We start from the raw sequence: 230,686 nt of genomic DNA, 5'->3' as shown, positions 1-230,686 counted from the left end.
CCTACATGGCCAACGAAGATGCCGAAATCAAATATTTCTGCGATATCTTGAAGGACCGGGCCGATGCCGCCGTCGCCAAATACGAATGCGGCCAAGCCATCGAAGATTACAACCAGATCCTGAACGACCCTGAGGTCGACGCGGTATCGATCTGTACGCCGAATGACGTTCATGCTTCCATCGCCATCGATTGCTTGCGGGCAGGAAAGCATGTATTATGCGAAAAACCGGCAGCCCGCACCTACGCGGAAGCGCTGGAGATGCAGAAGGTTCAGCACGAAACGGGCAAAACGCTCAATATCGGGGTGGTCAACCGTTACAATGAAAGCGTAAACAGAATCAGAAAAATGATCCAAAACGGCGATCTTGGCGAGCTGTATCACGTTTATGCCAGCTTCCGTTCCCACCGCTCGATCCCGGGTCTCGGCGGCGCCTTCACGACCAAAGCCATTGCCGGCGGCGGCGCGCTGATCGATTGGGGCGTTCACTTCCTCGATGTCGTGATGTACTGTACGGGCGATCCGAAGCCGAAGACCGTCTCCGGTCAGGCTTATTGCAAGCTGGGCAAAGACATGGAGAATTACACCTTCCTCAAAATGTGGGCAGGTCCGCCGAAATATGACGGCACGTATGACGTCGACGATTTTGTCACGGCCCTCGTCCGCACGGAAGGCCCGACCATTTCCCTGAACGGCGCATGGGCGCAAAATATCGGCGCCGAAGAAATGTTCATCGACTTCCTCGGCGACAAAGGCGGCATCCGGCTGAAATACGGCGCGGACTTCACCTTCTACACCACGGAGGACGGCGCATTGATCGAAACCACGCCGAAATTCAATCTCGGCAGCATGTTCCAGAATGAGATCGACGGATTCATCCGCTGCATTCAAACCGGGGAGAAACAGCCTTCGCATATCGATACGGTCATCCTCTCCTCCCAGATCATCCAGGCGATTTACGACTCGTCCGACCAAGGCGCGGAGGTTTCGCTTCAGCCCGTTGCCCAGAACAGCCTATAACCTATAGTTCGAACGCCAGGGAGGCCCTTTATCATGAAAAAAATCGGATTCATCGACCTGCATTTGGACCAGTTCCACGCGAACAAATATCCCGGGTGGATTGAGCAGGCATCGGAACATGCCATGAAGGTCATGTACGCCTACGGCAAGAGAGACAAAGAGAACGGGCTCACGAACGCCGCCTGGAGCAAGGAGTTTGGAATTGAGCTGCTGCCCACGATCGAAGAGGTGGTGGAGCGCAGCGATTACCTGATCGTGCTGTCCCCGGATAACCCGGAATTCCATGAGGAGCTGTCCCAGCTCCCGCTGCAATCCGGCAAGCCGACCTATATCGATAAAACGTTCGCGCCTGACAGGGAAGCGGCCATCCGCCTGTTCGACCTGGCGGCAAAGCACGGAACGCCGATGTATTCGACGTCCGCCCTCCGTTTTGCCAGCGAATACCGTGAGCTGGACCGAAGCGATATTCAAACGATCAGCAGCTGGGGACCGGGCGCCTTCGCCAATTATTCGATTCATCAAATCGAGCCGATCGTTAGCCTGATGGGGACCAGCCCGAAGCGGGTGATGTACATCGGAACGCCTGACTCCCCTGCCCTGCTGATCGATTTCGGGAACGGACAGCAAGCCACCGTGAATCATCTCGGGGATAATTGTCCGTTTACCTTGGGGATAAAAAATGGCGACGGGGGCTTCAAGCAGGTCACCGCGAATTCGAATTTCTTCGCCTTGTTCATCGAGAATCTGGTGAATTTCTTCGAAACGGGCGAGCCTGCCGTCAACTCGGCAGAAACGGTCGCCGTCATCACGATTATCGAGTATGGATTGAAGGCGGCTGACACCCCTTATGTGTGGGTGGATTTGCCTCAATAGCAAAACCAAGGGTTCGTTACACATAGAAATATATAAAAAGAGCTGCTCCAACAGGCCGTAAGGGCCTGAGGGCAGCTCTTTTTCATAAAACCAAGCCAGCTTTGAAATCCAGTTCTGAAGAGTTACACTTCTTTCCGCTGAAAATAGACGAAGCCCGCGAGAAAGAACAGTAGAAACCCTCCCACCACGACGGTCATGAGGCTTTCGAACGGCAGGTTGAATGCGCCGAAATCGGCTTGACCCGCCGGCATCATCGCAAGAAACGGCTGCGTCCACGGATAGTAAGGGGCATACGTCTGCGAGTTGGCTACCAGCATGTTCGGTATGGTGAAAACGACGTTCAATGCCAGCGGAGCGGCAAAGCTGCTCCAGGCCGTTGAGACTCCAAGCTGCAGCGCGGCAAGCGGCAAGCAGGCGACCCAACCGCCAAGCAGGCAGCGCAGCAGCATTTCCCATGGAATCGGAGCATCCACCTTGTGGATCAAACCGGCTCCCAGTACGGCGCCCATGAACAGTAACTGGACGACGGCCAGCAGCATGGCTACCACCGAGAACTTCGCAAAATAGACGGCGCCGCGTGAAACCGGCAGGACGAGCAGCTGTTTCCATCCCCCGCCCGAATGCTCATACCGGCATACCATGGCACTGAATATCCCCGTCAGAATCGGGAGCAGCAGCATGGCATGCAGAACGATCATAATGCTGATCAGATATTCCCATGGCGCCAGCTCCTCAGGCTTTCCGTTTAATATGCCGAGCAGCATAACGAGGACCGCGCACAGGAAGATTTGCGGCCATAGCTTCGATTTCGACAGCTTAAGCCATTCTGCGGACACCGCTCTTAGATAGGATGCCATCTTATTCCACATCCTTTCGGTTAAAATGAATCAGGCCAGCGCATGCGATCACCGCGCCCAGCAGCAAACCCGCTCCGATGACGCGGGCTTCTCCCGGCCCCATGTAAGCCAGCAGTGGCCATTTTAGCGGCATCCAATCAGGAAACTGCAGGGCGAACATCGACACGACCGAAGCGGTAATCCCGATCCCGACCGCGATCCCCTGGTTCTTAAGCGTCAAAGACGTCCACAGCTGAAAGGCCAGCATGGGAAGCGCCGCGAATAACTGCACAAAGCCAATGCGCAGCAGATCGACATACGGCATTTGATCTGCCCCCATCCCCAGTATGATGCCGAGGACGGCGGTGCTGATCGACAGAAGGAAACAGGATACGCAGAGAATCAGGAAGGCCTGCACGAACTTGGCACTGAATACCGCCGTTCTGGATATAGGCAGTGCCAGCAGCTGCTTCCACGAGCTCAGCTGATGCTCCACGTTGGCCATTAGCGAGCAGACCAGCGTGATCCCGAGGAACAGGGCAATCGGCACAAAGAAGAGCACGTTCTCCAGCAGCCCGCCCCAAGGATCCGCCGCGTAGGATTTCATCAGGTAATCGTATCGAAGTCCGAAGTTCAGCCCTTGCATCGCTGCCAGCCCGACGGGACCGAGCGCAGCGAGAAACCAGATGCCTTTGCCCCGGATCTTCAGCCAATCGGCGGAAAGCGCACGGAACATCATACCCGGCTTCCCTCCCCTACGATCTGCATGAAGATATCCTCCAGCGACCTCCGCTGCTCTTCCACCCGGTATACCGCATGCTGGTTCTCCACCAGGCGCTTCACGAGCAGCGCGATTTTGGCATCCTGCATGCTCTCCAGCTCAAGCAGCTGGTTCCGCAGGACGCCTTCGCAGCCTAAGTCTAGGGCTAGTCCCAGCGCTGCCTCAGGCTCGGATACCGATAAGCGGAAACCGCTGGATGCCGTGGATACCAGATTGTCGATCGTATCCTGGAACACCATCCTTCCTTCACGGATAATGCCGACTTTGTCCGCCATCTGCTCGACCTCCCCCAGCAGGTGACTGGATACCAGCACGGTAATGCCGTATTGGCGCGGCATATTCTTGATCAGCTCCCGGATTTCATGTATCCCGGACGGATCCAGGCCGTTGGTCGGCTCGTCCAGAATGAGCAGCTCCGGATTGTTCAGCAGGGCGGCCGCGATGCCAAGACGCTGCTTCATCCCAAGCGAGTATCCCTTGACCGGGCGCTTGGCCTCCTTCGTCAAGGAGACGATCTCCAGCACTTCCGCGATGCGGGATTTCGGGCCGCCGGTAATACGGCGAATGGCTTCCAGATTCTCTACGGCTGTCAGATGGCCGTAATACGATGGATATTCCACGAGCGATCCGGTCCGGCGCAAAATGTCCATTTTTTCGCTCTTTAAATCCTTGCCGAACAAATGAATCGCGCCACGCGTCGGTTGAATGAGTCCGAGCAGCATGCGGATGGTCGTCGTTTTCCCGGCACCGTTCGGGCCGAGGAAGCCGTAAATGTCGCCGCGGGCGATCTCCAGATTCAAATCCACGACCGCTGCGCGCTTTTTGTATATTTTATATAAGCCTTTTGTTTGAATGACGAGTTCCGTCACGTTCATCACCTCAGGTATACATCCTACATGTCCAAGGTTAAACGCCGGTCGGCCCCAAGTTTAAATTTTCTTTAAAAATGCGAGCAGCCTATCCAAACGGTTTCGGAGCGGCTGCCATCATCGGGATAATTTTCGTGGACCTCTGTCGCTGGAGCTTCGTGCAGCTAAGGCCGCTCCGGTGCCGGATCGTTCTTCCGATCGCTGTTAAATCCAGGAAACTGGAATTTGCCCAAGAGGTGGTTTCCCGGATTTAAAGGCGAACGCTTCGCTTCTCCAGTAACGATTCCGTCCCCTCCGCTGATGCATTCACATTAGTTCAAGAGGTTTCTTCACATACGCTAACAGGCATGAAGTAGCCTGCATTGGTATTTGCTTCTGTCGACTGGCTAAGCTAGAGCCTACCTACAGTTTTAGCAAGTGTCCGAATATGATATAATAACTTAGCCGAAACGCTTATGGCGTCCGTACAGGGGGGCTACCTGACGCTGATGATGGCATGCCGATCACTTTTCTCTCTGATAGATCGATTCACCGTTACGATTGGAGCGTGGTTAACCATGAATATGCATGTTTTCGTTCGCCTTGATTTCAGAATGGATCTCTCTTTGAGTCTAGCAGCTGTAGCCTGCCTTGCTTATGAACCCAGTTCACTGACGAGCTCGTGAAACTCGAGCGAAAAGCAATGGTACGAAGACGCCTTATAGGGCGTCTTTTTCTGTTATTGGCAGCAAAAAAAAGAGGAACCGATAATCGTGCCGGCTCCTCTTTTTATCTATTCAACCCGGCCTCAGCACCCCTGATGGAATGCTTGATAGCCCAGCGCTTGATTGCTCAACGCTTCCAGATGCGGATCCTCGTTCCCTCCTCCGAGCTTTCCACATGGCTTTCCAGCCCCATCTCCCTGGTCAGGTGGTCCACGATGGCCAGGCCGATGCCCGTGCCTTTGTTGCCGGAATCGCTTTCGATCCCCGGCCCATGGTCCGAAATGACGAGGACGCCCTCAAGTCCTTCCCTCTCCTCGGTATGAATGCCGATGTACTGCCCGGATCGAGCGTGGCGAGCGACATTTTGGAACAGATTATCGAGGAGCCTCCGGAACCACAGCACGTCTACGTTCCAGTGGAGCGGCTCGTCTCGCACCTGGATGTCAGGCTCGATTCCCGCCTTCTCCCATACCGGATACCAGGCTGCGGCGCTTTCCTTGACGATTCGCAGCACGTCTGCTGATTCCATGTTCAGCTGCACTCTGCCGCTGGTCAGCAAGTTGTAGGACAGCAGATTGTCGATCAGGCCGCCCAAATCGGCGATTTTCGATTCAATGAGTGACAGCGATTCTTTCCCCTTCGGGCTCAGAGGCTCCCTTTCCATGGAGAAAATATGGCTTCGAATCACCGTCAGCGGGGTTCTGAGATCATGGGACAGATTGGCGATCAGGGATTTGCGCAGCTCTTCTTCCTCGCGCTGGCGGCGCTGCCCCTCTTCCAACTGGATGACCATATCGTTATAGCCCTCTTCCAGCTGTCCAATCTCGTCATACTTGGTTAACGTAACCGGCTGCGGTATGCCCGTCGACGCATGGGACGACGTCATGGCCGAACGAAGCCGCAGCAGCCGCTTGCGTATACGCACGAAGAACAGCCAGGAGACCAGAATGAACAGGCCGGACATCGACGCCGTGAACAGCCCGTACAGCGCCGTCTCACTCGCAATGGGCTGCTGGACATTAAGGTATTTTCTCGGCAGCTGCATGACCATGAAGCCTTCTCCCGATCCCTCTCCCCCGATAAAAGCCACGGAGGTGAACGGGTCGCTATCCAGGGAGTTTTTCATAAATTGCACGGTATAGGGGGCGCTCCATACCTCGGGCAGGTTAGGCTGCACCGGCAGCTGCAGCCTGGTCTTATTGCCGCCATCCACCCAGAACATGGAGATCTCCGGATACTCCTGCCGTATCGAATTCAGCTTCTGCTCAATGGCCTCCGGCGAAGCTCCGCTTAATCCGGCTGCTTCCTCGTGCCACATTCTCTCTAACGCGGCACCGCTGGTATATTTCCCGGCCGGGGCCGGCGGCCGATCCGAGAAGGTATCGTTCACGAACCAGTAAAAAATCGACGCTAACGGAAACATGATCGGCATGAAAATCATGGCCATCAAAATCAGCAGCAAATACCGGTTGGTCAGCGAATTGCGGAACCTTCCCTTCTTCCTTTTCCATCTCATGCTCTCACCCGGTAGCCAAGCCCGCGAACGGTCTCAATAATCTCCGGGTTGGCGGGGTCCCGCTCGAGCTTCTCCCGGAGATACCGGATGTGGACCATCAGCGTCTTGTCCCCTTCGATATATGATTCTCCCCAGACCGACTCGTATATTTGCTCCTTGGTCATGACACGCCCCTGGTGCTGGAGCAGATACATAAAGATTTGATGCTGTTTGCCGGTCAGCAGCGTCTCCTCGCCGGTATCCTCGTTCACGATCCGATTCTCGTCTTCATATACCGATAAGTGCTTCACTCGGATGGGCTCCGCGGATTTCACGACAGACCGTCGCAGAAGCACCTCGAGACGGGCAGCCAGCTCGTCCGGGTGAAAAGGCTTTGTCAGGTAATCGTCGGCGAACTCAAGCCCCTGCAGCTTATCGTCAATGGAGGTTCGCGCCGACAGCATCAGGATGGGCAGTCCGGGATAGGCCTTTTTGAGACGCTGCCCGACCGTAAAGCCGTCCAGCCCCGGAAGCATGACGTCCAGAACAACGACCGCGCACGGAGCCGCTTCCTGTACGGCCTGTTCTCCGCTCAGCAGCCACCGCACCTCGTATCCCTTGTCCCTGAGAAATTCGCTGACCCATCCGCCGATCTCCCGGTCATCCTCAATATATAGAATGCATGCGCTCATGGTAAATCTTCCTTTCCGTACGAACATTCGTATCTCCCCATGAGGGGTTATTCTATAGGCCTTTAAGTCAAAAAAAGGCCCTTGCAAGCTTTTATGTATGCCGTAAATTCATCTTTTGTCATTGTAACATGGGATCCCCGATGTTCATGCATCCGATTTGCTAACCTGCCGTACTCCCTCACTGGGCCTTCACGAAGCTTACCTCACCTTCACATCATGCCATCCGTTCTCCGGCCAGCTGCCGCCCGGACAGCCTAACCCTCCGCCTCTCCGTAATGCAAGCTGAGCTGCCTGGCCTTCTCCCTCAGATTGTCAACGATCTCCGGCGGTTCGATCACCTTCGCCTCCAGCCCCAGACGCAGAAAAACCTGGGCCACATATTCAAGATCATTCCGATCGACGATCGTATCCACGATGCCGCGGTGCTCATCCTGCATGACCACCTCGTTCTCCAGCCACGGAATGCTTTCGCACTGCCTCGCCCCTTCCCTGGTCAGCTCGGCATATAATCGAACCGGCTCCCGCACGGGATACGCGTCGAGCCATTCCTGCATGCTAATGGCCGGCTCATAGGTGCTATCGGTCAGAGTCAGGGTTTCCATCCGGTCCATGCGGAACACACGCACTTCTCCCTTCTCGTTCTCCACTGCGGGCATATACCATAAACCGTCCTGGGCATAAACGCCGAGAGGCAGCACTTCCCTGTCGCCGGTCCCCGATTTGGATCGATATCTGATCCGTACAACCCGTTGGTGAAGCGCTGCTTCAATGACGTCTTTTAGGTAAGGGGACCCTGCGGTTCTGCTTGGGCTCCAGAACGTCAGCACCGATTCCAGGCGGTCGATCATCATCTTAGTGTCCTCCGGAAATCCGGCCAGCAGCTTACGGGAAGCGGAATCGATATTGAGCTCGAACGGTAACGAGGTATAACGCTTCAAGGCCTGAAAGGCAAAAAATATGGCAAACACCTCGTCTTCATCGAACAGGATCGGCGGGAGAACGCGTGTCTTCAAGGTACGATATCCCCCGTGCCGTCCCTGCTCGGTATATAAGGGTACGCCCATATCGCTGATTTCGGTCAGATACCGGTGAGCCGTGCGAACGGAAACGCCGAACTCATCGGCCACTTCCTGAGCGGTAAAGATTCTCTTGGCATTGGCATACATCATGACATCCATGAGCTGCTTCGCTTTTGTCATCATGTCCTCCTTATGCGTTATAACTAGACAATAATTGTCATGTTTATAAGATATGCTATTGCCGTGACAAGGTCAAAAACAACACAAGAAAGGAGCACCCCCTGATGAACCAAAGTTTAGAGCAGTCCATCAAGGTCACCGGCGCACGAAACAAAAACCTGCGCAACGTAAGCCTGGCCATTCCCAAAAAACAAATCACGGTGTTCACCGGCGTGTCCGGTTCCGGCAAATCCGCCATGGTCTTCGATACGATTGCGGCAGAATCCCAGCGCCAGCTGAACGAAACCTATTCGAGCTTTATCCGCCATCGGCTTCCTCATTACGGACAGCCCGAAGTCGATTCGGTTGAGAACCTGTCGGTCGCGATCGTGGTCAATCAGAAAAGAATCGGCGGCAACGCCCGTTCAACCGTGGGAACCATCACCGATATCCATTCCCTGCTGCGCTTGTTATTCTCCCGGATCGGCCGGCCCTTCGTCGGATATTCGGACGCATTTTCCTTTAACAACCCGCAAGGCATGTGCCCTCATTGCGAAGGACTGGGCAAAGTGAACGCCTTTCGGATCGAAAGCTTGATCGACAAGGAGAAATCGCTGAATGAGGGGCCCATCCGGTTTCCGACATTCCACCCGGGGGAAGTGCGCTGGAAGTGTTATGTGGCCACGGGCCTGTTTGACAACAATAAGAAGCTGAAGGATTACAGCGAGGAGGAATGGGACACGCTGCTGTACAAAACCGGCTTTAAACCGCCGAACCCGACCAAGGAATGGCCCCCTACCTCGTATTACGAAGGCATTATCCCGCGAATCGAGCGGACCTTCCTGAGCAAGGATTCGCGGGACTCGAGGGCGTACAGGGAAGCCATCGAGCAGGTGGTGGCCGAAACAGCCTGCCCGTTATGCCATGGCGGAAGACTGAATCAGGAGGCGCTCTCCTGCAAAATCAACGGAACCTCCATCGCCGACTGCGCACGGATGCAGGTCAATGAGCTGATCGTTTTTTTGGAAAGCATCAAGGATCCCGCGGCGGCAACCATCGTAGACACCTGCATAACCCGGCTGCAGCAGCTGCTTCTGGTCGGGATCGGTTACCTGACGATGGACCGGGAAACCGCAACCCTATCCGGCGGCGAATCCCAGCGCATCAAAATGGTACGCCAGCTGGGGAGCAGCTTGACGGACCTGACGTATATTTTTGACGAGCCCAGCATCGGACTCCATCCTCACGATGTGCATAACATGAACCGCCTGCTGCTGCAGCTTCGGGACAAGGGAAATACGGTCATCATCGTGGAGCACGACCCGGACGTCATCCGGATTGCAGACCATATCATAGATATGGGACCGCGAGCCGGCCTATCCGGAGGCACCATCGTATATGAGGGGAATTGGGAGGGTTTGCGGCACGCCGATACCCTGACGGGAAAATGCCTCCGTCAGCGGGCCCGGTTAAAGTCCGAGGTCCGCGAGCCGACCGGATGGCTGCATATCAGGGACGCCTCCCTTCACAATCTGAAGCAGGTGTCCGTGAGCATTCCCGCCGGGGTGCTGACGGCGGTAACGGGCGTCGCCGGGTCAGGCAAAAGCACGCTCATCAACCAGGTGCTGCCTGGCGTTTATCCGGAAGCCGTCATTATCAATCAGGACATGATCCAGGCGTCCAGCCGTTCCAATCTCTCGACGTTTACCGGCATTTTTGACGATATCCGCAAGTTATTCGCCGGGGAGAATCGGGTTAGCCCTTCCCTGTTCAGCTTTAATGCCAAGGGAGCCTGTCCGGAGTGTAACGGCTCCGGCACGATCACGATGGATTTGGCCTTCATGGACAGCCTGGTTAGCGTTTGCGAAGCTTGCCAGGGCCGCCGCTTTCATGATGACGTCCTGCAATATCGCCTTCGAGGCAGCAGCATCAGCGACGTGCTCGCTATGACGGCCGATGAAGCGCTGGATTTTTTCACGGAGCCCGGCATCCTGGCCGCGCTTATGCGCATTCAGCAGGTCGGACTGGGTTACTTGACGCTCGGTCAGCCCTTAAGCACGCTGTCGGGAGGAGAGCGGCAGCGGGTGAAACTGGCTGCGGAACTGGATAATTCAGGTGAGATTTACGTGCTCGACGAGCCCTCGACCGGACTCCATCTGTCCGATTGCGAGCGCCTGATGTCCATCATCAACCGGCTTGTCGCACAGGACAGCACGGTCATTGTAATCGAGCATAACCTGGATATCATCAGCCAGGCGGATTGGATTATCGACATGGGACCCGGCGCGGGACAAGACGGCGGGAACATCCTGTTCTCCGGCAAACCGGCGGAGCTTCTGGAGAGCACGCATTCCGTGACGGCCAATTATTTGCGGCAGTTTCGGGCTTAGTCCTCTGAGTAGCCTAAGGGCTTGGATGTCAAACAAGACCCCGAGCACGCCTCCTTCCAGGGGCTCGGGGTCTTGTTGTGTTTTGCTGGATAAGGCAGGATCGCAGCCTATTCCAAAATAACGGTCGTATAAGGCGGCAGTGTTAAACTGCTGCCATCCAATGCCGCGCTGTCGTCGGTGGTTCTCGCCAATGACCGGAAATCCGCAGATCCGTTCTTGGATGCCAGGTCCACGGTCTGCTCCGTGCCTGAAAGGTTATGAACCACTAAGGCCCCGCTCTCGTTTGTCCGGCGGATATAGGCCATCACTTGCTGGTTCCCTGACGCATAAGATTCAATCGTGCCGCTGTTCAGGGCAGGCATCTCATTCCGCCACCGGATCAGCGTGCGATAGCGGAACAGCAAGGAATCCTCGTCTCCGGTCTGCTGCTCTACGCCTTGGACCTGATCGCCGCGGTTATGCGTAAGCGGCTCCCAGTTCGTCTGTCCCTTATCGCTGCCCGTATTGGACCAGATCATCGGCTCCCGGATTTGCTCGTCCGGCTTCGCTCCCTTCATCCCGATCTCTTCGCCGTAATAGATAAACGGATTTCCCGGCATCGTCAGCAGGATGCCGGCAGCCATCTTGGCGTGGTTCACGTCATCCTTCAGCTGGGTCATGACACGGTTCATGTCATGATTCGTCAGGAAGGCAGCATCCGTAAACTTGCCGTCCGATACCTGACTGAACAAGCCATATGTCCGCTCCAGGGTGAAGGCCAGGTTGTTATCCTTCTCGTTCATGGCGGCACCGACGATGCTCTCGCCCAAGCCGAAGTTGAATCCGGAATCGAATGCATTCTCCAAATACGGCGCGATGACCGCAGCGGAATTATCCCAAATCTCCCCGACGATATAAGCCTCCGGGTTCACTTCATTCATGCTGGCTCGGAATTCCTGCCACCAAGCCGTATTCTTGGCCGTGGTCGCCTCGCCCTTATCGGACATCAGATCCTCGTAAATATGCTTGGCTGCATCGATCCGGAAGCCGTCGACGCCCAGCTCCAGCCAGAACTTCCCGATATCCTTCATCTCCTCGCGGACCTTCGGATTATCGAAGTTCAGATCCGGCATCCCGCCCCAGAACGTGCCCATGTAATGCGCCCCGTTCATCTCATGCCAAGGGGAGCCGCTTCCCGCCGCACTGGATCCGGAAGGCGTTTTCCCTTGATCCTCGGCCCAGATGTACCAATCGCGGGTGCCCGAGGCCTTGTCTTTCGCAGCCTGCTGAAACCAAGCATGCTCCGTGCTCGTGTGGTTGACCACCAGATCCATAATGATCTTGATCCCGCGCTTATCCGCTTCGGCAAGCAGCGTCTTAAAGTCATCCAGCGTCCCGTAATCCGGGTGAATGGAACGGTAGTCGGTCACATCATAGCCGTGATAGCTCGGCGAAGGATGGATCGGCATCAGCCAAATCCCCGTCACGCCGAGATCCTCCGAGGTTTCCGGATTTCCGTCATTCAAATAATCCAGCTTCTCAGTGATCCCTTGCAAGTCACCGATCCCATCCCCATCGGAATCATAGAATGAACGCACGAAAATTTCGTAATAGACGTCGGAAGGCTGCTCATCCACCTCCGTTTTCCCTTCTGGCGCAGGCGCTTTCGTATCCGGCTGTTTCAATTCCGAAGCCGCCGGCGGCTTCGCTTCCTCTTGTGGCGCAACCGCGGTGCCGCTGCAGCCTGCAAGCAGGCTTCCCGTAAGCGCAAAAGCCGTAAGCCATATCGGCAGAGCCCTGCGTCTTCCCCATGTATTTCGTATCACGCTGTTTCCCCCTGTTCGCTCACGCAGCTGATATTCATCGAGTCATTCCGCTTATGTAATCTAAAGTATTTTCATGTATAATCAGAAAGCGCAAACGTTTGAATTAAAAAGTACTAGATATTTCCAATAAAACGGTTACATAATAAGGTCTGGCTTTAATTCCATCTTCAGCAGTTGATAACGGCCTGTTTTTGATCCCACTCTATCATAACCCACACTTTCGTTTTGTTAAATCGTTTGCACAATGCCATTTTAAGTTGTTTTCCGGTTTTTTCGGGCCATAATACCGGCCTTTCTTCCGTTTTCTAATCCTTGCTTCTTTTTTGATGCATTTGTGAAATAATTGCGTTGGACTGACTTGGATACGTATTTACAAGCCTATCGATTAACGTTAATATAGCAGTGTGAAACCGTTTAACATACCGGATCAATATGCCTTTAGATCAATAGGTATCCACGTATACACAGGGCCTGACAGACCCACAATTTAATAAAGAGGAACGGTCGGCAAACAGCGGAAAGTTACTCTTGTGAAATAAGGGAGACTCCAGTAGTCGCTTTCTTATTTTCAAAAAAACGCAAACGGTTCCACTGGAGGTCCTATTATGTCAGTAACGATAAAAGATGTCGCAAAACGAGCGGGCGTATCCCCCTCCACCGTCTCTCGGGTGCTTTCCAACCATCCAAGAATCAGCCGCGAAACCTCGCGCAAGGTGAAAGAGATCATGGAGGAAATGGGCTACCATCCCAATATTATGGCCAAGAGCCTTGTTTCCAAAACGACAGAAAGCATATGCGTCATTCTGCCGAAACCCGCGGAGGAATTGTTCCTCAACTTATTCTTCATGGAGCTGATCCGCGGTATCGTCACCCAAGCGAACCGTTCCGGATACGATGTCGTTCTCAGTTCGGGCGGCAACGAGAAAGAGGAAGTCGAAGCCGTATCCCGCCTTCTTAACGGCCGCCGCGTCGACGGCGCCATCTTGCTTTACTCCAGGCAGGACGACCAGGTCGTTGATTTTCTGAAATCGAACAACTACCCGTTCGTGCTTGTCGGTCGGAGCGAGAAATATCCTGACCTGTTATCGGTCGATACCGATAATGTGCAGGCAGCCTATGATGCAACCAAGCATTTGATCTCGCTTGGGCATCAGCGGATCGGTTTTGTCAGCGGGCCGCCAAACCTGATCGTATCCCAGGACCGGATGAAGGGCTACGGAAAGGCACTCGCCGATGCAGGCCTTGAAATGAGAAAAGAATGGATTGTCGAAGGCGAGTTCCTGCAGGAGAGCGGCTATCGCGCCATGTCCTTTTTCATGAACCTGCCCGAACGGCCGACGGCGCTTGTCATTGTCGACGACATTGTCTCTTTCGGCGTGGTTCGCGGACTGCACGAGCTGGGGTATAAAGTTCCCCAGGACGTATCGATCATCAGTTTCAACAACATCTCATTGACCGAACTATCGACCCCGCCGCTGAGCAGCGTTGACATCGGCATCTATAACCTGGGTTATACCGCCTCGCAGGCGTTGATCCAGACGATTCGCAACGATGACAACACGATCCTGCCGCACCGCTATATTATTCCGCATCGATTGATGATCCGCGAATCCTCGATGTTTTCGCCGCCGAAATCTTGAGTGTCGACGAATTTGCGGAGCATAGCAAGAAGTACTTCAAAATAAAGAAGCATCCTGGTGCTTCCTTTATTTTTGCAGCTTGGTTCAAACGTTTGCACTAATTCCTTAAGGAGGATGATCATGTCAACCCTATCCGCTTGTTTATTCGATCTTGACGGCGTGCTGGTGGATACCGCCAAGTATCACTACATTGCCTGGAAGCGTCTTGCCGGAGAGCTTGGCTTTGAATTCACGGAACAGGACAACGAACGCCTGAAGGGTGTAAGCCGCATGGCTTCCCTCGATATTCTGCTTGAGGTTGGCGGAGTATCGCTGGATGAAGACGCAAAGCTGGCGCTGGCCGAGAAGAAGAATGCTTGGTATGTCGAGTATATTTCCAACATGGACGAATCCGAGATTTTGCCTGGAGCCCTCGAATTTATCCAAGCCTTGAAGGACCGCGGCATCAAGGTTGCGCTGGGCTCCGCCAGCAAGAACGCGATGCTGATCCTGAACAATACCGGCCTGACGCCTTACTTCGACGCCATCATCGATGGAACGAAGACCAGCCAAGCAAAGCCGGATCCCGAGGTATTTACGCTGGGAGCTCGCGAGCTTGGCGCCGACCCTGACGCCTGTGTCGTATTCGAGGATGCCGAGGCCGGAATCGAAGCCGCCATCCGGGCGGGAATGCGCAGCGTCGGCATCGGTTCGCCCGAAACCTTGGGGCGCGCCAACCTCGTCCTTCCTTCCCTGGAAGAGTTAACGGTGGACCGACTGCTGGAGTTATAAACGTGTGAGCACATGCGTTTACAGCATTCAGCAGCATCATCCCATATAGATATGCAACCATTTTTCCTAAACCTAAAGGAGCCGATGATTGTGAAACAATATTTAAAGCTTGATGAATGGTCAATTATTGAAGAGGGCTTTGATCCTCACACGCATGAAATTTCAGAGAGTATCTTCAGTATCGGTAACGGATTCATGGGCCAACGCGCCAACTTTGAGGAGTCCTATAGCGGTTCCTCCCTGCAGGGCAGTTACATGGCCGGGGTGTATTATCCGGATAAAACACGCGTAGGCTGGTGGAAGAACGGTTATCCTGAATACTTCGCCAAAGTGCTGAACAGCACCAACTGGATCGGCATCGGCATTGAAATCGACGGCACGCCGCTGGATTTGGCCAAATGCACGGTGAAGGATTTTTTGCGCGAGCTGAATATGAAGGAAGGCTTCCTCTCCCGCCGCTTCACCGCTGTCTTGGAAGACGGCAAGGAGCTCCAGATCGAGGCGTTTCGCTTTGTCAGCATTGTACGCCACGAGATCGGTGCCATCCGATATGCCGTAACGCCGCTTAATTTCGCTGGAGAGCTTACGGTTACGCCTTATCTCGATGGCGATGTGAAGAACAAAGACTCCAACTATGACGAGAAGTTCTGGCTGGAGGTATTCAAGGAAGCCGCGCAAGGCTCGGCCGCATTGACCGTAAAAACCAAAAAGCTCGATTTCCATGTTACCTCCGTTATGTCTTATTACCTTGTTAAGAACGGGGCGAAGCTGGATCTTCAAGCCGAGCTGATCGAGAAAGAGAAATATGCCGCGAACCGCGTAAGCGTCCCCGTATCAGAAGGCGAAGCCGTCACCATCTATAAATACGTGGCCAACGTCACTTCCCGCAATCATGGATTCGGCGAGTTGGTGGATGCTGCGCGTGCCGTGCTGGAACCGGCGGTGGAGACCGGATTTGAACAGCTGCTGAAGGAGCAGGCAGATGCCTGGGGCGACAAATGGAAGGAAAGCGATATCGTCATCGAAGGCGATGTGGCGGCCCAGCAAGCGATCCGCTTTAACATTTTTCAGCTGAACCAAACCTACAGCGGCGAAGACGACCGCCTGAACATCGGGCCTAAGGGCTTTACCGGGGAAAAATACGGCGGCAGCACCTACTGGGATACCGAGGCTTATTGCCTGCCGTTCTATCTGAGCACCGCCGATGCCAGCATCTCGCGCAACCTGCTGATCTATCGTTATAAGCACCTGGAAAAGGCGAAGGAAAATGCCAGAAAGCTCGGCTTCACCAAAGGGGCGCTCTATCCTATGGTGACGATGAACGGCGAGGAATGCCATAACGAGTGGGAGATTACGTTTGAAGAAATCCACCGTAACGGCGCGATTGCCTATGCCATCTATAACTATGTCAATTATACCGGCGACTTCTCTTACCTCGGCCAATACGGTCTGGAAGTGCTCGTGGAAATCTCCCGTTTCTGGGAGGAGCGCGTGAATTACGTGCCGGCGAAGGACCAGTATATGATGCTGGGCGTCACCGGCCCGAACGAGTACGAGAACAACGTCAACAACAACTGGTATACCAACCGCATTGCCAGCTGGACGATGGAATACACGATCGACGTGCTGGAGTATTTGAAAGAGAATGAGAATTCCCGCTATGCCGAGCTTACGGCGAAGCTTGCCCTGCAGGATGCCGAAACGGCCAAATGGCAGGATATCATCAGCAAAATGTACTACCCGGTAGACGAGGAACTCGGCGTCTTCCTGCAGCAGGACGGTTTCCTTAACAAGGAGCTGGTTCCGGTGAAGGAATTGGACCCTGCCCACCTGCCGCTGAACCAGAACTGGTCCTGGGACCGCATTCTGCGTTCGGTGTACATCAAGCAGGCCGACGTGCTGCAAGGATTGTTCTTCCTTGGCGACCGGTACGACCTGGCTACGAAAAAACGCAACTTCGACTTCTATGAACCGTTCACGGTACACGAGTCCTCCCTCTCGCCATGCGTACACTCCATTCTCGCGTGCGAGCTCGGGTACCAGGAAAAGGCGTACGAGATGTACCTTCGTACAGCCCGCCTGGATCTGGACAACTACAACAACGATACCGAGGACGGCTGTCATACGACCAGCATGGCGGGAACCTGGATGTCGGTTGTGCATGGCTTCGGCGGCCTGCGCGTGAAGGACGGCGTATTGCATCTGAACCCGTTCATTCCGGGGCATTGGTCCTCCTTCTCCTTCAAGGTGATGTTCCGCGGATCCCGCCTGAAGGTTAACGTCAAAGGCCATGAAACCCTCATCGTGAACGAAACGGATACGCCCGCCGTCCTGAACGTGAACGGCAAGGAATACGCCATCAGCGGATTTGGAGAGGTAACGGCTGCAAGATAAAAGGCACTGGAGCTTCAATGCGCCGGCCCATACAAAAACAAGAGCCCTGGAAAATCTTCCAGGGCTCTTGTTTTTACAGAAAACGGGCTCCTCTACATCATGGCTCATTCTTGAAGAACCCGTCTTCGTCCATGTCAGGCATCATTCTGCAGGTTCGGCTTCAGCCATAAGCCGGGATCAGATAAATGCCATCGCTTTGCGCCTCCGTGCGGGGGAAATGCCGATTATGTATGTTATGAATAGATCAGTTGAGTATGAGGATCACGCGGAGGGCGCTCGGCTGGCTTCCCAAACAAATACCCCTGCGAAAGCTCGATCCCGATATCTCGGCAAAAATGAAACTCCTCCCGTCTCTCGATGCCTTCTGCAAGCACCATGGCCCCGAAATCATGAGCCATGTTCGTGATCATTTCGAGCTGCTTCTGCTGGGCGGGATTTCGATCGCAATGGTCGATAAGACTCCGGTCGATCTTCACATAATCCGGCTTAAGCTTAATCATCTGCTCCAATGTGGAATAACCTGCGCCGACGTCATCCATGGCAACCGAGATGCCGTGGCTTCGATATACCTCGAATATCGACTGCAAATGCTTCACATCGTCGATTTTCTCGGTTTCCACCACCTCGAATACGAAATCCCTCGGATCCATATGGAGCCTGTCGATCGTATTGAAGGTGTGGCTCAGACACATCTGCGCATCGTATATCGAGGACGGCAGGAAATTCACGAACCGCTTCACGCCGATCGGAAGCCACTCGGCACTGGTCTCAATCGCACTGGTGCGTGCCGCCTGGTCCAGGAATGAATGCAGTCCGGTTTTTCGGGCTGTCTCAAACAGCTCGTACGGCTGGAACCGGGGTCCCCACTCTACCGGTCGAAGGAGAAATTCATAGGCCACGATCTGCTCGTTTGGATCCACGATGGGCTGCATGTAGCTCGTAAACTGCTTATGTAAAATGACATTCACCATATCATAATGCTCCATCTGCAGTTCGAACTTCTGCATAGGGATCCACGAATGCCGGATTTGCGGAGCTCCTCCACGGGTAACACAGAAGGACAGCTCTTGACGAATCTTCAGCGGAAGGGGTTGCAGACACTCGATGATGGAGATCAGGTCCGCTCGTACCTTGTAGTTCACAGCACAACCCTCATTGTTCTCTTGTACCGCGTAGCCGTTCACTGCCAGCAATTGAATAAGCTCACCACTTGCAGGCTTCATATGAATGGTCCCCTGGTCCTCAATCGGTTCAAAGGTGCTGCAATTGTCGCAAATCATGTTCGTCCTCCTTGGCAAGCTAGCTCTCACTATGCTTCTTATCGGCATTTTGAATATGATTTCTTTGCATTTTATGGATTTTATATCGAAGTTATGACCTATTTTGCGAGAAATGCGCAAGATTCGTGCAATGATTGCGCTAAATTCTACAATAATCGACTTATATTGCTCTTAACAACATATTGTCGATATCCGAATCTTTTGTCTATTCGACTTTTTGATCCAACAGCTGCAGCAGCATCGTTCGTTCCACATCGAAATGCCAGCGGGCGTTTCGCTCTTTGGCCGCATACATCGCTGCATCCGCGCGACCGATCAGCTCTTGGTCGTTCCTGGCATGATCCGGATAGACCGCGATGCCGATGCTCGGCGTGGTTCGGACCTCATGCCCTTCCAGCTCATATGGCTCGCTCAGCATCGTCCAGATCTCTTCCGCCATCCAGATCAGTTCCTGATCCTCGCCGGCCGGATGAATCACTACCGTAAATTCGTCCCCTCCTAAACGGGAAACCAGAACGCCTTTGGATTCAAGGGTTTGAAGACGAGTCGCGACCTTGCGAATCAGCAAATCGCCGGCACGATGGCCGTAGCGGTCATTCACTCGTTTAAAACGGTTCATATCCATATATAGAAGCCCTACGCGGGAACCCGCACGGTCCGCCTCCTGCAGCGAGCTCGACAGCCTTGCGTTAAAGTAGCGGCGGTTATAGAGTCCCGTAAGATCGTCGCGATGCGCCAAGGTCTCGCTCTGCATCAGGCTTTGATGCAGCCGGTCAAACAAGCGGTCATTCTCGAACTGGATCAGGATCTGCCTGATCAGAATCAGGATGACGCACAGGGATAAGCCGGTAAAAAGCCCGTTCCACCCTCCGAACCGCTGCACCATAAGGGCAAACATCCCGCCAAGCACGCTGTAGGGAAGCAGATATCTTACGATCAGATTTCCGAACGAACGGGGCTCCCTCTCATCCAACGATTGATTTCGGGCATCGGGAGCTGACCGCCCTCCTGCCAAACCAATGATGAATACCGATAACGTATACAGTGGGTACAGGTATGAACGAACTTCAACACCCTTATAATCGACGAGATACATATGCAGAACATCGGCGGCAATGTACATGCTCCCGCCGAGGCATATCAGGAAGACTGCCCGTTTCCTTAACTGCCCTGTGTTAAAATACAACACCAAGGTGAAGAAAATAAGCACCGTTGCGCACAGCGGGTACAGCATGTCCACCCACAGCTTTCCCCATAAGGCTTCATTCGCCAAACCGTTAAGCTCGGGCTTGATGAAATATTCCCAGCCTACCGTCATGACCGTTATGCCAACGATCACGATATCCAGCATAAACCGCACTCCCCGAAACGAACCTTGTACGTGCCGGAACAAATAAATGAGGGCACCTGCAAACAGGATGATTTCGAATCCCCAGAATAATTGAGTCAAAATTGTACGGGAAGCGCTCTCTTTCCCCAGCCAAAAATAACAAGCATCGATGATTCGAGCCGAGGCATCCGCCATCAGCCCGGCACTTGCGATAAGCCAAAACCTTCGAAGATGCGGCTCGTAATGCCGAATGATCCGTAGTAAATAGACGGAAGCGGCAGCGGAAGCCATAATGACTAGAACACGCTGAAGCAATAAAGCATCAGGCATCCACAGAACGGTCATTATCTGAATGAATGCATATATGATGGCGAGTCGAATCCACAGATGATCTGCTGGAGTTGGACTCATAAGCATTCCTCCTCGGCCAAAAGGCAAGCTTTCTTCAATGCTTGTTTGTTAGGTCTTTTGAATTAATAGTTATAGTTCTCATGATACTTTTTACCCACCTAAAAGTAAAGATGAGGAAATGAAAGAAAGACCATCGATTCAACTCTATTAAACCATCGCGCTCCAAAAGCTTTCCGTCCTCAAGACCCACTTGACGTATAGGAATTATATGATAACATTTCAGTCATATCTCATATGAATCGGAAAGGGTGTTTAGCCTTGTCACAGAAACGATTGGATCATGTCGGCATTGTCGTCCGGGACCTTGAAGCCACGATTGCTTTTTACACAACCGTTGTCGGACTTGAACTGAAAGATCGCCTTACCCATACCAATGGCGTCATCCAGCTGGCATTCCTCGGATTTAACGGCAGCGACGAAACGGAAGTCGAGCTTATCCAGGGTTACAGCGACACGCTTCCCGCAGAAGGCACCGTCCATCATTTCGCCGTCAGCACCGATAACATCGAAGCGGAATATGTGCGCGTACAGGGACTGGCCGTACCTCATCTTGACGAAGAAATCGTAACGCTTCCGAACGGGTACCGCTATTTCTTCGTCCACGGTCCCGAAGGAGAATGGATTGAGTTCTTCCAGCGCTAACCGCTGCCGTACAGGATCCTATCAAAATGCTTCATCCCGTGAATGGTTAACGGGGTTCATTCTTCCAACCGCACAAGCCATGCCCAATACGAAGACCTGCCTCGTTCGCATCCCCTTCCGAACTAGACAGGTCTTTGCGTTAGGACTATAATAACGGATGTAACGTCCGAAACTTCATAAATCCCGGGGGAGCTGGAATTTGGCCGGCTGAGAGTGTATCCGATGATACTGACCCTTACACCTGATCTGGGTAATGCCAGCGTAGGAAGTCCATGTTTGCGGCAGCTATGATTTGCCGTGGTATACACTTACGCCGTCATGCGTCCTGATATCATTCAGGGCGCTTTTTTTGTGGAGTTAACGAGGTCATAGAAAGAGAAAGAGAATTCAAAGGAGAGAAGACAAGATGAAGAAGGGAAAATGGATGGCGCTGCTTCTCGCTTGCGCCCTGCTGATGGTTGCGGCGGGATGCGGTACAGGCGGACAGAACGAAAATACAGGCACCGAAGGCGCAGACGGCCAGGCGGCCGAAAAGCTCCGCGACGTACAGCTGATGCTCGATTGGTCGGCCAACACAAACCACACCGGACTGTATGCAGCCAAGGAGCTCGGGTATTATGAGGAAGAAGGGCTTAACGTCCAGATCGTCCAGCCGGGGGCCGGCGGAACGGATACGCTGGTCGCATCCGGCAAGGTGCCGTTTGGCATCAGCTACCAGGAAGGCGTCACGCTTGCCAGAACCCAAGGCCTGCCGCTTGTCTCCATTGCGGCGATTATTCAGCATAATACATCCGGCTTTGCCGCCCCCAAGGACAAGGGGATCGTCAAGGCTGGCGATTTTGAAGGGAAATCCTACGGCGGCTGGGGCTCGCCTGTTGAGGAAGCCGTCATGAAATCCATCATGGAGATCGACGGTGCCGATGTCAGCAAAGTAAATATGGTTAACATGGGCGATGCCGATTATTTTACCGCCGTCAAACGCGATATTGATTTTGCCTGGATCTTCTATGCCTGGACCGGTATCGAAGCCGAGCTCCGGAACGAGCCGCTTGACATGATCTATGTGAAGGACTACTCCAAGCAGCTTGACTATTACACGCCGGTGATCGTAACGAACGAGAGACTGATCCAGGAGGACCCGGAGCTTGTCAAAGCATTCGTGCGGGCGACCTCAAAAGGATACGACTATGCGATTCAACATCCTGAGGATGCAGCTGCCCTGCTGACGAAGGCCGTTCCCGAGCTGGATGCCGAGCTGGTTCTTGCCAGCCAGAAATGGCTGAGTCCCCGCTATCAGGATGATGCTGCCCGCTGGGGCGAGCAGAAAGCCGAAGTATGGTCGGGGTATGCAGACTGGATGTTTGAACGCAAGCTGCTCGAGAAGGAGCTTGATGCGGACAGCGCCTTCACCAATGAATTTTTACCGGAGAAACCATAGGATGCATTTAATTCGGAAGAGAGACGGCCTGTCCGGCAGGCTGCCTCTCTTCCATTACAATATAGCTTGCATGAAAGGATGAGTTTAGATGGCAAACACCCTCTTGAGCATACAAGTGATACCCAGAACGCCGGATGGAGGCGACAGCATTCCTTATGTGGATGAAGCGATTCGGGTCATTCAAGAATCGGGCGTGAAATACGAGGTCCATGCGCTCGAAACCACCTTGGAAGGAGAGCTTTCCGAGCTGCTGAAAATCGTTGAGCGCATGCATGAGGCGCTGGTGAAAGCGGGAAGTCCCAGCGTCATATCCCAGGTCAAAATCGCGCACCATCCGGGCGGCATCAGCATGGATAAGCTGACTGAGAAATACCGTCCATGAGAAAAGGCTGGTGGAGCTCCGTTTGGCCGCCCGCTGCGGCGGTCCTTTTCTTTTTGACGGTATGGCAGGCCGCGGTATCGGTATTCGATATAGAGCCGTATATTTTGCCGGCGCCGACGGCCATCGGGCATGAAGCCGCCACCGGCGCCTCCGGCCTTTTTCAGCATACGCTGGCCACGCTGCAATTAACCCTGGTCGGATTTATGATCGGTACGGCGATCGGCCTTGTCATCTCGTTGGCCCTGCATCTGGTGCCTTTTCTCAAAACAGCCCTCTATCCGCTTCTTATTCTTAGCCAGAACGTGCCGACGATCGCTCTCGCCCCGCTCCTCATGATTTGGTTCGGCTTCGGCATGCTGCCCAAGGTTATCGTGATTACCCTGGTCTGCTTCTTCCCCGTAGCCGTTGCCGCCCTGGACGGACTGGCGCGTACCGACCGAACCATGATGAATTACATGCAGATGGCGGGAGCCACTTCATGGCAGATCTTCACCAAGCTGGAGCTGCCGCATGCGCTCCCCTCCATCTTCTCCGGGATCCGCATCGCGGCCACCTATTCGGTCATGGGTGCGGTGATCGGGGAATGGATCGGCTCGGACCGGGGCATCGGCTACTATATGATGCTGCAAAAATCCGGCTACCGCACGGACCGGGTGTTTGTTGCCATTCTGATCATCGTCCTGCTCAGCCTGCTGATGGTGCTGCTGATCACCCTGCTGGAGAAGCGCCTGATCCGCTGGAATCGAAAAGGCTAGAACCACGGTGAACGGACATTTTCCAACCTATATAAAAGGAGGCTGTTTAGCGACATGACATATCAAGTATCCCTGCCGGATCATGACGGGCAGCGCCGGTCATCTACCGCGGTCCCGCCAGCGCCTGCCCTTGAGGTTCGCAGCCTTCATATCACCTTCCGCGAACGGCGCAGCGAAGTGCACGTGCTGGATGGCCTTTCGCTTCAGGTGCAGCCCGGGGAATTCGTCTCCTTGATCGGTCCTTCAGGCAGCGGAAAGAGCACGCTCTTCCATATCATCGGGGGGTTAACGCCTCCGGATGCGGGCTCCGTACTCATGGACGGTCAGGACGTGACCGGAGAGAAAGGCCGCATCGCCTATATGCCTCAACAGCCGGCCCTCTTCCCTTGGCGTACGGTGGAGGACAACGTGCTCCTTCCCGAGGAGCTGAGAGGCACCTCGAAAACCGCCGCCAGGGAAAATGCACGCAGCTGGATGGAACGGGCCGGGCTTGCCGGCTTCGAGAAGGCGTATCCGCATACCCTTTCAGGGGGGATGCAGCAGCGGGCCGCCTTTCTGCGCGCGCTGATGAGTCCGCAGGAGGTTATGTGCCTGGACGAACCGTTCAGCGCGCTCGACGCGCTGACACGCGGCGATATGCAGCGCTGGCTGCTCGATATCTGGGAGGATACGCGCCGTTCGGTGCTGATGATTACCCATCATATCGAGGAAGCGCTGCTGCTCTCGGACAGCATCTATATCCTGTCGGCGCGGCCCGGGACGATCCTGAAACGGGTAGAGGTCCCTTTTCCCCGTCCGCGCAGGGAAGACATCCTGAACGACCCGTCCTTTATCGCGCTAAAAACCGAAATCTCCGCCATCATGCGCGAAGAACAGCACAAGCGTTGAGCCGCATAGGCAGGATACAAATGCCTAAGCTCCTGTATCCATTATTCAAGAGCGCTTCTCGGAGGCGTACAAGCGAGGTGATGTAACGATGAAATCATTCACGCAGACGGAAACGAATCTCCCTCTGCTGGACACCCATATTCATCTGGATTCTTATGCCTTCTCCGATCAGCAAACGATTCTTGCGGATATCCGCAAAAGCGAAGTTCAGTCCATCATCTCCGTTTCCATGAACCTGGCTTCCAGCAAGCGAAACCTGGAGCTGGCCAGGGAGTACGGACCGTTGGTGCGGCCGGCATTCGGTTATCATCCGGAACAGCCCGTCCCTTCCCCTGAAGAAACCAAAGAGCTGCTGGATTGGATGGCTAATCATGTCGACGACATGATTGCCGTCGGAGAGGTCGGCCTGCCCTATTATGCCAGGCTGGAAGCCGAAACGGAGGGTCGGCCGTGGGATAACCGCCCTTACGAATGCCTGCTTGAGCAATTTATAGCATTTGCGAAGCGGCATCATAAACCGGTTATACTGCACGCTGTATATGAAGATGCGGATACCGCATGTGATTTGCTCGACAAATATGGCGTCACCCGCGCCCATTTCCATTGGTTCAAGGGCTCCCGTGACACCTTGCGGCGGATGGCGGATAAAGGCTGCTATATCTCCTTCACGCCCGACATTCTTTATGAGGATGAAATTCGCGATATTGCCCGTGTGTATCCGGAGCATCTTGTCATGACCGAAACCGACGGCCCTTGGCCGTTCGATGGCCCGTTCACCGGACAGATGACCCATCCTAAGATGACGGCTTCCGCAGCGGCGGCATGGGCCGAGCTTCGCGGGCTGGCCGTTTCCGAGGCTCGCAGGATTTTTTACGAGAATGCGGTTAGACTTTACGATCTATAAAAAAAAGAATTCCCGTTCCATTCAAGCCGGTTGTTTACGCAATCGGTTTGTTTTCTTTAAGGAACCGGTTATATTGGTTAATCAGTTCATCGAGCACGATCGATTGCCTGAGGACTTTAGGATGGTTAAAATCACGATACCGCTGCTTCATTTTATGAAGCTTGTTTCTTTCCTGCTCGATATCAAACCTAATGCCTTCCTTCGTTTTCATGACTTTATGTCCTCCCCTCATGTAATATTTTATGCTTTAATGTAAAATTATAGGATGTTTGATGTTAGACATCAGGGGCCTAAAATTGAAAGGGACAGGTCCCAAGAAACAAAAAAAACCACAATGCGAGCTCACTCGCATTATGGTTTGGATTTCGGTTATTTCACAAATTTCTCCTGATACGCCTTCGAGATCTCCTCTGTAATCTCCTTCATCTTCGGATCGCTCTTGATCGTTTCGATCAATTTATCGTACGATTCAACCGGTTCCTTGCCGGTAATGACCATGACCCGCATATCCTCTACTTTCTTGGAAATCTCGGGATAGTATTTGTTATAGGCTTCGGAGTAGAGCTCGCCTGAAGGATTCAGCACCTTAACCGTCTTGCGCTCCGTAACGATCTCTACGTTTCGTTCATACACCTCGTCCGGCATCCCTACCGCATTGATGGCCATATCGTCGCTGACGAGGTGAATCATATTGTTCAGGTTTCCATCTCCCGTCTTATCGGTGACGGCTTGCGGCGTTGCGACCTTCTTCCCGTTCTCCAGATTGTAATGGACGCCTTCGATTCCGTAGGTCAGCATCTCGTTTCCTTCTTGGCTGTAGCCATAGTCGAAGAACTCGAGGATCTTCTTGACCTTGGCCTCAGGCACTTTCTTCGGAATGAGGTACACGCCATAGTACGGGGAGCCTGAAGGCGTATACTTTACCCCGTTGGCATTCTCCAAGTAAGCAAGCGGCATCAAATCCGCCTTGGGATCAACGTCCTTCACGGCTTTGCCGGTTACCCAGGCATGGTTCATGGACATGCCGCCAACCCCTGCCTTGGCGCTTCGCATCGTATCCATCACCTGGGAGAACTTCATGATGGCAAAATCTTTGGGGAACAGGCCCTCGTCATAAGCCTGCTTGATCCACAGCATGGCCTCCCTTGACGCGTCCGATGTAATAATCGGAGACAGGGTGTTATCCGGCTGGAGCTTCCAGCCCCCTTGCGTTTCATTAAAGATATTATAAATATACGCGAGCGCGCTCGGATTAGCGGCATACGGAATCTCATCCGCCTGTCCGTTACCATTCGGATCCTGTTCCTTGAAAGCCTTTAACACGTTATGGAACTCATCCAGCGTTTTTGGCGTTTCCAGCTGAAGGGCATCCAGCCAATCCTTGCGGATCATCGGGAACACCCCGCCCCCATAGCTTGGGTAGTAACGCGGAATCACGATGTTCTTGCCGTCCACCTTGGTGATTTCCCACATTTCCTTCAGCTCTTCGCGATTTAAATTGGGGTAGTCTTTGAGAAAAGGGGTCAGATCCCAGAAGACTCCCTGCTTCAGCATCTTCTGCAGCTGCGGGTTCTGCATCGTTTCCACGAAAGTAACCTCCGGAAGGTCGCCGGACGCAAGCATGACATTGATTTTCTCTTCGGCCGTGGATGGGGACAACCACGTAATATTCAACTTGGTATTGGTGCGTTTCTCCAGCTCTTTCCAAAGCGGATTGGTGTTGTCTATGAATTCGGTGGCATAATTCAAGGTCTGTATCGTGATGCTTGTAGGTTCACTGCTGTCTGTCCCGCCCTCGCTGCCGCTCGAGGGACTCCCGCCGCGGCTGCCGCATGCGCTAAGCAAGAGCGAACTTGCTAAGAGCAGCACCCCCGACATTTTTAAAAACGACTTGCTCGGCTTTGCATCCATTTTTTTCATCATTTGACCTCCCTGTTTATGATACCTCTTTCCTGACTGACCATGTTGGAAAAAGAAAACCGTATATCGGATCATTCCTTGACGGAGCCCACCATCGCCCCTTTGGCGAAGTGCTTCTGCAGGAATGGATACACTAACATGATTGGAACGGTAGCAATGACGACCGCTGCCATTTTCAACGTTTCCGTCGGAACCGGACGGTTCACCTGGAAGGCAAATCCCCCGCCGCTTCCCGATCCCATTGTCGTGGGATCCACCAGCATATTTTGGAGCAGCACTTGCAGCGGCCACATCTTCTGGTCATTAATAAACATCAGCGCGTTGAAGTACGTATTCCAATAGCCGACCGCGAAGAACAATCCGATAGCCACCAGCGCCGGCAGCGACAACGGCAGAATGATTCGCCAGAACACGCCGATATCATTGGAGCCGTCGATCATCGCGGCTTCCTCCAGACTGTCCGGAATGCTGTCGAAGAATCCCTTCATGAGCAGCACATACCACGCGCTCGTCAAGCTCGGCAGGATCAGCGACCAGACGCTGTCGATGAGTCCCACGTTTCGGACGACCAGATACAGCGGAACCAGTCCCGGCGTGAAGAGAAAGGTGATTAACACCATAATCATGATCGCCTTGCGAAACCGAAGCCGTTTTCGGGACACCGCGTAAGCCATCCCCCCGGTAACGAGCAGACTGAGCATCGTGCCGACCGTGGCCAGGAACACGCTTATGGAGATCGAGGTGACAAACAACCCGTTGGACAGTAAATGCTTGTAAGCATCCAGCGTCCAATCCCGCGGCCATAATATCAAGCTTCGTTGATAATACTCCACCGGATCGGTAAATGACAGAATAACGGTATAGTAAATCGGAAATATCGTTGCCAAACCGATGATCAGCAGCAGGCCGTTGTTGACGAAGCCGAAGAGCCCGGTTTTCCATCCTTTCTCATGCATGCTTTACTCCTCCTTGTCTTCGCCCGTCCTCTAGTACAGGCTTTCTTGACCGTATCGCCTCGCCAATCGGTTGGCCGAGACCACCAGGATGACGCCGACGATCGATTTGAACAACCCGATGGCCGTACTGTAGCTGAATTCTCCCTGCCTTATCCCCACCCGGTATACATAGGTATCGAACACTTCGGCTACATTGGTGACGGGCGCATTCATCATCAGATAGATCTGTTCGAATCCGGTATCCATGATCGTTCCCAGGCGGAGGATCAACAGAATCAGGATCACGTTGCGCATCGCGGGCAGGGTAATATGCCATATCCGTCTCATACGGCCTGCGCCATCCATGACGGCTGCCTCGTATAATTGCGGATCCACTCCGGCGATGGCCGCGAGGAAGATGATGGTCCCCCATCCGACCTCCTTCCAGATGGATTGTGCCGTCAGCATGCCCCAGAAATAGTTCGGATTGGAGAGAATATCGACCGTTCCCCAATCCATGGTAACGAGCCACTTATTGAACAAGCCCTCCGATTGCGAGAACATGAGGTAGGTCAGCCCATAGATCAATACCCAGGATAAAAAATGGGGGATATACACCAGCGATTGAATGGTCCGTTTATAGAAGGAGCTTCGTACTTCATTCAGCATCAAGGCTAAAATAATCGGCGCCGGGAAAAAGAAAATCAAGCTCAGGAAGCTAATCGCCAGCGTATTGCGCAGCAGCATCCAGAAGTCGTCGTTGGAGAAAAACCGGGCGAAATGCTCGAAGCCTACCCAAGGGCTTCCGAACACTCCGAAGTACGGCGAGTACTCCTGGAAAGCAATGACGAGATTCGTAATCGGAATATATTTGAAAATGATAAAAAAGATAAGACCCGGCAACGCCAGCATGTATAAATACTTGTCGCGAGCTACATCCGACCGGATCCGCCCCCACTTCGTTTTGGATTTCGCGGGAATAGGGGCGCTCCCGCTTCCTTTTGCCGACTGAACGGTTTCTTGTGCTTTCATCGATACTCCCTCACTTTCAGCCTTGTCGTCTCGTTCAAACCTACCGTTCGCGGAACGTATCCCTAATGTAAACGGTTGCAGAATTGCCTGCAATTCCACTTTTTTTCCGTCGCGGCCCTTTCCCCTCTCCCTTCGATGCACAATACGGAAAAATGCCTGCCTGCCAAGCGTTTCGGATCATCCATTTCCTCGAATTGCACTTTTTTTCCTTGGTGCCGGAATGCCGTGTTCATCGGCATCAATAGGAAAATGTGATCTTTTCAACTAATCCCCTCTTTCGCTATGATAGTATTTAATGATTTTCCCGGCTTTCTTCGATCAGGCCTTGGATTTGTCTATGCCAACAGGGGGTTAGTGTTATGAGGCAACAGAATCCTGAATCCGGTTTCAAAGGTGTTATGTATTGGAGAAGCATCGCGCTCGCCGTGTTGATGACATGCCTCCCCATCTCGGCCATTACGGCCGTTTACCTATACGTGGGGAACCAGCATATGATCAACCAATATCAGCAGCGGAACGAGGAAGCCCTGGTGGACGCGGCGAGGCAAGTGGACGAGCAGTTCACCCAGCTGGTCCACTACGCGCTCAATATGGTGGTGAAGCCCCATTTCAAGCCTTCCTTGTCCGATATGGACTTTGTGTCGAATATCGAGGAGACGAACGAGCTGTTTAATACGCTGAACCTGGTGGAAAATGCCGATCCCCTTGTGGATCAGGTCTATCTCTACATCAAAAAGCAAAATAAAATCATGGAGCCCGATCTCGGGCTGCGGACATTGGATCAGGAACAGGATGCGTTAGGCTTCGGCCGGCTCATGGAGGGAGATTCGGACATGTTCTGGGTACATGACCTGGAGCGGCCTTTCAATAAGGGGAGATCTTCCCACGCGCTCGTCATGCGGCTCCCCTTCAACGGTCATACGCCCTACGGGGCGATCGTCATCTACATCGATCCGTCGAAGCTGCACGTGATTCGCAACAGCGAGAATCTATCGTTCCTGCTCGACGATCAAGGCCATATCATCGGGGAATCGGGCATGAGCCGCAGCATGCCGAAAGCGATGAGCGCGATCCAGGAACAGCTGAAGCTTCCGGAGAATGCCAAGCGTACGAATCGTCTGCGGATGAAGGTTCCGGTCGATCAGGATGTGTGGCTGGTGAATACCGTCCAATTTGAAAAAATGCAGCGGAATTGGACCTATGTATCCGGCACGCCGCAGTCCACAATCATCGCTCCGACGAAGCCGTATACCCATATCATCCTGATCTGCTTTGCTTTTGCGCTCGCGGCATCCCTGGGCGCAAGCTGGTTTGCCTCCAAGAGGATGTATCGCCCTATTCGCAAAATGCTGCATACGATAGGCGGCGATCAGGCCAAACAGACATCGCGGTACAACGAGCTCGATTATATTGAACACGAGTGGAAGCAGTACCGGTTCTCGCATGACACGCTTCAAAATCAATGGAAGCGATCCTTGCCCGCGATCAGGGAGGCTTACATCAATCAATTCTTGAGCGGGCAAGCCGCCCACTTGACGGAGTCCGAGTATGTGCTCAAGCTGCAAGAGATGGAGCTAGACATAACCAATAAACAGTTCTCGGCGATCGTTCTCCAGCAGCATACCCACGGGGAGGATCGGACGCCGCTTACTGAGAACGATCAGCATCTTCTCACCTATGCCGCTTTGAACGTGATTCAAGAGCTGGCAGAGGACGTTAGCGCCTATATGCATCCCATCAATTTCTTCGACGGCTCCTTTGGCGTCATCCTGATCGTTCCGGCCTCTCCTAAAGCCGACGAACAGACACGTATGATGAGGCTGCTGTGCGACCAGATCCTGCGGGCCCTGCGCGATACGCTGCGGATGTCGGCAACCATCGTGCTGGGCGGGCCAAGCTCGACCTGGACCGATGTTCCCCATATTCTGGAACAGGCCAAGCGGGCGCTGCATTACCGATCCTTCGATGCCGGCAGCCAGCTGCTGGAAGCGGACACGGTGCTGTCCCAGAAAAACGACTGGATCGACTTTCCGCTGGAATTAGAGCAGGATTTCATACACACCCTGAACCTCGGGCTGCAAGGGGACGCGCTGCGATCCCTAAGCCGCTTCGTCACGGCGCTTCAAGCCGGGGGCGGTTCGGAGTGGCATGTCCACCATGGGCTCATGCGTTTAATCACGAGCGTTCACCGCTCCATGCTGCAGGCCGGCTTAAATCCGTATCAGGTGTACGATTTCTCCAACCTGCAGGAGCAGCTGTCCCTGCTTCGCGACCCGAAGGCCTGCGTGGACTGGTTCCAGAAAGAAATCATCGAGCCCTATCTCGATCAGCTGACGAAGAACTTCAACAGCTCCATGAAATCGCTGGTCGAAAACGTGCTGGAGCAAATCGAGCAGAACGGGATGCAGGACTTGTCCCTGGATGCCATGGCCATGGAGGCCGGCGTCAGCGTATCCCAACTGAGCAAAGCGTTTAAACAGATGACGGGCACGAATTATATGGACTATCTGACGACCGTGCGCATGAACCGCTGCAAAGAATTGCTGCTGACCACGGATCTTCGCATTCATGAAATCGCGGAGGCCGCAGGATATCAGCCTCCCTACTTCAATCGCATGTTCAAGAAGCTGGAAGGGATCACCCCGGGTCAATACCGCCAGCAGGGAATCGGCAAATGAATCGGCATGTCATCCTGATCAATTAATCTCGTATAAAAAGAGCCCTCTGAAAAAGGGGCTGTCCCTTGGTCCTTACTTCATGACCTTGTGGGACAGCCCCTATTATGTGTTATGACTTACGTTCAAGCTTCGTACGTTGCGGCACGCTTCCTGTGTTGTGACTTACTCTCAAGCGTTGTACGTTGCGCCACGCTTCCCGTGTTGCGACTTACGTTCAGGCGTCGTACATTGCGCCACGTTTCCTGTGTTGCGACTTACTCTCAAGCGTTGTACGTTGCGCCACGCTTCCCGTGTTGAGACTTACGTTCAGGCGTCGTACATTGCGTTACGCCTTCTGTGTTGTACTTGCGCTCAAGCGTCGCCCTATTGCTGCACACTTCCTGTGTTGTGACTTACGTTCAGGCGTCGTACATTGCGCCACGCTTCCCGTGTTGTGCTTACGTTCAGGAGTCGTACATTGCGGCCACGCTTAGCGTGTTGTGACTTACGTTCAACCGTCGCCTTATTGCGTTACGCCTTCTGTGTTGTACTTGCGCTCAAGCGTCGCCCTATTGCTGCACACTTCCTGTGTCGTGACTTACGTGCTTAGCGCGGACCAGCCATCCAAGCATGCCCCGAACCACGCATCGTGTGCACAGGGAGCAGGGAGCACGATGTACAAAATAGCTGCACATTAGCGGACTCAGCGGACCTTATTTTGATCAAAAGCGCCATTTTTCGAATATTGGCGGACATGAGATCCGTTATTTACCAAATAAAGCCCTCATTTTACGGACTTTACACTACTTAACGGATCATGTGTCCGATAGATCCGGCAAACACGAGCCCATAATGAAAATAACGGATCTGAGGTCCGATACTGCTATCCGGATCTGAGTTCCGCTAGATACTGCTGCTGCCGTCCGTAACTCGTTCCGGCTTGCAGCTTCTGAAGCTACGCAAACTTTTCGGAGCACTGCGTCGCCAACGCCACCGATCCCACGCCAGCCAGGCTTGGCTTTCCCAACCAAGCGTAGTTCCTAGAGCTGGACCGTACAAGCATGCCCCGAACCACGCATCGTGTGCACAGGGAGCAGGGAGCACGATGTACAAAATAGCTGCACATTAGCGGACTCAGCGGACCTTATTTTGATCAAAAGCGCCATTTTTCGAATATTGGCGGACATGAGATCCGTTATTTACCAAATAAAGCCCTCATTTTACGGACTTTACACTACTTAACGGAACGTGTGTCCGATAGATCCAGCAAACACGAGCCCATAGCGAAAATAACGGATCTGAGGTCCGATAGATACTGCTGCTGCCGTCCGTAACTCGTTCCGGCTTGCGGCTTGGAAGCTAAGGCAAGCTTTCGAAGCACGGCGTCTCCCACGCCACCGGTCCGGCGCCAGCCGGGCTTGGCTTTATAGGCTAAGCGTAGTTCCTAGAGCTGGACCGTACAAGCACGCCCCCGACCACGCACCATGTGCACAGAGAGCACTTCGTCGCCAACGCCACCGATCCCACGCCAGCCAGGCCTGGCTTTCCCAACCAAGCGTAGTTCCTAGAGCTGGACCGTACAAGCATGCCCCGAACCACGCACCGTGCGCACAGGGAGCAGTCCGCGCGATGTACAGCGAGCCTTTGGAGTATTCCCAAGAGAGCAGCGGTACCAGCCCTCTCTATTGCTTTATGAGAGCGACGTACCCGCTCCTCTCTCTATCATGTCTAACGCCCCATAAACCCCTTCCCCTTCAGGAAGTCCTTCATGTGCAGCCTGACCGGCTCCGCCAGTCGTTTGGCCATAAGCTCCGACCAAGGAGCGCTGTTCTTGCCATGGGTGCGTTTGGACAAATAATCGGAAGAGATTCGGTCGTAGCTCTTCACTTCTTCCAGGGCCGCCGGATCATAGCTGTCACGGTGCAGGACAGCCTCCACCGGAAGCCGGGGACGCAGCCCCGGCTCCTGATCCGGGTACCCGAGGCACATGCCGAATACCGGATAAACCAAATCCGGGAGCTCCAATGCCTCGGAGAACTCCGCAATGGAGTTGCGGACTCCGCCGATATACACAATGCCAAGACCGAGCGATTCCGCCGCGATCGCGGCATTCTGCGCAGCCAAAGCGGCATCCACCGTGGCCACGATGAAATTCTCGGTCGAATCTTCGTACGTCTCTTGATCCGCCACATGCGCCTCTGCGCTTTTTTTCAAACGATACAGGTCCGCGCACCATACCAGAAATACCGGGCATTCCACGATATACGCCTGATTGCCCGCCAAAGCGGCCAACCGCTGCTTTTTCTCTGGTGAGGTCACGGCAATCACGCTGTATGCCTGGACGTTGCTTGAGGTCGATGCCATCTGGCCTGCTGCCACGACAGCCCTCAGCTGTTCCTCGGACACGGGCCGATCCGAATATTTACGAATCGATCGATGGTTCATCAGCAGTGAAATCGTGTCATTCATCGGGTATCCACTCCTTAGGCTCTTAAGAATCGCTCCATTTATTATGAAACTTCAGCTTGGGCAGTGCAAGCTTGGGTTGCCTGCGACCGCAGCGCAAAAAAGCCGGCATGCTGTCGATCGCCTTCAGCAGCCGGCTCTTATTTCAGCCAAAGTTCGCGGCTAGGGAATATGGCAGGAAGTCTGTCGTTAAGACACGATATCGTAGCCCTGCTCTTCAATCGCTTCCTTCAATGCGTCAAGGCTGACTTTGGTTTCGTCGTATTCGACGGCTACCGTATTGGATGCAAGATCGACTTTGCCAGAAGCTCCCGCACTCTTCAGCGCGCCTTCCACCGAGTTTACGCAATGATTGCAGGACATGCCTTCCACCGTCAATGTCACTTGTTTCATGCTGTCGCCCTCCTATCGTAAAATGTCGTACATTATCACTTTACTATACCCCCCGTAGGTATGTAAAGTTGGCGAATTTGCTCCTTTCTGCAACAGAAACACGAAAAAAGTAGGAAGATTTATCCTTTTGATCTGTTATAATGTACATGAATCATAAGATTTATACAGGATGGGACAAGCTTTTTACTCCCCTCCGAAATTTTTCCATAAATTTTGATTATTGTTGCAGGAATTACCAATTCGCTGTCGAACTATCTTATTACAGAGATAACGAACTATGAAAGTAGGAACTCTATCATGGTATTTGACGGCATTATACTAGGGTTAATTGTCGGACTGATACGCGGCGGTTTCCGTCACGGACTGCAGCAATTCAGCAAGATCCGCCTGAAGGGCGGCCTCATCTTCCCAATTCTCCTGATTGTACAGCTGCTCATATTCCGTTTTCAAGCGAATTCCGACTGGCTGGCATCCGCAAGCAGCTACGTGTTTATGTTCATCTACGTCGCCGGCATGATCTTCCTTTGGATGAACCGGGACCAGAAAGGCTTTGGCAGCATCTTGGCAGGCGTCTTTCTCAATTTCCTCGTCATGGCGGTTAACGGCGGCAGAATGCCCGTATCGATGAGCGCCGCTTCCGTTCTGGATCCTTATTACGTGGACATGCTGAGCAACAGCACCGTTATCACCAAGCATTATCTGATGGACGCTTCTACCCGCCTTCCGTTCCTGGGTGACATTATACCGTTATCCCCGCCGTATCCAAGAACACAGGTGATCAGTATCGGAGATATCATCATGAACGTCGGCATCTTTCTCTACATTTTCAACCTGATGACCGTGGGGAAGAATACCGCCAACGTGCAAGCATTAGGACCGAAATCCGATACCAATGAACGTGTTGAACCACAAAATTGATCATACATCATACCACCTGGAAAGGAGGGAGAACTGTGAAGAAAACTGATAAAATCAAGTATTCCCGCATCGTATTGAATGCCATCATCGTTGCTTCTGTTGTTGTCGCTCTGACTTCCGGTTACAGATTCGGATAATCGACTTCCATAAGAAACAGGCTGGAAAATTCAGCCTGTTTTTTTACATCTTTTTCGTTGTTTTGCATCGCAATATACCTTAAAATGTGGAGAATACACCATTGATTTTATTGAGGAGAAATCATTTATGTCCATATTTAAGCGTCCTAGGTTCTCTCAAGGCTTTGCGGGACAGCTGTATTTTGTTTTTCTTTCTCTTCTGGGCTGTTCCACCTTCCTGCTGGTGCATCAAGGGGAAATCTTCCAATATACTCCTTCCCAGTGGGTATGGGTCTATGCGATGTTAGGCGCCGCCCTCATCTTAAACTACTTCACCTTCCAGCTGCCGCCAGAGGGTAATTTACAGTCCATGGATTCCTCTGTTTACCTGGCATGCATCTTTATCTATGGAGCACCGTTTGCGCTGTCCGTCATCCTGTTCGTCTCCCTTGCCATGGCGCTTTACGACAGAAAAATCCCCTTCTGGAAGCATTTTGTTAATTTCTCCGTGTATACCGTGATGATTGTCGGGTCCTCCTTCATTTTCAAAATGGCGGGCGGACAAGCAGGCCCTATTCACAATGATCAATTTGGTGCGTATGTTGCAGCGTTGGTTGTTTATTTTGTTATCAACGTATTCCTTGTCGGCTTCTACTATTACCTGTTATACAAGGGATCGTTATATGATATTTTGAAAACCTTCATGAAAGATACACTGCTTGTTTACCTCAGCACGCTCATTCTTTCGCTGGTTCTCTCCATACTCATCGTACATAACGGCGTTTTCGGGCTGACCCTGTTTATAGGTCTCAGCGTGATGCTGTCCTATTCCTTCAAGCAGCTCTTCACGATGTATAAACAGGTACAAGAGAAAGCCATCAAGGATCAACGAACCGGATTATACAACCACAGCTATTTCGAAAATTTGCTGGAAGACGAAATCAAGAAGGCCAAAACCAATGAAACACCGTTGTCGCTGGCCATGATCGATATCGATGATTTCAAAAAATACAATGATCAATTCGGACACCTGAAAGGCGACATGCTGCTCGGATTTCTCGGCAATTACCTCAAGGTGGAATCCGAAACGGCCGAGGTGGTGGCCTCCCGCTTCGGCGGCGAGGAATTCACGATCCTGATGCCGGGTTATGATGACCATAGGGCACGTTCCTTCATTAACAGGCTCCGCAAAAAGCTGAACGATACCTATTTCGACGGCGTCGAGATTTTTCCGTCCGGCTGTCTCTCCTTCTCTGCCGGCGTTGCCTCGTACCGGATTGATATTCATGACAAGTCGCAGCTTGTCGAGCTTGCAGACCAAGCGCTGTATTATGCCAAGAAACAGGGCAAAAACAACGTGCATGTATATGGAAGCGGCGCCGAAAAGGAATCCGAGATCGACTTTGCGGAGGACGTCCGCGACATCGAGCAGCAGCTGAAGCTGTTCCTGTATAAAGACGTGGATACGTTCAAGCACTCCAAACGGGTCTTCCGCTACGCCATGGATATCAGCGAAGTGCTTGGGCTTGACAGCGTGGAGCGCCGCAATTTTGTGCTCGGGGCACTCATTCACGATATCGGCAAGCTGGAGATTCCTTGGGGAATCTTGAATAAACGGGACAAGCTGACAGCCGGCGAATGGGAAACCGTCAAACGGCATGTCAGCTGGGGCAAGCGCATTGCGGAAACGAACGAGAAGTTCAAGGAACTGGTTCCTTACATCGAACTGCATCATGAACGGTATGACGGCGGCGGCTATCCTCACGGCTTCAAGGGCAGCCAAATCCCCAAGCTGTGCCGGATGCTGACCATTATCGATTCCTTCGACGCGATGACAACCGAGCGGCCTTACCAGAAAACGAAAACCTTCGAGGAAGGGATTGAAGAGCTGCTCCGCTGCTCGGGCACGCAGTTCGATCCGGAGCTCGTTGAGCTGTTTATCCGTTATTTAAGGCTCAAAGCCGAAGCGCAGCAGCAGCCTGCAGCCGGCCTGGAGACCTCTTAAAGACCACCTCCCCTCTGCCTTTCTCATCTCTTGGGATGTTTGATACTTCCTCAAATAAGGTATAAAGGTAGTATCACAACGTTAAATGAGGTGAGATCGGTGGCTGACAAGAAAAAGGATCTTCCGCTTCACAATGGTCCCGGCAACATGGATCACCCTGAACAATATCCGACGGAACAAGAAAGTCTGTTCGACAAATTCGAGAGCGAGCAGCATGTGGACCCGATTCCGATGGAAGACGCCAGGCTGGAGCGCCAGGAAGAAAAGCAGCGGGATGGCACGTCGAAGAAGCGTTCATCCAGCGACGATAAGTATCACAGCGGCTTTTAAAAATGGAACTGGCCTTATCACTGCAGCGTAACTTGAACTTATGGGCTCCGTTTTGGCGGAGCCTTTTTATTTCCCCGTTTTTTCTTTAGTATAGAAGGGTATGTATTCTGATCTAAACCCTAGAGATTATATAAAGAGTGGAGTGGACCCTTTGTTTTCCATATGGACTTTAAACCGTGTGCAGCGAAGGATGCTGCTGGTACTGATAGCAGCGGTTCTGGTGATGTCATGTTTGCTGGTGCTGACCGGTCTTCATGAACGTTCCCCCAGCATCAGCAGCGTGATCGAAGAACGGTATATCCAAAGTGCGGCCATGATCAGCCACCCCGGTGGAGACCTGGAAGAGCATACCACCAGCGTCATGCCCGGTGTGCCGCTTATGATTGCCGGACTTACCGCCATATTCGGAAGCATGAAAGCTGCCCTGATCGGCTATCAGCTGCTCCAATGCTTCTTTCATGCATTTTCCGTCTACTTGGTGTTTGTGCTGTCCCGCTACATGTTCAATACGCGGATCGCTTTTCTCTCTTGCATGATCTATGCGCTATTCTGGCCGGCTTATGGCGCCGTCCGCCTGATCCTGCCGGATACGACCATGCAGACTTTGATGCTTCTTCTTGTCTGCGCCGTCATCGGAGCGCTTGAATTGAAGCAGGCGGGATGGTACGCGGCTGCCGGCGCGCTTACGGCGCTTATGGCCTGCTACAATCTCCAGGCGCTGCTGTATCCTGTATTGTTCATTGCCTTCTGGATCAAATACCGCAGTCCGGTCAAGATCGTAACCGGGGGGCTCCTTCTCATTAGCGCGGGATACCTGCTCATCTTGTCTCCATGGTGGCTGAACATCCCGCTGTTCAATAAATTGAGGTATATGTCCGGTCCGTGGAATCTCGCCGCGCTGTGGCTGGAATCCAGATACATCGAGGGCAATCCGTTGGTTCATCAGTTCCGAAGCATATTTGCGGGCCGCACCTCCAAATATGCGGCTGCCATCGGAAACGAGGAAGCAAGGAAAATCGTGCAATCCGCGTTGGATGCAGTCCGTCTGGTCATGCTGTTTGCCGGGGTCGCCGGCATCATCTGGTCCGTCTGGAAATACCGTCTGAAGCGGCAGCTGCCGGTGCTGCTGACGCTGCTGTATTTCATTGCCGCCGAATGGCTCGTGCCGAGCCTGGACGGCACCGGATTTCCCTATGCGGTCTTCCTGCTGCTCTACGCGGCATTTCTCGCGGACAAAGCGATCATTTACGCGCATAAGACTCGCCTGCTTCGCAAATAAGCATCGCTCCCGAAGCCGGTCCGATCACGGTGGCCGCCTGCGCCTGAAAGCACTTTGATGTTGTGCTTTCAGGCGTTTTTTTCATATTTTTGTAGAACCTTTCAGATTGATAAAACGTCTATATTAGTATCGAAGCTTCCATACCTTCATGCCAGGAGGAATGACTGCATGAAATTAAACCGAAAATTCATCGCCATCCTTAGCATCGCCATAGCAAGCGTCCTGACGATAAGCACCATCCTGTACTTTACCGATGCTTCCCATCGCTCAGGCGGGAAGCACCGCATGAACGACAGCATGAACGACAGCATGAACGGTCAGGCGCTGATTCAAGTCGGCGCCACCTACATCACGCATACACATTTAACCGCCTACAAGGATAACCTCACTAAGAGCGACACCCCCCTACCTGATGACTCCGCGCTCCTTAGAGAAATGGCAGCAAAGGAATTGATGCTTCAGCTGGCTGACGAAGAGGGCGTTGCGGCAAGCCTGGAGGATGGGGCTCAGAGGGCAAGGCAGCTTCGGGAAACGCTCGAGCGCCAGCCGCGACAAGTGCAAGAGCAGCACATGCGCATGCTGGATGCGATGGGCATCAGCGAAGATCAGTACTGGGAAGATTACTCCCCGCCGGAATATCGGGACATGCTATCGATCGAACGTTTCATGAATAAACCGACGACGGAGATGAAGACAAACCAGCCTGACGTCATAACCAGTACCACGCAGCTGAAGGAAGATCTGCTGAAAAAGGCTGTCGATGAGCAGAGAATCGTCGTATTGGATCCGGATATTCAATGGAGATAACGCCGCATTGGTATATAATGGTGTAAAAGTCCATTTGCGACCATGGGAGGATATTATGAAAAAACGTTTCTCTTCTGTTTCTGCGTTTGCACTCGGAGCCTTCGTCGGCGTGGCGCTGACAGCCGGTACGGCCGTTGGTGCCGCCGTTTATCTGAAGGCATTTCCATCCCAATCCAAAATTGTGGTCAACGGATCGGAAGCGCAGCTATCGGATTCTCCGGTAGTCATACAAAACAAGCTGTATGTCCCCGTGCGGGACTTCTCGGAAGCGCTTGGGTACCGAGTCGGCTCCGTCGGTCCCGAGGGGATCGGAATAATTCCCCAATCCTCGAATGGAGAGGCGATCCCGGTCGGCCCGACTGCGCCTTCCGAGTCCGAAGGAGCGCCTGCTCACGAGCGTCATTTGGTGAAGAACCTCGGCAAGCTGATCGAAGTCAACGGCGAATTGAATATGCAAAAGATTTATATCGTTATCGCTGCCGGTGAAGCGAGGCTGTATTCGCAAGATGAAACCACCGGCAACGGGCTGCTGCATTATTTGATTCTAGACGGCGATTCTTCCCTTTACGCCCCGTTTGTACAGATGGACGGCCAAGCCGGCGAGCTTGATTACAACCTGCCGAATTTCGAAGGTCAGACCCCGCTTCATCTGGCGGTCATCCACAAGAATGACTTCTACATCGACAAGCTGCTGAACCAGCACAAGGCAGATGCCTCCCTTCAAGACGCTTCCGGAAAGACGGCGCTGGACTATGCCGAAAAAGACAGCAAGCAGTACAAATTGCTTACGGCCTACATCAACAAGAACAGCAAGTGATGTCCGAATCTGCAGAGGCGTCGTGAGCCCCACCGTTTACGGCAGCCTCCTTCTCTATGCAGCCCTTCATATGCTATCGGAAGCCCGCTCATTTGGCGGGCTTTTGCCTTTTCTTTTGTTTTTGCTTTTGCTTTTTGCTTTAGCGATTTACGGGTAAAAGCCCCGTGTCATTTTTTCACAGCCTAACTGTAACTTTATGCCCTGGTTATACGTGTGTTACATAGAGGGGAGGACATGAAACTGAACAGTCTGGAATCGATTTATCAATATTACGTGAAAGACGTGTATCGTTACTTGTACTCCCTCTCTTACGATCACCATACGGCCGAGGACCTGGTGCAGGAAACCTTTTACCGGGCTTATTTGTATCTCGAGGATTGGAAGGAAGAACGAATCAAGCCATGGCTGTTTCGGGTTGCCCATAACGCTTACGTGGACTATCAGCGCAAGGCGAGCCGCAGCATCGTCCGGGACGCAGAATTTTTCGATCAGATGATAGACCGGAATACGCCCGAGAACATCCTGCTCCAGCAAGAAGTCCACAGAGAAATCGGACGGATGCTGGCCGATATTCCGGAGAAGCAGCGGCAAGCGGTGCTCCTGGTCGATTTTCATCAATTCACCTACCAGGAGGCGGCGGATATTATGGGCATCACCTTATCCCATATCAAGATCACGTTATTTCGGGCCAGGCAGCGGCTGCGGGACATGAAACGAAAGGACGGGAATTTATGAGCGAAGAATTCAAGCAGCGGTTGAAGGACTATGCGGATGGCAAGCTGAATGACGAGGAAAAAAACGAAGTCGAACGGGAAATGGAGAAGCTGGAGGAATACCAGGCTTACGTGAACGAGATGATGGATAACGAGCGTTCGAGCGATGCCGGACCCCCGCATGCCGCTGACGGTCAGACCGGCCTCTCGCCCAAAAAAGAAAAGCGAATCGTTCGCCGGGGCAAATGGCGGGCCCGAATCTCCAATACGTTGACGGTGATATCGGCGTTTCTGGCGATATTCGTCATCAGCTCGATCATTACGGCGCTGTTTTACGGAGTCGGCGATCCCAGCCGCAACGATAAATATCGGGATGCCATCGCTTCCGCCATCTCGATCTCGAAACCTAATATCGATGTCCCGCTAAGCAGTCAGGGTAAAGCCTTCTTCATGCAGGAAATGTACGGGGATATGGTCAAGCAAGTCGGGAGTGAACGCGTGACCGTCGGCGAATACACCGTCAACTTCCTGTTCGGACTGCCCTCCGTCGATACGGATTGGAAGAATGGCAGCTCGGGTTCATCCCAGATTTTCTACCGGCCGGATAGCTCTGCGGAGACTTCTTCCGCGAATCAAGAAGAACCCAACGAACAGTCAAAAGAGCAGAACGCTAGCACCTCCTCTGCAAAGAGCGGTGATTGGTCCAAGCTTGAAAAGCTTCCCGAAGGCACCGTGGCCGAGGCTTATGTATCGTTTAACCGTTTCTTCACGACCGACGAACTGCTGAAGCAGTTCGAGAACCGGAATATGGAGGCCGTCTGGTTTGCCGTCGATACCGGGCCGGATGATCGATTCGGCGACGGAGACGGCGTAATCTCCCATCCTGTCGGCTTTCCTTCTTATCCCGTCTGGCATCATGACGATTTGACAGTGACCTCTTATCAGGAGCAAAAAACCGGATGGTTTAGCAAGACCACCCTCAGCGGCGGACAGTACCCTTCTGTAGACACCTACGGGGACGGGGAGCTGCGGAATGAGCACTTCCTCAAATCGCTGCAGCTTCTGCAGGAGTATGACCTGATTGTCGAACGGGTGGCTCCCTTCATTGACGTGGACACTTCCGTAGCTTACGTGGAACAGAACGGCGTTCGCCTCTATGGTGCCGTCATTACCGGCCCTGTTAAAGAGCTGCTGACCTTGCGCGAGGTATCCTGGGTCCACGATCTGCGGGTCGGGGAAGTGCGGCTATGGAATTGGATCGAGTGATGGTCGATGGCGAGTGCCGTATACTGTAATTGGCTGGCACATGAAGTGAGGGCCGTCGGCCCTCCAAGCATACCCCGGCCACGCTCCGTGCGTACAGGGATCGATGCGCACGTTATACAAGATGACTATTAGGGCGCAGATATCCGGGACTTCCTCCTTCATGGCAAGTCCGGGATCTTTAGTTAGTCATATAAAAGATTCAGGTCATGAATGATCCCTGCTGCCTGCGCTTGACTCGTGTGACCATTGCTCCATTTGCTGCTTCTTCTTCCGCTCCTCCCGGATTCGGCGGTCCCTCTCCAACGCGTCAGCAATATAATCGCGCGGTTTCAGCTTGCTGTTGATGTTCAGCAAAATGCCGATCATGATGAGCTGCAGCAAAGCAATAACAACCAGCATGACATCCCTCCTCCTACATGGATTATGGATACTCTTGAACATTCCTACTTAATATAACAACTTCTCCCTCTATCAAGTTGGGAGTGAAGCTTATTGCTCATAACCCTCATGAACGATGATTCATGCCATGAATCATAAGAGCTTCGCCCATGCGTTTACCCATATCCTGCACTTTGCCAGACTTCCGAGAATCCGTTAAACTGGTAAGACGATAAACGAAATACGAAATGATTGGTGAATTTCATGACATCCATACCCTTTTATAAACGCCCGTACGGCGGTGAGCGTCAGGATATTCCGTTTGCGAAGCTGGCTTCCTTCGAGAACAGCCGGGACCTGATCCGCGATGACGCGCCGGATGCGGCTTTTTTTCGCGGCTTGGAATCCCAGGGACTGTTGCTGAACCGCGCCCAGATCCAAGCCGTACGACATACGCAAGGACCGCTGCTTACGCTTGCCGGCGCAGGCTCCGGCAAAACCTCCGTGCTGGTCAGCCGGACAGGCTACCTCATTGCCGCCAAGAGCGTCGACCCTTCTTCCATCCTGCTTGTCACCTTCTCCTCCAAGGCGGCGGCCGAGATGAAGGAACGCATCATGGCGCTTCCCGGCTTGAGGTCCAGCGAAACCGCCAAGGTAACGGCCAGAACCTTCCATTCCTTCTTCCTGTACTTGCTGCGAACCCGCGGCTACAAGCAGGAAATCCTGAGCAACGCCAGGCATCAGCAATTTATCATGAAGCGCATTCTGCGGGAAATGGGCTTGCAGGATAGCTACGAAGCCGAGACGCTGCTATCGCTGTGGTCCGCCCACCGGATGAGTATGACCGGACTTGACGAGCTGCCTGTCAAAACGCCTGCCGAGGTTGAACAGCGGCAGATTTTTGCCCGGTATGAAGCATGGAAGGAAGAGCATGGCCAGATGGATTTCGACGACATTCTGGTCTTGTCCTATCGTCTGCTGTCCCATGATTCCGGACTGCTCGCCTCCCTTCAGAGGCGGTACCGTTATGTCATGGTGGACGAGTTTCAGGATACGGGACTGCTGCCTTATGAGCTGCTCAAAAAAATCGTCGCCCCGCACCGCAATTTAATGGTTGTGGGTGACGATGACCAGACCATATACGGCTTCAACGGGGCGCGCAACGAATTCATCCTGGAATTCGACCAGACGTTTCCCGGGGCCAAGGTCGTGACGCTCGATATCAATTACCGCTCCCTCTCCTCGATCGTCGGACTGGGGAACGAAATTATCCGCGTCAATGAACGGCGGCGCCCCAAGCAGCTGCGGTCGACCCGCAAGAGCAGCTGCGTGCCGCTCTACCTTCGACCCGGCGATCCCGATCAAGAAGCGGAGCTGCTGCTGACCCATATCACCGTGCAGGTCCGGGAGCACGGGAAGCAGTACCGCGACCATGCCATTCTCTATCGCACCGCAAACAACAGCCGGGCGATCTTCGAGCAGCTCGTGATGCGGGAAATTCCGTTCATACATTATGAGAATGGGGATCTGTTCTACGAGCAGTGGATCGTCAAGCCGCTCATGGATCATCTGCGGCTGTCGCTGGACCGGCGCAATTTCACGGCGATGGAGGGCATGCTTCATACGCTGTACATCAACCGCGACAAGGGCATGGCTTTCATCCGGCAGCAGGATGCTCCGCGGCCCAAGAAAGGGCCTCTTTCGCACCTTCTTTCCTTCCCCGGGCTGAAGGATTTCCAGATCGAGAATATAAGGGAACGCTCCAAGCTCATCAAGAGCCTGAAGGCGATGGAGCCCCTTCAAGCCGTGCAGGAAATGAGACGCCAATTCTACGACAAATTCCTGGAGGCCGACGAGCGGCAGGAGATCACCCTCCATAAGGAATTCATTCAAGAAGGGCTGGATGAACTGGAGGCTTCCGCGAAGCGCTTTGGCGATATCGCTGAATTCGTCGGATTTGTCGACCGGCTGATCATCATCCATAAGGAAATGGCGGCCATGAAACGGGATGAGCATGCCGATGCCGTCCGCTTAATGACCATCCATAAATCCAAGGGGCTGGAATTTCCCTCCGTTTGCCTGATCGGAGCGAGCGAAGGCATTCTGCCGCATACGTCCGCTTTGGACGCTGAGCGCAGGGACGATCAGCGCCCGCTGTCTGACAAAGAGGATAAGGCCTTGGATGCGCTGGAAGAGGAACGCAGATTGGCTTATGTTGCCATCACCAGAGCACGGGATGAACTGGTGATCAGCTCCCCGGGCTTTTATCGCGGACGGAAAGCGGAGGTTTCCCGCTTCTTCCGGGACGTGTTCCTCACGGATGAACAGAGCAAACAGGGCAACAGCATACCGAACAAGGGCGCAGGGTCAGCGGCCCGCACAGCCTTTACGGCGCAACGTACGATCCGCATAGAAACCTCGGCCAAGCCTTCATCGCCTTCCGCTTCTGCCGGACGAAGGACCGGGAGCACCGTTAACCAGACGAGCCAACGTTTCGGTTCAGGTTCACGGTCAGGGTCGAGCTCTGCTCCCGAGCCGCAGTCTCCGGCTGCTCCCGCCGCGACGGAAATCGTCGACGTATGGCTGTGCACCAGCCCTAATTGCAAGGGCTGGCAGCGAGTCAACGCACGTATCCCTGTTAACACAAGGGATCGGGAGAGCAAGGCCTGTCCATTATGCCAGGCACCCATGAAACAGGGTCGCAAAGAAGTCCCTGTGCATCACAGGCGCTAGGGGCAATTCGTTAGACTAAATAGCTCGATTTACAAAGCGGTTAGGTGAAACATAGCGGTTAGGTGAAACATAGCGGTTTCTGGAATCATGAATACAACGATTATTGCAGCTTTTTCCCGCTGTGCGCCATACGATATCGGCCTGCCTTTCAAAAGCTGGCCGATATCCAAAAAAGGACTGAGCCCTTCCGTTCCGAAGCGAACGATTGGGTTCAGTCCTTTGTTCTATTTCTGGTGCTGTTCGATATAAGCATCAATCCGAGCCATTACAGCGTGCGTAAGCGCAGCGATCTTAGCCTGCGCATCTTCATATGTCCTGCCCTGAACAGCAAAGTACAGCTTGATCTTCGGCTCCGTGCCGGACGGACGAAGGCAGAACCAGCTGCCGTCGGCAAGATGGAATTTCAGCACATTCTCTCGCGGCAGACCGTAAAGTCCCAGGCTGAAATCCTCTGTTTCGCTGAGTTTAATCCCCGACACTTCGCTTGGTGCCGATTCACGCCAAGCGCTCATGATGCCTGCAATCAGCTGTACGCCTTGAATGCCCTTAAGCGTTCTCGTCTCCAGCTTCTCGGCAAAATAGCCGTAGGTTCGGTATAACTCTTGAAGCACTTCATATAAAGTCTTACCTTGCGCTTTATAGTAAGCACCCGCCTCGGCTATTAGCATGGCTGCGACAACAGCGTCCTTATCACGGGCATAGCTGCCGGCAAGATAACCGTAACTCTCCTCATAACCAAAAATAAATTCAAACGCTCCGGTCTTCTCGAACTGCGTCATTTTCTCCCCGATGTATTTAAACCCGGTCAGCGTGTTGAACACGGTCATGCCGTATGCAGCCGCGATGGCAGCTCCCATTTCGCTGGTCACAATCGTCTTGATGATCGCTCCGTTCTCTGGAAGAATACCTTTGTTCTTCATGGATTCCAGCAAGTAGTGCACCATGATGGCACCGGACTGGTTGCCGCTAAGGATGAAATACTGACCTTGATCATCCTGAATGACAGCCCCCATGCGGTCCGCATCCGGATCGGTTCCGAGAATGAGGTCAGCCGCGTTTGCCTTGGCTTGGGCGATCGCAATCTCAAATGCGGCATGTTCTTCGGGATTAGGCGATTGCACAGTTGAAAAATCGGCATCCGGAAGTTCTTGTTCCGGCACGACATCCACATGCTGAAAACCAAGATGCTTCAAGACCGCACGTACAGGAACGTTACCGGTTCCATGCAGCGGCGTAAATACGATACGGTAATTGCTGCTGGCTTCAGGTATGATTCCGGGATTTTGGCTTACGCCTGCAACGGCAAGGGTATACAAATTATCGATTTCTTGGCCGAGCCATACGAGCAAGCCGCTCCCCTCCGCCGCTGCCCGGTCCAGCTTACGGATGTCTTCAAACGAAGCGACATGCCCGATCGCCTGAATCACTTTGGCTGCTGTATCTGGCGTAATTTGCCCACCGTCCGGACCGTACACCTTATATCCGTTATATTCCGGCGGATTATGGCTTGCGGTAATCACGATTCCCGCCTCTGCGTTTAGATGCCGAACAGCATACGACAATTCAGGCGTCGGACGAAGAGTTTCAAATACATAAGCCTTAACGCCATTCCCTGCGAGCACCCGAGCCGCTTCAAGCGCGAATTCGGGGGAAAAATGCCTGGAGTCGTACGCAATCACTGCCGATGGCGCTTCGCACTCCTGTTTTAACACTGCAGCAAGCCCTTGGGTTGCTTTCCCCACGGTATAGATATTGATCCGGTTGCTGCCTGCACCGATCACGCCCCGCAGCCCGCCGGTTCCGAATTCCAATTCCTTATAGAAACGATCTGCGATTTCGCTCTCGTTATGGGCAATAGCGCGAAGCTCATTCTTGGACGCTTCGTCAATTACCTGGCTGTTCAGCCAGCGTTCATATGCCTGTACAGCTTGTTCTTGTGCTTGTGCTTGAATGGTCATATGGTAAATAAGCCTCCATCCTGAACTCATCGATTCATCATATTAATTGCGCGGAGCCGATGTCGAATCACGTTCAATGAGTGTTGTCGGCAGCAGCAGCTCCATATGCGGCGCATCCGGCTGCTTCATTCGCCAAAACAGCTGCCGGATCGCCGTTTGGCCGAATAGTCTCAAGTCCACTCCCATGGTGGTTGTTTTAGGCGTTGCCAATCTGGAAAGCTGTCCGTTATCAAAACTGACGATGGAAATATCGCCCGGAATCTGATAGCCCATATTATAAATGGTCGAATTCACGATAAAACCGAGACCGTCATTAACACAGAACCAGGCAGTAGGCTGTTCGTCCAGCCCCTGCAGCCGCTTCTCCATAAATTCCTGATCTTCCCGCGCATCGCTAAGAATCCAATTCGGGTGCAGCTCCATGCCGAGCTCATGATGGGCAAGCCTGAAACCTTCCAGCCGTTCATAATAGCTCGGGGAGAAGGACGTATTGCCGACAAATCCAATGCGTGTATGTCCCAGCTCATAGAGATATTTTACGACATGATAGGCACTGAACCGGTTGTTCGTAAGAATGGCATCGGCTTGCACATCCGGATGGTGATGGTCGATGAGTACGGTAGGAATACCGGTATCGATCAAGGTGTTCATATAATCGGTGCTAAGATGCGAAAGGATCAAAATCCCATCGACTTCCCTTCCCTCAATAAAAGGGGGCAGCGTCTGCTCCTTCATCATCTGCTGGGAAATGGATTGGATCAGCAGCTTCTTCCCTCTCTTCTGCACTTCATTTTCTATAGTAAGGTAGATTTCCCCGAAAAAGCCCCGCATAGAGAAGGCAAAATCCGTTGCTACTAGAGCAATACTGCCTGTAGATTCTTCCTTGTCCTCTTGATCCGAGGATCGCTTGCGATTTCCGGTATAGACGTAGCCGAGCTCATCGGCCGTTTGCATAATGAGCTTGCGCGTCTCCTCGCTGACACCGCCTTTACCTGATAATGCTTGCGAAACCGAATTCTTGGAGATTTGCAAGTGGTCTGCAATATCCTGCATCGTAACTTTTGGCTTGGTCAAGGATAACGTTCCTTTCTCTTTATAGTAAGAATAGTTGTATAGGACGAATGGATTCTCATCATACTATACCGAAAACAAACAGAGATTTGAAAGCTCTCGCCCGAAGATTACAAACATTATTTTAACGTTACAAAATAATTATGTAAAGCACTATATTAATGTGATTTACCTCACAGGAATTAATTGTTTGTCGTGTTTTGGGGGTTAAAGCGTTGACAAACCTATGTGTAATGAACAATAATGTGAATATAACGCTTTCAGTAATTTTTAATTATTTTTTGTAACGTTACAAAATTAGCAATGTCAACTTCCTTTATAGGAAGACCTATTGTGTTTAGGAGGAAGGGTCAATATGAAAAAATCAAGAATTTCTTTGCTTCTAGCAATCTCATTGGTAGGTGGAACGGTACTCGCTGCTTGTGGTAATGGCGGCAGCAACGGCGGTCAAAGTGCAGACGGCGTTACCACCGTCGAATTCTGGGCGGCACCGAACCCGCCGCAGCAAGCATTCTGGCAAGAGATGGCCAAAGAGTACGAAACCGTGAATCCGGACGTAAAAGTTAACGTTAGTGCAATTAAAGAATCACCAAGCTCTGAGGCAAGTATTCAGGCGGCCATCGCAGGAGGGAATGCACCGACGGTCGCGGAGAATATCAACCGTGGATTCGCCGCACAGCTGTCCAACAGTAAAGCGCTTGTAGCTCTTGATGAACTGCCGCAATTTAAGGAAATGGTCGAGTCCCGTAACATGACCGAAACGATCGCTCCTTGGGAATTCGCGGACGGCCACCAATATGTATTGCCGATCTACTCTAACCCGATGCTGATCGGATGGCGAACGGATTTCTTGAAAGAGATCGGATATAATGAGCCTCCTCAAACGTACAGTGAAGTTCTGGAAGCCACAACGAAGCTGAAAGCGAAATATCCGGATAAATATATGTGGGCCAAAGGCGCCGACCTTGCAGACCCTACGGCCTGGAAACGCTGGTTCGATTTCTTCTTGTTCTACAACGCAGCTTCCGACGGCAACAAATTTATCGAAGGCCAAAGCCTTGTTGCGGACGATAAAGCCGGCGTGGAAATGCTGACTTTCGTGGATGACCTTCGTAAAGCTGGCGGTGTATTGGCGCAGAATGCAACCGATCCTTTCGAAACCGGTGCGGGGGTATTCACCGATATCGGTCCTTGGACATTCGATATGTGGGCAACGAAGTATCCTGAACTGAAATATGGAGAAAACTTCACCCTTACCCTGCCTCCGGTACCGGATCATATGGATCCCGCAGAAGCAAAAACCTACGCGGACGCAAAAGGTCTGGTTATCTTCTCCGCTGCTCCCGAAGCATCGCAGCAAGCTGCCGCTGAATTTCTGAAATGGGTTTATTCCAACGACGAAAATGACGTGAAATGGTTCAAGCAAACCAATCTGCCTCCGGCACGCGATGATCTGAACGAAGTGGAAGGCTTCAAGCAGATCCTCGCCGAGAAACCGGAGCTGGCTCCTTATGCGGAAGCGGTGTCCAAAGGCGTTCCAGCCATGGATAATCCGAAATTCAACGAGCTTCAAACCTTGATCGGACAAGAAGCATTTAATAAGGTCATCCGCGGGGAAATCGATCCGCAAACCGGGTGGAATAACATGAAGAAAGCGATTGAAGGTGAACTTTAATCATGATTAATAAGCAAAATAATAAGTTGGGCTGGCTTTTTGCCAGTCCCTACATTATTTTCGGATTGGTTTTTTTCCTGGGACCGCTCCTTTGGTCCCTGTACCTTTCTTTTACGAATTGGGACCTGATTGCTCCCGAATTTGATTTTGTAGGGCTGGATAATTTCCGAAAAGCCATGGCCGCTCCCGGGGTGCAATCCGCGTTCTGGGTTACCTACAAGTTCATGATGCTGTTTGTTCCACTGGTAACCGCGATGTCGCTCGCCGTTGCCGTTGTTATACAGGGATTGCCCAGATTCAAAAGTGTGTACCTAATCGGCTTCTTCCTGCCGTATCTGTCATCAGGCGTTGTTGCATCCCTCATTGTACAGGGCTTTCTGTCCTACAACAGTCCGGTCAATGAATTCTTGAGAGGCACTTTCGGGATCAATATCGACTGGCTCGGCTCACCGTTCTCAGCGCTGTTTATCGTCGGTCTGATATTGGCCTGGAAGTTCACGGGTTATTATGCCTTGATCCTGACCTCGGGGCTTGAAAGCATTGATAAGGAAGTTTATGAAGCAGCTGCCATTGATGGGGTAACCGACAGACAGCGATTCTGGAAAATCACGCTGCCGCTCTTGTACCCTGCCCTGTATACAACGCTCATTCTCTCCTTCGGCGTAACCTTCGGTATCTTCACGGAAGTTTATCAGTTGACAGGCGGCGGACCGAACTTTGCAACCAATACATGGCAGATGGAAATCTTTAATCAAGCCTTTACGAATTTGCAAGCCGGATATGCGTCTGCGATTGCCATTATGGCATCCATCGTAACGTTCATCTCCATCTTCGTGATTCGTAAACTGCTGGAAAGCTGGGGGAAACGAAATGGTTGGGTCTAAGAAAAATAGTAAACGTCGTCTGGCGAGCCGCTATGTACTGGCAACCCTTCTGCTTCTCGTCATGGTGTACCCTTACTTGTACATGGTGCTCAACTCTTTTGCCGATTGGGCGCAGGTGGACAGGCAGCTCGTTCCAAGCAAATTCTCGTTAAAATCCTATGAATGGCTTCTTACCGGAGGCGAGGTTGGCATTGCCCGGCCATGGATGAACGCGTTCTTCAACAGCGTCATCGTCTCGGTAGCCTCCACATTTCTTATGATGCTGTTCGGGATCATGGTCGCCTATGCGCTGTCCAAATTGAAATTCCGGGGACGCGACACCGTGAATAACTTCGTGTTGTTCCATATGTTCTTCCCGGCGATCATTCTGCTGATCCCGAACTTTCTCATTATTCAGAAGGTGGGACTTTACGATACGTACTGGGCGATGATCATTCCGAAGGCCGTCAGTTTATGGGCGATCTTCATGTACACCAACTTTTTCAAAGCCGTACCGGATGCATTTATCGAAGCAGCGAAGCTGGATGGAGCATCGGATTTCAAGATTTTGTACAAAATCATGCTGCCCATGTCCAAATCCATCACCGCGGTGATCTTCCTCTTCTTGCTGATGGAGCGCTGGACCGAGCTTCTATGGGATATGATCGTTGTCCGCAGCGACAACATGCTGACACTCAACGTACTCTTGTCCCAGATGTTCGGGCCATACGGCAGTTACCCGGGTCCGCTCTATGCGGCATCCGTCCTGCTCACCGTGCCCATTATTATCATGTTCGCGATCTTCGGCAAAAAGTTCAAGGAAGGCATGCAGTTCAGTCTCAAATAATTAAATGACGCATCAGAACGTTGCAGGAAGTTCGAATATGAGGGTCTGTACATTACAACCTGCCTATCCGGGCTTCTCTTAAATAAAGGGATGAAAGCAGCTTTCATCCGGGAGTGGAAACGTATGGACAGAAACCAAAAAAAGTGGTGGAAAGAAACCGTCTTTTATGAAATTTACATGCCAAGCTTCTGTGACGGCAATGGGGATGGCGTCGGAGATTTTAAGGGAATCACCTCCAAGCTGGATTACCTAAAGAAACTCGGAATCGGCGGAATTTGGTTGACTCCCTTCTATCCATCGCCCAAGATCGATAACGGTTACGATATTTCGGATTATTATGCCGTCGATCCGGAATACGGAACGATGGAAGATTTCGATGGTTTCATTCATGAAGCCCATCGGCGGGGCATCCGGGTCATTGTGGATCTCGTGCTGAATCATACCTCATCAGCCCATGCCTGGTTCCAGGAGTCCAAATCCTCTACCCTTTCTCCGAAGCGGGACTGGTACATCTGGAAGTCTCCTGTACGTCAAGAGGCCCCGAACAACTGGGAGTCCTGCTTTGGCGGCAGCGCCTGGGAATGGGATGAAGGCACAGGTCAGTATTATTACCACGCCTTTGCCAAGGAACAGGTGGATCTGAATTGGGCCAATCCGGAAGTCCGGCAAGCCATGAAGGATGTTATGGGTTTTTGGCTGGATAAGGGAATCGACGGCTTCCGGCTGGACGTCATCAATTTCCTTAAAGTCTCCAGCGATTTTCAGGATAATCCGGTAGATGACAACGGCGAGCAAATTCACCAGTTCGATCAGAACCAGGACGGGATCGTGGAGGCAATCGGCGACATTTGCCGTTATGTACATGAACGGGAAGGCATTTTTATGGTAGGTGAAGTCGGTTCCGAGGATCTGGACATCCTGCGCCGCTACAGCGGCAGCGGCCTTCTCGATGTAGTGTTCAACTTCAACCTGGGAAGCCAGGAGCAATTTCGGCCGGAGGATTTATACAGGGAGATTAAACGCATGGAAGACCAGCATGCCTCCGATCAGCTCCCCACCTTGTGCTTCAGCAGCCATGATATGCAGCGCCATATCTCGAGATTTGGCGAAGGCCATACGGACCTCGAGGAGCAGCGAGCCAAACTGATGGCGGCCCTCATGTTAACGGCGAAGGGCGTACCGTTCATCTATTATGGCGACGAGATCGGAATGAGGAACCATATCGCGCACAAGATCGAGGACATGAGGGATATCCAAGGTCTCAGCCACTACAAAGTCGCACTACAGAATGGAATAACGGAAGAGGAAGCTATGGACTTGGCCCGGGCCAAGAGCCGCGACTATTCCCGATCCCCCATGCAATGGAACGGTGATCGTTACGGCGGTTTCTCGGAGCAAGCACCCTGGATCGGGATGGGGCCTGGGCACGAACAGATCCATGTGCAAGCGCAGCGGGAGCAGCCGGATTCCATGTATTCTTTTTATAAAAAGCTGCTCTCGCTTCGGCTACGGCATGCTGCCCTCTCTTCCGGTGATTACGTAAAGCTGGAGCAATTGGAGGGATCGGTAATCGAAGTCCCGCCGCACACGGCTGCGGTATGGATATCCTAAAGACGCAATTATTTATCGTTCATATTAAGGAGGCATCATACGGTGGCATTGCATAAATCCTCTGTAAAAACTTGCGCAACCCTGTTACAAGAATATCAAAGCAAGAAATCCACGATTCAAAACCCGGTCAAGCTTTCGTTTTCGGGTGTCGGCGACAAAGACGTATACAATATCACGGCTCCCTTCCGAATTGACGGAGTCACCGTCATTGCAGGCCGGGTGGAATCGCGAGACAGCGAACATTCGGAAATCCACTTCTTTGTGGAGCAGGACGGCATCTGGATACCGAAAAAAGGCGCCCCTGTCTTTACGCTTCAGGATCCATTCTTTACCTTCATTCATGGCGAACTGGTTCTGGGTGGCGTTGAAATCTTCCCTCACCCAACGATGGAGCATGCGCTAATGTGGAGAACCGTATTTCGGAAAGGGCAAACGCTGAACGAGCTCTCCCTTTTCTTCACGGGCCCCGACGCCATGAAGGATTTGCGTCTCATTGAGCTGGCCGGCGGCGAAATCGGGGTGTTTACTCGTCCTCAAGGCGAAAAAGGCGGCCGAGGTAAAATCGGGTTTACCAAGGTGAACTCACTGGAAGACGTGACGGTAGAACTCGTTAACGATGCCCCCCTTCTGGCTGACCAATTCATCGATGCGGAATGGGGCGGAGCCAACGAGCTGCACTTGTTGAGCAATGGCCTTGTCGGCGTGCTTGGCCATGTGGCAAACTTCGACGAAGCCGGGGATCGCCACTATTATCCGATGGTGTTTGCGCTAGACCCGCAGACGGGCGAGTTTAGCGATCTGGAATTGATTGCCGTGCGCGCCGAATTCTTGCCGGGTGAAACCAAGCGTCCGGATCTCGTTGACGTTGTATTTAGCGGAGGCCTCGTTCGCCATGCTGACGGCACCGCCGATCTCTATGCCGGCATCAGCGATGCGGAAGCGCATCGCATAACCATTCAGGATCCGTTCCTCAAATTCGAACAGTAAGAGAAGCCGTTCCCAAATAAATAAGAACATTGGATAGGGGTAAACAACCATGAATATATACAGATATGAGGAGAACCCTCTGATTACACCGGCCGACGTGAAGCCGTATCATGACGGCTTCGAAGTCATTGGCGCCTTCAATGCAGGCGTTGCCGAATATAACGGCGAAGTGCTGCTGCTGCTTCGGGTCGCGGAGCGCCCGATTAGCACCGATCCGATGATTGTCAAAGCGCCTGTATTCCATGCTGAAACACAGAAGCTGGACATTTTGGAATTCCGCACCGACGATGCTCGTTATGATTTCTCTGACCCCCGTGTCATTCGTAATGTGAACCACAGCGCTACCTTCGAATATTTGACCTCCTTATCCTATATTCGAGTGGCACGCAGCACGGACGGGCATCGCTTTACCATCGACGACAAGCCGCTGGTATATCCCGCACAGACGCTGGAAGCTTTCGGTATCGAAGACCCGCGCGTTACACAGATCGGCGATACGTATTACATCTACTTCTCTGCTGTTTCTCCGGTAGGCGTAGGCGAATCCATGGTTTCGACCCGAGATTTTGTGAACTTCACGCATCACGGGATGATTTTCGGACCGGACAACAAGGACGTCCTGATCTTTCCTGAGAAAATAGGCGGCAAATTCTATGCACTGCACCGTCCAACGACCAAGAGCACAGGCAACCCGGAAATGTGGATCGCCGAATCCGATAATCTTGTATACTGGGGCAACCACAAACATCTCGCAGGCCTGCGCGATGGCATGTGGGACAGCGGCCGCATGGGCGGCGGCGCCGTACCATTCCGCACGGAAAAAGGCTGGCTGGAGCTGTACCATGGCGCAACGTTGGATCACCGCTACTGCATGGGTGCCCTGCTGCTGGATCTGAACGATCCATCCAAAGTCATCGCCCGCTCCAATCAACCGATCATGGAGCCCGAGGCCGATTATGAGAAGAACGGATTCTTCGGAGATGTCGTCTTCTCCTGTGGCGCATTGGTCGATGGCGATGTCGTGAGAATGTATTATGGAGTAGCCGATACCTCCATGGCTTGCGCCGAGTTGAGCGTAAAGGAAATTCTGGACAGCCTGACCTATGTATAAGGTCTCTGTGTTTGATAGCGGCAGATGCATTTGAAATGATCGTTGATAAATAGAAGATATTCCAAATGAATTGTCGTGCCGCAAGCGGCACGTCGATGTCCCCGAACCCGAAGCCTGTTATCGCAGGCCTCGGGTTTTTGACATCACAAGACGGCATAACGATAGAAGGCTATACATGACATGACGGATCGGCTCAGCGAGGATTCCGGTTTTATTTTTCCGATGCCGCAAATAAATATGGAAGCGTATACAGAATGCGTTACAATGGACATAAGAGATCATCTTATTTCATGTTTTGATACATACCGAGGAGGAATGCCGTCATGATTAAAGGAATTGCCCATCTGGCGTTCGATGTTGCCGATATGGAGAAATCCCTGCATTTTTACTGTGATGTGCTTGGTTTTACCCGTGCTTTTGATATTCCCAATGATCAGGGCGAACCGTGGATCGAGTACATTAAGGTGCGTGATGGACAGTTTATCGAGCTGTTTTACGGCGGACAAAATAAACCGGCCCGTGTAGAGCGGCCCGTCGGATTCTCCCATCTCTGCCTTGAGGTGGAAGACATCGAGCGCATCGCGGAGCATCTTCGCAAGCAGGGCGTAAAGCTGGACGTTGAGCCGGTTCAAGGAAAAGACTTCAACTGGCAGTGCTGGGCCAGGGACCCGGACGGCAACCGGATCGAATTCATGCAGCTGGATCCGAAATCGCCCCAGATGAACTGTTAGTCGCTGCTATCGCCAGCCCTATCTCTGTCATACCTCACCCGAGGCCCCTGTCGATACAAGCCTCCGCTTGATCGTTGTGCCGTACCACACGAAACATGCAGAGCTGAAAAATTTCCGCACCACGCAGCCGCTTCCCGAAACGAATCTGCCGACAAGGGTCTTGATTGCAACGACATTCCGGCGGTTGTCGCCCGATAATCTCAAGGTCATCCCGTATACAGGGTTGACCTTGTTTTTTCTTGTGCGAAATGTAGAGAGAGGCCTTGCATTCAACATATTGCCAACTTCTGTTAATCCGGCTACAATATAACCACCGAATTATTCAAATTTGAATAATATGTACATAGTTGAATAAGGAAAAGGAGTATCCTTAACATGAATGCACAACAAAGCAACATCAAATTGGTCGTGGCCGGATTGCTGCTCGGCATCTTCATGGCCGCCATCGATAACACGATTGTAGCGACCGCGTTATCGACGATTATCCGCGATCTTCAAGGCTTCGACCAAGTCGTCTGGGTAACCTCGATCTACATGGTTGCCGTTATGGCCGGCACGCCGATATTCGGCAAGCTGTCCGATATGTACGGACGGAAGCGGTTCTTTATCTTCGGACTGGTTGTCTTCCTGATTGGTTCCGCCCTCTGCGGGATGGCGAACAATATGACAGAGCTTATAATTTACCGGGCGATTCAAGGAATCGGCGGCGGTGCCCTTATGCCGATTGCGTTTACCATCGTGTTTGACCTGTTCCCGCCGGAGAAGCGCGGCAAGATGACAGGTCTGCTCGGCGCCGTATTCGGCACCTCCAGCATAATGGGACCGCTGCTGGGTGCTTTTATCACCGACAGCATCGGCTGGGAATGGATATTCTATGTCAACGTTCCGATCGGAATCGTGTCCTTTATCTTCATTATGACGTCTTACAAGGAATCGCGTTCCCATGCCAAACAGAAGATCGATTGGACCGGGGCAGCGACGCTTGTTGGCGCGATCATCTGCTTGATGTTCGGTCTGGAGCTGGGCGGGCAAACCTATGCATGGGATTCCCCGCAAATTCTGGGCTTGTTCGGGGGATTCATTGCTTTGTTTATCGTGTTTCTGTTCGCAGAGACCCGAGCAGCCGAACCCATTATTTCATTCCAAATGTTCCGTAAACGCCTGTTTGCTTCAAGCAATATCGTTGCCTTGTTCTATGGAGCAACGTTTATCGTGGCAACCATCTACATCCCGATCTTCGTCAGCGGAGTGTACGGTGGATCGGCAACCAATTCGGGCCTCATTCTGATGCCGATGATGCTGGGCAGCGTATTCGGGAGCCAAGGCGGCGGTATGCTGACGACCCGGACTTCGTTTAGAAACATCATGATCCTGTCCGTCTTGTGCTTTATCACAGGCATTTTCTGCCTGAGCACGATCAGCCCGGATACGCCGCGCTACCTGTTAACGCTCTTCATGGTCCTGACCGGCTTTGGCGTCGGGTTCTCGTTCTCCACGCTCAGCATGGCCTCCATCCATAACTTTGATGCCAGACAGCGCGGCGCGGCAACATCGACGAACTCCTTCCTTCGTTCCTTCGGCATGACGGTGGGGATTACAATCTTCGGGATCATCCAGCGCAACGGCCTGAACAACCGGCTCGCGGAAGCCGGAGGAAACGCCCCGGCCGGTGCCGAGTTAAACGCGGATGCCGTCCTTTCGCCTGAAGTGATGGGGCAGCTCCCACCGAACGTGCGCGAACAGATCACGGCTTCATTGGCCGATTCCATCGCGAACACGTTCATGTGGGCGCTTGTGCCGGCGGTGCTGGCTCTCGTGTTCGTCCTTATGATGGGCAACGAACGGGTGACCGTTCCCGCCAAGGCTAAGGGAGCCTGATGGCATGTCCATGAAGCTGGCCATCCTGGGCTTGCTGCTGGAAGGAGACCATCATCCGTACGAGATCCGGATCAAGATGAAGGACCGGGGCATGGATCAATATACCAAGCTCCAGATGGGCTCCCTTTATTACGCGGTGGACCGGCTCGCCAAGGAAGGATATATCGAGGCCGTGGAAACCATCCAAAGCGACAGCCGTCCGGACAAAACCATCTACCGGATCACGGAATCCGGACGCAAGCTTTTTGAACAGCTGCTGCTCAAGAAATTCAGGGACATCGAGCCCGTGCACCACCCGCTGTATATGGCGCTGCCCTTCTCGCGCCACGCAGACCCCGCCGTTCTGGCCCCGATCCTGCAGACCCGGATCCGGGAAGCCGAACACCGGGTGAACCAGGCGTACCAACTATACGTGGAGCACCAGCATATCGTCCCCCGCAGCACGCAGCACCTGATGATCGGGATGTATGAGCACGCCAAGACCGACCTGAACTGGTTAAGACGGCTGCATGAGGACCTGGTGCATGGGAAGCTCGGCACGATCGGCGAGCCGTTGTTTCCCGAGGACGACCAGGAAGGACGATAATGCCAAGGGGGCTTTCCACCTGCTATTGAATACGCAAAAAAAGCGAGCACTTCCCTCACTCAGGGTTGGTGCTCGCTTTTTTATATGAAAACGAAATTTAGAACAGGAACTCATCCGGGTTGGAGCCAAAACGTTTGTTTTGGTTCAAGCCGTCAATGGCCGCCATATCTTCTGCGGAAAGCTCGAAATCGAAGATGCCGGCGTTTTCACGGATCCGATGATCTTTAATCGATTTCGGAATGACGATGACGCCGTTCTGAATGTCCCAGCGCAGAATGACTTGCGCCGTGGTTTTTCCGTATTTCTCCGCGATCTGCGCGAGTGCCGGTTGATCGAGGTTGCCCTGCATCAACGGGCTCCAAGCTTCCAGAACGATATGATTCTCGCGTGCATAGCCCAGCAGCTCCTTCTGGGAAAGCAGCGGATGCAATTCCACTTGGTTGACGACAGGCACCACGCCGGTATCCTCAATGATATGCTGCAGGTGGCGGATTTGGAAATTGCTGACGCCAATGGAACGAACGAGGCCTTCTTTTTGCAGATGAATCAATGCCTTCCACGTCTCGAGGTATTTATCTTTACCCGGCCAGTGCACGAGATATAAATCAACGATATCCAGCCCTAGCTTCTTGCGGCTCGTCTCAAAAGCTTGCAGCGTCTTCTCATAACCCTGGTCATCGTTCCATACCTTGGTGGTGATGAACAGCTCGTCCCGCGAAACTCCGGATTCGCGAATGGCTTGCCCTACGCCCTCTTCATTGCCGTAGATGGCAGCGGTATCGATGCTGCGGTACCCTGCAGCGATTGCTGATTTTACGGACTGAATAACCTCTTCGCCTTCTTTGGTCTTCCATACGCCAAGGCCCAGCCACGGCATTTTTACGCCGTCATTCAAAGTAGGTCCATCGGTAAAAGTTTGATTGGCCATTCTGAAATCCCTCCTGTTTATGTAATGCAGCGGATATTTGGCCGCTTATTCCAGTATATCAAAATCCCAGTATCCCGCTCAACGTTACAGCCCTTGCAAGGGCTGCGGACATTTTTTAACTAATCCCATCATTCATCGCCAAAAAGGGCCGTCCTATGGGCAGCATGCTGCTATAGGCTCGGCCCTTTATTAATCGTTACGGCATTTGCATGTAACCTATCGTTTTAAACCTTGCGTCTAAAAATACCGAAGGTCAGCAGCCCGCATGCCGCCAGAAACAGATACGGCCCAGCGGCCGCTCCTCTGATCGTCTCTCCAAAAAAATCAATGGTCTTGGACGACACGTACATCATGGTCAGGAAAATAGCGACCAGCGCAAAAGCGTAGGCAATCAGCTTGTTCATCTTCTTCTCGCGAACCACTTTCAAAAACGGATAGATGAAACATACGATGAACAACACGCCGCCCTGCATAAAGCCGTTCTCCGCAGCCACGCCGATATCCAGCCATTTAAAAAAGAAAGAGGCTATCGCCAAACAGGTTGCGATAAAAATAAATTTGCTCCCCAGATCCCACTGTTTAAACCGAAATTTCATCCATGTACACTCCCCTAGTGTCAATCCCCGGATGCCCAGCACCCTTCGATAAACTTAGGGTCCATTATACCGGATTTTTGCGGCCGGGGATAGATCAACTACAGGTCTGCAGCACTATTCAGCCATACCGTCTTGTTCGCGGCCGGTTGACGTTTCCCCTGCTTCGGCTCCATGTCCGGATATCCGATGTACAGGAAACCCAGCATTTTATCGTCAGGCTTCAATCCGAACGCTTGGTTCATCAACGCGTGGAAACACGGCTCGCCGGTTCTCCACACGGCGCCAAGACCCAGCTCATGAATTTGCAGCAGCATGTTCTGGATGCCGGCGAATACCGCTCCGTACTCTTCCAGCTCAATCACCTTCGGATCCGTCGACGGCTCAACCGCCACACCGATGACGACCGGAGCGCGGTACGCCTTCGTACGTCCCGATTCGCGCGCTGCGTTCACGGCCTCTTCGCTCGTATCGTCGCCGCCGGCCACCTGAATATCCCCCAGGGCATTGCCGAGCACGTCGCGGCCTTCCCCTTGCATGACAAAGAATTTCCACGGCTCCGTCAGCTTGTGGTTCGGCGCCCAGGTTCCTGCTTCGACGATCTGTTCGATCAACTCCTGCGGTACGGCGTCAGGCTTGACCTTGCCAAGGCTGCGGCGCGTACGGATAGCTTTACTTACGTTCATATTTGATTTCCTCCCGAGCTCTATATAGTTGGTCTTATTTGCATACTCCTAATTGAGAGTCTATCTCAATTATAACAAAAAGAGAAGGGGACACCTATCGAGATTCTAGGGTACGGTTCATGTCATAAATTGACCAGTTGAAGAATAACAAGCTCTTCTCTGTCTCCAAATCCTCGATTATAGCCTAGAATTATTGTAAATCCTCCTCTGTTTTACTAGCATTTGGATCGAAACGTTCACATCCTTCCCCTCTATTTTATCTAGATTTCCATGCCATTATCTGGGATAATGAGGTTTAACTCACACAAGAAGATTAGGAGGATGATTCATGACTGATAAGCGACTTATAACGCCCGAGGATTTGTACCGGATGCACTGGGTGAATGACCCTGTCGTATCCCCCGCAAGCGGGGCCATAGCCTATGTACATAAGTCCGTCAGCGAAAAGCACGACGGTTACCGTTCCCATATCCGCCTGCTTCCCGCAGGGGGCGCTCAGGATATTCCCTTCACTTCGGGCGAAGCCGATGCAGCACCCGCTTGGTCCCCCGACGGGTCTGAGCTTGCCTTCTTGCGCAAAAAGGGCGATAAGCCACAGGTATGGATCATGCCTGCCAACGGTGGGGAAGCCCGCCCCGCTACCGACCTGAAGCACGGCGTCAGCGCATTTAAATGGTCGCCGGACAGCTCGCGTCTGCTGGTTCGGAGCGAAGCCGAAGCGGCTGAATCTACCGAAAGCGAAGAGAAAGACAAAGACGACAAGCACAAGCTGCCGGAAGAAAAAATCATTAACCGCATTAAATATAAAGCCGATGGCCCCGGATTATGGAATGACCGCCGACATCATCTATTTATCGTGAATCCGGCTACGGAAGAATGCAAACCAATCACCGAAGGCGATTTTGACGTATATGCCTTTGCCTGGTCACCCGACGGCGGCAGCATCGCATACAGCAGCACCCTCGCCACGGAGCATTTCCCGGACCCGGATCTTCGCTTGACCAACGATGTGTTTGTCATGGACCTGTCCAGCGGATCGGTAACCGAAATCACGGACGGAACCCTCTCGATCGGTTCCATTGCGTTCACCCCGGACGGGCAGCATGTACTCATGCTTGCCAGCGATCTCAGTTGCGGGTTTGCCACGCTGACCAAAATCCACCTGGTTCCGCTCTCGGGCGGAGAAGCCCGCGTCCTCTTCACGGACATGGACGTTCAGCTCGGGCACGCCGCGGTCAGCGACATGAGAGCCGGAGCGGGAACGCCTCCCCTGTTCAGCAAGGACGGCCGATCGGTTTACGTCCAGCTCAGCCAGGATGGGGGCGTCCATATTGGACGTTTTGCCTTGGACGGCTCCTCCTTCGAGCTGGTGGTGGCAGGTGAACGCGAGGTGTACCAATTCGCACTGACACCGGAAGAGAACGTGGTATTTGCCGCTGCCGACCCGCTGCAGCCGGGCGATCTGTTCAGCTTCACTACAGGCAGCAACGAGGAACGCCGTCTGACGAACTGCAATGAGGAGTTGTGGAACGAGCTTACGTTAAGCACGCCGGAGTCCTTTACGTTCCGTACGTCGGACGGCTGGCCGATCCAAGGCTGGATCATGAAGCCTGCCGGCTTCGCGGAAGGCTCCAAGGTCCCGGCCGTGCTGGAGATTCATGGCGGTCCGCAAGCCATGTACGGACACACGTTTATGCATGAGTTCCAGCTGCTGGCAGCAGCCGGCTATGCCGTTTTCTATACCAACCCGCGGGGCGGCCATGGATACGGTCAAGTCCACGTCAATACCGTCAGAGGCGATTACGGCGGGCGGGATTACCAGGACCTGATGGAAGCCGTGGATTATGTTGTGAATACCTACACTTATATCGACGCTTCCCGTCTCGGCGTGACCGGTGGCAGTTACGGCGGCTTCATGACCAACTGGATCGTCGGTCATACCGACCGGTTCCAAGCTGCGGTAACCCAGCGCTCGATATCGAACTGGATTTCCTTCTACGGCGTCAGCGATATCGGCTATACCTTTACCCAGGATCAAATCTGGGGCAATCCTTGGGACGATCTCGACAAGCTGTGGAAGCACTCCCCGCTCGCTTACGTGAAGAATGTCAGCACGCCGCTGCTCATCCTTCACGGCGAACAGGACCTCCGCTGCCCGATCGAGCAGGGAGAACAGCTGTTTATCGCCTTGAAGCGACTGGGCCGCGATACCCAGCTGATTCGCTTCCCGGGCGCGGATCATAACCTGTCCCGTAGCGGTCATCCTCATCTGCGAGTCAAACGCTTGAGTCATATCGTCCGCTGGTTCGTGGAGCATATCGAAAAATAACATCAAAAGAAAAACCATCCCCGTGCGAGCTGGCGCAATGAACGCTCGCATTAGGATGGTTTTTTTTGTGTTAGTTCATCAAACAGGACCGTACACCGTCTCGCCCGCTACAACGGTCTCCCGGACCACCATGCCCGATCCGTCCGTATCGCAGTCGAACAGCGTCAGGTTCGCCGGGTTCCCGGTCGTAAGCCCGCCCAACTGCGGCATATCCAGCACCATAGCCGGGCGGACCGTGACCGCGCTTACCGCATCCGCCAGCGTCATATCCGTATAGCGAATCGCGTTCGCAATGCCAACCTCCAGCGAAGAAGCGGATCCGGCCAGTATCGCCGGATTCGCTACCGTATGCAGACGCCCGTCCGCCGTCAGCTCGACTTCGCCTCCGATGAGGCTGCTGTACCTTCCGGGAGCCATGCCGCCGAACATGACGGCATCGCTGACAAGCACCGCTTTGTCCCGTTTTGCCCGCAGCATCGCTTTCAGCACAGCGGGCGCCAGATGGTGGCCGTCCGGTATAAAGGTGGCCCATAACCGGTCGTCCGCCAGCTGGTGCCAGATATAGTTGGGGTGGCGCGGCAAAACGGGCTGAGAGCCGTTCCCCAGATGCGTCGAAACCGTTGCACCTGCCTGCACCGCCCGATCGATCTGCTCGCCGGTTGCCATCGTATGCCCGATCGCGACGATAACACCTGCCTTGACAACCTTCTCTATAAATGGAACCGAGCCTTCGCGCTCCGGCGCGAGGGTCACCATCCGGATAAGTCCGTCGGCCGCATCCTGCAGCCGCTGAAATTCATCCCAATCCGGATTCCGGATATATTCCCTCGGATGCGCCCCTCGACTGCCGTCTTCACCGGACAAGTACGGTCCTTCCATATGAATGCCGACAATCGAGGCACTCCCGAACTGCTTGGACCCGGCATACTTGGACAATGCCTGAAATGCTTGACGCATCCGGTCGTAGCTGCCCGTGATGACCGTCGGCAAGTAGGCGGCGACCCCGCACCGATGCAGCGCCCGCGTCACGCCTTCAATGTCGCTTTGCGACGTCACGGTTCCATTCAAATCGTATCCGCCGAAGCCGTTGACCTGCACATCGATCCAGCCGCTGCTGATCCAGGGCAGCAACGCCGTCTTATCCCCCTGACCTAACCGTCGTATAGCCGCGATCCGTCCGTCTGACGACTCTACCTCAACCGGCTCGCCGGTGTGCGGGAGCTTTCCACGCCACATCATAGGTGCCCCCTGCCTAAGCCCATTGATATATCGGCGCTGCCGATGCTTTATCCAGATACAGCATCCAGCTGGAATGCGTCTTCAGGATGGTAGCCGGCACCCGGTTATCGACCCCGCCTTGAATCGTATTTTGAATGGCTGCCGCTTTCGCCTGATGAGGCACGACCGATACGATATGGCGGCTCTTCAAAATCTGCTTGACCGTCATCGTAATCGCCTGTTTGGGCACTTCCTCATTCGATGCAAACCAGCCTTCCCTAACCTGCTGGCTCTTGCAGGTATCGCTGAGATTCACGATCGTATAAGGCGAATCGTTATCAAAATCAGCCGGCGGATCATTAAAGGCAATATGCGCATTCTCCCCGATCCCGATCAGGGCCAAATCCACGGGCGCTTTGACGATTTCCTCGTTCAGCCGCTTCACAGTTTCCTCGGGGTCGCCCTCCCCGTTGATGAGCCAAGCTTGGCCGACGCTCGCATATTTCAGGAAGCGCTCCTTCAAGTACTTGCGAAAGCTCGCCGGATGGGATTCCGGCAGCGCGATGTATTCGTCCAAATGGAACATTTCGATTCGTTCCCATTCCAGATTCAGCTTCACGAAGTGCGACAAAAACTCAAACTGCGACGCGCCCGTCGACAGGACGATTCGCGCTTTTCCTTTCTCCGCGATTGTATCGCGGAGAATCGCCTCGCAAGCGCGGGCCGCCTCCAAGCCTGCCTGATCCGCATGTTCCAAGATGTTCAACTGCATAATGATAATTCCTCCTTGTTGTACAACATTGTAGAAATGTAAGCCATTAGGCCAGAACGCCGCTATTCATAAATTCCTCCAGCCTCACCATGCGTTTTTCTACGCGGGAACGCTCGGCGGCAAACGCCATCAGATGACTCTGGATCGATGCTTGGGCAGAGGTTGTGCTGTTATGCTGTCCCTTGGATTGAACCGACTTCACAAAATCGGCGATCAAACGCATATCCCCGCCGCCATGGCCTACATGGCCTTCCGGATCGACGAGCTGGATCACTTCCTGCTTGCCGCTGCCGAAACGGCGGATCTCGATCTCATTAGTCTCCATCGTGGCCCGTATTTCGCCTTCGGTGCCCATTAGCTTGATGGTACGGTTGCATTTCTCCGTGAACGCGCTCATCGTGAACACCGCCGTAATGTCATGCTCGAACTCCATGCTGACGACCTGATGATCCACGACGTCGTTATCGCAGTGGTACACGCACCGGCCAAAAGGACCCTCCAGCATCGCTTGGTAACGCGCTTCGTAACTCGGGTCGTTGCTCGCGGCCTCGCCTTTCCAGCCCGCATTCTCGATCAAATACGTATTCGGCGCATAGTACTGGCATTCGTGCGATACCGGGCATCCATCCAGGCAGCGCTTCGGCGCGCCGGGCGGAGCCGACTCCGGACGGAAATGCGACAGGTGGCCATAGGAGGCCACGCTTAGGCATCGGCCTCCCGCCAGCCATTGCATGATGTCCAAGTCATGGCAGGATTTGGCCAAAATCATCGGGCTGGATGACTCGCTGTTATTGAAATATCCCCGCACATACGAGTGGGCCTGGTGCCAATAGCCGACGTTCTCGTTGTGCTGGATCGACATCAGGCGGCCGATTCGTCCTTCATCGAGCAGCCGTTTAAGCTCTTGGAAAAAAGGCGCATACCGGAGAACATGGCAAATCGTTAACGTACGGTCGAAGGCTTCCGCCTGCCGGCCCATATCGATGCATTCCTGCCACTCCGGGGACATCGGCTTTTCCAGCAGCACATGATACCCGGCTGCCAACGCCTTCATGGTCGGCTCATAGTGGTCCCGGTCCCTCGTGCAGATGAAGACCGCATCCGATTGACGGGGTCCGGCAAACAGCTCATCCCAGCTTGCAAAGCATTGCTCATCCGCTATCCCGAACTTCGCTTGGCAGCGGCTGCGCCGCACCTCATCCGGATCGGCAACGGCAACAATCTGCATCTCCTCCGGTCGCTGGAGCGCATATCCGCTGTATATCATGCTGCGAAGGCCGGCTCCGACCAGCGTGACCGTTAGTGGTTTTGGTTTACTCATGTCCTTCCACACCCTTTCCCTCTAGTTGCCCGCGATATTCTACCCGCGGTTCGTTCAGCTCGGAGGGATCAAGCATCTTGAAAATGCCGGGAAACACGACGCTCATCGCTTCCTCCTCCTCAAGCTGCCGAGCCCTGACCAGATCGGCTGCGCTGCTCACAGGATGAATGGCCGTAATCGCGCCGATTCTATGGTCAACCTCCGCGGCAAGCTGCACATACAACCCTTCCCGACCTACCGTATAGAACGGGACCGCTCCCGCCTGCCACTCATCAAAGTGGGAGATAACCTCCATGCACCGGATGACATCGTACGTGCGCAGCGCAGCCAAACTGTCCCCGAGCCAGATCAAATCATCGGCAAGCTTATGCAGCACCCCAAAATAAGAACGCGCGGGCTTACCATAGATCGGATAGGGCTCATGAGGACCGACCCCGGACGTGTTCAGCACCAGCACGGAGCGGCCGGATCGGCAGGTTTCCTGAATCCAGGCCCAATGCGCTTTCAGCTGGCGGGTCCCTCCCCGCCAAACGGCAACGGTCAGCGGCCGCCTTCGTTCGGCTGTATCCTCGGCCAGTCGGAATACATAACCGCTGTTCATGATGCCCTCCTGCGACCACCACAAGCGATAATCGACCTCAAGGCCCTCCACTGCGCCCAGCCCAATGATGCGCGGGTTCAATTCGCAAGGCTTCCGGGAGGCGTAAATCTTCTCCTGCAGCCACTGCCTTGCTTGATCCCGTCTTTGCTGCGTCGGCAGCAGCGAACGGGCTGCTGCCAGCTGGTCGCAGCGATCGGCATTGAAGTCCCGGATCGTCCTTCCGTCCGCCTTATCCCGGTACACCTGACCGCCGGGACTGCACCACAGTTGTTCCGGGGGCAGCGCCTCGATCTTCATGGCATCGTTGGGAACAGCCTTCACCTCGAGATGCCGGACGAAAAATGCCGCGGCCGCCGCGGCCAGCCGATCCGTATAGCGGTGCGTCGAGGCGTCGGTCACAAGCTGCAGGTCGCCCGGGTGACCGAGCAGCTCCCAGAAGCGCCTGCAGCGATCAACGGTGCGCCGCGTGCCTTCAATCGGGAAGAAATCGTATTCTGCCGCCAACACGATCAGCGGCTTCGGCGCAAAAGCGATAAGCAGATCCTCATGGTCGTAACCCAGCCCGGTCAGGCCCGGCCATACCTGCTCGGCATCCTGCACGCCGCCGGCATGCATGTACAGCTGCCGGTTCATGATGAAGGTGGCGGGAGCCGCCGCCGCAATGCGTTCATCGCAAACCATCATCATGGCCGTCTGCGTTCCGCCGCCGGAATTTCCCGTTACGCCGATCCGCGACGGATCGACCTCGGGCCGTTCGCACAAGTAGTCGATGGCACGCATGGCATCGTGAACGAAATATTGGGCTACGCTGTCGCCGAGCATATGGCACTGAACGCCGTACTGCTGATGCTCCTTCGTTCCCCATAGGACGCTCCCTGCCCGATCCTCGAAATCATGAAGGCTAAGGCGCTCGCCCTGCCCGATCGGATCGATGGCCAGCACGATGATGCCCGCCCGGACGAAGTGCTGGATGACGCGCTGATAATAGGCATCATGCTTCGCCCCCAGCTCGTGCCCGCTCAGAAACAGGACGGCCGCAGAGCGTTCTTCCCGGTGATCGGGCAGATACAGATTCGACGTGACATCATACCCCGGGAGGGACTCGAACATAACCTTCTCTACTTGAAATCCGGTTCCGCGAATGCTTCCCGTTGTGCGTCCGTTAAGAAGGGTATCGGTTCTGCCATCTGACATGTTGCCGGCGTCCCCCGCGGACCAGCGCGAACGTTCCTTAAGCGGAGAGCTGTCAGGCGATGTTTCCTCCCCGAATGCCGCCCCTTCCTCCCTTTCCGGTTTCGCGAATGCTTCGGGAAGACCGCCGATGGACCTCAGGAAGGCCGCCTTGATGTCCTCCTGCCGCTTTCTTGCCGCCTCGGCCGTGACGATGGAATCTCGGATAGCATCCCCGGCGGCAAATGAGGCATCGGAACGCTCGAACACATGCGCTTTCAACTGATCCCGCGTGTCGTATAACGTGCAGACATACTGCTCCAGTTCCTGAACGCTGTTCATCTCGATGAACTCCTGTTGACGAGCGTCGGCAAAACGTCCGGAAGCTTCATCGCCCGGCTTTCGGCAATGGAGCGATTGGCCGTGGCGCCGATCAGAAGGGATTCGGCGCCTACCGAGCTGTCGGCTTGTTGACCTAGCGGATCTTCGATCCCGCCTTCGAACAGCGCCTTGCGCAACTTCGCATCCCCGCCGCCGTGACCGGCGGCCGATGTATTGACCTCGACCAGCTCTTCCGTGCCATCGGCTCTATAAATATGAATCCGGCTCGCTTCCCCTTGCTTCATATCCGCGTTGCTGTATACATTCGAGACCTCAATCCGGCCTTTGCTGCCGTTGATCGCGGCGCGCCAACCCTCATACGGGCTATAGGCGACGAGGGAATAGGTCAGCATCGCATCATTGTCGTACCGGACATTGACCGACATCGTGTCATAAATGTCGATCCGGCCGTCAAACAGGCAGCGGTCCCGCAAATAGCCGTCGGCTTCTTCCGCCTGGCGATAGTATTTTTCAAGAAACGGATCCTTTTCGATATCCATATAGAACTCGCACTCGTCTTTCCGGTGGCAAGTCAGGCATCGTTCTCCATGGTCCTGCCGGTCGTCCCCGTACACCCGTCTCGTCCCAAACGCATGAACTTCCGCGGGACGGCTGTTCATCCACCAGTTCACGATGTCGAAGTGATGCGTGGACTTGTGAACCAGCAGCCCGCCGCTGTTCTTCATCTCGGCGTGCCATCTGCGGAAATAGTCCGCGCCATGCCGGCGGTCCAGAAACCACTCCAGATCAATATGGTAAACATCTCCGATGACTCCTTGCAGCAGCAGTTCCTTCACGGTCGCAAAATATGGCGCAAACCGAAGGTTGAACGTGACCGTCACCTTCTTGCCGCTCTCCGACTCCGCCTGCAGAATCTCTCGGCACTTGTCTTCGTCAATCGTCATCGGCTTCTCGCTAATGACGTCGCAGCCTGCCCTCAAGGCTTGCACGATATAGGTATGATGCGTGTAATCCGTACTCGCCACGATCACGACATCCGGCTTCGCGTCGGCGATCATTCCGTCAAAATCATCGTAGACGGGGATTCCCCCGCACTCCTCGCTCAGAAAGCGAGCCCGCACCGGATTGGCATCATACACGCCTTCAAAGGCAAGGACGCCTCTCCAGTCGGTAACCATCGGCTTAGCAAACATATACAGCGCTCTCGATCCAGCGCCGACCAGCACGTACTTCTTCATGTCGTAAGTTCCTCCTTCAGCCTTTCATCCCTGTCGAAGCGATGCCTTGAACAAATTGCTTCTGCGCGAACAGATAGACGATGACGACCGGCAGCGTCGTAATAACGGCCCCCGCCATCAGCAGCGCTTGATTGACGTTCTCCGATTTCAGGTAGAGCAAGCCGAGCGGCAATGTGTACAATTCCTTGTCTTGCAGGTAAATCAACGGGCCCAACGTGTTGTTCCACGCGCCCATGAAGGTGAATACGCCCAGCGCGGCCAGCGCTGGCTTGCACAGCGGCAAATAAATTTTGAAGAATATGCCCGGCGGGCTGCAGCCGTCGATCGTAGCCGATTCATACAGCTCTTTGGGCAAGGATTTAATGAACTGATGCATCAGGAAAATACCGAACGCCCCGCCCAGGAAGCTGGGCACGATCAAAGGGTAATATGAATTCAACGCCCCGAATTCCTTCCAGATGAAATAGGTCGGGATCATGGTCACTTGCGACGGAATCATTAGGGTAGCCAGCATGATCATATAGATGAGCCCCCGTAGCCGAAAGGTAAACATCGCCAGGCCGAAGGCCACGAAAGCGCTGGAGACCAAGGATCCCACCATCTCGATCGAAACGATGAAAAAGCTGTTCAAGGTATATCGGCCGAAGTCGACTTTATTCCATATCGTCACATAGTTATCCCAATTCAGCGGATTCGGGATGAGCTGCGGCGGCATCTGCGAGATGGCGCCAACCGTCTTCAGCGACGTGGACAGCATCCATATGAAAGGGAACACCATGAAAACCGCACCGGCAATCAGCAGCAGGTACATCAGCACCTTAAGCAAGGGGTGAGTCGTCTTAGTCATAGTGCACCCACTTTTTCTCGAAATACTTCTGGAACAACGTGAAGCTCAGGATGATGACAAACAGCAGCCAGGCCGTTGCCGATGCCGGTCCCATTTTGAAGAGCAGGAACGCGTCCCGGTACACCAGCAGATTCGGCACCATATTTCTCTCCGGTATGCCCGTGGTGATGGAGCCGAACAGACCGAGGAACACGTCGAATGCCTGGAATGCCGAGATGGTAGACAAAATCATGACGAGATACACCATCGGCGTTACCATCGGGAATACCACCTTCGTCAGCTGCTTCCAGCCATTGGCGCCATCGATCTGCGAGGCTTCCAGCACCTCTTTCGGAACGTTCTGCATGCCGGCCAGAATCATGATCATGGATTGGCCCACGCCCTTCCATACCTGAACGATCGCGATGCTGGATATGACCATCAGCCAATGGCTGCTGTCAATCCATTTGACGGGGGCAAGGCCGACAGACTCCAGCACCCAGTTAATCACGCCGTATTGATAGTTGAACATCCACACCCAGACCACGCCGCCGGCGATCCACGGAGTCACGACGGGGAGGAAATAGAACAGCCGGAACAAGCCCTTGGCCCGGATGGCCTGATTCAGCATGAATGCGATCACGAATGCCATCAACGTCTGAATCGGCACGAAGATGAGCGCAAACACAAACACGTTCCGGATGGACACCCAGAACTCGTGCTTGTTCAGGACGCGCACCCAGTTGTCCAGTCCGATCCACCGCGGCGGGTTAAACAAATCCCACTCCGTGAAGGAAATATACGTGGAGAATAGGATAGGAAATAAGAGAAAAACCACGACATTGATGACAAACGGCAATGTGAAGATATAACCCCAGTATCCCTGTTTCTGCATGACACACCTGCCTTTCGTTAACGGAGCAAGGGATGCAATCCGATACGTCGCCAAGACTGCATCCGCCCTGATCCCATGAAAGCTATTTACCGGAGTCCAGCACATCCTGAACCTTGGCATGAATATCCTTCACGCCGTCTTCCACCGTAACGTTGCCCACCATGATTTCATTGACCACCTGCTGCACCAGAATGCGCCATTCGCTCCAGGTAGCATTCTCATCAAGGGTAACGCCGCCTTCGTTAATGCCGTCCGTGAAAGCCGCTTTGTTCAGCGGTTTGGTTGTGCTGTCCTTCAATTGATCCAGCGCCGACTTTTTCACGGGCAGCGTGGATCCCGTCTTGACGATGATATCCTGCACTTCATCGCCGAGGTAATATTTCAGGAACTCCCAGGCGGCATCCTTCGATTCCTGCTTGGCTCTGGAGGAGACCAGCCACGTGTTGGCTACCATCGGAACATAGCGCTTGCCGTTAACCCCTTTCGGAATTTTGACGACATCCCAGTTCGTATCGGCAAAGCTCTCGTTCATATTCACTTGCAGGCTGTATTGAAGGAAATACATCGCAGCCTTGCCGCTCGCGAATACTTCGAGCTCGCCGCCGTTCGCTTTCAGGTAATCGATATCGGCAAAATAGCCTTGATCCAAACCGTCATACAGCTGCTGTAATCCGGCCGCGGTTTTGGGATCGTCAAACCGCGATTTCGTCAGGGTGTCGTCCAAGGCCGAGCCGCCTGCCTGCTTGATCCAAGGAAACCAGCCGTTGGTTATGGAAAAGGAACCGATGAATCCGAATTGGCTGGTTCGGTCTCCTTCCTTGATCGTCAGCTGCTTGGAGGCTTCAATGAGGTCGTCAAAGGTCCAGTCGTCGGTCGGTACCGGCACGCCGGCCTTCTCGAAGACATCCTGGTTGTACGCTAGCGCAATCGGGTTAATGCCGTGGGGGACGCCCCAGATCTTCCCTTCCGGCGTTTTGGCGGAGAACAGGCCGTCGATGTATTCGTCCGCTTTCAGGTCGGATTCAGTGTAGGAGGACAAGTCCTCTGCCACACCGCGTTCCCCGTAGCTAAGTATGGTGGCGTTCTCTTGGAACCAGACGTCCGGCATCGTGTTGCCTGCAATCTGCGTGGCGATCTTGGACGTAAAGTCCCCCCACGGCGCTTCTTGGATTTCAACGTTGATGTGGGGGTGGGACGCAATAAAACCGTCGATAATTTCTTTACTCGTCACCTCATAGCTGCCAGGGAGCCCAATCTTGAGCGTCACCTTCTCTTTGCTGCCTTCCGCTTCCCCCGGCGAGACCTCCCCATCGGTTGACCCGCCGGATGAGGAGCATGCGGTGAACATCATCATAAACGCCAGCATCAAAGAGATTACCTTTACCTTTTTTGACATTGAAAACCCTCCTTTTTGAGTTACAAATAGAGATTACGTGTTTTCTGCTCCAGCTCATTCCAAAGGCATTCATTCAATAGTAATCGATTTCTGTAACGAGTATAGCATGGAAGCCCTTTCTTGAATAGAGTTTTCTATGTTATCATCGATTATTTTTCTACTATATGTCTGACTTCGAGCGTTATATAAGGTGTTCCGAGGTTTTACAGGAATTGTTTTCCACATGCTGAATCAAAAAACGGATAGGAAAAAAGTTAGTAATCGATATCTTTATTAACAACAAATAAAGCCCGAGCGTTTTTTGAAATGCCGGGCTTTATGCCATCCTTGTATTCACTTGTTCTCCCGAATATCCCGGACCGATTTTCGCTCCAGCAATTTAGGCTGCAGCATAACATCAAACATCGGGCTATCGTCGCCCTGCATCATATCCAGCAGCATTTTGCAGGCCATCTTCCCCATCTCGTAATCGGGCTGCTTTATCGTTGTGAGCGGCGGATGAATCATCTGCCCCACGTCAATGCCGTCAAAGCCCATTACCGAAATCTGCTCCGGCACCTGAATGTCGCGCTGCGACAATTCGTTGATCACCCCAAAGGCCATCATGTCATTGCACGCAAATATCGCCGTCGGCTGCAGCGAATGTTCCAGCAGTCTCTGCGTGAGCTGCTTGCCCGTATCGAATTCGGTGACCGCATTATACACTTCCTCGGTCGGGGACTCGACCACCAGCGGCTTGAGACCCGCGTCCTTCATCGCCGACATATAGCCCTGATGAATGCTTCGGCGGCTTGGGCGATCCAGCTTGGAAGTGACGTAACCGATGCGCGCATGCCCCTTCTCCTGCAGATGCTTGGTTGCGATGTAACCGGCCTTGTGGTAGTCGAACTCGATCTGGTTAATGTTGTCCTCATCGATCTTCTGATCGATGGCGATGACGTTCAGGCCAAGTTTCATCAACTGGGTCAACTGGCTCTTATCCTTGGAGATCGAGGAGATGATCAGGCCTTTGACCTGCTTCTCCATGATCGTCCTTAAATATTCGTCTTCCAGGGCCGGATCTTGCAGGGAGTTGCATACGATAACCGTAAAGCTATTCTGCCGAGCCACCTCTTCGATCCCGAAAATGACGGAAGAATAAAACGGGTTCACAATAGAAGGAATGATGACTCCGATCGTATTGCTGCTATTCTTCTTCAGCTGTTTGCCGAGCATATTCGGAATATAATTGGACTCCTTCGCGATTTGCTGGATGCGCTCTTTAAGCTCCTTGCTGACAGGATAACTGCTGTTGCTTAACACGCGCGAAACCGTTGCCGAAGAAACATTCGCCATCTTTGCTATATCATGTATTGTGGTCGGCTTCTTCATAGGATCCCTCACTTATAGTAATCGTTTACTATTGTAAAGTATACAAATAGCTGACATAGAAAGCAATAAACCGATGAAAATATCCTAAACGTTCATGCCCCCGTTATATCCTTAGATCCCGCATTTCTCGGCTAAATCCCATTGCCCGAAACGTTATGTTCAGCCGCTGAATGTGACGAATCCCGCTATCGATTTGCCTTACGTGCTTGCGAACAAAAAAAAAGGACCGCCGGGTCATCCCCGGCGGCAAATATATTGGTGGAAGGAATTTCATCGTTCAGTAGGAATAAGGAGCAGCTAAAAAATGACTGAGTCTGAGATTACACTTCAGGCGTTCCGTAGGTTGCGAACCAACCCTTGATCGTATCGAAATCATCCGTAAAGGACAGGGAGAGCAGCAGCAGAACGCGGGCTTGTTGAGGACTCAGGTTGTCGCCTGAAATGATGCCCTCTCCGCCGCCGTATACGCTGCCAGAGCCTGTACGGGTCGTAGTTACGAAGACCACCCCCTTTTCGATGGCTTCTTTGCGGGCGGCACTCATCTCTCTCGAGATGCCGCCTGCGCCGGTACCGGAGGTGACGATGCCTTTAGCTCCGTCTGCCACAAAGCCTTTGATCGCCCCGCCGCCGGCCTCCTGATAAGAAACCGCAATTTCGACCTTCGCCAGATCCCCTTTCGTGATTTTGCTCAGATCAAACACTGGTTTACCCTGGCCTTCGTCTTTCATTGCACGGAGGGGAGCCCGGTAGATACGGATATTCTCGTCATCGATATATCCGACCGCGCCCAGCATAGGCGTTTCGAACGTGTCGGTGCGGTAGTCATTGGTCTTGGTTACGCCGCGTGCCAGATGAATCGTGTCATTCAGCATCAGCACCGTGCCGAAGGATTCCGTGCGGCCGCTCCCGGCAAGTTTGATGGCGTTGTACAAGTTCGCTTGGGCATCGGAACCGATCACCGTCCAAGGTCTCATGGAACCGGTGATAACGACGGGTTTATCGCTTTGCACCGTCAGATCGAGGAAGTACGCAATCTCTTCCATCGTATCCGTCCCTGTTGTCACGACGACGCTATCGTACACCTCCAGCGCCTTGTCGACGGTCCGGGAAAGATCGTATAAATCGGCCATGGTATAGGCGCTCGACCCGGAGTTGCCGAACTGAAGCGTGCTGATATCCGCAATCTTGTCCGTATTCGGAAGCTCGCCTACCATATCTTCAATCTTCAGCGTTCCTGCCCGATAGGATTGAAAGCTGGTAGCATCCGTCGATTGGCCCGCCAAAGTGCCGCCAGTCGCAACCACCAGCACGTTCGGCTTCGCCGATTGTTTAGAGGCCTCCGACAGGGGAGGAACCGTCGTATTCCTTCCTGGCGCCGCAGGGGTTTGCACGGGTGAAACCGCACTAACCGTCCCTTTCACTTCCGTTACCGTTGCAGCATGTGCCGCATACGTCCCAACAGGCGATAAAGTAATCACAAAAGCGGTAAATGCAGCGGTACTCCAAACTGCTAACGGGCGTTTCGACTTCGGTTTCATCATGGCACTCTCCTCTGATGTGTATGTGATATTATCTAACATAAATCTATGTATTCGTTAGAGTTATTCTATTTAATGTTATTTAATATAACAAATATTACATGCAGTAGAGAAAACGTTAACAATGATAGTTTATGAATGATAACCCCTCTTTTCTTGCCATTTTTAATAGATTTAAATAAATATAATCCAGAAATAAAAAGAGCACATCATGAGAATAAAATCAATTAATGTTATATAAATTAACATATGAAGCCATCTGCAAACGATTCTATCCGAACTATAAACAATAACAAGGGATAGTCCATCACCTTCCGGTCGGACTATCCCTTGCACTTGTTATCATTCATTGCGCTTGCTGGCGATTATCTTGTATAAACGCCTTCTGCTTAATCCGCCTGTCCCGGTTCCTCCACAGCCCCTGCTTCGGTGACACGGTACACCATAATTTCACCATCCACCACGTGATAGATGGAATAAGAGTCCACCAAGTTGTTCTCGTTAAAGCTAATCATGAGCTGCGCCTTCATGCTTCCGCTATCGAGGCCCTGAACATCTACCGAAACGGCGGTTTCGGGGTAATGGTAGCCTTCCTTGCCTGGATGATCATACTGCCACGAAGTGAATCCCCCGCCTTTAGCCGTCGTCTTCGCCTCCCCAAGCTGTTGCCGGACTTCTTCCATCGTCTTGCTTATCAGTGACAGCTCTTTCAGGGAAGAAACAACATCTTCTCCCTGCTCTTTCGAGGTTGAAGCGTCTGCTTGAGAGGTTGCATTTTCCGCGGAAGGGGCCGGAACAGACGGCGACGGATCGGCTACCTTCGCTACCGATTGATCTTCTGAAGCCTCGTCACTCTCTCCGGCAGGAGTTGCCTCTTTCTTCTCTTCCGGCTGCGGCTGCTTGGTTAATTCAAGCCCTTGCACGGATGTGTTCACCGGCTCGTTCTCCACCAGGGGAGTTTCGTTGCTGCAGCCTCCGATCACCAGCACGGCCACCACTGCAACCCATATCATGCTAATCTTGTTCATTGCTCACTACTCCTTCGTTGTCTCTCCATTATGATTGGAGGTAATATGGAATTCCTTCATCATGTTATGGAAGCGTGCACCGAAGCCTTCGGAGGCCTCCAGGAAATACTGCTGCTTCACGACAAAGCTGCCGCCCTGCCCGTTATCGAACACATAATACCGTATGACCGGATCATCCCACTCTTTGCCGCCGGTGCCGCCTACCGCACGCACCTCCCAGCCTTGAATCGGTTCATCCACGAGGTTCGCCTCGACCTTCGGATACGTTTGCAGCTCTTTCTGAAGCTGCTCCGCTGCGCTCTTTGGATCAATGCCCTCCTGCGAAATTTCCATGAACACCTCCGGATAGCGGTCATCTGTTGGCTTCTCCTTCAATTCAATGCGGTCCACGCCCGATTCATGAACCATCTTAAACCGGCTCTCATCCATATAAATCACGTAATCCGCTCCCTCATGTAGCTGATCCACGCTTGTTTCCGGCATGCCCTCCAGCTCCTGTTCAACCGTCTTCTGAGGAGCGAACCATTCCTTCACCTGATCAATGAACGCTTGGACAGGCGCCGTCTGAAAGCTGACGGTCAGCACGATGGCTGCCGCAGCGGCGGTGCCCGCAATCCATCCGGCCGCTCTTCGTCCCGAACGGCGGCGTCCTTTCGACTCCCGCGGCGCAAAGGAAGTCTCCGACTCTGCAGGCTGCTGGGCTTGCTCGCTATGAATCCGCTCCTTGATCGCCATCCAAATCTCGTCTTTATGTCGCATCGCGTCATCCGTCCCCTTTTTCAGGCCGTCTGCAATCTCTTGATCCCATGGATCACGTCCCATGCTGATTCCCTCCCCTATTCTGCAGCATCCATTCCTTTAATTTCTTTCTCGCTTTGAACAGCCTGGACTTCACCGTGTTGACGTTCAGCTCCATCATGTCCGCGATATCCTTCTCGGCTACATCATTCAAATATTTCAAAATAACGGGAATCCGGTGCGGATCATCCAGCCGCTGCACCAGCTCATATACCTCGCCGTGCCGGTCAAATTCATAGGTGTCGCTCTCGGAGGGAAGATCCCTCTCCTCGGAAATTTCCGAAGGCACCATCTTCGCATGTTTCTTCAAATACCGGTTGCACTCGTTATAGAGAATCCGGTTGAACCACGGCTCAAAGGGCCTGCTCAAATCATAGGACCCCAGATTGCGGTAAACCCGGATAAACGTTTCCTGGACCACGTCGGCGGCGCTTGCCGAACTTCCGGTGACTGCGGCTGCCGTTCGAATCGCCCGATCCGCATATAACCGATACAGCTGTTCAAACAGTTCATCGCTGTACTCCGTCTTTAATCGTTGTATAAGGTCGTGTACCAAACCGTGCTTGCCTCCTTTCACTTGGCCAATCACTTACAATACCCCGGCATGCAGGCAAAAAGTTTTCGAGTATGTTATTTTTTTAGTATGTAAAAAAAGGATACCCCGATGCCGCACGGCCGAAGTATCCTTTTTCTATATTATAACCAATCATTAAGCTTGCGCCGGGATCGGTTCCATTGGGTGTGCCTGATGGCTCACCGGCTCGACTTGCTCTGCCTTGCGGAGGTGCTTCTGCCCCCGCCAGCGGAAGAAAGACAACACGCCGCGCAAATACTCGTCGGCAATCATGCAGGAGTAGATGCCGATAAGACCCCATCCCATGTGTATGCCAAGCACATAGGACAGCCCGGTGGCGACAAGCCACATCGAGCCAAGGGAAATGTACATGGTGAACCTGGTATCTCCGACGGCATTGAGCGAGTTGCCGAGCGCCATGTTGAGCATTTTGCCGGGCTGGAGAATCAGGTTCATCCCAAGAAGCGATGCCCCGATCGCAACGATCGTCTTATCGTCCGTAAACAGCCCCAGTAGCTGTTTTCCGAAAACATACAGGATGAATGCATTGACGACCACGTAAATTGTCCCGATACCCAGTGCGCGGTACGCGCTTCGGTATGCCTCCCGGATCCGGCCTGCGCCGAACAGATGCGCGATCTGGATCTGGGCCGCCATCGCGATCGACGAGCCTAGCAGGAAGCAGAAGGACTCCAGCGTATTCATGTACGTACGGGCTGCCAGCTCGGCGGCACCCAGCGTTGCAATGAAGGAGTAGATGATCAGCTGCGTAAAAACCCAGCAGGACATATTGATGCCGAGCGGCCATCCGATCTTCAGGATTTCGCCGAACAGCGGGCGGTCGAACACCCGGAATTCCTTCCATTTGATTCGGTATTCAAAGGAACGAAGGAACATGTACAGCAGCAAGAGAACGGCAAGCAATCGGCTGACCACCGTCGAAACCGCAACGCCGGTAAGCCCCCACTGCGGGAAGCCGAAAGCCCCGAATATAAACCCATAGTTCATAATGACGTGGATGATATTCATCCCGATGGCCACGTACATCGGCCCGCGCGTGTTGCCGGTATTGCGGATGACCGTGCTCATCGTAGCCATCATGGCAATCAATATCATTCCGCCGCCGACAATGGAGATATACGTTCCCGCAAGCGGAAGCAGACGCTCCGGCAGCTGCAGCACCGAGGCGATAGCCTCCGGCATTGCAAACAATATCAAGCTGCACGCCAAGCCGATGATGGTGGTGGCGCTTACCGCCATGATGCCGATCGTTCGGGCATCCCCCGTCCGATGCGACCCGATCTTCTGGGCAATGAGAATGCCGGCACCGCTGGCGACCGTCATGAACAGCGTCGTCATCGCCTGAAACAGCTGATTGGAGAAGCCGACCACGGCCACCGCATCGTCGGAAATCCGGCTCACCATCAATGTATCCACCGCTCCCAGCAGAAACTGCAGGAACAGCTCGATAAATATGGGCCATGCGAGAACCCATAATGTAAATTTGTTTGTGTTTTTATCCAACATTCCAACCTCCACCCATGATGTAAGGGTTAAACACAATTCATGATGAAACGGTCTTTAACCTTTTCAAATTATAGATGGTATACTGGAGTTATAATATCATTTTCCGAACGAAAACTTTCAAAATTCAAACCTCGCGAACCACGAAAGGGCTTTCTTATGACGATCCTGAATTTTACCGTTCCGCCGCTGCCGGAATACATCAATAGCGGGCTTACCCGGGCTCCGATTCACAGTGGACACCCCAACCGCAAAAACATCGGCATCTTTGATCTGCTCGTCGTTAGGAAGGGACAGCTGTATGTCACCGAGAACGGAAGTCCTTATGAGATCAAACCCGGCATGTTCCTGATCCTGCGTCCCGATACACATCATTTCGGCACGAGGGGATGCACCGAGGAGACCGATTATTACTGGCTCCATTTCCAGACCTCCGGGGATTGGCACCCGGACGAGGCTTGCCAAGCGCCTAGAAGAGAGGAAGTTCCGGAGCTGAAGGCGATGACGCCGAACTATTTTTCCGTCAACATCCCCCAGTTCGGCACCCTGCCTCAGCCGGAAAAGGCCATGGAGCTCCTGGCTACCCTGTCTTCGCTGGTTCAGTACGGTCACCAGGCCAAAATCCTGTGGCGGCAGCAGGTGGTGTTCCAAGAGCTCATCGAGTTGCTGGCCGCCGCACTGGATACGCCACTCTCCTCGCCCTCCTCCGCTTGTGCCGAACGGGCCGCAGCTTATCTGCGGAAGCATTATCGCGAGGAGTTCAAGGTACAGGAGCTCGGCGACCGCATCAACTTCCACCCTGTCTATATCGCACGCTGCATGCAGAAGGAATTCGGCTGCTCGCCGGTTGAATATTTGCAGCGCTATCGGATCGAACAGGCCAAGATGCTGCTGATGCAGACGGATTTCAGCATCAGCCGGGTCGCGGAAGAGGTCGGTTTCAATCATGCGGCCTACTTCACCTCCTGTTTCACGAAGCAGGAAGGGATCTCGCCGCGCAAATACAGGCAGCGGTTCTTCATGAATTAATTCATTTTTACGCGAAATCCAAGAAAGAAGCTTGCAACCTGGGCGGGAAGCCTTTATAATGAGAATTAATCACATGATAATGATTATCATTACCGGACAAGTGAGAATGTGTTGAGAATGTATTTACACTCAGGTTTACACGCTTTTCGCTTGAAGAGTTTATATACAAAGGAGAGCCGATTGACTTATGAAAACGACTTCCCGCCGCTGTTCTCTGCAAATGGATGATTATTTGGACCTGCTGAACCTCGCGATCCAGCTTGGAGACGTGAAGTGGCAGAAAGAAATCACCCGCAAAATGGAAATGACGCTGTCCACATTAGAGACCGCAGCTCAATAAATAACACAGGGATTACATAATCCTGCATATAGGAAAGACACCCCATCGCTATTCCAGGCATGTCCTTGGAAAGCAGATCAGGTGTCTTTTTTTCCGTCATCACTATCGTTTCTTCTCCGGGTTCCGGCATTCTAAACTACTTCTTCGCAAATCCATCCAAATCATGCTTCAACCTGTTGTTAAGCGCTACCAATTCGTCGTAATCGGAGATGTCCAGATTGACTTCTCCCCCTCAACCGAATCCGTAACGTAATACACCTTGTACATCAGGGAAATCAATGCTTCCGAATCCTTCATGATGATCGCGTACTTCTCGATGTCTTCCTCCGAGAACTCCCCGTTCTCCGCATAGCTTTCCCGTATGCTGTCGGACAGAGCCAGGAACTTTCCCGCGATGGGGTTAAGCAGCTGCGAACGGACGGCTTCATCCGCTGTCTTGGAATAGGCTTCGATGGCCGCCAGCTTCAGCCGCACTTCCGCAAGGCGCGCTTCATGAAGGGGCATGGACTTCAGCTCCAAAATGTCGGTGTAATGGCTCCATATTTGAAATAGAGATGTGCCCAATATGCTTTGCAAGGTCATTTTCGTTCCCTGTTCGATCTTCTTCTGATGTTCAATCAGAAACACGGTGCAGGCCAGCACCAATGCTACCATCCATACCCAGATCCATTTCGCTGAATTCGTCATAACACACCTCCGACTCCTCTATTTTACCATATTAAGGATAAAATGAGATGGAATATATCATGGTCAGAGAGCAAAATAAACGACCCAGTCCATAAGACTGGATCGTGCCGAATCATTAGCTGCCTCGAATTTGGCGCCACATCGTCACCATGTCGATCCAACCGCGATGTTCGGTTATTTTACCATCGGTTACCCGATATTGACGGTACAGTGTCACATCAATGGTATTGCCTGTTGGAGAGTTTCCAAAAAACATGCCGGTATGCGTGCCTCTTACCCCCATTCTTACTAATACCTTATCCCCTTGGGCGATCATCTGTTCCACGGTATAGTGTTTATCTGGAAATGCCCCCAGTATGGTTAAGGCAAATTGTTTCAGGCCTTCTTTGGATTGATAAGAATGCTCTTGATAACCGGGCGATAAAAATTGATCCGTGCTGTCCATATCACTCTGATTCCAGAAACTCTCGATAAACGCGGATACCGTTTCCATATTGTTCTGTTCTATTGTTTTCATCATAAAACATCTCCTTTGTTCGTTGGGTTTTCCGATTGCTTTACCGTTAACATCCGCAGCTACTTTGCCTGGATTTGGGGCAGCAGCGTCCCTGTATCGAACCAACCACTGTGATTCGTAATTTCGCCATCTACGATATGAAATTCCCGGAACTGGGTAATCTGAACGGATTTGCCCGTCGGCGGATTTCCTGCAAAGCTGGCATTATGCGTTCCTGTAATAACAATTCTTGCTATGACCTTCTCCCCTTGGGCTAAGGTATCAGCTAGCATATAGTGTTGATCCTCGAAGGCTTCTGCGATCTGTTCGGCAAAAAACTGATCCGTCTGATAAATATCCCCTTTATTCCACAACTCCTCGATCTTTGCGGTCACCATTTCGATATTGTTCTGCTCTATGGTCTTCATGAAAAACATCTCCTTTGTTGGTTATTTGCATTAGGAAAGCAGGCTGATTCCTATCTCTCAAATAGAGACAATGGGATACTATCAGCTAATGCCTTATATCCTGCATCGCTAAGATGCAGATGATCGCCAAAATCATAGGCGGGAAGCAGTTCGTTTGGAGCTTCGGATTAGCTAAGGCCTTGTCAAAGTCAATCATTCCATCGAATACATGTTGAGTACGAATCCACTGGTTCACTTCTTGGCGAACTCGTTCCTTTTCCTCCGAGTAATAATTTGCATTGCCGAACGGGGTGAGGGTGCCTATACATATGCGTACTCCTTTGGTATGCGCTTCGACAGCCACCTTCTTCATGCCCGCGATGATTTGATTCGCGGTCGCATTCCCAAGGCCGATATCGTTGATACCTTCAAAAAAAATCACGTCTGTAATTCCAGGGTGAGAGAAAACGTCGCGATCTAAACGCGAAAGCACATTTTCTCCGGCTACGGGCAGACCAACGTCTGGACCGCTCTTTAGAATCTGATTCCCGACGATGCCGGAATTAAGGACCGAAATTTCCCGGTCTGTCTTTTCCCGGACAAGACGATCATAAAACAAGTCTGGCCACCGGTGGTTAGAGCCTGCGGTAGACGTACTCCCCTCTGTAATCGAGTCGCCTAGAGCAACAATCACTCGTGAATTTCTTCCCTGGGATAATACCTCCATACCGGATACCCAACAGCAGGAGTGGGTCTTTTGCTTGAAAAATTCTGCACTGTTATCCGAAGCGTGATCCCCATCGGCGATATAGCTGATTTGGGGTGGGGAAAAATGCCAAGTAGATGTTTTAGTTGATTGAGGAACATATATGCTTATGGCTACATCCACAGCTCCACTCACGTTAAGATCCACGGGATCAGTATAGATTTCTCGTCCGGCAGGAATGATGATGATTGATATCCGTTCGAATGTGACATGTCTATCGCTTCCTGGAATCGTATACCCATCTTTATTGGAAAGCGCTAAGTTTACGCTGCCGAATACTACCTGTTCGGAACCATACAGATTGGATAACTTCAATCGTATGGTAGAGCCGGCGGTATGGGGGTGTACGATCATGCGAATCGTCTGGTTATCCAATGTATCGAAGGCGGCGAATCTTGCATCGTAGTAAGTCTGGCTTGCAAACCAGGAACCCAACCAACGTTCGCCTGCCTCTACAGTTGTTCCTGCCGTCTTCTTTATACCTGGCTGAATTGCTTTCACATGTATTCTCCTTTCCACCTAATACGTAACTAAATGGTCACGTATTAGGCGCATCGTTATACAGTCATCCGTAAAATGCACAGTTACCCATAGGATGGATCGCAGTTTAGAAATCCGTGAAGTCCTGTTACCGTAATGACATGACGCCAACAGAAAGCGACCGGGTCAGAACGAGAAACTTCTCTACAGCAGCATCAACCCTCTCCCTCAGCCCAGCATCTAATGGAACACCCTCCGCATCAAAGCCTTGCGATCCCGCTCCGATAGAAATCCACTCCGGGCTGTTAACCCCATGCAAGTTGCGCATAATACTCTGAAGATGGGTCAGCGAGCTCACCCCGACCGGTCCGCCTGCAGAGCTCACGGAAAGCACCGGTTTCCCCGATATATGACTTACATTCATGTAATCCAGGGCATTTTTGAGCACCCCTGAAATCGAACCATGATATTCCGGTGTCGCGAAGATCAATCCGTCCGCACCTTTGACTATATCCAATACATACTGGACATTCGGGCTCAGTTCCTCGTTGTCAGGCGAATAAAGCGGTAATTCCAATTCATTCAATTCGATACATGCGGCTGAAATTTGATGACCTTGCAGCAGCCTCCCGATATAGCGAAGCAATAACGTACTTGTAGCTCCTTGACGATTACTGCCCGCGATCATAACAATTTTCATATGTTTCCTCATCCTCCCTGTACTTTTTAACCACTATGGATTCTTAATCATCCAGACCTATGCTGTTTACTATGCTCTTTACTATGCTGCTTCGTCACTTTCATACCTCCCCATTCGTCCATTCAAAATGCCGTAAGCTGACAAACGATTCGGTGTATGATAATATGTGACTATACTGTCACGTTTATAATACGTTACCATTTGGTCACATGTCAATAGCCATTTGGATTTTCTTAGCATGCTGTAAAGAAGGAGATGTCACGATTGGAAAATGAAATATTTAAAGCACTGGCGGATCCCAGCCGGCGAACTCTCTTGGATCTGCTGTATAAATCAGATGGGCAAAGTTTAACCGAGCTGTGCGTTCCCCTTGAGATGACCCGATTCGGCGTCATGAAGCATCTTCATATACTGGAGGAGGCCGGCCTTATCACAACGAGAAAGGTAGGCCGGGAGAAGCTGCATTATCTGAATTCCGTGCCGATCCGTCAAATATACGACCGATGGGTCAGCAAATACGCTGAGCCCTGGGCGCTGGAATTAACATCCCTTAAAAATGAATTGGAGCGTGAACCGAATATGGAACAGAAACCCCGTCATGTAAACCAGATTGCTATTAAAGCAGCACCCGAGCAAGTATGGCGCGCCATAACCGATCCAGCCAAGACATCCAAGTTCTGGTACAACTGCTCCATCCAATCCAACTGGGAAATCGGCTCACCATTCCATCTTAAGAACCCCGAGGGCAAGGTTCAAGCAGAGGGGACCATAATAAGCATAGATCCACCGCATAAGCTGGTTCTGAGTTGGAGGATGTTAATAACCGATAATACTGCCGGCGAAAAGCCCTCGCGCATTACGTGGGAAATCGATCCCCATGCCGAGCTTAACGGCGTAACCCTTGTAACGGTTATCCATGATGAGTTTGATCAGGCGATGCATACGGCTGACACGCTGAAGTTAGGCTTGCCGATCGTACTGTCCGGATTGAAGACCTTGCTTGAAACGGGTTCAACGCTCACTAGTCCATAGTGGCGTCAACCGTGAAAAGGGATCGGATGTAAAATAACAGTCCCCGGTTCATATAAGAGGGAGAACCCTGCCGCTTGACGGACAAGGTTCTCCCTTCATAGACAATACCATTTTGGCGACTGGTCCTCCCAGCGTTTTTTTGAAATCATTCCTGCTGCAAGCCTGCATCCGTCTGCACCTTGATCCGGTATTCATGCGGCGAGATGCCTTCCAGCTCTTTGAAGACGCGCGAGAATTGCTTGGTGTTCTCAAACCCGACCGCTTTGCCGATGTCGGCAAGTTTCATGTCACCGTCCTGAAGCAGGTCCTTGGCTTTCGTTATTCGCAGCTTTTTGAGATAAACCACGAAATTTTCGCCCGTATGTGCCTTAAACGCTTCGCTGAAATACGAATAATTCAACGATACATAATTGCTGACCATTGCCATGTTCAGCGGCCTGTGATAATTCTCCTCCATGTAGCTGACCGCTGCCTTGATCTCGGAATGCTCGCTGTGGGCGGAACGGATCCCTTTCACATATTCGTTCACGTGCAGCAGCAGATGCTCCAGATTCCTGAAATACGTATGGAAATGACGGTAATTGTCCATCGTCCCAACCTTGCGGTACAGCTTCAACACTTCCACCATGGAGTCTCCGTACACGCGGAACACTTCGTCCAGCACCCGTTCATTAATCCGTTTGCTGACAAACTCCAAATAATCGATGGCCACATGGGGCATGTCATCGATATGGAAAATGTCCAGCAGCAGCGCCTTGATCTCCCGTTCCCGTTCCGTGCCGAGCATGTTGCCGAGCTTGCGGATATTCTCTTCCGGCACCGGGTACGTGTTCAGCTCCCCTTGAATGTCATCATGGCTCATCAGTTTGACGTTGGGGTGAATGAACGTATAACTCAAAGCGGTCAGCGCCTGGTTGTAACAGCTCCGAATATCCTCGAACCGGAAGCCTTTCCGGCTAATTCCGACGAAGAGCCCGTCCATCTCCCGCTCGGTAAACTGCCGTGCCAGCTTCTCGAATTGTCCGTCCGGACTGCCGATGAGCACGACCCTCCCCTTACCGTCCAGGAAACACGCATTGATCCGCCCTTCCACCGAAGCCGTCATGTTATCAATCAGCTGCTTCAGCTCATCTTTGTTCATGGAGTTGCCGTCTTCGTATTTGTATTTCATCACCGCTACCCGAAATGGCTTTACGAAGGAATCAAATCCGATTTCAGCCGCGGCAGCCTCCGGCTCCCCATTCACACCTTGGGGCCGCTCCAGGAGTTCCTTCAGCCGATGGATCTGCAGCTGTTGAAGATATGCGTCACTGGCCGCCATGCGGTCATGCACGTCCGCTTGCCGGATCAAAACTTCTTCTGTCTTTCGGAGGGCAGCGAACAGTTCGTCCCGTCGAATCGGCTTAAGAAGGTACTCTTTCACCTGGTACCGGATCGCCGCCTTCGCATATTCAAAATCGTCATACCCGCTAAGAATCAGAAAGACGGGTTTAACGCCCAGCGGACCCTCCCGTTCGGCCAGTGCCTCGATCAGGCGTATTCCGTCCATGACCGGCATCCGGATGTCCGTAATGACGATATCGGCCGGTTGTTCGTTGTAGGCTTCCAGCGCTTCCTGCCCTTGGGCAGCCAAACGGATCTCGTATTGATCCGGGAACTCCCGTTCAATCATCGTTTTCAGGCCATACCGGATATTCTTCTCATCATCCACGATCATCAGACTTCTCATGTCCACTGCCTCCTCCTGTTAACAGCACTTTAGGGAATGTCATGGTCACCTGCGTAAACTTCCCCTTTTCGCTCTTCAATTCGATTCCATATTCATTCCCATAGAACAACCGGATTCGCTGGTGCACGTTTCGAAGCCCGATTCCACCGGCCTGCACGCCGCCGCGCCCATAATCTCCCGAAGGGAGCTCCTCGTCGTCCGCCGTTCGCAGAATCTCGCCCAGCCTGCCCAGCCGATAAGGCTCGATCCCGATTCCATTGTCCGTGACGTTAATCGTAATCTGGTCCTCTTCCCATGCGATGACATCGATCTTGATCTGCTTCTCCTGATCCGGGAACTCCGGCCAGGCATGCTTGACGGCATTTTCCACGATGGGCTGCAGCGACATTTTCAATACCTCGAGCTCCATGAATTCGGATGGAATGTTGAGTTCAAGTCGGATCGGCTCGTCGAACCGGATATTCATCACATCGATATAGTTGCGGATATGGCGAATCTCATCCCTCAGCTTGACGTACTCTCCCGACCATTTGAAGTTATAACGCATCATTCCGCCTAGGGAGGTCAGCGCGTCCGAAATCGTCCGCTGTCCCTCGATTTCGGCCAGCATTTTAATATTTTCCAGCGTGTTGTATAGGAAATGGGAATCGATCTGGCTGTGCAGCGTGCGCAGCTCCGCCTCCTTGGTCACCGCCTGCTTGCGAACCCCTTGGGCAATCAGTTCATTGATGGTGCGGATCAATTTGTTAAAATGATGCGCCAGTTCGCCCACCTCGCCGCCGCCCCGGATCGCAATGGCCGCGGTAACCTCTCCCTTGCGGACTCTCTTCATCGTTTCCGTTAAACGACGCAGGCTCTTCAGGATAATGGAATTTAAGTAATACGTAATAATCGACAACAGAATGATCAGCACGACGTTCGCGGCTATAATCTGTCCCTGGGCCTTGGATACGTTATTCAGCGCCCCTTCCAGGGAAACGACATTCAGCACGTGGGCATGAAGCCGCTCCATCGGCGTCGCAATCAGCAGGAACGAGGAACCGTCCAGGCTGAACCTGGCATGCATGGTCTCCTCGGAGTCGCCCGTCTGCAGCTTCAGCTTAGCGAATTGAAGCTCCACCTCGTCCCGGAGTCCCTCGTGACTGGTCATGAACGATTGGCTTCGATCCATGAACAGCTTCCCTTCCTGATCCACGATGACCATCTGCGAGCTGTTATCCACGATACCGGCAAAGGTCTTCGGAGCAAAATACTTGAGCAGCATATCCACCTGAATCACGCCGCTGTAATTCCCGTTATGGACTTGGCGGATCAAGGACACCTTCGGCTGCTCTTCGGACACGTCGGCGGCGTAGCGCTGCAGAATATCGGGATCGCGGTGGTTGAATACCCACATCTCCCCGCCGTCCAACTCCTTGACCTTGGGAAACCACGGCTCGCTTGCGATCCGTTTCTCATGGAAAATGATCGGCCACATCTCCGTCACGTTCGAATTGTTGGTGTATAACCGAAGATGCGTAATATTCGGATTATTGGTTTGGATCCGTTGTATGTCCTTGAAAGGCCCCCATGCCAAATCGATTAGCCATGCCGGCTCAGGCTCTTCATTAATCCTAAGGTAATCCTTGATCCCGTCGTCCGAAATCGCCAGCTGTGCGGCCATTTCGATCGCCTCGATCTGGTTCAGCATGTTCATCTTCTCGATTTCCAGCAGGAACGAGTTCTGGTTAAGCGCATCGCTGATATAGGTATCCCGAATCTGCTTGAAAAAATAATTCGACACGATCATGCTCGGAATCAGCAAAATCAAAATATAGGCAGCAACCAAACGGCTCTGCATCGACCTGCGGCCAATCCAATAGGTAAACGATTGTATAAGCGATGCCATTCGTTTCATCATGACTGTCACATCCCGTTTCATGAAATAACCGTAACCGAGTCCTGGATGGAAAGGCAGCAACAGCCGATCGGATACCATCCTATATTAGCTCGTGATGCGACAAAAGGCACCCTATTTCGACAAAATCGATCATAGGGTACCTTGCGCCTGCATTCTGTTTTTTTCGCGCTCTAGAGAAAATCCTTACTTCAAGAATTCCTCAAGCTTCTTGACGTTCTCTTCGTATTCTTTCTGTCTGTATTCCTGAACCTTCGCGAATCCGAGCGATTCGCGTTTCGCTTGGTAATCGTTCCAGATTTGATCGAATTCGGCATCCGTTTTGGCAAAGATCAGCTTCGGCAGGATTTTGCCCCACTCGCTCATGACCTTGTCGTTAATGATGCCTTCCTCGGAGCCGGCATCCGGATCCAGCTGATCGAATTGCGAGAAGCTCTGGGTCTTGCCGCGGGTCCAGTCTTCCATTTGCTTAAACGGCTCGACTGCAGCAGGCATCCAAGGCTGCGTAACGTTATTATCCATCATCATCCAGAAGGTGTGGGATGCTCCGTACTTTTTGTCGAATGCGCCGCGGTCGCTGTTCAGCAGCTCTGCAACCTCAGGCAGGAATTGGTCTTTGCCGTCAATCGTATCCCATGTCACGCCTTTTTCGCCCAAGTAGGTATCACGCTGGCCTTCTTCGGAGATCAGGTAATCCAGGAAGCGAATGGCACGCGCTTTGTCTTTTACGTTCTTGGAGATCAAGGTTACCGTCCAGCCGGAGATCGAAGGACCCGACAAGGTCGGCTGATCCAGGTTGGAGTTAGCCGGTCCGTCCACTGCGATGTAGACGGAGTTCGGATCGTTTGCATACAGCGCGTTCTGCTGGTTCGCCATATCGCTGCGTTGGTACAGCATCGCGAAATAGCGACCCTGTGCGATTTTTTCTTCCATCTGCGGGCGTTTATCCACGAAAATATCCTTGGACATCAGACCTTTTTCATTCGCCATCCGAAACGTCTTCAACCATCTTACATATTCCGGATCGGTGCTGCGGTCATACAGCTTTCCGTCTTTATCCTGCGGAATGGCGAGGAAGTTCTGCAGGTAGCCCTCAAGGGAGCTGTTGCCTTTTTCATGGAAATCATGCAATCCAAACGGAATGAGCGGCTGTCCGTTCACGTCCGGGAACATTTTCTTGGCGTCCTCAAGCGCTTTCAGGAAACCTTCCGGCGTGCGCATATCCGGGCTTCCGAGTGCCTCATACATGTCTTTGCGGACCAGGAACGTTTGGTTGGAGGTAATGTTATCGCCAAACTTCTCATAGTCCTTCGGTGAAGAGGAGGCATTCGGATAACCGTAAATATTGCCGTCATCCTTGGTGTACCACGACACCTTCGCAGGGTCGGTTACTTTATAGAAATACGGATCGTATTGGTCAGCCAGTTCGTTCAGCGGCAGAACGAGGTCGCCTTCGATCATTTTTTTGACAGCGTCTTCATACCATCCCAGCGTAATAAAATCAGGCAGTGTGCCGGAAGCGATCATCGTATTCATCTTCTCGGCTTCGTTCCCTGCCGGCACGATGAAGTTGACGTTAACCCCCGTCTTCTTCGTTACGTATTGCGACGTAATGTCCTCGCCCCATTTGTTCGGGAACCAGGCGAAGTTGATGTACCAATCAAACGTAATCGGGGAGGTATCGACTTCCCATCCCGGCTGGTCCTGAGTCAGTTTTACTTCTTCTGCCGGTTTGTCTTCCTCTTTTTCCGACGCGTTATTGTCACCGCCGGACGAGCATGCTGTTGTAAAGGCCATGACCAGTGCGAACATCAACAACAGAAGGCTCTTTGGCTTAAGCATCTTGCTCATGTGTTTACCCCTTTTCTTATTTAAAAATATGATTATATAGAACTCCCGCCGGATTAGGCAAGAGAAGCTACCTGTAAGATTTCCCCTCCCCCGGGTCTCCCCGGGAGATAGAAAGGAAGGCTAACAACGAATCCTGTGAATCAACCTTTAATGGAGCCGATCATCATCCCTTTGACGAAATATCGCTGCAGGAACGGATAAACGAATACGATCGGCGCCGTCGTTACGACCATGGTCGCCATTTTGATCGATTGGGAAGTGACCGTCTTGGCTACGCCGCCCGGCACCTGGGCCATCATCTGATTGGAGCTCGATTGAGCGACGACCTTATACAGATACGTCTGGATCGGCTGCAGATCCGTATTGTTGATATAGATGACGCCGGTGAAATAGTCGTTCCACTGATAAACTCCGTGAAACAAGGCGATCGTTGCGATAACCGGCATGGATACCGGCAGCACGACCCGGAGGAAGATCGACCAGTCGTTGGCCCCGTCAATCTTCGCGGCCTCCTCCAGACCGTCCGGAATTTCCCGGAAGAAGGTCATGAAGATGATGAGGTCAAAGAAACTGAACATGGCCGGTATGATGTACACAAGGAAACTGTCTAGCATATTCAGATCCTTGATCAACAGATAGGTTGGAATCAGTCCGCCGCCGAAAAACATCGTTATCGTTCCGAGCAGAATATAGAATTTGCCGCCGATCAGACCCTTCCGCGAAAATGCATAAGCGACCATCGCGGTGAAGAGGACGTGGATGAACACGCCGATCACGGTTTTGGCTACGGTGATGCCCATCGCCGTCATGATGCCGGAGCTCTGAAACACCGCGCTGAAATTCTCGAGGCTGAACATCCGCGGCCACCAGTAGATTCCTCCGCGCATGGCGTCCTGCCCGTCATTGAAGGCATTTACCAGCACGTACCAGATCGGGTAGATCGTCAGGAAGCATACGATCAGCATGCCGAAGTTGTTGAATATATCAAAGAAGGCTTCGCCTTTGGTTCTGCGTTTAAGCATGGAATATCATTCTCCCTTCTCGTTAGAACAGCGAGGTGTCGTTCAGTTTTTTGGTCACCCTGTTCGCAATCAACAGCAGGATGATCGCAATGACGGACTTGAACAATGCGACGGCTTGCGCGTAGGAATAACGTCCGTTCTGCATCCCGGTGTGGTACACGAAAATATCGATGACGTTGCTCGCGCTTTCGTTCAGCGAATTCCGGAGCACCAAAATCTGATCGAAGTTGGAGTTCAGCACACCGCCGACCGCAAGGATGAAGAGGATGGATATGGTCGACTTGATGCTGGGCAGCGTGATATACCACATTTTCTGAAACCGGCCGGCGCCGTCAATCGTGGAGGCCTCGTACATTTCCGGCGAAATACTGGCAATGGCCGCCAGATAGATGATCGCGGACCACCCGAGCTCCTTCCAGATATCTGAAGTGATAATGATTCCCCAGAAATATTTCGGTTCAGCCAGATACGTGATCGGCTCGTCGATAATATGCAGGGCCAGCAGGATATTGTTGATGATCCCGATATCCGCCAGCCAGGTCATCAGAATGCCGCCCAGGATGACCCATGACAAGAAGTGAGGCAGATAAGAGATCGTCTGGATCGTTCGCTTGTAGCGAACCGACCGGATCTCGTTCAGGAAGAGCGCAAAGATAATCGGAAGCGGAAATCCGATAAACAGCTTCAGCAAGCTGATCCCGAGCGTGTTCCGCATGACGTTGGTAAAGTCCTCGTCCGAGAAAAATTCCTTAAAGTGCGCCAGCCCTACCCAGGGAGCTTCGCCGATGGATTTGACGATGTTGAATTCTTTGAATGCAATGATGACACCGTACATGGGAATGTAGTTGAAGATGATCATCCACACAACGCCGAGCAGCGCCATAATTTGAAGATGTCGTTGGCCGTAGAGCTTTCTGAGCCATCTTTTTCTGTCGAGCTTCCTCTTATCCTGCACAGAAGGCTCCATCGAGGGACCGACACCGGTTTCGGAAGCGTCGGCATGAAGTTGATTTTGCATGGTTATGACCTCCAAGTTGATCCTATCATTTTGAAAACCCTTACATTCTCTATATTTCTATTGTAAATCGTACATGGTCTGCATGTAAGGTTTCAGATTTCGTATCAAGGTGCTCATTTTTCGGGTAACCATCAGCAAGAACGAAAATTGCGCCCCCCAAACGAAATATCGTTCCCATTCCTGACCGGGACACAAAAAAAAGGCATGAACAGCAGCCGCCTCAGTAGCTGCCATTCATGCCTTCTCTCTTGGATGATTTACTGCCCCAAGCCGATTCTCTGATCGGCAAGGCTTCCATGTCATCCTTGTTCTAACGTATATCAAACGGTTTCCCCGTTATTCCTCTTTGTCTTCCTCGCGCTGTTCCTGTTTGCTTTCGTGTTCCTGCTGGTATTTCTCACGCATTAGCTTCTGCATGATGAATTTTTCCTGATCGTTCAAGCCGCCTTGGTTCTCCTGAATGATCATGTTGTCAATGTTTCGCTTCAGTACCTCGGTTTGCGTGTTCAATACATTTCACTCCTTTGAATTTTGCGTCCCTTATGCTGCGAAATCATTCTGACCCAGAATGTAAGGGTACACGTATTACTAACCATTCTCCTTCCAATGAAACAGAAATAGACGGATTTACCATAAAATCCGAAGGTAGCTTCAAGAAGAATTAGTGTTTGCCCAGCGCTTTCTCTAGGTATTAGCTGCTATTTGCGCTCGATCTGAATCCCCTTAGCCAGAGATTTCTGTTGTTTATTGGTATTAACTAGCTGTGGCAGGCTTCTCGTTTCCTTGACCATAGGGGAATGACACAAATGGCATACCGGTTCCGTGTCGAACGCAAAATCGTCCCGCATCCACCCTTTGCAGTCTTCCTTCGTGCATGCCCACACTTCCGTTATTTCCTCAGGAATACTCTCCATCGAGTTTTTACGCGAATACATGAACGCTCCTCCTTATTCTCGTCTTAGAAAATAGAAACGCCGTATAAAAGAAAACTGCCCTTAATGTCACACATTAAGGGCAGTCTTCAATTGTAATTACAATTTAACAACGTTCTCAGCTTGTGGTCCACGGTTTCCTTCAACGATGTTGAATTCAACGCGTTGGCCTTCGTCAAGCGTTTTGAAGCCGTCGCCTTGGATCGCGCTGAAGTGAACGAATACATCGTTACCGCCTTCAACTTCGATGAAACCAAAGCCCTTTTCAGCATTAAACCATTTAACAGTTCCTGTTTGCATGGGGGAATCCTCCTTGATATATATTTACATGACCTTTTTTCTTCGCAGACGGAATAAAAAAATTCACATATTGCACAAGGTTACCAGAAATGACAACCCTCTACAATATGTGAATTCAGGTCGATTTCGATATTCATATCTTAACACATTTGAACGACGATAGCAAATACCTAAGCAAAAGATTCTGCGGAAAAATTAAAGTTGTCTTCTTCGGCATCATTCCGATTAAGCACGAGCAGGCATATATAACTCCCGTCATATCCCGGGAGTTATATATGGAGCAGGAATTATACGAACAACCCTCGTTACTTCCGCAATTCCTCAAGCGTTTCCTTCCACCGTTCCAACGCTTGATCCGGCTCGTGAAGCTGAAACCTGATAGCCGACGTAATATCCGCATACTTCGCGATATCCTCGCGAACGGCGACGACCTCGGCATCGAAACGCTGCCGCGGATGCCGGGCATCGGGCAGATCGGGAAGCGCCTGGAGGCGCAGCCGAACATAATGAGCCGCACCATCATGAATGGCTACCAAGGTAGCCTGTCCGGACCGAAGGAGATTGCCCGTCGTAACCGTCCCCTGCCATAATGCAATCCGAAGCCGGTTCCGGTCCAAGGCCAGAACCTCCCCTACGCTGAGCATGGCCGTATTCGGCCATCCATCTTCCGTTACGCTCAATAGCAGCATCGCTTCGTATTGCTTCGACTCCAGATCGGAGCCGTCCAGCCATCGGCACAATCCTTCTGATATTGCCGCCTGTTCCGTCACAGCACCATCTCTCCTTCACCTTATCCATTTAACGCGCTTCGGTAAATTCCAGCCAATCCAGCTCGATGCGGCCCTTATTCACCATGAACACCAGATCCACGGGGCCTTCCTCAATCGGCATCCCCCCGGCCAGCCTATGAACGTGCCACTGCCCTTCGCCCGTGCCCGACAAGGAAATGGCTTCAGGCTCCCGATCCCCGACCTGCAGCATAATATCCACCGCACCCTCCGGAATCAGGGCCCGAACATCCAGATGAAAGATGCCTGCGCCAGCGCAAAGCGCATCATAAGCAAGCCAATCGCCCTCCCGGAGCTGCACGCATACCAGGTTATCCTCTGCCCACGGCTTGCCGCCTTCCGAAGCGTAGCTCGGCTTCTCCGCCTTGCCCGTCATCATCCGCATCGGAACGCCGTCAGAAATGCGGAAGCCGATATTCTGGCTGGCCTTCTTCTCGACATGATACGAAACGCCCTCGCCCCGATACCCGTAAAACTCCGCCGGAATCTGAATGGGCAGCCGACGCAGCAGCGACCGGGCTACGTTCGGGTAGGCATCGCAGGCTTCCAGCGGAAGACGGTCCAGGTATTCGCCAAGAATCGCTTCCGCTTCGGCTGGAGACGGCTTCTCACCGCCTTCCAGGTAACCCGTCAGCTTATCCCAGCCTTCCGGCATGCGGATCGAGAACGGCGAATTCCGGGTGTTCATCTTCTTCCAGGTCCAGAAGTTCCAGGATATGTTATGGTCCTCGAACATCCGGAAGGCCCCCGTATACCACTGCGGGTTGTTCTCCCCGCCTTCGCCCATGAAGATCGGCACATTCCACTCCTCGCGCAGATCGATATACTTCTGAATGCTCTCCGTGTCGGGATTGTTCCAATATTTATGGAACTGCAGCATCAGGTTATCATCGAATTTATCGTCAAAAATACTCCAGTCCGTAGACCAGTGCACGCCTTCCAGAATGATCATATGACGCTTGTCCACTTCGCGTATGGCCGCGGTGATTTCCTTATACAGCGGCATCACCCGGTCATTGTACTCGCTGAACCAGTCGGGCAGCGGTTCGTTAAGCAGGTCGTAACCGGCAACGATCCACTCGTCTTTATATCGTTCCGCCAGCATACGCCACAGCGCCACGGTCCGCTCCGCGTTCAGCCGATCCGTGAACAGCTCCGGCAAATCCCGCTCGGAATCGTCGATATTGGCGCCGGTCTGCCCGCCGGGCGCGCCATGCAAATCCAGAATAACATACAGCGAATACGTCCTGCACCAATCGATCACCCGATCGATGAGCCTCAGATGGCCTTCATGATAGGCAAACGGCGGATGCTGCCCTTCCTCCATGATAAACCTGGCATTGATCGGCACCCGGATGGAATTGAAGCCTTCCGCGGCGATCTGTCGGATATCGGCTTCCGAGATATACCGATCATAATAGGTCTTCCAGAATGCGGCCGCCTTCTCCTCGCCGATCAGCTCCCTGATCATGCCTTCGATGCGCCGCGGGCGGTCTCCCTGGTCCGGCATCTTCCACATGTAGCCTTCCGGCAGCAGCCAGCTGCCAAGCCCGACCCCCTGCAGCAGAATTTCCTGCCCGTCCCCGTTCACCACGCGTTTGCCATCCGCCTTAACGAAACCGCTTACCAAAGGATTTCCGCTATCATTCATATTGGCATTCCCTCGCTTCCATGTCTGTAACGAATGTAATTGACCTGTACCTATCAACGACGATATTCCACCCATAGGCCAAACATCAAACAAAATATAACATGTCATGCAGGGCAATAAGCCTCATTCCGAAAATCAGGGAATCATCCTGAAATATCGGCCGCCGGCCAATAGAAAAAGGCGCTCTCCTCCTATCGAAGATAACGCCTTTCCAATATTCCAAAATTAGGATGACACCTCCGTCACTGGCTTGACCGGAACCGAAGGAATGGATGCTTTTCCCTTCCGCAAGCTGCCCGGCAGCTTACCGAAGAAGATCCAGGTCCAGCCTCCCAGGCGGCTAATGCCGTAGACCGCTATATACGAAACCGCCACCGCGCTGGCAAGCCCGCCGGCATACCACGCAAGCAGCAGCCAGGAGTTCTCCGTCCGCGGAGGAAAGTCCCGGTAAAAGAGCAGCACCAGCGGATGCACCAGATAAACGCCGAAGGAATACACTCCGAGCCGTCTAAACCCGTTCAACCACCAAGCGCTCTTATTCCCGAACAGCAGCGCGACCTGGAGCATAACCAGGGCGGTGGTTAACGTATGCACATTCCAAAAGGCATCGTAAAGCAGCGGGTGATATTCCGTCCCCAGCAGCCGCTGATTGTATCGAAGGCCGATATGCACCAGCGCGGCGCCCAGCCATACCGCCCAGAGCAAGATCCAGCCCAGCTTGCGCAGCGCCGGTCTTGCAGCCTGCTGCGCTGAAGTCAGCCAGTTCTTAACCCGGTCATAGTAGATCCCTATCCATGCCCCGAGAAAATAATACGACAGAAACGACAGCGACCAGCTGTTCCGGTTCGTTACGTCCCACCAGGCATCATTGCCGATGTAGAACAACCACTGCAGTACAATGCCGACCAGCACGCAGACCGCCGCGAAGCCGCGGAATCGCTTGAGCAGCATCAATACGAGCGGGAACAGCACATAGAACTGAATGTTAATGAAAATGAAATACAAGTGCGTGTAGGATTTTCCCGTCGCCAGCTTGGGCCAGAAGCTCTCCAGCATCGCCGCCAGATCGGACTCGCCCCCGCGATGATACCAGGCCACCGTAAAGAACAAAACCGAGAACAGCACATACGGCACCAGGATATACATCAGCCGGTTTTTGAAGAAGCGCCCAAGGTCACGGCCCTTGAACGGGCGGTGATAATAGTTATAGAACAGCACGAAGCTGCTCAGAAATATGAAGGTGGTCGTTCCAACCTTCGAAAATATGTTCAGGAAGTTATACAAGCCAAAAAAATCGTCCCCGCGCATCTGAACTGTGGCGAACGACGTCGCATGCACCATCAGCACACCCATCATCGCAAAGCCCCGAACCAGGTCGATTTCGGTTAATTTTGCACGTTTCTCCATGTTGCCTCCTTCATAAGATTACGCCCCCTATTATATCTCACTCCCCACCGCTTGGATACTAAATTTTCCTAAAAGTGGCATGGAACAAGCTCCCTTTGCCATACCAGTGTAAAAAGGGCCTGGCACCCAAACAGGACAATAGCTTACATGCATGCAGGCGTCCAATTCGAAGTGAATAGGAGGGGATTTCTACTGATTGAATTTAGCCGCGTCAACAAATTTTTCGGAACCTTCCATGTTCTGAAAGAAATCGACCTGACCATTTCCCAGGGGGAAGTCGTTGTCATCGTTGGACCTTCCGGCTCCGGCAAGAGCACGCTCCTGCGCTGCATCAATCGGCTTGAAAGCATTACGGATGGCGAGCTCGTCGTGAATGGCGTCAAGCTGCATGACAGAAAGATCGACATCAATACATTCAGGCGGAATATCGGGATGGTCTTCCAGCACTTTAACCTGTATCCGCACAAAAAGGTGATCGACAACATCATTCTCGCGCCCATGAAGGTGCTGGGAATGTCGAAAGCGGAGGCGACGGAAAAAGCGATGACGTACCTGCAGCGGGTCGGGATCGCCGACAAAGCGAACAGTTACCCTTCCCAGCTCTCGGGCGGCCAGCAGCAGCGGGTCGCGATTGCCCGCGGATTGACCATGAATCCGAAGATCATGCTGTTTGACGAACCAACGTCCGCGCTTGACCCGGAGATGATCGGCGAGGTGCTCGATGTCATGCGCTCGCTCGCCCACCAAGGCATGACCATGGCCGTCGTTACGCATGAGATGGGCTTCGCGCGCGAAGCCGCGGATCGAATCGTCTTTATGGACGAAGGCCGGATCATCGAGGACGCCCCGGCTGTCGAGTTCTTCAATCAGCCGAAGGAAGAAAGAGCGCGGGCGTTTCTGAGCCGCCTGCTGCATCACTAGCCGGTGAAGAAATCGGATATGGCATGTACGGACGAAGATGGAACTTCACCAATGCTGCTCCTTCGGGGCCAAACGCATGAAGAGAAAATAACTTTTTTAAGGGGGAAGCGAAAGATATGAAGAGAAGATTTACGGGGACCTTCAGGTGGAGCGCGGCCCTGCTAGCGCTAGTCATCATGCTGATCGCATCCGGATGCGGGGGGTCCGGCAGCACGGACACCCTGGAGGCGATCAAAAAACGGGGCAAGCTGGTGGCCGGCGTGAAATATGATACGAAGCTGTTCGGACTGCAGGACCCGGCCACTGGCAATGTGGAGGGCTTTGATATCGACATCGCCAAAGCGCTGGCCAAAAAAATTCTCGGCGACGAGACCAAGGTCGAGCTGAAAGAGGTCACCTCCAAGACCCGGATCGACATGCTGAAGAACGGGGACATCGACATCATTATTGCCACGATGACCATTACGGAGGAACGTAAGGAACAGGTGGATTTCAGCGATGTCTATTTTGAGGCCGGCCAATCCCTGCTGGTGAAGAAGGGCAGCCCGATCACGGGTCTGGAAAGCCTGAACAAGGATACGAAGGTGCTCACGGTAAAAGGCTCCACGTCCGCGCAAAATATCCGCGAGAAAGCGCCCGACGCGGTCATTCTCGAATTCGAGAATTATCAGGACGCCTTCACCGCGCTCAAAGCCGGACAGGGGGATGCCCTGACCACCGACAATTCCATCCTGCTCGGCATGCAGCAGCAGGACCCGAGCTTCGAGCTGGTCGGCGGCAACTTTACCGATGAGCCGTACGGCATGGCGATCAAGAAAGGAAACCCGGAATTCGTGAAGACCGTCAACGAGCTGTTGAAGGAGCTGAAAGACAGCGGCGAATACGACAAACTGTATGAGCAATGGATGGGCGTAAAGCCGGAATAACCGCCGCAAGACTTGGCCTGGCCGGGCCGAAGGAGGCGTCGGGAGCCATCCCGGTTTCCTCCCAGAATGGCCCGGCCTTCATTCGACCGGCCGAACGATCATCATCCCCATTGGAGGTGAAGCCTTGTGACCTTGTGGGATTTCAACATTCTGGTCGAGCATTGGGATCAATTCATGGCCGGCCTAGGCCAGACCATTCTCGCCAGCCTGCTGGGACTGATCGGCAGCTTGGTGCTGGGCACCTTCATCGCCATTATGCGGATTGCTCCATTCCGCGTCTTGAAGGCGATCGGCACCATTTATGTCGAGTTTATCCGCAATATCCCGCTCCTCGTGGTTGTCTTTTTCTTTTTCCTGGGCCTGCCCGCCCTCGGCATACCGGTCGACCCGTTCACCTCGGGCACGCTCGGGCTGATGGTGTATACGGCTGCCTTCATCGCCGAAGCCATTCGGGCAGGCATTCAGGCGGTACCGTCAGGGCAGTCGGAAGCGGCTCGCTCCTCCGGGCTGAGTTATATCCAGAATATGCGCTACATCATTCTTCCGCAGGCGGTCAAAATCGTACTGCCGGCCATCGGCAACCAATTGATCAACCTGGTCAAAAACTCCTCGGTCCTGGGCGTTATCGCCGGACTCGACCTGATGTATTATGCCGATCTCATTAACCTGAGCACTTTCAAAGGCATACCCGTCTATACGTTTGTGGCCCTGTTCTACCTGCTCCTGACCGTTCCGCTCAGTCTCGCGGTCCACTATATGGAGCGCCGATTCGCGAGAAGCAATTGATGTTACGTTCGAAGTTTGCCCAATATACAGGAGGTGGCATGAGATGGATTTTATCGGTGCATACTCCTGGCCAAACCTGCGATATCTCCTTCAAGGCTTTTGGATCACGGTGCAGGTTGCCGGCTTATCCATTATATTCAGCTTCATCATCGGAACCGTGCTCGGGACCGTGAGGTATACGAAGACCCCCTTCCTGTCGAGGACCACGGCTTTTTTGGTGGATATTATCCGCAATCTGCCGCTGCTGCTGATCATATTCTTCATCGGCATGGTGCTGCCCCAGACCGGGATTCGAATCCCGACCTTCTGGGCGGCTGTTGTCGGACTGAGCATTTTTGAAGGGGCCATGATCGCCGAGATCGTACGCAGCGGCCTCGTATCGGTGGATAAAGGCCAAATCGAAGCGGCTCGGGCCTCAGGCCTCTCTTATATGCAGACACTGCGGCACGTCATTCTTCCGCTGGCGCTGCGCCGGATGTCCCCGCCCATGGTGAGCCAGTTCATCTCGCTCATTAAAGACACGTCGCTCGCCGTGATCATTTCGCTGCCTGAGCTGATGCGCAACGTGCAAATCCTAAGCGGTTCCAGCTATTCCTATGTCATCCCGGCCCTTGTCTTTGCATCCTTGCTGTACTTTACGCTGAATTATCTGCTATCCATCATCGCCAAGCGGCTGGAAGCAAGGCAGATATAGCCCCTGCTAAGCGTTTGGCAACTTTCTGCATGGACTGCCACCATCATGTTACAAAAAGGGCGCCTGCCCTCCATACGCGTGTACGTCCAATCTGCTCCGCAGCCAATTATGGCTTGCGGGGTATTTGCCGTTTCTGCAGCATCCAGCCCCCTGCGCATTCTAAACCAGGCTCTACCCCTCCCATCCATTCTTTGGCAAGCACCTGCAACAATGGCGATACTCTCCTCGTCTAAATACATAATCATCCCGAAAGGAGACGCCGATATGAAAAAAGGCTTTCTCGCCATGATGGCTCTTTCCCTTACGCTTGGACTATGGCTTGGCACAGATCACTCCACGGCATCCGCCTTGTCATGCGCGGAGCCTCGCAAGGTTACCGAGGAGTTAAAAACCTCGGATGCGGTATTCAGGGGCACGTTGGCCTCATCCCACCCTAAAGCCGATATATCCAAAAGCAAATATGTATTCCAGGTTTCCGAGTGGTGGAAGGGAGAATCGGATGCCCCTACCGTTACCCTATATTCCAATGGCTGGGAATCCTTTGAAACAGGCAAGGAATATATCGTGTTCGCCGACAAAAGCGGGCAAAAGCTCAAACCCCATCTATGCGGGAATACGGGTCCTTCCTCATCCGTTGACGTAACTTCCCTGGGAGAAGGCATCCAGCCCGAGAAGCCCGCTCCATCAGCCGAAGGCCCAAGGCCGGGCGGCTTCCTGGCAGGTTTGATTGAACTCATTCGTTTCCTGCAGGCAAATATTAATCCTGCCGGCAACCGGCGTTCTGCTTAAGGGCTGCCTGAAAGCACCTGCCCGCTCATGCGAAAAAAATACAACCATTCTCCATGTCATCCGTATACAACGTAAAGAACTGCGTTTAAAACGACAGGAGGAGGAGAAATGATCAAACGATTATTGCTGATTTCACTTGTACTGGGAGTTCTCTCCGGATGTTCCTTGGTGGACAGCGTGAACAATTCCTTGGATTATACGAAGGAAGCAACGACCTTTATCAATGAAGCTTCCCAATTTGCCGAGTCTATCCCGGAGCTCGCCCAGCAGGCAGCCACTAATACGGATGCCAAGGAAACGCTGACCGAGCAACTCGAAGCGATGAAAACCCGGATCTCGGAGTTTAACGGTATCGAGGCCCCTGCCTTTGCGCAGACGATCCATGAACAGCTGGTCGGATTAAACGACACGCTGCTGACCGACATCAACGGTTACATGGATCAAATCCAGAACGGAGTGACCGACTTCCAGAATTCCAACATCGTTCAAACCGTCAATAAAATTAACGAAACGATGGATATGCTCCAGAATCTCCAGCCATAATCATGCAATCCCTTGCCGACAGCATAGCAGCCCTGCTCTTCAGGAGCAGGGCTGCTATGCTTGCTTTGTTATGTATGTGTTTCGTTCCTTACTCAAAAAAGGATTCCAGATTGGCGGTAAGCGTCTGCTTTACGACATATCGCGTCCCGTCTTCGCTTGGGGCCATAATCCAGGATGTCCCTTGGTAACCTGCTTCATCCTGAGGTTCCCAGGCCACAATGAACTGCCAACCGTCGCCAAAGCGTTCATCGTATTCTTCGCTATAACCGTCTGCGATATTCTCGCGCGAAACCGATTCGATTGACATATGCTGAACGCTTTCAAAAGATTTCATCCATTCCGTAAATTCCACCATGTCCCGGTCATACTGACCTGAGAAATATCCCTCGACCCCGCCCGACATCGCGTGAAAGGTTTCTGCATCCTCCGCCTGCGCTGCCTGATACAGCAAGGAAACGGTCTGCACCGGGTTCCATACGGGCTGCTTCGCTTTCGCGGCAAAGAATGCCCTGTCTTCAGCGGTATGCTGGATTTCTACCGCGATAAGCTCTTCCATCGTCGCTTCCCTTCCAAGCTCGTAAGCCCCCGGATAAACCGTGGATTGCTCCACCACTTTAAGCCCATCCGCGAACGCCGTCACAAACCACAGATTCTGATCGCCCTGGCTGAGCTCCTCCAGTACGATTTCGGCCTGGCTCCCGTACGTAAGGGATAACAACCGGCTGCTTACCTCATCCAGCCCTTCTTTATCAAACAGCTTGAAGCGTTCCGCTCTCACTTCACGTTTGCCCGCCTCTTCGAACAGCACCTTCAGTTTGGCGGGGGACATTCGGACGCTCGGAATGTCGGCATGACGGAAATACGAAGCGGTATCGTTAGCCTGAAGCGATTCGTACATGTCGAGAACCGCTTTGACGGGATCGCGATTAGACTCTCCCTTCGGCTGCTCAGCCTCTTGCTTGACCTGGCGATGGTCCGGATCTTCCTGCGGGAATGCCATACGCAAACTCTCCTTAGCCGCCGACGGCATTTCCGCTGGTTTCGCGGCTTCCCCTGCCCCCGGTGCAGTGACAGTCGATGGCGTTGTCTGAACGGCTATCGGCGCCTCCTTCGCGCAAGCTGTCAGCATCATCATGATGACGACCAGAACCATGAGCTGTCCATTCCGCCGATATGGCAGCTTCCCCCTTTTCATTTCGTTCACCCCCGTTATATAACGAAAAACCGGCAAAACACCGACACCGACCTCTTTATATTCATCATCGTCATTATGGAGTGGAATGTTTATCATGGACATAAAAAAAGCTCCCGCCAGGTTTAAAAACCTGTTCGAGAGCTTCTGTTCCTATCTTGCATCCCTTAAAATCGGTTATAGCTCACAAATTCCAATACCGGCTTGCGGTAGCCGCGGGGACGCGGTTTGCGCGCATCCTCCTTGCCGATCGCGATCAGCATGGAGGGCACATAAGCGTCCGGAATGTTCAGTTCCTTCTGCAGGGCATCGGGATCAAATCCGATCATCGGGCAGGTATCCCATCCCTTGTCCTTGGCCACCATCATCAATAACATCGCGGATAGGCTGGCATTCCGAATGGCTTCATCCCTCATAAAGGTTTCTCCGCCCGCCTCATAAAAGTTCGTGACCGATTCAACCGTCATGTCATATTCAAGCTTGTCGATCACGCCCAAATTCAGAAAGCCCTCGTTCATTCTTCCGATATCCTCGTAGGCCTGCTTATTCCCCAGCACAACGATGACGGCCGACGCGGTGAGTATCTTATGCTGCTTGTTGGCGGCTTCGTAAACTGTGTGCTTGATATCGGGATCCTTAACCACCACATAGTGCGTGTGCTGTAAATTAAAAGCCGAAGGAGCATATTTAACCTCATTAAAGATATCGTTCAAATCCTGATCCGGGATTTCAATCCCTTCCATAAACAGATTAGCCGACCTCCGGCTCTTAATTAATGTTGTCAGATCACTCATATCTGCACGCCCCCATCATGATTAGTTAAAGATTACCGCATCGAGCGAATATGCGCCGGCACCCGTGAGTGCCAATGCAACGGCCACTGCGATCAACAGCAAATTATACTCGTATCCATTCGCTGTGGACCAATACCCGTTCCGGCCATGCACCTTCACGATTGCGCCCAGCATCGTCAGCGTGATCAGCGCTGCGCCGAGCACCGTGAGAAATCCGGCTGCCAGCAGCAGCCCGCCAACCAGCTCCATCAGACCTGACAACACCGCGATCGCGACGCCGGGCTTAATGCCCACCGATTCCATCCAGCCGCCGGTCCCTTTCGGCCCGTAACCGCCAAACCACCCAAACAGCTTCTGCGCGCCGTGCGCCATGAACGATAACCCAACCACCAAACGAAGTATCAACAATCCAATATCTATAGCCATTTTGTACGCCTCCATATTCATGTTCATTATTTATAGAAATTCATCGACACGATTCATTGATATCTTAATATAAAGATATATAGGTGTAGAATGATTAACCTGCTTTACTTCGCTAACGTTTACGCACTTTATACTTACTCCTTTCAATCGACTAACTTTTATATAGTCACTTAACTTAATATCAAGATATATGATGCGGGCTCTCCTGTCAACCGTTATTTTTAAATACACGCTCAAAAAAAAGACCCGCCAAGTGGCGGATCCCCTGAATGTATGAGCGGCTGCCGCGATGGAGCCTCATGACGACGGCCGATTACTCGGCCAACTTCTTGATTTCACTGTCGGTCAGCGCCTTGCTGTACATCCGCACCTCATCCAAGCTTCCGTTAAAGTAAGGATCGGCCGCGAACCGGCTTTTCCCTAAATAAGCTTCCGTTGTCAGCAGCCCGCTTGGATTCAGCTTCATGTGATCGCCCGAGGCAACCATCTGTCCGTTCACGTATAATTTGCCCGTATCCCCCTGAAGGGTCACGGCTACATGCGTCCACGCATTCACCGGAAGCGGCGCGCTGCCAAGGAGGCTCTGGTCTCCGCCGCTGCCGTGAATCGTAAACTGAAGGACGCCGGCGTGTTGGGATGGCGTCAGGAACATATGCCTGGCAAGCCCGCTGCCGGCATCCAGCACCCGCTGCCACGGGGCTCCTCCCTTCCAATATACCCAGGCCGCAAAGGTGAAGTCCTCTGTATCGGTGACCCGATTCGGCAGTTCAATATAGCCGTCCGAGCCGTTAAAGTCCATGCCGCCTCCCTGCCGGCTCTTCTCATTCCACTGGACTCCGCCAAGGACCTTTCCATGAAATCCGTTTTCCGAGACGTCGAACGCCGTGCCTTCTTTATTCTCGCTGAACGGATAGCTCAGCAGCAGCGGCCCTGCCGACTGCTGCAGCACGGTTACGTCAAACGCTTTGGCAGCCTTTGCTTTACCGCTCGTAATCTGAGCGGTCAGCGTAACCCTCGCGTCCCCCGCCCCGGCAGCAGGACGATTCAGCTTGCCCTCCGTCGATATGACTTCGGGATGAGAGGAGGTCCAGCGAATCACGGCGCCTCCGGAAGCCTCGGACGGCAAAGCCAGATCGTAGAAAATTTCGCTCACATCCCCGAGGGAAAGGTCCCTCTTCACGGCATCCACGAGTTCCCTGTCGCTGCGATCAAGCTGACGGGCGCCCCACACCGCAGTACCGTCCGCCGAAAGGGCCGTAAAGGTCATCGTCTGCCGCTTCGCTTCGGGGTCCCATTGCGGAGTCATTACGCCTTTATAACGCTTTCCATCCAGCGTAAGCGTCACATCCCGCTTTCCGCTGATCTTCCATGCGCCCTCTGCTGCACCCGTTACTTTGCCGTTCTTATGAAGCTCGATCGGCACCGATTCTTTGACGACGGACGAAATATCTTTCCCGTGTTGGATCAGCTTATAGTCTCCGGTCGCATCTTTCGGCGTGATTTTCTTAGCCTCCTTGGCCTCCTCGCCCGCATAACGGTATGGAGCCGATACCGGCCAGCCGTCCTGATTCATATACAACTCATGCACCCGGATCTCATGCTCTTCCCCGCGCTGCGGGAAGCGGCTGTGAAAAATAAGGAATGTTCGTTTGCTCCGCTCATCGTAATAGACGGAGTTATGGCCAGGCGACACGGCCCCGGTGCCGATCCCCGTTCCCGGATCGCCGACCAGGCGCTTGAACAAGTAGTTCCCCATCAGCTTCACGCCATACGGCTCAATCGAACGGTCGTCAAAAAGCGGAAGGGAAGGATCGGCCTTCACCTCTCTCATATCGTTGCCCTCCGCATCGTAGAAAGGACCATCCGGGTTTTTGGATCGGACCACCCGCATATTGTAGCCGCCAACCGCATCCAACCCCCCGTACGACAGGTATAGGTAGTAATAGTCCGTGGCCGGGTGATAAACCATGTAAGGCCCTTCGATCCGGCTGTGGTTGCCTCCCAGCAGCTTCTTCCCGTATCCTTGCCCAGGCAGCGGTTTTCCGGTCTTGGGATCCATCTCCATAATGAAAATGCCGCCGGAATAGGAGCCGTACACCATCCACAGCTTGCCGTTCTTATCGAAGAACACATCCGGATCGACGACATTCGGGTGCTTTGTTGCATCGTAGATGGTTCCATCCTCACTGATCTCGCCCCACATGCCGGATTTCAGAATGATGCCGGTGTCCTTATACGGGCCTTCGATCTGATCGGCAACGGCGATCCCCATGGCAGATCGCGGGGAATCCCCTTTGCAGGCGTTATAGTACATATAGAATTTGCCGTCTGCCAGCTGAATCACGTCGGCCGCCCACAATGTGTCGCTTTGCGCCCATTCCAGCGTTTCTCTCAATTCCACCGTTGCGTTCGGAATCAGCGGATTGCCGGTCGCGACCCCGGACGCGACCATGTCCCAGCTCATCAAGTCCTTCGATTTGGCCGCGGCCAGATGGGAACCGAACACATAGTAGGTATCCCCTGTTTTGATCACGGACGGATCGTGCACGGAAGCCTCTCGGAAGACCGGTGCCTTCTCCCCCTTCTTCAGCCGAGCCGCCTCCGCGTACACGTCAGGAACGCCGGCCGCAGGTCCTTGGCCTGCCGTACTTAAGCCTCCTGCCATTAACATTGCGGCAATTCCTGCGGCAGCCGTCTTACGCAGCATGTTCTTGTTCATACGATTCTCCCTCGCCTCGATTTTTTGTAAACCCTTTCATAAATAAAAAAACAAGATGTTCATTATGGCGATACCTCTGGCTGTTTAATTTAGAATAATATAAAACATTTTATATTTGATAAGATATTAACACTGAGCCTTATGAAATATCAATGCTAATTCTTCATGTTTTTCTCCATAAATTAATTAATGGTAGGAAAGACCCAAAAAAACCTGATCCAACACGGATCAGGTTTTTGTTTTATATTTATATAAAATTAAAGGGCGTTATGCGTTAATATGTCCACCAATTTCCCGACATGACCATCATCGAGAACAGCTTGATGCTCTCCTCATAATATCCCTCTGCCGATGCGTTCGCCGTATAATTCCATACCGAATTCAGCCAGCTCTGGTGACTGGACGAAGTCATCGCGCTTACGCCGAACGGTGCATAGAACGCTCCGCTGTTATAAGTCACCAGCGCGGTCCCGTTCAGATTATACCCTGCCTTGATATTGGCAGGATTGCTGTTTGCAGCCGACTTAATGAACGTGTTCATTTTATTCAATTGATTCAGCGCGCGCGTATCGCCGGTCATCAGATAGTCGGTCGTAATCCGCCATGGAGTCCGGGCCGAGTTGTAGTAATATTTTCCGTCGTTCGCCCCCTCCAGGAATCCCGCTGCCGCTGGCTGATAATTGCCGCTCGACATGACGACGAAATCCGGAAGCAAACCGGTATTGGAGCTGTAACCGGTATAGATGGAGTTGATGATCGTATAGGTTTTGTTAATGACGTTATCCCAACGGGCATCGCCGGTAGCCGCACGGAACGCCTTCATATGGTTCAGCATGAAATCCGATGGCCGCGTGGCGGTATTGTAGTTGCCGCTGGTAGCCCAATCGCCTAAACGCAGCGTCCATTGCGACTGATTGACGTCATTGCTCATGATGGCATTGATGATATCCTTCGCGGCCTGCAGGTAATTGATCGATCCGCTGCTTCCCCACTGCTTGTCCGCAAGCAGGAGTGCGTAAGCAATATCCATATCGCCGTCCGTTGCCGAGTTGGCCCCCTCTATATTCTGGAAGCTGCTGTTCTGTTTCCACGCCATCAGATACGGATTGTTATCACTCGGATGCGCCTTGTAATAGCGATATAACCCATCGAAATACGACTGCGCATTACTGTCGTATCCCGCCATCAGAACGGTGAAAATCATTCCGTAACCGTGAGCCTCGGATACCGTCTCGCCCGCGGAATTGTATTTGACGTAATATTGCCCGGTTGCAGCCGGCTTCAGAAAAGACCCTTTCCAGCTGTTCCATTTGCTCTTGACCGCATTGTCCATCGCGGTCTGCGTTACGTTGTTCGGCTTAATCGAACCGCTCGTATAGGACGTATGCTGGGGAAAGGGCTTGTTGGCCGCCAGGGACAACCCGGCCGGCAAGACCAGCAGAACAGCGCAGAAAAGCGCCGCCGACTTACGGATAATCGAATTTCGGAATACTTTCATCAACGTTTCGCTCCTTTGGTTTTCGAATTGGAAAGCCATGACCGCTACAGCCTGGTAAACCGGTTTCGGTATAAACCACCACCCTTCCCATGATCGATGGAAACGAGGAGACTGCCCGTATGTAAAGTACCACGAAGTTAGCTGATGTCCGATATGCAACTGCCTCCATATATAAAGAGGTAGGATCCATATCTACTACAAGTATAATAGAATTGTATATTATTGTAAATTAATAGTTTGCCGGTCATGATTCGTCTACCAGCATGAATAGCCGTCTTTCCGCAAGCAGTATCCCACTGCCCGGAAAGACGGCTATCGTTATTTCGGTAGGCATTCCCCTTATTTCCGACAAGACGTCAAACGGCATGAACGGACGGCCATGACCGTTCGATCCCCTGTTCCGTCAGTCGCCGCTGAAAAGCTTCCAAGTGGTCCGGGGTATTCCGTACTTCCCGCGGCTTCAGTCCATGCTCTATGCAGTAAGCGGCTAAAAAACCGGCTGCCTCGCCGATGTTCCATTCCACAGGATGCAGACGATAACACCCATTCGTGATATGCGTCGTGCCGATATTCTTGCAGGCTGCCAGCACATTGGCTACCCGTACCGGAATCAGGCTCCCCATCGGAATTTGGAAGGGCAGGCTCGAAATATCGATATACGTCCGCAATCCCGTGCTTGGATGCAGATCGATCCGGTAGCAGCCGATGCCAACGGAATCGCGGAACGTCTCCGCCCGCCCGTCCGGACGGCATTCGGCGGCAATATGCTGCTCCTTCACGGTAAATTCGGCGCGTATCCGGCGGGATTCACGGATATAAGGGGCTTTTGCCAAGCCATCTTTCGTTCCCATCACGTCCGGCCGAAGCCGGAGTCCGGGATACCCCTTTCCTCCATCGGGCCGCGGGGCTTCCGTCTGCATCCAATAGAGCAGGGACAAACTCAGCTGCCTGGATTCCTCCAAATGCCGTTCCCGCTCTTCCGGGCCGACATCGATAATGGAGCCGAGCCAATAATCGTTCTGCGGCCAGTTCACGACCGTGACGCTGCTGTCAAACAACCCGCCTTCGAAATGCTCCGGATTCAGGATCTGCCGGTATTTCCACAGGGAAAACGATCGGCCGTCCGGAAATAAGCTGTAGGTGACCGGCTCCAGCGTATGCGGTACTAGCCCCGTCCAGCTCAGCATGGCATCGGGCCAGAAATCCGCCCGGTAGCTCTTCCAGAAATCGTACCGAACCGGCTTCGGGATGGTATGATCCTCGCCCTCCCGGTAATCCATCGCGAAGCACCAAGTGAAAGCCTGCATGTCCGCCCGGTCCGCCGGACCGGATAAAGCATGCGGTTCACCGGTCTCTTCCGCCGACTCGGAACCCGTCACGTATTCGATGCCGGCCAGCGGAAGCAAATCCCCTTCCTCGGTAGCATCGAGGAAAAATGCGCCGGTCAGCTTGACGATGTCGCCGGATCTGCTGTCCCGCAGCCGGACGGATGTTACCTGATCCCCGCCGGACTCCGCTTCCATCAGCGCATGCTCCGTAAGGATCGTTAACCTTCCGCTGTGCACGTAAGGTGCCAGCATCCCCTGCAGCACGGCCAGCGCCGCTCTCGGCTCATGGGCAATGCCGCTGACCAGTGCGCTGCCTGGATTCAGATAACGCTCTTGCCGCGATTCGGCCCGGAGCGGAAATAACTCCTTATAATAATCGCGGATCCGATTCCGGAATTCACGGTAGCTGGCCGTGCAGCCAAACTGCTCGATCCAGGGATGCTCGTCGGGCGGTACGCCCTGACTTGTAATCTGGCCGCCGAGCCAATCGCTCTCTTCGGTCATAATCACGCGTTTTCCCGCCTTCGCCGCCGCAAGCGCAGCGGCACAGCCGCCGAGTCCTCCGCCCAGAATGATGATATCCGCCTCTATATGATTCTGCATATGCACCGCACCTCGATATCGCTGTATTCTAGTCGGCCTTGGCACCAACCGTCTCATGATCGTATTTAAATATCGTTCCGAGCGTCGTAGACCCGGGGCCGTACCGCTCATAAGCCTTGCCCGCCTCATCTACGGGAACCACATGGGAGATCAGCGGTTTGATCGAGATTCTCCCTTCGGCCAGCAAACGAATATATTCCGCAATGTTGCGGCCTTCCGTCCAGCGCACAAAGCCGATCGGATAATCCGTATTGTTGAGTTCATAGCTTGCGTCGTACCGGCCCGGACCGCCGGCCCGCGATATGAGCACCTGCGCTTCCTTGCCAAACATCAGCCCTCTGGAGTAGGTTGTAGACAAATCGCCGACGATGACGATTTTCCCCTTATCCCGAATCCATCCCATTGACGCATTGATAAGCTCTTCACCGGGACCGCTTGCGCACAGGATGACGCTGTCGGCTCCATGTCCGCCCGTCATCCGCGCAACCTGCTCCTCAAGCTGCTCCTTGTTATCATAAGCATAGGCAATATGCTGCCTCATCCCCTGCACCCGCTCCGGGTTTAGGTCAAATCCCGCAACGGGGCAAGCCGCCGCATGCGCGATCTGGGCAATGATCTGCCCCAGGATGCCCAGCCCGACCACCACGGCCGATTCGCCGAAGCGCAGATCCGCAACCCGCAGGGCATGGATCGCAATCGCTCCCAGCCCCGCAAAAGCGGCTTCCTGCGGATCCACCCCGTCCGGTACGATGGCCGTCAGGTTCGAAGGCACGGTAAGCCACTGGGCATGGCGCACGTAAGGTGCTCCATAGCAGGCCACCCGTTGACCCACGGCAAGCCCCTTCACGCCTTCACCCAAGTCTTCGACGATCCCCACCGCGCTGTAACCCATAATGACTTTTTGATCCGAAGCCTTTCGTATAAAGATCATTTCCGTACCCGGACTGACCGCCGAGTATTCGGTGCGAATCCGCACATGACCCGCCGGCAATTCCGCCGGCCTCTCGATATGATCAACGATCACGTTTCCATGAATCGTGGCAACAGCCTTCATATGGACCCTCCTGCTCCACCTTATTTTCCTGATGCTTTCCGATATTCGCTCGGCGAGACGCCGCTGTATTTCTTAAAGGTCGTCGTAAATGTGGAAGAGTTCGAATACCCTGTTTTCTCTCCGATTTCCGCAATGCTGAGGTCCGTGTTCCGCAGATATTCACGCGCATGCGATAATCGGACTTTGTTCAAGTACTCCACGTAGTTCACGCCGAATGTTTTCTTGAAATAATTGGAGAAGTATTTCGAGCTGGTATCCAGCACTTCGGCCATATGATCCAAATAGAGGTTCTCCATGTAATGCAGTTCGATGTATTGGGAGATGAATGCGGGATTCAGCTTGCTTCGCGGATCGTGGTTCCGCGTATTGGCCACCACGCGCATCACTTCCATCAGCGCCTTCTGAATCTCTTCATAGGTGAAGGCTTGATCGACCTTGCGGATGAAATCACTCTCCAGCCGGAACAGCTCGTTGCGGTCAACGGACGGCGAATCCGCCTGCTTCATGACGAGGAAGAACATGCTCTTCGCAATATGCACCATCTGATGGTGATGGATGCGAAGATCCGCATTCTGCTGGAAAATATCGCTCACGATCTGCAGTCCCTCATCCACCTTGCCGCTTAGCATGCAGTTGCTCAGCTTCTCGATCTTCTGAAGCGGATAATAAATATCCGGGACGTACCGAATCTGCTCCGCATCGACCATGTCCGTGTCCGCATTCACATTCCGGTACAACCGCCCATCCTTAATATTCCGGTATGCTTCGGAGCAATTGCTGATTTTGGATTCGTACGTTCGGCTAACGCAGCCCCACACCGTGAACGTATCATGATAATCCTCGTTGCACCGCCTAACATACTCCTCGAATTTCCTGACCAGCTGCTTGCGCTCGGACGGCTGATCCAGACCGATTAACGCTAGGAATTTCAGTTCTTCGACATGATAAACCACCACATGTCCATAGCGCTCCTCCAGGCCGCCCCGGATCTGAGACGTCAGCTCTTCCAGGACAAAATCCGACTTGGCCGCCCCCTTGCCGGCAGGCTGCAAATACACGGCCGCCATCATGAAATGCCGGCACTGGAAGAAATGCGTGTAGTGCTTCTGCATCTGCATTTCCTGCTCGCGCGAATGGTGATGGCCGTCCAGCGTTTGCAGGAACACGCTTCGGCGGATATCCTCATCCACCAGATCCATCTGCTTCTTGAGGGATTCGTTCTCCCGCTGCACCTTGACGATGCCGCTCTGGATTTTCACGAAATCATTCCCTCGAAGAGAACTGCCCCCGAGCAGCTGCACGATGTTCTTCACCGGCCGGTACAGATAAATGCTGAGCAGCACCGACAGCATGACGTTTAACGCAATCGCGCCGTACATAATCCACGTATTGGCATCGGTGACGGAATCGATATTTTGAAACTTGTACGGCATTTTATTGATATATATAAAACCGTTATAGTCCGATTTGTAGAAATTGTACTCAAAATCGTCGTGCGTGAGGGAGGCTTCCTGCGACGGGTTAAAGTACACGTCGTTCAGAATGCCCACCAGATCCAGATCCTTCTCGGTGCTCAAGATGACGTTCCGGTTCGCATCCAGCACGATGAGCGAGGCCCCGGGAATCATGGAATTCAAATCGACCCCCTTAAGCAGCCGGTTCACGTTAATCAGGATCATCAGGTTTTTGTTCGACATTCTGACCTTGTTGCCGTCTACGGCAATCATCAGGTTCCGGCCGTACCCGCTGCTCTGATCCGCATAAACCTCCGCTGGAAAAACCGTAAGCTCGTGCTCCGATCGGGTAAACGTCTTCCAGAACATCGAGTTGAACTTCTGGGATTTATACCGCCTGTCAAACAATGCGTCCAGATTGCTGGTTCCGCGTGTCGTAATGGCCAAATCGTGATTGTCGAACGAAATGACCACATCTTCCACGATATCCACGTTGGATACGATGCTGGTGACGCTGTCCTGCAGAGAGATGACTTTCTCCATGTCAAGTTTGCCGTTATCCAGCTGCATCCGGTCCGAAGGAAGCGCATGAATGTTAAAAATCAAATTGTTAATGGAGGAGAAACTGGTATCAAACGACTGAATAATGTTTCTGATCACCATCCGGTTGTTCTCGCTCACCTTGTCGTAAATTCCGGTAATGGAATTCTTGTACACGATGTAATTGAATATGAACATGATGCCGATGACCAGTTGCAGAGCGAAGAAAATCTGGAGCAAGCCTCTGTTGGCGATCAATCGATTCATACGGATTCACCTCTCTTGGATGTCATCCCTTCATATTCAACATGATAGCCCCCGGCACCTTCCCATCACCCCTTTTCGGAACCGAGCATGACCCCTTTGGCAAAATACTTCTGGGCAAACGGATAGATCAGCAGCACCGGAATCATCGACAACACGATCGTTGCGTTCTTCATGGCCTGCGGAGCAAGCGCCGACGCATCCACCAGGCTCGGATTGCTTCCGTTCTCGCTGAAAATCAGCATATCCCGAAGCACGACCTGAAGCGGGTACATATTCGCGTCGTTCAGGTAAATCAGCGGGATAAAGAAGCTGTTCCAATGGCCCATGAAATAAAACAATCCGATCGAGGCCAGCGCCGGTTTGGACAACGGAAGCACAATTTGGAACAGGATGCGGTACTCGGAAGCGCCGTCGACGACGGCTGCCTCGCGCAGGGATTCCGACATGTTCTCGTAGAAGCTTTTGAGGATTAATAACTCAAAGGTCCAGATCGCATTCGGAAGCACGAGTGCCCATACGCTGTCCAGAAGGCCAAGCTCGGATACGATCAGGTAGTTCGGAATGATCCCCGGGTTCAGGAACATGGTCATGATGATTGCCAACAGGAAAAACTTGCGTCCGAAGAAATTTTTGCGAGCGAGCGGATAAGCCGCTACCGCCGTAAGCAGCAGGTTAATGGCCGTACCGAGCGCTGTATAAAAAATCGTGTTCAGATAGGCGCGCGGCACCCGGTCGTCGTTCAGCACCTGGGCATAAGCGTCGAGATTAAAACCCTTGGGAAACAAGGTGATATTCCCTTGCACCACTTCGGAGGTCGCGCTGAGGGAAACGGCGGTGATATAGACGACGGGGTACACGGTAATAATGGCAAGGCATGTCAGAATCAGCGTGTTGATAATGCCGAATAACGAGATGTTTCGAAGGCTGAATCGTTTGTTGTTTACCATAGTCCGCTACCTCCCAGTCGCTTGCTGAAGTAGTTGGAGGACAGCAGCAATATCATGGCGACAACGGCTTCGAACAAGCCTACGGCCGCGCCATAGCTATAATTGCTCTCCAGAAGGCCTTTCCGGTAGACATAAGTCGAGAATACGTCCGCCACCTCGTAAGTCATCGGATTATAAAGCAGCAATACCTTTTCGTATCCGATCCGAAGCATCGATCCGGTCTTCAAGACAAACATGATAATAATCGTTGGAAGAATGGCGGGAATCGTGATTTTAAAAATCATGTGGCGCCTTTTGGCACCGTCCACCTTAGCCGCTTCGTAAAGCGACGGGCTGATCCCTGCAATCGCAGCCATATAGATGATGGCTTCATAACCGACGGTTGCCCAGATATCCGATGAAACATAGATGGTTCTAAACCAGCTCGGCTCAATGAGAAAATACGTCTTCTCGAAACCTAACGCCGCGATCAGCTGGTTAATGATCCCCTGATTGGGCGACAGGAAGTCGATAATCATGCTGCTTATAATGACCACGGACAGGAACGAAGGCAGATAGCTGAGCGTTTGAACCGACTTTTTGAACCATTTCACTCTGACCTCGTTAAGGAGAATCGCCAGAATGATGGGAAAAGGAAAGCCGAAAATCAGATTGTATACGCCAAGAAGGAGCGTATTCTTGAACAGCAGCCAGAAATCCGGACTGCCGAAAAATTTCTCGAAATGCTTGAGCCCTACCCATTCGCTCTCCATGATGCCGGTAAATACGCTGTAGTCCTTGAAGGCAATGATCAAGCCGTACAGGGGCCCGTATCGGAAAATAACGTAAAACAACAGGCACGGGATAAACAGAATCAACAGCTGTCTGTCCCGCTTCATATGCTGAAAGGCCGAAACCATTCTTCTCCCAAACCCGCCGCGGGGTTTGGCGAGATTTGTCTCTGTCCCTGCACTTGACATGGTGTTCCCTCCTTAAGATGATGAGCAGCACCCGAGCGTCGTACCCGGATGCCGCCATCACTCTTATTTCTTCTGCGAATTATTTCGTGGCTTCATCCAATCTCTTCTGGGCTGCGTTGAAAATATCGACGATCTGCTTGGCTCCCTGCTTCTCAGCCTGCGCCTGCCATTGCTGCCACTGCGCATCGCCGTAGTTTTTGTTGAGAATGTATTTCGCGTTAAATTCATCCGCCAATTTCTTCAGGGAGGTTTGGATTTCCGCAATCTTTGCGGTTTCGTCATCCGTAAAGTTCACGACCGGATCCAGCGGCTCGAATTTATTGCCGTTCAGGAGCTTATCCTGAGCCTCCTGCTCCTTCTCCGTATAGTTGAAGTACACGCTGCGCTTGTCGGAATTGACATACAATCCTTGCAGCCACAGGCCATAGCGGTCCTCCAGCACGCTGATATCCACCAGCGGCACGTCGGTCAGCTCCGGATAGACGGCTTTGTCGCCTTCCATCTTGAACGTCTCGCCTTCCACGCCCATCGTCACCAGCGTGGCGCCGGACGGGCTCGTCAGGTAATCGAGCAGCTTCAGGGAAGCTTCCTTGTTGTCGTTGTTGGCTACCGCGATGCTGAAGCCGTTCGTGATGCTCTCGATCGTCTTGCCGTTGCCGGTCGGTCCGACCGGATTGCCGTATCGCAGGTCATAATTCGGGTTTTGGTCCTTGACCTGGTTGTAGAACAGGTCCAAACGTCCGATCCAGTCATAGGTGACAAAGGATTTATTGCCTGACGTCATTTTCGCCGTCCAGGAATCGTCGGTGTCCGTCATGAATTCCGGATCGAGGAGTCCCTCGTTGTACAGCTTCTTCATGAAATCGAGCATTTCTTTGTGCTCAGGCTGTATGGTAGCGTACTTCCATACCTTGGCCGTCTCGTCGTAATACGTCGGATAGTTGGCTCCGCCGATTCCCCAGCCGAAGGCCCAATCGCGGAAAATGTTCTCTTTCGTTTTCGAGGCGTAAGGATAGGAATCAGGATAGGCTTCCTTCAACTTTTTGAGGGCCTGATAGAATTCGTCGGTATTCGTCCATTCCTTGATGCCCAGCTCATCGAAGATGTCTTTGCGGTACAGGAAACCGTGGTTCACGTCACGGTTGATGTTTGCAACCGGCCAGGTATAGATGTTGCCGGATTCGTCTCCGTAGGACGGAATGACCCAAGGATTCTCGTCCACATACATTCTTTTGAAGTTCGGCAGCATGTCGACATATTCGTTAATGGCAACGACCGCTTTCTGCTTGCCGATCTTCTTCAGCTCCGGAGGCGTCAATCCATGGATGATGTCCGGGAGCTTGCCGGATGCAACGGTTACTTTCAGCTTGTCTTGAAACGTAGCCGAAGAATAGGGTTGGAAATTCACTTTGATGCCGGTACGCTTCTCGATCTCCTTGGCAAGCAAGGAATCGTTCAGGTTGGTCTTCTCGCTGACGACCATCCAATTGATCGTTGTCGGTTTATCGACCAGCGGAAGCGCGAGACCGCCAGTATCCCCATATTGATCCGGATCTGCCGGTGCCGTTGGAGGTGCTGTTTCTCCGTCCGTTCCGGGAGCTGCCTCTTTATTTCCTCCGCTGCATGCGGCCAATATTGAAATGATTAATGTGAACACGAGTGCCATACGAAACCATTTTTTTGTCATTTGCGTTCCTCCTCTAAATCCATCATTTGAATGCGGCTGACTGAATCTGTGCGATCGCTACTCTACCCCCGTCATTTCTTCTCATCCGTGTGTCTGCTTACTCATCCGGTCTACGTTTGTAAATCAAGATGCTTCCTATCATGCCTCCTTGTTGACGAAGATCCCGGCCTGTCGCAGGAATATTCTAAAATGATCGGGCATCCGCTGCCGATTGTCCGGCACGGAATTTTCTACCCATCCACATCATAAAAACGCTTCCATGATTCGTAAAGAAGCGTATTTCTGCGAGATGGCGTTTTTTCTTCTTCAAGCGGGCGAAATGCCGAAAACCCGCATAACATCAGGCTTTTTGAGCATGTGGAAAATGCTAAAGCGGTAGAAATAGATAAAAAAATAGAGGGATTTCATCACGAAATCCCTCACGGAAGATGTTAAATTTCTTCTCTTCCCCATCGTATATTCATGAAGCAGAACGTCATCGGCGTCCATCAAAACGGGTGTGAATTCAATCACTCGTTTCATCTTTTTTCGCTTTGGCACCCTGCTCCCGCAATTTTTTGCCTTCCTTGCCGTATAGATCCTTCAGGATTTTCTTGCCGGTCGGCGTCTGCGCAAGTCCGCCCTTCGCCGTTTCCCTGTGCTTGGACGGCATGGCCGTGCCAACCTCCAGCATCACGTCGATCACTTCGTCGGATGGAATGACGCTGCGCACGCCGGCAAGCGCCATATCCGATGCCGCCAGCGCCGTCACGGCGCCGAAGCCGTTGCGCACGATGCAAGGAATCTCGACAAGCCCGCCCACCGGGTCGCAGATAAGTCCCAAGGAATTCTTGAGCGCAAGCCCGACGGCGTGAACGGCCTGCTCCGGCGTGCCGCCCCGCAGCTCCGTCAAAGCGCCTGCCGCCATACCGATAGCTGAGCCGACTTCAGCTTGGCAGCCGCCCTCCGCACCGGAAATAAACGAGTTGTTGGCAATGACGTAGCCGATCGCGCCAGCGCTGAACAGCCCCATCACCAAATGCTCGTCTTCCCAGCCGAAGCGTTCCTGCGTGCTGACGAACACCCCGGGAATAATGCCGCATGAGCCCGCCGTCGGCGTCGCCACGATGCGCCCCATGGAGGCATTCACCTCGGACACGGACAGGGCGTAGGCCAGCGCCGTGCAAGCGTCGGTACCAAGCGCGGGTACCCCGCTGCTCATATATTGATGAACGCGCACGGCATCGCCGCCGGTCAGGCCGCTTTTGGAAGGGACGGGTTCATGGATTCCCCGGTGCACCGCTTCCTTCATGATGCCGTAGTAATCGGCCATTTGCTTGAACGTCTCGTCCCGGCTTTTCCCCGTTTCCTTGATCTGTTCATTTAGCATCAGCTGGCCGATCGTCACCTGATCCTCCCGGCAGCATGCAATGATCTGCTCCAGCGTAGAAAACTTCATGACTGCGCCTCCTCTACTGTCAAATCCGCGATGACGACCCGATGCACGCTCGGCAGTCCTTCGATATGCTTCATCAATTCGGCCGGAACCGCTTCGTCCGACTCCACCACCGTCATGGCATCGCCGCCCCTTCCCTTGCGGTCCACGTCCATATAGGCAATGTTGACGCCGCCGGCCTCCAGGAGCCGGGTGATATGCGCGACCATGCCCGGCGTATCGTCATGAAAGACCAGCAGCACCGGATAATTCATCGTAAACTTGACGTCGAAACCGTTCACGCGCAGCATTTCCACGCTGCCTCCGCCAATGGAAGCGCCCGCAATGACATCGGTATGATCGCCGTCGGTCAGCCTCAGCTCCACGGTATTCGGGTGAAAGGCCACATTCTGTGCCGTCTTGAAGGTAAGTTCAATGCCTGCCGCTTCGGCAAGCTCGATCGAATTCCGGATGCGCATATCGTCCGTGGCAAAATCAAGCAGCCCGCCGACGACAGCCAGATCGGTGCCGTGGCCGCGGTAGGTTTCGGCAAAAGATCCATAGAACACAATTTCCGCCTGATCGGGGAATGCTCCAAATATGCGCCGCGCGGCTCTTCCAATCCGCACGGCCCCAGCGGTATGGGAGCTGGAAGGCCCCACCATGCTGGGCCCAATAATAGAAAACACATCTTTAAACCGCATGCGCGATTCCCCACTTTCGACTATTCTGCCCTCATTGTATCAGTCTGCCAGCCAACTTTCCAAGTGCTCCCGAATAAAATCGTCATCGTTTAAATGGGGATAATCCCGGTAGACCCGATCTATCTCTTCCGATTGTCCGGGAGACAGCGTTTCATGCGGATTCAGGCACCATGTGCCTAGCAGCAGCCCCTGTCTGCGGAGCACCTCATGAATGCCCGGGATGCAGCCCGCAAACTGATGGGCGGGATCGAAGAAGGCCGCATTGGAGTCCGTAATCTCGACGTTGCGCGTCAGCCATTCCTTCCCGAACTGCTCCTGCTTGCGCGCCTCTTTGATTTCCTCCAGCAGCTCCACAGCTTTCCTGGTCCAGACCGCCCAGTGACCGAGCAGACCGCCGACGATAGGCTTGGCGACCGGCGTTCCGTCCACCTGGAATCGATAAGTCGTCAGCAAATCGTTGACGATGTTATCGTCATTCCCCGTATAGAGCGCAATATCGTCCCTGCGGCTCGAATAACAGACGGCACGAACGACGTCAATCGTCTGATAGCGGTTGAAGGGGGCCATCTTGATCGCTACGATATTCGGAATTTCTGCGAAGGCACGCCAGAATTCGAAGGAGAAGATGTTGCCGCCAACCGATGGCTGAAGATAGAACCCGATCACCGGCATTCTCTGCGCGATCTCTTCCGTGCGCTTCAGAATAGCCTCTTCGCTCCAGCCGCTTAACCCGCCCATGCTGAGCAGGACGGCATCATAGCCGAGCCTGCGGGCGATCTCCGTTTCCTCCACGGCTTGCTCCGTGGGGCCGCACACGCCGGCCACCATCAAGAAGGGGCGGTCAAGCTCCGCCCTGCGGACCTCTTCCGCCGCCAGCCGCAGCACCGGTTCATACAAGTCGATGCCTTTATCGCGGATCTCGAATTGGGTAGAGTGAACGCCGACCGCCACACCGCCCGCACCGGATGCGGCGTAATAGCGGGTCAATGCCCGCTGGCGGCGTTCGTCCAGCTTCCGGTTCTCGTCCAAAGCCAGCGGATGCGCCGGTATGACGAGCCCTTCGTGAAGAGCTTTCAGCTTCTCGGGGGCCAACCTCTGCATTGCAGGAATCTGTCCGCTCATTAGAATTTCCCCTTTCTCTCTTGGAAGTGCGTCGGCTTGTTCCAGCTCTCGCCGCCGGATTGCACCCATGCTGCCGTCCAATCCAGCATCTGCAGCAGAGACACCTTCGGATAACCGAAGAGCTGGTGGGATTTCGAGGCGTTGTTCAGGAGTGCGGTCTCGGATTCCGTACCTGTAAAGGTCACTTCCTTGCCCATCCGTGCCGCCAATTCCTGTGCCGCCCAGCGGATCGACATCGTCTCCGGTCCGGTAATGTTGATGATTTCGGGAGGCGAGCTGCAATGCAGGAGCGAACGGAGCGCCATCTCGTTGGCATCCCCTTGCCATATGATATTCGCATGCCCCATCGCCAGGTGAATCGGCCGGTCCTCATGGATCGATCTGGCAAGCTCATGTAGAACGCCGTACCGCATATCGATGGCGTAATTCAGACGGTAGATTGCCATCGGCGTACCATTCTGGTGGGAGAAGTATTCAAAGACGCGCTCTCTGCCGAGACAGGATTGCGCATATTCCCCGACCGGCTCCGGCGCAACGGATTCGTTGACTCCGCCGCTGCCCACCGGCGAGAACGGATACACATTCCCCGATGAGAACACCACCATGCGGGATTGCTTGAATTTCTCGGCCACCCGGCCCGGCAAATACGAGTTCATCGCCCAAGTAAAATATTCGCGGCCGGTCGTGCCGAATTTGTTGCCGGCCATATAGATCACGTTTGGAGCCTCGGGCAGCTGCTGCAGCTCCCCGTCGTTCAGCAGGTCGCACGATATCGTCTGTACGCCCGCCTCCTCCAGCTCGCGCCTGGCCTCCTGGTTCGAGAACCGGGATACGCCGATGATCCGTTTGCCGCCACCGCCTTCGCGCACGGCGTTGGCGGCCAGCCTTGCAAGGCTGGGCCCCATTTTTCCGCCGACGCCAAGCACCAGGATATCCCCTTCCAAAGACGCCAAATCGGCAACAAGCTGTGCTGAAGGCTCCGCCAGCTTCGCTTCTAATGCTGCAACGGTTAACATGAACAATCTCCTCCTCCGATTGATGATTCTTCTTCATCATACGGCCCCGTTTGATATAAAGACAAATCTTTAAATCGTCTTTAAATAAACGACACACAAAAAAAAGCCCCCTGATGTCAGGGAGCAAACGAAACGTTCAGCACGATATATCGAAGCACGAAGAAGGCAGCGATAAAAAGGGAAGCCAGTCCGAGCAGCGTAAAAATGAAGATTTTCTCTAAGCGGGAAAACGGGGCTCTCGTTCGCTTCAAGTCCATCACCTCATCTTCCATTATAGGAAACGCCTGATATCTTATTCCAAAAAGGTGAATCGAAAGATTTGCCTCGGCCTTCCTCTCGGCACCTTCTCGATTCCCGAAATCTCCACCAACCCGTTGTCGGTCCAAAGCTGAAGCAGCCGATGCGCGCTGCGGACGGTAATGTCCAGCAGGTGGGCGAGCTCATGTACCTTGTATTCGTATTTACCCGAACGGGCGCGCTGGTTCAGCAGCTTGCTCAAATAGGCGCTCGTCATGCCCGCATCCTCTGCCCGCTTGATCAGCCCTGCATCCGTAAAAGACAGCACCTCCAGCACGGGATCGGCCATCTCCAGCGGCCCTATCAGCGTACCATCCTCACGCACGATAAAACAGGCGTTGCCGCCAACCTCCTTGGACTTCCGCATCGCGATGCGCGCATGGGTTCCGGCCATACTGGCCGACCTGCCGAATCCCATGCCGATGCTGAGCGAAATGCCGTAGGTTTTGTTCACGTCTTTGGCCAAGGGAATCGTTTTGTAACCTCCGGTTTCCCTTTCGAAGATGCCGCGCGTCGTGAAAAACAGATACTCGTCCCCGCCCAGATGGGTCAGATAACCATCCAGGGATTCCACATAATCGAGCACCATCCGGTGAATATCGAGCTTCAGCTTCTGCACCTCATGCTCATTGTTCCGTCTCAGCGCCTGCGTGCCGAAATCGTCTATATTTATCATCCCGACCACAATCTGGCCTTCCCAGCTGCGGCGGGATGCCGTGGACAGCAGGGCTCGCTCCAGCGATACCACGATATCCTGATCGGAAGGAAGCAGCCATTCATTGGGTATTCCGAGCCGCGTCAGTTCTTGGGCCACGGATTCCACGCCCGTGAATGCAACAGAGCAACCGCCGGATTCGTATTGATGGCGATGAAACGCGATCAGGCTGCTCTTCGGGGCGTAAGCCGGCCCGTCGTAGACGACAGCCTGTACAGCAGGGATGCCCAGATCCTTCATGGTCCGAACCACCATCGTCTCAGTTAGGGTGTCCACCGATATGCCTCCATCCAGTCGTTCCTGCTGTCCGGCATGGAACAGCGCTTTATATAAACCCGCGTCCGTGACGGGAACGTAATGTACAGGGATTTTGACCTGACCGAGCTCCTTCACCTTGCGCTGGGACAACGGATCCGAGAGGAACAACACTTCGACTTCGCTCCCGATCCGCTCCGCCAGTGCAGGCGCTTCGTCTTCATCCTGGAAAACCAGCGGCGCAGGGTCAAAGGAAGGAAAGGTTTCAATGACCTTCATGATCTTGTCAACGATCGTCCGGGTTCCGATAATACCGATGCGGATTTGCTGGACAGGGGGGCGGGTCCGCTCCGTCATGATGCCTTCACTCCCATCTTTCCCATTTCCGAGAAGCCGTGCATGAGCAGGCCGGTACGGATACCTAAATCATACCCGCTATCGAAAATTTGGCAAGCGGAAGCTGGACTCCCCCTAAACAGGCCCCTGCCATTTCACAGCAAAAAAGAGCCGTAACGGCTCTTTTCAGGATTGCTTCGCACCATTTATACGGCAGGGCGAAGCTGTTGTCCTTGAGACTACCAGCCCAGATCCAGGGTTTTTCCCGTCTCCGCATAGGTCTTCAAAATGCTCATGACCGTCCACCAGCTGTCCGCCGCCTTGGCGCGAGACGGATGATCGGGCGTGTACTGATCATTGACGAGCGTCAGCTTGGTACAGTTCCCTACCGGCTCGAGGGTGAACGTGATGCGGGACTCCAGCTCCTCATGGTTCGCATAATACGACGGACCGGGATGCTCGGACAGGCTCAGCACCTTTTGCGGCTCATAAGCCAGAACATTCCCGTAAACATGGACCGTCTCCTCCCCGTCATTCCCCGGGCCTACATAAGCGAAAGGCTCTCCAACTCGGAAGGAAGATCTCAGCTCGCTCCCGAAAAAGGTAGCTCGAGTCCCCTCCGGCGAAATCAAGACTTCCCATACCTTCTCCGGCGAGGCTCCGATATAAAACTCATATTGCAGCGGCTCCATGCAGTTTCCTCCTACCTTCTATATAATGCGCAGGAAGACCGGCTTGTCCTCCTGTGATATGATGATGTTATCAAGCAGCCGCATCCAAGTATTGTAAAAATGCGACGGGTTGCTTCCCGCGAACATGGCGTGCAATCAAGTCCCGTACGAGGACCGTGCCGTGCCAAATCAAGCCTGCTGCGGAAATATCGGAGGTGGTTATGTCATGATACGGCGTTCTCATCAGCCCAGCCTCGGCATCTTGAACATGAAAAAAGCCGGAGAGAAATTCCAGCTCTTGCGCGTCCCTCCGTCGGAGGACCTTTCCCATTTCATCAAGCATTACTGGATCATTCATTGGGATTTAACCGGCCAGGAGCCCCATCAGCAGGATGTCGTTCCCAACCCTTGTGCCAATCTGGTCGTTCAATCCCGTCGGACCGCTTTTTACGGCGTATCGAGCACGAGACATTCCCACCATCTGGAGGGCAGGGGGCAAGTATTCGGCGTCAAATTCAGGCCCGGCGGATTCCATCCGTTCGCGAACATAGCCATGGACCGTCTAACGGATGCCTCCATAGGCACCATGGAGATTCTTCAGGTTGAGCCCCACATGCTGGAGGAGCAGCTATTGACTGCAGAGGAGCCGGAGCACAAGGTCCAGCGCATGGAAGAGCTCTTTCGCCGTGTACGGCCCGACAAAGATGAATCGATTGAACGAATCAACGCGATCGTGGATGAGATTCATCGAAACCGTGACATCCTCCGGGTGGAACAGCTTAGCGATGGGTTCCGGATGAGCCCGAGATCGCTTCAACGTCTATTCAAGTCATACGTCGGGGTGAGCCCCAAATGGGTCATCCGCCTGTACCGGCTGCAGAATGCCGCCGAGATGCTCGAAGGCCCCGATCATCAGGATATGCTGAAATTAGCCATGGACATGGGGTATTATGACCAATCGCATTTTATACGGGATTTCAAAGCGGTGATCGGTAAGACGCCGGAAGTTTATATGAAGAAACGATAAATCTAAGGGAGGTAACAGCATGTTTACGATACAGGCGATCGGAACGATCCATAACGAAAGAAAGGCGATTCAGGATGATTACTGGGGGGATGTCATCTCGAAGATCAAGCTGGGCGAAGAATGGAATGAAAGCTCCCTGGATGGGATTGAGACGTTCAGCCACCTTGAAATCATCTATGTCTTCCATCTCGTCCAGGACGACAGCATCCAATACACGGCGAGACATCCGCGAAATAATCCGAGCTTTCCCAAGGTCGGTATCTTCGCCCAGCGCGGCAAGAACCGTCCCAACAAGCTAGGAGCCACCATAGTGGAGCTGGTAAGCAGAGAGGGCAGGTCCGTTTTCGTTAAAGGGCTGGATGCCGTAGACGGGACTCCCGTCGTTGATATCAAGCCTGTCATGAAGGAATTTTTGCCGAAGACAAAGACCAAGCAGCCCCAATGGGCTACGGACATCATGTCCCGTTACTGGGAATAATGATTAAGATTCTTCATAATTACAAAAAAACAGCGCTGCCGTCTGTCCCTTGAGGTTCAAGGATCGGCCTAAGCCAGCGCTGTTTCTGTTGATCCGCATCATGCTGCATAACCTTAATGGTTAATCAGATTAATTAGAAAGGCTCTGACCCGAGACCGGCAGACGGATCTCAACCGATGTTCCCCGCTCTTCCTCGCTCCGGATGACGATCCGGCCATTGTGGCTCTCCATGATGCGGTGAACGATCATGATGCCCAGCCCATTGCCGTCCGGCTTGGTGGTATGGAAGGGTTCCCCAATCCGCCGAAGCACGTCCTCCGTCATGCCGGAGCCGTTATCCGTAAAGGTCACGCGCTGATATTCATCCTCCACATCCATCTGAATGTGAATGTTTCCGCCATACGGCAGGGCCTCCATCGCATTTTTCAAGATATTGAGAAAAACTTGCTTGATCTGGTTCCGGTCGCACAGAATCGTTGCATTCCGGCCGAAACATTGAGTCATCTTTATGCCGCCAAGGCTTGCCTGAATGGCAAACAAATGAAGCACTTCCTCCAGAATCTCGCCGCAATTCTCAAGCTTAAACACAGCCGCCTGGGGCTTGCCCAGGATCATGAATTCCCCTACCATCAGATTGGCCCGCTCCAGCTCGGACATGATCAGGTCATAGTGCCGGAGAGCGGCATCCTTATTGGCCAGCTGAAGCATTCCTTTTACCGTCGTGAGGGGATTGCGGACTTCATGGGCGATGCTGACGGCAACCTGGCCGGCAAACACCAGCTTCTCCGTATTCCGCAGCACTTCCTCCGTACGCTTCATCTCCGTAATGTCGCGCAGAGAGCCCACGACCCGCATAAGCTGCCCTTCCCGGTCATACACCGGCTGAACATCCAGGATATAGTGGTGCATGCTTCCGGATATCTCAAGGGACAGCTCTTCTCCGATGCAAATCTCCTGTCCGTGTATCACCCGCTCATAATACTCGCCAATCGGCTTGATGCCGAATACCGGGCGGCCCACGTATTTCGTCCGGTCACGGTCGCCGGCATCCGGGCACAGCAGGCTTAAGCTGGTTTCGTTCATCTGCAGGATCTGGCCCTCCGCATCGGTGATGATCACGCCGTAATGCTTCGTTCCCAGCAGCACCTGATTCAAGGTTTGCAGCTGCGTGTTCTGTTTGCGGGTCACCATCTCCCGTTCCAGGGAATCGGCCATCGTGCAGAGCAAGGCATATAAATGCGGGTGAACAAACTCCTTGTTTGTCATTAGGGAGATCGTCCCTATGATCGCCTTCCCGTCTTCGCCGTGAAAGGGAGCCGAATAACAGGCCATGCGGTGAAGAATGTGATGAAAATGATCTTCTCCTATCAACGTAAACGGCCGTTTGTACCGAAGGCACAGATCTATCGAGCTGGGGCCGTCTTCTTGGGAATACCCGCTGCCCTCCATGATGCCCAAATAACGGGCCGTTTCTATGATGGTCGGGTCCCCCTCCATATCAAGAATGAAGCCCTCGTTATCCGTCATCGTAATCACGACAGGGTTCCCGGATCCGGAGGAAAGGAATTTATTCACGAAGACTTGGATCACTTCGATATATTCGTTATATTTGGCACGCCTTGCAGCCAGTGCTTCAGCATTCAATCGATAAGTATGTGTTGGAAGAAGCTCCGGGTTCATCCCCTTGTCTATACACTGCTGCTTTGCTTGTTGAATGATCTCCTGATCGGTTATCACACCAAATCGATTGTTCAAAATCACATACCCCTTTTTATCATACTGCCACTTTCATGTCACATATGTTTATTCTAACACTTTTATCGGCAAATGGAGCCCAACCGTAAACTTAATGAGCATGCGAATATGCAGCCTTCATCTTATCATGGGAAAGAGCTCTATATCTCCCTCCTTTTTATGTAACTATTTACAGGAAATATCCGTTTAGACTATAAAGGAGATGAGAATCCATGTTCAAACGTCATGCAGCTTATTACGGCTTCGCTCTTGCTCTTCTGATTCTTGTAACAGCCTGTTCGAGCACCTCATCCAAAGCGCCGGCTTCGTCGCCCTCCGAAGCTGCGAAGAGTGCAGTGACGGACCATGAAAGTCCGGCGGAGCTCGTATTATCATTGTTCGAAGGAGAGGACATGAGTGCCGAGGATAAAGCCACGAACATGCTGGCTCACTTGGAGGGCATGGACTGGAAGGAATATAACCGCCTGAGCAGCGGCAAAACGCTGGAAACGCTGGAGCTGCTGTATACCCACCGGTCCCTCATCCAGCCCGAGCATTATACGAGCCTGTTCCTCGCAACAACGAATCTCGACGGTGCCTCTGCCGAGCAATATGCCGCCATCGTCGGTGAATTGTTTACGAAAGACAGGGAGGGCGTGGTGCAGGCACTTGCTGATTTGGGTGACGAAGCAAGTAAGCAAAGCGTCATCTCAAGCATAGCGTACCATCTCGGTTACCAGGATGTTGCCCAAGTGAAACAAGAAATCCATCAATGGCAAACGAACAAGGTGCTACATGATGCCGAGAAGGACGTCATCGCCTCCCTCATAGCGGCACTCGACAATCCATAAATGCAAAAAATAGAGCTGACCCCGAATGGAATCGGGGTCAGCTCTATCACTCGTTATCGTTAAAGACATCCTTATTGATTCAACAGGAACTCTTCTCCCGCAATGCCCGGCGAGGTCATGTGGTAAGGATCCAGAATGACCAGAATCTGCTCCTCTGTCAAAAGCCCCTGTTCCAGGATGATCTCCTTGATGCTTTGGCCTGTCTTCTGCGCTTCCTTTACCAGCCTGGAGGCTACGTCATAGCCCAAATGCGGGTTCAATGCCGTAATGATGCCATAGCTGTTATCCACGAAGTATTTGCAGCGTTCCTTATTGGCTGTAAGATCAACCATCAGATTCTTGTAGAACACGTCCATGCCGTTCTTCAGGATTTTCAGGGAGTGCATCAGATTGTTGGCAGCCACCGGAACCATGACGTTAAGCTCGAATTGCCCGGCTTCGCAAGCCAAACTGATCGTATGGTCATTGCCGATGACCTGGAACGACACCTGGTTCATGACCTCCGCCATCACGGGATTGACCTTGCCCGGCATGATCGACGAGCCCGGCTGTCTCGGAGGCACGTTCAGCTCGTTCAAGCCGGCTCTCGGTCCGGAAGCCATCAGACGGATGTCGTTGCACATTTTCGAGAAGTTCACCGCACACACTTTGAGCGCAGCCGACAATTCCATGTAAGCATCCGTGTTCTGGGTGGCATCCACCAAATCCTCGGCTTGCTTCAGGGAGAAACCTGTCTGCTCAATCAAATGCTGGACGACGCTCTGCATATAGTCCGGCGTTGCATTTAATCCCGTGCCTACGGCCGTCGCGCCCATATTGACAACCAATAACCCTTGCGCTGCCCGCTCGATGCGGTGGATGTCCCTTGTCAGTACGTTGGCATAAGCCCCGAACTCTTGTCCAAGCCGGATCGGTACCGCATCCTGCAGATGCGTGCGTCCCATCTTGATGACATCGTCGAATTCCTTGGCCTTGTCCTGAATGCCGGCGACCAAGGTCCGGAACACGCCAAGGAGATCCTGGGTCAGACGGTACGACGCAATGCGGATCGCCGTCGGAATGGCATCGTTCGTGGATTGCGACATATTGACATGATTATTAGGATTGCAATAGAAATACTCGGCCTTCTGTTTTCCCAAAATCTCCAGCGCCCGGTTCGCCAATACCTCATTCATGTTCATATTGATCGAAGTGCCCGCCCCGCCCTGAATGGAATCGACAATGAATTCGGAACGGAGATTGCCTGCGATGATCTCGTCTGCCGCCTCTATAATGGCGCTGCCTATCTTTTTCGGCAGCAGGCCAAGTTCCATATTAGCCAGCGCGGCCGCTTTCTTTACTTCTCCGAGAGCCGAGATGAGCTCGGCATGAATGGGCACCCCGCTGATCGGAAAATTCTCTACCGCCCGGACCGTATTGATGCCGTAATAGGCATCTATAGGAAGCTGTTTTTCCCCCAGAAAATCTTTCTCCACTCGATACTGCATATCCATGGACAACATCACCATCGCCTTTTGATTATTTTGTATCTTGCTTGTCACCTGTTATCATCCAGCTTGCCCGGATATATACAGAATTCTGCCTTTCAACTTGAAATCCTCTATAGCTTACGCGTTTTGTTAGGGAATATTGAATAATATGTGTGATTGCGCAAAAAACGAGGCTTTCTCTAAGTATAATTACCCAGAAAAAGCCCCTCTTACCCCAAACGGCTTGATTTCCATTGACGTCCGTCACGATGGATGGTTACAAACTCTAAGCCATGGAGGTCTTCCTATGCACCGGGAAGCCTAACGAAATCACGGCGCCTCCCTCTTGGCGATTCCCCGCCGTGATCAGGCCCCCGCAGCGCTCCACGATGGCCCGGGCAATCGCCAAACCGAGTCCCGTCTCCCCGTTCTTGCCCTTCACAAACCGATGGAACAGATAAGGCAGCAGCTCCTCGGAGATCCCATCGCCGTCATCGGATACCGTGAGCACCACCCGACCTTTTTGGAGACCGGCTTGAATGTAAATATGCTTGCTTGCATGCCTCGCCCCGTTCGAAACGATGTTCAGCAGCGCCTGCAGCAGCTTATCCCGGTCGGCATACACCGTTAACGATTCGTTATCCCCGTACGAAAGATGCACGAACAGCCCTTTTTTCACCAGAACCGGATTGATCCTCTCGATCGTTTCCTCTACAAGCTCTTTCATATTGACTTCTGCGGCCTTGAAAATATCATCTTCGCTGTCCAGCTTGGCCAGCAGCGTCATCTCGGTCACGATATTCCTCATCCGGCCGCTCTCGCTCATAATGATATCGAGCCCTTTGCGAATATCCTCCCCTTCGAATATGCCGTCCCGGATTCCCTCCGCATATCCGGATATGGACATGAGCGGCGACTTCAGCTCGTGCGAAGCGTTCTGGAAAAATTGTTTCTGCACATGATTGTACCGCTCCAGCTCACCGGCCATTTCGTAGACGGACTCTGCCACGGCGCCGAGCTCCCCGCTTGCCGACACGCGCCGGACTTCGGAGAATTGGCGCTCCTTCACCTTCTTCAATTCTTCCCGCAGATGCATCAGCGGCTTAATCAGCCGCTTGGTGATGAATAGGCTTAAGATCACCATGACCACGGCCCCTGCGCCGAATACGAGCATCAAGCGCCCCAGCAGCGCTTGCTCAATCGCCTTGATTTTGCTCACTGGCGTAATCAGCGTCATCGTCCCTTGGGGAACTGCCGTAACCTCGGTTAGGAATTGCCCGTCCACCGATGAGGATTTAAACGAAGCTACGCTATCGGGTCTGGCTGCTGCTATGCCCATGTACTGGGCGGTAGGGGTTACAGGAGTCGAGCGGACTATATTCCCTTGGCTGTCCTGAATAATAACGCCGACCTCGGCAACCTGCGCAGAGGCAAACCCGCTAACGGTCAAAGGCTCGCTCTCGATAGGGATGCTCTGTGCAGCCGCGGTTTCCAGCTTTGCCGTCAGCGCCGCCCCAATGGACTGCATGTCCTTTCTTTGCGTGCCGATAAAGTGGTCCAGCAGCACATAATGAATGACGACGGCCGTCACGGACAGCACGAGTATAAGCGACAAAGCGAACGCAAGATTGATCTGATGGACCAGCTTCATATCGATGATTCCTCCACATCCGTTCTCATTCGGTATCCATGTCCCCATATGGCCTCAATCGGCAGCTGCTCCACTTTCTTGCGCAGCCGTTTAATGAGATGGTCAACCGCCCGGTCGCTCCCAAAATAATCGTCCCCCCATACGGAGGTCAGCAGTTCGTCCCTGGTAAACGCACGGTTCGGATGCTCGGCGAACACTCTCAGCATCTCGAATTCTTTGTTGGTCATATCCACTTCTTCCCCGTTCCAGAACACGCGCCTCTCCTCCAGCAGTAACTGAAGCCGCCCATTGCTAAGCTCCGGGGAAGCGGCCGCAAGCCGCGGGACATTCTCCGCTCGGTTGAATTTGTACCAACGGCTCAGCTGCCGTTTGATTCGGGCGACCAGCTCGCGAGGGCTGAACGGCTTGACCATATAGTCGTCGCTTCCCAGCTCAAGCCCCAATATTTTATCCACCTCGCTGTCCTTGGCCGAGATCATGATGATCGGGACCTCGGCTTCCGCGCGGATCCGCCGGCACAATTCGAAACCGTCCATGCCGGGCAGCATAATATCGAGCACCCACATATCCGGCGGATTCGTTCTCCACATGTCCCAGCCTTCCTCCGCCGTGCCAAGGCCCACCGTCCGGTAACCCTCCTTGCGCAAATAAGCCTCCACCAAATTTCGTATATGCAAATCGTCATCCACAACGGCGATGAGATAGGTTTGGTTCATATCATTACCTCCGAGCTTCATCTCCTCTTTAGTATACCAATCGGCACAAAGCGAATGGGAATGCCATTGTTTTTCCACAAATACACCAATGTTCTGCCAATGCTGATTCGTACACTGGGTACTGTAAGACAAACCAACCCCGATAAGGAGTGTTAATACGATGAAGCACAAACTATTTGGCAAGCTCGCCCTATCCGCTGCCCTTCTTGGAACAGCAGCTCTTCCCGTCCATGCCTCGGGTGCCGAAACCCCAGCCGATGCACCGAACCAAACAGGTAAAAGCGCGCCCGTTGCCACCACGGCAACCATTTCCGTTATGCCGAATCCGTTGGAATTGGCTGAAAAATACGCGCCGGAAACGGTTCAGGACTGGAAGGATACGTTGGCGAAATACGGGAAGCTTGCCGGAACCGAGGGAACCTTCTTTTTCTCGGAGGCCGCGGCTGTCACTGCAGATAACGGCAAGGTAAAGCCGATCGCGGCTGAAGGCGAATTCGGAATATCCATTGCCGTGAAGGCTGTCCCGGCTGAAGCTGTCAAGGGATTCGTTGACAGTGGCGATATCAAGGATATACAGATTACCAAGATCAAGGAGCTTGCCCCTCTCGAAAGTACCGCCATCAAAGCAGCGGAAGCCGTGAAAACTGATGCCGGCAACGGGAAACACGACGTGATCCGTTTCGAGACAGCCAGCGTGAAGGCAGTGAAGCTCAGCGATGCAGAAAGTTTGGAAGTGAAGATCGACGATGAGGATCTGGCGTTTATCCATGCCAGAATCGACCTCTTCAAAGCGATGGATTCCAAGGACGCCGACGCCATTAAAAAAGCGCTGGCGAAACTGCTGGACCAATACAAGGCACAGATTGCCAAGCTGGAAGCTGAAGCGAAGTAACGTCGATGCGAGACCGTACATGACAGTGCGAGCCCAGCGTACTTAACCGAAAACAAGCCCTGCCGGTGCCGCGGCAGGGCTTGTTTTTAGCATAGGCTTACGTTTTTTTGGCCATTGTCTTCATCAGTTTCACCGCCGAGCGCACGCGGGGACGCTTCAAATGCTCCTCCACGTAGCGGTAATCCGTCAGGATCACCTTGGCATCCCGCAAACCGTAAGCAAAATCATCATCAAACAGCAGGCGGTACTCCCATACCCGCTTCTCCCAATTCGGAATATTCGCCAGCATCCATTCATCCTCCGCCCCCGGGTGAACGTACGTTTCGCTGACCCCTTCGGGGAGTCTGTACAGCTTATCGATCAGCGACTGTTTGAAGCTCTCGTAGGTCTCTCCCTCGACGACGGGAAACGGATGCGAGAGCAGATAATCCGGGATCGGCACGCCGAACGTATCGGCCAGGCTGGAGGCAAGCGCCACCGGCCGCTCGATATTCGGCAGCGTGCTGAGCAGCGGATCCTCCGGATGAATATAGCGAAACAAGCGCGCGGGGAGGCGCCAGCGGGAAGTCTTCCACAGCATCTGCGGAATAAGGCTCCGCCCCGTTTCCATCCCGTAAAGGCTGCCCATATGGTTATCCGCATGGCTGATGCGGATGCCGGCCTTCTTCGCCAGCCGGTATTGCGCCTCCAGCTCTTTTAGCACGGCGCCCGTCTCCGCTCCCCGTTCAAACTCCTGAACCGTCCGGTATTGATGACCGCTAGCGTCATGCAACGAAGAATGACCGGTCAAGCTCTTCCACCGCAAAGCTTCGAATTCGCTCGTCAGGGTCAGATGCAGCCCTACATTGGGTTGGCGACGGCGTGCGGCCCAGGAGGCTGCCTCCTCAAAGCCGGGGGCCACGGTCATGATGGTCGCCGATGAAACTTTATTCTCCTCCAGCAGATGCCGGATCGCCTCATTCATGGCCTTGCTCTGTCCGAAATCGTCACAGTTGATGATCAGTCTTCGCTCCATGGTCATGCCCGCCTCCTATGGATTTTGAGAATTCGATTTTGGTTGCATACGACAGCACGAAGGAAATGGCCAACAGGCATAAGGGAACGACACTGATTAAGTACCGAAAGGTCGATTCCGGATCGCTTCCCGGGTTGTCACCGCTCTCATATCCGAATATCATGCCTACGACAAAAAACGCCAGGGCGGAGATCAATCCGCTGGAACGCGTAATAAACCCGCTGACCGCCGTATAAATCCCTTCTCTGCGAAGCCCTGTCCGCTCCGCATCCTCATCGATGATGTTGCCGCTAACCATGGCCGGCGTAACCAGAAATCCCGCCAGACCGAACCCTACCCCGATCCCTGCCAGAATGCCGCTCATCAGATCATAGCCAAACCACAGAGGGATGACGGATAACCCATATATCCCTAGCGACAAACGCCATGCCTTCACGCCGTCCATCCTGCGGATCATCCAGTACCACACGAACACCAAGGGGATGACGGATACAAACACGGCCGCCAGCAGAATCGACACTTGATTGTCCGGGATGCGGAGCACGTATTTTGCGTAAAAAGGGATCGTGGAGCTTATCAGCCCATTCACCGTCTGGGCAAAAGAATTGGAGATGTTGAACACCCAGAACTTCTTGTTTCGCAGCGTTTCACGAAACGCGTGGACAAGCTTGAGCGGCTCGCTTGCGCTGTACGCCTCTTCCTCGCGGACGCTCATCATGCACAGGAACATGAACACGCCGAACAGCAGCGCGTACAGAATCGCCATGTTCGAAAATCCCATGGCGTCATAGATGATCGGAGTCAGCGCAGTACCGATCAACAATGCCACCACTTGATAGCCCTGCTGGATGGCCGAGGCCTTCGCCCGGATGCGGTCTCCGCGGAACAGTTCGGGGAACAGCGCCCCATAATTGACCCATAATACGGTTGCCACGGCTTCATACAGGATAAGGGCAACCAAAAACCACATAAACAGTCCGTTCTCAGACAATCCTTCCGGCGGCGAGAACACGAGCACGAAGGTCAGCATGAAGAGCGGAATCGCCCCGAATACCCACGGCCTGCGCCGTCCCAGCCTGGTTCTGGTGCGATCGGACCAATACCCCATGAGCGGATTGTTTACCGCATCCCAGATCAGAAATACGGTTCGTGCCAGAGATGCCAGCCCTATGCCAAGACCCAAGGTATCGACGTAGAAAAAGATGTAAAAGGAGCTGAACGCCTGACTCGGAACCATCATGGCAAACATGCCCAGCGAAAATGAATACGGCGAATTCACCCAACTGCGCTTCATCCGTTTCCCTCCATCCGTCATGGACGATTTTGTTGTACAGTATTCGGCATGCGAAGGGAATATACCTGCGCAAACGAAGGCTTAGGTAATCTCGTCTATAGATTGGAGAAAAAGCCATGATCCAGACTTGGAAATGGACGTATATACATATTTTTCATGACAACTGCCCACCCTTCTAGTTAAGGACCACAAAATCTTCGGAAAGGGTCTGTGCCATGGAACTCCTTAAGGATCTTCTGCTAGTGCTTGGGAGAATTTATACCATTTACCCGCTGCTCTTGGGCGTTACCCTATTCATGGGCCGCCGTTCCATCGCCGAGCTTCCCGTTTTCGACTACATCATTATCCTGTCCCTAGGCTCCGTGGTCGGAGCAGACATCGCGGATCCCAAAATCGAACATATCCATACCGCCTTTGCGATCATTGCCATCGGCTTGTTGCAGAAGCTTGCCTCGATCCTGCTTGTGAAGAGCCGGCGCATCGGCAAGTGGATTACATTCGAACCGCTGATTGTCGTTAAAGACGGGCAGTTCATTTATCCGAATATGAAAAAAGCACGTTACTCGATCGATAACATTTTGCAAATGCTGCGCAAGGAACAGATCTTCGATATGGCGGAAGTCGATATGGCGGTGCTGGAGCCGAGCGGTGCCTTATCCATCCTGAAAAAGATGGAGAAGACCGCCGTCACGCTGGAGGACCTGAAGTTAAAGCGGCAGAATGCCGGCCTGTCCTACGCCGTCGTCAAAGAAGGACGCATTCAAACGATTACCCTCCGAAAGTTAAACCTTACCGGAGAATGGCTGGAGACTCAGCTGGGTGAGCGGGGAATCCCCCTTGATCAAGTATTCTTCGCTTCACTCGATGAACAGAAGCGTTTAAATATCACCATTTACGATAAGGAAATTCCGCTCCCTCCCTTGTATCATTAAGGATCCCGAAAGAAGCCTGGCGCTGCCGCCAGGCTTCTTCCCGTTCATGACTTATTGAAGAACGATTTTGGTGGCATTGCCGATTGGCGGCAGACTCTTGGTCAATACCGGGCCGTAGTAGCCGATAATTTCCGCATCGTCAGTCAAGTCGCTCGTTTTCAAGGCTTTGCCGTCTTTATTCACGACAACCGTCTCGGGCGTCAGATTTAGGACGACCTCATTGGGGGATTGTTCCGTCAACCCTTTGCCCTTGATCGTTACGCGCAGGTTGCCGCCATCCGCATTGATGTCGGTGATGGCGCCGGCCGTAGCCAGCTGCTCCGTTTCTTCCTTATCGGACTTCACGCTGATTTCGTAAGCATACGTTTGAGGAGGCAGGCTCATCGTCATCGCCAGGCTGTGCACCGATTCGATCTTCATGCCTTTTGCAAGATCCTTAAGCTCGATCTTCTTGCCTTCCGCATCGCGGATGACCGTGTTCTCATCCACGTTCAGCACGATTCCTTCGGTGCCCGTGCCGTTAATATGAACGGCTTTGCGTTCTTCGTTATGGATAACTTCCGTGATGGTTCCAACCACGGTTTCCTTCTTAACCTCTTCCTCGGACGTGATGTTTACCTTCGTTCCATCAACCGCGACGTTAACCCGGAGCACTTCGCTGAAGAAGCTCGCAGGAACATACAACGTGCCTTTTACGTTCACCGGAGCAGCGCCGAGGGACTTATACATTTTGTTAACCGCATACTGATCTTTGCCCGTTTGCACGAGGGTCCAGATCGGCGATCCCGGTTGGGTTAGCTCCGCAGACCGGTCTTGTTGATTCCACTCCAGTTCGAATCCGAGCGCCTCGGATACGCTGCGCAGCGGGATCATGACCTGTTTCGCGCCGGCATTCATGAATCCGGCTCCAGCCACTTCCTTGCCGTTGACCAGAACACCATAATCAATGATCGCCGAGATCACCACCGGCTTCTGTTCCTGAATGTCTCCGGTTTGGGGTGCCGCATAAGCCGCTGCGCCGCCGGAAACCGCCATGGCCGCAACCATCAGCGTCGCTGCTTGCTTTTTCCATTGTTTGTTCATGTTCATCATCCTTTCTAGGTGCCTTAGATTATCATGTACAACTATACTGACGGACGCATCTGCCAAATGTTGCATTGAAATCGAAAGTCCAAGGGCCGAACATAAACCAAAAAGCCGTTCCGGGCGACTTTTCCAATCTCCCGAAACGGCTTTTGTACTGTAAGTGAATATATCAATTAGCTGAATATATCAATTAGCGTTGTATGAATAGCGGGTCCACGAAGCTTCGGCAATACTCCTCCGCAATCTGTTCCGCGCTGTATCCCATATCGCGCATGTACAGAATAATATCGGCCCGCGGCAGGGATGCAAGCATCACGGAGGTGAACAGAGGATCCAGGGGCATCAGCTCCCCCCGCTCCGCCGCAAGCTCCAGCAGACGCTTGATCTGTAAGCGCAAATACGTGAAGGGCGGGTTCTCGCACATAATGTTCTTGGTTTCCTCCAGACGGTCAGAGGTCAGCATCACCCTGAGCCACTCCAGATCCTCGTTGAAATGCAGAATCACCTTCGTCATTACCGTCCGAAGCCGGTGTGCTACCGTTTCGCCTTCGCTATTGCGCAGATAAACGTCCAGCCCTTCCATAAACCGGTCGATCTTGGCTTCCATCAGCGTGAAGCAAATCTTGCTCTTGCTGGGATACCGGCGGTAAAGGGTACCTTGACCGATTCCCGCCGTTTTGGCCACTTGATGCATGGAGACGTCCTCGACTCCGTATTTGTTAAATAAGGCCTGAGCCGTATCCAAAATCTTTTGACCCAACTCGTCATTCTCTTTCGGCAATGCACGCATCCCTTTCTAATTAAACAAACGGGAACCTTATGCGGCAGACTGTTTTTCTTCAACGGGTGAAGACGTACGTTTAACAAATAAGCCCAGCACGAAAGCGATGATTGCAAGAACAAGCCCGATTACGAAAGCATTATGAAGACCGGCAACCATGCTTTGCACCGGATTGAGATCCCCGGTTGTTTCAACGTAATTTTTAGCACCTGCAGTCATGATGCTGATAAAGAGCGCCATACCGACAGCTCCCGCGACCTGCTGCAGCGTATTCATGATCGCCGTTCCATGCGGATACAGCAAGCGCGGCAGCTGATTCAAAGCCGTGGTTTGGGCCGGCATCATAACCATCGAAATCCCTATCATCATCATAACATGAAGGAAGATGACATAACCACCCGTCCATGAAGCGTCGATGCGCGAGAACAGGAAGATGGCGATGCTCAGCAGCGCCAAGCCGGGAATAATCAGAACGCGCGGTCCGAATTTATCGAACAGCTTTCCTGTAATCGGCGCCATCAATCCGTTGATGATCCCGCCCGGCATCATGACCAGACCCGCCGATAGCGCAGTCAAGCCCAGAGCGTTCTGCAGGAACAGCGGCAGCATGATCATGGTGGAGAACATGCTCATCATAAGTACCAGCATCAGCACGGTCACGAGAGAGAACATCGGAAATTTGAAGGTACGCAGATCCAGCATCGGTTCCTCCATCTTCAGCTGGCGCCATACGAAGAGCAGCAAGCTGATAGCCCCGGCCGTAATGCACCATATGACCTTCGGATCAGACCAGGTGCCTTCGCCGGCACTGCTGAATCCGTATACGATTCCCCCGAAACCGATGGTAGACAGAATAATCGAAATGTAATCGACTTTCGGCTTGGTCAGTTCCGATACGTTCTTCAGGAACACTGCGGCAAACACGATGGAGAACGCAGCGAGCGGAATGACCAGGTAGAACAACCAGCGCCAGTTCAGCGCATCCACGATCAAACCAGAAAGCGTTGGCCCGATCGCCGGTGCCGTCATGATGACCAGACCGATCATACCCATTGCGGCTCCGCGATTCTGAGGCGGATAAATGCTAAGTATGGTGTTCATCAGAACCGGCAGCATAAGCCCCGTTCCGACGGCTTGCAGGATACGGCCTACCAGCAGCACCCCGAATACCGGCGAGAAACCGCATATAATCGTACCTATCAGGAATAGCGACATAGCGCCAATAAACATCTGTCTTGTCGTGAACCAAAGCTGCAGCAGCGCCGTGACCGGCACCAGAATACCGACAACCAGCATGTAAGATGTGGAAAGCCACTGCACCGTCGACTCCCCAATGCCAAACTGCTCCATCAAGCTTGGGAAAGCGATGTTCAGCAGTGTCTCATTCAAGATGGACACGAACGCGCCGATAATCAGTGCGGCAACGATCGGCCCTCTCTTTATTTTGCTTAAATCAATCTTGGCCGAACTTGGCCCCACTCCCATATCCAAGACCTTATCCTCCCTGTCTTTTGTCTATACGGACAATTGTCCGGTAACGCGTTTTTTATTCTAACGGACAATTGTCCGGTAACGCGTTTTTTATTCTAACGGACAATTGTCCGCAGGTCAACTGAAAATTTTCATTAAATTTTCAAATTCGTCCGCCCAGATGAAGCCCGCGGCGTTTTCCGCTGCCATAAGCAGCCGAAACAAGCAGGATTCGGCCATTCATAATAAAAGGATCCGCCCCTAAATCGAGACTAGGGCAGATCCTTTTTCTATGCACATTTCGACTTTAGGTTCGCCTTGCCCCGAAAGACCCTTGGCATTTCCTAAATGCAAGTGTCCTAATAGGTCAATCCGCTGCGCGCAAGTCAGTCCCTGAAAACGCTAAGCATTCAGTGCAATCTTTTCTTTGTATACTTTGGCCCAGCCTTCCAAGTTGTTCGTTACGATCAAGAGTTCAGGATACTGGGCAAGGGATGCCAATACCGCCTCGTCATCCGGCGTCCAGACGATGAGCTGAATCCCCCGCTTGCGCGCTTCCTCCATAAACGAAGGGGTCACGTATACATATTTGACGGACACATAGCGAGCGCCGATCTGTTCCAGATAAGGAAAGACCGATGGCGTCGCCCCGTAAATCACAAGCCCCAGCTCGATGTCAGGATCAAGGGAACGGGCCCGTTCAATCGAATAATGATCGAAGGAGGTCAGGAATACCTGCTTCTCCATGCCCGTATCCTTGATCACGTCAATGACCTTCTGTTCCAGCCCGGGATAGGTGTCCCCCATCTGCTTCAGCTCGATGTCAACGATCATCCGATCCTTGGCAAAAAGCAGCGCTTCCTCCAGCGTGGGGATGACTTCCCCCCGGCCTGCATCCAGCTTGCGTATTTCCTCCAGCGTGAAGGCATTGATCGCTCCGGTTCCGTTGGTCGTCCGGTTAACCGTGGGATCATGAATCACGACAGGCACGCCGTCCTTCGTCAGCTGGACATCCAGCTCCAGGTGCGAGAAGCCAAGCTCCAGCGCTTTCCGAAAGCCCAGCATCGTGTTCTCCGGATATTTGAGCGGATACCCTCGATGGGCCAATCCACGTACTTCCATGTGCCATTCCCTCCATATATAAGTCGATTGACGGCCTCGATCACACTGCCGCCGCAAGGAGACGGACTTACGCAATCGAAATGGCCGTTTGCAGCTCTATAGGTTTGTTCGCCGTGGGCTTCCCGATCCCTGCTGCGCACCGCAGGAATTAGCTTTATGTCCTTCGCTCGAACAAAGAGACGGTATGGCGGTGTATCCTTACCCACCGTCTCCACACCGTCCTGAATTCCGCAACATATGATTATGCGGTTATTTAAACGTCGAGTTCGCCATCGCGGCCACGATATGCTTCTGCATCACCGTAAAGACCAGCACGATCGGGATGATCGCCATGACGCTGGACGCCATAATGACGTTGAAGAACATCGCTTCATTCCCGGCGATGGAATCCCGCAGCATCGCGATACCGACCGTAAGCACGCGCATGTCGTTGTTGTTGGTCATGATCAGCGGCCAGAAATACGAGTTCCAGGACGAGATGAAGATCAACACGCCCATGGTGACGATCGTCGGCATCGCCATCGGGAACAATAGCTTGTACAGAATGGAGAATCGGCCGGCTCCATCCACGCGCGCCGCTTCCAGCACGTCGTTGTTAATCGATTTGAACGCCTGCCGGAGCAGGAATATCGCATAGGCGGACGCCCCGTGAGGCACGATGAGCGCCCAGAAGGTATTCAGCCAATCGAGCTTGGACATCATGACGTACACGGGAACGAAAATCACCTGTTCCGGCACGATCAACGCGGCAAGCACCAACAGAAACAGCGCGTCCCGTCCCCAGAACTTTCCCTTCGCGAATGCATAAGCGGCCATGAGCGCCACGTTCAACTGCAGAATGATGGTTCCGACCGCCATGAGCAAGGTATTGCCGAAGAACCGCGCGTAAGGGATAACCCGGAAGGCTTCGGCAAAGTTTTGCCAGGCAAAGGTTTCCGGCCAGAATGTAGGAACGGCCATCCGCATCTCAGACTGCGTCTTGAGCGCGCTGATCAGCAGCCAGTACACCGGAAAGAACATGACGAGGGTCACGATCACGGCCCCGATCACGCGGAGCGTCATTATGGTCTTTCGGTTCTTGGCGGATCCAGCCATATAATTATCCTTCATAGTGCACCTTCTTCCTGCTGACCACCCATTGTACCAATGTTAACAGCAATATGATGACGAACAGAATCATGACAAGCGCCGAGGCTCTTCCTGTTTTGAATTCATCAAAGGCCATCGTATAGATCCAGTACACGATCGCATTCGTTGCCTTGAGCGGACCGCCGCCCGTCATGACGTCGATCGACTGGAACACCTGCATGGAGGAGATAAAGCTGGTGATGACCAGAAACAAGGTCATCGGCGACAAGAGCGGCAGCGTAATGTTGCGGAACTGCCGGAACTTGCTGGCTCCATCAATGGAGGCCGCCTCGTAATACTCGGCCGGAATTCCGCGCATGCCTGCAATAAAGAGGATCATCGCAAACCCGACGCCCTTCCAGACCGAAACGGCAACCAGCGCCGGCAATGCCGTCGAAGGGTTGGTCAGCCATTCGACCGGCTCCATGCCAAACCAGGAAACAATGGAATTCAGTAACCCGTATTGTCCATTGTAAATCCATGTAAATACCATGGCCGCGACTACCATCGAGATATAATAGGGCATAAAAACGACGCCGCGCAAGAAACCGAACAACCTTGACGATGACACGTTGAGCAGCAAGGCCAGCAGCAGCCCGATGACCAGCGTGAATACAACGTCCATGACGGTATACAAGAACGTGACCTTCAAGGAGTGATAGAAATCCGAGTTCGACAGCAAGCGCGTATAGTTATCGACGCCCACGAATTTCTTCACGGGACGGGTCATGTTCCAATTCGTGAAGCTGATGTAGATGGAATAACCCAGCGGATAATACAGGAACACGCCCATAAACAGCAAGGCCGGAACTGCGAACGAGAAGTCCTTCCACTTCTCGATCAACGTATGAGACATCCGTTTAGAGACCGAAGCGGTCGCCCGATCGGACGCCGCCTTGGTCATTGCTTTATTGGTCTCCATAGGCATCACTCATAGTCAGCCAGAATATCGTTGATCTTCTTGGCTGCATCCTGCATAAGTGGTATAGGATCTTTTTTGTTCAATACCATTTCCCCGATGACTTCTTTGTAGACCTCGCTGAATTCAGGATAAGCCGGATGCTGCAGACGCGGCGTTACTTCGTCGAAGTGCTCGTATACCGCTCTATACTGCGGCCATCTTTCGAAATATTGATCGCCTTCTTCAGACTCGATTGCGGATTTTCTTGTCGGCAGGTATCCAACGGATTCAGCCCACTTAATGTTATGCTCCGCCGAAGTCATGAACTCGATGAATTTCCAAGCCGCTTCTTTCTCCAGATCCTCGGCGCCGTCCATCATGACGATCCCCGCGCCGCCAATATTGGAGGTCCGCACTTTATCGCCAGGGATAAAGGATACGCCAACCTCAAAGTCTGCATTCTCGCGGTACATCTTGAGCAAAGCCGATGAATGCTGAACCATGGCGATTTCGCCGTTCAGGAACATCTGGCGCATATTGTCGGAAGCTCCTTTACCGAAGCCCATATGCATGCTGCCTTCATTTTGCCATTTGTAGAAATTCTGGAGGTACCGGAGAGAATCCTCGGTCTCGACAGCGGAAGCACTCAGGTCCTCCGTCAGGATTTGTCCGCCGCCGTTAATGTTCCACGGATCGTAGTACCACGTATCCCAGCCTGGAACGGAGAAGGCATAGCGGGTCGTTTTGTCGCCTTCTTTTTTCGTTACCTTCGCATTAAAGTCATCGATCTCATCCCACTTCTGCGGCGGCTCTACGCCCAGCTCGTCCAGCATCGTTTTGTTGTATACAAACACGCTGGTACTGACGATCAGAGGGAATCCATATTGCTTGCCATTGAATGCATATGCATTCAGCATCCCTTTGGCGAAATCGTCCATCTTCACTTCATCGCGCTTAATCCATGGGCCCAAATCAGAGAACACTCCGCTGTCCGCAAAGTTTGGCAAGGACGCAACCTCGACATTCGTAACAGCCGGCACGTCATTCGCAGCCACTGCAGCCGATAATTTTTTGTGAAGATCAGGATAGCCGCCTTGGAACACCGGCTCAACCGTGATATGAGGGTATTTCTTCTGGAATTCGGCAATCATGTAGTTCAAGCCTTCAAGCTGGGCATCCGCGTGGGCATGCCAGTATTGGATTTTAACGGGTGTCGTGTCGTTCTTCATATCCATCGAAGCGGCTTCCACGTCATCCAGCGAAACCTCTCCTCCGGCGCTTTCACTTCCACCGCCGCCTCCGCAAGCCGTGGTAATCACCATAAATATGGTCAATAACATTAACAACCATGATTTCTTTTTCATAGATGATCTGTTGTCCCCTTTCGAATCTATTCATCATTCATCATCCAAAATTACCGTCGATCCACTTCATCGAATGCCGGTTGGAACGGCACGCGGATCCCATAGGAACGGGTGAATCCCCATCCAAACAGCCAGCCTATCCCTTAAAAAGCGCACAAAAATAGAGACGTCAAAAGAGCGCAACCTAAGAGCCACCACCTCCTATAAAAGCTAAAGTAGCTGCTACTCGGGTTATCTCATCGTCTCCACCCCTAGCAAATATGTAATTGTGGTTAATCCGTCATTCCTACGGAGAACGTTACGTCCAAAAACGCGTGTCTCCCGTAGATACGAGGTCTGCGCCATTTGCCAGCGCCTCGTCGATTTCTTCTTCGCTTCGTAAAAAACCTCCCACTATGAGCGGACAGTGAATCTCCTTCTTCAGATCGCGGATGACGCGAGGCATAAGTCCCGGCATCAATTCCACTTCATCCGGACGTGCTTGTCCGATCATCTTCACTGCGGTTCCCAAAGCTGTCGTATCGATCGCAAACACGCGCTGTATCGAGCTGATGCCTGCTTGGCGCGAAGCCAATACCGTATTCGTCTTCGTCGTAATGATCCCGTCGATCTTGTACGAATCCGCCAAATACTGCACTGCCGAATTATCCCGGCCGATGCCGCTTACCATTTCCAGATGGACAAACACTTTTTTGCCTGAGGAGTGCAGTCGGTTTACGATATCCCTTAGTTTCATGATGTCGCCTGTCATCAGGTTCACCCGTTCCACCGCGCTGTTCACAGCCGCATCGATCTGTTCCAGCTTGGTAATCGAAGCAATAACGGGAAGACGGCGACTCCTTTGATCTGTCATAAGTGCGTGTCCTCCTTATTATGAACACCTCTTATGATAGAGTTATAAGATCATGCGAGTATTAACGATATGTAAAATCTGTGTTAACGGCCCGCTTCTAGGCTCCTGCATATATGAATACGCTTTCTAATCGGTTAACAACAGATTCTGCTATATCCCTGGTTTGGTGGATTCCCTCCTAGATTCAGGATCATGCCGTCCTGCGAAGTCTTGGATAGCGCTTTCATAATAGCTTGTCGAGCTATTTAGTTTCTATCATAGAGGAATTATTTAGCTCGAGTCTATAGCGAAATTTGTTTTATTTTGTCGAATTTAAAAGAATGTCAGCTCAATGTAATAAATATCATGGCAGGAAGCTCGTTTTTATGATCGCACAGCGATTCAAAGACCCATGAAGGCAGTTTCAGGACAGCGGGCTGTGCGGAGGGCTTGGATGCTGGGGTAATCCGGACTCATTGTCTCAGCGGGCGCACGAGCTTAATCAATAAGCCGGCCAAGAAAACTTCTTGGCCGGCCCCCTTGATCCATCCTGCGCGCACTAACTATTCGAACAAAGGAACCTTCGGGTCCTTCCCGTTACAGTGAACCAGCATCGCGTGCAGCTGCCCCCTGTGGTGATACAGGTGCGCCACGATTTCGAGCAGCCATTCGTACCTTGAATAGGTGACGCCCCAATAAGAGGTCATCTCCTGATGAAGCTCCTCTTCCGTCATTTCTCGGAACGCCTGCTCCAGATATGAATAGTTGCTCAATAACTCCGCCTGTATGTCCTTCAGGTTATTTAACGACACGCCTGCGTAATAGGCGCTCATCTCCTCTTGGGTGGCTCCTCCGGATATATGAAAATCGGCCCGGCAGATGACGGCGATATGCTTGAGCAGCTCTCCGACCGAATGTTTGCCTTCCGTCGGCTTGACGAGCAAATCCCGTTCATCCAGCTTATCGATAATCGCGACAACCGAGACGACAGCCACCTCGATCTGATGTAGGGCATATGTACAATAGGAATTCATAGGTTCTCTCCAATCCGGTATGTATACAGTAATCTGTTCAATATCACCTCATTATTATAGAACATACGTTCCTGATATTTCAACAAAAAACAACCTGACCCCTAAGCACTAAGAGACAGGTTGTTCAAAAGCAAATCTTGTATAAGATCAGCTAACCAGGTCAAATCCGGTTGTATTCTCAAGCACTTCCACATGAAACGCGCTGCCGTCAGCCTTACGCACAACGCTTACCGACAGGTGCCCGCTTCCGATCGCAATCCGTTCGGCCTTCAGTTCGTTCATCCCTTCCGGAAGGAACGGGGACAACGCGATTTCCTTCTTCGCCGCGTTCGGATACAATCCGAGCATCGCCTGCAGGAAGACGATCGAGGTTCCCGCCGCCCAAGCCTGCGGCGAACAGGTTGTCGGGTACGGAACGGGATGGCCCAGCTTCGCATCATGACCGCAGAACAGCTCAGGCAAACGCTGGTATTCAAAATGCGCGGATGCCTGGAGCAGGCCGGAAATCACCTTGCCTGCCTCAGCTTTGAATCCCTGCTTGCCGAGACCCAGCAGGATCATGGCATTGTCATGCGGCCATACGCTCCCATTGTGATAGCTCACCGGATAGTAGCCGGTGGAGCCAGTACTCATCGTGCGGATGCCGTATCCGTTGAACATGTCGCTTCTAAGCATCCGCTCGGCTTGCGCCTTCGAGCGGCTCTCTTCCGGCAATCCGCTCATGAGCAGATGCCCGGGATTCGAGGTTACGCTGCGTACCTGGCGTTGATCCTTATCCAGCGCAATGGCGTAACACTGCTCATCCTCCATCCAGAAGGCCGCTTCAAAACGGACCCGAAGCTCTTCGGCCTCCTTTTCCAGCTTGCGGGCCAGTTCCGGCTCGCCCAGCTCCGCGAAGACAGGTACCAGCGATTGCTTCGCTTGATACACGTAACCCTGAACCTCCGACAGCGCGATCGGCGATTCCGCATACTCGCCGTTCTCATGGATGATCGAGTTGGCGGAATCCTTCCAGCCCTGGTTCGGGAAGCCTTTCTCGGCTTCCTGCTTGTAGGCCATGAAGCCGGAGCCCGCTTCGAGCGCGGCATCGATATAATCCAGTGCCCGCAGCACGTTCGGCTTGAGCTCCTCCGCTAAGGAGAGATCGCCCGTCCAGCGGTAATACTCGCCGATCAGCGCCAGGAACAGCGGCGTGGAATCGATGGTGCCGTAGTACGGCGAGAACGGGGACTGATTCGTCGTGACCAGCTCTCCATAGCGGATCTCATGCATGATTTTGCCCGGCTGCTCATCCCGCCAAGGGTCCGTCTTCTCGCCTTGATAAGCCGCCAGCGTTCTCAAGGTTCCTTTGGCAAGCTGCGGGTTCGCCGGAAGCATGAACAGCGCCGTGATCAAGCTGTCTCGGCCGAACGGAACCGCGAACCATGGCAGTCCGGCTACCGTTGTATCGCCGAAGCCTACATCGGTCGTCAGCATGCGCAGATCCTGCAATCCTCTCTGGTACAAGCCGCTGAACAGTGCGGAATCCGACTGGACCTGCGAGCTGTTCCCGTACCAAGCTTCGTACGAGGCTTCGAGTTTCTTCAGCCCCTCTTCATAAGTCAGCGTCTCTGCCGCGGGTTGCCGCTCCGCCATCGGCGTGACAAAGAACGTAATCACCTTCTGCTCTTTGGCTTTCAGGGACAAGGAGAACGAAACCGTGCCGGTATCATCCGCTTTGCCGCCGTCCGCATCCCAAGCAATGCGCGTCTGCCTTCTCAGCTTGTCGGCGCCGACGTAGGCCAGCGTCATCTCTTGGTCGCCTGCCCGAATCCCCTCCATTTTGCCGACTTCGCCCGTACGGTATTTACGGACCAGGAACATATCCTGAAAATCCGCATCGAAGGAAACCCCGAACTCGATATTCGAATCGGTCACAAAGTAATTGGTCAGCGTACAGCGCTCATACAGGACGCCATCATAGATGAAGCGTTCCCGAAGCACTTCGATCGCCCCTTCATCCTTGGCATCCTTCATCAGGCGGAAGGAGGCCACATAGCTTTTATCCCCCGTGGAGGACAGAAGCGAAGGCTTCTCGCCATCGATGAACAGCTCCATGCGGCTCAGAAAACGCGTATCCTTCGTATACAAACCATGGCCCTGATCGTCCCCCTGGACGATATCTCCGTTAAGCCCGGTCAGAAAAAACACGTCTCCTTCTTTAATTACGCGGTAGTCCATGCATAAATCCCCCTTTATTCAACAACCTCAAGCTCAGCCTGCAGTCCTTCCTCCGAATGCGGTCCGACCCAGACATGGAACTTTCCGGGCTCTACCGTAAATTCAAGCCTTTCATCCAGCAGTCCCAATTCTTCACGTCCCAGCGTAAAATGCACCTCACGGCTTTCCCCAGGCTGCAGCCGCACCTTGGAAAATCCCTTCAGCTCTTTGACCGGCCGGGTCGAGCTTGCCACCAAGTCGCGGATGTAGAGCTGCGCGGTTTCCTCGCCGGCTCTGGAGCCCGTATTCGTGATGCTCACGGATACACGGACGGATTCGTCCCGGCCGATCTGATGCCGATCCAGCTGCAGATCCGTATATTCGAACGTTGTATAACTGAGGCCGTACCCGAACGGATACAGCGGAGAATCGTCGCAATCGATATAATCTTCGTACAGATGGGGCCGCCCGGTATTCTTCCGGTTGTAATACATCGGAATTTGGCCCGTCGCGCGCGGAACGGTAACCGGCAGGCGACCGCTCGGATTGTACTTGCCCGTCAGCACGTCTACAAGCGCTAGGCCTGTGGCGGTTCCCAAATGCCAAGCTTCCACCACGGCATCGGCGTGCTCATGCAGCCATGGAGTCGCAAGCGGACGGCCGTTCATCAGCACGGCGACGAGCGGCGTGTCAGTCTGACGCTTCAGCTCCCGTATCAGGTGCTCCTGGCAGGATGGAAGCGTAATGGACGTCACATTGTAGTGCTCGCCGGTCATCGCTTCGGATTCGCCGACAACGACCACGGCGACATCGCACTGCTTGGCAAGCTGAACGGCACGCTCGACTCCGCCGTCCAGCTCCTCCAGTATGCCGCTGCCCTGCTCGTAGAACACCTCGGCCTTCGGTGCGATTTCCGATTGAAAAGCATCCCACACCGTGACAACGTCCTCATCCCGGCCTTTCCAAGCCCAGCAGCCCATTGAATTATGGCGATCATCGGCCAGCGGCCCGATCAGGGCCAGCTTCTTGTGCTTGCCGGTATCCAGCGGCAACATCCCGACGCGATTCTGCAGGAGCACGATCGATTTCCGGGCGCTGTCCCTGGCCTGGGCCAGGTGCGCCGCTGGAATGGCTCGCCCTTTCAGCAGATCTCCGGCTTCTTCGTCTTCATCGCTTACATACGGGTTCTCGAACAATCCGAGGCGGAATTTCACCCTCAAAATGCGAAGCACCGCGTCATCCAACAGCTGAAGCAGCTCGGGGTTATCCTGGACCAACGCCTCCAGATGATCGAGATAGACGCCGGAATGCATGTCCATGTCGACGCCGGCGTTCAGCCCCTTCCGCGCGGAATCCTTCCGGTCCTCCGCATAGCCATGGTAGATCAGCTCTTCGATCGACTCCCAGTCGCTGACCACCATGCCGTCAAAGCCCCACTCCCGCTTCAATATGTCCCGCAGCAGATAGCGGCTTCCGGAAGCGGGAACCCCATTGAGTTCGCTGAAAGCACTCATCACCGACAGAGCGCCCGCCCGAATCCCGTGCTCGAACGGCGGCAGCACGGTTTCCCGCAGCGTCCGCTCCGACATGTCCGTCGTATCATAGTCCCGGCCGCCTTCAATCCAGCCATAACCGGCAAAATGCTTCACGCATGCCGCTACGGTCGGGTTGCCGTCCCCATTTGGACTTTGAAATCCTCTCACCTTCGCGGCAGCGGCCAGGGAGGACAGATAAGCATCCTCCCCCGTGCTCTCCGCGATGCGGCCCCACCGGGGGTCGCGCGTCACGTCCACCATCGGGGCAAAAGTCCAGCGGATGCCTTCTGCTGCCGCCTCTTCTGCCGCAATGCGGGCGTTCTTCTCCATCCCTTCGAGATCCCAGCTGGCGGCTTCGCCGAGCGGAATCGGAAAGATGGTGCGAAAACCGTGAATGACGTCATCCCCGATGAGAAGAGGAATCCCCAGCCGCGTTTCCTCCACGGCCAGCCGCTGGAGCTCGTTGATTTTTTTCGGACCATGCACATTCAACAGCGACCCGATCTTGCCTTCGGCAACCAGCTTCAGCTCCCGCTCCTCGCACCGGCCGTACTGCACCGTTTGACCGATCTTCTCGGCCAAGGTCATCTGCGCGAGAAGCTCCTTTGCACGCTGTCCCACGTTATCCATGTCTAATCCCTCCCGATGCTTCTATATCAGCCTTTGACGCCTGCGTTCGAAATCCCCTCGATATATTGGCGCTGGAACAGGAAGAAGAACAGGATGATCGGCAGCGTGGACAGCACGACCCCCGCCATGATCATCGGCGTATTCTCGAAGAACATATCCTTCACGCTGTTCAGGCCGACCACCAGCACATACATTTCCGGCGTATTCGCCAGCGTGCTCGGAACGAGGTAACTGTTCCAGGTCCCGGCAAATGCAAGGATCGACATCGTAATCAGCGATGAGCGGGCCAGAGGATACACGATCCGCCAGAAAGCGCCCATCTTCGTCAAGCCATCCATCCGCGCAGCCTCCAGGAACTCGTTCGGAACCGAGATGAAGAACTGGCGGAGCATGAAGATGTACAAGCCTTGATAGAGGAAGGGCACCGTCAATCCCCAGAACGTGTTCAGCCATCCGAGCTGCGCCACGTTCACGTATACCGGGATCAGGATCATATGGTACGGCACCATCATGGTGGCCACGACGATCCAGTATATCAGTCCTTTTCCCTTGAAATTCAGCTTGGCCAGCGCAAAGCCGGCCATCGGGTTAATGATCAGGTTCCCGATGACAACGACGCCGGTCATGATCACGGTGTTCATGAACCATCTCGGCACGTTGTATGCATCGTTCGTGAAGAAGATTTTGAAGTTCTCGAACGTCCAGTTGGCCGGCGACGTCAGGGTATTGACATGGCGCATCGGGATGACGGACGTATAGATGGTATAGAGAAAAGGAAGGGCGAATAAGAGCCCCAGGATGATCGTGCCGATGTACAGAAACGGCCGACCTTTATTCGTTCGGGTCAACATTACTCTCACTCCTTCTCATCCAGGAATTTTTTTTGCAGGTACGTAATCAGCATGATGATCATGAAGAACAGCACCACCGCCGCGCTTCCGTATCCAATGTTCATGTAACGGATCCCGTGCTGGTAGAAATACGTTACCACCGTGCTGGTAGCGCCGGCCGGCGAGCCGAGCGCGCCATAACGGGAAATCGCGGCAATTTGGTCGTAGATCTGGAAACCGGCGATCGTCGACACCGACACGATGAAGAACGTGATCGGCTTCAGGAACGGCACCGTAATGTAGCGGAATTTGTTCCACTTGGACGCCCCGTCGATCTCGCCCGCTTCATACAGATCCTTCGGAATTTCCTGCAGGCCCGACAAGTACACAATCATGGTGAAGCCGGCTTGCTGGAAGATAAACAGAATACATACGAATAAGAGCGCATAGCTAGTATCCGCAAACCAAGTCACGTTCCCGAAGCCTAAAGTTCCGAAAAATTTCGTCAGGAAGGTGCCCTGCTTGAAGAGCATCATGAACACGGTCGTGATCGCGATCTGCGAGGTAATATACGGAATGAAGAACACGGTCCGGAATATCCCCTTGCCCTTCAGCTTCTGGTTCACCAGGATCGCCAAGAGCAGACCGAGCAGGGTCTGAATCGGAATCGAGATGACCACGATTTCCAGGGAGTGAAGCAGCGCCCGGAAGAATTCTTTATCTTGCAGAATGGTGACATAGTTTTCGAGGCCGATGAATTTGGCCTGGTCCAGGGCAGCAAAGTTCGCATCCTGAAAACTTCTTACGAAAGACTGGATGAATGGATACAGAAACCACCATGCCCACAAAATCAAAAAGGGCAGCGTAAACAACCAGCCCAGCGTCTTATCGGAGTCTGCCAGCGAACGGAACCAGGATTGCCTGATCTTGTTCCCTTTCATATCAGCGTGCTTGCTGCTGTAATCGGACATAAGTTATCCCCCGCTTCCAAACTTAAATTGGTTGGTTCATGAGAAACCCCCACAAAGTGGTGTGAACAAAGGCTCCCGCTCCCTGAGAACAAGGAGCGGGAGCGGGTGTTGCCTCTTTCTTATTTGAACTGGCTTTGAATGTCGTCGAGAATTTGCTGAGCCGTTTTACCGGAGCCGCCCAGAATCAGGCCTTCCAATTCTTTCACGAGCTCATCCGTAAAGCGCTTGGTATCCGTTGGATACCCATAGTCCGTGCTGTACTCCAGCGCAGGCTGCAGCGCCTTGAATTCAGGGTTCTTCTCGAAATACTGCTCGGACAGCGAGGATACGGCCGGATTGAAGCCAAGCTCCATGAATGCGGTTTGCGTATCGTCGTTGGTCATGTAATAAGCAGCCTTCAGCGCAGCTTCTTTGTTCTTCGCGTCTTTCAATACCATGTAAGCGTCAGAGCTCATGGTGCTTCCGTTCGTCGTTCCTTTCGGAACCGGAATGGCAACCATTTTCAGGTCCGGATTCGCATCCTTCAGGTACCCTTTGTACCAGTAACCGCCTGTACTCATAGCGCCTTGCTCATTGCTGAATACTTCGCCGTCCCAGCCGAAGCCGAGCGATTTCGGCGTAACCGCCAGTCCTTGGTCATACATGTCGATGATCATTTCCAGCGCTTTGACGTTCTCTGGGGAGTTGATGGTCGCACCATTGCCCCAGCCGCCGCCGAAGCTCTTCACGTAGTTCGTGATATGGAAGGCATCCAGGTTCACGATAATGCCCTTCACATCGCCTTTGTTCAGCACTTTGGCCGCATCGATAACTTCATCCCATGTGGTTGGGTACTCGCCGAGGCCGGCATCCTTCCACATTTGCTCATTGATGAAGAACATCGCCGGCATATCGCTGTTCGGCACGCCGTACTGCTTGCCGTCCACGTTCCAAATCTTCTTCGATGTATCCGGGAAACGGCTCATGTCCACGCCCGTGGTTTGAACCAGATCGTCGATTGGCGAGAACAATCCTTTATTGATGTACTCGTAAGCACCTTCGTTGGACATCTTGATGAAGTCGGGCGCTACGCCGGCAGCAATTTCACCCGGAAGCGTGTTCCAGAATTGCTCGCTGCTCGGATATTGTTTAATTTTTAGTTCGATCTCCGGATACTGCTCGGAGATGGTGTCAGCCGCTTTCTGATAAATCTCCAAATCCTGCGCCGTACCCCAGAATCCGAAATTCACCGTTACTTTTTCAGCAGCGTCTCCGGCTCCATTATCTGTATTGTCAGCGCTTTTACTGCCGCCGCAAGCGGTTAAACCCACAACAAGAGCCAGGCACAAAACCAGCATGGCCGAAAACTTCTTGTTCCATTTACCCATGATGCTACCCCCCACGTTTCTTTTCGTTTTACCTTACATCTTCATGATAAAGAGCCGGGACAACAAAAAAAATTAATCAAATGATGATTAATTTTTTAAAATTGACTATTTTTTTATAAATAGATTGCACTGCACGAGCGTTTTTATGAAAAATCACACTTTCTTCTCTAATATCACACTTCATCTTTCCTATATTGTTTAGGAGAAAAGCCTGTGTATTTCTGGAATACAATGGCGAAATGGGCCTGATTATTGAATCCCACCATCTCGGCAACGTCATAAATTTTGTAGCGATAGTCCTTGAGGAGCACCTTCGCCTTCTCGATCCGAAGTTCGTTAATATAATCGAACAGGCCCTGACCGACCTCTTGCTTAAACAATCGGCTGACATAATTCGGACTGACGTGGAACAAATCCCCGAACAATTTCAAGGAAAGGCTCTCCGGGTAGTGCTCCTCCGTATATTCCATAATATTGCGCGTGAGCTGGCTGTAACCTCTCAGCTCCAGATGGCTGCGATTCTTGAGCCGCTCCTCGAACAAGGCACGGTATGCGGCCGACAGCTGCCCGAACTCATGGATCTCTTCAAAGGCCGATGTTTCTTCTTGATCGTCTCCCCCGCCCGGTACGCCCGTGCCCTCTCCGATCATAAACAGCAGACCTTCGTATACCTTGCGGACATCCTTCTCTTCCATACATTCTTCTTGCGCCAGAAACCTCTCCCACTGGGACAGTAGCTCCAGGAAGCGCTCGTTCGCCTCCTCCCTGAGGGCAGACTTCATCTGGCTTAAATAGGCATCGGCCTGTCTATAGACGTGCTCACCCTTCTGTTTCAGATGCTGGTAATAAAAGATCGACGTATCCGGGTGGTAAAATTGATGGGTCAGCGCTTTGCCCGCCTGCTCGTAGCCCGTCCGAATGCCGTCGAAATCGGCAAACCAGTCGCTGATGCCCAGCACGATGTCGATATTGACAAACCGCTTGAGCGCCGAGCTGATCATTTGCACCATTTTATTGACGCGCGTCAACGAGGCCAGCAGGCTTTTCAGCTCGCTGTTGCTGATGAATACGGCACTGCACTGTTCATCCAGCTGAAGATATTCGACTTCCTTCTCCGTGGACAGCATCTCGCTGACGACGTTCTGCACCGTATTCGGCAGGATCGACTCGGTTTCCTTGGCGTACCTTTTGATAACCGTGTGATAATCTTTGATTCTGAAAAGGACGACGTACATATTGCCCTCTTTGAGCTCTGTTTCATGCAGATCATGAACATGGCCTCGGAGAGCGTCAAATAATATCTGCTCCTTCCGGTTGCCCGCCGTAGCCGGCCCGACTTGAGCCGAAATCCCCCGGCTCCCAAACTGCTCCCGGACGCTCTTCAGCATCGCAGTCAGCTCGCGTTCATTCATGTCGGGTTTGTGGAAATAATCAAAAGCCCCCAGCTTCAACGCTTCCTTCACGTAGGCAATATCATCGAAGCTGCTCAACACGACCGTTTGAACCGGGATCTGCCGGTCCTTGATCGTCCGGAGCACCTCGAGCCCGTCCATCTTCGGCATTTTGATATCCAGCAGAACCACGTCCGGCACCGTTTCCGTTATCAGACGCAGCGCTTCTTCGCCGTCGCCCGCTTCACCGACAATGTCCACGCCCTGAGCTTCCCAGTCAATCGCCGATTTGATCCCGATCCGAACGAGCGGCTCGTCATCTACTATAAGTATTCGCACTTTCTATCACCCTGCTTCTTCTGTGATGATCGGAACCCGAAGCCATGCGACCGTTCCGCCCTGTTCTCCCCTTTGGATACACAGGCCGTACTCGGGCCCGAAATGAAGGGATATCCGGTTCCGTATATTGTTCAGTCCGATCGAGTTGAAGGTATCCTGCGGACCGTCCTGCTCCACCTTCGCCTGTCCGCCCTCCGGAAAACCTCGTCCGTTATCGCATACCTTCATGATCAGCGCATCCGATTCCTCATAAATCGATATGACAAGGCTGCCCTTGTAATCGATGCCTTCAAAGCCATGGAAAACCGCGTTCTCCACAAGGGGCTGAAGCAGAAACTTCAAGGTCCTATGATTCATTACGGCCGGATCCACCTCATACGTGACATCAAATTTATTAAAATAGCGGAAATCGAGAATTTTCGTATAGTTCTCCATGAATTCGACTTCCTCGGCAATGGTTACGTAGTCGCCTTCCTTCTTCACCGTAAACTTGATAACCGAAGAGAAAGCCTGCAGCGCTTCTTCAATGCCCGTTGCCCCCTGAATCTTGGCCATCCACTTGATCACGTTCAGCGTGTTGTAGATAAAATGCGGACGAATCTGCGATTGCAGCGCATTCATCTCCAGGTTCCGCTTCTCCTCTTCCTCCACGTAAATCCGCTCGATTAAATCGCGAATTTCGTGCAGCATCTGGTCCACGGTATGACTAATCACCCCGATTTCGCCGTGCTGCTTCGTATCAAAGCTTACGTCAAGCTGACCTTGGGAGACAAGCTTCATTTTGCTGTTCAGCACCGCCAGCGGCTTCATGATCGTGGTGGCGATCCGGGCCGAAATCAGGATGGACAGCACGAGCAGCAGGATCAACGCACCGATCAGAATAGCCACCATCAGGTACACGATGGAGAACAGATCCTTCTTCGGGATGACCGTGACCGCCTTCCAATTCGCCATGGAAGAGGAAGAAGAAATCATGTAGGTATCCCGACTGATCTGCGTGTTGACCTGGCCGTCCGCGTTATATTGAAAGTCGCTTCCCAATACCTCGGACGCCGCCAGTCCAATTTCCTCGGGGTGAACGCTGTGCACGATATGATCGGTTTCGTCGATCAAGTAAAAATTCGTATTCTCGGAAAATGCCGACTCGCTCCACAGCGTCTTGAGTTTATCCACCGAAATATTAAACAGGATAAACCCGAGATCCTCCTTCGTGTATGGATCCAAGATGGCCCTGCCCACTGACACGACCGGAATTCCCTTCGTTGACAGCAGTCGCTCCTGATGAATCCCTACCGGGACAAAGCCGCCATATGCTTCCCTGATCTTCCGGACAAAAGGCTCGCGGGTAAACTGCTCTTTGAAATAAGCGAAGTTCATATATTCCCGGTTGCTTCGGCCGATGATGGACCGGCTGTTCTCGTGGTAGATAACCACGGAGTCAATCAAGTCCGAATACAGCATGATCCCGCTCTGGATCAAGCCGTTCACTTTATCGAAATCCTGTCCCCGCTCCAGCAATGGATACGTCACCTTGCCGTAATCCTTCCGCATAATGGGATACACCGTGGAGTCCTGGATCGGGAACATGGACAGCCGGAGCAGCGGCTGCAGGGAGGTATCGATATTCTTAATGATTTGTTTGTTGTTTTCCACGGCGGCATCAATCATCGTGCTCCGGTTATTCTCCACGTAGACCCAGGATACGATCCCGCCGATCAGAAGAAGGGGAACGATAATGAAGGCGGAGAACGCCGCGATCAGTTTCTTCTCCAAACTTAAGTGAAGCATTTTCTGCTTTAGTTTCTTCATGGGCCGCGTCTCTCTTTTCTCGTTGTTCGATAGGATCGTCCTTTACCGCGCCGTGCCGCTTATCCGAAATTTTCTCGGCGTCATTCCCGTAAAATTCTTGAATAATTGCGTATAATAACTCTGGCTGCAGAACTTGAACGTAAACGCGATTTCGGATATCGACTGGTTCGTATTGGCCAGTAAATGCTTGGATTCCTCAATCTTCCGCCGATTAATAAAGGTGGTTATGGCTTCGCCCGTCTCCCGCTTGAAACGATCGGACAGGTAGCTCGGGTGGACCTTCAAATATGCCGCGACCCTCTGCAGGGTCAGCTCCTCGAAAATATGCTCCCGGATGTAATAGATCGCCAGGTTCACAATGTGAGAGAAAGACACGTCTTCCTTCTCGGAGCGGATCATCGACACAAACTGCACCAGCATCTCATATTCAAAATGAACCAGCCGCTCCACATCGCTCATTCGCTCGATCTCGAGGATCAGCGTGTCGCTTAAATGAAAGGCGATCTCGGGATCCACGCCGCCTTTGATAATGGCCCGGGTAAATAAGGTGCAGGATGCAATCAAGGCATTCTTCTTCGACCGAAGCGGATACGTCGCCAGCACGGCCGCTTCCAGCTCGTTAATTTTGCGCAGCATGTCCATGGCTCTATTCTCATCGCCGAAGCGGATCGCTTCCAGCAGCTCGTGCTCATAGTCGAACGGGGGATGGATAAAATTCTCGCGCAAATAATGCATCCGGGAAGAAAGGTAAAAGGGTTGGTTTCCAGAACGTGAAGGCTCTTTCATTATTTCCCCACCACCTAAAAATATTGATAAAAACCTTGATATTTTAGTATAACATAACTCCGATTGGCTCTAAAATTCAAGCATAACCATGCTAGGAAGGAAGTGTAGACCATGACCTGGAATATATCAAATCCTGATTTGTCGCAGCAAGCCCTGCTGAATATGGAAAGTATTTTTGCACTCGGCAACGGTTACCTGGGTGTGCGCGGCAACTTCGAAGAAGGCTACGGAGAGCGCCTGTCCACCATTCGCGGCACCTACCTGAACGCTTTCCACGACGTGATTGAAATCCCTTACGGCGAGAAGCTCTTCGCCTTTCCCGATACACAGCAAAAGCTCGTTAACAATATTGATGCCCAAACGGTCCTGATCTATTTAGGCGACGAGGAAGAACCTTTCCGCCTGGATCACGGAACGATCACTGCCCATGAACGCCGCTTGCATATGGACAAGGGGTACTCCGAACGAATCGTGCAGTGGAAATCGCCCGAGGGCAAAGAGATCAAGCTGACCTTCCGCCGTCTGGTGTCCTTCTCGCACCGGGAGCTGTTCGCCATCGACGTTCGGATGGAGCCGGTCAATTTCAACGGCCAGGTTCGCATCGTTTCCACCGTGAACGGCAAAGTGAAGAACTACACCAATGCCAACGATCCCCGGGTAGGCGCAGGGCATGCGGAACGGATGACCGTCATCGATGCCGGCGTCAAGGGCAGCGATGCCTATGTCGTAGACGAGACGATGGCGTCCAAGCTGCGTACCGCTTGCGTGACCCGTCATCGCTTGAATGCCGATGCGGACATTCAGCTCGAAGCCGGAACCGGAGAGGTTACGTTCACGGCTGTCCTTCCATTGACCGGACCGATCCACTTTACGAAATACAATTTGTATACCGACAGTCTTCGTCACGGGCAAGAGATGATCGAGCGCGGCATTCAGCTGCAGGAGGAGTTGAAGGATACTTCGTTCGAGGAGTTGCTTGCCGAGCAGGGCGAGTATCTGAACGACTACTGGAAATCGGCCGATGTCGTGATTCAGAACGATGACCAGCTCCAGGAAGGCATCCGCTTCAATCTATTCCAGCTGCTGCAATCCGCCGGACGGGACAAGCACAGCAACATTTCCGCCAAAGGACTGAGCGGCGAAGGTTATGAAGGCCATTATTTCTGGGACACGGAGATTTACATGTTCCCGGTATTTCTGATGACGCAGCCGGACATTGCGCGCCAGCTGCTGCTGTATCGTTATTCCACGCTGGAGCAGGCGAGAGACAGAGCGCGGGAAATGGGACACCGGCAAGGGGCGCTGTTCCCGTGGCGCACGATCTCCGGAACGGAATGCTCCTCCTTCTTCCCTTCGGGAACGGCGCAATACCATATCAGCGCAGATATCGCCTACAGCTATATTCAGTATTATCTCGCCGAGCAGGACCGGGATTTCCTCTTGTCCTACGGGGCAGAGGTGCTGATCGAAACCGCCCGCCTGTGGGCCGACATCGGCCACTATTATAACGGCGCTTTCCATATCGATGAGGTGACGGGGCCGGATGAGTATACCTGCTGCGTGAACAACAACTATTACACGAACGTCATGGCAAAGCATAACCTGAAATGGGCCGCCAAAAGCTGCGCCATTCTGGAATCCTACGATGCGCAAGGCTTCAAATCCCTGTGCGGCCGGCTTGGCGTAACCGCGAATGAAATTTCCGCTTGGGCGAAGGCGGCGGACGCCATGCTGCTCCCGTATGATGAAGCACTCGGCATTAACCCGCAGGACGATACGTTCCTTCGCAAAGCGGTATGGGATTTCGAGAACACGCCGGAGGACAAATATCCGCTGCTGCTGAACTATCACCCGCTCACCATTTACCGTTATCAGGTGTGCAAACAAGCCGATACGGTGCTCGCCCACTTCCTGCTGGAAGACGAGCAAAGCTTGGAAACGATCCAGCGTTCGTATGATTACTATGAAGGCATCACGACGCATGATTCGTCGCTGTCTTCCTGCATCTTCAGCATCATGGCCTCAAAGATCGGCAATATGGACAAAGCGTATGAGTATTTCATCGAGACGGCACGCCTCGACCTGGACAATACGCACGGCAATACGAAGGACGGCCTGCACATGGCCAACATGGGCGGTACCTGGATGTCGATCGTCTACGGCTTTGCCGGCATGCGTCTGAAGGAAAGCGGGCTTTCCCTCTCCCCGGCCATTCCGAAGGACTGGGAGAAGTATGCGTTCCGCTTGAACTTCCGCGGCCGTCTCATCGGCGTAAACATCGAGAAGGACGGCGTGACCTTGGAGATCGTCGAAGGCGAATCCATCGAGATCAAGCTGTACGACGAGGCCGTAACGCTTGAAGCCGGGAAACCTGTGAAACATGCGCTGCAGAGCAGATAACGATGTTTAGGCATTAGATGCTTGCTTTTCCTAAGCGTAGGGCATCACTCCCGGTTTGCGAGGAAAACGATCGATCGTCAAATTTTTCGACAAGTTTTCTATGATAACAGACCGCGATAAACCGTCATTTTTCTTGCGATATCCGGAAGTCCCCGTTTCGGGCTTATACTTTCTGATATCTCAAAAAGGAGCTATAAGATATGAATGAAACACGCAAGCTGAAGGCTGTCATCTTTGACTTGGACGGCGTCATTACCGATACCGCGGAGTATCATTATCAGGCATGGAAAGCCACGGCAACCGAGCTGGGCATTCCCTTCACGAGAGAATTCAACGAGAATCTCAAAGGGGTATCCCGCATGGATTCCCTGAAGCTCCTGTTAAGCCAGGCGGAGACGCCTGTAAACTATTCCGATGAAGAGCTGGTACAGCTGGCTGACCGCAAAAATAAGCGGTACGTCGAGCTGATCGAAACGATCACGCCAGCCGACCTGCTGCCAGGGATTACGGAGTTTGTCTCAGACATCCGGTCGGCCGGCCTGAAGACCGGCATCGCGTCCGCCAGCAAAAACGCCATCGCCGTGCTTACACGGCTTGGGGTCATGGACCAGTTCGACGTGATCGTCGACGTAACCAAGCTGAAGAACAATAAACCGGACCCGGAAATATTCCTCACCGCTGCCGCAGAGCTTGGCGTAGAGCCTGCCGACTGCATCGGCGTGGAGGATGCCGCATCCGGCGTTGACGCCATCAAGGGCGCCGGCATGTTCGCCGTCGCGATCGGCAACGCCGCGCATTTCCCGCATGCGGATATCGTGCTGTCCAGCACGAAGGAGCTGAATTTCCGTGAGCTGGCGCGGAAATTCGAAGGTTGATAAAGAAATGTAAGGGTGCTCCTAAGGGAGCGCCCTTTTTCGTATGCCCTCCCATTTTTTGCAACCACCCGCCATCTTCGTTAGACTGTAGTTGGTAGTGAGTACAGTAACCTTCCGGTATGTAAGCATGAGCATCATATCGAGAATACGATAAAGGGGACTTTCCATGGAACAGGCTGTTTTGGATCAAGGGGCCGAACGATTCGGCCGAGGTTCTTATTCACTGAAGTTACTTGGGGGATTCGATCAGAATGTATTTGAATACAACGGTGAAGACGGACGACGCTTCATTATGAAATTCCTGGACGCGTCCAAATACCGCAAAGCCTCGATCATTCGCGAGCTGACGTGGATGGCCTATCTCGCCGAGCAGGGTCTGAACATGGCGGTGTCCATTCGATCTGCTCAGGATCTTCTTATTGAAGAGGTAACCCATGAATCCAAGCGATACCATGTCATTGCCTTTACGAAGGCTCCCGGCAGCCCGTTAACGGATGTAACATCGGATTTTGCGATAATCAAGCAGTGGGGACGCGGGATGGGCCGTATGCATAAGCTCGGCAAAAAGGACGCCACCGCTTCCTCACTCGTGCATCGAATGGCGTTTCCCCAGTGGAATGATCATGTGATTTTTACCGATGCGTTCCCGGAGGCTGCAGGTGAAAGAGTCCATAGGCAGTGGACGCAGTATCTTAAGGAATTGGAGTCCCTCCCGCAGGATGAGGAAGGCTACGGCATCGTCCACAATGACCTCCACCATCACAACTTTCATGTACATAACGGGGAGATCATCTTTTTCGATTTCGGAGATGTCTCGTACCATTGGTTCGCCTACGATATCGCCATCGCCATCTATCATGCGGTTCAGACGGTTTCGGAAAACCGGAAAGCCGAGTTTGTGGCCCGATTCTTCGACTCGTTCTTATCCGGCTATCTTCAAGAGAATACGCTGAGCGAGGAATGGATCCAGCGGATCCCGTTGTTCATCGACTTTCGTAATATCTACTCCTATGTCTACTTCGCCAAATTCGTAAATTGGAATGAGATGGATGAACGCACCCGGAAATATCTGTTAGCGATGAAAGCGGATATTGAGGCAGGCAAATCCGTTGTAAAGCTGTCTATTTAATAAGAGAAGGAAGATTGCTCTGCCATGAAACCTAAATCCAAACATCTCCGCCGGCTCGGGTATTGGGGCCTGGGGCTGCTCCTCTCGTCCATCCTTCTATACCTGCTGTTCCTTCGCCCCACGCCCATCAAGGTGGGTGGATTTACGTCCTCTGCGGATGAAAATACCATGATCTTCGAAGTGATGAATAAGGGATTCGCCGATGTGAAGCTGCTGGACGTGCGGGTGAATAATGGCATGAAGCCCGCCAAGGCCGAGCTGGGCGTCAGTTATTCCCTTCATCTGGTCGGCGGCGAGGGCCTTGATGAAGATCCCGATATCGAATTCGTCGATATTCGGGAGGTGCCGTTAAAGCCCGAGCTCATGCCGGACGAGAAGAGAGCCGCCCTCGATCAAGGTTCGCGGATTCCGCTTAATTACGGCATCCGTCTTTATAACAATCAGCCCATCACGCAGATTGAAGTGAAATATAAGTATGGATGGATCACTTTTACGAGAGAGATGCCGATGGGGCGATTTTTCAATAAACCTTAATCATCATCGATGTGTTGCTGATAGCTTACCTATGATACAATCTCCGCCCAGCGGGATAACGTCTTCTCAAAAATAAGATTGGAGATTTATGGACGATAAAAACCGGGCTGCTGCAGCCCGGCTCATGCTCAAATTAAAATGACACAACATGATGATTCAAAAAATCCCGCAGCGCAGCCTCCATATCAGGCTCCCCCCCCGTCTTCGAGCCATGAATCCTGAAGAACAAGATAGCGGCAGGCGCTGCTCTGCAAATAGCTGTAGATGATTTGTGCAGCATCGATGTCTTGCCGGGTAACCTCGGCAGCATCGCTTTCCGGATCCCTCGTGAAATAGCTGAGAATCAAGGCTTTGACCCTCTGCCTCAACGATTCAATGTCCGCCGTGGTAGCCACAGAGCATCGCTCGCTGTGCAGCACAACGTTCCCCTTAATCAGAAATAACTTGATCGTATCTTCGTTTAAATACTCGTAGACAACGATGCTGTGATTCTCTTCGGCAAACTCGATCATATCCCGTTTACTTAAGAGCAAGTTCACCGCCTCCATGCCGTCCCTGTATTTTGCAGCCTGCTCAAAATCGAAACGCTCTGCGGCGCCCAGCATGGTTCGCTCCATTTCATCATATAAACGTCGGTCGTCCCCTTGAAGCAGAGCAATGAATCGATCCATGACTTCATCAAATTGCCGCGCGCTTTCGCCGCCAAGACACTTGCCAAGACAGAGGCCAATCGAATAATTCAAGCAGGGAGTATTTGCCGAAGAAGCAGCAGGTGCATAATTGCAGGCGATTTTACAGCATTCCTTAACCTTCTGAACTGCATGTTCAAGACTATGTCTGCTGGCTGTATAGGGACCGAAAAAACGAGACGGTTCGTGTGTGCCTTCATCCAGTGTATCTGTAATTTCCAGCCATCGCCAATCTCGCTTTTGCCGCAATACGATATAACTATAACCTAGCGGATTTTTCATCTTGCGGTTATACATCGGCTTTATGTCCTGAATAAGCCTGCATTCCAGCATGAACGCCTCAAACTCCGTGTCGGTGACGATATGCTCGAGGTCTTTGACATGCTGAACCAGCCTCTTCACTTTTGGGGAGTGCGATTTATTGTTGTAAAAATACGATTGTACTCTCTTCTTGAGACTTTTGGATTTGCCAACGTAAATGACCGTTCCACGCGAATCTCTCATGAGATATACGCCCGGCGACAGCGGCAGCTCTTGTATTTTTGTTTTCATTATGACTGTCGATCCTCTCAACGAATCTATCAAACATGGCGTTTTCGTTCACTTCCAAGATACCATATGCACACCAAAAAGCACCACATTCACGGGCTGATTCAACTCGATGGACGTGGTGATTTTATTAGCGACTAGGGCTACGGCCTCTATTACCCCCGTCTCACATAGGGTGGATTGATTGTCGTGCTCCCGCATGCGACCGAAGGCCCCATAATAACTGATTCTCGAATATAATTGTTGGAACAGGATCAGGCAAGTAGAAAGTTGAAGGCAGGTTATTCAAGGTGTCTCAAGGTAGTACAAAAAAACAATAAGACGAACTCTGATAAGAAGCAGTCCGTCTTATTGTTAATCAGAATCAATTTAATTTATTGAAGTGTTCTTCACTTATTAGATCGAATAACTGTGGGGCATTGAAGGTAGCTTCATCAAATAGAACATCACTTCCAGAATCGCCACAATATAATTGTACATTCTTTTGTTCATCTAGAAATTCAAGATGGAAGAACGGTAGGATATAGCTTTCAGTTTCACTCATCTCATAATGATTGAAGAAATCCACAACTTCCTTATCAATAGGTACACGTAATTCAAGTAGGCCGTCATCACCAAAAGTCCTTTGAACCGTTTGTTTTTTCAGAAAGGGGGCGTCAGCATCATCTTGTGCCCAACATCTTATCTTAAGATACTTACATTCTTTGCAAAAAAACAAAATAATTTTTTTTACCAGATCTTTTCTTTGTTCTGTTTCAAGTTTGCTACTCAGTATATGTGTGTACAATTCTTTGAACTCACCTCATTTCTGACAACTAACATTCTATTTATCATTATATACTGTCATTCATTTTCAGGAATATCTTCGTTTGGTGGTATCCCTGGAACCGTTTCAGATTCAACCGGAACTCCTGGAGCTTTTTTAGATTCGTCTGGTTCTTGTGCCTTCTCATTAGGAGGAGCAGAAAGTTCATCTGATCCAGTATCGATAGGTGGTTGCTCACTATTTCCTTCCGGTTGATCTCCCGCTGATCTAGCAGCAGCAACCAAAGCTATAGCACTTGCAGGCCATGTAGCCCAAGCGATTACAACTATTGCTACAACTACACCAACAGTTACAGCAACTTCCCAATTTGTTGCTTTATTCAGTTGCGCCTTAACTTCTTCCTGCATAGCTTCTTTGGCTTCAGTTATGGCAAGTAGGGGGTGGCAGTTCGTCTTAGAGGTATTATTTACAGTGTCATGAACATACCAACAAATGCTTCCAGCTAGATTAGTTCTCGCTGAGATATGAAGATTGGCTTTATGTATTGAGTAGTTTCCACGAGAATCTTTTTCCCATACGTGAATGTTTGTATGAAGTATGTTCTGTGTTTCATTCCATGGACCTGCCCATCCATTGTGTAGTTGAATAACATCAATTTTATAATTACCTGGGTAAAATTGGGCGAATAACCCGGCAGATCCACTAGCTCCTACTTTAAGGGGAGCGGATACCAATAAAACTAGTGCTAAGATTGTTGCTAAGACAGCACTTCCCCTCTTAATGAAAAACTTTTTCACCAAAGACATTTGATCACTCCTTATTTTTATTGGATGGTAACAATAACTCATAAAATATGATATATTTTTTTCTATAAAAGGGTAATAGTTCCATATAATAAATATAATGCATATTTTTTGTGAAAGTATTGAATAAAAAGACGAAAAAAATGGCGGATACTGTAGAAAGTAATGAGGAACTGACTCGAAGGTTTACATTAATCTTACGACTTTGGAAAAGTGATCGTCTCTATACGTGAATTGCAATATGAGCGAATTGAATTAACAGAGTATATAAAACATTATCTTGATATTCTATTAGATTATTTATTACAAGAAGACCATCTAAACTCTCGATCAAGACGAACCTAAGCAGCAATCTCTTTTTCGTCTTTCCGAGTAAGCTTAATCCGTCATTAGTTATGTTAAGTCGATCCATTTTCTCTTCAAGTTCAATTACAAATCCCCTCACATCCTCGCTGAAATAAAATAGAGACTATCTATTTTATTTCAGCTTTTTCTAGTGAACCAGAAAGAAGACACAGCCATATTCCTCTAGCTTCGCATTCGATACTGCTGCCGGTATGCCCTCGGAGACAGCTGAACCGTCCGCTTGAACATCTTCCCGAAATGGGAGAAGTTGCTGAAGCCCGATCGCCAGGCGATATCCGTGATGGAATCATCGCTCTCCCGCAGGAGACGCTGCGCTTCCTTGACCCGAAGCAGGTTGAGATAATCGCTGAAGGTAAATCCCGTCGTCTGCTTGAACAGCCGGCTGAGATAGTGCGGGCTGATCCGGAACGCCTCCGCTACCTCGGGCAGCGTTAAGGCCTGCCGGTAGTTGTCGTTAAGATACCGGACGACCGCCTGGGTCTTCGGATGAAGGACCGGCTCCGTATCGGCCGAACGAACCATGCCCAAATGCCGGCTGCGGTAGGCGAAGAGCAGCAATTCGACCGTTCGGTGCCGAAGCAGCCAGCTGCTTCCCGCTTGAGGATGGATCATCTCATTCACCATGTCGCCGACCATTCGCTCCACCGCTTCACTCGCTGGCGAAGGAAGCCTTAGAATGGGAACATCCCAACCGAACGGCTCCTTCAACCCTTCGGCCAGCTCAGGCGGTACGGCCAAATCCGCAAACAATTCCGGGTTTATATAGAGGACAAGGCGATCATGGTCGGGCCGGCCGCTGTCCAGCGTCTTATGAACGGCATTCCGGTCCACGAAGACAAGATCACCGGCCCGAACCCTGTAGGAGCGATCCTTGATGAAGTAGATCCGCTCGCCCGATAACAGGTAATACAGCTCATAATGATCGTGGAGATGGTCGGCCGACATCGAGAAATAGCCAATGCGGCGGTCATACTCCATGCTCAAATATCCGGTGGGATCATGATAATCTGCTCGAAAAGGCTTGGTCATGCGGGCTGCCCCCTTTTCTTGGATTATAGCAAAATATGCGGTATTTGAAAGCGATTACGCATGAAATGCGGCGAAAGCAATGCTCCCTTGTTATAGGCTAGAGCTATATTCAAGGAGGCGATAGAGATGAGTGACAAGAAACGTTATGTATTGGTCGGTACCGGCGGCCGCGCCGAATTTTTTTATGGCGCCCTGGCCCAAAACTTCCGCGACAAATCCGAGCTTGCTGCCTTTTGCGATATCAATCAAACCCGCATGAATTACGCGAATCAGCTGCTGCGGGAAAAATATAAATACGCCGAGGTGCCTACCTACCCGGCGGACCAATTCGACCGGATGATCGAGAACGAGAAGCCCGACTACGTGATCGTGACCAGCATCGACCGGACCCATCACAAGTATATTATCCGCGCGATGGAGCTTGGATGCGATGTCGTGACCGAGAAGCCGATGACGATCGACGAGGAAAAATGCCAGGCCATCCTGGATGCCGCCAAGCGGACCGGACAGAACATCAGGGTCACCTTCAACTACCGTTACGCCCCCCACCATACCAAGGTACGGGAATTGATCATGAATGATACCATCGGCCAGGTGACCTCGGTGCATTTCGAATGGCTGCTGAATACCCGCCACGGCGCGGATTACTTCCGGCGCTGGCATCGGGACAAGCGGAACAGCGGCGGGTTGCTCGTTCATAAGTCCACCCATCACTTCGACCTGGTCAACTTCTGGATCGGTTCCCATCCTGAAACCGTTTTCGCATTCGGCGATCTCATGTATTATGGTAGAGAGAATGCCGAAGCACGGGGCGTTACGCAGTTTTACAATCGCGCCACCGGCAACCCAGTTGCCAAGGAGGACCCTTTCGCGCTCCATCTGGATTCCGATGCGCATCTCAAAGCCATGTACCTGGATGCCGAGCCGGAGGACGGCTACCAGCGGGATCAAAGCGTATTCGGGGACGGCATCAACATTGAGGATACGATGGGCGTCCTCGTGCGATATCAGAATAAGGCCATATTAACGTATTCGCTGGTCGCTTATCAGCCGTGGGAAGGCTATCGCATCGCCATCAACGGCACCAAAGGCCGGATCGAGATGAACATCGTCGAACAATCCTACGTCAATTCACTGGGCGACAAGAGCCTGGAAGGCGCGTTAATCGGGAAAACGCTGCGGGTGCTTCCGATGTTCGATGCCCCGTACGAGGTTCACGTCGAGGAGCAGCAGGGCGGACATGGCGGAGGCGACCCGGTGCTGCTGAATGATCTGTTCGGGGAACCGGTGGAAGATCCTTATGCCCGCGCGGCCAACCATATCGATGGGGCGAGATCCATACTGACAGGAATTGCAGCCAACCGCGCCATCGCCACCGGCATGCCTGTACGAATCGGTAATTTGGTTCGTTTCTAAGCCGTACACGGCTGCTCCAAGCATTTTTCCTTCAAAGGCTGCGTATTTTGCGCAGCCTTTTTTCACATGTCGCAGACCGCCTAGAAATCCGCTTTTCGCAAAGGAGGAAATGGATGTTCTTCTCATTAAAAAGCCGTTTGATCGCCTTTATCGTCGCACTCTTCGTCCTCTCTTTCGGCACGCTCTCCTTCCTGCTGTTTACGGAATCGCGCACCGTGATCCGCTCCTACATCGAATCCTCGGCCCTTGAAAAGATGGAGGAATACGGTTCCTACGTGGATATGGTCCAGATGCAGATTTATGACGTCGCTTCCCTGGTCTTTAACAGTGACACGGCCAAGAACTGGGATAACGCCATCGGCGATCCGCTGCTGCCCGAAGGGGAGAAAATGCTGGCCAATCTTGCGATGAGCCGATTTCTGACCCAAGCGACCAACAGCTACACCAGTATCTCCGACGTATCCATCTACCGGCGCAGCGGGCTTCGAATCGGCGGCGAGAACCAAGTCGAAACCGACCCTGCCTTTTTGCGGGAATCATGGTACACGAACTTCTTCGCGTCCGGAGACCGCTGGCTGCCAGCGCATACGGACCAGCATGAACGCGTCCGGGATCACGGCAATCCCGTCGTCAGCCTGCTGATGCCCATCGGGACCTTCCATCATGCCACGGCGCAAAACGTGATGAAGGTTAACGTCAGCGAGTCTTATTTTCTGGAGCCGCTCAGCCGGATCCATTTGGCCAAGAACAGCACGATTTTTCTGCTGAATGAGCAAGGAAGCCCGATTCTATCTCAGCAGGCGCATGAACTCGGTGCCGGAGCTCTATCGGAGATCGATCGCATTCGAAACGGCCCGCTGAAATCGGGCGTCGTCTATCTGACCAACGATGAGGGGCAGCGGGACATTCTGGTTTACAAGAAACTGGGGCGCACCGGCTGGATGCTGGCCGGCCTGGCGCCGGAGAAGGAGCTGTACTCCTCTCTTCACAAGCTTCAGAGTACCATTCTGTTGGTTACCGTCGTTCTGATCCTGGTCTCCCTGTTTGCCGCCGCATGGCTCTCCTATGGCGTCACCAAGCCTTTAACTCGTCTGGTGCTGGCGATGAGGCAGGTGCAGCGCGGAGCCTTCGACCAGGCCGAGTCCGTTCTGCCTCCTGACAAAAACGTTAAGAGCGAGGTCAGTTACGTCATCTCCACCTTCCGCTATATGATCAGCCGCCTGCGGCAGCATATCCAGAACGAATTCGAGCTGAAGCTGCTCCGCCAGCAGGCGGAATATAAAGCGCTGCTCATGCAGATCAATCCCCACTTCATGTTTAACACCCTGGAGCTGGTGAGCAGTCTTGCCATGCAGCGCCGGACGGACGATACCGTGCAGGTGATCGAGGACCTGGGCAAAATGATGCGCTTCTCCATGAATACCAGCGACGACCGGGTCCCCTTAACCGAAGAACTGGCTTATGTCCGCCACTATATCTCCATTCTGCAAACCCGCTTCGGGCATAAACTCGACATCTCCATCCACGAGGAAGGCCGGCTGGATTCGCTGGTGATGATCAAGTTCATTCTGCAGCCGCTGATCGAGAATGCGGTCAAATACAGCTTTCAGCATCAAACCACGGCACAGGTCGACATCCAAATCAGCAGGCAGGACAACCGCCTGTTTCTCCGCGTCGCGGATAACGGTCCCGGCATGCCCTCCGAGATCATCCGCAAGCTCCAGGATCCCGCGGCGGCCTCCCAATTGGAGCCGATCCTCCGAAGCGAGAGCTGGCACATTGGACTCGGCAACGTGATTGCTCGCTGCCGCTTGCATTACGGCGACTTATTTGCCGTTCATATTCGGAACGGGAGCGAAGCCGGCACATGCATCGAACTGATTCTACCGGTACAGGAGGAATATCATGTACAACGTATTGATCGCAGATGACGAGATCGAGGTTCGCGAAGGGCTGAAGTTGAAAGTCGACTGGGAAAGCATGGGCTTTGCCATTTCGGGGGAGGCCGGGAACGGCCTGGAAGCTGAAGAGCTCTTGAAATCCCATTCGTATGACCTGCTCATTACCGACATGAACATGCCTGTCATGGACGGCGTCCAGCTGCTGGACGTTTGCCGGAGCCACAATCCGACCATCCAGATCATCATTATTACAGGATACGAGGATTTTCAATACGCCAGAGCGGGCGTCCGCAGCCAGGCCATGGACTACTTGCTGAAGCCCGTTGCCCGGGACGACCTGAAATCCGCCTTAAGCAAAATCAAACACGAATTGGATAAGAACCGCAAGGTACGGGACGATTCGGAAATGATGCAGTGGCGGCTATCCCAATATTACAAAGAAATGAAGGAACGCTTCCTGCTGGATCTCGTGCGCGGCGACCGCCTGCCCCCCGCCTCCATGACGGAACGGATTCGACTGTTTCACCTGGAGGATTGGCAGGATGGCCGCGTATGCTTCATCACCGCGGGCATGAGGGAATCCGGCATGCAGAAAGCACCCGAAGGCCGAGCGCCCGAGCAGCTCCGCCTTCCGTTTGAAATGGTCTGCCATGAAATCGCCGAATCTTATCCGGGCGGCGTTCAAGTGTTTCATGACGCAGCTCATCCCGGTATCATGCATTTCATTGCGCTTGACGGCATTCAACATGCATTCGCGGATAAACTCGTCGCGCAGGCATCCTCGTATTTAACCGTGGAGGTGCAGGTAGGATTAGGGCTGCCCGTGTCGGGGCTTGAGCGCTGGAAAGAGGGTTATATCCACTCCCTCCTGGCCTGGAATCTGGCAGGACGCCAGAACGGACCGGATCAGGCACCCGTAACCGACCAAAGTCCGTTGCTGCCGGACGAAACAAGCCGCGCGCTTCATCGCTGCCTGATCCGGGGCGAATTGGAATCCTTCCGCAGCATCATCCGGAGGGAGCTGGGCGAGTCATTCCGGCTATCGCCTGCCCGCTTGGTACGGAGCCTTTTTCAAATCACGCTGATTATGGAATCCGCCGCTTTCGACAACATACGGCATTCACGGGGAGCGGGGCCTCTATGGATTTCACCCGAATGGGTGTTATGGCTGGAGACCCCGGAGCAGTCGGAACGCCTGCTGATGCAGTGGGCACAGGATTTTGTTGACAACCTCACAGAATCCGGAGACGGAGACGCTACCCTGATTGAATCCGCCAAGCGGTATATCGAGGAAAATTACATGCAGGAATTATCGCTGACCTCGCTGGCCGAGCAGTATAACTACCACCCTACCTACTTCTCGGAAATGTTCAAGGAAGGGGCTGGGGTCTCGTTCATCCAGTACGTTACGGAGGTTCGGATGAAACACGCCGTACGCCTGCTGCAGGAGACCCGATTGACGGTATGGGACATAGCCGAGCTGACGGGTTTCTCTTCACCCGGCTATTTCAGCTCCAAATTCAAAAAAATGTTCAATCAAAGCCCTTCCGAGTTCCGACTGTCGCAATCCGAAAAAATCGAACACGATGATCCGAAGAAATGAGATTCCGCCCTCTCTCCTCCCCCGGTAAGATGTGTTTACCGGGCGCACCGACATACCGATTGTAAGCGCTTCAGGCCGTCAGGTAACCGCCCATGCTCATTCATCCTGAAGGGAGGCACATTATGAGAAAGCTGTCCAAGCCCTTATACGGCCAGCAGAATAAGACAGCCTACTTGTTTCTTCTGCCTTGGCTCATCGGCTTCTTCTGTCTGACGCTGGGGCCGATGATCGCATCGCTGTACTTGTCCATGACCAAATTCAACCTGCTGTCATCGCCGACTTGGACGGGACTCAGCAACTATGTCCAGATTTTTACCGAAGACGATACGTTTCAACGATCCTTGTGGCTAACGTTCTACTATGTGTTCTTGTCCGTGCCGCTGAGACTTGCGTTCGCGCTGCTGATCGCCATGGCCTTGAACAAGGGCATCCGCGGACTCGGCATTTACCGGACCGTTTATTACATCCCCTCTCTATTGGGAGGCAGCGTTGCCATTGCCATCGTCTGGCGCCAAATCTTTGACGGCAGGGGGCTGGTCAATCAGTTCCTCGGCTGGTTCGGCATCACGGGCCCCTCGTGGATCGCCCACCCCGACTATGTGGTGTATACGATTATCACGCTGTCCGTCTGGCAGTTCGGATCGGCCATGGTCATCTTCCTTGCCGGTCTGAAACAGATTCCGACTGATTTATATGAAGCATCCGGCGTAGACGGTGCCGGAAAGATCCGTCAATTCTTCGGCATCACGCTGCCGATGCTGTCACCCGTTATCTTTTTCAATCTGATCATGAGCATGATCAATTCGTTCCAAGCCTTCACGCCGGCCTACGTCATCGGAGACGGGCGGGGAGGACCGCTCGACGCCACGATGTTCTACACCTTGTACCTGTATCTGAAAGGCTTCTCGTTCTTCGATATGGGTTATGCCTCGGCACTGGCATGGATCATGCTGGTCATCATCGGGGTGTTCACCGGGATCGTTTTTCTTACATCAAAATTCTGGGTCTTCTACGGGGATAACCAGGAAGGGAGGTAATGGATATGCCGCTTAAGCGACAACTGGTTCAAGCCGGGAGGCATGCCGCCATTATCCTCCTCGGCCTGCTCATGCTGTATCCGGTGCTGTGGCTCGTCTTCAGCTCGTTTAAACCGAATCATCTTATCTTCACCAACAGCAGCCTCATTCCGACTGCCTTCACGCTGGATCATTACGTGAACGGCTGGAGCGGGCTTCAGGGCATTTCCTTCGGCCGATTCTTCGGCAACTCCGTGCTGATCTCGGTCATGAGCGTCATCGGGAACATCGTCTCCTGTTCCCTGGCAGCCTACGCCTTCTCCCGATTGAAGTTCAAATTCAAAGGCCTGTGGTTCAGCATCATGCTGGTGACGATTATGCTGCCTTACCACGTAACGCTCGTGCCTCAATACATTCTGTATAACGAGCTTCATTGGATCAATACGTATTTCCCGCTCATCCTGCCCAAATGGCTGGCGCATGACTCTTTCTTCATTCTGCTGATGGTTCAGTTCATCCGCGGCATTCCGCGGGAGCTGGACGAGAGCGCGACCATCGACGGCTGCGGACAATCGCAGATCTTCTTCCGCATCGTGGTGCCGCTTCTCGTCCCTGCGCTGATTACGACGGCCATCTTCACCTTCATCTGGAGTTGGGACGACTTCTTCAGCCAGATGATTTATTTAAGCAAGATTGATTTGTTCACCGTACAGCTGGGGATCCGATCCCTGTTCGATCCTTCGGGGCAATCGGATTGGGGGGCGCTGCTCGCCATGTCCACGCTGTCGCTGCTGCCTGTGACGATCATTTTTCTGGTGTTTCAACGGTATTTTCTCGAAGGCATTGCCACAACCGGCCTGAAGTAGCCTCAGAAGCTGCCTGCCGACGTGCGAGGGCGTGCTGCAAATGAACCAATTATGATTAGACTGGGGGATTATCCATGTTGAAGAAATGTTTCGTTGGCATGTTGGCTTCGCTCCTATTATTCGTCACCGCCTGTTCCGGAACGGATCACACCGGAGAAGGCGGGAAGGCGGACGCAGGGGCCGAGCCGAGCGGCCAAGTCGAGCTGCGCATGATGTGGTGGGGCGACCAGAAACGGGCCGATATTACGAACGAAGCCCTGAAGGTGTTCCAGAACAAACATCCGAACATCAAAATCGTCGGCGAATTCTCGCCTTCCTCCGGATATTTCGATAAGCTGAACACCCAGCTCGCTTCCGGCACCGCGCCGGATATCTTCTTCCTGGGCGGAAACGTCGTGGACTATGCCAAAAAAGATGTGCTGCTGAACCTGGATCCGTATGTCGGCAGCGAACTGAAGCTGGACGGCATGGATGCCACCATGGTGGAATACGGCCGCCTGGATGGGAAGCTGCAGCATATTTCGGCCGGCGCAAACGCCCGGGGAATCGTCATCAACAAGGCACTGTTCGAAAAGGCAGGCATTCCTCTGCCGGAGCAGGATTGGGATTGGGAGGACTTTGCCGCCATCAGCAAAGAATTGTCCGATAAGCTTGGCGACGGCGTATACGGTACCTATAATTTCACCGTCGACGGAATGGATATCTTTCTGAAGCAGCGCGGAAAACAGCTGTATGATATGGAGAACGGAAAGCTCGGCTTCGCGAAGGAAGACATTCAGGAATGGTTCGAGTATTGGGAACAGGCTTCGAAGGCCGGCGGTGTCGTTACGCCTGAACTTCAGGTGTCCAATCCGCACGATGATACCAGCAAATCCTTGTTGATTACGGGTAAAGCCGCCATGAGCCTCCTCCCTTCCAATCAGCTGGCCGCATTCCAGAGCCTGACGGAAAATCCGCTCATCCTCCATCCGGTACCTAGAGGTCCGAAGGGTACGGGCGTGGTATTCGAGTCCAGCCAAGGACTATCCGGATATGCCAACACCAAGCATCCGAAGGAAGTCGCCACGCTCATGGACTTCTGGATCAACGATCCCGAAGCGGCCAAAATCCTCGGCAACGACCGCGGCGTGCCGGTGACGGAAGCCAACCGCAACCTTCTCCAGGAGGAAGCGGGTCCTGTGGAAGAGATTGTGTACAATTATACAAGCCTCGTATCGGAAGCCACGAAGACCGAGCCTTTTGACGTGAGTTATAATCCGCCGGGATTCGCCGAGTTCTCCAAGCTGGCCCAGACGACGACCCAGGAAATCGGTTTCGGCCGGAAAAACGTCGAGCAGGCCGTTGCGGACTTCTACAACGGCACCGTGCGCATATTTGAATCGAATCAATAACAAGCTTTCAAGGAGGCGGACATGACAGAAGCTATGCTGGACCGGCTGCGCCGGATTTCGATACCGGATCGGGTGCAGCCGGTCAAACCGGAAGACCGGAAGCTGCTGCAGGAGTGGCAGGCGACAGGCGTCCGATTCGCGGCATCGGGCGGACGGCTCGAAACGGCTTATTATACCGCGCTGGAGAAGCTGCTGACCTGCATCGTGCCGATGAACGGCAGCGATCCGATTCTGCAGGAGGGCGGTATCTATCTCGGCTGCTGGCTGGAGAGCACCGGTACCATCAATGCGGAGCTGCTATCGCGACTGATTCCCTCGGTCTCGGAAACAACCTACCTCGCCTTTGCCGATCAGCAAAGAGAGGATGGGCTGCTCCCTTATAAACTGACGGAGAACGGCCCTTCGTTCCGCCAGATCCAGCTCGTCACGCCCCTGGCGCGCTGCGTCTGGAACCACTATGAGCTTCATGGAAGGGACCTCTCCTTCCTGAAGACCATGTACCAAGCCATGTCGCGTTACGACGATTGGATCGCGCGTTACCGCAACACCCGGGGGACCGGCTGCGTGGAGGCTTTCAGTACCTTTGATACCGGGCATGATCTGTCGCCAAGGTTCTGGCATGTTCCGGACACGCCCTATCGGAACGATGCCGCAGCCTTCCACCCGGACTCCCCGGTTCTGCCCTTCCTGGCACCGGATTTGACGGCCAACATCTACTGTCAGCGCATGTATTTGGCCCGCATGGCCGAAGAGCTCGGCGAATCCGGAGCCGATTGGAGGGCCAAAGCCGAAGCCAGCCTGGACAGCCTCTTCCGTTGCTGTTATGACGAGAAGGATCAATTCTTCTATGACCGGGATCGGAACGACGAGCTGGTCCGGGTCCAATCCGACGTGCTGCTGCGCGTGATGGCCTGCGAGGTGGGCGATGCCGAGCTGTTTGGCAACATGCTGCGGCGGTATTTGCTGAATACCGGCAAATTCTTCGCCAAATACCCGTTTACGTCCATCGCAATGGACGATCCGCGCTTCGATCCTTCCTCCGCTTACAACAGCTGGGGCGGGCCGTCCAATTTCTTAAGCTTGATCCGGGCGCCGCATGCCTTTGAACATCACCACCGCTATGTCGAGCTGACCTGGGTGCTGCAGCCGATTCTGTCCGCCTTGTCCAAGGCGAAGCGCTTCCCGCAAACCTTGAGCCCTTGGACAGGTGAAGAGGGCTTTACCGAGGCGTATTCCCCTTCCATTCTGTGCCTGCTGGATTACGTGGAACGGCTCTGCGGCATCATGCCGATCGGATCGGATCGGCTGTGGTTTACGGGATTGCTTCCGGTCGATATGGACCATGGCGAAGAAGTCGCCGGCAACACGGCCTATAGCCGAGCCGTGAACGGGCTGCACTACGAATTGGTGAATACCCCGGACAACGTCACCGTATACCGGGAAGGCCGCGTTCATATTCAAGGCCCCGCCGGGATTCGGCTGGTCACGGACCGCAGCGGACAATTGGAGGGCGTGATCGGCATGAGCGCGCGAACCATTGAAGGCGAGCTCCGCTATCAAGGCACATCCATTCCGATCCGGATCAAAGGCAATGAAATGCAGCAGTATTCAGACGGAGATTTGAAGACGGAGAGGGATATCGGCATCATCTATCCTGCCTATCGTTAATTGAAGGAGGTGAACGCTTACGCGTGAAAACTGCAGACATTCAGCTTCGGGACCCCTACGTACTGCCTGACCCGACACAGCGAATATACTACATGTACGGCAGCACCGACAAAAATATATGGAAGGAAGGAAAAGGCTTCGATGTCTATATCAGCCGGGATCTAATCGATTGGGAAGGCCCTTATCCGGTCTTTCGCAAACCGGACGATTTCTTCGCGGACGTGAACTTCTGGGCGCCCGAAGTCTACTATTACCATGGGCGTTACATCATGTTTGCCACCTTCCGCCGAAAAGATAACGATCTGCTGGGCACTGCGGTGCTGTCGGCTGAGCAGCCGACAGGGCCCTTCTCCCTTCATAGCGTTGGGCCCGTGACCCCTGTCGACTGGAGTTCCCTGGACGGCACGCTCTATATCGACGAAAGGGATCAGCCGTGGATGGTGTTCTGCCGCGAGTGGCAGCAGGTCGGCGACGGCGAGATTTGCGCCATGCGCCTGAGTCCCGATCTCACGGAGGCCGCCTCGGAGCCCGTGACCCTGTTCCGAGCCTCCGAAGCCGCTTGGGCCACGCCGTTCCACTCGCCCCGCTTTCCCGGATCGGGCAATTATGTGACGGACGGCCCGTCTCTGTTTCGGACAACATCGGGGAGTCTGCTCCTATTATGGGCCAGCTTTGTGGATGGCCGATACGCGCTCGGCGTTGCCAAGTCGCCAACCGGCAAGCTGACGGGTCCCTGGCTTCAAGAGCCCGAACCCTTATATTCCAGCGACGGCGGGCACGGCATGGTGTTCCGTACCTGGAACGGCCAGCTGATGCTGACGGTGCATACCCCGAACCGCACGCCGGATGAACGGCCGATCTTCATTCCCGTCGCGGAGGACGGTGATAGCATCAAGGTGGATGGGATGTATCGGACAACGCGTATGCCCAAGTAAAATCCATATTAAAAAGGCCGCTCTCCATGAAGATGGCAGAGCGGTCTTTTAATAGTTTTTGTGCATTCCTAAGCTATGCCTTGCTTTGATTTGCAGTACAAACAAAAGGAAGCCGTACGCATACGGCCTCCCTCTACTCTCATTTATTACAGCTTCACGATTTTACCGGTCTCTTGGGATTCGAATGCACCCAGGATTACGTTCAAGGAACGAAGTCCTTCCTCACCGGAAATGCTAGGCGGCGTGTTCGTGAGAATGGATTCGACGAACGCGTCGATGACGCCGCTCGGAACCTGCTTCTCATTGGTTGCCATGGCGCCTACCTTGTAGGTCTCCACCGTACCGTCTGTCAGCTCTACAACCACCTCGTCGCCGTTAACGGTACCGATCTTCATGGCACCTTTCTCGCACCACAATACCGTTCCGTTATCGCCGGATCTGTAATGCGTCCAGCTTGCCATCAGCGTGCCCACGGCCCCGCTCTTCATGCGAACGATGCACGTCGCGTTGTCGTCCACATCGGTTCCTTCTTTATGGACCGTTCCGATAAAACCTGCCACTTCCACGATCTCATCGTTCAGCAGGTAACGGATAAAGTCGGATTTGTGCACGCCGAGATCGCCCATGGCGCCCATAATCGCTTCTTCCTTGCGGAAGAACCAGCTGTCGCGTCCATCCAGGCTCCAGCTCTCCGGACCGCCGTGGCCGAAGGAAGTACGGAAGGTAAGCACTTTGCCGAGCTTGCCGGAATCCAGAATCTCCTTCGCTTTTACGTGCGGTGGCATGAGGCGTTGATTGTGGCCTACCATCAGGTACACCCCGTTCTTGCGGGCGGCCTCGATCATTTGCTCTCCTTCTTCAGCCGTCGTGGCCATCGGCTTCTCCACCAGCACATGAAGGCCGGCATTCGCAGCCGCGATGCTCATCGGAGCATGCAGATAGTTCGGCGTACATACGCTAACGGCGTCCAGCTTCTCGTTCTTCAACAGTTCTTGGTAGTCTGCGTAGGCTTTACCGCCATACTGGGCTGCCATCTCTTCGGCGCGTTCCTTCACCGGATCGGCAAAAGCAACCAGCTCCACGTTAGCATTGTTCGCGTATTCAGGAATATGTCTGCGCTGGGCGATCGCGCCGCAGCCAAACACTGCCACTTTAATTTTGCTCATTGAAAGTCTCCTTTTTTGCTTATAGATTAAAATTGGTTCAGGTAGTTCTGCTTCAGCCAGTTCATGCTGTTCTCCACGCTTTGCAGCGGCGGATTCTGACATACGTCCTGCTCCACGATCAGCCATTCCGTGCCTGCATCGGATGCAGCCTGAATGACGCCCGGCAGATTAACCGAGCCTTGGCTCAGCTCCAGCGTCTTCATATTGCCTTCCGCATCCTTGCTGAAGTCTTTCAGGTGAAGCAGCGGAAGACGTCCGGCGTATTTCGGAATGTAAGTGAGCGGATCTTGTCCGGCGAATTGTACCCAGCATACGTCCATCTCCACTTGCACGGCTTCCGGCGTCGTTGCGGAATACATCGCATCAAAAACGAACTGGCCATCAACCTCGGCTTCGAATTCAAATGCATGGTTATGGTATCCAAAGATCAGTCCCTGCTTGCGGGCTTCGGCACCTACTTCCTCCAGGAAGGAGAAGAGGTTCTTCCAATCCTCGGCATCTTTACGATCTTCTTCGGCCACGTATGGACACATCATATATTTAGCGCCAATGGTTTTCAGGTAATCAATTTCCTTCTGCAGGTCTGCTCGAAGCAGATGCAGGCCCACGTGACTGCCGATCGCTTTCAGGCCAAGCTCTTGAAGAAGCGTTTTCATTTCCTCGGCCGGAATGTCTCCATAACCTGCGAACTCCACGCCTTCATAACCCAATTCAGCAACTTTGCGTAGCGTACCGCGGAAATCCTGTGCCGTTTCATCGCGCAGCGTATACATTTGCAAACCAATGTTCATTCTTCTCATTATAGCGCACCTCGATTCCAAAAATGAGTTACTGCTCTATCTGCTACTATCATACATGCAAATAGGCTAAAATGAACATAAACAATATTGCTGCAACATGAACTATCTGCTTATATTTTTACTGGGGGTTGTTACCATTATGGAAGCTAGGCTGCTCATCTGCGACTATTCCTATCACTTTCAGCAATTCAGCAACAGCCATCGGGGCGGCTTGACGACCTATCTGTTCCGACTCCAAACCGAGGGCTCCTGCGAGATCTACTGCAACGGCATCGAGCACCATGTGCAGGCAGGCGACCTGCTGCTGCTGAAGCCCGGAGATGAATACGAGCTGCGGGTGAAGGAAGACGGCGAGGATGGCCGCGTGTCCAGCGGGGATTATTTTATATTCTGCGACGGCTCCTGGATTGATGATTGGTGGAACCGCATCCCCCGCCCTGTCGTCAGTCACGTCGGGCTCGACGATTATTTGCTGGGATTGTGGAGACAGATGCTGCTGGAGAAGCGGCGCGGCCTTGAAGGGGAAATCGGGGAATTGACCGACTACCTGCTGCGCAGTCTCTGCCTCTGCCTGGACCGCGCCATTACCGAGATCAAGCCTACCGATCGCCTTGCCTTCACTGCCCTGCGGCTGAAGCGATTCGTGGAGGAGCATGCCACCCTAACCTTCAAGCTGGAGGAGGCTGCTTCCCATGTCGGGCTTAGCTTATCCCGGGCGGTCAAACTGTTCAAGGAGTATTACGGAAAAACCATGATCCAGTACGCTCTCGAGATCAGGCTGAACGCAGCCGTCGAGCGCATCAAATACAGCACGATGACGCTGGAGGAAATCGCGGAAACCTGCGGCTTCGCCAGCTACTCCTATTTTCACCGGGTATTCCGAGCCAACTATGGCGTATCCCCGGTGAAATTCCGGGAAACGGCAACGGTGCCGGCAAGGCCGGGGCAGGAGAAAAGCCCCCGCTGATTTTTTTTCTACTATTAATATAAAGAAGCAGCCCATGCTCCTCCTTAAAGGCAGGGACTAGGCTGCTTTGTACTTTAGTAACTCGAAATATTCTCCAAAATGCCATTATAGAAGTAGAGATAATGGTCTGAGCCATACGAGGATTCATAGACCCACATGTCGGTCGTTCCCCACGAATAGATATCTTCATAGTGACGATCATATAATCCCCATGACAGATAAACCATCTCGGTCGTCATTCCTGTGCTGATTACGGATTCCCTGATTTTTTTCCAATATTTCTCCGGAAAATGAAATTGCTTATACGGACTAGTTGTCATGAAGCCGGATTCAAAATCGTAGGCATCCAGTTCGGCATAATAGGTCCTGCCGTTATGTGTAAAATAAACGTTCAACCAATCGCCAAGAACGCCGTCGCGTTTGATCTTGGTTATTTTCACCTGGGCCAGATTGCCGACGCCGTTTGCTATGCTTCCCTGGGCATTATTGATTATCATGTTGTGCTTAAAAATCCACGCTGTCTTTCCAATATATTTATGATGCGATTCGTAAAGATCGTTTACCGGCACTGTGACTTTATGTGTTTCGCTTTGGAGCGTCACGTTCTTCAAGTAGTCATGCAGCAAATCATAATCTGCCGAAACTTTGATTTTGAAGGCATCTTTCAGCAGCTGGACCGGAATCATGAGTTTGCCCTCGACCAACTGGACAGGCGCAGTATAAGACGTGGCAACGCCGTTGATTTTCACGTATCTTGAATTCTTTTTTGCGACCACCTTCATCGTACCCTTCCAGATGGAAATTTGCCCGGTTTTGTTATTCATTTCAAAATTGATATCCAATGCCTTGGTTACAGCTGCCGCCGGAACCATCGTGTTATTCTTGAGAATCACGCCCTCTTCTTTTAGCTTTGAAGCTGTGATGTTCCCCGAACTTGCTGCGGTGCCAACCCCCGGCAAACTGCACAGGGCGATCAAGAAAACCAGAAAAAACAACATCTTTCTCACAGAATAATCCTCCAGTATATGTATAATATTTCCTCCAAGATGAATCCGGAATATTATAACATGTTTCGACAACATATATAGGTAATTTGAACCAAATTAAAATAGCCCCGGTTTCCCGGAGCCAGCTATTCCTATATCCGAACCCTCATATATTCATTCACAGCATCGCGGCCCCGGCCGCGGCAAAGACCAGCGCGAAATAAACGCCGACCCCTATCAGATGATTGCGATTCCACTCCCGCGGTTTGATCTCAACGATATACGGAAGCAGCCAAAGGAAGCTGGCGACAAACCATGCAGCGGAGGCCATTCCGATGAACAGCAGTTTCTTTCCTTGCTCGTATTGGAAGACAGGGTCCATCCCGTTAAAACGGATCAGAGAGCCGCTGGTCAAGGTACAGAAATAAGCCAACACCATGAACACGGCCACTACCAAAAGCGTGCCGATGGCCTTGAGCCCGTCCGAAGTCAGGAAATTCGGCCGTCTCCCCTTCTTTCCGGAAAAGCCGATCAAAAAGAATACAAACCCGACCAAAATGGCCGCACCTGCTCCTGAAGCGACAACGCCCCCCGAAACGGCTGCCGCCAAAGCTAGAATCGGAATCATCATGTTTACTTCCACTCACTTTCGTACCTGCTGAACCATGCGGTCTTAGCATAAAATAATAGGGCTCGTGCTCCACATGATTCCGGTTGGGACGCAATCCGATATGACGAACGGTTCAATTGATAATCAAATGCTGTATGAAAACATAAGGAGACATTCCAAATTATAGCATAGCGGGTGCTTCCACGGGATTTGCGTTCTAGCTAATCGCCGAACATAAGAATCCCCTTCCTTTGTTAAGGAAGGGGATTCTTAGTTCCAGCACTGATTGACTGCTCATGATGCAGCAACCACTGCTTTCGCGACAGACCGCCGCCATATCCGCCCAGCTCACCGCTCGTATTGATCACGCGGTGGCATGGAATGACAATCGCAAGCTGATTGGCGCCATTCGCTTGGGCAACGGCGCGATACGCGGTCGGTCTTCCCATCGCCGCTGCGATTTCGCCATACGAAGACGTTTGGCCGGGGGGAATCCGCAGCAATCGGCCCCACACTTCTTGTTGAAACGGCGAACCGAGCAAGAACAAGGGCGTCTTGAATTCCGTTAACTTCCCTTCAAAATACCTTGCGAGCTCCAGCTCGATCGAACGGATCGGAGCCGTATGGCCCGGAATGATCGCCGACTTGGTTCTCTGCCGGAGACGTTCAACCTCACGCTCCAGGCCCCGGCGGTCCACGAATTCGAGCAGATACAGCGCCTCTTCATCCGCGATGGCCATCATCGGCCCGAGACGCGTGTCGATCCATGAAGCCTTTAAGATGTTATGGTGGCCCGATCGGCTAGGCGCCGCGCCCATGATGCGGGAAAACGCATCCCTAAAACCGCTGCTCGACTCGTAGCCGGTCGACAGCTGCGCATCGATGACGGCATGCCCCTCCCGGATTTGCTTCAAGGCAAGTCCCATCCGCCGGGCTCGTGCGTATTCAACAAAGGTCATCCCGAACCGCTTCTTGAACTGGCGCCTGGCCGTCGAGGCATCGACGGACAGCTTCTGGAAGTCCTGGTTGGTCCACCTTTTCTCCGGATTCTCCTCAACGGCTTCAACGAGCAGCCGGACCAGGTCGGATACCTGATTGGGGTGCGATAGCGGACGGCAGCGTTTGCAAGGCCTGAAGGAAGCAAGCAGCGCTTCTTGAGCCGTCTCGTAAAATTCGCAGTTTTCCATCTTCGGTTTTCGGGCCGGGCATGTCGGCCGGCAGAACACCCCCGTGGTCTTCACGCCTACATAAAATACGCCTTCGTACTCCGATTTCTTTTCCAGCAGCGCCTGGTAATACTCCTGCTGATTGGCAGCCGTTATCACTTGGGTTCCTCCCCGCTCTGATGTACTTTCTAAAGGGCCATACGCTTGTTGGCCTTAATCATCATGCTCTCTTGTTCTCGTGTTTCTATTATATTTCTTTTGCCGGCATGACGTAGCCGAAAAACGTGCATGAATATTTTCGTGAGGAAAAAATGCCCGAATCCCGATGACCCTGTTTGACCAATCATAAGAAAAAGGCCCCTTCCGTTGACCGAAGGGGCCTTTTCTTTCAAGAATATGAAATTCGCTTGAAGTTTAACCTTTAATGGATCCTGCCACCATGCCCTTCATGATCTGCTCCTGCAGGATCAGGTAAGCCACGATCGTCGGAATGACTGCGATCGCCATTGCTCCCATCGTCAAGGCGTAATCCGTGCCGAAGCCGTCCGAGAACAGCGACAAGCTGAGCGGCAGCGTCTTCAGCGCCTGCGTATTGATAAATACGAGAGCGAAGGAAAAATCATTCCAGAATCGGAGGAATGCCAGAATCGATATCGTTGCCACAATCGGCGTGCAGAGCGGCAGAATCATTCGGCCGAAGATTCCCCACCAGCCGCTGCCGTCGATCATGGCCGCTTCTTCAATCTCTCTTGGAATGGATGACATGTACGCCATCGCCAGGAAGATTGCGATCGGCAGCTCAAACGCCGTGTAAGGCAGGATGAGGGCGCCGTACGTGTCGAGCAGGCCGATATTTTTCATCATAATGAACAGGGGCACCAGCGTACTGTGGATCGGAATCAGCAGTCCGGTCGTAAACAACACGACCACCAGCTTTTTAAACCGAAACTGGAACCTGGACAGCACATACGCCGCAAGTACACTAAGCAGGATGGTCAGCACGACGGCCGTAATCGTTACAACCGTCGAATTGATCATCGCTCGGCCCATATTTCCGAGCTCCCATGCCCGGAATAAATTCTCGGTCATCCACTCCTTCGGCAAGCCGTAAGGGTTGTTGAAGAAATCCTGGTTCGATTTAAACGCGCTCGTAAAAAGCCAGTACAAGGGATAGAGCGTAAGAATCGCATACACAATCAGCAGCAATTTTACGAACCCGGTTAACCCCTTCGTGATGACGCGTTTCCCTGAAGCACTTCCGGTCCCGGTCGTCTGTAAATTCACATCGCTCCCTCCTTCATGTTAGCTTGACTTTCTGCGCGTTGCGAAATAATTAAGTGCGATAAGAATGGCGCTGACAATCATGATCATCGTGGAAACGGCGGAGCCGTAACCGTAACGGTATACGCTGAACGTGCTGTTGTACATATAGGTAGCAAGCAGCTCGGTCGATTGCGCCGGTCCGCCGCCTGTCATGACGATGACATGGTCAAAAGCTTTCAGGCTTCCCGAGATACAGAGCACAATGGTTACGACCACCGTGCTCCAGACCATCGGCAGCGTGATTTGCATCAGCTTGTTCCAGCCGGTGGAGCCATCGATTTTGGCCGCATCGTGGATCTCCGGCGAAATATTTTGCAGCGCTGCGATAAAGATGACCAGATAAGGGCCGATGTTCGCCCAGTTAATCGGAATCGATATCGCCAGCATGTTGACCTTCGGATCGGACAGCCAAGCACGGGTCCATGACTCCAGGCCGAGCATCTCCAGCACATAGTTGGCAATCCCGAACTGCGGGTGGTAAATGTAACCCCAGATGAGACCGACAACCACCGTGGAGAGAACCATCGGCATGAAGACGGCGGACCGGATGAACCTGGAGAAGAACGAATTCTTGAACAATACGATAGCCAGAATCAACGCAATCGGAACCTGGCCGATAATGGACGATACGACCAGAATCAGGTTGTTTCGAAGCGCCCGCCAGAAGATCGGATCCTTGAACATCTCTCTATAATTATCAAGGCCGATGAACGTGGCGTCTCCGAACCCTTTCCAACTGAAAAATCCGTAGTATGCTGACCAAAAAACCGGAATGATGACAAATATCAGAAACAACAGAAGCGCAGGAAGAAGAGCTATGGCTATAAATCCTTTGCTTCTCATCGCTGTAGGCATGGCAGCCTCCTCCCTCCTAATCCTTATGCAGCAGTGAATCTATTCTTATGGAGTAGCGGATCGGGCTTGCGCATCCTGCAGCTTCTGGGCCACGCCTTCGACGGCACCGCCCATCATGATTTCCTGCAGGCCGTTGTTGATGACTTCAGCCGCTTCTGCAGACAGATAAGCATCGTATACCGGCGTAATGCCTGTGGATTTCACCAGGTTAAAGGCTTTGTAGTACAGGGAAGTAACTTTCGACTCATCGATTTCGGTATCGTACATGACCATGGAGTTGCTCTCAGCAATCGCTTTTTGCGCTTCCGGTCCACTCACGGCATAAATCAGTTCAAGCGCCAATTCTTTCGCTTTCCCTTCCGTTCTGCTGCTAAGGGCCAGACCGCCGCCAGCTCCGCCGGAGATGGTATTCGCTTCGCCTTTGCCTCCAGGGATCGCAGGCAGAGTCGTCACTTCAATATCCTTCATCTGCTCTTCGGAGGAAGAAGCCGCCAGGTTGGTGAGCGTCCACGCGCCGCTGATCATCATCGCTGCATTGCCTTGGATGAAATACTGCTCGGCTTGCGTGTTGTCGATGCTGTTGGCACCTTCTTGGAATGCTTTGTTGTCGACGAGCTCTTTGAAATAGCCAAGTGCTTCGATAAACTCAGGATCGGTGAATTTCGCGCCATCCTGTGCTGCCGCTTTTTTGAACCATTCGGTGCCGGTCACGCGGTCGGCAATCGATCCGATAATGGTGGATTGCGCAACCCACGGCGCTTTGTTTCCGAGGGCGATCGGCGTAATGCCGTTATCGTTGAACGTTTTAACCGCCGCCATCATTTCTTCCCAAGTCGTCGGAACTTTTACGTTATGTTTGTCAAACAATGCCTTGTTGTAGTAGAGAATCGATGTTGCGGACATGCCCAGTGGAGCGGAGTAAATCTGGCCGTCCTCGAACTCGTATGGATCAAATGCGCCCGGCAGGAATTTGTCCTTCCAATCGGAATGGGCGTCCAGCACTTCCGTGATCGGTTGAAGCAGCTTCGCTTGATGAAGCTCGGCCGACTGACTTCCCGCATAAACGAAGAACACGTCCGGCATTTCATTCGCAGCCGCAACGGTGCTCAGACGCTGACGGTAACCGTCCGGCGGAATCGCTTGCGCGTCGAGCGTAACTTCAGGATGGTCCTGAGCAAATTGATCGATAAAACTTCGGACTGATTTCGCGCGCAGGTCGTCACCGGCAAAGTTATGCCAGATGGTCAGCTTGACCTTTTCTTGGTCGCCTTCGTTCCCTCCGGCCTGCTCTTTGCTTTGCCCGCCTCCGCAAGCTGCAAGGACCAGTGTCATCATCAGCAGTACAAGACCTATTTTACGTTTTGGTCTCATGGTCAATCCCCCTTTTAATATACGAAAATGATGAAGCTTCAAGATGATTAGCCCAAGTATAAAAGAGGATGTAACGCTTACATAGGGGATATAATTCAGTCCATAGAGGGACAAAATTCAGGATTCGGGATTTGCCCGATACTCCGAAGGGGTCAATCCGGTCCACTTTTTGAACAGGCGGTTAAAATATTTGATATCCTCGTAGCCGATTTCATTCGCGATTTCACTGATTTTGGCGGGCGTTTCCCGCAGCAGGTGCATCGCTTTCCGAAGCTTCGCCTGGGTTACGAATTCGATGTAATTCTGCCCGGTCTCCTTCTTGAACATCTCGCTGAAATAGTTGGGGTTCATATGAACATGCTTGGCCACTTGTTGGAGAGACAAGCTCTGTCCCAGATGCTCATGAATGTAGGAGATTGCTCGCTGGACGGGACTTGTCGTCGACACCATATCACGGTACTCCTTCATGATGAGCCCGAGCGAATCGACCAGCACCTTCTCCGGATTCTTGGTCAACTCGCGGATATCGTACGTCTCTTCCACTTTCAACGGACTGGTATAGCCGATAGACGTCGCAGCCCGTATGAGCCAGCGCTGTGCCGAAACAATCAGGGAATGCAGGTAAGCCTGAACCGAGCCGGGCGTTGCCTGATCCTGGCTTTGGATGCGCCGCAGCAGATCCGCCACCCATGCCTGCAAGTCGGCGGATTCCCCCGAACGCAGCAGGGATGACAGCTTGGTTTCTTCTTCCATCGAACATACCGTGCGGATGCCTGTACGTCGTTCGATATCTTCATAACGGATATGCCGTTCCGATTGCAGCAGCCACTCGTAGGAGCTGGCCTCTACCGCGGTAGCCAGCGCAATGTGCAGCTCCTTGGCGCTTGCGACCCGTCGGCCGCTGGCAGCCGTGATGCGGCAGGCATGCGTGGATTCCATCTTATGCAGAGCGGAATCTACCCGCCCCCAGCCATGATTCGGCTCTGCCCGCACCAACAGAAGCAGGGAGCCGTTCCATTCCAGCCACGCGCATTGCAGCACTTCGGCCAGCTCCGTGCCGATTAATCGATGCAGCTCGCTCACGTTCGATTGTTCCGCTTCTTCTGGATGCAGCGGATATACCGACAGCATCCAGATCTGCAGCACCGAGCCGTTCGATTCCAAACACAGCTCCGGGTATCGCTCACATAATTCGGCCTCGGCATGCTCATCCAGCGGAGTGCCGGAAGCAAGCAGCCTTCGCAGAAAGCCCCGGTTGACCACCATTTCCTGGGCCTTCCCCTTCGCTTGTGTAAGCCTGCGCTGCAGCAGCCGTTCCCTGGCTTGGACAGCAGCCTCGATAATTTCCCCGGGCCTGCTCGTCTTCAGCAGGTAATCGCTCACGCCTTCCCTCATCGCCTGCTGCGCATACGCGAATTCATCGTATCCCGAGATGACGATGATCTCGATCTCGGGATGCTGCTGCTTGACTTGATGCGCCATATCCAATCCGCTCAGACCTGTCATGCGTATGTCCGTAAATATGATTTCGGGCAATTCAACGGGAATACGCTGAAGGGCTTCCTCCGCCGAAGCCGCCGGCGTCAGCACCGTAAAGCCGTTATCCGCCCAATTGATCACGGTACTCAAACCATTTCGAATGATCACTTCATCATCAACGATCATGACCTTCAATGTCGCCATCCCCTTTGCCGGATATTTCCGATTGTTGAATTTCAGGTAAATCAGGTATCGTAAACATCACCCGCGTCCCGGCACCCTCGGTACTCTCCACACGCAGCCCCGCATCCTTCCCGTAATGAAGGAGCAGCCGCTTATGAACGTTCCGCAGCCCATAGCTGCCGCGCGGGGTTTGTCCCTTCTCGTACTGCAGCGGATTTTCGACCAGCTGCTCCTGGAGCCATTTCAGGCGCTCCGCCGTCATCCCGATGCCGTCATCCTCCACCACAAAGCGGATCCCTTCGGGCTCGCGGTGTCCGCGAATCGTAATCGTCCCTACCCCGTCACGGCTCAGGATGCCATGCAGCATGGAATTCTCCACCAACGGCTGCAACAGCAGCTTCAGCATGGTGTGCTGATACAGATCCTCTTCCACATGATCCTTAAACTCGAATTTTTCCGGATAGCGGATGGTCTGGATATTCACGTAATGGCGGACATGCATGATCTCCTGCTGTATCGTGCAGTATTCCTGCCCGTTGTTCAGGCTGAACCTCAGAAAATCGCTGAGCGATCCCACCATCTCGGCAATCTTCACATCCTGGTTCATCAGCGCCAGCCAATGGATCGATGACAGCGTATTGTAGAGGAAATGCGGATTGATCTGCACCTGCAGCGCATGCATATCCGCCTCCTTCTTCAGCGACTCGTTCAGCTTCACTTCATCGGTAAGCTTCACGATCCGGGAGCTGAGCCGGTTATAACTGATAATAAGCTGCCCGACCTCGTCGACCGTCTTGACCGGCAGCGCCGGCAGCGGCTCTTCCGGGCTTGAGTTCTTGAGGAATTTCGTTAAGACGGACAGAGGATTCGTAATCTTCTGGATCAGGAAAAGAACCAGAACAATCGCGAGCAGGATGGCCACCGTGACCGCAACCGCCGTCAATTTGATGAAATACTGGTTCTGGGAACGGTATTCCTGCGAGGGAATGATGCCAACGAGCTTCCAGTTCACGCTGGACATTTTCTTATAGAGAATGGTCTTCTTGCTGCTTCCCTCGCCATAGTCAATATTGCCGCTGAGCCCCTCGAACTCTCCAATCGCAGGATAATAATCCGCCAGCGTCAAATTGGTCTCCATATCCGGCGGACCGGCGATAATCCGGTTATTCTCGTCAAGAAGAAGGACGAATCCGGTTTTCTCCAGGACGGCCTGCCGGAACTGATTGGCAATGACGCCCTGATCCAGATTGATCTGCAGGTTCCCGATCGGCTTGTATTTATCCGTGCTCCGAATCGGCCTGGCCAGCGTGATGACCTTCCTGACGCCTTCAAAGGTCCACTGCCGGTGAACGAATGACCACCATTTGGGATGGTGTTCGTAATAATCGGGAACCGTTTCGGTAATATTCCGGAACTCGGAGCGTACCAAGGATTTATGCGAAATCGCATCTTTGCTGCCGAGCGGTTCAACGATGATGTTGGCGATATAATCTTTGGAAAAGGCCAGGTTCGTCAAAAAATTAATAACCGTCGTCTGCTGAACGTAGTTGCTCTGCTCGGTCTTCAAATAGGCCTGAACACCGGTATGCCCGATGAGAAACAGCGAGATATTCTCCACGTCCTTGACCATCGTATCCAGGTAAGCTTCCAGTTGGCGGAGCGTATTCATCCCCGTAATTTTGGCCTTCTCTTCGGTCAGGCTTTTGGCTATGTTAAAAGAGAAAATACCCAGAAACAGCAGCGGCACCAGCGTAGCGATAATGATAAGCAACGACAATTTATGCTTTAGCGATTTCCCAAGCCATTGCTGCATACATACACCCCGTTCAAAGTCCCCATGGTATGGGCTTGTTATATTACTTAACATTGAATGCGTTTACTTCAAAATCAATCTCCATTCTTCGCTAAAATGTGTCAGGTTTATTAACTATCTTAGAGGAATCTTAAGACTCAAGTAAATGGTAATAAAGTCCTATGAGGAGGGATGAAATCTTCTTGAAGCATATGGTATACGCCCCATTTCGGCGATCGGCTGCGGAGATGAAAACGGCGTTGAAATCTATAAAAGCACAGCACAAAAAGGGCGCCGCAGCGCCCTCACATTCGGAATTCACATCATCCGACCGAAACCTTCCGCTTCTAACCCATGTTGATCACATCCCGCCAACATGCGTTTATGTGTAGTCCTAAAGCTTTATAATGAAAAACCGTTATTGCCCTCGCTCTTCCAAGCGACGATATTCCATCTCATCCACCTCAAACCGGTTCAGCTCTTCATTAAATCGGTATGTTATTCGGAGATCCCCGGCAAAACCGGCCGGGCTCATGCTTCCTGCCGCTTCCGTAAGAAGCCGTCCTTCCGCCAAACGATGTCTGACAACGGCTCCGAAGCCAAGCTTATCAAATAGATAGCTTTTATCTTTGGAATCGTCCTTGAACTTCTGGACGCTTTCCTTTCCGTCAACCGTAACCTTAACCGTAAAGTGATCCGCTTCCTTCTCGATGCTGGATTTCACATGGCTCGATACGGCCTGCTCCAGCGATTCGATCGGGATTTCCTCCAGAGAACCGGCATCCACTACATGCATCTCCCCCGCGTACAGACCGGTGCCCGTCCCGTCCACGTAGAACACAACAACGTCCGGCTTGCCATCGCCTGTGACATCCTGGTAATGAATGACCGGTTTACGCGTAGCCTCTCCTCCATGCCAGTCCTTAAAGACCCGCTTCCTGCCTTCTACCTCGACCACCATGCCTTCATATCTGCCATATTTCGATGCGCTGACCGGATACAGCTTCACATTGCTGTTCTCCCCCGCCGTCAACAGGTCAACCTCCGGCGTATAAATGTAAACCATGCCATCCTTCGGATCCAAGCGGACTTCAGCATCGTACAGCTCCGTCATGAATCGGGCGGGAGCCATGACGCGACCATCCATAAGCTGCGCGGGAACGGACAGGGCGTAGGTCTTCTCTTTTCCCTCGGCAACGTCGCTTCCCATTTTCAGGGTGACTTGATCGGTGCCCGTGTTGACGGTTAGCGTCTTATTCTTGTTATCCCAGCGGAGCCCCATAGGCTTCAAGTATTCCTTGACCGTGTTCAGGGGGACCAGCACTGTGCCGTTCACGATGACGGGTTTGACATCCGGCGTCATTACATAATGATTGACGTTTAAAAATTCCAAGTCCTTCTTGTGCGCGGCCTGGGCCTGTACCGCCGTACTTAACAGCATTGCGGCCGCTATAGCGCCGCTTGCAGCCATTTTTGTCCATTTCCGGGTTATCATGTTCGCTAATCTCCTTGGCTTGTAATATTCAGCAATGCATCTATAACTAAGACGCAAGGTGAACGCAATTGGTTCGTGCATATCCATGAAAAATGACGAAAAACGTCTCTATTTCGATTTTTTTCGATCATCATCAGTAAAATTGCCGCTTTTTAAATTCAACCATATTCCAGATGATATGTTAGAATCAGAAATGATTGTTATATTATGGAACATATTTAATTCAAGGTTAATGGCATTCATTCGGGATACCAACGATCAGTATGTCATGGATCGGGCACGAACTCACCTGTATCCGAGCTCCGAGCATAAGCGGGGAGTTAAGCCATCGCCTGGTCTTAAGGATACGACAGCTGAAATCTTCGATATGATTCGTAAAACAGTACCTTGAAGGGAGGTGAGCTCCTTGAACCAGGGGATATCCTTTTTCGGCATGTTTTCCATGCTCAGCATTATCGTATACGGGCTATTCGCACTTCTCGGTTTATATGCTTTGTATCTCCTCATCAAATTGATGATCCGGGCCATAACCGCGCTTGAACTCTACATCGACGAGAAGCGCAACCGACGGTTGTAAAGGCAAACTTCGGATAAACCGAGGTTGAAACCACGGAATATCCTATGGTAAAGTCTAGGCAACCAGAAATGAAAGGGTGAACCCAAAGCCAATGATCTACTAATCCTGTCCCAAGCATTTGGAAAACACTTCGATTTCACGATACGAGGTTTTCGGGATAGGATTCGTACGGCTTTTTTTATATGTGACGGGTGGATGTTTGAGACTTCTCCATGTAGAGTCCGCATCTTCTTTGTTCGTATTCGCCTCCTATTCCGAAATCTCGGAGTGGGGGGTTTTTCTATTTTATCAACACCAATTGAGAGGCTAGAGATTATCGATGACAGGAACTCATCTAAGCATCCAAGGGAGAGCCTTCTCCATTCCGGGAAAGCCGAACGCGAGATTTGAACACGCTCAATCAAATGAAGAATCCGCTTTAAACATCCTAACAACTTCTACAAGGAGGCATGTTCGCATGCAGATCACGATACAGGAGTACAAGATAGCGAACCGGGAGTCGGGACCTTATGGCATTGCGGCAGGACGAGACGGGGCCATCTGGTTCACGGAGCAAAAAGGAAACCGGATCGGACGAATCACCAAGGGAGGGGATATGCGTACTTTCGATGTCCCGACGCCGGATGCGGGGGTCATGTCCATCCTCTCTGCCCCTAACGGGGACCTCTGGTTCACGGAGTACAAAGCGAATAAAATCGGACGGATGACAATAGAAGGGACATTCACGGAATTCGAGCTGCCGGAAGCAGGCTCGTCTCCTTACGGCTTGACGGAGGGCCCGGATGGAGCCATATGGTTCACCGAGCTAATCGGCAATCGGATTGGCCGGATTACGCCGGCAGGCGTTATCACGGAATACGACTTGCCGCGCGCAGGCTCGTACCCTTCCTATATCACGGCCGGTCCGGACGGCGCGCTGTGGTTTACGGAAAACCAAAACAACTGCATCGGCCGGATTACGGTAGACGGGGAGATCGCCGAGTACCGGATTCCAACCGAGCAATCAGGGCCTGTCGGCATCACGGCAGGTGCCGATGGCGCCCTGTGGTTCGTTCAAATCAACGGCAATCAAATCGGACGGATCACGACGGCCGGGGAGATTACGGAATTCAAGCTCCCGTCCGCGAATGCCAGACCCCATGCCATCGCGGCGGGAGCTCGCGAAGATTTATGGTTTACGGAGTGGGGAGCCAACCGGATCGGACGAATGACATGTACCGGGGACATTACCGAGTACCCGATCCCCACCCCCTCAGCCGAGCCTCATGGCATTACCGTGGATTCCGGCGGCGAGGTATGGTTCGCCGAGGAATGCGATCAGATCGGCCGTTTCATCGTTCAATATGAGGAGTCCTGATCGAACGCTCTACGCCGAAAAGTCCGTGCAGCCTGCTGCCGGGCTTTTCCAGCGCGAAGCTGCTCCGGCTGGTTTCTTCATCTAGGGGAATATGATAGATTAAATGGATACTTAGAATTATTTCTCTTAGGAGACTGTCCGATGATGAACCCAAACCTAACTTTAGATGATCTGCAGTGGCAAACGCTCATTCAGCAAACTGCCGGTTATTTCAGCGATTTGACCATTAAACGGGGATTTCAATATTATAAGCAGGGCCGTGTCCACGCAAGCGAAAAGGCGGATCCGTCCGGTGTGATCGAGGCTTCCGTGGATGGAACGGAAACCTACCGCATCAGGCTTCAGCTGCATTCCCTGAGCGACAGCGAATGCAGCTGTCCCGTTAACGAGGGCTGCAAGCATATGGTGGCCGTTCTGCTTGACTATGCCCAGCTTCAGGGCCGATCCATCCATGCTTTGGTTAATGCGCATTCGACTACGTATGCCGCATCTTCCTCGTATGACCGAAGCGATTCCGGCTTGAGCCAAGGCCATGAACGGCCGCCTGCCGGAGTTTCGAAATGGAGAGTCAAGGCCGACCATTTGCCCGAGCTGCCGATCTCCGCATGGCATGAGCTGTTCGAGGTTTGCACGGCTTCGCTGGGAGCTAATACGCAGAATTCGTTTTACGCCAAAAACGCGCTGGCTTCACTCCATCACATTAAACCGCCGCTGCCGCCGGATATGGATCCGTTATACGAGCTCCATGCCCATCTCTTCATTCTCGAGAAGCTGGTCAAGCAGCCAGCCAGTGCTTGGAATGCCTCAGGCTCTTACATCGGCTATCATACGCAGGTGGCGGCGGATCATATCCTGGCCAGAATCGAGCGAATCCTTCATGAAGGGCTGGAGGACAGCGAGCCCGAAGAGGCATTCGGACAGCGGCTGACCGAGACGATTTCGTTTGTCCGGCGGAGCATGCTAAGCGAACCGCGGAACCGTAAATTTTACGCCCAGGTCTATATGCAGCTCTGGAGGTACTGGATTCATCCGTTGGCGAAAAAAAACGACGGCTTGATCAAGGAGGAATTGGAGCAGCTGCAGGCAGCCGAATCGGAGCTCGGCAGCAGCCTTTCGCGCGCCTCATGGTATATGGCGCAGAGCTTCATGTCCTTCTATCTCGGAGAAGACGAATCGTCCTGGGACCTGATCAGGGCAGCGGACAAGGTCAGCAGCCTGCCCCCGGCTTCCGTCCTGGGCTTCTTCGACTTGCTGCATTCGGGACAAGACTGGGACCGCTTGGCCCGCTGGCTCCCGGAGATCGGCCCGCTGCTTGGCAGTCACCGCAACGAGCACCTCAGCAGCTATCAATTCTACTGGGATGCCGTCATAGAGCACCTGCCCGGGGAAGCGGAACGGATGTGGAGCAGTCTTGCCGACATGCTCCCTTATTCGAAGGACATCTATCAGAATGCCTTGATCACGCACGGCAGATGGCGGGAATGGATCGACTATCAATTAAGCACAGGCCGGGAGCCGCTGGAACTCCGAGTCAGCGAGCTCGCGCCGATTGAGAAGAACGCGCCCGAGCTGCTGCTGCCTTTTTATCATCAGGCCGTCGAGCGATACATCCTTCATAAGAACCGGGCCGGCTATAAAGCAGCCGTCAAGCTGCTCAAACGGCTGGCTAAGTTATATAAAAAGCTCAAACAGCAGGAGCGCTGGGATCTGTTCATTATTTCCTTGTCCGTACGCAACAGCCGGCTTCGCGCATTCCAGGAAGAGCTTCGGAGAGGAAAGCTGATATCATGAGCAGATACACGGAAACCATCACGGTCCATATGGCATTAAGCGAATACGGAGATGCCGTGATCTACGGCTCTACCGTCATGCGGGGTTACGTATCCGGACAATACCTGAAGCACCGTTTATTCGCTTGGCATGAAGCCTCCTTCTACGGAACGGAGCTTATCGTCCAATCCGTTCAGGATATGGAAGTCATCATCTTGCCTTCCGAGCAAGTCATACCGTTCTTTGCGGACGGCCGGCTCCTCGAACATATCGAATGGGTTTGGGACGAGGATTGCCTTCCCTTCATTGAACTTGCGCCTTCGCTGGCAGCCTGCATTCAGGATAAGCAATACGCACCCAGCTTGAGCGCCTTCAAGTCGGGCAAGCTGCAATGGATCTGGGATGCGGAGGCTTTCTCAGCCGAAGAGCAGGCCCGCCTCTCCGTCTTGAATGAAGACGAGATATGGAATGAAGGCTTGCGCGCCGCGTTCTCCGCCGCCGTTCAAGAACAGTGGTACGGCAGCGAAGAAGCCGCGGCTGACCTGCGCAGGGAGTATCCCCTGCTGTTCTCGCCGAGTCGTACCGCTGCCGAAGGGATGGATGACAAGTCCTGGCTGATCGCCATCGGATGGCGGCCGGATACCGCTCCGTTCCGGCCCCTGCTGCAATTGCTGGAGCCGGACGAAGAAGAAGCCGAGTGGCGTCTTCGGCTCGTATTGCAGGACAAGCTGGACGCAGCGGCGCTTGCAGCCGTTCGTCTGGCCGAAGACGGGCAGGCATTCGGATCGTGGCCGGAGGCATGGACCGCCCATATCAAGGAGCGGTCCTCCGGCTGGCTCCAAGGTTTGCGGGCAGCCCTGCCGGCCCGGGTGCTTCACGCTCCGGCTGAAGACATGCTAGGCGCCCCGCTGTCCGACGAGGCCGCGTGGCAGTTCCTGACCGTCGACAGCCAGCGGTTGCTCCAGTCCGGCTGGCTGGTGCTGCTTCCGGCTTGGTGGGAAGCCGCCAGCAGGAAGAAGCCCAAGCTGCGGGCGAAAGTCCGCTCCGGCGAAGGCGAGAGCGCGGAACGAAGCAGCGGCGGGTCCTTGTTCGGCTTGGATGCGCTGGTCAATTTCGATTGGCGCATCGCCATCGGCGAAGCTACCCTTTCCGAAGCGGAATTCGCCGAGCTTGTTGCCCGGAACGAACGACTGGTTCGGTTCCGGGGCCAGTGGATTCCGCTGGATCCCGCTCTGGTCGCCCAAATCCGCCAGATGATGGCGGGCGTAGACCGTGAGGAAGGCCTGTCGTTTCAGGATATTCTGCACTTGCATCTGCTCGGGAACAGCGATGAGACGGAGCAGGTTCATCAGGATGCGGAAGAAACGCGGGATCCGGAACGGATCAAACTGGAAGTGGAGCTGAACGAGCATCTCGTGAAGCTCATCGGCCAACTCGGCCGGCAAAGCGAATGGCCGACCCTCCCTGTCCCCGCCGGTCTGAAAGCCGAGCTCCGGTCGTACCAGCATGACGGCTTTGCCTGGCTTGCCTTTTTGCGGCGATACGGGCTCGGTGCATGCCTTGCCGATGACATGGGCCTTGGCAAAACCGTGCAATTTATCGCCTACCTGCTGCACGTGAAGGAGACGACGATGGCGCGGGAAGAGAGACGCCTCCCTTCCCTGCTGATCTGTCCGACCTCGGTGCTTGGCAATTGGCAGAAGGAGCTTGAACGGTTCGCTCCGCCGCTCCGGGTCATGCTGCACTATGGCGGGAAGCGCAGCAGCAGCGAGGATTTCTATCATGAGGCTTACCAAGCGGACATTATTCTTACTTCCTATGCGACGGCAACGCTCGATCAAGAGATGTTAAGAGACATGAAATGGGAAACGATCGGCATCGACGAGGCCCAGAACATCAAGAATGCCGACACCAAGCAATCCGCCGCCGTGCGAAGCTTCCCGGCAAGGCACCGCGTTGCGCTGACCGGCACACCGATTGAGAACCGGCTGTCCGAGCTGTGGTCCATCTATGACTTCATCAACCCTGGATATCTCGGCAGCCTGCGGGCATTCAATCTCCGTTTTATACAGGCCATCGAAAAAGACAAGAACGAGCAGCGCACGGCCGATCTTCAGAAGCTGATCAAGCCCTTCATGCTCCGCCGCAAGAAAAAAGATCCGGCGATTCAGCTCGACCTGCCGGACAAGAACGAGATGAAGACCTATATCCATCTCACGGCCGAGCAAGGCGCGCTTTACGATCAGACCGTGAACAGCCTCCTGGAACGCATGCAAAAGCTCGAGGGCATCGAGCGCAAAGGCGCCATTCTGGCAGCTCTGACGCAGTTCAAGCAGCTCTGCGACCATCCGGCTTTGCTCACGAAGGAGCCGCTCCCGGAACTGCCGGGGGAAGGCGGCTTGCTTGACACCGAGGCCGTGGTCAACCGTTCGGCCAAGCTGGAGCGGCTGCTGTCCATGGTGAAGGAGCTGCGGGACGAGGGCGAACGCTGCTTGATCTTCACCCAGTATATCGGCATGGGCGAGATGATGCGGCAGGTGCTGCATCAGGAGCTGGGTGAGCCGGTGCTGTACTTGAACGGCAGCACGCCGAAGCGGACGCGCGATCGCATGATCGAGCAGTTCCAGTCCCAGACCCTGCCGCCCGAAGAGCAGCCGAATGTCATGATTCTCTCGATCAAGGCCGGCGGCGTCGGCCTGAATCTGACCGCGGCGAATCACGTGTTCCACTTTGACCGCTGGTGGAACCCTGCCGTAGAGAATCAGGCAACCGACCGGGCCTATCGGATGGGGCAGACCAAGGACGTCCAAGTGTACAAGTTCATCTCCATGGGAACGCTCGAAGAGCGGATCGACGAGATGCTGGAGAGCAAGCAGCAGCTAAGCGATCAGGTTATTGCAAGCAGCGAGGGCTGGATTACCGAGCTGTCTACCGATGAGCTGAAGGATCTCTTCACGCTGCGGCGCGATTGGGCGTAATCGCTGCGTCAAGGAGCGAGCTGTTAGGCGATTGTGGACAGTCGCCCCCTTGGAGCACAGTGCAGAATGCCTGTGGAACGCCTAGACGGCTTCCAGTTGTTGCTCTATAACAACATCATAGCGCGTAGCAAAAAGCCCCGTGTGCAGACACGGGGTTTTTGTTATGTACCACGGTTGACGAGCTGCGAGAAGATTTACATTGTTACGCGTTTGAAGCTTGTATGACAGGGCGATGTTTTCTATTAACGGACACAGAATACGCTATTAAGCCAAAACCCACTATTCTGGAACACGAACCGGACTGTGAGTCCGTTATTTGCTCCAAAATATGATGAATATGCCGGTTATGAGCCCAATAACGGATCTTGTGTCCGATAAAGTTGTAATTAGGGCATAATCCCGCTATATAACGGAACTGGAGTCCGATAGGTCGGAACAACAAGTAGTTTGGCTACTTCAAGAACAGTAAGTGCCGGCGCGGAGTCAGGAATTACTGGTGCAGCAAGTGCAAAAGGCACGGAATCCATTCTTTCTGGCATAACAAGTACCATCAGTATCGCAATCCGTCACATCAAGCACCAAGCGCAAACGGCATGGAGCCCTATTACTTCGGCGCAACAAGTGTATCCCGCATCCGTTACCTCTGGCGCAACGAGTGCACTCGCTCCCCTCACTTCTCCTCCATCAGCTGCCGCAGCTTCGCTTCCGTGGTCGTGTCGGGAGCCGGCGTATAGATGCTGCACCGCAGGTCATCATTTCCGTACACTTTGAGCGACGTGAGCTCATATACCATTTTCCCGGCCTTGGCATGCCGGAATTCCAGATGCACCTCCGGGGCGTAGCTGACCTGGCTCTGCTCCCACATGCGGTTGAAATCCGGATGCCCGTTCTTCATTTCCTCCAAAAAATGGTCATACCATTCATCCTCGACATATTGACCGTAATAGCTTCGGAACATCGACAGGAAGCCGCTGGCAAACTGCTCCCAGTTCACCGCCAGCCGCTGGAATTCCCTGCGGGTAAAGAGCAGCCGGATCATGTTCCGCTCCTCGGGCGGGATCCGGTCAAAATCTAGGAACACGTACGCAGCCGCGCGGTTCCACCCCACGATATTGCACTTCCGATCGGATATCATGACGGGACAATATTTTAGCTCGGTGATGATTTTTTGCAGGGACGGGCTGATCTGCACCGCTTCGTGTTTGACCGTATACGGCTCCGCCCCGCTCTCCAGCGCCAGGGAGTACAGATATCTGCGCTCGTCCGCGTTCAACTGCAGCGCACTTGCGACGCAGTCCAGCACGGATGACGACACCTGGATGTCGCGCCCCTGCTCGAGCCAGGTGTACCAAGTGGTACTGACGCCGGCCAACTGGGCGACCTCCTCCCTGCGCAAGCCCGGTGTTCTCCTCCGGGTACCGGGCGGCAGCCCGACGGACTCGGGAGAGATTTTGGCACGCTGCCCTTTCAAAAAAGCGGATAACGCTTGCAGCCTAACCTGGGAATTCATCTATCATCCTCCTTCCTTCAACAAGGATAGCAGTTTTTATACTAGGATAAACGGTATCTTGTAATAGGATACTACACGTGACATTATAACCTTAAGATTGACAAGTTATAAAGTCCTAAGGAGGCTGTTCATCCATGGAAAGAGTCGTTATCACCGGTATGGGCGTCATATCGCCGCTCGGCCATGATGTTGATACGTTCTGGTCTCGGCTTGTACGAGGAGAATCCGGTATTGCACATATAGAAAATTTGGACACATCAAGACAAAAGGTACAAATAGCAGGGGCCGTGAAGGGGTTTGACGCAAACGCGCTGTTCGGTGCGAAGGAAGCCCGGCGGTTGGACCGCTTCTGCCAGTTTGCGCTGGCTGCGGCGGATCAAGCGATCAGCCAGTCGGGCCTTGATCTTGATCAGATCGATCATGAGCGCATGGGAGTCTACGTAGGCTCCGGCATCGGCGGCATCCAAACCCTGATGAATCAGAGCGGCACGCTGTCGTCGCGGGGTCCCGAGCGGGTCAGTCCTACCCTGGTACCCATGATGATTCCCAATATGGCGGCCGCGCTCATCAGCATTAAATACAAGGCGCTGGGCTCCACGCTGGCACCGGTTACGGCATGTTCGATCGGCAATACGGCGATCGGCGAGGCTTTCTTTAACATCCAAGCCGGCCGGTCCGACATCATTATCGCGGGCGGATCCGAAGCCGCATTGACCGACATCTCGCTGGCCAGCTTCGCGAATGCCACCGCCCTGTCCTCCCGCAACGAGGAACCGGGCCGTGCCAGCCGGCCGTTCGATGCGGACCGCGATGGATTCGTCATGGCGGAAGGTGCCGGCATCCTCATCCTGGAGTCGCTTTCCCATGCCTTGCGCAGAGGCGCCGTCATACTGGGCGAGGTTATCGGTTACGGTGCCAGCTCAGATGCCTATCATATGGTCGCTACGCCGGAAGACGGCAGCGGCGCGGCACGTGCGATGAAGCTGGCACTGGCCGAAGCGGACCTCTCCCCGGCCGACGTGGATGTCATCAGTGCCCATGCCACCAGCACGGTCATCGGCGACCGTTCGGAGACGGCGGCCATCAAGCAGGTATTTGGCGAGGAGGCATACCGTATCCCGGTAACAGCCAACAAATCGATGACCGGGCACATGCTGGGCGCATCCGGCGGCGCGGAGGCCATTGCCCTCGTGAAATCCCTGCAAGAAGGCATTATACCGCCGACGATCAATCTCGATAATGCCGATCCAACCTGCGATTTGGACTATGTACCCAACGAGGCGAGAAGCGCCAAGCTCCGCATTGGCATGTCCAATTCCTTCGGCTTCGGCGGACATAATTCGGCAATTATTTTAAAGAGATATGAGAACGAATAACCATGAGTCTACAAGACCCCAGTTGAACTGGGGTCTTTTTCTTGTTGCGATAATTGGAGGATGGGCTGAATAATGGGACAGAAACAGAAACAGAAACAACGGCTTTTTTAAATTTTTTTCGCAGAATCAAACTTTTTGAAAGACTCGCACGTCTTGCTTCCGTAAGTCAATTGCAATTGATGGTTACCCGCGCGGGCCCAAAGGAGTGTCATATTTACATGAGAGGCGGCCGGAAGCTTGAGAAGCTTCTTATCCAATGCATAACCGAAAATCAGGACAGCGCCTACCGGCTGGCATACAGCTACGTCAGAAATAAAGAGGATGCCCTCGATATCGTTCAGGACGCGATCCACAAAGCATTTTTATCCATGGAAAAGCTGAAGCAGACGGGTTCACTAAAAAGCTGGTTTTTCCGAATTATTGTCACAACCTCCCTGGATCTCATTCGAAAACAGAAAAAAGTCCGCGTCATGGACGACGAGAACCTGGAGTTCATCTTACCCGGCAGTCATGACCATTATCCGAATCTGGATCTGGCCCAGTCCTTGGAGGATCTGCCTGACAAGTATCGGGTCGTCATTATTCTCCGGTTTTTCGAAGACATGAAGATTGACGAAATTGCCGAGGTGCTCCATGAGAATGTCAGCACGGTGAAAACGAGGCTATACCAAGGACTGCAGAGACTGCGGGTGAACCTAAGCGAGGAAGACCAAGAGGAGGCACAACGATAATGCATGACAAGCTGAATAGGATGAAAGAGCAGTACGAGAGCACTCCTATTCCCGACGAACTAAGCTCGGTGGTCAACAAAGCCATTGCAGCCAGACGAACAAAAAATAGAGCCCTGCCCTGGCTCGCCGGCGTGGCCGCTGCATGCGCACTGCTGTTTGCCGGCGTGAACGCAAGTCCCGCATTCGCCAAGGCACTGTCCGATGTGCCCGTTCTGGGCGAGATCGTCAAGGTGATGACCATCCGCGAATATGCCGAGCAGGACGGCAGCACGGAAGTGCATATCGAAACGCCCGGCATTGCCAACCTGGGCACTCCGGAGCTTGAGCAAACGCTGAATAACAAATACCTGGAAGAAAACAAGAAGCTGTATGAGGACTTCAAAGACGAAGTCGCCCAGCTAAATCATGAAGGCGGCGGGCATCTCAGCCTCGATAGCGGTTATGAAGTCATGACCGACAATGAACAGTTGCTGACGCTTTCCCGCTACGTCGTAGAGTCCGCCGGTGGCTCCGCCGAGTCCAGACAATACGATACGATCGACAAGATCAACCATTTGGTGATCACGCTGCCAAGCCTGTTCAAGGATGATTCCTACATCCAAGTCATCAGCGACAACATCAAGGAGCAAATGCGCCGGCAGATGCAGGATAATCCCGAAATCACCTACTGGGTAGAGCAGCCTGGCGTCGAATCCGATATACCGGAGGATCTATTCCAATCGATCGCCAAGGATCACAATTTCTATATTGATAAGAATGGCAAACTGGTCATCAGCTTCAACGAATACGATGTGGCTCCCGGCTATATGGGCGTCGTGGAATTTACGATCCCTACGGAGGCCATCGCGGATCAGCTCGTCAGCAACGAATACATTCGATAGATCCGCCATTCATCACCAACCTACGAGTGCAGATCGTTCTTCCGATCCCCGTTGCCCCCGAATTTTCTGTTGAAATTTTATGAGTCCGTGGGAATCCGGAGGACAAGGAGACCGCTTCGCTTCTCCAAAACGCTTCTGTCTTCTCACTTTAAAGATATCAAACCTAAACCTGGAGGTAATCACGATGAAAACAATGAAGCATACAAGCCCACTGGCCAAAACACTCGCGGCTGCTGGATTAGCGGGCGTCCTGATGATTTCCGCTTCGGGTCTGCCATCCGCTCATGTCCATGCCGAAACCAAAACTGCAGCGAGCACCGATCAGGTGAAGACTTCGACTGCTGCCCCGCAACGGATAACGTTCAAAACATTGCACTCCAAGGAAAAATGGCTCGAAACGGATATCAAGATTCCTGTATTCCAGGGTCTGGCCGATACCAAGTACCAAGATCAGCTAAATGACATCATCGAATCCCATGCTTCCAAGGATATCGCCAAATGGGAAAAGGAGGCCTCCGAGGCTGCGGCAAATGCGGAACTGAACGGCTATACCATGCACCCTTATCAGCTGACGATCACCTATGAGCTTACATCGGATGGCACGGACGACAGCCTGATATCCCTTAAGGTCATTACGGAAGGCATGGGAATGAACAATGGCGATCCCCGCGTGGATACGTATAACTTCACGAACGAAGCCGAAGCCCAGCGCGTGACGCTGGAGGACCTGTTCGGGAAGAATTACAAATCGATCGTGGATACGGCGGTCAAAACCGCGATTGCCGCGGATCAGGACCATTACTTCGCGAACGAAGACGGATTTCAAGGCATAGACGCGGAGCAATCCTTCTATGTCGCGGACGGAACAGCCTACATCGTATTCCAAAAATACAGCATCGCCCCAGGATCCACGGGAACGCCGGAGTTTGCCGTGAAGCTGCCGGGTACAGCACCCGAAGAAAAGCCCGTTTCCGCCGTCTTGAAGCCAGGCGCTTACTACAAGGATAACAACGGCAAGATGATGGTTCCCGCGGCCCGCGTGCTGCGTCAGCTCCAATTCGACGTCAAGTGGAACGGCAAGAGCAAAACCGCGGAAATCTCCAAAGGCGCCGTCTGGAGCGCGGTGACGCTGAACAAGGATGCGTACGCTTTGGGTAAAATGGCTCCGCGCTCACTAGGCGCGTCTCCTGCAATGAAAGACGGCCATGTCTATGTTCCGCTCGCTTTCCTCACGGACATTCTGCAGCTGCAGGCAGACCAAAGCCAATATGGCGATATTACGGTGACGGCAGCACAATAGCTATTTTCCACGCAGTCAGATCGTTTCTGCTTTCCATAAAGAGCTGGCAAAGTCGGGACAACGGCACAGCAGCATGGCGGCAACAAAAGAGGCCTCTCCACACGGAGAAGGCCTCTTCTTATATCAATAATAGGGAGAATTGCCTGACGCGGCTTTCAGTACCCCGTTTTCTGCAATGAATTGGTCAACAATACCCCTCCGCCAAGGCTTCTCCAGCCCTGCCGCCCCATTCATCGTCCATCAAAAATCGGGCTTGGACATACTCTCCTTCACGCACGAAAGTCAGACGGTAATACACCTCTTCATCCTCGCAAATCTCAAAATACAAGGCATACCGCCCTTCTTGCAGCGGAAGCTCGATGACGGCGTCCGACATGACGGATAGCAGCTCCAGCTTGCCAGGATCCAAAACGTCAAACGGCACGACCATTCGGCGCTGCGCGTTCGGGTCTTCCGTGAACGCCTCTGTCAGGGCCAGCTTCACCCAAGCGCCGAAAGCATCGTCAGGAATCGGATCAAAGGTCAGATAACCGGGATGAATGACCGCGCCCTGCTTGATATTGATTTCTCCCCACTGGCACAACTCCTCGTCAAAATCCCGCGAGCGGATTTGAATCTGATGGTGCGAGATGGTGAGATCCACCTCTTGGGTCAATTTTGTATGCTGCATTGTACGGCACCTCGTTTTGAAAAAATTCTATTTAAGCTGCTCCATATGGATCGTGGCCAGCCTGCGCTCTTTATCCACCTGAACCCGCATACTGACGCCCAGCTTCTCCTCGAACAATCGGGTAACATTCAGATACTTATCCTCCACCACGCCCGACCCTCCTTGGCCGTTGGAGCGCGTCATGCCTGCGGTGATAATCTCCTTCACCATATCCCCGTCCGCTTTGGCTGCCGGGTCGTATGTAAATATGGGCTCTTTACGGTCATTATAAAAGATGATGTCCTGCCGATATTCCTTTGCGTTCACATACTCTTTCCGGGTCTCGATATAGTCCTTCTCAAGATGGTCATACTGGACCCTCCCTGCCAAGAACGGATTGTCCTCCGAAGCCTCTACCTCGAACTGCCCATATGCCAATTGATACAGCATGTTGAGGTCCGACCCTTCCAGTCTGTAATAGAGCGGGCGCAGCTCCCCCTTCTTATCGGTTGCGGCGAAGCCAGCCAGCAGCGGCCAAGCATCCACTTGTTCACCATCCACATCAACGGCGAGCTGGTATTTGGTCAAGACGACCTCATGCTGAAAAAGCCCATACGTGCGCGCAATAAAATAGCCGGGTGTCAACAACACGGCCGCCACCAACAGGATGACTCCCCAGAGGACCCGTCTGTTGTTCATGCTGTCACCTCCCCTCGCTGGTTCTTCATCCGACTCCTAACACACCGCCTTTAGGCAAAGTTATGGGCATTAGGAGTGGTTCTATGTCTTCTGCTTCAATTAATAGTCCACTTCTTCAATGTCGGTGCGCAGATTGCGGTTGGACGCCTGAAGCAGCTCCGTGAAGGAAGGCGCGATATAGTAAACAAAATCAGGATCATGCACGTACATGATGATCTGCCCGGACGTTCCCGGCTCAGCCGGATCGAAATCCAGCATCAGATACAATGAGCCGCCCGCCATCGTGGCAAACGGATACCATGCCTTGTGGAACAGGTACGGTTTAATTTCCGGATCCAGCCGCTGTACCTCCTCTGGACCGTAGTACGCATCGAGCCGTTCGTCCCGCTCGCAGAAATATGATTTGATTTCCCTCATCTCATCCAGGCTCATCAGATAGAACGGGGTGTATTCGCCATCTCCCTCGTTACCGGGATAGAGCACGTGAAATGCGTACCCGCTGCCGTCCTTCTTGCTGTAGAACGAACGGAAATCCTCCGGCAAAGCGATCCCGAACTCCTCTTCAAATTGCTTCAATCGATCCGAGGCCGCTCCCTCCAATTGTTTATACTCGCCCAGCAGATCCCGAAGATCTTCGGCCACCTTCTCCTCCAGCAGCTGCTCCAGCTCGGTCATCAGACCATCGATGACAGCATTCATATAAACATCCCCTCCGTTTTAGAGCATGTCCGCTCATTCCAAGCGGCAGGCTTTCCCTTTACTAAAAAGTATATAGAACCCGCCCCAATGAAAACAACATGTCCAGCGGCATGCAAAAAAAGGGACAAAATCCCTGTTGAGATGTCCGTTTTTGTTCTTTTATGAAAAAACCCCGGGTATTTTCGCTTCCGGCTGCTGCGCTTGTCATCTATACATAAAAGGCCGATAATGGAAGCAGATTTCGATCACGAAGATAACTTGGAGATGGGGAGGCTAAACGATGGAATACGTCTACTTGGGAAGAACCGGACTTGAAGTATCCCGCTTCTGTCTGGGAACCATGACTTACGGAGATTGGGATTTGGACGAGAAGACCTCGCTCGGCATTATCGACAAGGTGCTGGATTCGGGGATTAATTTTATCGATACGGCAGATACCTATGGCAAGGGTACGAGCGAAGAAATTATAGGCAAAGCCCTTCAAGGACGAAGAGACCGGGTGATCGTCGCGACCAAATTCAAGGTACGGACCGCCGAAGGACCGAACGGAGAAGGCGCCAGCCGTTACCGCATCATGAGACAGGTCGAGGCCAGCCTGAAACGGTTGAATACGGATTACATCGACCTCTACCAAGTGCATAGACCGGATCCTCATACCCCGCTGGACGAGACGCTGCGCGCGCTCGATGATCTGGTTGCCCAAGGAAAGGTACGATATATCGGCTGCTCGAACTTCGAGGCTTGGCGTATCGTCGAATCCCTGTGGACCAGCGAGAAAATGAACCTCGAGCGCTTCGTTACCAATCAGCCTTCATACAGCATCTTCAACCGATATATCGAGCAGGAAATCCTGCCGGCTTCACAGCGCCACGGCCTGGCTACGCTGGCCTACTCCCCGCTGGACGGCGGCTGGCTGTCCGGCAAATACCGTGACGGGCAGCCGCTGCCGGTCAATTCGCGGGGCGAGCGCATGGATTTGGATGCTCCCGGCAACCGTGCCAAACTGGACAAGGTTGAATGGCTCGCCCGGCGTGCAGAGGACAAAGGGATCACACTGGGGCAGTTCGCGCTGGCATGGCTGCTGCAGCGCAGCATCATTCCCGTCGTCGGCATCCGCAGCGAGCAGCAGCTTGCGGACAATCTGAATGCACTGAACGTGCAGCTGACCGAAGAAGATTTGAAGCTGGTGGACGAGGTGTCCCCAAGCCCATACCGGGACTTCTCCCAGGACGGCAGCTTCTGGTTCAATGAACCGCGTGCTTACCGGTTTAAGTAAGCTTAAGCGGGACCCGTAAGGCATCACCAAACCAAAAAAGCTATATTCAATGCTGCACGCCCGGCATCGGTCAATCGATTCCGGGCGTGCAGGCTATGTGGCATCCACAAACTCCAGCCTTCCGAAACGCGAGGGGATATGGTAATTGACCTCTCCGGTGGGGCTCCATGCCTGATATTCCCGGTTTCCTTGGTCGTCCTCGTCAATGCGGTAAAAATTCACGTTCCAGCATCGTCCCGCTTGCGGGGGATTCTGAAAGTTCTGCGCCGGAATGCGAATCTCGTAAACCAAATTTCCCTTACCGTCGTTCTCTACCGTGGTCAGAAGGCCGGTAAGGTCCCACTCGACATCGCTGTCCGTGATCGACTTTTGCCCATCGTTACGGATCCGCGCATCAAATACAACATTGTTCGGGCTCACCTCAAGCTCGATATATTCCAAACCTTCCCCTGCTTCATCCATAAACAGCTCCACGACATCCTGCTCATACAGCGGGTCATCCCGATGCCGATACTCCGAGACGATATGTGAATCCTGGCAAACAAACTGCACGTAGAAGCATTCGGCGCTCCAGCAGGCGCGCACCTCCGTCGCTTCCTTCGCGGCAAGCCCGGTCACGGTGTCGCTCAGGGCCACAGCTTCATAGCGGCTCCAATCGACGCTTCCCCGATTCTCTCCCTGTTGAAGGTATATGGCGGGCTTGCATGGGTAAATAGCGGTATAACGCATGATCATCCCTCCGAAACATTTTCAATTGTAGTCATAATATCCTCTATGATAAGTCATACAGATTCGGTTCGCTATTCCGTGGTAAGAATAAAGAACATACGGAAATCCCATCTTTTGTTCTATGCTCCCATAGTGAAAAGAAGCGCATGCTGTGCTACAATAATAAAATTGCAAACTCTAGGGAGGGTTATGGATTCGCCATGCTCATAATTGGTATCGCCGGCGGCACCGGATCGGGCAAAACAACGGTTGCCCGCTCTGTCATTGACCGTCTTGGTTCAGATAAAGTCACGTTTATTTCGCAGGATAACTATTACAAGGATCATAAAGAGCTCAGCTTCGAGGAACGCGAAGCGATTAACTATGATCATCCGTTCGCTTTTGACAACGAGCTGCTCGTCGAGCATCTCGGCATTTTAAAAAGCGGACAACCCGCTTTCGCGCCGGTATATGATTTTACCGCCCATGCCCGCTTCACGGATCAGACCATCGAGCTGAAGCCGAACAACATCGTCATCATCGAAGGCCTGCATGTGCTGTCCGATGAGAATCTGCGCAAGCTGCTTCACATTAAAGTGTTTGTGGATACCGATCCCGATGTGCGCCTGCTTCGCCGGGTCGTACGCGATATTGAGGACCGCGGCCGAACCATCCAGTCGATCCATAATCAATACCTGACAACCGTCAAGCCGATGCATGAGGCGTTCATCGAACCCTCCAAGAAATACGCCGACCTGATCATTCCCGAAGGCGGAGAGAATGAAGTCGGCATTCGCCTGCTCTCCGTCTTGACCGAGAAATATTTGACCGGCGACCGCACGCTGTCGGGCGAATCATAAGACAAGCTTGTACGTCAGCCTTTAGGCATGTTGGCAGCATGAAAAAAGCCCGCGATCTGTAATGACAGGTCAGCGGGCTTCTTGACGTTGTCCGTTCGCTTACGCGCTAGTAAGCCAGCCTGCGCGTATGGCTTGCATTCTTCCGTTTCCGAGCGTTCTGCGGTCTGTGCGTTCTTTTTCTCCGGAATGTACGTCCGGTGTTTTCAGCCATCATACGCGCGGATCGTAATCCGCAACCACGAGCACGTCCATATGCCTTGAGGATCGCAGCAGGCTCCTGATCCATTTTCGCCGAGCGAACAGCTTCCATCCGGCCATCTGCGGCTGGCCGATAATGAATTGGGTCGCCTTGACCTCGTCTGCTGCGGCGACCAATCGGCCAGAACAGGTGCATGCCGGTCCCCTTTTTACCGGCAGCGGCAGCATCGTGAAGGTGCCCCCAAGACGCTCCGTTAACGTCTGGAGCGCCGTCAAGCGCTGCTCTTCGTCATGAGATAGGCTGTCATGACGCTCCAGAGGGAATGCCACATACCAGGCTGCCTTCAGCCGATGGGCGATCCGGAAGCCGCGGCGAATGAGCCGCTCCGCTTGCGGCCCCCTGCCGACCACGACATAGATAATTTCCTCGCGCCGCCACGGCCCCCGAAGCGAGCCGCTGCGCTGCCATGACTCCAGCCTTTCGTCCACATCATCCGCAATCTCCCTTAAGGCAAGCTCTCTTAGGGCGATCAGGTTTCCCGTCTTGAAAAAATGGCTGAGCGCCTGATGAATTTTTTCCTTCGCATAGATGTTCCCATCCTTCATCCGCTGCCGCAGCGACTCCGGCGTCACGTCGACCAGTTGAACCTCATCGGCCGATTGCAGAATATGATCCGGTATCGTCTCGCGGACACGAACGCCTGTAATCTGCTCGACGGCATCATTCAAGCTCTCCAGATGCTGCACGTTCACGGTCGTAATGACGGAGATGCCGGCCGACAGAATATCCTGCACATCTTCATACCGTTTCTTGCGCTTGCTTCCGGGCACATTCGCATGCGCCAGCTCATCCACGAGGACCACGTCCGGCCTCCGGCGAAGGATCTCATCGGTATCCATCTCCTCAAGGCGCGATCCCCTGTAGTCCACTCTTTTTCGCGGAAGGGCCTCCAGATTGCCCACCTGGGACAGCGTATCCTTCCGGCCGTGCGTCTCCAGCAGACCGACGAGAACCGTCAATCCCTTCTTCAGCAGATCGTTGCCTTCCCGCAGCATCGCATAGGTCTTCCCTACGCCCGGGGCGGCGCCGATATATACCTTGAACCGTCCCCGCTTGACCTGCTCAATCTTCTGATCCAGCTCCTGTTCGTTCAAGCGGTGAAACGATTCGGAAGGGAGCCGCAGCGGATGAAGCCGGGCCGGAATGATCCGCTCCCCGTCATGTTCCGCCCGATCCGCCACCATAAAAATATCAATCCCGCGCGTTTTCTTGAGCAGATCCTGAATAATCGAACCCTGCCAAAGCTCTTGCATGCGCGTCTGCTTCGAATGGCCAAGCACAATGCGTGTAACGTGGTGCTCCAGCGCATACTGAACCAGCATGTCAGCGAGCTCCCTCCGGGAACGGAGGGGCAGCTCCTCCAGCTTGGCGCCGATCCGCACCGCGAGCTTCGCCATGGAGCGCTTAAAGGCAGCCTGTTCTTTGGTAAGCTCTACACCCGGCTTCACAAACGCGACCGCCAACAGCTCGCCGTTCAATCGTTTCGCGATCTGCTGCCCGCGCCGCATATAGATGGAACCGTTCCAATGGTATTGGGTGGACACCAGTATTCGCTCATCGGCTCCCGATGGGCCGACGAGTCCCTGTTCTTTGCGATACCGGCTCCAGGGAATGGCTCACGCCTTCGGCAACGAGCCGGAGCGTCAACTCCCGGAGCACCGCCAGATTGCCCTGCTTCCATAGGCTGCCGTCTCCAAGCAGGCCGCCTTGTGCCCGTTCCAGCATCGTTTCGGGCGTTACGTCAATAAGCACCACCTCGTCGGCGCTCTCCAGCGTATCGGCCGGTACCGTATGGCTGGCTTTAATGCCCGTCAGCCTGGAGGCAATGTCCTGCACATCCTCAAGCTCATACACGTTGACCGTTGTGATGACGCTGATTCCGCGGCTTAACAGGAATCGGATATCATCCAGCCGCGCAGCATGCCGCGCTCCCTTCCGGTTGCGATGGGCAAGCCCATCGACAAGCACTACCTCCGGGTTGCGCTGCACCAGCAGATCAAGATCAAGATCCTTCTTCTCTACGCCGTCCTCCATCCAATGAATGCTGGGCACCCGTTCCAGATCACGGACCTGCTCCACCGTTTCCGGCCGCTGCATCGTGGATACCGCGCATATGACGACATCGATGCCTTGCAGCCTCAAGGTCTGCCCTTCTCGAAGCATATGATAGGTTTTTCCCGATCCGCTCACAGCCCCGATATATACCTTGAGCCGTCCCTGATGGAGCTTGGAAATCGACCTTAAGAGCTCCTCCGGCGATTTTCTCCGAAAGGGATCCATGATCAGTTAAGGTTAAGAAGCTCTTGGAGCCCCAGATTCAGCTTCAACACATTCACGCGCGGTTCACCGAATACGCCCAAATCCCGTCCCTCCGTATGCTCCTTTACCAGCTGATCAAGCTCTGCTTCCGCAATTCCGGTCAGCTTGCTGATCCGCGGAATCTGGATATACGCGGCCTTCGGCGATAGGTGAGGATCCAACCCGGAGCCGGAATTCGTTACCAGATCGATCGGCACCTCGCTCACCGGAACGTCCGGGTTGTTCTCCGTCCACGCTTCAATTGATGCCTTCGTTCGTTCAATCAAATCCGGGTTGGAAGGGGCATAGTTATTGCTGCCTGAGCCGGCCCCGTTGTATTCAATGCTGGACACCCTGCCGTGAAAATATTGCGGCTCCGTAAAGTCCTGGCCGATCAATTCCGATCCGACCACCTTTCCGCCCCGATCCGTGACCAAACTGCCGCCGGATTGCTTCGGCATGAGCAGCTGCGCCGCTCCCGTCGTGACCAGCGGATAAAGAATTCCGCATAACACGATAAATACAAGACTTGTTCTCAGGGCCATGCCCAGCGAGACACGGGCCGCGCCCACCCCGGCGCGAGGGGCCGGCGATGATTTCTGCAATGGCTTATTCATGGTTCCTCGATCCCTTCTTTCATATTTTCCTCAAATAGCAGCCTCCGGGATATCTCGATAGGACGGCTGCTGTTTCCGGCCTAAATCCAGAGATGCACGATCATATCGATCAGCTTAATCCCGATGAACGGCACGATCACGCCGCCTAATCCGTAGACCAGCACATTGCGCTGCAGCAGCTTCGACGAGCTCATCGGCTTATAGGCCACACCCTTCATCGCAAGCGGAATCAGCAGCGGAATGATAATGGCATTAAAGATCAGCGCCGACAGAATCGCCGACATGGGAGAACCCAGTCCCATGACGTTCAGAACGTTCATGCTTGGAATAGCAGCTGCGAACATCGCCGGAATGATGGCAAAATATTTGGCGACGTCGTTCGCGACGCTGAAGGTGGTCAGCGCGCCGCGCGTCATCAGCAGCTGCTTGCCGATGGCAACCACCTCGATAATCTTCGACGGATCCGAATCCAGATCCACCATATTGGCCGCTTCCTTGGCTGCGGTGGTACCGCTGTTCATCGCCAGCCCGACATCGGCCTGGGCCAGCGCCGGGGCATCGTTCGTCCCGTCCCCGGTCATCGCCACCAGCTTGCCTTCGGCTTGTTCTCGGCGGATGACGGCAATCTTATCCTCGGGCTTGCTCTCCGCGATGAAATCATCGACGCCCGCTTCACGGGCAATCGTCGCCGCGGTGAGCGGGTTGTCGCCCGTGCACATAATCGTCTTGATGCCCATCCGGCGCAGCTGGTCAAACCGTTCCTTCATGCCCGGCTTCACGGTATCCTTTAGGTAGATCAAACCAAAGATGCGGTTATCCACGGCGACCGTAAGCGGGGTTCCCCCCTCTGTGGCGATGGCGTCGCTATTTGACGACAAATCCGAAGGGATGGCGCCTCCTTGCGACTGCACCCACGCCTTGACGGCATCCACAGCGCCCTTGCGGACTTTCCGGCCATCCCTCAGGTCCATGCCGCTCATCCGGGTCTCCGCCTTAAATTCGATGAATTCCGCCCCATCCGCCATGCCCTCATCCACTGCGAAACCTTCCTTCCTCAGCAGCTCCAACACCGACCGTCCTTCCGGCGTCTCATCCTGCAGCGAGCTCACCGCGGCCCACTGGGACACCGATGCCAGCGACTCGCCGCCGACGGGAATCAACCGGCTGGCCATCCGGTTACCAAACGTAATGGTACCCGTCTTATCCAGAATCATCGTGTTGATGTCACCGGCGGCCTCAACCGCTTTGCCGGACATCGCCAGCACGTTGAACTGCGTTACCCGGTCCATGCCGGCAATCCCGATCGCTGACAGCAACCCCCCGATCGTGGTCGGGATCAGACATACCAGCAGCGAGATCAGCACCGGAACGGTCAACTCGATGCCAAGATACTTCGCGATCGGTGCCAGCGTCACAACCACGATCAGGAAGATCAGCGTTAAGACGATCAACAGCGTATTCAGCGCAATTTCGTTTGGCGTCTTCTGCCGGGAGGCCCCTTCGACCAGCGAGATCATCCGGTCGATAAACGATTCCCCCGGATCGCTTGTAATCCGGATGCGGATCGTATCGCTGACAACCCGGGTCCCCCCCGTGACCGAGCTGAAATCGCCGCCGGCTTCTTTAATGACGGGGGCGGATTCCCCGGTAATCGCCGATTCGTCAACGGATGCAAGGCCCGCAATCACTTCCCCGTCCCCGGGAATCATCTCGCCCTGCGCGACCATCACGATATCTCCTTTGCGCAGAGCCGTGGACGACACGGATTGTACCCCGCCGTTCTCCATCACTTTGCGAGCCGTCATTTCCTGCTTCGACTGCTTAAGGGAATCGGCCTGCGCCTTGCCGCGCCCTTCGGCAAGCGCCTCTGCGAAGTTTGCGAACAGCAGCGTGAACAGCAGGATGACGAACACGGTCAGGTTAAATCCGATACTGCCCTCGGTACCGAAATAGGACGGAAATATCGTCATAAGCAGCACAACCAGAGTCCCGGCCTCCACGACAAACATGACCGGATTTCTCATCATCAGGACGGGATTCAGCTTCGTGAAGCTGTCCTTCAGCGCCTGACGGACCATCTCTTGGGACATCGCTTTTTTTCTCGTATTATTCATGGTAATAGGCCACCTTTTCTATTTAACGAATCGTCAGATGCTCGGCAATCGGTCCCAGCACCAGCACAGGCAGGAAGGTCAAGGCACCGATGATCAGGACCACCGCGATGAGAATGCCGGCAAAAAGCTTATTATCTGTCCGGAACGTTCCGAGCGTCTCGGGAACCCACTGCTTCCGCATCAGAGAGCCGCCCACCGCCAGCAGGGCAATCATCGAAATATAGCGCCCGATCAGCATGACCAGTCCGGTGCTGATGTTCCAGAACGGCGTGTTATCCGCAAGGCCCTCAAACCCGGAGCCGTTATTGGCAGCGGATGACGTGTATTCGTAAAGCACCTGCGAGATGCCGTGAAAGCCCGAATGGGCAATGCCCGCCTGTCCCGCATCCGTCATGAGCGCGAGCGCCGTCGGAGCAAGGATGATCAATGGGTGTACCAGAATGACAATCGCGATCAGCTTCATCTCCCGGGCCTCGATTTTTCTGCCGAGAAATTCGGGGGTACGGCCAACCATAAGACCGGCCAGGAACATCGCCAGGATCGCGTACATGAGCATGTTCATCAGCCCGACGCCTTTTCCGCCAAAAACGGAATTCAGCATCATCAGGGACAACGGCGAAATCCCGCCGAGCGGCGTGAGCGTATCATGCATGTTGTTGACCGACCCGGTCGTGGCCGCAGTTGTCACCGTCGTAAACAGGGAGGATTGGGCGATCCCGAACCGGACCTCCTTGCCCTCCATGCTGCCTTGCGAGGCGTCGATGCCCAGCTGGTTTAATGCCGGGTTGCCGTTGGTTTCCGCGGCATAGTTCAAGGACAGGAAGCCGATAAACAAGGTCATCATTACCGAGAATATGATCCAGCCCTGCTTACGGCTCTTCGCGAACAAACCAAATGTGTAAGGAAGCGCCGCCCCGAGACTCCACATGGACAGAATCTCGATCACATTGGTCAGCGGGGACGGGTTCTCGAACGGATGCGCCGAGTTGGCCCCCATAAAACCGCCCCCATTGGTGCCCAGATGCTTGATCGATTCGAGCGCGGCCACCGGACCCACCGCTATTTGCTGCTCGCTTCCTTCCAGCGTCGTGACGCTGAGCGTAGGCTTCAGGGTCTGCGGCACCTGCAGCGCCACCAGCACCATCGCAATGATGAAAGCAGCCGGAATGAATACCCGGGTATGCGCCTTAACGAAGTCCTCAAAAAAGTTGCCGACGGTCGTGCCCTTGCTGGTCACCGCCCGGATAAAAGCAATCGCCACGCACAGCCCGGTCGCCGCGGACGTAAACATCATCATCGTAATGACGGCCATCTGGGCCAGATAAGACAATCCCGACTCCCCGCTGTAATGCTGAAGATTCGTATTGGTCATGAAGCTGATCATCGTATTGAACGACAAGGTCGGTTCCATATGGCCGATGCCGTTCGGGTTCAGCGGCAGCACCTTCTGCAGCCGCAGAATCAAGTAGCCCGCCGCAACCAGCACGATATTCGTTAACACAAAGCTGACGGCATATCCTTTCCATGTCATCCCCTTGCGTTCTTTCAAGCCGATCAGAGCAAAGATCGGTTTCTCCGCCCAGGAGAACCATCTGTCCGTACCATTGCTTTCATAACGAAACACCTGATATAGATAAGTTCCCAGCGGCTTGACCAGCAGCACCAGAACGAGTATAACGATGGCAATTTGTAAAATGCCCATGACGAATGCCTTCCTCCTTCAGCCGTTTCCCTAGAATTTTTCAGGGTGAATCAGCGCATAAATCAAATAGAGAAAAATAAAAATCGTGAATATCAACATGATCATCACGGCTGATCAGCCTCCGGTTCCGAAACCACGCGCCCGCACCAGGACATAAACAGCATGAGCAGTCCGTAGGTTCCTCCCAAAATGAGCACCATAACTAAATCCTGCATGAATGTAACCTCCCCTACGCTCTTGTGACGTCAGTCCAAACACTTAGCTCATAACGGATGCCATCAGAAAGGACACCTGATGATGATTCGTATGAAGCACCACATCGGCACCCAGCCCTTTGTATATCAAGCGCGGATTGCCGGAATGGGTGATCACGTAAATCGACTCCGAGGTCCATGTCCGGCAGATCCGCAAATAGCGGCAGCACAGATTCAAGCTGCTTTCGAACAGAAACACCTTGCCGACGGGAAACTCGGGAATGATCCAGGTCTGCTCGTCTCTTGTATCAATCAAAATGATGGGTTTGCAGCCCAGTTCTCGCAGCCTCTGCTGCTCAGCCCGGTTGTTGGCTATGGCCGCAAACGGAACACGTTTGTGAATCAGCTGGCGGACGAATTCCTCCCCTGCCTTGTTCGGCGCGGATACCAGGATGAATTCCTGTGGTTTCTCCATCTTCGTTTCTCCTCCTAAGGTCAGAAAGAGAAGGCAACAACAAAGAAGCCTGCGGAAAGAGAAGAACTCTTCCCGCAGGCTTCTTACAGGACACGGTGAAATACACCGTGGCCCAAGTCCACGACAATCGTTGCCTCTCTCGATACGCTTACGAGGTTAGCTGACGGATTCGGGCGTGAGAGTCGCCCTACCCATAGACCGTTATCTTGTCTACAGGATTCACCCCAGAGAGATCAGATTCATCTCCCGACTGGTTCCCCCGTTCCTTTTCCATTCAAGGACTCAGCGAAAATTAAAAACGAGTAGCATGTTATTCTATTAGCCATTGACTTGTCATCCAGACTGGGCATAACAGCACAGCAACAGGAGGTTCACGCGGTGAGAGTCGCCTCTACCTTCAAATCTCAGCAAGGCCCATGGTGCCTTCGCCATCGATCCATAAAGGCTTAGGGGCAGCTCTCACACTGCCTTTAGACCTTCATGAAACGGCTGCCCGTATGCCTTGGTCGTTGATGACCGTCAATTCATAGTTCGTATCATACGTCCGGCCCTGCAGGATGTAAATGTGAGCAAAAACACATCTGGCGTTATGTCGAACAGGAACCAAGCAGTATTTCGTCTTTATCTTCCGAATACTGCTCTATACTATGTATTTCTCTTGTTTTCTCTTATTTATCGCAATCCAACGAGATACCGAGATTTTGCCACGATAATAGATGACACGGCTGATTGTACGCGTTTTCTTTTACCGTTTTCATCACATTTCGGAATCTATTCGTCCCATACGGTCATTTACTTTTCGTTTCCTCCGGCGTATGATTCATCCATCTATTCGAAACACGTGATACGCCGAGCTCCCGACAGACCGGGAGACGGGGGAACCAAAGTCACCAGTCTTCGATTGGTGAATGGGGTGAATCCGCTGCGCCTAGGATCGAAGGGCCCAGCGGTAGGGTGCTCTCAGTCCGAATCCGTCAGCTAACCTCGTAGGCGCGTTGTTGAGAGAGAATACCATCCAAGCTTTGGCATAGCGGCCGCCGGAATTGGGGCTCTAACCATAAATAGGCCTGGAGAGCGGGGTTTCTCTGCTCACCAGGCCTATTTGCCGTGCATATAACATTCTTATAAAGGAGCGTAGATCAAATCATGACGAAACTCATCGAGGCAGCGCTTACACCCGTCATCGAAACCGCAGTGCCTGCATTAGGTGAAGAGACTATCGGCCATATGGAGATATTTCGTTTCGACCGGGGCTCGGCCGAACGCTTTATCCCATGGAGCGATCATGGCTGGAACTGCGGCTTGTTCAAAGTCAGCTGCAAAGACGCGGCAGGATATGTCGAATATGCCCTGCCAAGAACGAGAGAATTTTCGGACCTGGTCCGCTGGGCATCCGTCTTCTCAAGGCTGAGAGGCATGTCCGTGACTGAGGCCCTTCGCTATGCCCGAAAGCAGCAGCAGCAGTGGGGATCCGCACGGATGCAACTTGCTGTATCGGCCCTCGCCGATCTGGAGATCAACCTGCATCGGCACGTCACCCGGGAGCGGTTAGGCAGACTGCCGCTCGAGCGCTCCTTCCTGATGGATTGCTCGGAGTCGTATTATCATTTCTAGGGACAGCAGCTACAGAGAGCTAATGTCCCCGTTTCCTTTGGATTGGGCACTTCTAAGCAGCCTGATGTTTTTTGAAACCATGAAGAACCCCGTCAAAACGCCACTTATTTCATCAGGCATTTTGATGGGGTTCTTCAATCGGATCCCGCTCACTTGAACATATTTTTGAGCACCATCATCAGATTGGCCGGCTTCTCCGCCAGCCTCCGGGTGAAATACGGGTACCACATCGTTCCATAGGGCATATAACACCGGATACGGTAGCCGTCCTGCGCAAGCGCTGCTTGATCGTTCATCCGCAGTCCGTACAGCATCTGAAATTCATAGTCCTGTTTGTCTATGCGGCTCTGCTCGGCAAATACCTTCACCCAGTCGATGATGTTGTCATCATGCGAGGCAATCGCGACGTAGGCTCCTTGGTCGAAATGCATTTTGACCAATTTCTTGTAGTTGTCAATGACCTCCCGCTTCTGCTGAAAGGCGATGGTTCCCGGCTCTTTGTACGCCCCCTTCACCAGCCGCAGATTAACGCCGGCCCTTAACAAGTTCTTCACGTCCTCCTCCGTACGGAACAAGTAGGCCTGCATCACGGTCCCCACATTGGTCAGCCCCTCCTTATGAAGGCGGAGCGTCATATCGATGGTTGCCTGGGTATACGGCGAATCCTCCATGTCCAGGCGAACGAAGTTGCGGTGCTCTTTAGCCTTTCTTACCACCGACCTGATGTTTTCGTAAGCCTTCTCGGGGTCCAGGGCCATGCCCATCTGCGTCGGTTTCAAGGATACGTTCGATTGCACTTCGCGCTTCGCAATCCCTTCCACCAGCTTCAAATATTCCTCTCGGTACCCGGCCGCTTCGTCCAGCGTCGTAATGCCCTCCCCCAAATGATCCAGCGTAACGAGAATGCCCTTCGCGTTTAGCCTCTCGATTTCGTCCAGCGCCTCATCCAAGGTATCGCCGGCAATGAATCGGCCAGCCAATTTCCGGCCGTACTTGATCGACAGCCATTTCACGAGTTTATTGCCGGACACCGTCAGGATCACTTTACGGTACAGCTCGGTTCCGTCCATGCGCGCGCCCCCTTTGCAAGGTAAACCAAAATGCACTCTATCTAACTCATATGCAAAAATCATGACGGCATGCAGGAAGACATACATATTTAAATAGAGGTTTTCACCAGGAGATGCTAACCATGCCACCATGACGATCCGCAGCTGGACCATTGGCCTGAAGCTTCGATTCATATCATGTTAAGGAGGGGCCTCCCCATGCGAGCACCTTTTCGGAACGAACCGTTTATGGACTTCAACAACGAGTGGAACAACAAGTTATACGATGTGGCGTTATCCGGGGTCGAAGCCGAGCTTGGCCAATCGTACCCCTTGGTTATCGGCGGTGCCAAAATCCATACGGAACGTACCGCAAAGTCGGTCAATCCGTCGCGCAAACGCCAAGTCATCGGCGTCGTGTCCCAAGCGGATACCGAGCTTGCCGAGCAAGCCATTCAAACGGCGGCGCGTACTTTTGAGACGTGGAAGCACACCGAGGCGAACGAGCGGGCACGCTACCTGTTCAAGGCCGCGGCGATCATGCGGCGGCGCAAGCTCGAGTTCTCCGCGCTGATGACCCTCGAAGCCGGCAAGACGCGTGCCGAAGCGGACGCGGATACTGCCGAAGCGATCGATTTTATGGAGTTCTATGCACGCGAGATGCAGCGCCTGAGCGCACCCCAGCCGCTGACGGTCCACGAGGAGGAAGAGAATCATCTCGATTACATCCCGCTTGGCGTCGGCATCGTCATTCCGCCTTGGAACTTCCCGCTCGCGATTATGGCCGGTATGACCACGGCGGCCATCGTCTCCGGCAACACCGTTGTGCTGAAACCGGCGAGCACCACTCCGGTCATAGCCGCCAAATTCGTGGAGCTTCTTGAAGAAGTCAGCCTGCCTCCGGGTGTCGTTAACTTTCTGCCCGGTCCGGGTCAGGAAGTGGGCGATTATTTGGTGGATCACCCATTGACCAGGTTTGTCAGCTTTACGGGATCCCGCGACGTTGGACTGCGGATTCAAGAGCGTGCGGCCAAGACGCAGCCGGGGCAGCGATGGATCAAGCGCGTCATCGCCGAAATGGGCGGGAAAGACGCCATCATCGTGGACAACGAAGCCGATTTGGACCTTGCTGCGGATGCGATTACCGCTTCGGCCTTCGGCTTCTCCGGCCAGAAATGCTCCGCCTGCTCCAGAGCCATCGTGCATGAGGACGTCTATGATACCGTGCTGCAGAAGGTCATCGAGCGCTCCAAGAAGCTGGTGATCGGAAACCCCTCCCATGCCGAGGCTCAGGTGGGACCCGTCATCGACGATAAGGCGTACCGTAAAATTCTCGACTATATCGAAATCGGGAAAAGCGAAGGCAAGCTGGTACTCGGCGGATTCTCGGGCGATCCGGAGGGGTATTTCATTCAGCCTACGATTTTTGCGGATGTGGACAGCACTGCCCGTATTTCCCAGGAGGAAATCTTCGGCCCGGTGGTGGCCTTCACGAAGGCGGCCTCCTTCGACGAAGCGATTCAATTCGCCAATAATACCGATTATGGGCTGACCGGCGCGGTGATCTCGAACAACCGCGCGCATCTGGAGCAGGCACGGCGCGATTTCCATGTCGGCAACCTGTATTTGAACCGGAAATGCACCGGCGCCTTGGTGGGCACCCACCCGTTCGGCGGCTTCAATATGTCCGGAACGGATTCCAAAGCCGGCGGCCGCGACTACCTGCTCTTGTTCACGCAGCCGAAGGTGGTGTCGGAACGGTTCTGAATACCGCATGCCAAAAAAACCTCTCCATGATCATGGAGAGGTTTTTACTGTACCTTGTTTTGTCGGCATTATGCCCTGGCTTTGCCCTTCATCTCCCGGACCACCTTGCCTTCGAAGGATTGGTTCATCCAGTAGGCAAGATGAATGCCTTCTTCGCTGAAGGTGCATTCCGTCGTTAAGTAGAACGGCGTCTCGGTCAGCCTGACGGTCAGCTGCAGCGTCAGGTCATCCTTCCAGGTCATGGAGGCAGCATACGCTTGATCCGTCATCATGATCAGCTTCGTGGTTCCCGACTTCCACTCGCTCCGGCCAAGGGCAATCGAGTTGACGCCATGTTCCCCCGTAAGCTCCATCACCCCGCCATCCTCTTCAAACCGGACGGAGAACGAATGCAGCTTCTCCTCGTTCTCTTCGAGATCATAGACGATCCCGGATACGTCCTTCTCAATCGGAGATAAAGCCTTCTCGCTTGGCGGATCCAGCTTAAGCGCTTGCAGCGTTCCGGCAAGGGATGAGGCCGCGTCCGCATCGGCCGGCAGCGGATCTGCTCCCATCGCCGGCAGCAAATGCTCCCATACCTCATTCAGCACGGCCTGCATATCTCCAAGGCCGGAGGTAATCGCCAGGACTGCATCCTGCTCCGGGAACACGATGCAGAATTGTCCGAACGCGCCGTCGCCGCGGTATGCTCCATGGCGGCACATCCAGAATTGATAGCCGTATCCTTCGGTCCAGTCCGAAGAGGAATCCGCAGGTCCGTTGGATATCTGCTTGGAGGTCGCTTCTTCAATCCAAGCCTCCGGAATCAGGCGCCGGCCATCCCATTCTCCCTTCTGAAGATAGAGCTGGCCAAACTTGGCGATGTCCTCGGTCTTCAGCTTAAGACCCCAGCCGCCGGTGTTGATTCCCTGCGGGCAGCTTTCCCATGCAGCCCCCTGAATGCCGAGCGGTTCGAACAGACGGGGCTGCAAATAATCCAGCAGCGTAATGCCGGTGACCTTCTGCAGAATGGCCGAGAGCATGTACGTCGCTGCGCTGTTATATACAAAGTGGGTTCCAGGTTCATGCTCGACTGCTTGCTTGAAGAAATCATCCACCCAAATATCGGACTGGATGGCAGGCTCCTGGGCATGTCCCGTGCCCATGGTCAGCAAGTCGCGTATCGTCATCGCGGACAGATTCGGGGACGGATCCTCCGGTTTGTTTTCCGGGAAAAAGCCGATCACCCGATCCTCCAGCGTAATCCGGCCCTCCTGGACCAGGAGTCCAATCGCGGTAGAGGTAAAGCTCTTGCTTAGCGAGAACAGCATATGCGGTTTGTCCGCGCCGTACGGCTTCCACCAGCCCTCCGCGACGGAATGCCCGTGCCGAACCAGCATGAAGCTGTGCAGCTCAAGCTCCTTCTCCTGAATCGAGCCGATAAAACGTTTGATCGACTGAGATGAGATTCCTTGGTTTTCGGGGGTACTTCTTGGCAATAATCGAACCGTGTTCGTGTTCATCCTATTCCGCCTCTCCCTGTATAACAAGATAAATTCATCATGACCCTTCCATTATACACCAGATATCGGCGCCGCTTCATCATATCGCACGGCACGGAAGCCCCAACGTTCGCTAATCTCGTTCAAGTCCTCCCGAGCAAGGAAAGCGGCCTCCTGATCACGCCCTCGTGCCAGCTCCTCCCCATCCACTTGAGCATTGCCGCACTGCACCATTTCCTCCGAATACAGCGCCGGATGGGACAGGAAGAAGTACTGTTCGTCCGTCAGGCCGCCAAGCACCCTTTCAAACGACTCGGCCCCGTCCGGAACGCCGCCAGGGAAAAAGTTGTAGTAATATCGGTGGTTGATGAGCCCCTTCGCTTCCATCCAGCGGTCCAGCTCCTCTTGCAGCCCGGGAATGAAGCGCTCGGGCAGCATATGGGAATCCGCGTAAGAAATGTTGAAGCCAGCCGCAGTCAGTTTATCCAGCTGCGCTTCGCACTCCATAAGGATCTCCTGCAGCGAAGGCGAATGATGTTGAAACAAGCTCGGGTCCTGATAGAAGTACCCGGCCCGATCGACAAGCGAAGGAACCTGTTCCTTCGCGGCAACAGGTCCCCAGCGTACGTTATCCCATTCGGCGTTCAGCGTCATATGGAAGCCGAAGCAGATGTCCTTGCGATGCGCCAGCAGCTGCGCGGCCTCGGCAAGATAAGGACCGGGCGCCATAATGGACACATTTTTGATGAATCCGGCCTCAACGGTCCTGGCAATCGCAGCATTGGCGGAACGGCTTGAAGCATAGTCGTCGGCTCTCGTAATGATCCGCCTCATTTCACAGCACCTGCGGCAATCCCTTTGATAATGTATTTCTGCGCGAAAACGTAGAAAATGACAACCGGGATGATCGTCAGCGTCAGGCCGGCCATCGCCTGGTTCCACACGATCGTGAATTCTCCGAAGAAATAGAAGGTCGAGAGCGGGATTGTCCGCAGCCCTTTGTCCGACAGCGTCAGCGATGGAAGCAGATAGTCGTTCCACAGCGCGATGACGTTCAGGATCGCGATGGTCACGCTGATGTTCTTCAGCAGCGGGAACACGATCCGCCAGAACACGCCCAGCTTGGAGCAGCCGTCAAGCGTAGCCGCCTCCTCCAGCGCGACGGGCACGGATTTGATGAACCCGTGGTACAGGAAGACCGCCATACTGGACGTAAAGCCGACGTTCATATAGATCAAGCCCTCATGGGTGTTGAGCATCGGAATGTGCAGATTGGTGCGAATCCAGTCCATCACCTGCATCAGCGGCATCATCAGCGTCTGGAACGGAATCAGCATGGTCGCCACAAACGTGAAGAAAATGACCTTGCTCAGCTTATTGTCCGTCCGTACCAGCATCCATGCCGTCATGGAGGCGAGCACGATGACGATGATCACCGAGATGACGGTGACATACAGCGAGTTACCTAGTGCCGTGAAGAAATTCATCTTCTCCATCGCGGATTTATAATACTCAAAGCTGAAGGAAGAAGGCAGCGCAAGCGCATTCTCATACAGCTCGGCACGATCCTTAAAGGAGTTGATCAGCATGATGAAGACAGGAGACAAGAAGACCAGCGAGGCGAGGAACAGCAGGATATCGAGCAGCCATTTGCCTGATTTCTTCATTACATCTGCACCTCTCTTCTCTTCGTGATGATGACTTGCGTCAGCGTGAGTCCGGCCACAATCAGGAAGAAGATGATCGCTTTTGCCTGACCTAATCCATAATTACCGTAAGCGAAAATTTCGTTGAAAATATTCATCGCAAACATCTCCGTCGCATTGCTCGGACCGCCCTTGGTCAACGACAGGTTCACGTCATAGATTTTGAACGCCCCGGACAGCGTCAGGAACAGACAGATCGTGAACGAAGGCATTAACAGCGGGAACACGATGCTCTTCAGTCGCTGCCACAGGTTGGCGCCATCGACCTTCGCCGCTTCCATCAGTTCATCCGGAATCCCCTGGATGCCCGCGATGTAGATGATCATCGTATAACCTGCCAGCTGCCAGGTGAATACCGCAACGATCGCATACAGCGCAAACTGCGGATGCAGCAGCCAGTTAAAGAACACGCTGTCGAATCCGGTCTTCTCGCCCAGGAAGCTGAACGCATCCGTAAAAATAAACTGCCAGATGTAACCCAGAATCAGGCCGCCGATCAGGTTCGGCATGAAAAACATCGTCCGCGCCGCATTTCTCGAGCGGAGCTTTGTCGTCACCAGCAGCGCAAAGCCCAGTCCCAGTACGTTGACGCATACCAGCGCGAGCAGCGTGAATTGAACCGTATGCCAAGCCGATGACAGGAATCGGTCGTCCTGGAACAGCTGAACGTAATTGTCGAACCCTACGAATACTTTCGGATTCGCCGGAATGCCGTCCCAATTGACGAAGGAGTACACGATCCCGATAATGAACGGGATGATGACCACGGTCGTGAAAATAAACAGAAGCGGCACCGTAAACAGGGCAAACCAGGCTTTATCCTTTCTTTTGCTCATAATCCATACCTTCTTTCCGTTCCGGATGATTCCCGCAAGGCGGCATCAAACCTTGAAGTCGTGTTAGAAAAAACAAAAGCCTAACGCTCATCATCAGAACGTCTGAGGCTAGGCTTTCGTTTTCATGGAATTGTGATGTCAGATGATTGCCTTTCGGCTTCAATTAGATTACTTCGATGCTTTCGCCCATACTTCATCGAGTTTCTGCAGGAACTGCTCGCCTGTCATGCCCGGATTCATGAAGTACTCCTGCGTAGCCGGAGCCAAATCGTTGGTGATGATACCCGATGGGAAGTAGTTCAGCGCCCAAGTGATCGTCTCGCCCTTCGTGGTTGCTTCGTGCACCGCTTGAGACAACGGATCCAGATCGCCTGCTTCAATGTTCGTTAAAGCCGGGATGAATTTGAAATCGTCCACAATGGCCTTCTTGCCCGTCTCGCTCGTGAAGAGCCAGTTCAGGAAAGCGTTTGCGGCTTTGACTTCCTCAGCGTCCGCCTGATTGTTGACGACCCAGTAGCTGGCGACGCCTACGGCGATCTTATCGTTGCCGGCGAGCGGGAACGGCATCATGCCGACTTTGGAGCCGAAATCGCCGAAGTCCGCAAGCATGGAATAACTCCAGTTGCCCTGATGCACCATAGCCGTTTTTTCCGTTGCAAAGTCGCCCATCTGGCTATCGTATTTCACTTCCAGCGGATTCTTGGTGTTGGCCTTGATGGCATCCATGAATTTCGCCCATTCCTGGAACTCCTTCGTGTCGGCCATCTTCACTTCGCCCTTGTTCAGCTGGTCGATGAAGGCCAGCGGATCGGATTGAAGCGCAAACGGCGTGTTGATGATGTGTCCGATCAGGAAGTAAGCCTCCTGGGACAGGCTCAAACCGTTCTTGCCGTCAGCCTTCAGCTGCTCCAGCGTCTTGGTGAAGGAGTCCAGGTCCTTCATGTTGGCCGGATCCACCAGATCCTTGTTATATACGAGACCGAAGCCTTCTACGCCGTACGGAACGCCGACGGTCTTATCTTCGACCTTCAATTCCATGTCGGGCGCAATGTTCTTAACATACTCTTCACCGCTCAAATCGGAAAAATAGGACTTCAGCTTCTCGGACTCGGGTCCAGGAGCCACGCTGAATATCGTTGGGCCCTGGTTGCTGCTGAGCTTCGCCACCAGCTGCTGCGAATAAGCATCGCCCGCGGCACCCCATACCTCAACCTCGTTGCCGGTTTCTTCTTTATAGGTTTTAACCAAGGCTTCAAGAGGTTCCGTAATTTCGACTTTCGATTGGAAGAGGGTTATCTTCTTCAGCTTATCTCCCCCATCTCCTCCGGCTGCTGCTCCAGAATCTTTGTCAGATGTACCGCCGCAGGCCGCGAGTGTCGCAACCAAAGCCGTTGCCGTAAGTATGCTCAATACCTTTTTTACTTTTTTCAAGTGACACGCCTCCCCCTCAAGGACTCTATAAAGTAAAACGTTTACAAACCCATCATAGGGCGGTTTACCTAGAATGTCAATAAAAAATGTACACGTTTTCATAAAAATACTAAGTAAAAAAACTAGTAAAATCTATGATATTTTACTAGTTGTAAAAATAAAGTTTATCTCACCGTTTTTCTCCACTGGATCGTGGCATTCAGTTTAAAGGGCTCCTTGCCCGTCGTGCCCTTGATCATCTCGAGCAGCTCCTTCGCCGCCAAATAACCGCTTTCATAACGCGGGATGGCAATGGTCGTCAAGCCGGCCATCGCCGCCGCGTCCGAATTATCGAAGCCGGTGATCGATATGTCCTCCGGCACCCGTATGCCGTTCTCTTCCAAAGCTTTGATTGCGCCCAGAGCCATATTGTCGTTAGCGCAGACCAGCACTTCCGGCAATGCGTTGCTAAGGATCAGGATCTTGGCCGCCTGATATCCGCTTTCCTCGCTGTAATCGCCATGGAAGTAATTCCGCCTGTCAAACGCGATGCCATTCTTCGAAAGCGTATCCATAAATCCGGCGAAGCGTTCCTTATGATCCAGGGTAAACTCCAGTCCGCCAATGTATCCAAAGGTTCTGAACTGTTTATCCACCAGCGCCTGGACCATTTCGCACATCACGGGGTAATTGTCCACGATCACGCTTTTGGTATTGGCATACTCGTTATCGATAATCCGGTCCATGAGAACGACGGGGAACTGCGGCGTGGCTACCGAGACTAAATATTCGTCCGTCATGTTCCGGTCGAGGCTTATGGTACCGCTTGCAAACTTGCTGCGCATAAAATTGGTGCTGGATTTATTCGTGCAGATGATGAGGTCGTATCCATTCTCCGTGAGGCAATGGCTGATCCCCTTGATGATTTTTAAATAATAATCGCGATCAAAGTCGCTGAAGACGAATATAATCGTGTTGCTTTTATCGGATTTGGTTGACTTATGCGGAAAATAGCCGTGCTCCGAGCATAACCTCAGCACCCGCTCCCTCGTCTCCCGCCCCACGTTCTTGCGCCCGTTCAGCACGTTGGACACCGTAGACACCGAGACCTCCGCGAGCTTTGCAATTTCCTTCAAACCACTCATGAATCCTATCCCCTCTCCAAAGGCGTTAGTAAATTTAATATAACATGGATTTATTTTTAATAAAATTTACTTATTTTGCTGGGACAAGATTTTTCTTCGATTTTCCCCTTGTCATAACTTATCGTGATACCTGCTCAGGCCAGAAAACCTTTGCATGTCATGGCAAAAAGCAGGCCGCACGAATGGCATCGTCGCGACCTGCTAAATTCGATTATATTACAATTCTTGCCCTTTATACGGTACCGCACCGCTCCTTGATCATGAATGGATCCTTTGTGGCGTCCACTCGTCCAGGCCGGTTCACCAGATAAATGCCAAGCCCAATGCACACTGTGCCAGCCAAAGTGTACCAGTGCAGCTGCTCGCCCAGTATAAGCCATCCGGATAATACGCCAAACACGGGAATGAGGAATAGATAAACGTTGGCTTTATTGGGATCGCTGTTGCGCAGCACATAATACCAAGTGACGAATTGGGCAATCGAGCTCATCAGAATCATCCAGCCCAGAACAAAGAGCTCCTTCAAGATCTGAGATTCATCCCATACAAAATGCGGCTGCTCCAGCAGCGGGCTTGCGATGAGCAGGAGGATGCCTCCGATCAGCATCTGATAGGCAGCCATGACCCAAGCGTCAAACTCCTTGCCCCAACGGGAACTTAGCAGCGTCGCCATGCCCCAAGCCATCCCCGCGCCCAACGCAAACCAGAATCCGCTCTCCATCTGCATCTCCAAGCCTTGCGTAATGAACACGCCGACAAAACCGATGATTACGCCCGCCCACTGAAGAAGACGGTACCTTATACCGAAAATCAGGAAGCTGAACACGATGAACCAGATCGGGTTGCTGGAGGATAAAACCGAGGAGCTGCCGGAGGAAATGGTCTGCATGCTCAGGTAGATGCCACTCATCACGAGTGCCGATTGAAACAGACCGATCGTGGCCAGCTTCAGCCAGGCAGCGCCGCTCCCGGGATGGGGCCGTCTTAC

Annotated in this window: 196 protein-coding genes, 1 pseudogene and 3 riboswitches (2 of these 200 running past the window's edge); of the genes and pseudogenes, 71 read left to right on the top strand and 126 right to left on the bottom strand. The window is 53.1% G+C overall.

All coding sequences use genetic code 11. The annotated features are described in order from the left end of the window. Window positions 1–1,019: the 3' portion of a Gfo/Idh/MocA family protein gene (locus AC3RCL_RS03115; protein ID WP_009591335.1), read on the top strand. Its footprint begins 64 nt before the window's first position; the window shows 1,019 of its 1,083 coding nt (coding positions 65–1,083); its start codon lies off the left edge, out of view; it ends in the stop codon at window positions 1,017–1,019. 33 nt (window positions 1,020–1,052) lie between these two features. After that, window positions 1,053–1,892, top strand: coding sequence for a Gfo/Idh/MocA family protein (locus tag AC3RCL_RS03110; protein ID WP_492534555.1), 840 nt, complete (start codon window positions 1,053–1,055; stop codon window positions 1,890–1,892). A gap of 122 nt (window positions 1,893–2,014) precedes the next feature. Here the strand turns inward: AC3RCL_RS03110 and AC3RCL_RS03105 are convergent, their stop codons facing one another. From AC3RCL_RS03105 to AC3RCL_RS03080, 6 genes are all read right to left on the bottom strand, one after another. Beyond that, entirely contained in the window at window positions 2,015–2,749 is a 735-nt protein-coding gene (locus tag AC3RCL_RS03105) for an ABC transporter permease (RefSeq protein WP_492534554.1), read from the bottom strand. Between the two features lies 1 nt (window position 2,750). Beyond that, window positions 2,751–3,467 carry an ABC transporter permease gene (locus AC3RCL_RS03100; protein ID WP_492534553.1) on the bottom strand — a complete coding sequence of 239 codons (717 nt, stop codon included), beginning with the start codon at window positions 3,465–3,467 and terminating at the stop codon, window positions 2,751–2,753. Then, window positions 3,464–4,384 carry an ABC transporter ATP-binding protein gene (locus AC3RCL_RS03095; RefSeq protein ID WP_492536255.1) on the bottom strand — a complete coding sequence of 307 codons (921 nt, stop codon included), beginning with the start codon at window positions 4,382–4,384 and terminating at the stop codon, window positions 3,464–3,466. The genes AC3RCL_RS03100 and AC3RCL_RS03095 overlap by 4 nt, the downstream gene beginning before the upstream one ends. Before the next feature lie 825 nt (window positions 4,385–5,209). Continuing rightward, the gene (locus tag AC3RCL_RS03090; RefSeq protein WP_492534552.1) at window positions 5,210–6,598 is read right to left on the bottom strand and encodes a sensor histidine kinase; all 1,389 of its coding nucleotides are present in this window, start codon (window positions 6,596–6,598) and stop codon (window positions 5,210–5,212) included. Then, complete coding sequence (locus tag AC3RCL_RS03085) at window positions 6,595–7,269, bottom strand: response regulator transcription factor (RefSeq protein ID WP_012818807.1); 675 nt, start codon at window positions 7,267–7,269, stop codon at window positions 6,595–6,597. The genes AC3RCL_RS03090 and AC3RCL_RS03085 overlap by 4 nt, the downstream gene beginning before the upstream one ends. A 254-nt stretch (window positions 7,270–7,523) precedes the next feature. After that, window positions 7,524–8,471 carry a helix-turn-helix transcriptional regulator gene (locus tag AC3RCL_RS03080; RefSeq protein ID WP_492534551.1) on the bottom strand — a complete coding sequence of 316 codons (948 nt, stop codon included), beginning with the start codon at window positions 8,469–8,471 and terminating at the stop codon, window positions 7,524–7,526. A gap of 101 nt (window positions 8,472–8,572) precedes the next feature. On the opposite strand from AC3RCL_RS03080, the gene AC3RCL_RS03075 reads away from it, so the two are divergent. After that, window positions 8,573–10,837 (top strand): ATP-binding cassette domain-containing protein, encoded by a 2,265-nt coding sequence (locus AC3RCL_RS03075; RefSeq protein WP_492534550.1) that lies wholly within the window; start codon window positions 8,573–8,575, stop codon window positions 10,835–10,837. A 107-nt stretch (window positions 10,838–10,944) separates the two neighbouring features. Here AC3RCL_RS03075 and AC3RCL_RS03070 read toward each other — a convergent pair whose 3' ends face one another. Next, entirely contained in the window at window positions 10,945–12,642 is a 1,698-nt protein-coding gene (locus AC3RCL_RS03070; protein ID WP_492534549.1) for an alpha-amylase family glycosyl hydrolase, read from the bottom strand. A 605-nt stretch (window positions 12,643–13,247) separates the two neighbouring features. Here AC3RCL_RS03070 and AC3RCL_RS03065 point away from each other — a divergent pair. The 3 genes from AC3RCL_RS03065 to AC3RCL_RS03055 all read left to right on the top strand — a co-directional run bounded on the left by AC3RCL_RS03065 (window position 13,248) and on the right by AC3RCL_RS03055 (window position 17,447). Next, on the top strand, window positions 13,248–14,282 hold the full coding sequence (locus AC3RCL_RS03065) for a LacI family DNA-binding transcriptional regulator (protein WP_009593335.1): 1,035 nt from the start codon (window positions 13,248–13,250) through the stop codon (window positions 14,280–14,282). A gap of 120 nt (window positions 14,283–14,402) precedes the next feature. Beyond that, window positions 14,403–15,053 carry a beta-phosphoglucomutase gene (gene pgmB / locus AC3RCL_RS03060; RefSeq protein ID WP_012818805.1) on the top strand — a complete coding sequence of 217 codons (651 nt, stop codon included), beginning with the start codon at window positions 14,403–14,405 and terminating at the stop codon, window positions 15,051–15,053. A 90-nt stretch (window positions 15,054–15,143) separates the two neighbouring features. Continuing rightward, on the top strand, window positions 15,144–17,447 hold the full coding sequence (locus tag AC3RCL_RS03055; protein ID WP_492534548.1) for a glycoside hydrolase family 65 protein: 2,304 nt from the start codon (window positions 15,144–15,146) through the stop codon (window positions 17,445–17,447). Window positions 17,448–17,680: 233 nt separating this feature from the next. Here the strand turns inward: AC3RCL_RS03055 and AC3RCL_RS03050 are convergent, their stop codons facing one another. Both AC3RCL_RS03050 and AC3RCL_RS03045 read right to left on the bottom strand, forming a co-directional pair. Continuing rightward, window positions 17,681–18,727 (bottom strand): EAL domain-containing protein, encoded by a 1,047-nt coding sequence (locus tag AC3RCL_RS03050; protein WP_492534547.1) that lies wholly within the window; start codon window positions 18,725–18,727, stop codon window positions 17,681–17,683. A 205-nt stretch (window positions 18,728–18,932) separates the two neighbouring features. Continuing rightward, entirely contained in the window at window positions 18,933–20,468 is a 1,536-nt protein-coding gene (locus tag AC3RCL_RS03045) for a diguanylate cyclase domain-containing protein (protein ID WP_492534546.1), read from the bottom strand. Between the two features lie 258 nt (window positions 20,469–20,726). On the opposite strand from AC3RCL_RS03045, the gene AC3RCL_RS03040 reads away from it, so the two are divergent. The 6 genes from AC3RCL_RS03040 to AC3RCL_RS03015 all read left to right on the top strand — a co-directional run bounded on the left by AC3RCL_RS03040 (window position 20,727) and on the right by AC3RCL_RS03015 (window position 25,477). Then, complete coding sequence (locus AC3RCL_RS03040) at window positions 20,727–21,110, top strand: VOC family protein (protein WP_012818801.1); 384 nt, start codon at window positions 20,727–20,729, stop codon at window positions 21,108–21,110. Window positions 21,111–21,285: 175 nt separating this feature from the next. Then, a riboswitch (TPP riboswitch) is annotated at window positions 21,286–21,395 on the top strand. 121 nt (window positions 21,396–21,516) lie between these two features. Then, the gene (locus AC3RCL_RS03035) at window positions 21,517–22,548 is read left to right on the top strand and encodes an ABC transporter substrate-binding protein (protein WP_492534545.1); all 1,032 of its coding nucleotides are present in this window, start codon (window positions 21,517–21,519) and stop codon (window positions 22,546–22,548) included. 88 nt (window positions 22,549–22,636) lie between these two features. Continuing rightward, window positions 22,637–22,930 carry an MTH1187 family thiamine-binding protein gene (locus AC3RCL_RS03030; protein ID WP_009594139.1) on the top strand — a complete coding sequence of 98 codons (294 nt, stop codon included), beginning with the start codon at window positions 22,637–22,639 and terminating at the stop codon, window positions 22,928–22,930. Beyond that, complete coding sequence (locus tag AC3RCL_RS03025) at window positions 22,927–23,685, top strand: ABC transporter permease (RefSeq protein WP_192569860.1); 759 nt, start codon at window positions 22,927–22,929, stop codon at window positions 23,683–23,685. Before AC3RCL_RS03030 ends, AC3RCL_RS03025 begins: the two co-directional genes overlap by 4 nt. A 54-nt stretch (window positions 23,686–23,739) precedes the next feature. Then, entirely contained in the window at window positions 23,740–24,573 is an 834-nt protein-coding gene (locus AC3RCL_RS03020; protein ID WP_492534544.1) for an ABC transporter ATP-binding protein, read from the top strand. An 88-nt stretch (window positions 24,574–24,661) separates the two neighbouring features. Further along, window positions 24,662–25,477, top strand: a complete 816-nt coding sequence (locus AC3RCL_RS03015; protein ID WP_492534543.1) for a TatD family hydrolase — start codon at window positions 24,662–24,664, stop codon at window positions 25,475–25,477. Window positions 25,478–25,511: 34 nt separating this feature from the next. Here AC3RCL_RS03015 and AC3RCL_RS03010 read toward each other — a convergent pair whose 3' ends face one another. From AC3RCL_RS03010 to AC3RCL_RS02995, 4 genes are all read right to left on the bottom strand, one after another. Continuing rightward, a complete protein-coding gene (locus tag AC3RCL_RS03010) occupies window positions 25,512–25,688 on the bottom strand; it encodes an aspartyl-phosphate phosphatase Spo0E family protein (RefSeq protein WP_009594144.1) in 177 nt (58 codons plus the stop codon). Between the two features lie 158 nt (window positions 25,689–25,846). Continuing rightward, the gene (locus AC3RCL_RS03005) at window positions 25,847–27,397 is read right to left on the bottom strand and encodes an extracellular solute-binding protein (protein ID WP_492536254.1); all 1,551 of its coding nucleotides are present in this window, start codon (window positions 27,395–27,397) and stop codon (window positions 25,847–25,849) included. 71 nt (window positions 27,398–27,468) lie between these two features. Further along, window positions 27,469–28,353 (bottom strand): carbohydrate ABC transporter permease, encoded by an 885-nt coding sequence (locus AC3RCL_RS03000; protein WP_492534542.1) that lies wholly within the window; start codon window positions 28,351–28,353, stop codon window positions 27,469–27,471. A gap of 30 nt (window positions 28,354–28,383) precedes the next feature. Beyond that, window positions 28,384–29,364, bottom strand: coding sequence for an ABC transporter permease (locus AC3RCL_RS02995; RefSeq protein ID WP_036664971.1), 981 nt, complete (start codon window positions 29,362–29,364; stop codon window positions 28,384–28,386). Window positions 29,365–29,723: 359 nt separating this feature from the next. On the opposite strand from AC3RCL_RS02995, the gene AC3RCL_RS02990 reads away from it, so the two are divergent. Beyond that, window positions 29,724–32,042: a helix-turn-helix domain-containing protein gene (locus AC3RCL_RS02990; protein ID WP_492534541.1), complete on the top strand. Its 2,319-nt coding sequence runs from the start codon at window positions 29,724–29,726 to the stop codon at window positions 32,040–32,042. Window positions 32,043–33,749: 1,707 nt separating this feature from the next. Here the strand turns inward: AC3RCL_RS02990 and nfsA are convergent. Both nfsA and AC3RCL_RS02980 read right to left on the bottom strand, forming a co-directional pair. Beyond that, window positions 33,750–34,490, bottom strand: a complete 741-nt coding sequence (gene nfsA, locus AC3RCL_RS02985) for an oxygen-insensitive NADPH nitroreductase (RefSeq protein WP_036664685.1) — start codon at window positions 34,488–34,490, stop codon at window positions 33,750–33,752. A gap of 186 nt (window positions 34,491–34,676) precedes the next feature. Beyond that, window positions 34,677–34,880 (bottom strand): cation transporter, encoded by a 204-nt coding sequence (locus AC3RCL_RS02980; RefSeq protein WP_009594149.1) that lies wholly within the window; start codon window positions 34,878–34,880, stop codon window positions 34,677–34,679. A 297-nt stretch (window positions 34,881–35,177) separates the two neighbouring features. On the opposite strand from AC3RCL_RS02980, the gene AC3RCL_RS02975 reads away from it, so the two are divergent. From AC3RCL_RS02975 to AC3RCL_RS02940, 8 genes are all read left to right on the top strand, one after another. Next, on the top strand, window positions 35,178–35,798 hold the full coding sequence (locus tag AC3RCL_RS02975) for a DUF5317 domain-containing protein (protein ID WP_009594161.1): 621 nt from the start codon (window positions 35,178–35,180) through the stop codon (window positions 35,796–35,798). A gap of 264 nt (window positions 35,799–36,062) precedes the next feature. Next, on the top strand, window positions 36,063–37,919 hold the full coding sequence (locus AC3RCL_RS02970; protein WP_096774673.1) for a bifunctional diguanylate cyclase/phosphohydrolase: 1,857 nt from the start codon (window positions 36,063–36,065) through the stop codon (window positions 37,917–37,919). 99 nt (window positions 37,920–38,018) lie between these two features. Beyond that, window positions 38,019–38,249 (top strand): YczO family protein, encoded by a 231-nt coding sequence (locus AC3RCL_RS02965; protein ID WP_009594140.1) that lies wholly within the window; start codon window positions 38,019–38,021, stop codon window positions 38,247–38,249. 151 nt (window positions 38,250–38,400) lie between these two features. Next, the gene (locus AC3RCL_RS02960) at window positions 38,401–39,528 is read left to right on the top strand and encodes an ArnT family glycosyltransferase (RefSeq protein ID WP_492534540.1); all 1,128 of its coding nucleotides are present in this window, start codon (window positions 38,401–38,403) and stop codon (window positions 39,526–39,528) included. 168 nt (window positions 39,529–39,696) lie between these two features. Further along, window positions 39,697–40,335, top strand: coding sequence for a hypothetical protein (locus tag AC3RCL_RS02955; RefSeq protein WP_492534539.1), 639 nt, complete (start codon window positions 39,697–39,699; stop codon window positions 40,333–40,335). Between the two features lie 55 nt (window positions 40,336–40,390). Then, on the top strand, window positions 40,391–41,152 hold the full coding sequence (locus tag AC3RCL_RS02950; RefSeq protein WP_492534538.1) for a stalk domain-containing protein: 762 nt from the start codon (window positions 40,391–40,393) through the stop codon (window positions 41,150–41,152). 234 nt (window positions 41,153–41,386) lie between these two features. After that, the gene (locus tag AC3RCL_RS02945) at window positions 41,387–41,887 is read left to right on the top strand and encodes a sigma-70 family RNA polymerase sigma factor (RefSeq protein ID WP_192569868.1); all 501 of its coding nucleotides are present in this window, start codon (window positions 41,387–41,389) and stop codon (window positions 41,885–41,887) included. Further along, window positions 41,884–43,131 carry an anti-sigma factor gene (locus AC3RCL_RS02940; protein ID WP_492534537.1) on the top strand — a complete coding sequence of 416 codons (1,248 nt, stop codon included), beginning with the start codon at window positions 41,884–41,886 and terminating at the stop codon, window positions 43,129–43,131. Before AC3RCL_RS02945 ends, AC3RCL_RS02940 begins: the two co-directional genes overlap by 4 nt. A 204-nt stretch (window positions 43,132–43,335) precedes the next feature. Here the strand turns inward: AC3RCL_RS02940 and AC3RCL_RS02935 are convergent, their stop codons facing one another. After that, window positions 43,336–43,530 carry a hypothetical protein gene (locus AC3RCL_RS02935; protein WP_492534536.1) on the bottom strand — a complete coding sequence of 65 codons (195 nt, stop codon included), beginning with the start codon at window positions 43,528–43,530 and terminating at the stop codon, window positions 43,336–43,338. A gap of 243 nt (window positions 43,531–43,773) precedes the next feature. Between AC3RCL_RS02935 and AC3RCL_RS02930 the strand changes: the two genes are divergently transcribed. Continuing rightward, a complete protein-coding gene (locus AC3RCL_RS02930) occupies window positions 43,774–46,242 on the top strand; it encodes a UvrD-helicase domain-containing protein (protein ID WP_492534535.1) in 2,469 nt (822 codons plus the stop codon). A 224-nt stretch (window positions 46,243–46,466) separates the two neighbouring features. Here AC3RCL_RS02930 and AC3RCL_RS02925 read toward each other — a convergent pair whose 3' ends face one another. Continuing rightward, a complete protein-coding gene (locus AC3RCL_RS02925) occupies window positions 46,467–48,200 on the bottom strand; it encodes a phospho-sugar mutase (protein WP_492534534.1) in 1,734 nt (577 codons plus the stop codon). A 42-nt stretch (window positions 48,201–48,242) separates the two neighbouring features. Next, window positions 48,243–49,274 carry a LacI family DNA-binding transcriptional regulator gene (locus AC3RCL_RS02920; RefSeq protein WP_492534533.1) on the bottom strand — a complete coding sequence of 344 codons (1,032 nt, stop codon included), beginning with the start codon at window positions 49,272–49,274 and terminating at the stop codon, window positions 48,243–48,245. Window positions 49,275–49,626: 352 nt separating this feature from the next. Here AC3RCL_RS02920 and AC3RCL_RS02915 point away from each other — a divergent pair, with 352 nt between their 5' ends. The 9 genes from AC3RCL_RS02915 to AC3RCL_RS02875 all read left to right on the top strand — a co-directional run bounded on the left by AC3RCL_RS02915 (window position 49,627) and on the right by AC3RCL_RS02875 (window position 59,560). Further along, on the top strand, window positions 49,627–50,946 hold the full coding sequence (locus tag AC3RCL_RS02915; protein WP_492534532.1) for an ABC transporter substrate-binding protein: 1,320 nt from the start codon (window positions 49,627–49,629) through the stop codon (window positions 50,944–50,946). A 5-nt stretch (window positions 50,947–50,951) separates the two neighbouring features. Then, window positions 50,952–51,830 carry a carbohydrate ABC transporter permease gene (locus AC3RCL_RS02910; RefSeq protein ID WP_492536253.1) on the top strand — a complete coding sequence of 293 codons (879 nt, stop codon included), beginning with the start codon at window positions 50,952–50,954 and terminating at the stop codon, window positions 51,828–51,830. Beyond that, window positions 51,817–52,656 carry a carbohydrate ABC transporter permease gene (locus AC3RCL_RS02905; RefSeq protein ID WP_006207931.1) on the top strand — a complete coding sequence of 280 codons (840 nt, stop codon included), beginning with the start codon at window positions 51,817–51,819 and terminating at the stop codon, window positions 52,654–52,656. The genes AC3RCL_RS02910 and AC3RCL_RS02905 overlap by 14 nt, the downstream gene beginning before the upstream one ends. A 123-nt stretch (window positions 52,657–52,779) precedes the next feature. Then, entirely contained in the window at window positions 52,780–54,267 is a 1,488-nt protein-coding gene (locus AC3RCL_RS02900) for an alpha-glucosidase (protein WP_492534531.1), read from the top strand. A 42-nt stretch (window positions 54,268–54,309) separates the two neighbouring features. Beyond that, window positions 54,310–55,254, top strand: coding sequence for an MTP-1 family protein (locus tag AC3RCL_RS02895; protein WP_492534530.1), 945 nt, complete (start codon window positions 54,310–54,312; stop codon window positions 55,252–55,254). A gap of 49 nt (window positions 55,255–55,303) precedes the next feature. Then, window positions 55,304–56,365 (top strand): BtaManbiosPhlase, encoded by a 1,062-nt coding sequence (locus AC3RCL_RS02890; RefSeq protein ID WP_492534529.1) that lies wholly within the window; start codon window positions 55,304–55,306, stop codon window positions 56,363–56,365. Window positions 56,366–56,688: 323 nt separating this feature from the next. Further along, window positions 56,689–57,096, top strand: a complete 408-nt coding sequence (locus tag AC3RCL_RS02885) for a VOC family protein (protein WP_192569872.1) — start codon at window positions 56,689–56,691, stop codon at window positions 57,094–57,096. Window positions 57,097–57,471: 375 nt separating this feature from the next. Next, window positions 57,472–58,974, top strand: a complete 1,503-nt coding sequence (locus AC3RCL_RS02880) for an MDR family MFS transporter (protein ID WP_145040021.1) — start codon at window positions 57,472–57,474, stop codon at window positions 58,972–58,974. 4 nt (window positions 58,975–58,978) lie between these two features. Continuing rightward, a complete protein-coding gene (locus AC3RCL_RS02875; protein ID WP_096774683.1) occupies window positions 58,979–59,560 on the top strand; it encodes a PadR family transcriptional regulator in 582 nt (193 codons plus the stop codon). 97 nt (window positions 59,561–59,657) lie between these two features. On the opposite strand, the gene AC3RCL_RS02870 is transcribed toward AC3RCL_RS02875, so the two are convergent. The 3 genes from AC3RCL_RS02870 to AC3RCL_RS02860 all read right to left on the bottom strand — a co-directional run bounded on the left by AC3RCL_RS02870 (window position 59,658) and on the right by AC3RCL_RS02860 (window position 61,767). Then, complete coding sequence (locus AC3RCL_RS02870; RefSeq protein ID WP_009594154.1) at window positions 59,658–60,488, bottom strand: aldo/keto reductase; 831 nt, start codon at window positions 60,486–60,488, stop codon at window positions 59,658–59,660. 224 nt (window positions 60,489–60,712) lie between these two features. Next, window positions 60,713–61,084, bottom strand: a complete 372-nt coding sequence (locus AC3RCL_RS02865; RefSeq protein WP_012818768.1) for a hypothetical protein — start codon at window positions 61,082–61,084, stop codon at window positions 60,713–60,715. Between the two features lie 98 nt (window positions 61,085–61,182). Further along, a complete protein-coding gene (locus AC3RCL_RS02860) occupies window positions 61,183–61,767 on the bottom strand; it encodes a nitroreductase family protein (protein ID WP_492534528.1) in 585 nt (194 codons plus the stop codon). Between the two features lie 328 nt (window positions 61,768–62,095). Between AC3RCL_RS02860 and AC3RCL_RS02855 the strand changes: the two genes are divergently transcribed. Then, a complete protein-coding gene (locus tag AC3RCL_RS02855) occupies window positions 62,096–64,096 on the top strand; it encodes a S9 family peptidase (RefSeq protein WP_492534527.1) in 2,001 nt (666 codons plus the stop codon). A 78-nt stretch (window positions 64,097–64,174) separates the two neighbouring features. Here the strand turns inward: AC3RCL_RS02855 and AC3RCL_RS02850 are convergent, their stop codons facing one another. The 14 genes from AC3RCL_RS02850 to AC3RCL_RS02785 all read right to left on the bottom strand — a co-directional run bounded on the left by AC3RCL_RS02850 (window position 64,175) and on the right by AC3RCL_RS02785 (window position 80,711). Continuing rightward, window positions 64,175–65,335 carry an N-acetylglucosamine-6-phosphate deacetylase gene (locus AC3RCL_RS02850; protein WP_492534526.1) on the bottom strand — a complete coding sequence of 387 codons (1,161 nt, stop codon included), beginning with the start codon at window positions 65,333–65,335 and terminating at the stop codon, window positions 64,175–64,177. Window positions 65,336–65,348: 13 nt separating this feature from the next. Next, window positions 65,349–66,086 (bottom strand): glucosamine-6-phosphate deaminase, encoded by a 738-nt coding sequence (locus tag AC3RCL_RS02845; RefSeq protein ID WP_277747715.1) that lies wholly within the window; start codon window positions 66,084–66,086, stop codon window positions 65,349–65,351. Window positions 66,087–66,132: 46 nt separating this feature from the next. Then, window positions 66,133–67,407: a Gfo/Idh/MocA family protein gene (locus AC3RCL_RS02840; RefSeq protein ID WP_492534525.1), complete on the bottom strand. Its 1,275-nt coding sequence runs from the start codon at window positions 67,405–67,407 to the stop codon at window positions 66,133–66,135. Continuing rightward, a complete protein-coding gene (locus AC3RCL_RS02835) occupies window positions 67,400–69,520 on the bottom strand; it encodes an alpha/beta hydrolase family protein (protein ID WP_492534524.1) in 2,121 nt (706 codons plus the stop codon). Before AC3RCL_RS02835 ends, AC3RCL_RS02840 begins: the two co-directional genes overlap by 8 nt. Next, complete coding sequence (locus AC3RCL_RS02830) at window positions 69,517–70,758, bottom strand: Gfo/Idh/MocA family protein (protein WP_492534523.1); 1,242 nt, start codon at window positions 70,756–70,758, stop codon at window positions 69,517–69,519. Before AC3RCL_RS02830 ends, AC3RCL_RS02835 begins: the two co-directional genes overlap by 4 nt. Before the next feature lie 16 nt (window positions 70,759–70,774). Further along, a complete protein-coding gene (locus AC3RCL_RS02825) occupies window positions 70,775–71,605 on the bottom strand; it encodes a carbohydrate ABC transporter permease (RefSeq protein WP_009591862.1) in 831 nt (276 codons plus the stop codon). Further along, the gene (locus AC3RCL_RS02820; RefSeq protein WP_090910407.1) at window positions 71,598–72,479 is read right to left on the bottom strand and encodes a carbohydrate ABC transporter permease; all 882 of its coding nucleotides are present in this window, start codon (window positions 72,477–72,479) and stop codon (window positions 71,598–71,600) included. The genes AC3RCL_RS02825 and AC3RCL_RS02820 overlap by 8 nt, the downstream gene beginning before the upstream one ends. Before the next feature lie 82 nt (window positions 72,480–72,561). Beyond that, on the bottom strand, window positions 72,562–73,875 hold the full coding sequence (locus AC3RCL_RS02815; protein ID WP_492534522.1) for an ABC transporter substrate-binding protein: 1,314 nt from the start codon (window positions 73,873–73,875) through the stop codon (window positions 72,562–72,564). 333 nt (window positions 73,876–74,208) lie between these two features. Then, window positions 74,209–75,210, bottom strand: a complete 1,002-nt coding sequence (locus AC3RCL_RS02810) for a LacI family DNA-binding transcriptional regulator (RefSeq protein ID WP_492534521.1) — start codon at window positions 75,208–75,210, stop codon at window positions 74,209–74,211. A gap of 356 nt (window positions 75,211–75,566) precedes the next feature. Next, window positions 75,567–76,787, bottom strand: a complete 1,221-nt coding sequence (locus tag AC3RCL_RS02805) for an asparaginase (RefSeq protein ID WP_012818757.1) — start codon at window positions 76,785–76,787, stop codon at window positions 75,567–75,569. 386 nt (window positions 76,788–77,173) lie between these two features. Next, the gene (locus AC3RCL_RS02800) at window positions 77,174–77,812 is read right to left on the bottom strand and encodes a hypothetical protein (protein ID WP_012818756.1); all 639 of its coding nucleotides are present in this window, start codon (window positions 77,810–77,812) and stop codon (window positions 77,174–77,176) included. A gap of 6 nt (window positions 77,813–77,818) precedes the next feature. After that, window positions 77,819–78,634 carry a hypothetical protein gene (locus AC3RCL_RS02795; protein ID WP_036664703.1) on the bottom strand — a complete coding sequence of 272 codons (816 nt, stop codon included), beginning with the start codon at window positions 78,632–78,634 and terminating at the stop codon, window positions 77,819–77,821. Next, window positions 78,624–79,166: an RNA polymerase sigma factor gene (locus tag AC3RCL_RS02790; protein WP_096774695.1), complete on the bottom strand. Its 543-nt coding sequence runs from the start codon at window positions 79,164–79,166 to the stop codon at window positions 78,624–78,626. The genes AC3RCL_RS02795 and AC3RCL_RS02790 overlap by 11 nt, the downstream gene beginning before the upstream one ends. A 153-nt stretch (window positions 79,167–79,319) precedes the next feature. Next, the gene (locus AC3RCL_RS02785) at window positions 79,320–80,711 is read right to left on the bottom strand and encodes an MATE family efflux transporter (RefSeq protein ID WP_492534520.1); all 1,392 of its coding nucleotides are present in this window, start codon (window positions 80,709–80,711) and stop codon (window positions 79,320–79,322) included. Between the two features lie 156 nt (window positions 80,712–80,867). On the opposite strand from AC3RCL_RS02785, the gene AC3RCL_RS02780 reads away from it, so the two are divergent. Next, a complete protein-coding gene (locus AC3RCL_RS02780) occupies window positions 80,868–81,737 on the top strand; it encodes an AraC family transcriptional regulator (RefSeq protein ID WP_012818752.1) in 870 nt (289 codons plus the stop codon). A gap of 187 nt (window positions 81,738–81,924) precedes the next feature. Then, the gene (locus AC3RCL_RS02775; RefSeq protein WP_009591875.1) at window positions 81,925–82,077 is read left to right on the top strand and encodes a hypothetical protein; all 153 of its coding nucleotides are present in this window, start codon (window positions 81,925–81,927) and stop codon (window positions 82,075–82,077) included. Between the two features lie 186 nt (window positions 82,078–82,263). On the opposite strand, the gene AC3RCL_RS02770 is transcribed toward AC3RCL_RS02775, so the two are convergent. From AC3RCL_RS02770 to AC3RCL_RS02750, 5 genes are all read right to left on the bottom strand, one after another. Continuing rightward, entirely contained in the window at window positions 82,264–82,764 is a 501-nt protein-coding gene (locus AC3RCL_RS02770) for a hypothetical protein (RefSeq protein ID WP_492534519.1), read from the bottom strand. A 115-nt stretch (window positions 82,765–82,879) separates the two neighbouring features. Next, window positions 82,880–83,284 carry an ester cyclase gene (locus tag AC3RCL_RS02765; RefSeq protein WP_492534518.1) on the bottom strand — a complete coding sequence of 135 codons (405 nt, stop codon included), beginning with the start codon at window positions 83,282–83,284 and terminating at the stop codon, window positions 82,880–82,882. Window positions 83,285–83,340: 56 nt separating this feature from the next. Continuing rightward, window positions 83,341–83,688 carry an ester cyclase gene (locus tag AC3RCL_RS02760; RefSeq protein ID WP_012818749.1) on the bottom strand — a complete coding sequence of 116 codons (348 nt, stop codon included), beginning with the start codon at window positions 83,686–83,688 and terminating at the stop codon, window positions 83,341–83,343. An 85-nt stretch (window positions 83,689–83,773) separates the two neighbouring features. After that, entirely contained in the window at window positions 83,774–84,934 is a 1,161-nt protein-coding gene (locus tag AC3RCL_RS02755; protein ID WP_492534517.1) for a GDSL-type esterase/lipase family protein, read from the bottom strand. A 127-nt stretch (window positions 84,935–85,061) separates the two neighbouring features. After that, entirely contained in the window at window positions 85,062–85,613 is a 552-nt protein-coding gene (locus AC3RCL_RS02750; protein ID WP_012818747.1) for an NADPH-dependent FMN reductase, read from the bottom strand. A 264-nt stretch (window positions 85,614–85,877) separates the two neighbouring features. Between AC3RCL_RS02750 and AC3RCL_RS02745 the strand changes: the two genes are divergently transcribed. After that, entirely contained in the window at window positions 85,878–86,645 is a 768-nt protein-coding gene (locus tag AC3RCL_RS02745; RefSeq protein ID WP_492534516.1) for an ArsR/SmtB family transcription factor, read from the top strand. A gap of 145 nt (window positions 86,646–86,790) precedes the next feature. Here the strand turns inward: AC3RCL_RS02745 and AC3RCL_RS02740 are convergent, their stop codons facing one another. From AC3RCL_RS02740 to AC3RCL_RS02690, 11 genes are all read right to left on the bottom strand, one after another. Further along, on the bottom strand, window positions 86,791–88,374 hold the full coding sequence (locus tag AC3RCL_RS02740; RefSeq protein WP_492534515.1) for a response regulator: 1,584 nt from the start codon (window positions 88,372–88,374) through the stop codon (window positions 86,791–86,793). Continuing rightward, entirely contained in the window at window positions 88,349–90,352 is a 2,004-nt protein-coding gene (locus AC3RCL_RS02735) for a cache domain-containing sensor histidine kinase (protein ID WP_492534514.1), read from the bottom strand. Before AC3RCL_RS02735 ends, AC3RCL_RS02740 begins: the two co-directional genes overlap by 26 nt. Before the next feature lie 105 nt (window positions 90,353–90,457). After that, window positions 90,458–92,122, bottom strand: coding sequence for an extracellular solute-binding protein (locus tag AC3RCL_RS02730; protein ID WP_251500762.1), 1,665 nt, complete (start codon window positions 92,120–92,122; stop codon window positions 90,458–90,460). Window positions 92,123–92,262: 140 nt separating this feature from the next. Next, a complete protein-coding gene (locus AC3RCL_RS02725) occupies window positions 92,263–93,144 on the bottom strand; it encodes a carbohydrate ABC transporter permease (protein WP_492534513.1) in 882 nt (293 codons plus the stop codon). A 22-nt stretch (window positions 93,145–93,166) separates the two neighbouring features. Next, complete coding sequence (locus AC3RCL_RS02720) at window positions 93,167–94,162, bottom strand: ABC transporter permease (protein WP_192569890.1); 996 nt, start codon at window positions 94,160–94,162, stop codon at window positions 93,167–93,169. Window positions 94,163–94,498: 336 nt separating this feature from the next. After that, window positions 94,499–94,672 (bottom strand): hypothetical protein, encoded by a 174-nt coding sequence (locus AC3RCL_RS02715; RefSeq protein ID WP_009591843.1) that lies wholly within the window; start codon window positions 94,670–94,672, stop codon window positions 94,499–94,501. Window positions 94,673–94,860: 188 nt separating this feature from the next. Continuing rightward, window positions 94,861–95,097: a cold-shock protein gene (locus AC3RCL_RS02710; RefSeq protein WP_012818739.1), complete on the bottom strand. Its 237-nt coding sequence runs from the start codon at window positions 95,095–95,097 to the stop codon at window positions 94,861–94,863. Window positions 95,098–95,193: 96 nt separating this feature from the next. Continuing rightward, window positions 95,194–95,394: a cold-shock protein CspD gene (gene cspD, locus AC3RCL_RS02705; protein ID WP_006207896.1), complete on the bottom strand. Its 201-nt coding sequence runs from the start codon at window positions 95,392–95,394 to the stop codon at window positions 95,194–95,196. 305 nt (window positions 95,395–95,699) lie between these two features. Then, window positions 95,700–96,164 (bottom strand): pyridoxamine 5'-phosphate oxidase family protein, encoded by a 465-nt coding sequence (locus AC3RCL_RS02700; protein ID WP_012818738.1) that lies wholly within the window; start codon window positions 96,162–96,164, stop codon window positions 95,700–95,702. Between the two features lie 28 nt (window positions 96,165–96,192). Further along, on the bottom strand, window positions 96,193–97,833 hold the full coding sequence (locus AC3RCL_RS02695) for a glycoside hydrolase family 5 protein (RefSeq protein WP_012818737.1): 1,641 nt from the start codon (window positions 97,831–97,833) through the stop codon (window positions 96,193–96,195). Between the two features lie 225 nt (window positions 97,834–98,058). Then, window positions 98,059–99,240: an acyltransferase gene (locus tag AC3RCL_RS02690; protein WP_492534512.1), complete on the bottom strand. Its 1,182-nt coding sequence runs from the start codon at window positions 99,238–99,240 to the stop codon at window positions 98,059–98,061. A 147-nt stretch (window positions 99,241–99,387) separates the two neighbouring features. Between AC3RCL_RS02690 and AC3RCL_RS02685 the strand changes: the two genes are divergently transcribed. From AC3RCL_RS02685 to AC3RCL_RS02660, 6 genes are all read left to right on the top strand, one after another. Then, entirely contained in the window at window positions 99,388–100,161 is a 774-nt protein-coding gene (locus tag AC3RCL_RS02685) for an amino acid ABC transporter ATP-binding protein (protein WP_492534511.1), read from the top strand. Window positions 100,162–100,277: 116 nt separating this feature from the next. Beyond that, window positions 100,278–101,087, top strand: a complete 810-nt coding sequence (locus AC3RCL_RS02680) for an ABC transporter substrate-binding protein (protein ID WP_009595086.1) — start codon at window positions 100,278–100,280, stop codon at window positions 101,085–101,087. Window positions 101,088–101,219: 132 nt separating this feature from the next. Further along, on the top strand, window positions 101,220–101,873 hold the full coding sequence (locus tag AC3RCL_RS02675) for an amino acid ABC transporter permease (RefSeq protein WP_036664979.1): 654 nt from the start codon (window positions 101,220–101,222) through the stop codon (window positions 101,871–101,873). Window positions 101,874–101,916: 43 nt separating this feature from the next. Continuing rightward, on the top strand, window positions 101,917–102,567 hold the full coding sequence (locus AC3RCL_RS02670) for an amino acid ABC transporter permease (protein ID WP_009595092.1): 651 nt from the start codon (window positions 101,917–101,919) through the stop codon (window positions 102,565–102,567). A 264-nt stretch (window positions 102,568–102,831) separates the two neighbouring features. Then, window positions 102,832–103,356: a hypothetical protein gene (locus AC3RCL_RS02665; RefSeq protein ID WP_492534510.1), complete on the top strand. Its 525-nt coding sequence runs from the start codon at window positions 102,832–102,834 to the stop codon at window positions 103,354–103,356. Between the two features lie 108 nt (window positions 103,357–103,464). Then, window positions 103,465–103,899: a DUF6376 family protein gene (locus AC3RCL_RS02660; RefSeq protein ID WP_012818733.1), complete on the top strand. Its 435-nt coding sequence runs from the start codon at window positions 103,465–103,467 to the stop codon at window positions 103,897–103,899. Between the two features lie 88 nt (window positions 103,900–103,987). On the opposite strand, the gene AC3RCL_RS02655 is transcribed toward AC3RCL_RS02660, so the two are convergent. The 18 genes from AC3RCL_RS02655 to AC3RCL_RS02570 form a co-directional block, all read right to left on the bottom strand. Beyond that, window positions 103,988–105,196, bottom strand: a complete 1,209-nt coding sequence (locus tag AC3RCL_RS02655; protein WP_492534509.1) for a hypothetical protein — start codon at window positions 105,194–105,196, stop codon at window positions 103,988–103,990. A gap of 62 nt (window positions 105,197–105,258) precedes the next feature. Next, window positions 105,259–105,885: a nitroreductase family protein gene (locus AC3RCL_RS02650; RefSeq protein WP_340963024.1), complete on the bottom strand. Its 627-nt coding sequence runs from the start codon at window positions 105,883–105,885 to the stop codon at window positions 105,259–105,261. Between the two features lie 21 nt (window positions 105,886–105,906). Beyond that, entirely contained in the window at window positions 105,907–106,311 is a 405-nt protein-coding gene (locus AC3RCL_RS02645) for a DoxX family protein (RefSeq protein ID WP_090910112.1), read from the bottom strand. Between the two features lie 313 nt (window positions 106,312–106,624). Continuing rightward, entirely contained in the window at window positions 106,625–109,030 is a 2,406-nt protein-coding gene (abnB, locus tag AC3RCL_RS02640; protein ID WP_492534508.1) for an arabinan endo-1,5-alpha-L-arabinosidase AbnB, read from the bottom strand. 274 nt (window positions 109,031–109,304) lie between these two features. Further along, the gene (locus AC3RCL_RS02635) at window positions 109,305–110,528 is read right to left on the bottom strand and encodes a family 8 glycosyl hydrolase (RefSeq protein ID WP_492534507.1); all 1,224 of its coding nucleotides are present in this window, start codon (window positions 110,526–110,528) and stop codon (window positions 109,305–109,307) included. 356 nt (window positions 110,529–110,884) lie between these two features. Then, complete coding sequence (locus tag AC3RCL_RS02630) at window positions 110,885–112,459, bottom strand: FAD-dependent oxidoreductase (RefSeq protein WP_404563649.1); 1,575 nt, start codon at window positions 112,457–112,459, stop codon at window positions 110,885–110,887. Window positions 112,460–112,487: 28 nt separating this feature from the next. Beyond that, on the bottom strand, window positions 112,488–113,513 hold the full coding sequence (locus tag AC3RCL_RS02625) for a zinc-dependent alcohol dehydrogenase (RefSeq protein ID WP_492534506.1): 1,026 nt from the start codon (window positions 113,511–113,513) through the stop codon (window positions 112,488–112,490). 20 nt (window positions 113,514–113,533) lie between these two features. Further along, window positions 113,534–115,774, bottom strand: a complete 2,241-nt coding sequence (locus AC3RCL_RS02620; RefSeq protein ID WP_096774720.1) for a helix-turn-helix domain-containing protein — start codon at window positions 115,772–115,774, stop codon at window positions 113,534–113,536. Window positions 115,775–115,839: 65 nt separating this feature from the next. Further along, complete coding sequence (locus AC3RCL_RS02615) at window positions 115,840–116,721, bottom strand: carbohydrate ABC transporter permease (RefSeq protein WP_009595681.1); 882 nt, start codon at window positions 116,719–116,721, stop codon at window positions 115,840–115,842. Continuing rightward, window positions 116,715–117,680, bottom strand: a complete 966-nt coding sequence (locus tag AC3RCL_RS02610; RefSeq protein ID WP_009595687.1) for an ABC transporter permease — start codon at window positions 117,678–117,680, stop codon at window positions 116,715–116,717. The genes AC3RCL_RS02615 and AC3RCL_RS02610 overlap by 7 nt, the downstream gene beginning before the upstream one ends. Window positions 117,681–117,759: 79 nt before the next feature. Further along, complete coding sequence (locus AC3RCL_RS02605; RefSeq protein ID WP_192569899.1) at window positions 117,760–119,367, bottom strand: ABC transporter substrate-binding protein; 1,608 nt, start codon at window positions 119,365–119,367, stop codon at window positions 117,760–117,762. A 505-nt stretch (window positions 119,368–119,872) separates the two neighbouring features. Next, window positions 119,873–120,805, bottom strand: a complete 933-nt coding sequence (sdaAA, locus tag AC3RCL_RS02600; protein ID WP_492534505.1) for an L-serine ammonia-lyase, iron-sulfur-dependent, subunit alpha — start codon at window positions 120,803–120,805, stop codon at window positions 119,873–119,875. Next, complete coding sequence (gene sdaAB, locus AC3RCL_RS02595; protein WP_096774722.1) at window positions 120,802–121,485, bottom strand: L-serine ammonia-lyase, iron-sulfur-dependent subunit beta; 684 nt, start codon at window positions 121,483–121,485, stop codon at window positions 120,802–120,804. Before sdaAB ends, sdaAA begins: the two co-directional genes overlap by 4 nt. 39 nt (window positions 121,486–121,524) lie before the next feature. Further along, window positions 121,525–122,607, bottom strand: coding sequence for a dihydrodipicolinate synthase family protein (locus AC3RCL_RS02590; RefSeq protein ID WP_492534504.1), 1,083 nt, complete (start codon window positions 122,605–122,607; stop codon window positions 121,525–121,527). Continuing rightward, on the bottom strand, window positions 122,607–123,623 hold the full coding sequence (locus AC3RCL_RS02585) for an NAD-dependent epimerase/dehydratase family protein (protein ID WP_012818718.1): 1,017 nt from the start codon (window positions 123,621–123,623) through the stop codon (window positions 122,607–122,609). Before AC3RCL_RS02585 ends, AC3RCL_RS02590 begins: the two co-directional genes overlap by 1 nt. 116 nt (window positions 123,624–123,739) lie before the next feature. Continuing rightward, window positions 123,740–123,874, bottom strand: a complete 135-nt coding sequence (locus AC3RCL_RS02580; RefSeq protein WP_255250561.1) for a hypothetical protein — start codon at window positions 123,872–123,874, stop codon at window positions 123,740–123,742. A gap of 41 nt (window positions 123,875–123,915) precedes the next feature. After that, entirely contained in the window at window positions 123,916–125,247 is a 1,332-nt protein-coding gene (locus AC3RCL_RS02575; protein ID WP_213580073.1) for a hypothetical protein, read from the bottom strand. A 218-nt stretch (window positions 125,248–125,465) separates the two neighbouring features. After that, window positions 125,466–125,918 (bottom strand): SRPBCC family protein, encoded by a 453-nt coding sequence (locus AC3RCL_RS02570; protein ID WP_492534503.1) that lies wholly within the window; start codon window positions 125,916–125,918, stop codon window positions 125,466–125,468. A gap of 205 nt (window positions 125,919–126,123) precedes the next feature. On the opposite strand from AC3RCL_RS02570, the gene AC3RCL_RS02565 reads away from it, so the two are divergent. Both AC3RCL_RS02565 and AC3RCL_RS02560 read left to right on the top strand, forming a co-directional pair. Beyond that, entirely contained in the window at window positions 126,124–126,924 is an 801-nt protein-coding gene (locus tag AC3RCL_RS02565; protein WP_492534502.1) for a DUF6597 domain-containing transcriptional factor, read from the top strand. Window positions 126,925–126,943: 19 nt separating this feature from the next. Beyond that, window positions 126,944–127,402, top strand: coding sequence for an SAM-dependent methyltransferase (locus tag AC3RCL_RS02560; protein WP_096774728.1), 459 nt, complete (start codon window positions 126,944–126,946; stop codon window positions 127,400–127,402). A 129-nt stretch (window positions 127,403–127,531) separates the two neighbouring features. Here AC3RCL_RS02560 and AC3RCL_RS02555 read toward each other — a convergent pair whose 3' ends face one another. Further along, a complete protein-coding gene (locus tag AC3RCL_RS02555; RefSeq protein ID WP_492534501.1) occupies window positions 127,532–129,163 on the bottom strand; it encodes an ATP-binding protein in 1,632 nt (543 codons plus the stop codon). A 206-nt stretch (window positions 129,164–129,369) separates the two neighbouring features. Here AC3RCL_RS02555 and AC3RCL_RS02550 point away from each other — a divergent pair, with 206 nt between their 5' ends. After that, window positions 129,370–129,987 carry a hypothetical protein gene (locus tag AC3RCL_RS02550; RefSeq protein WP_492534500.1) on the top strand — a complete coding sequence of 206 codons (618 nt, stop codon included), beginning with the start codon at window positions 129,370–129,372 and terminating at the stop codon, window positions 129,985–129,987. Window positions 129,988–130,058: 71 nt separating this feature from the next. Here AC3RCL_RS02550 and AC3RCL_RS02545 read toward each other — a convergent pair whose 3' ends face one another. The 3 genes from AC3RCL_RS02545 to AC3RCL_RS02535 all read right to left on the bottom strand — a co-directional run bounded on the left by AC3RCL_RS02545 (window position 130,059) and on the right by AC3RCL_RS02535 (window position 133,823). After that, complete coding sequence (locus AC3RCL_RS02545; protein ID WP_175320790.1) at window positions 130,059–131,489, bottom strand: aspartate ammonia-lyase; 1,431 nt, start codon at window positions 131,487–131,489, stop codon at window positions 130,059–130,061. A gap of 253 nt (window positions 131,490–131,742) precedes the next feature. After that, a complete protein-coding gene (locus AC3RCL_RS02540) occupies window positions 131,743–133,107 on the bottom strand; it encodes a sensor histidine kinase (RefSeq protein ID WP_492534499.1) in 1,365 nt (454 codons plus the stop codon). Further along, the gene (locus AC3RCL_RS02535; RefSeq protein ID WP_492534498.1) at window positions 133,104–133,823 is read right to left on the bottom strand and encodes a response regulator transcription factor; all 720 of its coding nucleotides are present in this window, start codon (window positions 133,821–133,823) and stop codon (window positions 133,104–133,106) included. Before AC3RCL_RS02535 ends, AC3RCL_RS02540 begins: the two co-directional genes overlap by 4 nt. Before the next feature lie 160 nt (window positions 133,824–133,983). Between AC3RCL_RS02535 and AC3RCL_RS02530 the strand changes: the two genes are divergently transcribed. Then, a complete protein-coding gene (locus AC3RCL_RS02530; protein WP_492534497.1) occupies window positions 133,984–134,715 on the top strand; it encodes a hypothetical protein in 732 nt (243 codons plus the stop codon). 97 nt (window positions 134,716–134,812) lie between these two features. Here AC3RCL_RS02530 and AC3RCL_RS02525 read toward each other — a convergent pair whose 3' ends face one another. Further along, window positions 134,813–135,736 carry a polysaccharide deacetylase family protein gene (locus tag AC3RCL_RS02525; RefSeq protein ID WP_213580066.1) on the bottom strand — a complete coding sequence of 308 codons (924 nt, stop codon included), beginning with the start codon at window positions 135,734–135,736 and terminating at the stop codon, window positions 134,813–134,815. Next, entirely contained in the window at window positions 135,702–137,024 is a 1,323-nt protein-coding gene (locus AC3RCL_RS02520; RefSeq protein ID WP_096774734.1) for an MFS transporter, read from the bottom strand. Before AC3RCL_RS02520 ends, AC3RCL_RS02525 begins: the two co-directional genes overlap by 35 nt. Window positions 137,025–137,239: 215 nt before the next feature. Here AC3RCL_RS02520 and AC3RCL_RS02515 point away from each other — a divergent pair, with 215 nt between their 5' ends. Next, complete coding sequence (locus AC3RCL_RS02515; RefSeq protein ID WP_492534496.1) at window positions 137,240–137,956, top strand: DUF421 domain-containing protein; 717 nt, start codon at window positions 137,240–137,242, stop codon at window positions 137,954–137,956. A gap of 51 nt (window positions 137,957–138,007) precedes the next feature. On the opposite strand, the gene AC3RCL_RS02510 is transcribed toward AC3RCL_RS02515, so the two are convergent. The 17 genes from AC3RCL_RS02510 to AC3RCL_RS02430 all read right to left on the bottom strand — a co-directional run bounded on the left by AC3RCL_RS02510 (window position 138,008) and on the right by AC3RCL_RS02430 (window position 159,531). After that, window positions 138,008–139,039 (bottom strand): copper amine oxidase N-terminal domain-containing protein, encoded by a 1,032-nt coding sequence (locus AC3RCL_RS02510; RefSeq protein ID WP_492534495.1) that lies wholly within the window; start codon window positions 139,037–139,039, stop codon window positions 138,008–138,010. 193 nt (window positions 139,040–139,232) lie between these two features. After that, on the bottom strand, window positions 139,233–139,832 hold the full coding sequence (locus AC3RCL_RS02505; RefSeq protein ID WP_251500652.1) for a TetR/AcrR family transcriptional regulator: 600 nt from the start codon (window positions 139,830–139,832) through the stop codon (window positions 139,233–139,235). 27 nt (window positions 139,833–139,859) lie between these two features. Further along, window positions 139,860–141,308 (bottom strand): MDR family MFS transporter, encoded by a 1,449-nt coding sequence (locus AC3RCL_RS02500; protein WP_397360276.1) that lies wholly within the window; start codon window positions 141,306–141,308, stop codon window positions 139,860–139,862. Window positions 141,309–141,695: 387 nt separating this feature from the next. Beyond that, complete coding sequence (locus tag AC3RCL_RS02495) at window positions 141,696–142,415, bottom strand: glycerophosphodiester phosphodiesterase (protein WP_036664724.1); 720 nt, start codon at window positions 142,413–142,415, stop codon at window positions 141,696–141,698. A 249-nt stretch (window positions 142,416–142,664) separates the two neighbouring features. Continuing rightward, the gene (locus tag AC3RCL_RS02490) at window positions 142,665–143,525 is read right to left on the bottom strand and encodes a carbohydrate ABC transporter permease (RefSeq protein WP_009593684.1); all 861 of its coding nucleotides are present in this window, start codon (window positions 143,523–143,525) and stop codon (window positions 142,665–142,667) included. Beyond that, window positions 143,515–144,471: a carbohydrate ABC transporter permease gene (locus tag AC3RCL_RS02485; RefSeq protein WP_036672924.1), complete on the bottom strand. Its 957-nt coding sequence runs from the start codon at window positions 144,469–144,471 to the stop codon at window positions 143,515–143,517. Before AC3RCL_RS02485 ends, AC3RCL_RS02490 begins: the two co-directional genes overlap by 11 nt. Next, window positions 144,471–145,808 carry an ABC transporter substrate-binding protein gene (locus tag AC3RCL_RS02480; protein ID WP_096774740.1) on the bottom strand — a complete coding sequence of 446 codons (1,338 nt, stop codon included), beginning with the start codon at window positions 145,806–145,808 and terminating at the stop codon, window positions 144,471–144,473. The genes AC3RCL_RS02485 and AC3RCL_RS02480 overlap by 1 nt, the downstream gene beginning before the upstream one ends. 298 nt (window positions 145,809–146,106) lie before the next feature. Beyond that, entirely contained in the window at window positions 146,107–146,661 is a 555-nt protein-coding gene (locus AC3RCL_RS02475; RefSeq protein ID WP_213580062.1) for a glycerol-3-phosphate responsive antiterminator, read from the bottom strand. 542 nt (window positions 146,662–147,203) lie between these two features. After that, on the bottom strand, window positions 147,204–147,674 hold the full coding sequence (locus AC3RCL_RS02470) for a DinB family protein (RefSeq protein ID WP_096774742.1): 471 nt from the start codon (window positions 147,672–147,674) through the stop codon (window positions 147,204–147,206). A gap of 147 nt (window positions 147,675–147,821) precedes the next feature. Further along, window positions 147,822–149,894, bottom strand: a complete 2,073-nt coding sequence (locus tag AC3RCL_RS02465; RefSeq protein ID WP_492534494.1) for an amylo-alpha-1,6-glucosidase — start codon at window positions 149,892–149,894, stop codon at window positions 147,822–147,824. 14 nt (window positions 149,895–149,908) lie between these two features. Continuing rightward, window positions 149,909–152,038, bottom strand: coding sequence for a glycoside hydrolase family 3 N-terminal domain-containing protein (locus AC3RCL_RS02460; protein WP_492534493.1), 2,130 nt, complete (start codon window positions 152,036–152,038; stop codon window positions 149,909–149,911). Window positions 152,039–152,064: 26 nt separating this feature from the next. Next, complete coding sequence (locus AC3RCL_RS02455; RefSeq protein WP_009593690.1) at window positions 152,065–152,889, bottom strand: carbohydrate ABC transporter permease; 825 nt, start codon at window positions 152,887–152,889, stop codon at window positions 152,065–152,067. Window positions 152,890–152,894: 5 nt separating this feature from the next. Then, a complete protein-coding gene (locus tag AC3RCL_RS02450; protein ID WP_492534492.1) occupies window positions 152,895–153,839 on the bottom strand; it encodes a carbohydrate ABC transporter permease in 945 nt (314 codons plus the stop codon). 119 nt (window positions 153,840–153,958) lie between these two features. After that, window positions 153,959–155,206 (bottom strand): ABC transporter substrate-binding protein, encoded by a 1,248-nt coding sequence (locus AC3RCL_RS02445; protein ID WP_096774745.1) that lies wholly within the window; start codon window positions 155,204–155,206, stop codon window positions 153,959–153,961. Between the two features lie 173 nt (window positions 155,207–155,379). Continuing rightward, the gene (locus AC3RCL_RS02440) at window positions 155,380–156,936 is read right to left on the bottom strand and encodes a response regulator transcription factor (protein ID WP_492534491.1); all 1,557 of its coding nucleotides are present in this window, start codon (window positions 156,934–156,936) and stop codon (window positions 155,380–155,382) included. 6 nt (window positions 156,937–156,942) lie between these two features. Next, window positions 156,943–158,745 (bottom strand): sensor histidine kinase, encoded by a 1,803-nt coding sequence (locus AC3RCL_RS02435; protein WP_492534490.1) that lies wholly within the window; start codon window positions 158,743–158,745, stop codon window positions 156,943–156,945. 42 nt (window positions 158,746–158,787) lie between these two features. Then, window positions 158,788–159,531 (bottom strand): helix-turn-helix domain-containing protein, encoded by a 744-nt coding sequence (locus AC3RCL_RS02430; RefSeq protein ID WP_119850306.1) that lies wholly within the window; start codon window positions 159,529–159,531, stop codon window positions 158,788–158,790. Between the two features lie 111 nt (window positions 159,532–159,642). Here AC3RCL_RS02430 and AC3RCL_RS02425 point away from each other — a divergent pair, with 111 nt between their 5' ends. From AC3RCL_RS02425 to AC3RCL_RS02410, 4 genes are all read left to right on the top strand, one after another. Further along, window positions 159,643–161,931, top strand: a complete 2,289-nt coding sequence (locus tag AC3RCL_RS02425) for a glycoside hydrolase family 65 protein (protein ID WP_492534489.1) — start codon at window positions 159,643–159,645, stop codon at window positions 161,929–161,931. Window positions 161,932–162,131: 200 nt separating this feature from the next. Beyond that, window positions 162,132–162,806: a beta-phosphoglucomutase gene (pgmB, locus tag AC3RCL_RS02420; protein ID WP_492534488.1), complete on the top strand. Its 675-nt coding sequence runs from the start codon at window positions 162,132–162,134 to the stop codon at window positions 162,804–162,806. Between the two features lie 166 nt (window positions 162,807–162,972). After that, a complete protein-coding gene (locus tag AC3RCL_RS02415; RefSeq protein ID WP_492534487.1) occupies window positions 162,973–163,935 on the top strand; it encodes a phosphotransferase enzyme family protein in 963 nt (320 codons plus the stop codon). A 24-nt stretch (window positions 163,936–163,959) separates the two neighbouring features. Beyond that, a complete protein-coding gene (locus tag AC3RCL_RS02410) occupies window positions 163,960–164,469 on the top strand; it encodes a hypothetical protein (RefSeq protein ID WP_213580052.1) in 510 nt (169 codons plus the stop codon). A 185-nt stretch (window positions 164,470–164,654) separates the two neighbouring features. Here AC3RCL_RS02410 and AC3RCL_RS02405 read toward each other — a convergent pair whose 3' ends face one another. The 4 genes from AC3RCL_RS02405 to AC3RCL_RS02390 form a co-directional block, all read right to left on the bottom strand. Further along, window positions 164,655–165,710, bottom strand: a complete 1,056-nt coding sequence (locus AC3RCL_RS02405) for a GIY-YIG nuclease family protein (RefSeq protein ID WP_492534486.1) — start codon at window positions 165,708–165,710, stop codon at window positions 164,655–164,657. Window positions 165,711–166,071: 361 nt separating this feature from the next. Further along, window positions 166,072–166,494, bottom strand: coding sequence for a hypothetical protein (locus AC3RCL_RS02400; RefSeq protein WP_036664739.1), 423 nt, complete (start codon window positions 166,492–166,494; stop codon window positions 166,072–166,074). A gap of 56 nt (window positions 166,495–166,550) precedes the next feature. Then, window positions 166,551–167,279, bottom strand: a complete 729-nt coding sequence (locus AC3RCL_RS02395) for a hypothetical protein (protein WP_012818685.1) — start codon at window positions 167,277–167,279, stop codon at window positions 166,551–166,553. A 525-nt stretch (window positions 167,280–167,804) separates the two neighbouring features. After that, on the bottom strand, window positions 167,805–168,671 hold the full coding sequence (locus AC3RCL_RS02390) for an AraC family transcriptional regulator (RefSeq protein WP_009595482.1): 867 nt from the start codon (window positions 168,669–168,671) through the stop codon (window positions 167,805–167,807). 126 nt (window positions 168,672–168,797) lie between these two features. Here AC3RCL_RS02390 and AC3RCL_RS02385 point away from each other — a divergent pair, with 126 nt between their 5' ends. From AC3RCL_RS02385 to AC3RCL_RS02350, 8 genes are all read left to right on the top strand, one after another. Next, the gene (locus AC3RCL_RS02385; RefSeq protein WP_251500627.1) at window positions 168,798–170,087 is read left to right on the top strand and encodes a Gfo/Idh/MocA family oxidoreductase; all 1,290 of its coding nucleotides are present in this window, start codon (window positions 168,798–168,800) and stop codon (window positions 170,085–170,087) included. 113 nt (window positions 170,088–170,200) lie between these two features. Continuing rightward, complete coding sequence (locus tag AC3RCL_RS02380) at window positions 170,201–172,018, top strand: cache domain-containing sensor histidine kinase (RefSeq protein WP_251500624.1); 1,818 nt, start codon at window positions 170,201–170,203, stop codon at window positions 172,016–172,018. Continuing rightward, window positions 171,993–173,591 carry a response regulator gene (locus AC3RCL_RS02375; RefSeq protein ID WP_492534485.1) on the top strand — a complete coding sequence of 533 codons (1,599 nt, stop codon included), beginning with the start codon at window positions 171,993–171,995 and terminating at the stop codon, window positions 173,589–173,591. The genes AC3RCL_RS02380 and AC3RCL_RS02375 overlap by 26 nt, the downstream gene beginning before the upstream one ends. Window positions 173,592–173,713: 122 nt before the next feature. Then, on the top strand, window positions 173,714–174,628 hold the full coding sequence (locus AC3RCL_RS02370) for a carbohydrate ABC transporter permease (protein WP_492534484.1): 915 nt from the start codon (window positions 173,714–173,716) through the stop codon (window positions 174,626–174,628). 5 nt (window positions 174,629–174,633) lie between these two features. After that, on the top strand, window positions 174,634–175,473 hold the full coding sequence (locus AC3RCL_RS02365; protein ID WP_012818681.1) for a carbohydrate ABC transporter permease: 840 nt from the start codon (window positions 174,634–174,636) through the stop codon (window positions 175,471–175,473). Between the two features lie 74 nt (window positions 175,474–175,547). After that, on the top strand, window positions 175,548–176,864 hold the full coding sequence (locus AC3RCL_RS02360; RefSeq protein ID WP_492534483.1) for an ABC transporter substrate-binding protein: 1,317 nt from the start codon (window positions 175,548–175,550) through the stop codon (window positions 176,862–176,864). A gap of 21 nt (window positions 176,865–176,885) precedes the next feature. Continuing rightward, a complete protein-coding gene (locus AC3RCL_RS02355; RefSeq protein ID WP_492534481.1) occupies window positions 176,886–178,532 on the top strand; it encodes an MGH1-like glycoside hydrolase domain-containing protein in 1,647 nt (548 codons plus the stop codon). Between the two features lie 23 nt (window positions 178,533–178,555). Further along, on the top strand, window positions 178,556–179,467 hold the full coding sequence (locus AC3RCL_RS02350; protein ID WP_492534480.1) for a glycoside hydrolase family 43 protein: 912 nt from the start codon (window positions 178,556–178,558) through the stop codon (window positions 179,465–179,467). A gap of 146 nt (window positions 179,468–179,613) precedes the next feature. Here AC3RCL_RS02350 and AC3RCL_RS02345 read toward each other — a convergent pair whose 3' ends face one another. Together AC3RCL_RS02345 and AC3RCL_RS02340 are read right to left on the bottom strand one after the other, a co-directional pair. Beyond that, the gene (locus AC3RCL_RS02345) at window positions 179,614–180,633 is read right to left on the bottom strand and encodes a Gfo/Idh/MocA family protein (protein WP_012818677.1); all 1,020 of its coding nucleotides are present in this window, start codon (window positions 180,631–180,633) and stop codon (window positions 179,614–179,616) included. Window positions 180,634–180,659: 26 nt separating this feature from the next. Further along, window positions 180,660–181,433: a sugar phosphate isomerase/epimerase family protein gene (locus AC3RCL_RS02340; RefSeq protein ID WP_012818676.1), complete on the bottom strand. Its 774-nt coding sequence runs from the start codon at window positions 181,431–181,433 to the stop codon at window positions 180,660–180,662. Between the two features lie 139 nt (window positions 181,434–181,572). On the opposite strand from AC3RCL_RS02340, the gene AC3RCL_RS02335 reads away from it, so the two are divergent. Next, window positions 181,573–182,400: a helix-turn-helix domain-containing protein gene (locus tag AC3RCL_RS02335; RefSeq protein ID WP_071222296.1), complete on the top strand. Its 828-nt coding sequence runs from the start codon at window positions 181,573–181,575 to the stop codon at window positions 182,398–182,400. A gap of 74 nt (window positions 182,401–182,474) precedes the next feature. On the opposite strand, the gene AC3RCL_RS02330 is transcribed toward AC3RCL_RS02335, so the two are convergent. The 9 genes from AC3RCL_RS02330 to AC3RCL_RS02290 form a co-directional block, all read right to left on the bottom strand. After that, window positions 182,475–183,398, bottom strand: coding sequence for a copper amine oxidase N-terminal domain-containing protein (locus tag AC3RCL_RS02330; RefSeq protein WP_492536249.1), 924 nt, complete (start codon window positions 183,396–183,398; stop codon window positions 182,475–182,477). A gap of 166 nt (window positions 183,399–183,564) precedes the next feature. After that, window positions 183,565–184,017 (bottom strand): hypothetical protein, encoded by a 453-nt coding sequence (locus AC3RCL_RS02325; RefSeq protein WP_119850322.1) that lies wholly within the window; start codon window positions 184,015–184,017, stop codon window positions 183,565–183,567. A 233-nt stretch (window positions 184,018–184,250) separates the two neighbouring features. After that, window positions 184,251–185,321: a bifunctional transcriptional activator/DNA repair enzyme AdaA gene (locus tag AC3RCL_RS02320; RefSeq protein ID WP_492534476.1), complete on the bottom strand. Its 1,071-nt coding sequence runs from the start codon at window positions 185,319–185,321 to the stop codon at window positions 184,251–184,253. A gap of 255 nt (window positions 185,322–185,576) precedes the next feature. Continuing rightward, window positions 185,577–186,446 (bottom strand): carbohydrate ABC transporter permease, encoded by an 870-nt coding sequence (locus AC3RCL_RS02315; protein ID WP_492534474.1) that lies wholly within the window; start codon window positions 186,444–186,446, stop codon window positions 185,577–185,579. 18 nt (window positions 186,447–186,464) lie between these two features. Then, window positions 186,465–187,340, bottom strand: coding sequence for a carbohydrate ABC transporter permease (locus AC3RCL_RS02310; RefSeq protein ID WP_009595489.1), 876 nt, complete (start codon window positions 187,338–187,340; stop codon window positions 186,465–186,467). 45 nt (window positions 187,341–187,385) lie between these two features. Then, entirely contained in the window at window positions 187,386–188,711 is a 1,326-nt protein-coding gene (locus tag AC3RCL_RS02305; protein ID WP_009595478.1) for an extracellular solute-binding protein, read from the bottom strand. 117 nt (window positions 188,712–188,828) lie between these two features. Further along, window positions 188,829–190,376 (bottom strand): response regulator transcription factor, encoded by a 1,548-nt coding sequence (locus tag AC3RCL_RS02300; RefSeq protein WP_492536247.1) that lies wholly within the window; start codon window positions 190,374–190,376, stop codon window positions 188,829–188,831. Next, entirely contained in the window at window positions 190,366–192,186 is a 1,821-nt protein-coding gene (locus AC3RCL_RS02295; protein WP_492534471.1) for a cache domain-containing sensor histidine kinase, read from the bottom strand. The genes AC3RCL_RS02300 and AC3RCL_RS02295 overlap by 11 nt, the downstream gene beginning before the upstream one ends. A gap of 397 nt (window positions 192,187–192,583) precedes the next feature. Further along, the gene (locus tag AC3RCL_RS02290; protein ID WP_492534469.1) at window positions 192,584–193,660 is read right to left on the bottom strand and encodes a copper amine oxidase N-terminal domain-containing protein; all 1,077 of its coding nucleotides are present in this window, start codon (window positions 193,658–193,660) and stop codon (window positions 192,584–192,586) included. Window positions 193,661–194,066: 406 nt separating this feature from the next. Here AC3RCL_RS02290 and AC3RCL_RS02285 point away from each other — a divergent pair, with 406 nt between their 5' ends. The 4 genes from AC3RCL_RS02285 to AC3RCL_RS02270 all read left to right on the top strand — a co-directional run bounded on the left by AC3RCL_RS02285 (window position 194,067) and on the right by AC3RCL_RS02270 (window position 200,342). Next, window positions 194,067–194,237: a hypothetical protein gene (locus AC3RCL_RS02285; RefSeq protein WP_012818667.1), complete on the top strand. Its 171-nt coding sequence runs from the start codon at window positions 194,067–194,069 to the stop codon at window positions 194,235–194,237. Between the two features lie 457 nt (window positions 194,238–194,694). Beyond that, a complete protein-coding gene (gene vgb(C) / locus AC3RCL_RS02280) occupies window positions 194,695–195,594 on the top strand; it encodes a streptogramin B lyase Vgb(C) (protein WP_492534466.1) in 900 nt (299 codons plus the stop codon). Window positions 195,595–195,735: 141 nt separating this feature from the next. After that, on the top strand, window positions 195,736–197,385 hold the full coding sequence (locus tag AC3RCL_RS02275; protein ID WP_492534464.1) for an SWIM zinc finger family protein: 1,650 nt from the start codon (window positions 195,736–195,738) through the stop codon (window positions 197,383–197,385). Next, window positions 197,382–200,342, top strand: a complete 2,961-nt coding sequence (locus AC3RCL_RS02270; protein WP_492534462.1) for a DEAD/DEAH box helicase — start codon at window positions 197,382–197,384, stop codon at window positions 200,340–200,342. The genes AC3RCL_RS02275 and AC3RCL_RS02270 overlap by 4 nt, the downstream gene beginning before the upstream one ends. Window positions 200,343–201,012: 670 nt before the next feature. Here AC3RCL_RS02270 and AC3RCL_RS02265 read toward each other — a convergent pair. Continuing rightward, window positions 201,013–201,852 carry a helix-turn-helix transcriptional regulator gene (locus AC3RCL_RS02265; RefSeq protein WP_012818663.1) on the bottom strand — a complete coding sequence of 280 codons (840 nt, stop codon included), beginning with the start codon at window positions 201,850–201,852 and terminating at the stop codon, window positions 201,013–201,015. 134 nt (window positions 201,853–201,986) lie between these two features. Between AC3RCL_RS02265 and fabF the strand changes: the two genes are divergently transcribed. The 4 genes from fabF (at window position 201,987) to AC3RCL_RS02245 (ending at window position 206,140) form a co-directional block, all read left to right on the top strand. Next, entirely contained in the window at window positions 201,987–203,228 is a 1,242-nt protein-coding gene (gene fabF, locus AC3RCL_RS02260) for a beta-ketoacyl-ACP synthase II (RefSeq protein ID WP_492534460.1), read from the top strand. 218 nt (window positions 203,229–203,446) lie between these two features. Continuing rightward, window positions 203,447–203,959 (top strand): RNA polymerase sigma factor SigV, encoded by a 513-nt coding sequence (gene sigV, locus AC3RCL_RS02255; RefSeq protein ID WP_012818661.1) that lies wholly within the window; start codon window positions 203,447–203,449, stop codon window positions 203,957–203,959. Next, window positions 203,959–204,840, top strand: a complete 882-nt coding sequence (gene rsiV, locus AC3RCL_RS02250) for an anti-sigma-V factor RsiV (protein WP_492534457.1) — start codon at window positions 203,959–203,961, stop codon at window positions 204,838–204,840. Before sigV ends, rsiV begins: the two co-directional genes overlap by 1 nt. 184 nt (window positions 204,841–205,024) lie before the next feature. Further along, window positions 205,025–206,140 carry a stalk domain-containing protein gene (locus tag AC3RCL_RS02245; protein WP_492534455.1) on the top strand — a complete coding sequence of 372 codons (1,116 nt, stop codon included), beginning with the start codon at window positions 205,025–205,027 and terminating at the stop codon, window positions 206,138–206,140. A gap of 184 nt (window positions 206,141–206,324) precedes the next feature. Here the strand turns inward: AC3RCL_RS02245 and comJ are convergent, their stop codons facing one another. From comJ to AC3RCL_RS02230, 3 genes are all read right to left on the bottom strand, one after another. Continuing rightward, the gene (comJ, locus tag AC3RCL_RS02240) at window positions 206,325–206,810 is read right to left on the bottom strand and encodes a competence protein ComJ (protein ID WP_096774778.1); all 486 of its coding nucleotides are present in this window, start codon (window positions 206,808–206,810) and stop codon (window positions 206,325–206,327) included. A 27-nt stretch (window positions 206,811–206,837) separates the two neighbouring features. Further along, complete coding sequence (locus AC3RCL_RS02235) at window positions 206,838–207,488, bottom strand: hypothetical protein (protein ID WP_492534453.1); 651 nt, start codon at window positions 207,486–207,488, stop codon at window positions 206,838–206,840. Between the two features lie 99 nt (window positions 207,489–207,587). Further along, on the bottom strand, window positions 207,588–208,187 hold the full coding sequence (locus AC3RCL_RS02230) for an SMI1/KNR4 family protein (RefSeq protein WP_192569946.1): 600 nt from the start codon (window positions 208,185–208,187) through the stop codon (window positions 207,588–207,590). 280 nt (window positions 208,188–208,467) lie between these two features. On the opposite strand from AC3RCL_RS02230, the gene AC3RCL_RS02225 reads away from it, so the two are divergent. Beyond that, the gene (locus tag AC3RCL_RS02225; protein WP_492534451.1) at window positions 208,468–209,463 is read left to right on the top strand and encodes an aldo/keto reductase; all 996 of its coding nucleotides are present in this window, start codon (window positions 208,468–208,470) and stop codon (window positions 209,461–209,463) included. 93 nt (window positions 209,464–209,556) lie between these two features. Here the strand turns inward: AC3RCL_RS02225 and AC3RCL_RS02220 are convergent, their stop codons facing one another. Further along, on the bottom strand, window positions 209,557–210,192 hold the full coding sequence (locus AC3RCL_RS02220) for a carbohydrate-binding family 9-like protein (RefSeq protein ID WP_090910183.1): 636 nt from the start codon (window positions 210,190–210,192) through the stop codon (window positions 209,557–209,559). Window positions 210,193–210,392: 200 nt separating this feature from the next. Between AC3RCL_RS02220 and udk the strand changes: the two genes are divergently transcribed. Continuing rightward, window positions 210,393–211,031 carry a uridine kinase gene (gene udk / locus AC3RCL_RS02215; RefSeq protein ID WP_012818654.1) on the top strand — a complete coding sequence of 213 codons (639 nt, stop codon included), beginning with the start codon at window positions 210,393–210,395 and terminating at the stop codon, window positions 211,029–211,031. A gap of 210 nt (window positions 211,032–211,241) precedes the next feature. Here udk and AC3RCL_RS02210 read toward each other — a convergent pair. The 6 genes and pseudogenes from AC3RCL_RS02210 to AC3RCL_RS02185 form a co-directional block, all read right to left on the bottom strand. Further along, window positions 211,242–213,570: pseudogene (locus AC3RCL_RS02210) on the bottom strand (histidine kinase). A gap of 2 nt (window positions 213,571–213,572) precedes the next feature. After that, entirely contained in the window at window positions 213,573–214,205 is a 633-nt protein-coding gene (kdpC, locus tag AC3RCL_RS02205) for a potassium-transporting ATPase subunit KdpC (protein ID WP_492534448.1), read from the bottom strand. An 80-nt stretch (window positions 214,206–214,285) separates the two neighbouring features. Next, window positions 214,286–216,319 (bottom strand): potassium-transporting ATPase subunit KdpB, encoded by a 2,034-nt coding sequence (kdpB, locus tag AC3RCL_RS02200; protein ID WP_492534446.1) that lies wholly within the window; start codon window positions 216,317–216,319, stop codon window positions 214,286–214,288. Between the two features lie 22 nt (window positions 216,320–216,341). After that, a complete protein-coding gene (gene kdpA, locus AC3RCL_RS02195; protein ID WP_492534444.1) occupies window positions 216,342–218,021 on the bottom strand; it encodes a potassium-transporting ATPase subunit KdpA in 1,680 nt (559 codons plus the stop codon). A 30-nt stretch (window positions 218,022–218,051) separates the two neighbouring features. Continuing rightward, window positions 218,052–218,120, bottom strand: a complete 69-nt coding sequence (locus tag AC3RCL_RS02190) for a potassium-transporting ATPase subunit F (RefSeq protein WP_353057785.1) — start codon at window positions 218,118–218,120, stop codon at window positions 218,052–218,054. A 159-nt stretch (window positions 218,121–218,279) separates the two neighbouring features. Further along, the gene (locus AC3RCL_RS02185) at window positions 218,280–218,690 is read right to left on the bottom strand and encodes a hypothetical protein (RefSeq protein ID WP_492534442.1); all 411 of its coding nucleotides are present in this window, start codon (window positions 218,688–218,690) and stop codon (window positions 218,280–218,282) included. A 129-nt stretch (window positions 218,691–218,819) separates the two neighbouring features. Continuing rightward, window positions 218,820–218,988: riboswitch (cyclic di-AMP (ydaO/yuaA leader) on the bottom strand. Between the two features lie 539 nt (window positions 218,989–219,527). Continuing rightward, window positions 219,528–219,700, top strand: a riboswitch (cyclic di-AMP (ydaO/yuaA leader). A 136-nt stretch (window positions 219,701–219,836) separates the two neighbouring features. Here AC3RCL_RS02185 and AC3RCL_RS02180 point away from each other — a divergent pair. Next, window positions 219,837–220,304 carry a hypothetical protein gene (locus AC3RCL_RS02180; protein WP_492534440.1) on the top strand — a complete coding sequence of 156 codons (468 nt, stop codon included), beginning with the start codon at window positions 219,837–219,839 and terminating at the stop codon, window positions 220,302–220,304. Window positions 220,305–220,453: 149 nt separating this feature from the next. Here the strand turns inward: AC3RCL_RS02180 and AC3RCL_RS02175 are convergent, their stop codons facing one another. Next, a complete protein-coding gene (locus tag AC3RCL_RS02175; protein WP_492534438.1) occupies window positions 220,454–221,374 on the bottom strand; it encodes a proline dehydrogenase family protein in 921 nt (306 codons plus the stop codon). Window positions 221,375–221,572: 198 nt separating this feature from the next. Here AC3RCL_RS02175 and pruA point away from each other — a divergent pair, with 198 nt between their 5' ends. After that, window positions 221,573–223,120 (top strand): L-glutamate gamma-semialdehyde dehydrogenase, encoded by a 1,548-nt coding sequence (pruA, locus tag AC3RCL_RS02170; protein ID WP_492534436.1) that lies wholly within the window; start codon window positions 221,573–221,575, stop codon window positions 223,118–223,120. A 68-nt stretch (window positions 223,121–223,188) separates the two neighbouring features. On the opposite strand, the gene AC3RCL_RS02165 is transcribed toward pruA, so the two are convergent. From AC3RCL_RS02165 to AC3RCL_RS02135, 7 genes are all read right to left on the bottom strand, one after another. Then, complete coding sequence (locus AC3RCL_RS02165) at window positions 223,189–224,622, bottom strand: serine hydrolase domain-containing protein (protein WP_492534434.1); 1,434 nt, start codon at window positions 224,620–224,622, stop codon at window positions 223,189–223,191. A 51-nt stretch (window positions 224,623–224,673) separates the two neighbouring features. Continuing rightward, window positions 224,674–225,435, bottom strand: coding sequence for a polysaccharide deacetylase family protein (locus AC3RCL_RS02160; RefSeq protein WP_096774791.1), 762 nt, complete (start codon window positions 225,433–225,435; stop codon window positions 224,674–224,676). Then, window positions 225,432–226,268, bottom strand: a complete 837-nt coding sequence (locus AC3RCL_RS02155) for a carbohydrate ABC transporter permease (protein ID WP_009595886.1) — start codon at window positions 226,266–226,268, stop codon at window positions 225,432–225,434. The genes AC3RCL_RS02160 and AC3RCL_RS02155 overlap by 4 nt, the downstream gene beginning before the upstream one ends. Beyond that, window positions 226,268–227,143: a carbohydrate ABC transporter permease gene (locus AC3RCL_RS02150; RefSeq protein WP_012818642.1), complete on the bottom strand. Its 876-nt coding sequence runs from the start codon at window positions 227,141–227,143 to the stop codon at window positions 226,268–226,270. Before AC3RCL_RS02150 ends, AC3RCL_RS02155 begins: the two co-directional genes overlap by 1 nt. Window positions 227,144–227,311: 168 nt before the next feature. Then, a complete protein-coding gene (locus AC3RCL_RS02145; protein WP_375121268.1) occupies window positions 227,312–228,574 on the bottom strand; it encodes an ABC transporter substrate-binding protein in 1,263 nt (420 codons plus the stop codon). A 164-nt stretch (window positions 228,575–228,738) separates the two neighbouring features. Further along, complete coding sequence (locus AC3RCL_RS02140) at window positions 228,739–229,698, bottom strand: LacI family DNA-binding transcriptional regulator (protein ID WP_492534431.1); 960 nt, start codon at window positions 229,696–229,698, stop codon at window positions 228,739–228,741. A 232-nt stretch (window positions 229,699–229,930) separates the two neighbouring features. Next, window positions 229,931–230,686: the 3' portion of a DMT family transporter gene (locus AC3RCL_RS02135; protein WP_486049325.1), read on the bottom strand. Its footprint extends 156 nt past the window's final position; only the last 756 of its 912 coding nucleotides appear in the window; its start codon lies off the right edge, out of view; its stop codon occupies window positions 229,931–229,933.

It is taken from the genome of Paenibacillus sp. MT86 (assembly GCF_058792535.1).
Note: the sequence above shows the minus strand (reverse complement) of the source record. Positions and strands in the feature narration are given on the sequence as shown.

Excerpts from the sequence above, each read along its gene's own strand:
- AC3RCL_RS02525 (WP_213580066.1), bottom strand. The coding sequence starts at position 135,736 with ATGACCATGGAGCGAAGACTGATCATCAACTGTGACGATTTCGGACAG.
- AC3RCL_RS02900 (WP_492534531.1), top strand. The coding sequence starts at position 52,780 with ATGGACAGAAACCAAAAAAAGTGGTGGAAAGAAACCGTCTTTTATGAA.
- AC3RCL_RS02945 (WP_192569868.1), top strand. The coding sequence starts at position 41,387 with ATGAAACTGAACAGTCTGGAATCGATTTATCAATATTACGTGAAAGAC.
- AC3RCL_RS02425 (WP_492534489.1), top strand. The coding sequence starts at position 159,643 with ATGACCTGGAATATATCAAATCCTGATTTGTCGCAGCAAGCCCTGCTG.
- AC3RCL_RS02740 (WP_492534515.1), bottom strand. The coding sequence starts at position 88,374 with ATGAGAAGTCTGATGATCGTGGATGATGAGAAGAATATCCGGTATGGC.
- AC3RCL_RS03025 (WP_192569860.1), top strand. The coding sequence starts at position 22,927 with ATGAGAAAAGGCTGGTGGAGCTCCGTTTGGCCGCCCGCTGCGGCGGTC.
- AC3RCL_RS02140 (WP_492534431.1), bottom strand. The coding sequence starts at position 229,698 with ATGAGTGGTTTGAAGGAAATTGCAAAGCTCGCGGAGGTCTCGGTGTCT.
- AC3RCL_RS02840 (WP_492534525.1), bottom strand. The coding sequence starts at position 67,407 with ATGAGTAAACCAAAACCACTAACGGTCACGCTGGTCGGAGCCGGCCTT.
- AC3RCL_RS02925 (WP_492534534.1), bottom strand. The coding sequence starts at position 48,200 with ATGACCATTCAAGCACAAGCACAAGAACAAGCTGTACAGGCATATGAA.
- udk (WP_012818654.1), top strand. The coding sequence starts at position 210,393 with ATGCTCATAATTGGTATCGCCGGCGGCACCGGATCGGGCAAAACAACG.
- AC3RCL_RS02935 (WP_492534536.1), bottom strand. The coding sequence starts at position 43,530 with ATGCTGGTTGTTATTGCTTTGCTGCAGCTCATCATGATCGGCATTTTG.
- AC3RCL_RS02870 (WP_009594154.1), bottom strand. The coding sequence starts at position 60,488 with ATGGCCAATCAAACTTTTACCGATGGACCTACTTTGAATGACGGCGTA.
- AC3RCL_RS02460 (WP_492534493.1), bottom strand. The coding sequence starts at position 152,038 with ATGGATAACGTGGGACAGCGTGCAAAGGAGCTTCTCGCGCAGATGACC.
- AC3RCL_RS02340 (WP_012818676.1), bottom strand. The coding sequence starts at position 181,433 with ATGAGAAGAATGAACATTGGTTTGCAAATGTATACGCTGCGCGATGAA.
- AC3RCL_RS02765 (WP_492534518.1), bottom strand. The coding sequence starts at position 83,284 with ATGATGAAAACAATAGAACAGAACAATATGGAAACGGTATCCGCGTTT.
- AC3RCL_RS02185 (WP_492534442.1), bottom strand. The coding sequence starts at position 218,690 with ATGGAGAAACCACAGGAATTCATCCTGGTATCCGCGCCGAACAAGGCA.
- AC3RCL_RS02485 (WP_036672924.1), bottom strand. The coding sequence starts at position 144,471 with ATGCCTATGGAGACCAATAAAGCAATGACCAAGGCGGCGTCCGATCGG.
- AC3RCL_RS02515 (WP_492534496.1), top strand. The coding sequence starts at position 137,240 with ATGGAACTCCTTAAGGATCTTCTGCTAGTGCTTGGGAGAATTTATACC.
- AC3RCL_RS02605 (WP_192569899.1), bottom strand. The coding sequence starts at position 119,367 with ATGACAAAAAAATGGTTTCGTATGGCACTCGTGTTCACATTAATCATT.
- AC3RCL_RS02540 (WP_492534499.1), bottom strand. The coding sequence starts at position 133,107 with ATGAAGCTGGTCCATCAGATCAATCTTGCGTTCGCTTTGTCGCTTATA.
- AC3RCL_RS02175 (WP_492534438.1), bottom strand. The coding sequence starts at position 221,374 with ATGGACGGAACCGAGCTGTACCGTAAAGTGATCCTGACGGTGTCCGGC.
- AC3RCL_RS02980 (WP_009594149.1), bottom strand. The coding sequence starts at position 34,880 with ATGAAACAAGTGACATTGACGGTGGAAGGCATGTCCTGCAATCATTGC.
- AC3RCL_RS02505 (WP_251500652.1), bottom strand. The coding sequence starts at position 139,832 with ATGCGTGCATTGCCGAAAGAGAATGACGAGTTGGGTCAAAAGATTTTG.
- AC3RCL_RS02990 (WP_492534541.1), top strand. The coding sequence starts at position 29,724 with ATGAGGCAACAGAATCCTGAATCCGGTTTCAAAGGTGTTATGTATTGG.
- sigV (WP_012818661.1), top strand. The coding sequence starts at position 203,447 with ATGAGAGGCGGCCGGAAGCTTGAGAAGCTTCTTATCCAATGCATAACC.
- AC3RCL_RS02775 (WP_009591875.1), top strand. The coding sequence starts at position 81,925 with ATGAAAACGACTTCCCGCCGCTGTTCTCTGCAAATGGATGATTATTTG.
- AC3RCL_RS03000 (WP_492534542.1), bottom strand. The coding sequence starts at position 28,353 with ATGCATGAGAAAGGATGGAAAACCGGGCTCTTCGGCTTCGTCAACAAC.
- AC3RCL_RS02435 (WP_492534490.1), bottom strand. The coding sequence starts at position 158,745 with ATGAAGAAACTAAAGCAGAAAATGCTTCACTTAAGTTTGGAGAAGAAA.
- AC3RCL_RS02780 (WP_012818752.1), top strand. The coding sequence starts at position 80,868 with ATGACGATCCTGAATTTTACCGTTCCGCCGCTGCCGGAATACATCAAT.
- AC3RCL_RS02995 (WP_036664971.1), bottom strand. The coding sequence starts at position 29,364 with ATGAAAGCACAAGAAACCGTTCAGTCGGCAAAAGGAAGCGGGAGCGCC.
- AC3RCL_RS02665 (WP_492534510.1), top strand. The coding sequence starts at position 102,832 with ATGAAAAAAGGCTTTCTCGCCATGATGGCTCTTTCCCTTACGCTTGGA.
- AC3RCL_RS02450 (WP_492534492.1), bottom strand. The coding sequence starts at position 153,839 with ATGTCCGATTACAGCAGCAAGCACGCTGATATGAAAGGGAACAAGATC.
- AC3RCL_RS02875 (WP_096774683.1), top strand. The coding sequence starts at position 58,979 with ATGTCCATGAAGCTGGCCATCCTGGGCTTGCTGCTGGAAGGAGACCAT.
- AC3RCL_RS02650 (WP_340963024.1), bottom strand. The coding sequence starts at position 105,885 with ATGAGTGATCTGACAACATTAATTAAGAGCCGGAGGTCGGCTAATCTG.
- AC3RCL_RS02395 (WP_012818685.1), bottom strand. The coding sequence starts at position 167,279 with ATGTCTTTGGTGAAAAAGTTTTTCATTAAGAGGGGAAGTGCTGTCTTA.
- AC3RCL_RS02750 (WP_012818747.1), bottom strand. The coding sequence starts at position 85,613 with ATGAAAATTGTTATGATCGCGGGCAGTAATCGTCAAGGAGCTACAAGT.
- AC3RCL_RS02270 (WP_492534462.1), top strand. The coding sequence starts at position 197,382 with ATGAGCAGATACACGGAAACCATCACGGTCCATATGGCATTAAGCGAA.
- AC3RCL_RS03030 (WP_009594139.1), top strand. The coding sequence starts at position 22,637 with ATGGCAAACACCCTCTTGAGCATACAAGTGATACCCAGAACGCCGGAT.
- AC3RCL_RS03100 (WP_492534553.1), bottom strand. The coding sequence starts at position 3,467 with ATGATGTTCCGTGCGCTTTCCGCCGATTGGCTGAAGATCCGGGGCAAA.
- AC3RCL_RS02930 (WP_492534535.1), top strand. The coding sequence starts at position 43,774 with ATGACATCCATACCCTTTTATAAACGCCCGTACGGCGGTGAGCGTCAG.
- AC3RCL_RS02880 (WP_145040021.1), top strand. The coding sequence starts at position 57,472 with ATGAATGCACAACAAAGCAACATCAAATTGGTCGTGGCCGGATTGCTG.
- AC3RCL_RS02300 (WP_492536247.1), bottom strand. The coding sequence starts at position 190,376 with ATGATCGTTGATGATGAAGTGATCATTCGAAATGGTTTGAGTACCGTG.
- AC3RCL_RS02820 (WP_090910407.1), bottom strand. The coding sequence starts at position 72,479 with ATGCAGAAACAGGGATACTGGGGTTATATCTTCACATTGCCGTTTGTC.
- AC3RCL_RS02770 (WP_492534519.1), bottom strand. The coding sequence starts at position 82,764 with ATGACGAATTCAGCGAAATGGATCTGGGTATGGATGGTAGCATTGGTG.
- pgmB (WP_012818805.1), top strand. The coding sequence starts at position 14,403 with ATGTCAACCCTATCCGCTTGTTTATTCGATCTTGACGGCGTGCTGGTG.
- AC3RCL_RS02355 (WP_492534481.1), top strand. The coding sequence starts at position 176,886 with ATGACAGAAGCTATGCTGGACCGGCTGCGCCGGATTTCGATACCGGAT.
- nfsA (WP_036664685.1), bottom strand. The coding sequence starts at position 34,490 with ATGAATGACACGATTTCACTGCTGATGAACCATCGATCGATTCGTAAA.
- sdaAB (WP_096774722.1), bottom strand. The coding sequence starts at position 121,485 with ATGCGGTTTAAAGATGTGTTTTCTATTATTGGGCCCAGCATGGTGGGG.
- AC3RCL_RS02245 (WP_492534455.1), top strand. The coding sequence starts at position 205,025 with ATGAAAACAATGAAGCATACAAGCCCACTGGCCAAAACACTCGCGGCT.
- AC3RCL_RS02405 (WP_492534486.1), bottom strand. The coding sequence starts at position 165,710 with ATGAAAACAAAAATACAAGAGCTGCCGCTGTCGCCGGGCGTATATCTC.
- AC3RCL_RS02730 (WP_251500762.1), bottom strand. The coding sequence starts at position 92,122 with ATGAGCAAGATGCTTAAGCCAAAGAGCCTTCTGTTGTTGATGTTCGCA.
- AC3RCL_RS02975 (WP_009594161.1), top strand. The coding sequence starts at position 35,178 with ATGGTATTTGACGGCATTATACTAGGGTTAATTGTCGGACTGATACGC.
- AC3RCL_RS02150 (WP_012818642.1), bottom strand. The coding sequence starts at position 227,143 with ATGAGCAAAAGAAAGGATAAAGCCTGGTTTGCCCTGTTTACGGTGCCG.
- AC3RCL_RS02760 (WP_012818749.1), bottom strand. The coding sequence starts at position 83,688 with ATGAAGACCATAGAGCAGAACAATATCGAAATGGTGACCGCAAAGATC.
- AC3RCL_RS03085 (WP_012818807.1), bottom strand. The coding sequence starts at position 7,269 with ATGAGCGCATGCATTCTATATATTGAGGATGACCGGGAGATCGGCGGA.
- AC3RCL_RS03105 (WP_492534554.1), bottom strand. The coding sequence starts at position 2,749 with ATGGCATCCTATCTAAGAGCGGTGTCCGCAGAATGGCTTAAGCTGTCG.
- AC3RCL_RS02825 (WP_009591862.1), bottom strand. The coding sequence starts at position 71,605 with ATGACTAAGACGACTCACCCCTTGCTTAAGGTGCTGATGTACCTGCTG.
- AC3RCL_RS02855 (WP_492534527.1), top strand. The coding sequence starts at position 62,096 with ATGACTGATAAGCGACTTATAACGCCCGAGGATTTGTACCGGATGCAC.
- AC3RCL_RS03035 (WP_492534545.1), top strand. The coding sequence starts at position 21,517 with ATGAAGAAGGGAAAATGGATGGCGCTGCTTCTCGCTTGCGCCCTGCTG.
- AC3RCL_RS02455 (WP_009593690.1), bottom strand. The coding sequence starts at position 152,889 with ATGTTGACCCGAACGAATAAAGGTCGGCCGTTTCTGTACATCGGCACG.
- AC3RCL_RS02845 (WP_277747715.1), bottom strand. The coding sequence starts at position 66,086 with ATGCAGTTGAACATCTTGGAACATGCGGATCAGGCAGGCTTGGAGGCG.
- AC3RCL_RS02220 (WP_090910183.1), bottom strand. The coding sequence starts at position 210,192 with ATGCGTTATACCGCTATTTACCCATGCAAGCCCGCCATATACCTTCAA.
- AC3RCL_RS02810 (WP_492534521.1), bottom strand. The coding sequence starts at position 75,210 with ATGGCGAATGTTTCTTCGGCAACGGTTTCGCGCGTGTTAAGCAACAGC.
- AC3RCL_RS02660 (WP_012818733.1), top strand. The coding sequence starts at position 103,465 with ATGATCAAACGATTATTGCTGATTTCACTTGTACTGGGAGTTCTCTCC.
- sdaAA (WP_492534505.1), bottom strand. The coding sequence starts at position 120,805 with ATGAAGTTTTCTACGCTGGAGCAGATCATTGCATGCTGCCGGGAGGAT.
- AC3RCL_RS02305 (WP_009595478.1), bottom strand. The coding sequence starts at position 188,711 with ATGAGACCAAAACGTAAAATAGGTCTTGTACTGCTGATGATGACACTG.
- AC3RCL_RS02610 (WP_009595687.1), bottom strand. The coding sequence starts at position 117,680 with ATGTCAAGTGCAGGGACAGAGACAAATCTCGCCAAACCCCGCGGCGGG.
- AC3RCL_RS02495 (WP_036664724.1), bottom strand. The coding sequence starts at position 142,415 with ATGGAAGTACGTGGATTGGCCCATCGAGGGTATCCGCTCAAATATCCG.
- AC3RCL_RS02940 (WP_492534537.1), top strand. The coding sequence starts at position 41,884 with ATGAGCGAAGAATTCAAGCAGCGGTTGAAGGACTATGCGGATGGCAAG.
- AC3RCL_RS03005 (WP_492536254.1), bottom strand. The coding sequence starts at position 27,397 with ATGAAAAAAATGGATGCAAAGCCGAGCAAGTCGTTTTTAAAAATGTCG.
- AC3RCL_RS02535 (WP_492534498.1), bottom strand. The coding sequence starts at position 133,823 with ATGAACCAAACCTATCTCATCGCCGTTGTGGATGACGATTTGCATATA.
- AC3RCL_RS02860 (WP_492534528.1), bottom strand. The coding sequence starts at position 61,767 with ATGAACGTAAGTAAAGCTATCCGTACGCGCCGCAGCCTTGGCAAGGTC.
- AC3RCL_RS02470 (WP_096774742.1), bottom strand. The coding sequence starts at position 147,674 with ATGAATTCCTATTGTACATATGCCCTACATCAGATCGAGGTGGCTGTC.
- cspD (WP_006207896.1), bottom strand. The coding sequence starts at position 95,394 with ATGCAAACAGGAACTGTTAAATGGTTTAATGCTGAAAAGGGCTTTGGT.
- AC3RCL_RS02225 (WP_492534451.1), top strand. The coding sequence starts at position 208,468 with ATGGAATACGTCTACTTGGGAAGAACCGGACTTGAAGTATCCCGCTTC.
- AC3RCL_RS02430 (WP_119850306.1), bottom strand. The coding sequence starts at position 159,531 with ATGAAAGAGCCTTCACGTTCTGGAAACCAACCCTTTTACCTTTCTTCC.
- AC3RCL_RS02160 (WP_096774791.1), bottom strand. The coding sequence starts at position 225,435 with ATGAGGCGGATCATTACGAGAGCCGACGACTATGCTTCAAGCCGTTCC.
- AC3RCL_RS02520 (WP_096774734.1), bottom strand. The coding sequence starts at position 137,024 with ATGAAGCGCAGTTGGGTGAATTCGCCGTATTCATTTTCGCTGGGCATG.
- AC3RCL_RS02970 (WP_096774673.1), top strand. The coding sequence starts at position 36,063 with ATGTCCATATTTAAGCGTCCTAGGTTCTCTCAAGGCTTTGCGGGACAG.
- AC3RCL_RS02310 (WP_009595489.1), bottom strand. The coding sequence starts at position 187,340 with ATGCCTACAGCGATGAGAAGCAAAGGATTTATAGCCATAGCTCTTCTT.
- AC3RCL_RS02360 (WP_492534483.1), top strand. The coding sequence starts at position 175,548 with ATGTTGAAGAAATGTTTCGTTGGCATGTTGGCTTCGCTCCTATTATTC.
- AC3RCL_RS02570 (WP_492534503.1), bottom strand. The coding sequence starts at position 125,918 with ATGGAGCCGCTGCAATATGAGTTTTATATCGGAGCCTCGCCGGAGAAG.
- AC3RCL_RS02545 (WP_175320790.1), bottom strand. The coding sequence starts at position 131,489 with ATGTTGTCCATGGATATGCAGTATCGAGTGGAGAAAGATTTTCTGGGG.
- AC3RCL_RS02490 (WP_009593684.1), bottom strand. The coding sequence starts at position 143,525 with ATGAAGGATAATTATATGGCTGGATCCGCCAAGAACCGAAAGACCATA.
- AC3RCL_RS02615 (WP_009595681.1), bottom strand. The coding sequence starts at position 116,721 with ATGGTAAACAACAAACGATTCAGCCTTCGAAACATCTCGTTATTCGGC.
- AC3RCL_RS02670 (WP_009595092.1), top strand. The coding sequence starts at position 101,917 with ATGGATTTTATCGGTGCATACTCCTGGCCAAACCTGCGATATCTCCTT.
- AC3RCL_RS02335 (WP_071222296.1), top strand. The coding sequence starts at position 181,573 with ATGGAAGCTAGGCTGCTCATCTGCGACTATTCCTATCACTTTCAGCAA.
- AC3RCL_RS02380 (WP_251500624.1), top strand. The coding sequence starts at position 170,201 with ATGTTCTTCTCATTAAAAAGCCGTTTGATCGCCTTTATCGTCGCACTC.
- AC3RCL_RS02785 (WP_492534520.1), bottom strand. The coding sequence starts at position 80,711 with ATGTTGGATAAAAACACAAACAAATTTACATTATGGGTTCTCGCATGG.
- AC3RCL_RS03050 (WP_492534547.1), bottom strand. The coding sequence starts at position 18,727 with ATGATTTGCGACAATTGCAGCACCTTTGAACCGATTGAGGACCAGGGG.
- AC3RCL_RS02415 (WP_492534487.1), top strand. The coding sequence starts at position 162,973 with ATGGAACAGGCTGTTTTGGATCAAGGGGCCGAACGATTCGGCCGAGGT.
- AC3RCL_RS02720 (WP_192569890.1), bottom strand. The coding sequence starts at position 94,162 with ATGCAAAATCAACTTCATGCCGACGCTTCCGAAACCGGTGTCGGTCCC.
- pruA (WP_492534436.1), top strand. The coding sequence starts at position 221,573 with ATGCGAGCACCTTTTCGGAACGAACCGTTTATGGACTTCAACAACGAG.
- AC3RCL_RS02465 (WP_492534494.1), bottom strand. The coding sequence starts at position 149,894 with ATGGACTACCGCGTAATTAAAGAAGGAGACGTGTTTTTTCTGACCGGG.
- AC3RCL_RS03045 (WP_492534546.1), bottom strand. The coding sequence starts at position 20,468 with ATGAGTCCAACTCCAGCAGATCATCTGTGGATTCGACTCGCCATCATA.
- AC3RCL_RS02695 (WP_012818737.1), bottom strand. The coding sequence starts at position 97,833 with ATGAATGATAGCGGAAATCCTTTGGTAAGCGGTTTCGTTAAGGCGGAT.
- AC3RCL_RS02385 (WP_251500627.1), top strand. The coding sequence starts at position 168,798 with ATGAGTGACAAGAAACGTTATGTATTGGTCGGTACCGGCGGCCGCGCC.
- AC3RCL_RS02295 (WP_492534471.1), bottom strand. The coding sequence starts at position 192,186 with ATGCAGCAATGGCTTGGGAAATCGCTAAAGCATAAATTGTCGTTGCTT.
- kdpB (WP_492534446.1), bottom strand. The coding sequence starts at position 216,319 with ATGAATAATACGAGAAAAAAAGCGATGTCCCAAGAGATGGTCCGTCAG.
- AC3RCL_RS03110 (WP_492534555.1), top strand. The coding sequence starts at position 1,053 with ATGAAAAAAATCGGATTCATCGACCTGCATTTGGACCAGTTCCACGCG.
- AC3RCL_RS02330 (WP_492536249.1), bottom strand. The coding sequence starts at position 183,398 with ATGTTGTTTTTTCTGGTTTTCTTGATCGCCCTGTGCAGTTTGCCGGGG.
- AC3RCL_RS02905 (WP_006207931.1), top strand. The coding sequence starts at position 51,817 with ATGGTTGGGTCTAAGAAAAATAGTAAACGTCGTCTGGCGAGCCGCTAT.
- AC3RCL_RS02230 (WP_192569946.1), bottom strand. The coding sequence starts at position 208,187 with ATGAATGCTGTCATCGATGGTCTGATGACCGAGCTGGAGCAGCTGCTG.
- AC3RCL_RS02645 (WP_090910112.1), bottom strand. The coding sequence starts at position 106,311 with ATGGCTATAGATATTGGATTGTTGATACTTCGTTTGGTGGTTGGGTTA.
- AC3RCL_RS02560 (WP_096774728.1), top strand. The coding sequence starts at position 126,944 with ATGTTTACGATACAGGCGATCGGAACGATCCATAACGAAAGAAAGGCG.
- AC3RCL_RS02865 (WP_012818768.1), bottom strand. The coding sequence starts at position 61,084 with ATGAAATTTCGGTTTAAACAGTGGGATCTGGGGAGCAAATTTATTTTT.
- AC3RCL_RS02625 (WP_492534506.1), bottom strand. The coding sequence starts at position 113,513 with ATGAAGGCTGTTGCCACGATTCATGGAAACGTGATCGTTGATCATATC.
- AC3RCL_RS02835 (WP_492534524.1), bottom strand. The coding sequence starts at position 69,520 with ATGAACAGCGTTCAGGAACTGGAGCAGTATGTCTGCACGTTATACGAC.
- AC3RCL_RS03010 (WP_009594144.1), bottom strand. The coding sequence starts at position 25,688 with ATGAAAACGAAGGAAGGCATTAGGTTTGATATCGAGCAGGAAAGAAAC.
- rsiV (WP_492534457.1), top strand. The coding sequence starts at position 203,959 with ATGCATGACAAGCTGAATAGGATGAAAGAGCAGTACGAGAGCACTCCT.
- AC3RCL_RS02690 (WP_492534512.1), bottom strand. The coding sequence starts at position 99,240 with ATGGAGAAACGTGCAAAATTAACCGAAATCGACCTGGTTCGGGGCTTT.
- AC3RCL_RS02885 (WP_192569872.1), top strand. The coding sequence starts at position 56,689 with ATGATTAAAGGAATTGCCCATCTGGCGTTCGATGTTGCCGATATGGAG.
- AC3RCL_RS02585 (WP_012818718.1), bottom strand. The coding sequence starts at position 123,623 with ATGTTAACCGTTGCAGCATTAGAAGCGAAGCTGGCGGAGCCTTCAGCA.
- AC3RCL_RS02510 (WP_492534495.1), bottom strand. The coding sequence starts at position 139,039 with ATGAACAAACAATGGAAAAAGCAAGCAGCGACGCTGATGGTTGCGGCC.
- AC3RCL_RS02800 (WP_012818756.1), bottom strand. The coding sequence starts at position 77,812 with ATGAACAAGATTAGCATGATATGGGTTGCAGTGGTGGCCGTGCTGGTG.
- AC3RCL_RS02830 (WP_492534523.1), bottom strand. The coding sequence starts at position 70,758 with ATGAAGAAGTACGTGCTGGTCGGCGCTGGATCGAGAGCGCTGTATATG.
- AC3RCL_RS02950 (WP_492534538.1), top strand. The coding sequence starts at position 40,391 with ATGAAAAAACGTTTCTCTTCTGTTTCTGCGTTTGCACTCGGAGCCTTC.
- AC3RCL_RS02235 (WP_492534453.1), bottom strand. The coding sequence starts at position 207,488 with ATGAACAACAGACGGGTCCTCTGGGGAGTCATCCTGTTGGTGGCGGCC.
- AC3RCL_RS02550 (WP_492534500.1), top strand. The coding sequence starts at position 129,370 with ATGTTCAAACGTCATGCAGCTTATTACGGCTTCGCTCTTGCTCTTCTG.
- fabF (WP_492534460.1), top strand. The coding sequence starts at position 201,987 with ATGGAAAGAGTCGTTATCACCGGTATGGGCGTCATATCGCCGCTCGGC.
- AC3RCL_RS03015 (WP_492534543.1), top strand. The coding sequence starts at position 24,662 with ATGAAATCATTCACGCAGACGGAAACGAATCTCCCTCTGCTGGACACC.
- AC3RCL_RS02815 (WP_492534522.1), bottom strand. The coding sequence starts at position 73,875 with ATGTCAAAAAAGGTAAAGGTAATCTCTTTGATGCTGGCGTTTATGATG.
- kdpC (WP_492534448.1), bottom strand. The coding sequence starts at position 214,205 with ATGAATAAGCCATTGCAGAAATCATCGCCGGCCCCTCGCGCCGGGGTG.
- AC3RCL_RS02735 (WP_492534514.1), bottom strand. The coding sequence starts at position 90,352 with ATGGTATCCGATCGGCTGTTGCTGCCTTTCCATCCAGGACTCGGTTAC.
- AC3RCL_RS02685 (WP_492534511.1), top strand. The coding sequence starts at position 99,388 with ATGCATGCAGGCGTCCAATTCGAAGTGAATAGGAGGGGATTTCTACTG.
- AC3RCL_RS02480 (WP_096774740.1), bottom strand. The coding sequence starts at position 145,808 with ATGAAAAAGAAATCATGGTTGTTAATGTTATTGACCATATTTATGGTG.
- AC3RCL_RS02635 (WP_492534507.1), bottom strand. The coding sequence starts at position 110,528 with ATGAAAGTATTCCGAAATTCGATTATCCGTAAGTCGGCGGCGCTTTTC.
- AC3RCL_RS02325 (WP_119850322.1), bottom strand. The coding sequence starts at position 184,017 with ATGATGATTCCGATTCTAGCTTTGGCGGCAGCCGTTTCGGGGGGCGTT.
- AC3RCL_RS02955 (WP_492534539.1), top strand. The coding sequence starts at position 39,697 with ATGAAATTAAACCGAAAATTCATCGCCATCCTTAGCATCGCCATAGCA.
- AC3RCL_RS02680 (WP_009595086.1), top strand. The coding sequence starts at position 100,278 with ATGAAGAGAAGATTTACGGGGACCTTCAGGTGGAGCGCGGCCCTGCTA.
- AC3RCL_RS03090 (WP_492534552.1), bottom strand. The coding sequence starts at position 6,598 with ATGAGATGGAAAAGGAAGAAGGGAAGGTTCCGCAATTCGCTGACCAAC.
- AC3RCL_RS02445 (WP_096774745.1), bottom strand. The coding sequence starts at position 155,206 with ATGGGTAAATGGAACAAGAAGTTTTCGGCCATGCTGGTTTTGTGCCTG.
- AC3RCL_RS02890 (WP_492534529.1), top strand. The coding sequence starts at position 55,304 with ATGAATATATACAGATATGAGGAGAACCCTCTGATTACACCGGCCGAC.
- AC3RCL_RS02290 (WP_492534469.1), bottom strand. The coding sequence starts at position 193,660 with ATGATAACCCGGAAATGGACAAAAATGGCTGCAAGCGGCGCTATAGCG.
- AC3RCL_RS03020 (WP_492534544.1), top strand. The coding sequence starts at position 23,740 with ATGACATATCAAGTATCCCTGCCGGATCATGACGGGCAGCGCCGGTCA.
- AC3RCL_RS02500 (WP_397360276.1), bottom strand. The coding sequence starts at position 141,308 with ATGGGAGTGGGGCCAAGTTCGGCCAAGATTGATTTAAGCAAAATAAAG.
- AC3RCL_RS02165 (WP_492534434.1), bottom strand. The coding sequence starts at position 224,622 with ATGAACACGAACACGGTTCGATTATTGCCAAGAAGTACCCCCGAAAAC.
- pgmB (WP_492534488.1), top strand. The coding sequence starts at position 162,132 with ATGAATGAAACACGCAAGCTGAAGGCTGTCATCTTTGACTTGGACGGC.
- kdpA (WP_492534444.1), bottom strand. The coding sequence starts at position 218,021 with ATGGGCATTTTACAAATTGCCATCGTTATACTCGTTCTGGTGCTGCTG.
- AC3RCL_RS02710 (WP_012818739.1), bottom strand. The coding sequence starts at position 95,097 with ATGTATTCGCGTAAAAACTCGATGGAGAGTATTCCTGAGGAAATAACG.
- AC3RCL_RS02365 (WP_012818681.1), top strand. The coding sequence starts at position 174,634 with ATGCCGCTTAAGCGACAACTGGTTCAAGCCGGGAGGCATGCCGCCATT.
- AC3RCL_RS02850 (WP_492534526.1), bottom strand. The coding sequence starts at position 65,335 with ATGATGTGGCGTGGAAAGCTCCCGCACACCGGCGAGCCGGTTGAGGTA.
- AC3RCL_RS02370 (WP_492534484.1), top strand. The coding sequence starts at position 173,714 with ATGAGAAAGCTGTCCAAGCCCTTATACGGCCAGCAGAATAAGACAGCC.
- AC3RCL_RS02620 (WP_096774720.1), bottom strand. The coding sequence starts at position 115,774 with ATGAATCGATTGATCGCCAACAGAGGCTTGCTCCAGATTTTCTTCGCT.
- AC3RCL_RS02630 (WP_404563649.1), bottom strand. The coding sequence starts at position 112,459 with ATGCAGAATCATATAGAGGCGGATATCATCATTCTGGGCGGAGGACTC.
- AC3RCL_RS02180 (WP_492534440.1), top strand. The coding sequence starts at position 219,837 with ATGACGAAACTCATCGAGGCAGCGCTTACACCCGTCATCGAAACCGCA.
- AC3RCL_RS02345 (WP_012818677.1), bottom strand. The coding sequence starts at position 180,633 with ATGAGCAAAATTAAAGTGGCAGTGTTTGGCTGCGGCGCGATCGCCCAG.
- AC3RCL_RS02565 (WP_492534502.1), top strand. The coding sequence starts at position 126,124 with ATGATACGGCGTTCTCATCAGCCCAGCCTCGGCATCTTGAACATGAAA.
- AC3RCL_RS02575 (WP_213580073.1), bottom strand. The coding sequence starts at position 125,247 with ATGACGGAGCGGACCCGCCCCCCTGTCCAGCAAATCCGCATCGGTATT.
- AC3RCL_RS03075 (WP_492534550.1), top strand. The coding sequence starts at position 8,573 with ATGAACCAAAGTTTAGAGCAGTCCATCAAGGTCACCGGCGCACGAAAC.
- AC3RCL_RS02390 (WP_009595482.1), bottom strand. The coding sequence starts at position 168,671 with ATGACCAAGCCTTTTCGAGCAGATTATCATGATCCCACCGGATATTTG.
- AC3RCL_RS02655 (WP_492534509.1), bottom strand. The coding sequence starts at position 105,196 with ATGTCCATGATAAACATTCCACTCCATAATGACGATGATGAATATAAA.
- AC3RCL_RS02590 (WP_492534504.1), bottom strand. The coding sequence starts at position 122,607 with ATGAGCGGACAGATTCCTGCAATGCAGAGGTTGGCCCCCGAGAAGCTG.
- AC3RCL_RS02155 (WP_009595886.1), bottom strand. The coding sequence starts at position 226,268 with ATGAAGAAATCAGGCAAATGGCTGCTCGATATCCTGCTGTTCCTCGCC.
- AC3RCL_RS03095 (WP_492536255.1), bottom strand. The coding sequence starts at position 4,384 with ATGAACGTGACGGAACTCGTCATTCAAACAAAAGGCTTATATAAAATA.
- comJ (WP_096774778.1), bottom strand. The coding sequence starts at position 206,810 with ATGCAGCATACAAAATTGACCCAAGAGGTGGATCTCACCATCTCGCAC.
- AC3RCL_RS02530 (WP_492534497.1), top strand. The coding sequence starts at position 133,984 with ATGAAGCACAAACTATTTGGCAAGCTCGCCCTATCCGCTGCCCTTCTT.
- AC3RCL_RS03080 (WP_492534551.1), bottom strand. The coding sequence starts at position 8,471 with ATGATGACAAAAGCGAAGCAGCTCATGGATGTCATGATGTATGCCAAT.
- AC3RCL_RS02475 (WP_213580062.1), bottom strand. The coding sequence starts at position 146,661 with ATGACAGATCAAAGGAGTCGCCGTCTTCCCGTTATTGCTTCGATTACC.
- AC3RCL_RS02725 (WP_492534513.1), bottom strand. The coding sequence starts at position 93,144 with ATGCTTAAACGCAGAACCAAAGGCGAAGCCTTCTTTGATATATTCAAC.
- AC3RCL_RS02915 (WP_492534532.1), top strand. The coding sequence starts at position 49,627 with ATGAAAAAATCAAGAATTTCTTTGCTTCTAGCAATCTCATTGGTAGGT.
- AC3RCL_RS02410 (WP_213580052.1), top strand. The coding sequence starts at position 163,960 with ATGAAACCTAAATCCAAACATCTCCGCCGGCTCGGGTATTGGGGCCTG.
- AC3RCL_RS02375 (WP_492534485.1), top strand. The coding sequence starts at position 171,993 with ATGTACAACGTATTGATCGCAGATGACGAGATCGAGGTTCGCGAAGGG.
- AC3RCL_RS02265 (WP_012818663.1), bottom strand. The coding sequence starts at position 201,852 with ATGAATTCCCAGGTTAGGCTGCAAGCGTTATCCGCTTTTTTGAAAGGG.
- AC3RCL_RS02275 (WP_492534464.1), top strand. The coding sequence starts at position 195,736 with ATGATGAACCCAAACCTAACTTTAGATGATCTGCAGTGGCAAACGCTC.
- AC3RCL_RS02795 (WP_036664703.1), bottom strand. The coding sequence starts at position 78,634 with ATGGGACGTGATCCATGGGATCAAGAGATTGCAGACGGCCTGAAAAAG.
- AC3RCL_RS03065 (WP_009593335.1), top strand. The coding sequence starts at position 13,248 with ATGTCAGTAACGATAAAAGATGTCGCAAAACGAGCGGGCGTATCCCCC.
- AC3RCL_RS02805 (WP_012818757.1), bottom strand. The coding sequence starts at position 76,787 with ATGATGAAACCGAAGTCGAAACGCCCGTTAGCAGTTTGGAGTACCGCT.
- abnB (WP_492534508.1), bottom strand. The coding sequence starts at position 109,030 with ATGAACAAGAACATGCTGCGTAAGACGGCTGCCGCAGGAATTGCCGCA.